Source organism: Agromyces sp. NPDC127015 (assembly GCF_042725165.1).
Taxonomy (GTDB): Bacteria; Actinomycetota; Actinomycetes; order Actinomycetales; family Microbacteriaceae; genus Agromyces; species Agromyces chromiiresistens.
In genome coordinates this window covers 224,591-453,307 of record NZ_JBHXDI010000002.1, presented here as the reverse complement: position 1 = coordinate 453,307, position 228,717 = coordinate 224,591, and the positions used below count along the sequence as shown (strand labels likewise).

Here is a 228,717-nt window from a genome sequence, read left to right as displayed (position 1 = left end):
GCGCGAGATCATCTCGCCGTCGAGGGTGATGAAGATCGCCTCGCCGGGCTCGACGTCGCGCACGATCTCGTAGTCGCCGTTCTCGAGCACGAGCGACTCGCTCGCCACGATCCACTCGTCGCGGCCGGACTCGGTGACGCGCTTGCCGAGGATGAGCGGGCGGATGCCGAACGGGTCGCGGAAGGCGAGCAGGCCGTAACCGGCGATCATCGAGATCACCGCGTACGACCCCTCGACGCGCTCGTGCACCTGCGAGACCGCCTCGAACACCTGGTCGGGGTCGAGCTCGAGGCCCTTGATCTGGCCCTGCAGCTCGGTCGCGAGCACGTTGAGCAGCATCTCGGTGTCGCTCGTCGAGTTCACGTGGCGGCGGTCGATCGAGAACAGGTCGCTCGAGAGCTCGCGCGTGTTCGTGAGGTTGCCGTTGTGCACGAGGATGATGCCGTACGGCGCGTTCACGTAGAACGGCTGCGCCTCCTCTTCGCGCTCGGCGGCGCCCTTCGTCGTGTACCGCACGTGCCCGAGCCCCATGTTGCCGATGAGCGAGCGCATGTCGCGGGTGCGGAACGCCTCGCGCACCTGCCCGCGCGCCTTCGCCATGTGGAAGACGGGGCCGTCGGCGGTCGCGATGCCCGTCGAATCCTGGCCGCGGTGCTGCAGGAGCAGCAGGCTGTCGTAGATCTGCTGGTTGACGGGCTCGGTGGAGACGATGCCGACGATGCCGCACATGCGAGCGATGGCTCCTCGTGGGGGTGTGGTGAACGACCGGAACCGGCCTCGTCGATTCTCCCACACCGCGCGGGTGAGCCCGCCGAGTGCGGGGGGTTGCTCAGATGCGCAGCTTGGGGCGCCATCCGCGCGTCGAGACGGCGAGTTCGTTCCACGCGTTCACCGAGACGATGAGGGCGAGCAGCGCCGCGAGCTCGTCGTCGGTGAACGCGGTGGATGCCTCGTGCCAGACGTCGTCGGGCACGTGGGTCTCCGAGAGCCGGGTGACGGCGTCGACGAGGTCGAACGCCGCGCGCTCGCGCGCCGTGAAGAAGTTCGACTCGCGCCAGACGGCGACCGCGTAGAGGCGCTGCACGTGCTCGCCGGCCGTGGCCGCGTCGCGCGAGTGCAGGTCGACGCAGTACGAGCAGCCGTTGAGCTGCGAGGCGCGGAGGCGCACGAGTTCGCGCAGCCCCTTCTCGATGCCGGCGCGGTCGGCCTCGGCCTCGGCGGCGTCGTCGAGCGCGCTCACCGCCCGGACGAACGCGGGCGCGACCCCGTCGAGGTCGAGTCGCCGGGTCGGGGCGACGGGAGCGGTGGGCGGGGCGGTGTCGATGGTCGTCGTGGTCATGGGAGTCACGCTACGGATCGACCGCCGCGCTGGTAACGTCCAATGCCATGGCACAGGATTGGGCCAATTCCGGATTGGATCTGCATCTCGAGGTCGACCCGCGGCGCAAGGCCGCGTCGCTCGAGGAGGCGTTGCGCGCTGCCATGGTCGACGGCCGGCTCGCGCCGGGCATCCGGCTGCCGCCCAGCCGTGCCCTCGCGGCCGACCTCGGCCTCGCGCGCAACAGCGTGGCCGAGGTCTACGCCCGGCTCGTCGGCGAGGGGCGGCTCGAGGCGCGGGTCGGCTCGGGCACCTGGGTGCGCGGGGTGCCCGAGCCCGCACCGGGAGCGCGCGTCGACCGATCCACCCGGTTCGACCTCGACCTTCGCGGCGGGCTGCCGGACGCCTCGGGCTTCGGCCGGTCGGCGTGGGGTCGCGCCGTCGCGCGGGCGCTGGCCGACGCGCCCGCAGCCGCCTTCGCCTACGGCGCGCCAGAAGGCGCGGCCGGGCTGCGCACGGCGCTCGCCGGGTACCTGGCGCGCACCCGCGGCGTCGTCGCCGGCGCCGACGGCCTCGTCGTCACCCACGGCTTCGGCGAACTGCTCTCGCTCGTGGCCCGGGCGATCGCCGCCCGCGGCGGACGGCGCATCGCGGTCGAGGCGTACGGGCACTCCTCGCACCGGGACGTGCTCGCCGCGGCGGGCCTCGAGCCCGTGCCGGTCCCGCTCGACGCCGACGGCATGGTCGTCGACCGGCTGGCCGCCACGGGCGTCGACGCCGTGCTCGTCACGCCCGCGCACCAGTTCCCCACCGGGGTTCCGCTCTCCGCGTCACGACGCACGACGCTCGCCGACTGGGCGCGCGACGCCGGCGCGATCGTGATCGAGGACGACTACGACGGCGAGTTCCGCTTCGACGGGCGGGCGATCGGCGCGTTCCAGGCGCTCGCCCCCGCGCAGACCGTCTACGGCGGAACCGCGAGCAAGGCGCTCGCGCCCGCGCTCGGCATCGGCTGGGGCGTCGTGCCGCCGACGCTGCGCGACGCGGTGCTCGAGCAACGACGGCTGAGCGGGGCTGCGACCGATGCGCTGTCGCAGCTCGCGCTCGCCGCGCTCATCTCGGCGGGCGACTACGACCGGGCCGTGCGCGGTGCGCGCCTGCGCTACCGGGCCCGCCGCGAGCGGCTCGAGCGGCTCATCGCCGACGGACTGCCCGGTGCCCGGGTGGCCGGGCTCGAGGCCGGCCTGCACTGCCTGCTCGAACTGCCGGGCGGTACCGCCGAGGCGGAGGTGGAGCGCGCGGTCTCGGCGATCGGCCTGCGCTACGGCGGGCTCGCCTCGTACGCCGCGGATGCCGCGACCGTCGCGTCGCGTCCGCCGACGATGGTGGTCGGGTACGGCGCCCCGCCCGAGCACCGGTTCGAGCGGGCGATCGCCGCGGTCATCGCGTCGGTCGAGCGGGCGCGACCGATGGCACCGACCGGCTGATCCGGGCGGTGCGCCGGCGCCGAGGCATCCGCGCGTGCTCGACCGATGACCGGGCTCAGTACTCCGAGGGCTTCGGAAGCACCGCCATCGTGCACCGCGAGATGCACACGAGCTTGCCGTCCTCCTGCGTGATGCGGATGTCCCACACCTGCGTCGTGCGGCCGCGGGTGATCGGGCGCGCCTCGCCGTAGACCCATCCCTCGGCGATCGGGCGCAGGTGGTTCGCGTTGATCTCCATGCCGACGCAGTAGAACTGCGCCGGGTCGACCGTGAAGGTCGCGCCCCAGCTCGCGAGGGTCTCGGCGAGGGCGACGGAGGCGCCGCCGTGCAGCACGCCCCCGGGCTGGCGCGTGCGGCCGTCGACGGGCATGCGGCCCTTCAAGGACTCGTCGGTGACCTCGGTCATCTCGATGCCGAGTGCGTGGATCGCGGTGCCGTCGCGGCGGGAGTTCGCCCACTCGAGGGAGGGCTCGCCGAACCAGATGCTCATGCGAGAGAGTCTGTCACGCCCGCCTACGCGAGTTCGGCGATGATCGGGTGGATCGCGTCGTCGAAGGCCGAGGCGTCCGACCGCAGCGAATCGGTGACGCCGACGGTCATCGCGCCGATCCACCAGACGCCGGTGCCCGACAGCGGCAGCACCTCGACGTTGAGCTCGAACGAGTGGGCGCGGCGCCCGACCTCGCGCTCGTGCTCGGCGATGGTGCCGGCATACGCGCGGTACGAGTCGCCGCGGCGGGCCGCGGAGGCGTTGCGATACGCGTCGTGCGCCCACTCCGTCCATGCGCGGGCGGCCTCGGCGTGCGGGACGATCTCTCGCGCGAGGATCTCGGCGCCCTTCACCGGCAGGGCGACGTCGGTGTCGAACGCCTCGACGAGTTCGAGCGGCACGGGCGACGGATGCGCCTCGGGCTCGACGGTCATCGCCCACCACGCGCGCCACTGGCGCTCGAGCAGGTCGTGCTCGTCGATCTCGAGCCGTTCGCCGACGGGGCCGACGTCGCGCAGTCGCGGCAGTTCGACGGGGGAGGAGATCGCGAGCACCTCGCGCAGATAGAGCGCGAGCAGAACCGGGCGACTCGCATTCTCACGGATCACCCACGACGGTGCCGCCCCTGGCTGCATACCCCGAATTCTACGCTCGCCCACCCCAGTCGGCGGCAGCGACGCGGCCCGGTACCCTTGACGGGTGAGCGCGAACTCGTCCTACGCCGCTGCCGGAGTCGACACCGCAGCCGGCGACCTCGCCGTCGAACTCATGAAGGAGGCGGTCGCCAAGACCCACGGGCCCAACGTGCTCGGCGGGGTGGGCGGCTTCGCCGGCCTCTACGACCTCTCCTTCGCGAAGGACTTCGAGCGGCCGCTCCTCGCGACCTCGACCGACGGCGTCGGCACGAAGATCGCGATCGCGCAGGCGCTCGACAAGCACGACACGATCGGCCAGGACCTCGTGGGCATGGTCGTCGACGACATCGTCGTGGTCGGTGCGAAGCCGCTCTTCATGACCGACTACATCGCGTGCGGCAAGGTCGTGCCCGAGCGCATCGCCTCGATCGTGACGGGCATCGCCCGTGCCTGCGCCGAGACCGGCACCGCCCTCGTCGGCGGCGAGACCGCCGAGCACCCGGGCCTCATGGGCGCCGACGACTACGACGTCGCGGGCGCGGCGGTCGGCGTCGTCGAGGCCGACAAGGCGCTCGGCGCCGAGAAGGTGCAGTCGGGCGACGCGGTCATCGCGATCGCGTCGAGCGGCCTGCACTCCAACGGCTTCTCGCTCGTGCGCCACATCCTCGCCGGCCAGGGCATCGCCTACGGGCACGCCTCGGCCGAGCTCGGCATGACGTGGGGCGAGGCGCTCCTCGAGCCGACCCGCCTCTACTCGGGCCAGCTCGTCGAGCTGCTCGCAGGCCCGCACGGCGACGCCGTGCACTCGCTCTCGCACGTCACGGGCGGCGGCATCGCCGCGAACCTCGCGCGCGTGCTGCCCCGCGGCTCGTTCGCCGAGGTCGACCGCTCGACCTGGTCGCCGGCGCCCGTGTTCCGCGTGCTCAACGAGCTCGCCGGCACGAGCCTCGAATCGACCGAGGGCACCTGGAACCTCGGCATCGGCTTCTTCGCCGTCGTCGAGCCCGGCGCCGCGGCATCCGTGATCGCCGAACTCGACCGCCTCGGCCTGCCGGCCTGGCAGGTCGGCACCGTGGGCCTCGGCGAGCCGCCGCAGGTCGCGGGCGCCGACCGCTGGGAGCAGGGCGCGAAGGGCGTCGACGGCGGCGCGGTGCGCCTCGTCGGCAGCTACGCGAGCTGAGCGACGGCGACCGCGGCGACATGCGCACGCCCGTCTCGATCGGCATCACGAGCCTCACCCCGCTCGAGACGGTGCGCGCGCTCGCGCCGCGCGTCGAGCGGCTCGGCTTCCACGCGCTGTGGATCAACGACCTGCCGGGCGGCGACTCGCTCGACGGTCTCCGGGCGGCGGCGTCGGTCACCGAGCGCATCGGCCTCGCGACCGGCGTGATCCCGCTCGACCGCCGGCCGGCCGGCACGCTCGTGCTCGGCGGCATCCCCGCAGACCGGCTCGTGCTCGGCGTCGGGTCCGGGCGCGCCGAGCGACCCCTCGCGCTCGTCGAGCAGGGGATCGCGGCGCTGCGCGACGCGACCGAGGCGGCGATCGTCGTCGGGGCGCTCGGCCCGCGCATGCGGTGGCTGGCCGCCGAGCGCGGAGACGGGGCGCTCTTCAACTGGCTCACCCCCGACGCCGCGGCCACGACGACCGCCGAGCTGCACGACGCCGGCGGAGCCCGCTCGGTGCGCGGCATCCTCTACACGCGCACGACGGTCGACGATGCCGCACGCCCCGCGCTCGAGCGCGAGGCCGCCGCGTACGAGGGCTTCCCGGCCTATGCGGCGAACTTCGCCCGGCTCGGCTTCCGCGCGATCGACGCGACGATCGGCGACCCCGACGCGCTCGCCGCGTACGAGGGCGCGCCCGACGAGCTCGTGCTGCGCGCGATCACGCCGTCGAACGCGCTCGACGAGCTCGAGCGCTTCGTCGAGACGACCGCCGCGTGGGTGCGCTCGGCGTGAGTCGCGCCGAGCGATCGCCCGTGCGGGCGGCTCAGTCGGCGAGGCCGTGCTCGAGCAGCCGCTCGAGCACGGAGCCGGGCGGCACCGCGTCGTACTTGTAGCTCAGTTTCTGCAGCGGAGACACGTCGAGGATCTGGCGCACGACTCCGGGTCGCCAGGGCTGCATCATCTCGAGCTGCAGCAGGTGCGCCGCCGTCGACGAGAGCGTGGGCACGGCGTCCCACTGCCCACGAGCCTCGGGCACGAGTACCTGCAGCACCTCGAAGACGCGGTGGTAGAGGAAGTAGTCGGGCAGGTCGTCGTTCGCCGCCCACCACGCGTCGAGGGCGAGGCGCTGCAGTGCGATGATCGGGGTCGCCGGATGCGAGGCGATGAACCAGTTGCCGATCTGCCGCCGCGTCCACCGCGGGAACACCGTGCCGGCGCGCAGGCACCGCCGCAGCTCGTCGTCGAGCGGACGATCGACCCAGGCCGTCGCGTCGACCCAGACCCCGCCGTGCTCGGCGAGCACGGCGGTGCGCACGTAGTCCGAGAAATGGGCGGGCCGGTCGTGCTCGAGGAGTGCGGCGACGCGGTCGGGAATCTCGACGAGGTCACGAGCGGAGTCGCCGTCGAGCACGCGCAGTGAGGGATGCACCCGCCGCAGCTGGGCGATGCACGCCCGCACGAGCGGCGGGGCGGTCTCGACCGGTGCGTTCCAGTAGGTGTACACCCGGTCGGTCGGCACGGCGATCCCCCCGTACGCGCGGGCGGAGCGACGCGCACGCCAACGCGCCCACCTCGGCGGCGTCGCCGGCAGGCCGGCGGCACGGCGGAGGTCGGCGAGCTGCGGCGCGAGCAGGCGCACGACCCGTGCGTACGCCGCGTAGGCGGCGGCGAGGTCGAGTGTGTCCTCGAACCGCTTCGAACGCTCGAGCTGCGCGCGCAGGCCCGCGACCACGCGATCGGTGCTGCGGTGGGCGGCGGCCATGCGTCGAGGGTATCGGTGCACAAGCGCCGTCGTCGGTTCCTGCTGCAGGCGCACCGACGAACGGGAGCGCGCGCTCAGCAGGAGCGGCGGAGGTTCGCGGGGAGCGTGTCTTCGACGGAGCGACGATCAGGCGCGCTGTTCGCGCTGCTCGTCGTCGGCGTAGGTGTCGTCGTCAGCGTACGTGTCGTCGTCATCGTCGGCATACTCTGCCCACTTCGACGCCTCATCGCTGTACTCGTCATGCTGCGAGCCGGTGAGCTCGCGCTCAAGCGCGTTGTAGTCGGTGTTGGGGCTGAAGTACTTCAGCTCCCGAGCGACCTTGGTGTGCTTGGCTTTCTGACGGCCGCGCCCCATGCGTGACCCCCTTACGACATCTGGCCGGGTGGGATGGTCTTCACCCGGCGCTCCCTTGAGAAATTCGTCCAGCCGCCAGTTTAGCACCGCCGAAGACGCCGATCGCCGGTCTCCACAGCCTGCGGATCGCGCTCGGGCGACGTGCTGCGAGCACACAGCAAGACATGCTGAGATTGTCAGGTGACGACGAGCCCCGAACGCGTGAAGGTGGTCGTGATCGGTGCCGGCCAGGCCGGGCTCTCGGTCGCGTACTACCTGCGTCGATTCGAGCTCGTCGCCGGGCAGGACTTCGTGATGCTCGACCGCGCGCCCGGCCCCGGCGGCGCATGGCAGCACCGCTGGTCGTCGCTCAGGCTCGGCACCGCGCATCGCGTGAACGACCTGCCGGGCATGGCCGAACTCGGCCTCAGCTTCGACACGGCCGACCGGGCACTGCCCGCGAAGGACGTGGTCGCCGACTACTACGGCCGGTTCGAGCAGCACTTCGACCTGCAGGTGCGACGCCCGATGAACGTGCGCTCGGTGTCGAACGAGGGCGCCGACCTGCTCGTGCGCTACGAGGACCTCAGCCCCCAGCCCGTCGAGGAGCTCACGACGCGCGGCCTCTTCGGCCGACGCCGCAAGACGTTCTCGGCGCCCGCCACGCCCACCATGCCGCAGCACGCGCTCGCGACGCAGTTCCTCGTGAACGCGACCGGCACGTGGGGCTCGCCGTTCGTGCCGTTCTACCCGGGCATGGGCGAGTTCGAGGGACGCCACGTGCACACCTCCGACTTCACCGACGCCGAGGACTTCCGCGACCAGCACGTCGTCGTCGTCGGCGGCGGCACGAGCGCGATCGGCTTCATGCTCGAGCTCGAGGATGTCGCGGCCGGGCTCACCTGGGTCTCCCGGCGCCCGATCGACTGGATCGACCGGCAGGAGCTCGACCTCGAGGGTGCATCGGCCGCCGTCGCCATGCAGGACGAGGCTGCCCGCTCCGGGCGGGCGCTGCCCTCGATCGTGAGCGGAACGGGCGTGCCGAAGAGCCGCCGCATCGCCGCGGGGATCGAGCGCGGACTCCTCGTCGCGCGCCCGATGTTCGACCGCATCGAGGGCGACCGCGTCGTCTGGGACGGCGAGCAGCAGGGGTCGGCGCGCGCCGACGCGATCATCTGGGCCACGGGGTTCCGACCCGAGCTGCGGCACCTCGCGCCGCTCAAGCTGCGCGAGAAGGCCGGCGGAGTGACGGTGGGGCAGGGTGCGGCGTGGAGCGACCCGCGCGTGTTCCTCGCCGGCTACGGACCGCAGGCCTCGACGATCGGTGCCAGCCGGGCCGGGCGCATGATCGCCCGCCAGATCATGGCGATGCTGTAGCGAGGAGCGAGCCCTCGCTGCTCAACCGGCGGAGCGGACGGCGAAGTCGTACGATTCGCGCACCAGGTCGGTCAGCACGTCGAGATCGACGACCGCGAGATCCTTGAGGTAGAGGCATCCCACCCCGGTGGTGTGCGGCCCGAGGCGCTCGAGCAGTTCGGAGTCCTCCGCGAACCCCGGCAGCAGGTACACCGTCGACGCAGCCTTGCGCGGTGAGAAGGCGGCCGCGGGCGTGACGCCCTCGCGACCGCTGTCGTACCGGTAGCGGTACTCGCCGAAGCCCACGATCGACGGGCCCCACATGTACGCCTCTTCGCCGGTCACGCGCTGCATGAGGGCGAGCAGGGTGTCGGCGTCGCGCCGGCGCACGCGATGCGTCACCGAGTCGAGGAACACCTCCACCGGGACATCCGTGCGACCGGTCGCCATGCCGTGAGCCTACCGCCCGCGCTTGCCCGTCGTCTCGGCGATCGGCCGGCGCGGCACCGCCCGCACCGGCTCGCCGCGGCGGTCCTGGCCGGGCAGGGGGCGCGAACGGCGGCCGTAGATGAGGTCGGACGAGTCCAGCAGCCACGGCACGAGGGCGATCGTGACGCCGTGCACGAGCATGAGCTTCTGCCGGATGCGCCGAGCCTTGTGGTTGTGGAGGATGTTCTCCCACCAGTGGCCGACGATGTACTGCGGCATGTACACGGTCACGACCTCGGAGCCGTGCTCCTCGCGATGCTGCTTGATGTGCTGGATCAGCGGGTGGCTGAGATCGCGATAGGGCGACGACAGGATGCGCAGCTTGACGTGGATGTTCATCTTCACCCAGTCCTTCTTCAGCTGCTTCGTCTGCGCGTCGTCGAGCGAGACGTGCACCGCCTCGATCGAGTCGTGCCGGGCGGCGATGGCGTAGTCGAGCGCCTTGAGGGTCGGCTTCTGCATGCGGCCGACGAGCACGATCGCGTGGTCGCCCGAGGCGCCGAACGTCGTGGTCGGGTCGACCTCGACCTCCTTCTCGACGTCGCGGTAGTACCGGTGCACGCCCATCATGAGGATGAACAGGATCGGCATCATGAGGAACACCATCCACGCGCCGTGCGTGAACTTCGTGATCGTGACGACGACGAGGACGACCGCGGTGAGCGTGGCGCCGAACGTGTTGATGCACAGCGAGCGGATGATCGCGCCGCGGGTCATCGGGCGGTGGTCGTCGTCGGCGGGGCCGGGGCGACCCGGCTTGGCCGCCTTCTGCTTCGCGGCGCCGGCCGCGCTCGCGCCGGTCCGTGCGCGGCCCGCGCGCAGGAGGCCGATCCAGTGCCGCACCATGCCGCTCTGGCCGAGCGTGAACGACACGAACACGCCGATGATGTAGAGCTGGATGAGCAGTGTCAGGTTGGCCTGGAACGCGACGAGGATGACCATCGCGGCGAGGCCGAGGATGATGACGCCGTTCGAGTAGATGAGGCGGTCGCCGCGCGTCGAGAGCGACTTCGGCGCGTAGCCGTCGCGGGCGAGCACGGAGCCGAGCAGCGGGAATCCGTTGAACGCGGTGTTCGCCGCGAGCAGCAGCACGAGGGCGGCGGCGGCCTGCACGACGAAGAAGAGGATCGAGTCGTTGCCGAACACCGCGGCGGCGATCTGCGCGACGAGGCTCGGCTGCGGCGCGGTCAGGCAGTCGTTCCAGCCGATGAGGTCGCACGGGTCCTCGGCGTAGTGCACGCCGGAGACGAGCGCGAGGGCCGTGAGGCCGACGAACATCACGATCGCGAGCCCGACCATGAGCGAGAGCGTCTTCTGCGCGTTGCGCACCTTGGGTGCGCGGAACGCGGGCACGCCGTTGGCGACGGCCTCGACGCCGGTCAGCGCGGAACAGCCGCTCGCGAACGAGCGGAGCAGCAGCAGGATGATCGCGGCCTGCGTGAGGTCCTCGCCCTCGACCGAGTACTGCGACGACTCGGCCACGGGCGGGTTGCCCATCGCGATCTGCACGAGCCCGGTGCCGACGAGCAGCAGCACGCTCGCCGCGAAGAAGTAGGTGGGCACCGCGAAGGCCTTGCCCGACTCGCTCACGCCGCGGAGGTTCATCGCGGCGAGGATGATGACGAACACGACCGCGAGCTCGACCCGCCACGGGTTGAGCGCCGGGAAGGCGGAGATGATGTTGTCGACGCCAGATGCGACCGACACGACGACGGTCATGACGTAGTCGACGAGCAGGGCCGAGGCGACCACGAGCCCGGCCTTCTCGCCGAGGTTCTTGTGCGCGACCTCGTAGTCGCCGCCGCCCGAGGGGTACGCGCGGATCAGCTGGCGGTAGCTCAGTGCGACCGTGGCCATGAGCAGCACGACCACCGCGGCGACCCACGGCGCGAAGGCCAGGAACGCGAGGCCGCCGACCGTGAGCACCATGAGGAGCTCCTGCGGCGCGTACGCGACCGACGACAGGGCGTCGCTCGCGAACACCGGCAGGGCGATGCGCTTGGGGAGGAGCTGCCCCTCGAGCTTCTCGGTGGGCAGGGGGTCGCCGATGATCCAGTGCTTCGGCGACTTCAGTTCGGCAGGCGGCTCGCCCGCGTCGTTCGTCACGGCGGATGACACTACACCTGCGCGCGTGCATGTCAAGTCGGCTTGCTAGACTCGAGGCGCATTTCTTCCATCGAGCCCGGGGAGCCCCGACGTGAATCGTGCGACGCAGCTCGCGCGCGGTGCTGCGACCGCCTCGGTGGCCCTCTTCCTCGCGGCCTTCTCGCACGGGGTCGCCGGCGGTGAGGCGCCCGGCTCGGTCGGGCTCGCGCTCGCGGCGATCGTCGCGCTCGGCGCCTCGGTCGCCTTCGTCGGCCGGCGAACGACGCCCGTGCGCACGGCGCTCGCCGTGATCGCGAGCCAGGCGGCCTTCCACCTCCTCTTCGGCGTCGGCTCGGGCCCCGCATCGGGCGAATTCGTCACCACGGGCGGCGGCCACCACGCCACGATGGCCTTCGTCGAGTCGGCCGGCGCCGCCTCGACCGCGGCGCACGACGGGCACGGCGCCGCCATGCTCATCGGGCACGCGCTCGCCGCGGTCGCCACGATCGTCTACCTGCTCGTGCTCGAGCGCACGGCCTGGTCGGCGCTCGCGACGGCGACCCGCCGCTTCGCGCTCGTGTTCGCCGGTCGTGCCGGCGAGCCGGTCGCGATCATCGCCCCGCCGACGCCGCGCCTCGCGACCCTCGTTCCGCCCGCACTGCGCTCGCGCCTGCGCTTCGCGGCACTCCGCTATCGCGGCCCGCCGCTCCTCCCCGCCTTCGCGTGAACCCTCCGCCCTCGGGGCGGAACCATCGAAGACTCCGGATGCCTCGCGCCGACGATCGGCGCACGCATCGATGCATGCCGTCCGGAGCATGAGGAGAAGGACTCCCGAATGCACACCACTTCCATCGCGCTCCGTCGCACCACGAACCCCCTGCGCACCGTCGTCGTCGCGGCGACCGCGCTCACCTTCGCGGGCGCGCTCGCGCTCTCGGGCGGCACCGCCGCCCTCGCCCACGACGAGCTCGTCGGCTCGACCCCCGAGAACGGACAGGTGCTCGAGACGCCGCCCGCCGAGGTCTCGCTGCAGTTCTCGGACGACATCATCGAGGTCGGCACCGCCGTCGAGGTCGTCGACCACCACGGCGAGGAGGTCGAGGTCGGCGAGCCCGTGATCGACGGGCCGAACGTCACCGCGACGCTGCCGGCCGACCTCGAGGGCGAGTACCAGGTGCGCTGGCGCGCAGTGTCGAGCGACGGCCACCCGATCGAGGGCACGATCGACTTCGGCGTGGGCGCCGACGCGACGGGCACCTGGACCGAGGAGGCGCCGCACGACGCTCCCGCGGCCGACGAGGACGACCACGGCGACCACGGCGACGAGGGCGACCACGCCGACGACGCCGACGACGCCGCGGCGAACGGTCCCGACGGATGGGCCGTCGCGGGCTTCATCGTCGGCGGGCTCGGCATCATCGCGCTCATCGTCGCGATCATCGTGAGCGCGCGCCGCAAGAGCGCAGGCCCGGGTGCCGGCGACGGCCCGGCCTCCGGCACCGGCACCGACGCCTGACCGGGCGGGAGCGATCGAGATGCGTTCCACCGCGATCACCCCTGCCCTCGGAGCGGCGTCGGCCGCGCTGCTCCTCCTGTCCGGCTGCAGCACGGTCACCGGCGGCTCCGCCGATCCCGACGCCCGGGTCGCGGCGGCCGCTCCCGGCGCGTCGTCGGTGGTCGTCGAGGAGGCCTGGATCAAGGCCGCCGACGACGGCATGACCGCACTCTTCGGCGACGTCGTCAACGGCGGCGACGGCGACCTGGTGCTCGTCGGCGCCGTGACCGACGCCGCCGAGTCGGCCGAACTGCACGAGACGGTCGGATCCGACGGCGCCATGCTGATGCGCGAGAAGGACGGCGGCTTCCCGATCCCCGCCGGCGAGACCCTGACGCTCGAGCCGGGCGCCGACCACGTGATGCTCATGGGCCTCGGCGGACCGCTGCTCGCGGGCGACGAGGTCACGGTGACCCTCGAGTTCGATGACGGTTCGACGCTCGAGGTCACGGCGCCCGTCAAGGACTACGCGGGCGCGAACGAGCAGTACGACGACGGACACGGGTCGGACTGATGGCCGGCGAACCCGGCGGTTCCGGGTTCTCGCGGCGGCACCTCCTCTTCGGGGGCGCCGCCGCGGCCGGAGCCGGCGCCGCTGCGGTGCTCGGCGCCCAGGCGTTGGCCGGCGCGCTCGCCCCCACGGAGGACGGCACGGCGGCGTCGGCGCGAGGGGTGGGTGCGACGGCGGTCGGCGACGCCCTCGTCCCCTTCCACGGTGCGCACCAGGCCGGCGTCGAGACCCCGCCGCAAACGCATGCCCGCTTCATCGCGCTCGATCTCCGCTCCGACGTCGACGCTGCGGCCCTGCGGCGGATGCTGCGCGTGCTCAGCGACGACGCAGCACGGGTCACGCAGGGCCGAGCGCCGCTGGCCGACTCCGAACCGGAACTCGCGCTCGCACCGGCGCGGCTGACGGTGACGTTCGGGTTCGGCCCAGGGCTCGTGGCCCGCGCCGGCGGCATCGCACCCGACTGGCTCCGCCCCCTGCCGCCCTTCGGCGTCGACCGTCTGCGCCCGGAGTGGAGCGACGGCGACCTGCTGATCCACCTCGGTGCCGACGATCCGGTCACCGTGGCCCACGCCGCCCGGATGCTGCTGAAGGATGCGCGCTCGTTCGCGAACGTGCGCTGGTCGCAGCAGGGCTTCCGCAGGGCGGCCGGGGCCGAGGCCTCCGGATCGACGATGCGCAACCTGTTCGGACAGCTCGACGGCACCGTCAACCCGGTGCCCGGGAGCGCCGACTTCGACGAGCTCGTCTGGTCGAATGGCGGTCCCGGCTGGATGGCGGGCGGCACGTCCCTCGTGCTGCGGCGCATCGCGATGGACCTGGACGGCTGGGATCGGGTCGACCGCCCGGGCCGGGAGGCCGCGGTCGGTCGACGCCTCCGCGACGGGGCGCCGCTCACCGGTGCCCGCGAGCACGACGAGCCCGATTTCGCAGCGTTGACCCCGGTCGGCTTCCCCGTCATCGCGGACTACTCGCACCTGCGGCGCTCGCGCAGCGACGTCCCGGGGGAGCGGATCTTCCGTCGTGGGTACAACTACGACGAGGCACCCGCCGGCGGCGCCGTCTCGGACGCGGGGCTGCTGTTCGCCTCGTACCAGGCCGACGTCGATCGCCAGTTCGTGCCGATCCAGCGCCGCCTCGACGAGCTCGACCTGCTCAACGAGTGGACGACGCCCGTGGGCTCGGCGGTGTTCGCGATCCCGCCGGGCTGCGGCCCCGACGGGTACGTGGGGGACTCGCTCGTCTGACGACGAGCACGGTGGATGTCGCGGCCCGGGTCGCGGCATCCGCCGCCCGTCACCGGAACGCGAGGTACATGCCGGCCGCGGCCGCGAGGCCGACGGCGAGGGTGACGACGACATTGAGCACGGCCGCCCGCCACCGGCCGCCCGAGACCAGTTCGATCGTCTCGACGCTCCAGGTGCTGAACGTCGTGAGGCCGCCGCAGAATCCCGTCACGAGGATGAGCCGCAGGTCGCCGTCGAGCGCGGCGCGCTCCGCGAGGCCGATGAGCGCGCCGGCGACGCCCGAGCCGACGACGTTGACGATCAGGATGCCGCCGGGGAGGTGCCCGGGCCGCACCGGCAGCGCGCGCGAGAGCGCGTAGCGCGCGACGGCCCCGACCGCGCCCGCCACGAGCACGGCCGTGACGACGATCGGGCTGAGCGAGCCGGTCACAGCGTCGCCCCGTCGTCGCTGACCTCGTGCGGCATCGGACGGTGCGCGAGGTGCGAGCCCAGCTCGAGCCCGAGTGCGGCGAGGCCGAGCCCGCCGACGACCGAGGCCAGGAGGTAGCCCGCGCCGACCCAGAACGCGCCGCCGCTCGTCAGCACGACGACGGCCGCCATCACGGCCGACAGCGTGGTGAACGAGCCGAGCACCCCCGATCCGAGGCCCGCCTTGAGCCACATGGGCGTCGCCGGCCTCGTCCAGAGGCCCCCGACGAGCCAGCCGAGCGCGAACGTGCCGGCGAGGTTGATGACGAGCGTCTCGAGGGGGAAGGCACCCGCGGGCGGTGCGAACGCGAGGTCGAAGGCGAGGCGGAGGCCGGTTCCGATGAGGCCGCCGACGGCGACCGCGAGATACGCGCGCACCCCTGAAGGCTACGCCGCGCCGGGCGGGACGAGCGTCGCGACCCAGTCGTTGGTGCGGAGCACGCCGCCGCCCGTCTCGAAGTCCGCTTCACCGAGCAGGGTGAACCCCGCCTTGCGGCACACGGCGTTCGACGCGGGGTTGTCGACGCTCGGGTAGGCGTGCACGGGCAGCGTCTCGCCGGCGGCGCGGGCGAACTCGAGCATGGCGATGACGGCGGCCGGGGCGATGCCGCGCCCGCGGTACCGGGCCTCGACCGACCAGCCGCTCTCGAGCGCCGGCTCGCCGTGCCACTCGTGCTGCCAGTAGCCGACCATGCCGACGCCCTCGGGGTGCCCGGGGATCGTGATGCGGAACTGCTGCCCCGTGCCGTCGCGCGCGAGCGCGAGGTAGCGGGCGTGCCGCGAGACGACCTGCTCGTCGGTCTCGACGCCGCCGACCCAGTCCATCAGCTCGGGGGTGTTCGCCCGACGGAGCAGCCCGAGGTCGCCCTCGGACCACGGATGCACCTCGACGTCGTCCATGCGACCATCGAACCACCGGCCGCCGACAGCGACGACGGCCGGCACCGGGCTCAGCGGTCGAGTGCCGCGAGCACGTCGGCGCGCACCTGCGCGAGCCGCGCCTTCAGCAGGGTGACCGCCTCATGGGGCACGTGGTCGGCCTGCGTGCGGGTGCGAAGGTCGGTGCGCACCTGACGACGGAACTCGTTGAGCACGAGCTCGGCCTCCTGCAGCGCGCGCCGCGACTCCACCTGGGCGTCGACCGTCGCCGACCGGGCGCTCTCGGCGGTCGCCTTCGCCGCGTCCTTCGCCGAGCGCTTCGCGTCGCGGGCGGCGCTCGCGAGCTCGGCGCGCAGCGAGCGCATCGCGTCGTTGACCTCGGCGCGCACGCCGTCGGCGAGGCGACGGATCGAGTCGGTCACCTCGTCCTCGATCGCGTCGAGTTCGGGGCGGCGGGCCTCGAGCTCGGTGCGCCCGGCGTCGGTGATCTCGTAGACCGACTTGCGGCCGTCGCTCGTCTTCGTGACGAGCCCCTCCTCCTCGAGCTTCGACAGGCGCGGGTAGATCGTGCCGGCGCTCGGCGAGTAGGTGCCGCCGAATCGGTCGGAGAGGGCCTGGATCAGCTCGTAGCCGTGCCGCGGCCGCTCGTCGAGGAGCGCCAGCAGGTAGAGCCGCAGGCTGCCATGGGCGAACACGGGCGGGGTCACGCGGCGCCCCCGACCTCGGTGCGGGATGACTCGTCGTCGGCGCCCGCACCGGAACCGGAGCCGGAGCCGGTCGCGGCGTCGCCGGCTGCGCCGGAGGCATCCCCGGGGACGGGCTCGCGTCGCATGACCGAGATCGACCCCGAGACGCTGTTCGCGCCGAAGTCGAGCCAGCGCCCGGCGAGCTCGCCGGTCACCCGCTCGAAGCCCTTGCCGAGCACGCCCTTCATCGTCACGTCGTCGATGAGCACGGTGCCGCCGACGGTGTTGACGCGATACCGGGCCCCGGCCCCGGCGTCGAAGCGCACGGTGAGGTCGCCCGAGACGGTGTTCGTGTCGATGCGGCTCGGGGTGCCGTGAGCGTCGACGATCATGTTGCCCGCGACGGTGTCGGCATTGAAGACCGTGATCGCGCCGGTGGCGATGATGTCGCCCGACACGGAGTGCGCCGTGACCCGGCCGGTGTGGTTGCCGACCGAGAGCTCGCCCGACACGGTCGAGAGCTCGAGGTCGCCGTCGTGGTCGTCGACCACGAGCTCGCCCGAGACGGTGCTGAGCTTGGCGTCGCCGTCGAAGCCGGAGACGAGCGCGTCGCCCGACACGACGCCGAGCTTCACCAGCGCCGTGCGCGGCGCGAGGATCGACACGTCGGCCTTGGCGTTGTTCGCCCAGCCCTTGAAGGCATCGATGAAGTTGTCCCAGCGCAGCTGCGGGTGGTCGATCTCGAGGGCGTCGCCGTCGATCGTCACGAGCAGGTCCTTGCCGGTCACGCTCGAGACCTCGATGCGGGCGCCTGGCTCGTCGTGGGCGATGAGGTCGACCTTGCCGCCGATGAGGCTGACCTTGAGCTTGCGGACGAGTTCGAGGTCGATGACCCGCGATTCGCCCGGGGTGATGACCCACTTCTCGATCGTCATGTCGTGCTCCTTCTGTGCGGGCGGAGTGCCGCGAGGCATCCGGCCCTGAAATCCGGGGTTTCGCGATATATCGCGTCTTGATGTGCAACACGATATATCGCGTTCCTGAGAATCTCAACCTGTTTCGTTTGACCTTGACGCTACGTCAAGTTCTACGGTGGAACCCGTACCGGCAACGGTGCAGCACGACACGAACCGAACGCGAGAGGAGGCGGCGCCGTGGACTGGTCGATCCAGGAGATCGCGAAGCTCGCCGGCACGACGAGCCGCACCCTGCGGCACTACGACGACATCGGCCTGCTCGAACCGAGCCGCGTGGCCGGCAACGGCTACCGCCATTACGACGAGCGCGCACTCGTGCGCCTGCAGCGCATCCTGCTGCTGCGCGAGCTCGGGCTCGGACTGCCGGCCATCGGCGAGGTGCTCGAGGGCGACGCCGACGAGGCGCATGCGCTCGGCGCGCACCTCGACTGGCTCCGGCAGGAGCAGGGCCGGCTGGCGCGTCAGATCGCGTCGGTCGAGAAGACCATCGAGGCATTGGAAGGAGGTGAACGACTCATGGCAGACGAGATGTTCGACGGCTTCGACCACACCCGGTACAAGGAGGAGGTCGAAGAGCGCTGGGGCAAGGAGGCGTACGCGAGCGGTGACCGCTGGTGGCGCGGCCTCGGCGAGGCCGGCCGGCGCGAGTGGAAGGCTCGCGCCGAGGCGCTCGGTCGCGACTGGATCGCGGCGGCGGAGTCGGGCGTGCAGCCCGGCGGCCCCGAGGGGCAGGCGCTCGCGAAGCGCCACGTCGAGTGGCTGACCGGCATTCCCGGCACGCCCGCGGCGGCGCCCGGCGGCGACGTCAAGGCGTACGTGATCGGCCTCGGCGAGATGTACGTGGCCGACCCGCGCTTCGGCGTGAACTACGGCGGTCCGCACGGCGCCGAGTTCGTGCGCGACGCGCTGCGGGCGTACGCCGAGCGCGAGCTCTAGAGGCTGGGCGGTCGAGGAGGCGCGCGGCGCCGCATCGACACCACCCGCGTGGTCTCGATGCGCTTCGCCCCTCGACCGACGATGGTCGCTGCGGCCTCCGAGGTGTCCCGGCCTCGGAGGCCGCAGCCGTCTAGTCCGCCGCGGCGGCCACGGGGGTCGCGGCGGTCCCGGTGCCGACGGCATCGGTTCGGGGCGTCCGCGCCTTCTCGGGCACCCGGAAGAGCGGCAGCGTGACGCCGCAGAGCGGCCCGATGAGCAGCGCGAACGCCACGGTTCCGAAGCCGACGTCGCCGCCGAGCAGCCAGCCGACGAGCAGCACGGTCACCTCGACGAGGGTGCGGCCGACCCAGATCGGCCAGCCCGTGCGGGCGTGGATGCCGGTCATGAGGCCGTCGCGCGGTCCCGGGCCGAAGCGGCTGCCGATGTAGAGGCCGCTCGCGACGGCGAGCAGCAGCAGGCCGCCCGCGAAGAGCAGGATGCGCTGCCACAGCTCGGGCGGCGTCTGGATGAACCACAGGCCGAGCTCGATGCTCGGGCCGATGAGCAGGATGTTGAGCACGGTCCCGGCGCCGGGGCGCTGGCGCAGCGGGATCCAGAGCAGCAGCACGAGCGCGCCGATGATGTTCGTGAGCCAGCCGATGCCGATGCCCGTGAGGTGCGAGAGCCCTTGGGCGAACACCGTCCACGGGTCGACCCCGAGCGCCGCGCGGATCATCATCGCGTCGGCGATGCCGTAGAGCACGAGTCCGATGAGCAGTTGGGGAATCCGGCGGGCCATAACATCCATCCAATTCGATGATTGGCCTTGACATCTATAGCCAATTCGTCTGAAGTGGCATTATGTCGGATGCCTCGCTGAGTGCCCGTGCCCTGCAGAACCTCCTCGGAGACTGGCGGGGCGGCCTTCCCGGCGCCGCGTACCTCGCGCTCGCCGACCGGGTTCGGCTGCTCGTGCTCGACGGGAGGGTGAGCGTCGACACCCGGCTGCCGGCCGAGCGAGAGCTCGCCGAACGGCTCGGCGTCAGCCGCACGACCGTCACCGCCGCGTACCGGCACCTGCGCGAGCAGGGCTACCTGCGGAGCCTGCGCGGGTCGGGGAGCGTCGCCCGCATCCCTGGAGCGCCCGCGGTGCTGCCGGTCCCACCTGCCGCCACGCACCTCGACCTGTCGAAGGCGGCGCCGCCCGCGCTGCCGTGGCTCGCCGAGGTGGCCCGCGACGCGGCCGACGAACTGCCTGCGCATCTCGGCGACTCGGGGTTCGACCCGATCGGCATGCCCGCCCTCCGCCAGGCGATCGCCGACCGCTACGGCGTGCGCGGACTGCCGACCCGGTCGGAGCAGATCATGGTGACGATCGGGGCGCAGCACGCCATCGGGCTGCTCGCGCGGGTGCTCGTCGGCCGGGGCGATCGCGCCGTGATCGAGGCGCCGACCTACCCGCACGCGTACGAGGCGCTGCAGCTCGCGGGCGCACGGCTCGTGCCCGTACCGGTCGCGCCCCACGACCCGCGGTTCGACGGCGGCGTCCCGCCGCACGGCGACGAGGTCGAGGCGCTCGAGCGCGCGCTCGCCCGTACCAACCCGTCGACGGCGTACCTCATGCCCGACTTCCAGAACCCCACCGGCCGCAGCCTCGACGCCGATGCGCGACGCCGGCTGCTCGACGTCGCCGCACGCCAGGGCACGGTCGTCATCGCCGACGAGACCACCGCCGAGCTCGACATCGACCGCGACCGCGCGCCGCTGCCGCTCGCGGCCTACGGGCCGCCCGGCACCGCGGTGCTCATCGGCTCCCTCGGCAAGACGGTGTGGGGCGGGGTGCGCATCGGCTGGATCCGTGCGGAGCCGCCGCTCATCCGCCGACTGCTCGCGGCCCGACTGCCGGGCGACCTCGGCACGCCGATCCTCGAGCAGCTCATCGCGACCCGGCTCATCGGGCGGATGGACGAGATCCTCGAGCTGCGCCGGTCCGAGCTCCGTGCGGGTCGCGATCGGGTCGAGACGCTCATCGCCGAGCTGTTCCCCGACTGGCGCGTGCCGCACGTCGACGGGGGCATCGCCGTCTGGATCGGCCTCGGTGCACCGATCAGCTCGCAGCTCGCGCTCGCGGCCCGGGCGCAGGGGCTGCTCATCGCCGCGGGTCCGCGATTCGGCATCGACGGGGCGTTCGAACGGTTCCTGCGTCTGCCGATCTGCCAGCCGGTGGCCGAGACCGAGGCCGCCGTGCACGCACTGCGCCGTGCCTGGGAGTCGATGCCCGGAGTCGCCGCGGCCGACGCCGGGCTGCTGCCCGCCGTCGTCTAGCTCGGGGCGCGCACCGGCCGTTCACGTACCGGTCACGATCGCGTCACCGGCGCGGAACCCCGGCGACAGCCGTCGGCGGGACTCTGGGCCCGACTCGCCCGTCGACCCCAGGAGCCCCCTCATGCCCGCACGCCCGCTGTCCCTCGCCGCATTCGCGGTGGCATCCGTCGTCGCCGGGTGCGCGCTCGCCGCCCCAGCCGTCGCCGCGCCCCGCTCGAACGACACCGCGACCGCCGCGACCGCCGCCGACCGCGAGGAGACCGCGGGCCCCGGCTTCTCGCGGACCGCGACCTACCCCGTCTTCCAGAACGCGCCCGCGGGCGTCGATCCGGCCGAGGCCGCCGTCGCCGAGATCTCGGCCGTCTCGGACGACGGCCGCACGGTCGTCTACACCGACGCCCTCGGCAAGCGCATCGGCTTCGTCGACCTCGGCGACCCCGAGCACCCGGTCGGCACCGGCACCGTCGAGCTCGCCGAGCTCGGCCACGCCGACGACCAGCCCACCTCGGTCGCGATCGTCGGCGACCGCGTGCTCGTGGTGATCGACGAGACGGGCGGCGACTTCCCGAACCCGCGCGGCCGTCTCGACGTGCTCGACCTCACGACCCGCGAGCGGCTCGCCTCGATCGACCTCGGCGGCCAGCCCGACTCCATCGCCGTCTCTCCCGACCGCAGGACCGCCGCGATCGCGATCGAGAACCAGCGCGACGAGGAGCTCGAGGTCGACGGCGTCGAGGGCGGCCTGCCGCAGGCGCCCGGCGGCTTCGTGCAGACCGTGAAGCTCACCCCGGCGAAGCCGTCGAGCTGGAAGGCCCGGCCGGTCGCGTTCGACGACCGCTGGGCGAAGGCGGCCTTCGCCGCGGCCGGCGTGTACGCCCCGGGCGACCCCGAGCCCGAGTACGTCGCGTTCTCGCCGTCGGGACAGCTCGCCGTCACCCTCCAGGAGAACAACGCCGTCGCGATCGTCGACGTGCAGAGCCGCCGGGTCACGGGCGCCTTCTCGGCCGGCACCGTGACCGGATCGGGCTTCGACGTCAAGAAGGACAAGAAGGTCGACGCGACCGGGTCGATCACCGACGTGCCGCGCGAGCCCGATGCGATCGCCTGGGTCGACGACCGGCACGTCGCGACCGCCAACGAGGGCGACCTGCGCGGCGGCACCCGCGGCTGGTCGGTGTTCGACGTGCGCACGGGCGACGTGGTCTGGGACGCGGGCGACTCGTTCGAGCAGCTCGCGATCTCGCGCGGGCTCTACAACGACGACCGGGCCGGCAAGAAGGGCCCGGAGCCCGAGGGCCTCGCGGTCGCGACGATCCGAGGCATCCGCTACGGGTTCGTCGCGAGCGAGCGCTCGAACTTCGTCGCCGTCTACGACCTCACCGAGCCCGCATCGCCGCGCTTCGTGCAGACGCTCTTCTCGACGAACGGCCCAGAGGGCATCCTTCCGGTGCCCTCGCGCGACCTCCTCGTCGTCTCGAGCGAGACCGACGCCGCCTCGGTCTCGGTGCGTGCGAGCGTCAACGTGTACCGGTTCGGCGACGAGGCGGCGCGGCCGTCCGTCGTGAGCGGCGACGACGCGAACGGCCGGGCGATCGGCTGGCTCGCGCTGGGCGCGCTGTCGGCCAAGCCCGGTGACGCGTCGGCGATCTACGCCGCGAGCGACAACGCGCTCAGCCCGTCGACGATCTTCACGGTGGATGTCGCGGCCGAGCCCGCACGCGTCACCGACCGGCTCGTCGTCACGAAGGGCGGCGCCCCGCAGGCGCTCGACGTCGAGGGCGTGTACGCCCGCCCCCAGGGCGGGTTCTGGCTCGCGAACGAGGGCGCGACGGGAGCCGCGAACTCGCTCGTGCGCACCGACGGCGCAGGCGCCGTCGTCGAGACCGTCGCGCTGCCCGCCGATATCGCGGCGCACGTCGGCAAGTGGGGCTTCGAGGGCGTCACCGCCACGACCGATGCCGCGGGCGCCGAGGTCGTCTTCGTCGCCCTGCAACGTCCGTTGTGGGCCGACCCGGCGGCGGCGGCGGGCCCGATCGACGGCGAGGGCGTGACCCGCATCGGGCGCTACGACACCGCATCGAAGACGTGGACCTGGTTCGGCTACCGGCTCGAGCAGACCTCGGTCGCCGGGGACTGGCTCGGCCTCTCGGAGATCGTGGCGGTCGACGCCGACACGCTCGCCGTCATCGAGCGCGACAAGCTCAACGGTCCGGCGGCGGCGGTCAAGCGCGTCTCCACCGTCGAGGTCGGCGGCGTCGCCGGGGTGGCCGGCGTCGGAGCGCCCGGCGAACTGCCGGTGCTCGAGAAGTCGCCCGCGGTCGACGTGCTGCCGGCGCTCCGGGCCGGCAACGGCTGGACGCAGGAGAAGCTCGAGGGGCTCACGATCGGGGCCGACGGCGACGTCTACGCCGTGACCGACAACGACGGGCTCAAGGATGCCACGGGCGAGACGGTCTTCCTCCGCCTCGGCGCAGCCGGCGACCTGTTCTGAGCCCGTCTTCGGGCAGGTGACGGCGGCCCGGGCCTCGCGGCTCGGGCCGCCGTCGTTCGTGTTGCTTCCCCCTGATTTCCCCTTCGCATCCATGAGGGCGCGGGGCGACGTGCGACTGCGAAGCGCACGCCGCCCCGACCCGGCCACGCCATGGACGAGCGCGGCCGGCCGTGCCGCACGGGTCTGAGGCACGGAGTCGTTCGACCGGCACGACCCGCTGAGCCGGTCGGGGCCCGGCGCCGGCAGGGCGGCGCCGGGATGACCCGCTATCGGCGCAGCGTGGACCGCCGCACCGTGAACCGACGCAGTCCGACGAGCACGAGGCCGGCCGTCAGCGCGAGCGCTGCGAGGCCGAGCGCCGAGACGTCGGCGCCCGTCGAGGCGAGCGCGCCGTCGCCGGCCGCGATCACCATGTCACCGTCGGAGGCGACCGAAGAGCCGTCAGAACCGTCGTCGGAGCCGCCGTTCGAACCGTCACCGGGGTCGGTGGGGTTCGTCGGGTCCGTGGGGTCCGTGGGGTCCGTGGGGTCCGTGGGGTCCGTGGGGTCCGTGGGGTCGGTCGGGTCGGTCGGGTCGGTCGGGTCGGTCGGGTCGGTCGGGTCGGTCGGGTCGACGATGGTCGTCGAGCCGTCCGTCTCGCTGTCGCCGATCACCGAGATCGCGTTGCCGCCGATCGTGATGGGCAGGGACAGGTCAGGCAGCAGCTGTGTTCCCCCGAGCAGCCCGCCGTCACCGTCCGTCGTCGCCGAACCGCCCCCGGTTCCCGGCAGAACGACCGTCTCTGCATTCGTCGACGTGGAGTCGCCGATGCCCGAGATCGCATTGCCGCCGATCGTGATCGGCAGATCGAGCGCCGGCAGCACCTGCGTGCCGCCGAGGATCGAGTCCTCGCCGGACGTCGTCGCCTCGCCCGAGCCGCCCCCGGTGAGCACCGCGGTGGTCGCATCCGACGAGGTCGAGTCGCCGATCACCGAGATCGCGTTGCCGCCGACGGTGATCGGTGCATCGAGCGAGGGCAGCAGCTGCGTGCCGCCGAGCAGGCTGTCCTCACCCGACGTCACCGCCTCGCCCGTGCCGGAGCCCGACCCGCCCGTGCCCACTTCGGTCACGGCGTCGCTCGACGACGAGTCGCCGATGCCCGAGATCGCGTTGCCGCCGACCGTGATCGGCAGATCCAGGTCGCCGAGGATCTGGGTGCCGCCGAGCAGGCTGTCCTCGCCCGACGTCACCGCCTCGCCGGCGCCCTCGTCCGAGCCGCCGGCCTCGGTCGCCACCGCGGTCGTCGCGTCGCTCGACGACGAGTCGCCGACGACCGAGATCGCGTTGCCGCTCACGGTGACCGGCACGTCGACGTCGACGAGCCCCTGGGTGCCGCCCAGCAGCGAGTCGTCGCCACTGGTCTCGGCGCTGCCCGCTTCGCTCGCACCGTCGTCGGTCGCGACCTCGGTGGTCGCATCCGACGACGACGAGTCGCCGATCACCGAGATCGCGTTGCCGCCCACGGTCACCGGGATGTCCACGTCGATGAGCGCCTGGCTGCCCGACCCGATGCCGTCGTCGCCGGAGGTGACGGCGACCGGTTCGGCGTCAGCGGTCGAGACCTCCGTCGCGGCATCCGACGACGACGAGTCGCCGATGAGCGAGATCGCGTTGCCGCCGATCGTCACGGGAAGGTCGATCGAGATCCCCGCCTGGGTTCCCGATGCGATGCCGTCGTCGCCACCCGTGTCCGCGTGGGCGACGCCGGCCCCGAGGAGCGTGAGCCCCCCGGCGAAGAGGGTCGCGTACAGCGCCCTCAATGCCATTCTCTTCATGATCCAGTCCTCCTGACTGATGGGTGATTTCGCTCCCGGGCAGGGAGCGATGACCGTGTCCGCGGGGGCACGCAGGCGCGTGCGAGCGGACCGGTCCCCGGTCAGTCAGGGGTGGAATCGGTGTCGTACACCGGCGACGACGGCAGCTCGTCGTCGACGGAGTGGAGCACGAGCGACGCGAGTGCGTCGAGTTCGAGAGCGGCGTAGGCCGTGTCGGCGGCGCTCGACGCGCCGCCCGAGCCCGCGCCGGAAGCGCCCGAGCCGGAACCGGCTCCGCCAGAGCCGCCGGCAGGCGGTGTCGCCACGGGTGAATGGTCGCCGGGCGGGGCTCCGCCGCCACCCGGCAGTGCGGCGCCGGAACCGAGGCCGCCCACCGTCTCGGCGACCCGTCCGGACCCCTCGGGTCCGAGTGCGATGCCCGACGAGGGCACCGCAGCCGATGCGCCGGGAAGCACGGGCGCCAGCGGCGCGTTCGGCGCCTGAACGCCCGGTGTGCCGGGCTGCTCGCCGGGAACACCCGGGTCGACCCCCGGGATGCCCGGGCCAGCCGAACCGCCGTCGCCCGGAAGCACGGGGATCGAGGGGATCTCGGGGATGACGCCGGTGCCGTCGGTCGGCAGCTCGCCGGGCGTGCCGACGACCGTGCCGAGGGTGTCGTCGACCGCGCCGACGACGGGGTCGAGGACGCCTCCGACGGTGTCGTCGCCGAGCAGGCCGCCGACGATCGGGAGCGATCCGACGAGTCCGTCGACAGCACCGGTGACAGGGGTCGTGATCGAGCCGACGGTGTCGCCGCCGGCGATGTCGGAGACCGTGCCCGTGACCTCGTTGACGACCGTTCCGACGGTGCCGTTTCCGGTGCTGACCACGTCATTCGTGGTGTCGGTGACGGTGTCGACGACGTTCGGAACGACCGCTTCGACGACGTCGCCGACAGGTGCCGGGGCGACGTCGACGACGGGCTCGACGAGCTGGTTCACCGGCTCGGTGACCGCGTCGACGACCCCGCCGAGCGTGTCGCCGACCGCACCGGTCGCATCGGTCACGCCGCCCACGAGCGAGGTCACGCCGCCGAGCAGTCCGCCCGGCTTCGACTCCTCGGCCGATGCGCTCGATGCGCTCGAGAAGAGCGAGAACGCGAGCCAGATCGCCGAGCACACGAGGGCCAGGAGGCCATATCGAAAAAGCGCAGCGCGGAGCCACGGCACCTGCCGCTCGGCAACCGCTGTGGCCATGGCCCACCACCTCACGTCGAGCGCCACCTTACCGAGGGTGCTCGCCGCGCGACGACCCCCGTTCGGGGGTCAATCGGATCTTCTTCACCTCGAATTCGACACTCGGTGACATCCGTCGTCGACCCTGCTGCGAGAATCGAGCAATGCACCTGCTCGCTGCGCTCAGCATGAAGAACCGCGCCCTCATCGCGCTCGTCACGATCGTGGTCGCGATCTTCGGCGGCATCTCGCTCACGAGCCTCAAGCAGGAGCTCGCGCCCTCGATCGAGTTCCCGCAGTTGTCGATCGTCTCCAGCTATCCGGGCGCTTCACCCGATGTCGTCAACAACGACGTGTCGACGCCCATCGAGACCGCGATCCAGGGCATCACGGGCCTCGAGTCGACCTCGACGACGAGCTCGACCGGACTCAGCCGGGTCACGGCGAGCTTCACGTACGGCACCGACCTCGCGTTCGCCGAGCAGAAGCTGCTGTCGGCGGTCAACCGCATCCAGAACCAGTTGCCCGACGACGTCGACCCGCAGGTCATCGCGCTCTCGCTCGACGACTTCCCCGTGCTGCAGATCGCGGTCACCGGCGCCGACGACGTCAGCGCCCTCTCCGACGAGATCGAGCGCACGACGCTCGGCGAGATCACCGACGTCGACGGCGTCCGCGACGCGACCCTCGTGGGCGAGATCGGCCAGCGCGTGACGATCACGCCCGACCCCGAGAAGCTCGCCGCCCACGGCCTGACGCAGCAGGCGATCCGCGACGCGCTCGCCCAGAACGGCCTGCTCGTGCCGGCCGGCACGATCACCGAGGGCGACTCGACCTTCGCGGTGCAGACGGGCACCCGCATCGGCAGCGTCGACGAGATCGCGGCGCTGCCGGTGCTCGGCGCGACCGAGGTGCAGGTGCCGGACGACTCGGAGTTCGGGCCCGACGATGTCACGACGCCGCCGACCGACGGTGGAGACGGTCTCGCCGACGGCACCGACGTCGTGCGCGTGCCCGTCGCGGCGACCATCGCGGATGTCTCGACCGTCGCCCTGACCGACAACCCCGTGACGAGCATCTCGCGCGTGAACGGCGAGCCGGCCCTCACCATCTCGGTCACGAAGCTCCCGGCCGCGAACACGGTCGAGGTGTCGAACGCGGTGACGGCGCTGCTGCCCGACCTCGAGGCGTCGCTCGACACGACCAACCCGGGGGCGACGTTCACCGTCGTCTTCGACCAGGCGCCCTACATCGAGCAGTCGATCGAGTCGCTCGCGACCGAGGGACTGCTCGGCCTCGCCTTCGCGGTCCTCGTCATCCTGATCTTCCTGATGTCGGTGCGGGCGACTCTCGTCACCGCGATCTCGATCCCCACGTCGGTGCTCATCACCTTCATCGGCCTGCAGGTCGCCGACTACACGCTCAACATCCTCACGCTCGGCGCGCTCACGATCGCGATCGGGCGCGTGGTCGACGACTCGATCGTCGTCATCGAGAACATCAAGCGGCACCTCGTCGAGGGCGTCGACAAGGCGTCGACCATCGTGCGCGCCGTGCGCGAGGTCGCCGGCGCGATCACCGCGTCGACGATCACGACCGTCGCCGTCTTCCTGCCGATCGCGCTCGTCGAGGGCGTGACGGGCGAGCTGTTCCGGCCGTTCTCGCTCACGGTCACGATCGCCCTGCTCGCGTCGCTGCTCGTCTCGCTCACGATCGTGCCCGTGCTCGCGTACTGGTTCCTGAAGCCCGCGAAGCTGCGCAAGGTCGAGGGCCCCGAAGACACCGCCGACGAGGCGGAGCTCGAGGCCGAGGAGGCCGCCGCCGCATTCGTCGACGACGTGTGGCTCGCACCCGAGCTGCGAGACGAGAGCGGCGCGACCGGGCTGCCCGTCTCGCGCCCGTCGGGCGTCGCGACGGCCGAGCGGGCCGCCGCCGAGGCATCCCCCTCGGTCGCCCACCCGGTGGTCGACGAGCTCGAGCACCCGTCGCGGCTGCAGCGCGGTTACCTGCCGATCATCGCCTGGACGCTCAAGCACGGCGTCGTCACGATCATCATCGCGGTGCTCGTGCTCGCGGGCACGGTCGCGATGACGCCGCTCATGAAGACCAACTTCCTCGGGTCGAGCGGGCAGAACACGTTCCGCGTGTCGCAGGAGCTGCCCGTCGGCACGAGCCTCGATGCGCTCGACGCGGCGTCGAAGCCGGTCGAGCAGGTGCTGCGCGACACCGATGGCGTCGAGACCGTGCAGACCTCGATCGGCACCGGTTCCAACCCGCTCGCCGCGGCGTTCGGCGGCGGCGGCGCGAACGTGACCTACTCCGTCACGACCGACGACGACGCCGACCAGGACGCCCTGCAGGCCGAGGTGCGCGACGAGCTCGACGGGCTCGACGCCGACGAGGTGGGCGAGGTCTCGCTCGCCGCATCGAGCGGCTTCGGCGCCTCGAACGACATCGAGGTCGACATCACCGCCTCGAACGCGGAGGACCTGCAAGACGCGACCGACGCGGTCGTCGGCGAGCTCGACGGCGTCGACTCGGTGTCGCAGGTCACGTCGAACCTCTCCGAGTCGCGCCCGTACGTGGCGGTCGAGGTGAACCGGGCGGATGCCGCGGCGGCCGGCTACTCCGAGGTCGCGCTCGGCGGGCTCGTGTCGGCGGCGATGCAGCCGCAGAGCGCCGGATCGGTCGTGATCGACGAGAAGACGCTGACGATCTACCTCGCGAGCGAGAACCCGCCGGTCACCGTCGAGGAGCTCTCGGCGCTCGAGGTGCCGACCCCGGCCGGCGTCGTGCGCCTCGACACCCTCGCGACGGTCGAGCAGGTCGAGGGCCCCGCCTCGGTCACGACCGTGCAGGGGCTGCGCAGCTCGACCGTGTCGGCCACTCCCGCCGGCGACGACCTCGGCACGGCGTCGGGTCAGGTGCAGGCGGCCGTGAACACGGTCGACCTGCCCGAGGGAACGACGGCGTCGATCGGCGGCGTCACCGCCGACCAGCAGGAGTCGTTCTCGCAGCTCGGCCTCGCGCTGCTCGCGGCGATCCTCATCGTCTACATCGTCATGGTCGCGACGTTCCGCTCGCTGCTGCAGCCGCTGCTGCTGCTCGTCTCGGTGCCGTTCGCGGCCACGGGCGCGATCGCACTGCAGGTCGTCACGGGCATCCCGCTCGGCGTCGCCTCGCTCGTCGGCGTGCTCATGCTCGTCGGCATCGTCGTCACGAACGCGATCGTGCTGGTCGACCTCGTGAACCAGTACCGCGACCGCGGCATGAACGTGCGCGACGCGCTCATGCACGGTGCGTCGCGTCGTCTGCGCCCGATCCTGATGACGGCGCTCGCGACGATCTTCGCGCTGCTGCCCATGGCGCTCGGCATCACCGGTCACGGCGGGTTCATCTCGCAGCCGCTCGCGATCGTCGTGATCGGCGGCCTCCTGTCGTCGACGCTGCTCACGCTCGTCGTGCTGCCCGTGCTCTACGACCTCGTCGAGGGCGGTCGCGAGCGCCGGCGGGCGAGGAAGGCGGCCAAGGCGGCGGGTGCGGGAGCGACGCCGGCGGCCCCCGAGGTCGCCGCGCCGGCCGAGTAGGCGCGGAGCCCCCGCTGCGGGGATCGATGCACGTCCTGCTCCGTCGGCGCTACTCGACCGCCGGGGGACCGCCGAGCTCTGCGATCCGCGCGAGCAGCGCCTCGCGCTCTCGTGCGTTGCCCGTGAGCCGGGCGGCCGTCTCGAGCTCGCCGCGCGCCTCGCCGGTGCGCCCGAGGCGAGCGAGCAGCTCGCCGCGCACGGCCGGCAGCGGGGGATACCCGGCGAGCCTCCCGCCGGCGACGAGCTCGTCGACGACCCGGAGCGCCGACGCCGGCCCCGTCGCCATCGCGATCGCCGCGGCGCGGTTGAGCTCCACGACGGGCGACGGGGCGATGCGACCGAGCGCCTCGTAGAGCACGACGATCTGGGCCCAGTCGGTCTCGTCGGCCGAGGGGGCGACCGCATGGCAGCCGGCGATCGCGGCCTGCAGGCCGTACGCGGCGCGCCCGCGCCCGATGCGGTCGGCCCGGTCGAGCGCCGCCCGCCCGCGGGCGATCTGCGCGCGGTCCCAGCGTGAGCGGTCCTGCTTGTCGAGGGGGATCGCACTGCCGTCGCGCGCCGTGCGCGCCGGGAAGCGGGCGGCGGTGAACTCCATGAGCGCGACGAGCGACTGCGCCTCGGGCTCGCGGGGCATGAGGCCCGCCACGATCCGGGCGAGCCGCAGGGCCTCGGCCGAGACGTCCGGCCGCAGCCATTCCTCGCCCGACGCGGGCAGGTAGCCCTCGTTGAAGATCAGGTAGAGCACGTGCAGCACCGAGGCGAGGCGCTCGGGGTACTCGTTCGGCTCGGGCACGGCGAAGGGCACGTTCGCGGCGGCGAGGGTCTTCTTCGCGCGCACGATCCGCTGCTGGATCGTCGCGGTCGGCACGAGGAACGCGCGGGCGATCTCCTCGCTCGAGAGGCCGCCGACGATGCGCAGCGTCAGCGCGATCTGGGCCTCGCGCGACAGCACGGGGTGGCATGAGACGAAGACGAGCCGCAGCACGTCGTCGTCGATCGTGTCGGGGTCCCAGAAGGTGTCGGATGCCTCGCCGCCCTGCTGCTCGAGATCGCGCGCCATCGCGGCGTACCGCTCGTCGAGCCGTTCGCGCCGGCGCCAGCCGTCGATGGCCCGGCGCTTCGCGACCGCCGTCAGCCAGGCGCCGGGGTTGCGCGGCACGCCCTCGTCGGGCCACTGCCCGAGGGCCTCGACGAGCGCCTCCTGCGCGAGGTCCTCGGCCTGGCCGACGTCGCCGGTGAAGCGGGCGAGCGTCGCGACGATGCGAGCCGACTCGATGCGCCAGACCGCGGCGATCTCGCGCCGGGCGCGGTCGGCGTCGGCCGGGCCGGAGGTGCCGCGGCCGGAGGTGCCGCCGCCGGAATGCCGGGCCCGGTCGGCGTCGGCGTGCGCCGAACCGGCCGAGCCCGAGGCATCCGTCTCGCTCATGGTGCGGTCACGCCCCCGCCGTGCCCAGGCGACCCTCGGCCTCCTCGCGCCAGCCGGCCTCCTTCTGGATCCACTCGTTGTCCTGCGGGAAGTCCTCGAGCTCGGTGACGCGACGCACCTCGAGCTTCGAGCCGGGGCCGAGCGGGCAGCGCTTGGCCCACTCCGCGGCCTCCTCGGGGCTCTGCGCCTGGATGATCCAGAAGCCGTTGAAGAGCTCCTTCGTCTCGCCGTAGGGGCCGTCGGTCACCACGGGCGGGGTCTGGTCGAAGTCGACGACGAAACCCTCCTTCGCGTCGGTCAGTCCCTCGCCCGCGAGCAGCACGCCGGCCTTGATGAGCGACTCGTTGTAGGCGCCCATCGCGGCGATGACCTCGTTGAAATCGAGCTGCTCGTAGGCCTCGACGGCGGCGTCGTTCGATCGCATGATCAGCATGTACTTCACGGTGTTCTCCTTGTTCGGATCGATGTCGATGCGGGGCCGAAGTGCCCGCCTCACTCATGCGTCGAACGGGGCGGGGGCCGGATCGACATCCGGGCGGAAAAAGCTCGGAACTGTTTCGGCCATGTTCTCAGACGCCGATCGGCTTGGTGATTGATACCCCACCGGGGTATAGTTCTGAATATCGAGGGAAGGATGACCGACATGACCCACAGCCACGCCGCCACCACCGTGCCCGAGGGCGCCACCGAACTCCAGCTGGTCGACCAGGCCGCCGCTGCGGATGCCTCGTGCGCGTGCTGCGCGATCCCCGACGCCGCGGCGACGTCGACCGCGCCCGCCGAACTCGACGGACTCGCGAGCGCCCACTACGCCGTCGCCGGCATGACCTGCGGCAACTGCGTGCGCCACGTCAGCGCCGAGCTCGCCGCCATCGAGGGCGTGGAGGCGGTCGAGGTCGAGCTCGTCGCCGGCGGCGTCTCGACCGTCACGGTGCGCAGCAGCTCGCCGCTCGCCGACGCCGCGGTCGCCGCCGCCGTCGAGGAGGCCGGCTACGAGGTCGTCCCGCGCTGAGCGCGGGAGGGCGTCAGCCTGCGACCGGCTCGAGGCGCACGATGACGGCCTTCGAGACGGGGGTGTTGCTGCCGTCGGCGGCGCTCTCGAGGGGCACGAGCACGTTCGCCTCGGGATAGTAGGCGGCGGCGCAGCCGCGCGCGGTCGGGTACGCGACGAGGCGCTGGGCGGGCAGCACCCGGTCGGCCTGGCCGGGCCACTCGCTCACGACGTCGACGCGCTGCCCGTCGGCGAGTCCGAGCTCGGCGAGATCGTCGGGGTGCACGAACACGACGTCGCGGCCCTTCTTGATGCCGCGGTAGCGGTCGTTCAGGCTGTAGATCGTCGTGTTGAACTGGTCGTGCGAGCGAAGCGTCTGCAGGATGAGCCGGCCGGCCGGCCGTTCGAGGTGCTCGAGCTCGTTGACCGTGATCTGCGCCCTGCCCGTCGGGGTGTCGAACCGGCGCACCCGCGGTGAGATGGGCAGTTCGAAGCCGTTCTTCCTGCGGACGTCGTCGTTGTAGCGCTCGAATCCCGGCACGACGCGCGAGATCCGGTCGCGGATGAGGTCGTAGTCGCGCTCGAACTCGGACCAGGGGATGTCGGGCGCCTCGAGACGCTCCGCTCCAGCGGAGGCACCGGTGCCGCCGAGCGTCGCCTGCGCCATGCGGCACACGACCGCGACCTCCGAGAGCAGGCCCGGCGCCACCGGCGGGATCGCGCCGTGGCTGCCGTGCACCGAGCACACCGTGTCCTCGACCGAGACGAACTGCGGAACGCCGCCCTGCAGGTCGACCTCGGTGCGGCCGAGCACGGGCAGGATGAGCGCCTCCTCGCCCGTGACGACGTGCGAGCGGTTGAGCTTGGTCGACACCTGCACGGTGAGCTTCGCCCGCCGCATGGCCTGCTCCGCGACCTCGGTGTCGGAGATGGCGGCGACGAAGTTGCCGGCCATCGCGACGAACACGTCGATCTCGCCGTCGCGCAGCCCCTGCACGGTCTTCACCGCGTCGCGGCCGTGGTCGCGCGGCACGGGGAATCCGAACTCGGCCTCGAGGGCGGCGAGGAAGCGCTCGGGCATCTGCTCCCAGATGCCCATCGTGCGGTCGCCCTGCACGTTGCTGTGCCCGCGGATCGGGGCCGCGCCGGCGCCCGGCTTGCCCATGTTGCCGCGCAGGAGCAGGAGGTTGACGATCTCCTTGATGGTGTCGACCGACTTCTTCTGCTGGGTGAGGCCCATCGCCCACGTGACGATCACCCGGTCGGCCGCGAGGTACGCGTCGGCGAGCTCGTCGATCTCGGCCGAGCTGATGCCGGTCGCCGCGAGCACCTCGGCCTCGTCGAGGCCGGCCAGGTGCGTGCGGAAGTCGGCGAGCCCATCGGTGCAGGCGGCGAGGAACTCGTGGTCGAGCACGGTGCCGGGCGAGGCGTCCTCGGCGTCGAGCACCCGCTTCGAGACCGCCTGCAGCAGCGCCATGTCGCCGCCGGAGCGGATCTGGATGAACTGGTCGGCGAGCTTCGTGCCGCGTCCGATGACGCCGCGCGGGCGCTGCGGGTTCTTGTAGCGCATGAGCCCGGCCTCGGGCAGCACGTTGACCGCGACGATGCGCCCGCCGCGCCGCTTCTGGTCCTCGAGCGCCGAGAGCATGCGCGGATGGTTCGTGCCCGGGTTCTGCCCCATCACGATGATGAGGTCGGCCTGCTCGAAGTCGTCGTAGACGACGGTCGCCTTGCCGACGCCGATCGACTCGGTGAGCGCGGTGCCGGATGACTCGTGGCACATGTTCGAGCAGTCGGGCAGGTTGTTCGTGCCGTAGGCGCGCACGAACAGCTGGTAGAGGAACGCGGCCTCGTTCGACACCCGGCCGCTCGTGTAGAACGCGGCCCGGTCTGGGCTCTCGAGTGCACCCAGGCGCTCGCCGATGAGCGCGAACGCGGCCTCCCACGAGATCGGCTCGTAGTGGTCGGAGCCGGCCGGCTTGTGGACGGGCTCGACGAGCCGGCCCTGCTGGCCGAGCCAGTACTCGCTCCTGTCGAGCAGCGAGGTCAACGAGTGCTCGGCCCAGAACGAGGTCGGCACGGTGACGGGCGTCGCCTCCCACGTGACGGCCTTCATGCCGTTCTCGCAGAACTCGAGCGTGTGCCGGTGCTCGGGCGGGTCGGCCCAGGCGCAGCTCATGCAGTCGAAGCCGCCGTCCTGGTTGATCGTGAGCGACAGCTTCGCCGTTCGGCCGAGGCCCATGTCGTCGAGCGCGGGAACCATCGCGTGCACGATGGCGGGCACGCCGACCGCGGCGTCCTCCAGGTGCCCGACGTGGAGGTCGGGGTAGGGGTCGGTCGCGCGCTGTTCGTTCACGGTCACCTCGGCTGTGTGGGTGCGGGCACGCGGGCGGGCTCGCCCGGGCGGTCGGGTGCGGTCGCGCGGCCGTGCCTGCCGCCGCGGTCGGGTCGGGCGCTGCGGGATGCCGCGACCGAGGCATCCGGGCGAGCCGTCGCGGCCGGCTCGACCAGCCGGTCGGGTCGCGAGTACGCCACCAGCGACGGGTCGCGCACGAAGCCGAGGAGGGTCAGGCCGACCTCGTTCGCGAAGTCGACGGCGAGCGACGACGGCGCCGACACGGCCGAGAGCACCGGGATGCCGGCCATGCCCGCCTTCTGCACGAGCTCGAAGCTCGCGCGCCCCGAGACCTGCAGCACCATGCCGCGCAGGGGCAGCAGGCCTTCGCGGGCGGCCCACCCGACGACCTTGTCGACGGCGTTGTGGCGGCCCACGTCTTCGCGCACCACGAGCAGCTCGCCCGTTCGGCCGTCGAAGAGGGCCGCGGCGTGCAGGCCGCCGGTCTGGTCGAACACGTCCTGGGCGGCGCGCAGCCGGCCGGGCAGCGCGATGACGAGCTCGGGGTCGATGCGCACGGGGTCGTCGTCGACGGCGAAGGCCGAGCGCGTGCGCACCGCGTCGATGCTGGCCTTGCCGCAGACACCGCAAGCGCTCGTCGTGAGCCGGTCGCGGTGCAGCGAGGCGTGCGGTGGGGCGACCCCGGGGGCGAGCGTCACGTCGAGCACGTTGTAGGTGTTGGCGCCGTCGGCGCCCGCGCAGTGGATCGCACCCGCGACGTCGGTGCCGCGCACCACGACGCCCTCGGAGACGAGATAGCCGATCGCCAGGTCGACGTCGTGGCCAGGCGTGCGCATCGTGACCGCGAGCTGCGACCCGCCGACCCGCATCTCGAGGGGCTCCTCGACGGCGAGCAGGTCGTCGCGCCGACTCACCGACCCGCCGACCGTGACGCGTGTGATCCGCTTCCTCGCGGTGATCCTGCCCATCCCTCCTTGGTATCAGCATCGGTGGCCCGCGCAAAGCGCCGGACGTCCACCGATTCAGATGCCCGGCATCACCGATCGAGATGCCCGCTTCGCCGGGATGCCGCAGCGCGCCCCCGCCCGACTGCCTAGCATGAACGCATGATCGAGCTCGGTGCCGTGGTGCTCATGGGCGGCCGTGCCTCACGGCTCGGCGGCATCGTCAAGGGCGACCTCGGCATCGACGGACGGACCCTGCTCGAACGCGCCGTCGACGCGGCGGCGCCCGCGGGGGAGATCGTCGTGGTCGGCGAGGCCGGACGATCGCGGTTGCCCGCCGCGGTCCTGGTCGTGCGCGAGGACCCGCCGTTCGGCGGCCCTGCCGCGGCCGTCGCCGCGGGGGTGCGCGCGCTGGGATCGGATGCCTCGGCCGTGCTGCTGCTCGCCGGCGACCTGCCGTTCGCGGCCGACGCGGTGCCGGGGCTGCTCGCGCAGTTCGGCGTGGTCGCGGGCCGCATGCGCGGGGCGGGCGACGCACGTGGCGAGGGCCCCGGAATCGAGGGGGCCGAGCGCGGAGCGCGCGACGCGGCCGACGGGGTGCGGGCAGTCGATGCCGAGGGCCGGGCGCAGCACCTGCTGTGCGTCGTGCGGCGGCACCCGCTCGAACGGGCGATCGCCGAGCTCGAGGCGCGCGGGCCGCTCGAGGGCAGTTCGATGCGGTCCCTCCTCGCGCCGCTGCGATTCGTCGATCTCGGGGTGCCGGGGACTGCCACCATGGATGTGGACACCTGGGCCGACGCGGAATCCGTCGGCGCGACCGGTGCGACCCGAGGGGAGACCCCATGACCGCGAACGACGACGACCTCGACCGCACCCTGCAGGAGTGGGCCGACCGGGTGCGCGCCGAGCTCGACCTGCCCGACGTGCCGCTCGACGTGAACGCCGTGCTCGGCGTCGCCGGTGTCGCGGCGCACGCGGTCGTGCGGCCGGCCGCGCCGATCACCACGTACCTCGCCGGCTACGCCGCCGGCGTCGCCGCCGCGCGCGGCGCGGACCCCGAGGCGGCCGCTCGCGACGCGCTCGACCGGGTGCGACGGCTCGCGTCGTCGTGACGGTGCACCGGGCCGGGCTCGACCTCGTGACCGCGCGGGCGCGAGCCGCTGCCGCGGCGCCCGACCTCGTCGTCGAGGAGGTGCCGCTGGATGCCGCGATCGGCCGGGTGCTCGCGGGCGACCTCGTCACGCCGATCCCGCTGCCGCACTACACCTCGTCGGCGATGGACGGCTGGGCGGTGCGGGGTCCCGGCCCGTGGCGGGTCGTCGAGGCCGACACCGCGGCTGCCGCGCCGTCCTCCGAGACGGAGCTCGCTCCCGGCGGCGCCGTCGTCATCGTGACGGGTGGGCTCGTGCCCGCAGGCGCCGAGGCGGTCCTGCGGCGCGAGGCCGGTCGCGTCGTCGACGGGCGACTCGAAGCGGTCGGCGACCTCGGCCGGCGCGATGTCGCGGGCCGACGCCACCTCAGGGCGGCCGGCGCCGAGGCGAGGGCGGGGGAGGTCGTGCTGCCCGACGGAATGCCGCTGACCCCGCCGCGCATCGCACTCGCGGCCGCGACCGGTGTCGACCGCCTGGTCGTACGACGACGGCCGAGGGTCGCACTCGTGCTGACCGGGGACGAGGTCATCGAGTCGGGGGTGCCGGCGCCCGGGCGCGTACGAGACAGCTTCCGAACGATGCTGCCCGCGATGCTCGACGCCCTCGGCGCCGAGGTCGTGGCGGTGCACCGCGCGGGCGACGACCTCGCCGCGACCGAGACCGCCGTCACCGCCGACGCCGCCGACCTCGTCATGACGACGGGCGGCACCGGCGGGTCGGGCGTCGATGTCGTGCGCGCCGCCGTCGACGGGCTCGGCGCCGAGTGGCTCGTGCCGTCCGTCGCGATCCGCCCCGGCGGGCCGACCTTCCTCGCACGAGCCGGGGGCCGGCTCGTGCTCGGGCTCCCGGGCAACCCCCTCGCGGCCGTGCTCGGACTCGTCGCGGTCGGCGGCCCATTGCTCGAGCGCTGGACCGGAGTGGGGGAGGCGCTCACCGAGGTCGTCGTCTCGGAGGCCCTCGACGGCGCCCCCGGCGCGACGCGTCTCGTCCCGGTCATCGTCCGCGACGGCCGGGCAGCGCCCGCCGCGCACCTCGGCACGGGAATGCTGCGCGGCCTCGCCGACGCCGACGCGATCGCCGTCGTGCCGGCCGAGGGGGTCGCCGCCGAGGCATCCGCCCTCGCCCTTCGCCTGCCGTGGTGACGGCGCGCCCCGTCGGCGGGGCGACCGCCCGGGTGCACGCGGTTCGGGAGGAAGAACCGCCCGGCACGCCGCGGCGAGCGGGCGACACGCGGGGCCAGGCGCGGAAGTTCCGACCGAGCCGTTCTCCCGGAGGGACGCCCGGCGCCTGCGAGGGCCGGCCGAACGCGACCGTCCAGCCCGTCGACCGCTGATGCGGACGGCGGGCCGGACGGGCGACGGGAGGGTCAGCGCGTGCGCTCGAGGACCGCTCGCGTCGAGGCCTCGGGGCGCAGGTCGAGGCGGCGCAGCAGCTGCGCGTTCGCCGCGACGATGACGGTCGAGAGGCTCATCAGGATCGCGCCGACCGACATCGGCATCACGAACCCGATCGGGGCGAGCACGCCCGCAGCGAGCGGCACCGACACGAGGTTGTAGCCGGCGGCCCACCAGAGGTTCTGGCTCATCTTGCGGTAGCTCGCCCGCGACAGCTCGATCACCGAGAGCACCGAGCGCGGGTCGCTCGACGCGAGGATGACCCCGGCGGAGGCGATCGCGACGTCGGTGCCGGCGCCGATCGCGATGCCGACGTCGGCCTGGGCGAGCGCGGGCGCGTCGTTCACGCCGTCGCCGACCATCGCGACCGAGAGGCCCTCGCGCTGCAGCTCCTGCACCTTGGCGGACTTGTCTTCGGGACGGACCCCCGCGTAGACCCGGTCGATGCCGAGCTCGGCGGCGACCGTGCGGGCCACCGGCTCGGCGTCGCCCGTGATCATGACGACCTGCACACCGAGCGCGTGCAGCGCGTCGACCGCCTCGCGCGACTCGGGACGGATCTCGTCGGCGAGGGCGATCGCACCCGCGACGACGCCGTCGATCACGACGTGCAGCACGGTCGCGCCGGCCTCGGCCCAGGGCACGGATGCCTCGAGCACGTCGAGGCCCTCGCGCCGGAGCAGCCCGGGGCCGCCCACCTGCACGACGCGGTCGCCGACCTTCGCGCGCACTCCGATGGCGGCCGATGCCTCGAACTCGGTCGCGCCGTACACGGCCAGGCCGCGGTGGAACGCGTCGGCGACGATCGCCTTCGCGAGCGGGTGCTCGGAGTCCATCTCGGCGGAGGCGGCATCGGCGAGCACGGCGTCGAGGTCGAAGCCGGGGGCCGCCGCGGCATCCGTGACGGCCGGCTCGCCCTTCGTGAGGGTGCCCGTCTTGTCGAAGAGCACCGCGCCGACCGTGCGCATCGTCTCGAGGGCGAGGCGGTCGGTCACGAGCACGCCGCCGCGGGCCGCGCGCTCGGTCGCGATCTGCACGACGAGCGGGATGGCGAGGCCGAGGGCGTGGGGGCACGCGATCACGAGCACCGTGATGGTGCGGACGACGGCGTCGTCGGGGTCGCCGAGCAGCGTCCAGGCGATCGCCGTGATGACGGCGGCGCCCAGCGCGAACCAGAACAGCCAGCCCGCGGCGCGGTCGGCGAGGCGCTGCGCGTGCGAGCTCGAGGCCTGCGCCTGCGCGACGAGGCGCTGGATCCCAGCGAGCGCGGTGTCGTCGCCGACCGCGCCGACCCGCACGCGGATCGCGGTGTCGGTCGCGACGGTGCCTGCGACGACGTGGTCGCCGGGGCCGCGGCTGACCGTGGCCGACTCGCCCGTGATCATCGACTCGTCGATCGCCGCGGTGCCGTCGACCACCTCGCCGTCGGCCGGCACGCGCCCGCCGGGGCGCACGATCACGAGGTCGCCGACGCCCAGCTCGCTCGGGGCGACCGTCTCGGTCTCCGTGCCCGCCGAGCCCGTCGAAGGCTCGACCACCCGCTCGGCCTCATCGGGCAGGAGTGCGGCGAGGGCGTCGAGTGCGCTCGAGGCCTGCATGATCGAGCGCATCTCGATCCAGTGGCCGAGCAGCATGATCACGATGAGGAGCGCGAGCTCCCACCAGAAGTCGAGGTGATGGCTGACGAGCATGAGGCTCGCCGCGAGGCTCGCGAAGTAGGCGACCGTGATCGCGAGGCCGATGAGCAGCATCATGCCGGGCTTGCGGGCCTTGAGCTCCGACCAGGCGCCGGTGAGGAACGGCTTGCCGCCCCAGAAGTACATGACGGTGCCGAGCACCGGGGAGATCCACGGGACGATCGCGTTGTCGGGCAGCGAGTAGCCGAGGATCGAGGCGAACATCGGGCTGAACGCGATCGTGGGGATCGCGATGACGAGCATGATCCAGAACAGGCGGCGGAACTGGCCGACGTGATCGCCGTGGCCGCCGTGGCCGGACATGTCGTGCCCGGCGTGGCCGGCGTGCATGTCGTGGCCCGCGTGGGCGTCGCCGTGACCGGCGTGCGCGGCGTGGGGGGCCTCGGTCGCGGTGCTCGTGCCGTGGCCGGCGTGCATGTCGTGGCCGGCGTGCGGGTCGTGCCCTGCGCGGCCCTCGTGCCCGGCGTGGCCTGAGTGGCCTGAGTGCGGGTCGTGCCCGGCGTGGCCCTCGTGCCCGGCGTGCGGGTCGTGGGTCACGGCCGCGGCGCCCTCGGCGTGGCCCGCGTGCTGCGCGTGGTGATGGCCGGCGTGGCCCTCGTGCGCGTCGTGCTCGGTGTGCGTCTCGTTCTGGCCGGCGCCCATCGCGTCCTCCTGTGGTCGTTCCCTCAGATTAATACCCCTAGGGGGTATCTGCAAGAGGGAACCGCAACCCGATTCCCACTATTCCGCATCGGAGTGCATCAGCGCTCGGCGAACACGATGGCGCCGTTCCGGGAAGGTCTGCTGTGATGGCGAGATGCAGATCCTGATCCTCGGTGGAACCCAATGGCTCGGTCGTGAGCTCGCCCGCGATGCGCTCCGGCGCGGACACGAGGTGACCTGCCTCGCGCGCGGCGAGGCGGGCGAGGTCGCACCCGGAGCACGGCTCGTCGTCGGCGACCGGTCGCGGGCCGACGCCTACGACGCGCTCGGCGACGCCGAGTGGGACGCCGTGATCGACGTCACGCGACAGCCGGGATTCGCGCGTCGCGCCGCCGCGGCGCTCGCCCAGCGGGCACGGCACTGGACGTTCATCTCATCGGGCAACGTGTACGCGCACCACGACGAACCGGGTGCCGACGAGACGGCTGAGCTCATGCCGCCCCTCGAACCCGACGAGTCGACGCCCGAGACCTACGGCGAGGCGAAGTCGGCGATCGAATCGGCCTACCGTGAGGCGCTCGGCGACCGGCTGCTCGTCATCCGGCCCGGCCTCATCGGCGGCCCGGGCGACGCCTCGGGCCGCACCGGTTACTGGGTCGCGCGCTCGGCGCGCGACGACGAGCCGATGCTCGTGCCCGACATCATGGATGCCTCGGCGCAGTTCATCGACGTGCGCGACCTCGTCGGCTGGACGATCGACTCCGTCGAGCGCGGGCTGACCGGTGCGTTCAACGCGGTCGGCGATCGCTCGACGTTCGGTGCGTTCCTCGACGCGTCGCGGTCGGTCGGCGGTCACCGCGGCGAGGTGCTGTCCGCACCCAGCGCGTGGCTCGAGCGGCAGGGCGTCGCCGAGTGGTCGGGCGAGGAGTCGCTGCCGCTCTGGATCATCGCTCCGACGTGGGCGTCGTTCCAGGATCGTTCGAACGCCGCGGCCCGTGCCGAGGGCCTCGAGCTGCGCCCGGTCGAGGAGACGCTCGCCGACCTGCTCGCATGGGAGCGCGAACAGGGACTGGATCGGTCGCGCGGTGCCGGACTCAGCGCCGCACGCGAGCGCGAGCTCGTCGCGGTGCTGCGTGCCGAGCGAGCGGATCGGCTCGTCGAGGAGTGAACCGGCGGGGCGCACTCGAGTACGGGTGCGCCGCGCCGCTCGTCCCGTCTCGAGGCTGGGAGCGACGGGCGCTCGACGACGGGGCTCGAGGGGCGCATCGCCCCGCCGGCGTGCGCGTCTTCCCGACGGGTCGGGCCTCCCGCCCTGCGGCCGGGCCGTCTGGGATGACAGACGGCGTGACCGCGCGAGGGCTGGGCGCGGACGCGGCCGACTCGTAGCGTGGGGGCATGGCCGACGTCGCACTCTCGAACGATCCCCTCTGGCCCCGCGCGGGAGACTGGCCCGCGCCCGAGTCGCTCGCGCCCGAGGCATCCGCTCGCCTCGCCCTGCTCGGCGTGCCGGCGTGGCGCACCTCGCTCTCGCCGACCGACGCGCACACGACCCCCGCCGCCGTTCGCCAGGCGCTGCGCCGATACAGCCCGGCGCTCGTGCCGAGCCGGCAGGAGGGCCGCGACGCCGTCGACCTCGGTGAGCAGGCCGTCGTCGACGCCGGCGACATCGTCGAGCCCGACGGCCCCGAGGGGGAGACGCGCACGCGCGCCCGGGTCGCCGAACTGCTCGAGCGCGCCGAGACCGTCATGGCGCTCGGCGGCGACAACTCGGTGACGGTCGCGACCGCGCTCGGCGCCTACGGCGACCGGCTCGACACCGCCGGCCTCATCACGATCGATGCGCACTACGACCTGCGCGACGGCGTCTCGAACGGGTCGCCCGTGCGCCGCCTCGTCGAGGCGGGCCTCGATCCGCGACGCATCGTGCAGATCGGCATCGCCGACTTCGCGAACTCCGCCGTGTACGCACGCCGCGCCGCCGAGCTCGGCATCACCGTCGTCCACCGCGACGAACTGCACGGCCGCCGGCCCGCCGATGTCATGGCCGAGGCGCTCGAGATCGCCGGCGCCGCGGGCGGCCCGGTGCACCTCGACATCGACGTCGACGCCTGCGACCGCTCGGTCGTGCCCGGATGCCCCGCGTCGATGCCCGGCGGACTCGCCGCGTGGGAGCTGCGCGCCCTCGTGCGCGCCGCGGGCGGCGATGCCCGCGTCGTCAGCGCCGACCTCGCCGAGGTCGACGCGAGCGCCGACGCACCCGACGGCCGCACGGTGCGGCTCACGGCGCTCTGCGTGCTCGAGTTCCTCGCCGGCGTGGCCTCGCGCTGAGCGGGCAGGCGTCGCCCGACATCCGGCCGTAGCGCGTCGCGCCGAGGAGTGACAGGCTGAGCCTGTACTCGACCGCCGCGCGGGCGGCGGTTCCCCTCGAAGGGAGTCGCGATGTCGTTCATCACCCGGGGCTTCACCGGCCGCAGCCGAGAGCGCGACGATCGGCTGCCGCCGGGGCAGACGCTCGTGCACGACTTCCCGGTGCTGTCGGCCGGGCCGACACCCGAGGTCGACACCGCCGACTGGGAGTTCACGATCCGCACCGAACACGGCGGCCGGCGGTGGAGCTGGGACGAGTTCATGCAGCTCGAGATCGAGGATGTCACGACCGACATCCATTGCGTCACGCACTGGTCGAAGCTCGGCACGAGCTGGCGCGGTGTCTCGCTCGACACCCTGTTCGCCGAGGTCGAGACCGAGTACGACTACGTGATGGCGCACAGCTACGGCGGCTACACGACGAACGTGCCCCTCGAGGAGCTGCTCGGCGGCAGGGCCTGGGTGGCCTTCGAGTTCGACGGCGAGCCGTTGGACCCCGAGCACGGCGGCCCGGCCCGGCTGCTCGTGCCGCACCTGTACTTCTGGAAGAGCGCGAAATGGGTGCGCGGGCTCGAGCTCATGCCCACCGACGACCCCGGATTCTGGGAGCAGAACGGCTACCACCTCCACGGCGACCCGTGGAAGGAGGAGCGCTACTGGTGAGCGAGGTGCAGCAGCTCCAGGCGGCGCCCCGCACCGCGTGGCACGTCGCCGAGGTCGCCGAGACGCGGCGCGAGACGCCCACGGCCGCGCGCATCTCGCTCGACGTCGTGGGCTGGCCGGGCAACCTCGCCGGCCAGCACCTCGACGTGCGCCTCACCGCCCCCGACGGGTACACCGCGACCCGCTCGTACTCGATCGCCTCGTCGGGCGACGGCGAGCGGGTGGTGCTCGCGGTGGATCGGCTGCCCGACGGCGAGGTCTCTCCGTTCCTCGTCGACGAACTGCGCGCCGGCGACCGGCTCGAGGTGCACGGCCCGCTCGGTGCGTTCTTCGTCTGGCGGCCCCCGGCCTCCGGCGCGGTCGGGCGACCCGTGCAGCTCATCGCGGGCGGTTCGGGCGTCGTCCCGCTCGTCGCCATCGCCCGCGCGCATGCCGACGCGGGCGATGCCACGCCGTTCCGCCTGCTCTACTCGGTGCGCACGCCCGACGACGTCTTCTTCGCCGCCGAGCTCGAGGCGGCGCGGCGCGGGCCGGCGCCGCTCGAGGTCGAGTTCGTCTACACGCGGAGCGCCCCCGACGGCTCGGGCGGCCCCGTCGGCCGGATCACGCGCGAGCGCCTGGCGGCCGCGGTGATCGGGGCCGATGCCGCGCCGATCGTCTACGTGTGCGGGTCGACCGGGTTCGTCGAGCGCGTCGCCGCGTGGTTGATCGAGCTCGGCCACGACCAGGCGGCCATCCGCACCGAGCGTTACGGAGGAACCTGATGCAGCACTTCGACGGCAATCTGCTCGCGGGCCCGCTCGCCGAGGTGTTCGCGTTCGACCCGACGACGGCGCGGGCGCGCTGCAACGGCTGCGGGGCCGTCGCCGAGCTCGCGACCGCCCTCGTCTACCGCAGCGGCGCGGGCAGCGTCGCCCGCTGCCGAGGCTGCGGCGCCGTGCTGCTCAGCCTCGTCGAGGGCGACGGCCGCCGCTTCGTCAACTTCACCGGCACCGGCGCGATCGAGATCACCACGGCAGGAAGGGACGACGCATGAAGACGCTCTACCTCGTGCGACATGCCAAGTCGGACTGGGGAGACCCGTTGCTCGAGGACCACGACCGTCCGCTCAACGAACGCGGCCTGCGCGACGCCCCGGCGATGGGGCACCGCCTCGCCGAGCGGGGCGTGAACCCCGACCGCATCGTGACGAGCACCGCCGTGCGCGCTCGCAGCACCGCTCGGCTCCTCGCACGGACCCTCGGCATCGGCGACGACCACGTCGTCGAGGACGACCGGCTCTACGGGGCGACGGCGTCCCGCATTCTGAACATCGCCTCGGGGCTCGACGACGCCATCGGCACGGCGATGCTCGTCGGACACAATCCGGGCATGAGCGACGCCGTCGGCGAGCTCACCGGCGAGTGGGTCGAGCTGCCGACGTGCGCGGTCGTCGAGTGCCTGGTCGACGTCGACTCATGGGCCGAGCTCATCGAGGGCACGGGCGACCTGGCAGCGGTCGACACGCCCAAGGGCCAGCTCCGCTGACATCGGGGTGCCCGCGCGATCCGGCGAGCGGTCGACGGCCGGGATGACTCGCGCCGACGCGCCGGGCCCGCCGGCGCGGCTCAGGCCATCGGTGCGCCGGCGGCCCAGACACGGCGCACGATGGGCACGCCGGGGCGGTATGCGAGGTGCAGGTAGCTGGGGGCGTCGAGCTCGACGAGGTCGGCGCGCATGCCTGGGCGGAGCGCGCCGACGTCGGAACGGCGCAACGCCTTCGCACCGGCGGCCGTCGAGGCCCAGAGCGCCTCGGCAGGGGTCATGTTCATGTCACGCACTGCGACCGCGATGCAGAACGGCATCGAGCTCGTGAAGCACGACCCCGGGTTGCAGTCGCTCGCGAGCGCCACCGTCACCCCGGCCTCGATGAGCCTGCGCGCATCGGGGTACGGCTGCCGGGTCGAGAACTCGACGCCCGGCAGGAGCGTCGCGACGGTGTCGGACGAGGCAAGCGCCGCGACATCCTCGTCGCTCAGGAAGGTGCAGTGGTCGACCGAGGCGGCGCCGAGCTCGACCGCGAGGCGGACGCCGCCGCCCTCGCCGAGCTGGTTGCCGTGCACGCGGATGCCGAGCCCGGCGTCGCGTCCGGCCTCGAGCACCCGGCGCGACTGTTCGGGCGAGAACGCGCCCCGCTCGCAGAAGGCGTCGATCCAGCGCGAGTGCGGCGCGCACGCGTCGAGCATCTCGCCGATGACGACGTCGACGTAGGCATCGCCCGCCGCGACGGGGTCGCCGTCGAAGCGCGGGTCCTCGCGGAACTCGAACGGCACGACGTGCGCACCGAGGAAGGTGACTTCTGAGGTGACCTCGCGGGCGAGGCGTACGAGGCGCTCCTCGTCGGCGACGCTGAGCCCGTAGCCCGACTTCACCTCGAACGTCGTCGTGCCCTGCGCGTGCAGCTCGGCGACGAAGCCCGTGAGCCGGGCGCGCAGCTCGTCGTCGGTCGCGGCGCGGGTGGCGGCGACGGTCGACCTGATGCCGCCCGCCTCGTAACGGCGCCCGGCCATGCGGGCGGCGAACTCCTCGGCGCGGTCGCCGCCGAACACGAGGTGCGTGTGGCTGTCGACGAAGCCTGGGATGACGGCGCGCCCGCCCGCGTCGACGAGCTCGACGCCCGACTCGGGCGTGTGGGCGGATGCATCGGCGGCGGCGCCGACCCAGGTCACTTCGCCGTGCTCGACGAGCACTGCGGCGTCGCGCACGATGCCGAGGGGGCCGCCCTCGCGGCCGGGCTGCTCGTCATTGGTGACGAGCTCGCCGATGTTCGTGATGAGCGTGGCCCGAGGCATCCTGGTCGCCTTTCGATCGTCGTGCTGAGTTCGAGTCTCTCAATCGAGCGGGCGATCTCGGCGGCGCGATCGCGGTGCGATGCGCTGGGATCGCCCACTCGACGGAGGAGGGGAGCGGAGGAGGAGCCGCTCAGCCCTCGAGCATCGGCACGTCGACGCCGCGCTCGCGCGCGACCTCGATCGCCCGCTCGTAGCCGGCGTCGACGTGACGGATCACGCCCATGCCGGGGTCGTTCGTGAGCAGCGCCGTGAGCTTCGCCGCGGCGAGCTCGGTGCCGTCGGCGACGGAGACCTGGCCCGCGTGGATCGAGCGGCCGATGCCGACGCCGCCGCCGTGGTGGATCGACACCCAGGTCGCGCCCGACGACGCGGCGGTGAGGGCGTTGAGGAGGGGCCAGTCGGCGATCGCGTCGGAGCCGTCCTTCATGGCCTCGGTCTCGCGGTACGGCGAGGCGACCGAGCCCGAGTCGAGGTGGTCGCGGCCGATCACGATCGGCGCCTTCACCTTGCCTTCGGCGACGAGCCGGTTGAAGAGCAGGCCGGCCTTGTGGCGCTCGCCGTAGCCGAGCCAGCAGATGCGGGCGGGCAGGCCCTCGAACTCCACGCGCTCGGCGGCGGCGTCGAGCCACTTGTGCAGGTGCGCGTTCTCGGGGAACAGCTCCTTGATCGCCTCGTCGGTGACGCGGATGTCCTCGGGGTCGCCCGAGAGCGCGACCCAGCGGAACGGCCCGAGGCCCTCGCAGAACAGGGGACGGATGTACGCCGGCACGAAGCCCGGGAACTCGAACGCGCGGTCGTAGCCGCCCTTGCGCGCCTCGTCGCGGATCGAGTTGCCGTAGTCGAAGACCTCGGCGCCGGCGTCCTGGAACTCGACCATGGCCTGCACGTGGTGCGCCATCGACGTCTGCGCCTTGCGGGTGAAGCCCTCGGGGTCGTCCTGCGCGGCCTGCTTCCAGTCGGCGACCGAGATGCCCTCGGGCAGGTAGGCGAGCGGGTCGTGCGCGCTCGTCTGGTCGGTGACGACGTCGACGGTCAGCTCGCCCGCGCGGTGGCGGCGCAGGATCTCGGGGAAGACCTCGGCGGCGTTGCCGACGTAGCCGACCGACCAGCCGCGGCGCTCCTCCTTGGCCTTCAGCACCTTGGCGATCGCGGTGTCGAGGTCGGTCTCGACCTCGTCGAGGTAGCGCTTGCCGGCGCGGCGGCGCAGGCGCGTCTCGTCGACGTCGACGATGAGGCAGGCGCCGTCGTTGAGGGTGACGGCGAGGGGCTGGGCACCGCCCATGCCGCCGCAGCCGCCGGTGAGGGTCAGCGTGCCGGCGAGGGGACCCTCGCCGTCGCGAGCCGCCGCACCGCCGAGCGCGCTGCCGCGCCCCTCGCGCTTGAGCTTCTCGCCCACGGCCGCGAAGGTCTCGTAGGTGCCCTGCAGGATGCCCTGCGAGCCGATGTAGATCCACGAGCCTGCGGTCATCTGGCCGTACATCGTGAGGCCCTCGGCCTCGAGGCGGCGGAACTCGGGCCACGTCGCCCAGTCGCCGACGAGGTTCGAGTTCGCGATGAGCACGCGGGGGGCCCACACGTTGGTGCGGAAGACGCCGACGGGCTTGCCCGACTGCACGAGCAGGGTCTCGTCGGCCTCGAGGCGCTCGAGCGTCTTCGTGATGGCGTCGAACGCCTCCCAGTTGCGGGCGGCCTTGCCCGTGCCGCCGTAGACGACGAGGTCCTCGGGGTGTTCGGCGACCTCGGGGTCGAGGTTGTTCATGAGCATGCGCAGCGGCGCCTCGGTCTGCCAGCTCTTCGCGGAGAGCTCGGTGCCGCGAGGCGCGCGGACGGTGCGCGTGGTGGTCGTTGCGTCGGTCATGATTCGATGGTCGCGCACGTGCGGCACTGCGACAACGGATGCCGCGGGGCGGGCGTCTGGGATCCCAGAACTAGCCCGTGGTGGCGTACGACTCGCCGGGAAGGCGCACGGTCACGACGAGCCCGCCGCCCGGCCGGGTCACGAGGGCGAGTTCGCCGTCGTGGGCCTCGACGATCGCCCGCACGATCGAGAGGCCGAGCCCGGCGCCCGAGCCGTTGCCCGTGCGCTCGCCGTCGAGCCGGCGGAAGGGCTCGACCAGGCGGTCGAGCTCGTACGGGGCGATCGGCCGGCCGGTGTTCGTCACCTCGAGCAGGGCCCTGCCCGAGGCATCCGTGCGCGTCGTCACCCGCACCCACCCGTCGGCGGCGAGGTTGTGCCGCACCGCGTTGTCGACGAGGTTGCGCACGAGCTGCTCGAGCAGCACCGGGTCGCCCGCCGTCGGGGCCTCGTCGGCGATGAGCTCGACCGGCGGGGCGGCGGGGTCGCCCGTCGTGCGAGCCCGCGCCTCGTCGACCACGTGCTCGGCGACGTCGGCGAGATCGACGAACCGCCGTTCGCCGAGCTCGCGCTCGGAGCGGGCGAGCAGCAGCAGCCCGTCGATGAGCCGTTCGTGCCGCGCGTTCACCTCGAGCAGGGTCTCGCCGAGGAGCTTCAGGTCGGGCGAGGCGTCGGGCCGCTCGGCGGCGACCTCGATGAGGGCCCGATTGAGGGTCAGCGGCGTGCGCAGCTCGTGCGAGGCGTTCGCGATGAACCTCCGCTGCGCGTCGAACGCGGTGTCGAGGCGCGCGAGCATGCCGTCGAACGTCTCGGCGAGCTCGGTGACCTCGTCGCGCGGACCCGTGAGGTTGATGCGCTCGTGCATGCGGCGGTCGGCGTCGGGCGCGTCGGCGATGCGGCGCGCGGTCTCGGTGATCGTCGAGAGCGGGCGCAGCATGCGCCCGGCGACGAGCCAGCCCATCCATGCCGCGATCGCGCCGACCACGACGACCGCGATCGCGCCCTGGGTGATGAGGGCGCCGAGCGCCTCGTCGCGCGCCGCGCCCACGATCTTCACCGTGTACAGGTAGTTCTGCTCGGCGCCGCCGGGCGGCGTCGGCGCGGCCGGGTCGAACGAGGGCGCCTCCTCGCCCGGTGCGGTGCAGCAGTAGGAGCTGCTCACGATCGACGCGTCGCCGATGAGCCGTTGCTGCACGAGCGCCCAGGTGAGCACGAGCATCACGAGGCCCGCGACGAGGAACAGCAGGCCGTAGACGACCGTCAGCCGGGCGCGCAGGGTGAGCCGGAACCGTCTCATCGGATGCGATACCCCACGCCGGCCTCGGTCTCGATGATCGAGGCATCGCCGAGCTTGCGGCGCAGCTTCAGGATGGTGATGCGCACGACTCCCGTGAACGGGTCGATGTTCTCGTCCCACGCCTTCTCGAGCAGCTGCTCGGCGGACACGTATGCGCCGTCGGCGCGCAGCAGCTCGACGAGCACCGCGAACTCCTTCTTCGACAGCGGCACGTACCGGCCGTGGCACACGACCTCGCGGTGGTGGGTGTCGACCCGCACGCCGGCGCGCTCGAGCACGGGCGGCGCGGCGGGCCGAGAACGCCGGCCGAGCGCCTCGACGCGCGCGCCGAGCTCGGCGAACGCGAACGGCTTCGGCAGGTAGTCGTCGGCGCCCATCGCGAGGCCCGCCACCCGGTCGTCGACCGTGCCGGCCGCGGTGAGCATGAGCACGCGCGTCGGCATCTCGGCGGCGGCGATGTGGCGGCACACGTCGTCGCCGTGCACGACGGGCAGGTCGCGGTCGAGCACGACGAGGTCGTAGTCGTTGACGTCGACCCGTTCGAGCGCGCTGCCGCCGTCGCCGACCACGTCGACCGCGTGCGCCGCGTTCCGCAGCCACTCGGCGACGGCACCGGCGAGCAGCGGCTCGTCCTCCGCGACCAGGATGCGCATCTGCCCATTGTCGCCGGTCGGTGCGTTACCGGGGCGTTAGCGCGCACGGTCACGACCGGGAAACGGCGGCTGGGGTGTGCTGGGCAGACCCGGGGCCGCGGCGGCCCCGCTCGACGGAAGGACCTCGGATGCCTCGCCCCAGCCGGCTCGCGACCCCGATGCTCGGCGTGCTCGTCGTCACCGCGGCACTCCTGCTCGCCGGGTGCACGGCCGACGCGCCGCCGTCGGTCGCGTCGCTCGACGACCCGGATGCCCCGGGCATCGCCGGCCTCGCGTCGACGACCGAACCGGCGCTCGATCTCGACGGCGACCCCCGCGGCCTCAGCGAGTGCATGGCCGAGCAGGGGGTGCCGATCCCGATGCCGACGCAGGACGGACATTCGTTCACGTACCGGTACCCCGAGGGCGTGCCCATCGAGGAGGTCGACGAGGCGCTCGCCGCCTGCGCCCGCTTCATGCCGGGCGCCGGCGTCCCGCCCGAGCACGACCCCGAGCAGCTCGCACGGCTGCGGGAGCTCGCCGAGTGCATGCGCGAGCACGGGGTCGACGACTACCCAGATCCGCGTCCCGACGGCGTCATCGACATCCCGCCCGGGAGCCCGATCGATCCGACCGCCCCCGACTACCTCGCCGCCCAGGCGGCCTGCGTGCACAGCGACCGCTGACACGCCCACACGAAAGGACTCGACATGTTCCGCACACATCGGCGGGAGGCATCCCTCTCGGTCGTCATCGCCCTCGCGGCCGCGCTGGCACTGGCCGGCTGCACACCCGCGGCGTCGGGGGTCGCCTCGCTCGACGGCGACCCGCAGGCGCAGCAGTCGTCGCCACCGGGCGGCGACGATGGTGACGGCGGCGGCGGGGGCGACGGCGACCAGGTGGCGTTCGCCGAGTGCATGCGCGAGCACGGCATCGACATGCCCGACCCCGACACCGAGGACGGCGGGTTCGCGATCGCGATCCCCGAGGGATCCGATCCCGACGAGGTCGACGCGGCGATGGAGGCCTGCAAGGAGTTCATGCCGAACGGCGGCGAGATGCCGAAGCCGAACGCCGAGCAGCTCGCCCAGATGCGCGAGTTCTCCGAGTGCATGCGGGACGAGGGCATCGAGGGATTCCCCGACCCGAGCGCCGACGGCGGCCTCCGGATCGACTCGGACATGGGTTTCGACCCCGAGAGCGACGAGTTCCGCGAAGCCCAGGAGAAGTGCGGCGAGTCGATGCCGAAGCCCAAGGGCGAAGACGGCGGGCCGGCGACGAGCGAAGGCGGCGAGTCGTGAGCACGCGGGCACGACTCGGCTGGATCGGGCTCGGCCTGCTCGCCGTGGCGGGCGTGGGAGTGACCGCGGCGGCCGCGAGCGGGTTCGGGTTCGCCCCGGCCGCCGCGACGCCCGCGCCGGCCGCCCCCGAGACGGGCGAGGTCACGCGGGGCGACCTCATCGCGACGACGACGGAATCGGGCGAGCTCGCGAACGCGGGCGAGACCGTGCTGCGCGCCGACGGCGGCACCCTCACGTGGCTGCCCGCGGCCGGCGCCGTCGTCGAGCGCGGCGGTCAGCTCTACCGGGTCGACGACGCACCCGTCGTGCTGCTCGTCGGGGCGATGCCCGCCTACCGGGTGCTCGCGCCGGGAACCTCGGGCGCCGACGTGCGCCAGTTCGAGGAGAACCTCGCCGCGCTCGGCTACACGGGCTTCGACGTCGACGACGACTACACGTGGGCCACCGCCGACGCGGTCGAGGACTGGCAGGAGGCGCTCGGCGTCGACGAGACCGGCACGGTCGAGCCGTCGCGAATCCACTACGCGGGCGGATCGGTGCAGGTGACCTCGGTCGCGGCCGACGTCGGCGACGCGGCCGCAGGCGAGGTGCTCACGACCGCGAGCACCGACCGCGTCGTGCAGGTCGACCTCGACGAGACGGATGCCGCGTACGCAGTCGTCGGCGCGGTCGTCGAGGTCGCGCTGCCCGACGGAACGACGTTCCCCGCCACGGTCACCTCGGTCGAGACCGTCGTGATCCCCGGTGAGGACCCGCCCATGGGCAACGGCGACACGACCGTGCTCCGGGTCACCGCGACCCCCGACGACCCGGCCGCCGTCGGTGCGGCCGGCGGGTCTACCGCCGAGGTGGCCTTCACCGCCGAGACCCGCGAGGGCGTGCTCAGCGTGCCCGTGACGGCGCTGCTCGCGCTCGCCGAGGGCGGCTACGCCGTCGAGGTCGTGCGCGGCGACGGCACCGAGCTCGTCGGCGTCGAGACGGGGCTGTTCGCCGACGGGCGGGTCGAGGTCGCCGGCGCCGGCATCGCCGAGGGCGACACGGTGGTGGTCGCGTCGTGAGCGCGATCGTCGAGCTCGAGGCCGTCGGCAAGTCGTACGACGGCGTCACCGCGCTCCGTGGCGCGAGCCTCTCGATCGACGCGGGCGAGTTCACGGCGATCGTCGGGCCCTCGGGGTCGGGCAAGTCGACCCTGCTGCAACTCATCGGCACGCTCGACCGCCCGACCGAGGGCGTCGTGCGGGTCGACGGCCACGACACCGCGCAGCTCACCGACCGGCAGCTGTCGGGCCTGCGGGCGCACCGCATCGGGTTCGTCTTCCAGCAGTTCCACCTGGCGGCCGGCGTGCCCGCGATCGACAACGTCGCAGAGGGCCTGCTCTACCAGGGCGTCGGCACCGCGAAGCGGCGTGAGCTGGCTGGGGAGGCGCTCGAACGCGTCGGCCTCGGGCACCGGCTGCGCCATCGTCCGCACGAGCTGTCGGGCGGTGAGCGCCAGCGCGTGGCGGTGGCCCGTGCGATCGCGGGGCGCCCTGGCATCGTGCTCGCCGACGAGCCGACGGGCAATCTCGACTCGGCCTCCGGCGGCGAGGTGATGGGCCTGCTCGACGGACTCAACCGCGAGGGCACGACCGTCGTCGTGATCACGCACGACCACGACATCGCGGCCCGGGCGCGGCGACGCATCGCCCTGCGCGACGGGGAGGTGCAGCCGTGAGCCGGCGTGCGCCCGAGGCATCCGGCCGGAAGGTGCCGCCCGCACCCGCGGAACCGCGGTCACCCGCGGAGCTGCCCGCACCCGCGCGCCTGCGCGCGGGCGACGTGCTCCGCGTCGGCGGCGCGGGGCTGCGGGCACGGCCCCTGCGGGTCGTGCTGTCGGCCCTCGGCATCGCGATCGGCATCGCCGCGATGATCGCGGTCGTCGGCATCTCGAGCTCGAGCCGCGCCGAGCTCGAGCGGCAGCTCGACCGGCTCGGCACCAACCTCCTGGCCGTGGCGCCGGGCAACGACCTCTTCGGCGAGGCCGCCACGCTGCCCGACGAGGCGCCCGCGATGATCGAGCGCATCGGACCGGTGACCGACGTCTCGGCGCTCGGAACCGTCGAGGCGAAGGTGTACCGCAACGAGTTCATCGACCCGAACGAGTCGGGCGGCATCGCCACCTACGCCGTCGACCTCGACATGCCCGAGACCGTCGGCGCCGAACTGGCCGACGGCGACTGGCTCAACGCCGCGACCGAGCGCTATCCGGTCGTCGTGCTCGGGTCGGCCGCCGCCGAGTTGCTCGGCATCGACCGGGCCGGCGCCGACGTGCGGGTGCTCATCGGCGGCGAGTGGTTCACGGTCGCGGGAATCCTCGCGCCCGTGCCGCTCGCGACCAAGCTCGACACCGCGGCGCTCATCGGCTGGCCGGTCGCCGAGGCGCTGCTCGACTTCGACGGGCACCCGACGGCCGTCACGGTGCGCACCGACGAGGACGCCGTCGACGCCGTGCGCGACGTGCTCGCCGCGACCGCGAACCCGACGAGTCCCAACGAGGTGCAGGTCTCGCGCCCCTCCGATGCGCTCGTGGCGCGGGCGGCGGCCGACCAGGCGTTCACGGGGCTGCTCGTCGGGCTCGGGGCGGTGGCCCTGCTCGTCGGCGGCGTCGGCGTCGCGAACACGATGGTGATCTCGGTGCTCGAACGCCGCGGAGAGATCGGCCTGCGCCGATCGCTCGGTGCGACGCGCGGGCACATCCGCGCGCAGTTCCTCACCGAGTCGCTGCTGCTCGCGCTCGTCGGCGGGGCGGCCGGGGTGATCGTCGGCGTCGTCGCGACGACCGTGTACTCGCTGCTGCAGGGCTGGCCGACGCTCGTGCCGATCTGGGCCTCGGTCGGCGGGTTGCTCGCGACCGTCGTCGTCGGCGTGGTCGCGGGGCTCTACCCGGCCATCCGGGCGTCCCGGCTCTCGCCGACGGAGGCGCTCGCGACGGCGTGAAGGCCTCGCCGTCGGCGGGGGCCGGCGTGCGGGATGGGAACAGCCCCCGGGCCTGGTCGGCCCGGGGGCTGTTCGGTGGTGCGGGATGCCGCGGGCGGAGCGGTGCGGCTGCCCGATGCGGCTCAGCGGGGAACGGCGGCGCCCGGCTCGACGAGTCCCGGGCCGGCCGCGTTCTCGCCGACCCTGCCCCGGATGAAGATCAGCAGCACGAGGCCGGTGATGATCACGCCGACGTTGCCCAGGCCGGCGATGCCGGTCAGTGCGCCCTCGGCCGGGTAGGCGGTCTGCAGGAAGATCGACGGGTCGGTCGAGGCGTGCAGCAGGATCGGCCAGATCAGGTGGCCCGTCACGCGCAGGGCGAGGTACATGCACAGCCCGAACGCGAACGTGTAGACGAGCTGCAGCAGGGTCGCGAAGGGCGACTGGCCCGACAGCAGGTTGCCCGCGTGCAGCGCGGCGAAGAGCGCCGCCGAGACGACCGCGACCGAGATCTCGCGATAGCCGTGCCTGCGCATGAGGTTCACCACGAAGCCCCGCGTCAGCGTCTCCTCGGCGAAACCGATGAACAGGCCCGCGACCAGCCACGTAATCACCATGGCGGCGCCGGCCTCGGCGTAGTCGACGGTCGCGAACCGCAGCACGTTGAAGAGCAGCACGACCCCGACCGCGATCCACATCCAGCCTCGCCCGCGGATCGGCTGCGGACCGAACAGCTCGCGCAGCCACCCCAGCGAGACGGCGAACACGACGAGGATGACGCCGCCGAGCGCGATCGGCAGCGCGGTGCCGACGAAGACGGCCATCGCCGGGTCGTCGATGCCGGCCAGCAGCGGGCCGAAGAGGAACGAGCCGCCCTGGTAAAGCGTGTAGTACGCGACGACGGCGAGCAGCGACCGCCACCAGCCGCCGCGCTCCCAGAACCGCCTCCACGGGGTCCAGGTGGTCTCCGCGGCGGTCATGCGAGGCTCGCAGCCGCGCGCGGCGACTCGATGCGCTCGTCGGCGCCGCGGATCACGAAGGCGACGACGATGAGGCCGAGCACGCCGGCGACGAGGTCGACGGTGCCGCCGAGGGCGGCGAGCGGGCCAGCGGTGCCGTGACCGACCGCGAAGGTCGAGAAGTCCCACAGGCCGTGCAGCACCATCGCCCAGATGAGCGTGCCCGTCGTGCGGCGCAGGATGTAGAACACCGTGCCGCCGAGGAACGCCATGCCCACCTGCGTCGTCGTGAGCCCGAGATCTTGGCCCGAGAGCGCGTTCGTGAAGTGCATCAGCGCGAACGCGGCCGAGCTGATGAACCACACCCAACCCTCGGCGAGACGGCTCCGGAGGCCGACGAGCAGCAGGCCGCGGGTCGCCATCTCCTCGGTGAAGCCGACGAGCAGGAGCACGACGGACGCGGCGAAGAAGCCGAGGTCGTAAGAGCCCCAGTCGGTGCTCGCGAGGTTCATGACGAGGGCGACCGCCATGATCGCGGGCACGAAGATCGGCCAGCGCGCGCTGTGCTTGCGATCGAACAGGGCGGGATGCCACCATCCGAGCAGGCTCGTCGTGATCGCGAGCAGTACCGCACCGATGATGAGCGAGATTCCCGCGCCGAGGAAGAGCGTGCCGGCATCGCGGCCGAAGTCGGTGTACGGAATGCCGCTCAGCTGTTGCACGATGAAGACGAGCACGGCATATGCGGCCCAGATCACGAGGCCGATCCAGACGCGAGGTCGAACGCGGAGGACCGGTGCCGGCTGCAGGGATGTCATGGTTCGAAGGTATTGGATCGAGAGGTTCCTCGAGCAGCCGTCGCGGGGCGGTGTCGCGTAATTCACCTGGGTGATTCTCTGAGCGAGAATATGAGGCGATGTTCCCGGCCACGAAGTTCCGCCCGCCGACGCCAGGGCCCAACGTGATCGCGCGACCTGAGCTGTTCGATCAGCGGAGCGGAGCGCGCCCCGCGGTCGTCGTCGTGCGTGCGCCAGCCGGGTACGGCAAGACGACCGCGGCAGCCCTGTGGGCGGAAGGTGACTCACTGGCCGACGGTGACCCACGTGCGCACGGCTTCGGGGGCCACCGGCCCGCCCGGTGCATCTGGGTGAGTCTCGACGTCGACGATGACGACCCGGCCGGGCTCTGGGCGGCGATCACGGCTGCGGCCGCAGGCGCCGGCCTGTGGAGCGGGCGCGTACCGGAGGCATCCGGGGTCGGCGGAGCACGCGCGGGCGCGATCGTGCCGTTGATCGACGCGTTCGCGGCGACGGATGCCGACTGGGTGCTCGTGCTCGACGATGCTCACCGGCTCACGCACGAGGACACTGTCGCGAGCCTCGATTGGTTCGTCGGCCGTGCGCCCGAGAACCTCACCACGATCGTGGCGACGCGGACGCCGCTCGCGCTGCCCGCCGTCGACCGCTTTCTGGCGCGCGGCCGGGCGATCGAGGTCGGCGTGGAGGAACTGCGGCTCGACGACCGGCAGGCCGCCGTGCTGCTGCGCGACGCGCACGGGCTCGAGCTCACCGCCTCCGACGTCGCGCACGTCGTCGAGGTCACCGGCGGTTGGCCCGCCGCCGTATCGCTCGTGGGATCGGCCCTTGCGCGGGGCGTGCCGCTCGCGGGCATCGGTGCGCACCGCCCCGACGACGGGGGCCTCGACGCCCTCGTGCGCGAAGGGCTCGCCGGGAGCTCGCGACAGGATCATGCGCTGCTGCTCAGCCTCTCGGTGTTCGAACGGTTCGACGCCGTGACGGTGCAAGAGGTGGTGCAGGACGATCGCGCCTGGCCGCTCGCCATGGAGGTCGCCGCCCGCACGGGGCTCGTCGCGACGCTCGACGACGAGGGGCGGTGGTGGCGGCTGCACCATCTCGTGCGCGACCGTCTCGCCGCCGAGCTCCAGCGCGAGGATCCGCTCCTGCGCCGCGAGCTGCATCGCCGGGCCTTCGCGGTTTTCGAGCGTGAGCACGACCTCGTCGCCACCATCCACCATCTGCTCGGTGCCGATGACTACGACACCATCGCCGACATCCTCGCGAACGTGCGCAGCACGACGATCGTGCCGCGGCAGTCGCTCGGGCTCAGCTGGCTTGACCGTATCCCCGAGTCGGCGCTCGACCGCGACCCCCGGCTCGCCTTCTACGAAGCCTGGGCGACGTCGACCGCCGGCGATGCGACGCGGAGGGACCGCGCACTCGCGCGCGGTCGGCTCGCGGCCGTCGGCCGGGCGGTAGAGGGCTTTCGCAACTGGGACGACGTCGAGGACTTCGTGCACTCGATGGCGTGCTTCGGCGATGTCGGCACGGCCCACCGTGCTGGCCAGCGATTCCTCGCCTCGTACGACGCATCGAGCCCGCTCATGCCGCTCGTCGCGATGCGTACGGCCTCGATGCGGTATCTCGAAGGACGGTGCACCGAGGCCCTCGAACTGCTGGACGACGTCGAACGCGCGGGGCCCCTCGCGCGTCCCCTGCGGCTGTTCGTCCCGGCCTACCGCGCCCTCTGCCTGTTCGAGCTCGATGATCGTGTCGCGGCCGCCGAGCAGGTGGAGCGGAGCGTGCGGGCGCGCGCCGCGTACAAGATCGGTCCCGATCCTGTCTACCTGCCCGCCGAGCAGGCGCTGGCCAGGCATCGTACCGAGTCGGGCGACGCCGTCGCAGGGCGCGCGATCGCCGCCGGCGCGCTCGAGACCGCGCGCCAGCAGGGCGATTCGGTGCTCGTCGTGCCGCACCTGCTCATCGAGCTCGCGCGCGCGGAGCTCGCACTCGGCCGCGCCGCCGAGGCCGTCGTGTCGCTCAACCGTGCCGAGGAGCTGTGCGTCGGGTTCTCCGACCCCGGTGCCCTCCCGGCGCGCATCCGGCAGGTCCGCGAGCGTTCGAAGACCCGTCGTAGTGCCGCGGGGAACCGCGAGGCGTTGAGCCGTCGCGAGCTCGAGGTACTGACCCTGCTGCCAAGTGCGCTGAGTGCCGCGGAGATTGGGTCGGAGCTGTTCGTCTCGACCAACACCGTGCGGAGCCACGTGAAGTCGATCCACCGTAAGCTGGGCGTGACCACGCGCACCGAGGCGGTCGCCGCCGCACGTCGAGCCGGCCTCATCGCCTGAGGCAGCGCGCGGGTCGACCTCGCGTCAACCGGGCGACCGCGCCACGACCGAGGCGGCACGCGGGTGCCGCGGCCGCAGCGGCACACCGGTGCCGCCTCGCAGGCGGACGATCGTCGACGGGACCCGAGGATCAGCCGAGTTCGATGCCGCGTGCGGCCATGAACGGGATCGCGTCGACCGCGCTGCCGTCGATGCGCACCTCGAAGTGCAGGTGGCAACCGGTCGATGCGCCGGTCGAGCCGACGGCACCGATGAGCTCGCCTGCTTCGACCTTCTGGCCGGGGGTCACGAGGATGCCGCCGTCGATGAGGTGCGCGTACCCGGTCGAGATGCCCGACCCGTGGTCGATGAGCACCCAGTTGCCGTACGTGCCGTTCGCGCGGGCCTCGACGACCGTGCCGCTCGTCGCCGCGTAGACGGGGTTGCGGCAGCCCGTCGCGAGGTCGGTGCCGCGGTGGAAGTCGTTGACGCCCGCCAACGGCTTGTCGGGGCGGGGGCCGAACCCGTCGGTGAGGTTGCCCGTGACCGGCAGCGACCAGCCCTGGTCGCTCAGCTGGCCCGAGTCCGTCGGCAGCGTCTCGATGAACGCGACGCTCGATGACGCGACGCGCGTCTTCAGGCCGGAGAGCGCGGCTCGCGCAGCGGTGACGGCGTCTTGCGCCCGCTCGACCTTGCGCTCGGCCGCCTCGACGTCGATCGCCTCGACGTCGGCCCAGGCCTCGTCGGCGCGTTCCTGCGCGGCATCGGCTTCGGCGTCGCGCTTCGCGGTGATCTCGAGCAGCTGTTCGGTGTCGCCGGCGATCTCGCTGACGCGGGCGACGCCGCCGAGCCCGGCGAGCAGGTCGTGCCCCGAGCCGAATGCGGCCTCCATGGAGTTCAGCGAGGCGTTGCCGCCCTTCGACGCCGCGACGTATACGGCCGCCGCGGCGTCGGCCTTCTCGCGCGCCTGCTCGGCGAGCGACTGCATGTGCTCGGCGATGCCGCGCGCGACCTCGCGCGTGGAGCGGACCGCGGCGAGGTCGGCCTCTGCGTCGCGGAGCGCGGCGACCGCCCGGTCGAGCTTCGCCCGTGCCTGCAGCATCGGACCGACGCTCGAGTCGACCCCGCTCGAGATGCGGGCGAACGGTCCGTCGCCGATGAGCACGACGGGCGCGCGCGGCGACGTCGTCGGGGCGCCGGTCGTGGGAGTCGTCGGCGTCGGCGTCGGCGTGTCGGTCGGAGTGGGCGTCGGCGTCGGCGTCGGAGTGGGCGTGGGAGTCGGAGTCGGCGTCGGAGTGGGCGTGGGAGTCGGCGTCGGAGTGGGCGTCGGGGTGGGCGTGGGAGTCGGCGTCGGGGTGGGCGTCGGCTCGGGGGTCGGCGTCGGCGTGGGAGTGGGCGTGGTGGTCGGGTCGTCCGTCGGCGTTCCCTCGCCGTCGGTCGCCCCGGTGTCGCCCCCGCTCGTGCCGTCGCCGGTCTCGGTCGTGCCGCCATCGGCCGGCGCGGGATCGCTCGCCGGGTCGCCCTCCGCCGCGGTCGTGTCGGTCGTCGCCTCGACCGTGCTCGTCGCGTCGGCGGTACCGGTCGCGTCGGTGCCCGTGGCGTCGGTGCCCGTCGCGTCGGTGGTCGTGCTGGTCGCCTCGACCGGAGCCGCCTCTTCGGCGATCGCCGGGGTCATGCCCCCGACCCCGATCAGCACCGCCACCGCGGCGGCCGCGATCGCAGTACCGCTGGGGCGCGTACGTCGCGCGCGAAGCGGGTCGTGCTGGATCAAGGCGAAGCGGTGGGGCATCAGGGTTCCGTCCGGTCGTCGGTTTCGGGGCCGACGAACCCCAGTCTCGCATCCGTCCGGGTGGGGCACAACCGGTCAGTTCACAGGCTTCGTGCCCTCTTCGGGGGAGACTTCGCACCCTTCTCAGGGCGGAGCGCGGGCGCGGGCGACGTTTTCATCCCCTCCTTGCAGCGGTGACGGCGCGTCGCCGCACCGGTCCTGAACCGACGAGGGCCGCCTGAAGGGCCGGGCATGCGGGCGAACGCAGAACGGGCCGACGCGGCTGCATCCGGAACTGATGCGACCGCGCCGGCCCTCCGGCGTCGGCGGGGACTCCGGTCAGTCGAGGTGACCGGCGACCGACGCCGCCTCGGCCGCGACGCGGCCGCTCGCCACCGCGGCGGCGATGGCTTCGATCTCGGGCGAGAGGAAGCGGTCGGGGCCCGGGCCCGCACCGAGCGACTCGGTGAGCGCGATGACCGCGCCGGTCGGGGCGCCCGGCTCGAGCGGAGCGCGCAGGGCGAGGCCGCGGGCGGCCGTCATGACCTCGATCGCGAGCACGCGGGCGAGGCCGTCGACGGCGCGGCGCAGCTTGCGAGCCGCTGCCCAGCCCATCGACACATGGTCCTCCTGCATGGCCGACGAGGGGATCGAGTCGACCGAGCTCGGCACCGCGAGGCGCTTCATCTCCGAGACGATGCCCGCCGCGGTGTACTGCGCGATCATGAGGCCCGAGTCGACGCCGACCTCGTGCGCGAGGAAGGGCGGCAGCCCCTGGTTGCGCGCCCGGTCGAGGAAGCGGTCGGTGCGGCGCTCCGACATCGACGCGACATCCGCCGCGGCGATCGCGAGGAAGTCGAGCACGTAGGCGACGGGGGCGCCGTGGAAGTTGCCGTTCGACTCGACCCGGCCGTCCTTCGTGAGCACGGGGTTGTCGACGGCGCTCGCGAGCTCGGCCTCGGCGACGCCGACCGCGTGCGCGACGGTGTCGCGTGCGGCGCCGTGCACGATCGGGGCGCAGCGCAGCGAGTAGGCGTCCTGCACGCGGCCGTCTTCGGGACCCTTGTGCGAGTGCACGATCGGCGAGTCGGCGAGGAGCTTGCGGAAGTTCGACGCCGAGATCGCCTGGCCGCGCTGCGGGCGGAGGGCCTGCAGGTCGGCCGCGAACACGGCGTCGGTGCCCATGAGGCCCTCGACGCTCATCGAAGCTGAGATGTCGGCCGTGGTGAGGAGCATCTTGAGGTCGGTGATGGCGAGGGCGAGCATGCCGAGCATGCCGTCGGTGCCGTTGATGAGGGCGAGGCCCTCCTTCTCGCCGAGGTGGAGGGGGGCGATGCCCGCCGCCGAGAGCGCTGCCGAGGCATCCACGAGCTCGCCCGACGCGTCGCGCACGTCGCCCTCGCCCATCGCGACGAGCGCGCAGTGGGCGAGCGGGGCGAGGTCGCCCGAGCAGCCGAGCGAGCCGTACTCCCGCACGACCGGGGTGATGCCCGCGTTGAGGATCGCCGCGTACGTCTCCGCGGTCTCGCGGCGCACGCCCGTGCGGCCGGTCATGAGGGTCGAGAGGCGGAGCAGCATGAGGGCGCGCACGACCTCGCGCTCGACCTCGGCGCCCGAGCCCGCGGCGTGCGAGCGCACGAGGCTCGCCTGCAGCTGGGCGCGGCGGTCGGCGGCGATGAAGGTCGTGGCGAGCGCACCGAAGCCCGTCGAGATGCCGTAGTGCGGGTTCGGGTCGGCGGCGAGGCCGTCGATGATCTCGCGGCTCGCGGCCACCTCGGCGAGGGCGGCCGGGTCGAGCATGACGGGGGCACCGTGGCGGGCGACCGCGACGACGTCGTCGATGCTCAGGCCGGCGATGCCGACGGTGACGGCGGTGGGGGTCGAGGACGCGTTGCTGCTCATGCTCATATTCCACAACGGGGACGACGCGCGCGGGAGGCCCGATCGAGGGTGGCTGTCTGGCATCCCGGACGATACGCTGGGCGAATGGCGACTTCGAAGGTGCCGGCCGCCGACCAGACGCTCGCGATCCTCGCCCATCTGGCGTCGCAACGCGGCCCGGTGCCCGCCGCGACCATCGCCCAGGCGCTCGAACTGCCGCGCTCGACCGTCTACCACCTGCTCGCCGTCATGCAGGAGCGCGGCTTCGTCGTTCACCTGCCCGAGGAGCGGCGCTACGGCCTCGGCATCGCCGCGTTCGAGCTGTCGAGCGGCTTCAGCCGGCAGCAGCCGCTCGCCCGGCTCGGCGGCCCGCTCGTCGCGTCGCTCGTCGACCGCATCGGCGAGAGCGGGCACCTCGCCGTGCTGCACGGGCGCGACGTGCTCTACCTCGTCGAGGAGCGGGCGCCCCGTCGCCCCTCGCTCGTCACCGACGTGGGCGTGCGCCTCCCGGCGCACCTCACCGCGACCGGCCGCGCGATGCTCGCGGCGCTGCCGCCGGCGCAGTTGCGCGCGCTCTACCCCGACCGGGCGGCGTTCGCGTGGCGCGGCGACCCCGAGGCATCCGGCACGTGGCGGTACTCGCTGCTCAAGCAGGTGCTGCACGGCGTGCGCGAGGCGGGGTTCGCCGGCGAGGACGGCGAGGTGACCGAGGGCCTCGCCTCGGTCGGCGTGGCGGTGCTCGACCACGTCGGCTGGCCCGCGGCCGCGATCGCGGTCACCTACCGTGCCGAATCGGATGCCGCGGAGCGTGCCGACGAGATCACGGCCGCCGTCCGGGCCGCCGCGGGTGAGCTGTCGCGCCGTATCGGCGCCGTCCGCTGAGCGGTCCGCGATCACCTCGCGAGTCGCCGGAACATGTCGGGAATTCGACGAAGAGGGACGCTTCTCGGAGACTCGGCGGATGCGAACCGGCCGGTAGCGTGACGGGTATGACGGCATACGAGGTACTGGAGATCGGCGCGCTCGACGAATGGCGCTCGCATTACGGCGGATTCCGCCCCGACAGCTCGCGCGACGGGCGCCGGGTCGTCGACCACGACCTCGAGATGCAGTACATCGGGCTCACGGCGAACGCCCTCGAGCCCGGCGAGGAGGCCGGCTACTGGCACACGCACGCGCGCATCGAGGAGCTCTACGTCTTCCTCTCGGGTCGCGGGCAGATGGGCCTCGACGACGAGGTCGTCGAGGTCGGACCGGGCACGGTGGTGCGGGTCGGCCAAGGGGTCGCCCGCACCTGGCGCTGCGCGCCCGACGGCACCGAGCAGCTGCGCTGGCTGTGCATCCGCGCCGGCGGCTCCGAACTGCCGCACCTGCCCGACGACTCGGCGCGGCTGCCCGAGAAGCCGATGCCCTGGGGCGACTGACCCGGCCGTCGGTCGAGTGGCGGAGCGCATCGGGACCACGGACGTGCCGATGGTCTCGATGCGCGCTTCGGGCTACTCGGTCGACGGGCGCTGCCGGTGCAGCCAGCGGTGCAGCATGCGGGTGACCCACGGCAGCACCCAGTACGTCATGATCGGCGTCAGGATGAGCGTCGACACGAGCGATCGGAGCCAGATCGGCAACCCGTCGAAGCCCGGCAGGGGTGCGACGAGGTACGAGAAGACGAGGTTCACCGGGAAGAAGCCGACCCAGATGGCGACGGCCTGCTTCCAGCGCGGCGGTGCGAACGGCACGGCGGCCTCGAGGTCGATGCCGCCCGAGGCATCCGTCGCGGGAATCGAGCCGGTGGCCGGATCGTCGAACCAGCCCTCGATGCCCGTGCGGCGCTTCGACCGCTCGCTGCGCACGAAGCCCTCGCCCATCGAGAGCCACCACGCGCGTTCGTCCGAGCGCTCCCACGACTCGAGGGTCTCCTCGCTCGCGAAGCGGTAGAGCATGTGCCAGACCTGCGACGACTCGCCGGCGCGCACCCATCCGGAACCGAGGAAGCCCGGGTACTTGTTCGCGAGGTTCACGCCGGTCTGCACCCAGGCGGTCGCCTCCGAGATGCGCGACGGGTCGACCTCGCGCCGGATCGACACGGTGATGGGTTCGGACATGCTGCTGGTTCCTCGCGGGCTTCTGGCCGGGGTGGGACGGGTCGGTCGGCGACGACGGGGTGCGGTCGCGCCGGTAGTCGAGTGTAGTTCGAGGATGTTTCGAGATCGTGTCGTGCGCCGCGCGGGCGGTCCACCCGCCGATAGCGTGGTCGCGTGATCCGACTCCTCTGCTTCGCACTGCTCGGCGCCGTGATCGCCAGCGCCGCCGCATGGGCCCTCTCGGCCGACGAAGCATGGGTCGGCATGTTCGTGCCGTGCGTCGTCGCGCTCAGCGTCCTCGGCCCGATCGTGCTCGTCGTGCGCAGCCCCGCGGGCGCGGGACTCGGGGGCGCGCTCGCCGGCCCCCTGAGCGCCGAAGAGCTGCAGCGCGCCGACTCGGAGGGGCGGCTCGCCCTCGCGCGCGTCCGGTCGATCCGGCGCACGGGCACGATGATCAACGACCAGCCGATCTGCGACCTCGACCTCGTCGTCGTGCCGCGGTTCGGCGCTCCGTTCGAGGTGCGCACCCGCCGGCTGGTCGATCTCGTCGAGATCCCGCGCCTGCAGCCCGAGTGCGTCGTGGTCGTCGTGATGCAGGAGGCCGCGCCGTCGCCGGTCTCGATCGTCTTGGACCCGCCCGACGAGTGGGTGCAGCTCGCGCAACGCGACGAGCGGGTGCGCTCGACGCGGACCGCCGCGCCCTTCACGCCGGCGCCCGCTGCGGCGGGGAAGGCCGCGGGCGGGCTGCGTCGCATCCATCCGGCCTTCTACGTCGTCGCGGTGCTCGTCGGCGCGGCGCTCGCGCTCATCCCGGCGTATCCGACGATCGCTGCGATCGCGTCGGGCGAGACGACGCTCGGCGAGGTCCGCTACGCGAACTCGTGGGAGGGGCGGATGGCGGCCGACGAGCAGGCGCGGGCCGACGCCGAGGCCGCCGAAGCCGAGGCCGCGGCGGCGGCGAGCATGTTCGTCGGCGACAACGCGGCGAGAGCCGTCGACGCGCTCGTCGACGCGATCGGCGCCGGGCAGGTCGTGCAGCTCTCGTTCTGGGGCGAGCACCTTTCGGCGATCGCGCCGAGCGGCCCCGGTGCGGCGACGCTCGACAGCTGGGACGTCGTCGCCGGCGAGGTGACGAACAGCGGTCCGGCGGGCAGCCAGCCCGACCCTGCCGCGCTCGAGCTGCAGCTCTTCGACGCGAGGTCGGTCGACACCTCGCTGATGCCCGATCTCGTCGCGCAGGCGAAGGAGCTCAGCGGCCTGTCGGAGCCCGACCCGACGCGCACCGACCAGTGGGTGTACGTCTCGCGCTCGGGGTCATCGGACAGCGGGCCGCCGCCCGTCGTCCTCGACGTGCCGGTCTACGGCGAGTACTACGACGCCTGGATCACGTTCTCCCTCGAGGGCGAGGTCGTCTCGATGCGCGGCGGGGCGCCGGGGTCGGCGAGCTACGAGGCGGAGAACGGCGCGGGCTGATCGGCCGGATCGGGCATGAGCACCGTCGAGAGCATCACCGTGCGCCGGCCGCTCGCCCCGCCCTGCCCGTCATCGACCTGCGGAGCCAGGTAGGGGGCGAGCAGCTCGCCGAGGCCGGCCTGGATGCGCGACAGGTCGTCGGTTCCGACGTGCAGCCGAACCTGTCCGAATCCGAGGAACTCGCGGAAGTCGGCACCGGCTGACGCGCGGTCGAAGTCCTCGCCGAGGTGGGCGAGGAAGGTGAGGAACGACTGCTGCAGCTCGCGTTCGCCCATCTCGCGAAGCTCGTCGTGGTCGACGTGGGCCATGCGATCGCCGAGCGCGAAGGTGCGCTCGACGGCACCGCGGACCCGGCGTTCGTCGACGACGGCGACGATCCCGGCGTCGACGAGCGCGGCGATGTGGCGGTAGAGCGTCGCCTGCGCGACGTCGGGCAGTGCGCCCCGGAGGTCGGAGGTCGTGACCCGTCGGCCCTCGCCGAGCTGCTGGACGATCCGAAGCCGAACCGGGTGCATGACGACGTCGGCGATCGGCGAGGTCTTGCGCATCGCTGACTCCTTCCATTATTCTCAGTGTGAGAACATTCGCACTACTAGAACATTCTCAAACTCCCAACGAAGTATCCCACCGAAGGATGTCCACATGAACTCCCATGCGATCGAGGTCACGGGGCTGTCGAAGCGATTCGGCGAGGTCGAGGCGGTCCGAGCCGCGAGCTTCAGGGCCGAGCCGGGCCGGGTCACCGGCTTCCTCGGCCCGAACGGCGCCGGCAAGTCGACGACGCTCGCGATGGTGCTCGGTCTCAGCCGGCCCGACGCGGGAACGGCCCGCATCGGCGGAGCCGCCTATCGCGATCTCGACGACCCGACCGGGACGGTCGGCGCGGTCCTCGATTCGACCGGCGCGCACCCCTCGATGACTGGCCGCGGCCACCTGCGGGCCTACGCCGAGCTCGGCGGGCATGCGCGCCGTCGGGTCGACGACGTCGCCCTCACCACCGGCATCACCGAATACCTCGATCGACGCATCCGCGGCTACTCGACCGGCATGCGCCGACGGCTCGCGCTCGCGACGGCCCTGCTCGGCGAGCCCTCGGTGCTCGTGCTCGACGAACCGTCGAACGGCCTCGATCCGGCCGGCATCGTGTGGCTGCGCGAGTTCCTCCGCGCCTTCGCCGGCCGCGGCGGCACCGTGCTGCTCTCGAGCCACGTCCTCACCGAGCTGCAGCACAGCATCGACGACCTCGTCCTCATCGACCGGGGACGCGTCGCCTGGTCGGGTCCGCTCGACGAATTCACCGGTGCCGCCTCGAGCCTCGAGTCGGCCTTCCTCGCCCACACCATGGAGGTGCACCCGTGATCGCACTCGTTCGAGGCGAACTCGCCAAACTGCTCGCGACCCGCCTGCCGGTCGCGACCCTGCTCACGGCGCTCGGCTGCGGTCTCGGGTTCACCGCACTGCTCGCGCTCGCCGGGCCGGGCAACTCGACCCCGCCCCTGCCCGGAATCGAGACGCCGGAGGGCGTGAGCCTCGTCGTCGGCATGGGCGGCCTGCTGCTGTTCGTGCCCGCACTGATCGGCACCATCGCCGTCACGGGCGAGTACCGGCACCGTTCGATCGGCACGACGTTCCTGACCGTCCCGCGCCGAGGCCGCGCGCTCGTCGCCAAGCTCGTCGTGTTCGGCGGGCTGGGCTTCGCGTACGGCGCCGTCGCCGCCGTCGGAACCGCGGTCGCGCTCGTCGGGAGCGCCGCGCTCCGCGGCGTCGCGCTCGGCGTGCCCGCCGGTGCGCTCGTCGCGATGCTCGCCCAGCTCGCCCTCGCGGCCGCGGTCTACGCGGTGCTCGGTGTCGCGATCGGGGCGCTGGCGCGGCAGCAGCTCGTCGCCGTCGGCATCGTGCTCGGGTACTTCTACTTCCTCGAGCACGTGCTGCTCCTCATTCCCGGGGTGAACGTCATCCACCCCTTCCTCCCGGGCGGTGCGACGGCCGCGCTGACCGACTTCACCTTCCTGAGCGACGCGATCGGCGCGCAGCTCCCGATCTCGATGCCCGTCGCGATCTCGCCGATCGGCGGTGCGCTCGTGCTGCTCGGATACGCGGCGATCGCCGCGGTCGTCGCGGTGGCGGTGCCGCTCCGTCGCGATGTGAGGTGATCCCGGCACCGGGCCCGCGTCGTCGCGACGCGGGCCCTACCCCTGCAGTTCGCCGAGCAGCGCGGCCGCGGGGGCGGCGAGCGGCTCGCCGCCCCGCCACACGGCTCGCAGCCGCCGTCGGAGGTCGAGCCCCTCGACGGGGACTTCGACGAGTTCGCCTCGGGCGACCCACGGGCGCACCGCGAGCTCGCTCAGCACGGCTGGCCCGGCGCCCGAGGCCGCCGAGATGAGCACGGCGGCATTGCTCGAGACGACCATCGCGGGCCGCGAGAGCTCCGGGACGCCCGCGCCGTCGACGCCGCCCGCGCCGAGCGCCTCGGCGAGGGTCGAGCGTGTGCCCGAGCCCGGCTCGCGGCTGACGAGCGGGGTGGTCGCGAGCTCGTGCGCGGTGACGTGGGTGCGCCGCGTCCACGGATGCGACGGCGCCACGACGACGACGAGCCGGTCGCGCGCGACGGTGCGGCTGTGCAGGCCGCGCGGCACCGAGGGCGACTCGACGAAGCCGAGGTCGATCGCCCGGTCTGCGAGCAGGTCGAAGACCTGCGTCGAGTTCTCGACCCGCACCCGCACGTCGAGCTCGGGGTGCGCGTGCCGGAGGCCGGCGATCCAGGCGGGCAGCAGGTACTCGGCGACGGTGAGGCTCGCCGCCAGGTCGAGCCGGGCCTCGTGGCGCTCGCGAAGCGCGCGGCTCGTGGCGAGCAACTCGCCGGCCCCGTCGACGAGTCGGGCGGCCAGCTCGGCCACCACGACGCCGTCGGCGGTCAGTCGCGAGCCGCGCGGGTGGCGCTCGACGAGCGAGAGCCCGAGGTTTCGCTCGAGGGTCGCGATCGCGCGGCTCGCGTTGGGCTGCGCCATCCCGACCGCGCGTGCCGCCGCACCGAGACTGCCGTGCTCGCCGATCGCCGAGAGCAGTTCGAGCACCGCGAGTTCGGGCCAGCGAGTCGGCATATCGGAATGATATGCCTCGATGCCGGAATCACGGCTACCGCGCCGCCGGTCCGCCTGCGACCGTGGAGGAGATGTACCGCCCCACCCCCGCTCCCCGGTCAGTCCCCGTGCCCCGTCGCCGCCTCGCCGGCTGCTTCGGCGCCCGGGTCGCGACGCTCGCGCCCGGCCTCGCGCTCTGCGCCGTCGTCGCCGGCCTCGCGCTCGCCGTCACCCTCGTGGTGCCAACGATCAGCGCCCTGCTCGTCGCCATCGTCGTGGGCGTCGTCGTGCGGAACACGATGCGCCTGCCCAGGCGCCTCGAGCCCGGCATCGCGTTCGCGGCGAAGCCGCTGCTGCGCCTCGGGATCGTGCTGCTCGGCCTGCAGCTCGTCGTCGGAGACATCCTCGCCCTGGGCCCCGGCATGGTCGTCGTCGTCATCGCGATCGTCGTCGGCGGCATCGCCGCGACGCTCCTCATCGGCCGGTGGCTCGGCATCGGCTCGACGCAGCGACTGCTCGTCGCGTGCGGCTTCTCGATCTGCGGTGCGGCGGCGGTCGCCGCGGTCGACGGCGTCGTCGAGGCCGAGGAGGAGGAGGTCGTCACCGCCGTCGCGCTCGTCGTGATCTTCGGCACCCTCATGATCCCGATCGTGCCGTTCGTCGCGGGGCTCATCGGCCTCGACGCCGACGAGGCGGGGATGTGGGCCGGCGGGTCGGTGCACGAGGTCGCGCAGGTGGTCGCGATCGGCGGGGCCCTCGGCGGCACCGCGCTCGGCGTCGCGGTCGTCGTGAAGCTCGCACGCGTGCTCATGCTCGCCCCGGTCATGGCGGTCATCGGCCTGCAGCGCCGCCGTGCGCTCGCGAAGGCGGGCGAGGATGCCTCGGGCGCACGCGGCGGCAAGCTGCCGCCGCTCGTCCCCCTGTTCGTCGTCGGCTTCGTGGCCATGGTGGCGATCCGGTCCCTCGGCGTCGTGCCGCCCCAGGTGGTCGCGGGCGCCGGCGTCGCGCAGACCGTGCTGCTCGCCGCGGCCATGTTCGCGCTCGGCACGGGCGTGCGGTTCAGCATGTTCCGCCGGGTCGGCGTGAAGCCCTTCGTACTCGCCGGAGCGTCGACCCTCGTCGTCTCGGCCATCGCGCTCGGTGGCGTTCTGCTCGTCGGCTGAGTCTTCGGTCTTCGGTCTTCGGTCCTCGGTCGGCGGCCGCGACCACATGACCACTCGACCACATCGTCGGCAGCGGGACCGCCGCCCGCACGAGAGGCTCGGCGCCTACGGAATCGCCCGTGACACGCGGACCGCCGGGCGGCGCACGGGCCGCGACGGAGCCCGTCTCGCGAACCACAGCAGCACGAGTGAGAGGAACGCCGGCAGCGGGCCGAATCCGGCGACGAGCAGCACCGCGACCCCCGCGACGGCGCTGACCGCCGCGATCGCGGTCGCCCCGTTGCCGGGCGCAGCGCCACGAGTGCTCCGCCCGCCGGCCCGCGGCCGGCTCGTCCGCTCGAAGCGGGAGAACACGAGCACGACGATCGCGACGACCGCCGCGGCGACGACGAGCCAGAGGGGCCGGCTCGCCCACCAGCCGAAGCTCAGCGGCTCGGGCAGCGGCAGCCCGACCGCGGCGTTCGCGATGAGGGCGAGGCCCGCGAGCCCGACGAGCACCGGCATGTGCCAGAGGTACACGGTCATGGCCCGCTCCCCGACGAACGAGATCGGCCGCGCGGCATCCCGCCGTTCGACCCACGCGCGGATGCGCGGGCGTGCGAGCTGGAAGAGGGCGAGCTGCGCGACGCCGAGCACGACGAGGCAGACGGTCGGCGGGTTGAGGTTCACGAGCATGTCGACCGGGTAGGGGCCGGCCACGGTGAGCACCGCGAGCAGCGCGAGCGAGGCGCCCGCGATGCCCGCGAGCGTCGGCCGGGCCAGCCGGTCGAGGGCGCCGTCGGCGAGGTGGAATCCGAGCTGCTGCACGAGCAGCCACACGAGCAGCAGGTTGACGAAGCCGATCGCGTCGACACCGGTCGAGAGCCGCACGACGTCGACCGCGACGACGCCGGCGAGCAGGGCGAGGGGCACCAGCACGGAGGCGCGCTCATGCGCCCGCACCATGGCCGGCACGAGCGCCGACACCGCGAGGTACACGCCGAGGAACCACAGCGGCTGGCCGATGCGGAACCCCGCGATGCCGACGAGCTCGGCGGGCATGCCCGCGAGCGAGAGCGCGACGAGCGAGCCCGAGACGACCGCCACGAGCGCGACGGCCGGGCGCACCAGCCGTTCGATCCGGGCGACCACGTACTCGGCGGGCGTCGCGCCGCGGGCGCGCATCGACCGCCAATGGGTGAGGCTCGAGAATCCGCCGACGATGAAGAAGAGCGGCATGATCTGCACCACCCAGCTGACCGGGCCGAACCACGCCTGGTGCTCGAGGGCGTTCTCGAGCACCGGTCCGTCGGGGCCGACGCCGACGCCGACCATCATCGCGTGCAGCACGAACACCATGCCGAGCAGCACCACCCGGATCGCGTCGACGCTCGCATCGCGCCGCACCCCGGTGCGCGGCCTCGTGGATGCCTCGGGGCGGGTCGATCTCGCGTGCTGGCGTTCGAGCGTGTCGGTCATGTGCCGCAGGCTACGAACGCGGTCGGCGCCGGGGCATCACCCCGCGGAGCGGTTCGCGGGCCCTACCGGGGTACGGCGGGGCTCAGCCTGCCGAGGGGGTGACCAGGCCGGTGTCGTAGGCGAGCACGACGGCGTGCACGCGGTCGCGCAGGCCGAGCTTCTGCAGGATCTTCGAGACGTGCGTCTTCACGGTCTGCTCGGCGATGAAGAGCGCCGCCGCGATCTCGGTGTTCGACATGCCCCGCCCCACGAGCGTGAGCACCTCGAGCTCGCGCTCGGTCAGCGCGGCGAGCCGGTTGCCGGCGGGCTTCGGCGGCGGGCCCGAGCGGGCGAAGTCCTCGATCAGCCGACGGGTGACGCTCGGTGCGAGCAGTGCATCGCCGCCGGCGACGACGCGCACGGCGGCGACGAGCTCTTCGGGCGTCGCGTCCTTCAGCAGGAATCCGCTCGCGCCCGCCCGCAGCGCGTCGTAGACGTACTCGTCGATGTCGAACGTCGTGAGCATGAGCACCTTCGGAACGTAGTCGGAGCTCCGCGGCGGCGACTGCAGCGCGCGCGTGGCCTCGATGCCGTTCTGCTGCGGCATCCGCACGTCCATGACGACGACGTCGGGTCGCAGCTCGTGCGCGAGCGCCACCGCCTCACGGCCGTCGGCGGCCTGGCCGACGACCTCGATTCCGTGCTGGGCGCCGAGCACCGCGGCGAATCCGGCGCGCACCATCGCCTGGTCGTCGGCGATGAGCACCGAGATCGTCACCACGGGCCTCCGTCCGACCCGAGCGGAAGGGTCGCGAGTACACGGTAGCCGCCGCCCGGGCGCGGTCCGTGCTCGGCACGCCCGCCGAGCAGGGCGGCGCGCTCGTCGATGCCGACGAGGCCGTGCCCGCCGTGAGCGCCCGCGCCCGCGGAATCGGCTTCGGAGCCGGCGTCGGACCCGGGGCCCGCGGTCGGCGACGCGGCGGGCGGCGCCTCGTTCTCGACGCCGACGACGAGTTCGTCGGCGAGCACCTCGATGGAGACATGGGTCGACGCCCCCGGCGCGTGGCGGACGACGTTGCTCAGCGCCTCCTGCACGATGCGGAAGGCGGCCGTCGCGGCGAGCCCGCCTTCGGGCAGTCGGTCGCCGAGCTCGAGGGTCACCGGCACCCCGCCGCGTTCGACCGAGGCGACGAGGGCGGGCAGGTCGTCGAGACCCGGTTGCGGTGCCGTCTCGGCGGTCGAGTCCGAGCTGCGCAGCACGCCGAGCAGCTGCCGCATCTCGGTCATGGCGACGCGAGCCGACTCGGCGATCTCGGCGAACTCGGCGCGGGCCGCGTCGCTCAGCCCGTCGACGCGGTACGGCGCGCTCGTCGCCTGCACGTGGATGATCGAGAGCCCGTGCGCCACGACATCGTGGAGCTCCCGGGCGATGCGGTTGCGCTCCTCGACGAGCACCCGCCGCTCCTGCTCGGCGGCCGACACGGCACGCTCGCGGAACAGCTCGCCCGCGATCACCCGTCGCTGCGCGATGAGGAGCGCGATCGGCAGCGCGACCGCCGTGAGGCTCGCCGCGGCGATCTCGTTCGCGGTCGCGCCGGCGTCGACGAACGCGAACGGCACCGTCACGACCACGCCGGCGAGCCAGACCACGAACATGCCGAACCAGCTCATGCCGTTCATGCCGAGCACGAGCAGCAGGGCGGTCTGGCCGATGATCGTCGTCACCGGCCACGGCCATGGAGCACCCTCCGACCCGGCCGAGAGCAGGGCGAACATCAGGATGCCCCAGGTCGCGACGACCGCGGCGGTCCTCGGGAACCGCATCGCGAGGGGCAGCGCCCCCGCGAGCGCGAGGCAGGTCGCGAAGGCGCCGAGCAGGTGCACCCCGTAGATGGTCGCGGCGAGCGGCACCGCGACCGCGAACAGCACGAGGGCGAGCGCGGATGTCGCGAGCCACGCCCAAGCGCGGAGGCGCCGATCGGCGTCGGTCGGCGCGGGTGCGCCGCCGGACCGGGTGGTGGACAGCGAGAGGTTCATGGTGCCAGCCAGCCTGTCACGGCCGGTCGGGGTGCACATCCCTCGGCGGAGGGGTCTCAGGGCGATACTCCGGTAGGGGGCGGTGGCTTCCGCTGGGCATGGCCGCGCGTCGACGGGTGCCCGAGCACCGGCCTCGTCGGGCGCCCGCTCAATCGAGCCGCAGGTGCCGCGACGCCCGCATGTCGTTCAGCCGCTCCTCGCGGTTCTTCGCGATGAGGCGGTCGTCGCGCAGCGGCAGCTGCACCTGCTCCTCGGCGACGACGCCGGCTCGCAGCTGCCGGGCGCGCTCGACCTCGGTGTCGAGCACCCCGCCGAAGAGCAGGGCGAGATTCGACAGCCACACCCAGAGCAGGAAGGCGATCGCACCGCCCAGCGCACCGTAGGTGCGCGAGTACGAGCCGACGCCGAAGACGTACATGGCGAACAATGCGCTCACCGCGACCCAGACGAGGAGCGCCCCGACCGCGCCGACGCTGAACCAGCGCAGGTGGCGTCGTCGCACGTTCGGCGCCGCCCAGCAGAGCAGGGCGATCGCGACGATGCCGATCGCGGCGAGCAGCGGCAGCTTGCCGAGGTCCCACCAGAAGGCGACGCCCTCGTCGAACCCCAGCGCCCGTGCCGTCGCGGTCGCGATCGGGCCGGTGATGACGAGGCCGACCACGGCGAGGGCCGCGAGCAGCAGGAGGGCCGCCGAGACGGCGAGCATCGCCGGGCGCATCGCCCAGAACGGGCGGCCTTCTTCGACCCCGTAGATGCGGTTCAGTCCTCGCCCGAGCGAGCCGACGTAGCCCGACGTCGCCCACAGCGCACCGAGCAGGCCCGTCACGAGCGCGAGGCCCGCGTGCGAGGCATCCAGGAGCTGCTCGAGCGGGGTGCGCACGGCGTCGACCGTCTCGGCGCCCCCGAGCTCCTCGACGACGCGGAGTGCGAGCGCGACGACCGCCTCCGCACTGCCGAACACCCCGATCGCGGCGAGTGCGGCGAGCAGGGCCGGCAGCGCTGCGAGCACTGCGTAGAAGGTGAGCGCGGCGGCGATGTCCTGCACCTGGTTGATGCGGTACTCATGCGCGGTGCGCGTGAGGATGACGCGCCAGTCGTCGCGCGAGAGCTGCACGGGGGAGTCGGGCATGCGGCCTCCGATCGGATCCGAGCCTACGGCGCGGTCGGTCGCGGAGGGAGGGGGTTGCGCGCGGCGCTCGGCTCAGCCCAGGTGCGCGTGCAGGAACGCCGCGACCCGCACCCGCAGCGCCTCGTCGAGGATGCCGATCGAGTGCTCGCCGCCCGGCACGACCGCGAGCTCGACGGGCACGCCGGCGGCCTCGAGCACGGCGGCGAACCGCGTCGACTGCCCGAGCGGCACGATCTCGTGCTCGGAGTGCCCGATGAACACGGGCGGGTCGCTCGGGTCGACGTGCATCGCCGGCGAGGCATCCATCGCCTGCGGGCAGTGCGCGTCGGCGGCGCGAGGTTCGCACCCCAGGTAGTCGGCGACGATGCCCCGCAACCAGGCGGATGCCCCGTCGGCGTCGAGCGCGGCCGAGCCGAGTCCGACCGGGCCCGAGAGCTCGGCGACCGCGGCGACGCGGGACCCCGCGTCGAGCGCGCCGTCGCCGGTCGTGCCGAGGAGCGCGGCGAGGTTGCCGCCCGCCGAACCGCCGAACGCGCCGATGCGAGCCGGGTCGATGCCGAACCGCTCGACCTGTTCGGGTGCGCGCAGCCACTCGACGGCGAGGGCGACATCGTCGATCGCCCCGGGGAAGACGGTGTCGGGCACCAGCCGGTAGTTCACCGAGACGGCGACGAAGCCCTCGCTGGCGAGCCACATGCAGACGTTGCGCCAGTCGGTGTTCGCCTTGTCGCCGCGGGTCCAGCTGCCGCCGTGGATCGAGACGACGGCCGGGAGCAGCGACGTCGCCGTCGTGGCGGCCGCCTGCTCGGGTCCTTCGACCGGGGCGGCCGGCCGGCACACGTCGAGCGTCAGCAGCGTGCCGTCCTCGCGGACGCCGTACTCGAGGTCGGCGTCGACCTGCAGCCCCTCGGGCGGCGTGAACGTGCGGATGCCGATGATCTCGTCACCGACGACCTCGCTCGCGGCATCGGGGCCGGGCGGGTCGATCTCGCGCAGCTGCTGGTGGAAGCCGGAGAGCGCGACGATGCCCACGATCGCGGCCGTCACGGCCGCTGCGGCCACCGCGACCCGCTTGCGGCGGACGCCGGAGCCGCCTGTGCGTCGGGTCGAGGTCACGCCGGGCTCCGGGATTCAGGGGTGGAGCGATGCTAACCCACGATCGGCCGATCTGGAAACGCTTGCTCAAGACCGTGAGACCACCGCTCCCGTCGTCGCGTCGAACGTCACGGACGCGTCCTCGTACGCGGAGTCGAGGAGGACCATCGCCTGCACCGGCCGGCTGCCCGACTCGTCGGCGACCCCGGCCCGCTGGAACCGCACGATCACCGACTCGGGGTCGGCGATGCCGCTCTCGTGCTGCGCCGCCGCGATGAGCTCCCGGACCTGCGTGAAGTCGACGGCGGTGACGTCGAACAGCTCGGCGGCCGGATCATCGGGCTGGATGAGCTCGGGCCCCTGGTGCTCGGTGCGGTCGTACCGGTACTGGTAGTCGTCGATCGTGAGCGCACCGGGTGTCGACGGCGCGGTCGCGAGGGCGTAGCCGTCGTAGAAGCCGACGCTCGTGAACTGCGGTCCGCCGACCTCGCGCACGAGCGCATCGACGATCTCGTCGTGCCGGTCGCCCTCGACGACTCCGGCGGCGGCCGGGTCGCCTGCCGCGATCGCCGTGATCGATCGGCCGATCGTGCCGTACGCGGGCACGAGCGTCGCCGCGGCGGCGATGACGAGCACGAGCGCGAACACGACGGCGTGCAACGGATTCGACGTCGCCTTCGGAACGCCGAGCAGGGTCTCGGGCTCGCTCGGCCAGGCCTGCGCGGTGGCGGCGAGCGGGATGGTGCGATCGGCGCCGGCGCGCAGCCGCTCGGCCTCCCGCAGCCGCTCCCAGTCGTCGGGCGGGTCCATCACTAGCACGACGTTCGCCTTCGACTCGACCGGCCGGCGCACCACGACCACGCAGCCCGGCTGCAGGCGCGGCAGCGCGACGAGGTCGACGATCTCGCGGTGCACGGTCGTATAGGCCGCGCGGTGACGAGGCGCCACGGTGAGCACGAGCTCGCACTGCGGCTGGTCGTTGATCGTCATGCCGGTCCGGCGGATGCGTTCGACCCGGGCGAGGGCGAGCTCGCCCGTCGGGTCGGTCGCGGCGGCGACCGCACGGCGGCTCGTCGTGAAGACCGACGCGGTGCCGGCGAGCAGCCCGATCGTGAGGGCGATGCCCCAGAACATCGAGTAGCGCGGGTCGCCGGTCGCGATCCAGCCGATCAGGCCGCCGGCGGCGGCGCCGAGTCCAATGGCGGAGAGGAGGCGGAGCATGGTGCGGGTCCTTTCGCGGGTTCGGCTCCCACGATGGCCCGGCGCGCCTCGAGCGCGGATGGGTAGCGATTGCTCATTCGCCCGCGGCGCGATGCTCAGGCCGGGGTGAGCTCCTTCGCCATGCACACGCTGAACTCCTCGCCGATGTACTGGCCGAACTGCTCGATCCGCCGGTACCCGTGCTTCTCGTAGAGGGCGAGCGCGGGCAGGTGCCGCGGCCCCGTCTCGAGCACGATCTCGCCGAGGCCGCGGGAGGCCGCGTCGGCCTCGATTCGCGTGAGCAGGGCGCCCGCGACGCCGAGTCCGCGTCCGGCCGGATCGACGAACATGCGCTTCAGCTCGCCGCGCCTTCCCGCGGCATCGCCCGGCGTCTCGTCGACGAGTGCCGCGATGCCGACTGCGGCGCCGAGCGCGTCGCGCGCGACGTACAGCCGCACCTCGGGTCGCTCGAGCTGGGCGACGTCGAGCAGGAAGCACGCTTCAGGCGGGTACAGGCTGCGCGAATACTTGGTGCTGCCCTCGAGCAGGCGCTCCACCTCGGGCTGTCGGGGCGGCTCGATCGAGATCGCGACGGATGCTTCGGTGCTGGGTCGTTCGGCCGGCATGCCACGAGCGTACGGACCGCGCGTTTCGCGCACGTTTCACGGCGGACGCCCGGCTGCACGGCGTCGGCCCCGCGATACCGGATCGCGGAGCCGACGCCGTCCGAACAGGCGGCTGCGGCCTCAGCCGACGATCGCCTGGGGGGTGACGCCCGCGTCGTGGATGCGCTGCACGAGCTCGCGCAGGAAGGGGTGCTCGTCGGCGCTCAGCCCGTCGGGGTTCGCGATCGTGAACACCGTGCTGCCCCCGGCGGTCGCCCTGGTCGCGTCGTCGGCGTACTCCGCGACGAGCGCGGCGACCTTCTTCGCGTCGTTCGGCGCCACCGTGATCGAGATCGGACGCCACTCGCCGCCGAGGTCGGCTGCGACCGGTGCCGCCTGCGCGGCCTCACGGGCGGCGGTCGCCCGGTTCGACGACGCCGCGGTCTCGCCCGCCGGCATGAGCAGCGCGTTCGCGACGAGCTGCATGCCCGAGTCGTTGTACGCGCGGAACAGCGGGTTGAAGGCGTAGAGCACCGCGTGCCCCGACCCGACCGGCTCGTCGACGACGGCGGCCGAACCGCGGAGCGCGTCGGCGCCGACCGAGTAGCCGTTCGTCCAGAACGTGTCGCCCGTCGGGTAGGTCACCACGTTCGTGCCCGTCGTCGACGGCTCGAGGATCGGGTCGCCGTTGTTGAACGCGAAGTCCTCGTCGGGGCGTCCGAGGCCGATCGCGCTCGAGGCATCCGTGTCGACCCGGAAGTGCGAGCCGACGACCTGGTAACCCGCCGGCTTCGCCCGCTCGGTCGTGCTCGTGAGCCCCGCCGAACGCGCCACGCGGGTGCCCTCGTTGCGGAAGCCCAGGTAGACGCCGCCGTCCTCGACCCAGGCCTTGAGGTTCGCCTGACCGGTCGCGGTGAGCCCGCCCGTCGCGTTCGAGCCGTCGGGCACGACGAGCACGTCGCGGTCGGTGAACGCCGCCGTGTTGTCGTTGATGTCGGCCGTCGTCACCGGCGCGAGGTCGAGCCCCCAGCGCTCGCCGAGCACGAACCGCGTCTCGCCGTGCGATCCCGCCGTGAGCGAGATGCCGGTGCCGCCGAACAGGCCGACGTCGGGCAGGCCGAGCGGCGAGGCATCCGTCGGCGCCGTCGTGTTCGTGAGGCTGATGCCGAACGATCGCGCCAGACGGTCGAGGTCGACCGAGCGCATCGCCGACGGCGGCACGACGACGAGCCCGTCGGCCGTGCGCTGCAGCTCGGCGCCCTCGCCCAGCAGGGCGAACGTCAGGTCGGCCGCCTTCGAGGAGTCGAGCGGGTAGGCGTACGCCTCGCCCTTCTTCGCCGTGTTCGCGATGCCGCCCGAGGTGTCGGTCACGCGCTTCGCCTTGGGCGTGACCTCGTCGCCCGTCGAGAGGGCGTTCATGCCCGCCAGCAGCGGGTTGCTCCACGACGAGACGTCGTAGAAGTACGGGAACGGCACGTACGGGTCCTCACCCAGCGTCGCCTGGATCCAGTGCTTCTGCGGCTGGGCCATGGGGATCCAGTAGGAGCCGGCCGGCACCGTCACCTCGGAGGCGTCGCGGCCGCCGAACAGGCGCGCGGAGTCGAGGGTCAGGGGCTTCTGGACCTCGTAGACCTCGACGTCCATGCGGCGCAGCCGGTCGACGAGCTCGCGCACGTCGCCGAGCTGCCGGTCGGGCAGCAGGAAATAGCTGCGCACCGTCAGGTCGGGCACCGGGAACTGCACGGTGTTCGTCGGCTGCACGACCTCGTTGGGCTCGAGCGTGCCGGCCTCGCCCTCGGCGAGCGCGGTCTTCCAGATCTGGTACCAGCTCGACAGGATCTCGTGCCGGTTGTCGGCAGCCCAACCGGTCGTCGCCCACTGCGTGAGGAACTGCTGCTGCACCCGGTCCTCGGTGGCCGACGCCGACCCCTTCTCATAGGTCATGCCGGCCGCACCGAACCCGGTCGCGGGCACCGTGTCGCCGTACCCCATGTAGAACATGTCGTACGAGCGGTAGTTGAAGTAGCACTCGGTCGTGACCGTGTCGGTGCAGATGCCGTTGTAGTTCTCCGTGAACGTCTCGGCGTTCTCGGCGCCGATGCGGTTGATCCAGTCGACCGGCTGGTCGGCGATCTCGTGGTGGATCGGGTCGGCGTTCGGCGGGAAGAAGTACTGGCGGCCGCCCATCTCGTGGGCGTCGATGAAGACCTGCGGCGGGAAGGCCCGCAGCAGCTCGAGCTTGGCGTCGGTCTCGACCTGGGTGCGCGCGAACCAGTCGCGGTTGAGGTCGAAGCCGAAGTCGTTCTGGCGGCGGTTCGCGTTGCGACCGTCGGGGTTCTGCGTCGGCATGATGACCGTGATCAGGTTGTCGAGCCGGTTCTCGACGTCGCACGACAGGCCCGACGACAGCTCGTAGAGCGTCTTGAGCGCAGCATCGGCGCCCGACTTCTCGCCGCCGTGCACGTTGCCGGCGATCCACGCGATCGCGGGCAGCTCGTCGGCGTACTCGGCCGCCTTCGCGTCGTTCAGCGCACGCGGATCGCGCAGTTCGCGGATCTGCCTGGCGATCTTGTCGAGCGCCGGCTTCGTGACGTTCGCCGACGTCGACACGATCGCGTAGGGCATCTCCTCGCCCCCGTTGCTCGTCGCGACGGTGCCCGAGACGACCCGGTCGCTGGCGGCGTCGATCGCGGCGACGTACGCCTGGATCTGGTCGACCGTGACGGGCTCGGCCTGGCCGAGGCCGAGCGGCGTGCCGAGCGCGTCCTCCGGCGACGGGACGGAATCGAGCCGGGCGTTCGGGTCGGCCGAGCAGTCGGCCGTCGCGGATGCCGCGGCGAAGGCGGAGGTCTGCGGCGAGGCCGCTGCGGCCGCCGCTGGGACCACCGCGACGGCGGGGATCAGCAGGGCGCTCGCGAACAGCGCGGTCGCGCGTGTCAGACGGAGTTCGGTGTGCTTCATTGGACAGTTCCCTCCAGAACAGGCCACGGGGGGCGGCCCGTGGCCGAGTCTGCCAGCGCCCCCGTTCGGGGGATAGTCCTCCTTTCGGCCCACCGGCGAAGGCGGAACCGGTGGTCGATCCCGGTTTCGCGCGCTGCACGGAGGTTTCCCAGCCGGATTCCGGTATTCTCGACGGGTCGGTTCTTGACACCGCGTTCGCGCGGATGGGTTTGTGAGTCAAAAGGGCCGGTTCCGGGGCGACTGGTCTCGGATAGTCACCGTATGTGAACGGCCCCGGTCGACGATGTTCCGGGTTCTCGGCGTGCTGCGCTCGCAGCTGCGCCGCCATGTACCTCTCGTACAACCCAGGAAGTCATCACGATGCCCAAGAACAAGAAGCCCAAGGGCGGCCGTCCCGCCGCCAACTTCGACCCGTCGTACGCGAAGGGCGGCAAGGGTCGCGGAACGCAGAAGGCCGGATCGCGCAGCCCCGGCCACCGTGGCTACCGTCCCGAGGAGGAGGCGCCCCGCAAGGAGCGCTGGTCGCGCGACGAGCGCGTCGCCTCGGGCCGCTCGCCGCACCGTGCCGACCGCGAGGGCCGCGCCGATTCCTCGGCCGGTCGGGGAGCCGAGCGCAGCGGTGCGTCCCGGGACCCGCGCTCGCGCGACGACCGTCGATACGGCGACCGCCCCGCGCGCCCCCACTACCGCGAGGACCGTCCGGCCCGTTCGTACGATCGTGACGATCGCGCTCCGCGTTCGTTCGACCGGAACGACCGGAACGACCGTCCGGCTCGTTCATACGATCGTGACGATCGCGCTCCGCGTTCGTTCGACCGGAACGACCGCAACGACCGTCCGGCCCGTTCGTACGATCGTGACGACCGCGCCCCGCGTTCGTTCGACCGCAACGACCGCAACGACCGCAACGACCGTCCGGCCCGTTCGTACGATCGTGACGACCGCGCCCCGCGTTCGTTCGACCGCAACGACCGCAACGACCGTCCGGCCCGCTCGCACGATCGGGACGATCGGGCCCCGCGCCGCTTCGATCGCGACGACCGTGCGCCGCGCTCGCATGACCGCAACGACCGCGCCCCGCGTTCGTACGACCGCGACGACCGCCCGGCCCGCTCGCACGATCGCGACGATCGTGCACCGCGCCGCTTCGATCGCGACGACCGCCCCGCGCGCGCCCATGGCCGCGACGATCGCGGCCAGCGTCGCGAGTTCGACCGGCCCGGCTTCCGCGACTCCGGTCGCCGGCCCTCGAACTTCTTCCCCGCTCGCGACGCGGCGCCGCGCTTCTCGTCGAACGACGACGTCGTGCTCGAGCGCCTCGAGGCCGAGGCCATCCAGGCCGACGCCGTCGAGGGTGTGGACTTCGCCGATCTCGGCCTCGGCGGCAACGTCGTCCGCGCGCTCCGCGAGCTCGGGGCGGAGTCGCCCTTCCCGATCCAGGCCGCGACGATCCCCGTCGTGCTCGAGGGCCGCGACGTGCTCGGCCGGGGCAAGACCGGCTCGGGCAAGACGATCGCGTTCGGCGCCCCCGCGGTCGAGCGGCTCATGCAGCTCTGGACCGAGTCGGGCAAGGCCGGCGGACGCCGGCAGATGGGCCGCAAGCCCCGCGCCCTCATCCTCGCCCCGACCCGCGAGCTCGCGCTGCAGATCGACCGCACCGTGCAGCCGATCGCGCAGAGTGTCGGCCTCTTCACGACCCAGATCTACGGCGGCGTGCCGCAGGGGCGCCAGGTCGGTGCGCTGCAGCGCGGCGTCGACATCGTGATCGGCACCCCCGGTCGCATCGAGGACCTGATCGAGCAGGGCCGCCTCGACCTCTCGGAGGTCGTCATCACGGTGCTCGACGAGGCCGACCACATGTGCGACCTCGGGTTCCTCGAGCCGGTGCAGCGCATCATCCGTCGTACCGCCCCCGGCGGCCAGAAGCTGCTGTTCTCGGCGACCCTCGACAAGGGCGTCGCCGCCCTCGTCGACGAATTCCTCGTCGAGCCGGCCGTGCACGAGGTCGCCGGTGAAGACCAGGCCTCGTCGACGATCGATCACCGCGTGTTCGTCATCGACAACCGCGACAAGCGCGACATCGTCGCCCAGCTCGCGCAGCGCGAGGGCAAGACCCTCGTGTTCAGCCGCACCCGCGCCTTCGCGGAGGACCTGACCGACCACCTCGAGGACTACGGAATCCGCGCGGTCGCCCTCCACGGCGACCTCAACCAGGCCAAGCGCACGCGCAACCTGCACCAGCTCACGAGCGGTCGCGTCGACGTGCTCGTCGCGACGGATGTCGCGGCGCGAGGCATCCACGTCGACGACATCGACCTCGTGATCCAGGCCGACGCGCCCGACGAGTACAAGACCTACCTGCACCGTGCGGGCCGTACCGGCCGCGCCGGCAAGGAGGGTCGCGTCGTCACCCTCATCCCGCGCAACCGTCAGCGTCGCATGAGCGAGTTGCTCGGTCGCGCCGAGATCGACGTCGACTTCGTCGACGTGCGCCTCGGCGACGACCTGCACGGCGAGCTCGAGCGCGGTGCCGCCGCGGTCGAGGTCGAGACGGTCGAGGTCGAGACGGTCGAGGTCGAGACGGTCGAGGTCGTCGAGGTCGAGTCGTCCGACGTGACCGCGTCAGTGGCCGACACGACTGACGTCGAGCCCGCCTCCTGAGCCCGCGGGAGTCGCGGCGCTAGCATGAGCGCGACGCGACTCCCCGGCGCGGCCGCCCGGGCTCGGGCGGGAGCGCGCTGGGGAGGCGCAACCGCATGACCGACGAACCGACCTCGACCCCTGCTCCGTCCGAGGGTGGTGCGCCACCGGCCGGCGCGCCCGCCGGTGCCGCGACTGCGGCTCCACCCGCGGCCGCGACGCGTTCGATGCTCATCTGGTTCGGCGTCGTCATCGTCGTGCTGTCGTTCGTCGCGGCGTTCCTCGGCTCGTGGCTCGCTCGATCCGGCGACTCGACGGCCGCGGCGCCCAGCCCGACGCCGACGGCGACGGTCGACGAGGCCGCCTACGAAGAGGCGCTCGAGGAGATCCTGCCCGCGGGATCGGCCGTTCGCGCCGGCAGCGGCGTGCCCGAGGCCGGCAAGGGCTACGAGGGCGACGTCTACATCGACATCACCACCTCCGACGTGTACCTCTTCGAGGACGGCGAGTGGACGCTCGTCGGCAACATCCGCGAGTCGGCCGCCGAGAACCTGACGGGCGCCACCGGAAAGACGGGTGCGACCGGCGCGCAGGGCGAACAGGGCGAACAGGGCGAGCAGGGCGAGCAGGGCGAGCAGGGAGCGCAAGGCGAAGCCGGCACTCCGGGGACCCAGGTCCTGCTCGGCGTCGGCGCTCCGGCGGCCGACACGTGCACGACGAACGGCGACGTCTACATCGACACCTCGACCGTGCAGTTCTACGAATGCGCCGCCGGATCGTGGCGGCTCTTCGGGCCGCCGAGCACGCCGACTCCGACCGAGGCGCCCGTCCCGACCGAGGAGCCCGCTCCGACGGAGACGCCCGCCGCCCCTGAGGACTCCACCGGGGAGTGAGCCGTCGCGGGCGGCGGGAAGACGGGCGGTGAGGGCAGGATGCCGCGCCCGTCACCGTGCACACCCTGATCCGCCGACCCCGCCGGCGCGCTATGTTCGGACCCATGCGCTCATCGGGTCTCGAACTGTTCGCCGGAGTCGTCGCGACCGCCGTCCTCGTCGCCGGCCTCGCCGGATGCACCCCCGAGCCGGCACCCGCGGCTTCTCCCGACCCGACGGCCGCCGCGTCTCCCGAGCCCGTCGCGACGCCGCTCGAGTGCGACGACCTCGTCGCGCCCGAGCTCGTCGCGGCGACCCTCGAGGGCGGCGACGGCACCCCGGTCGAGCCCGTCGCCGCGGCGTACGAGCACGACGTCTTCACCGGCATCCTGCTCGAGGGCGTCGGCGGCCTGCCCTGTTCGTGGCGGGTCGGCAGCGGGATGCCGGAGTACGGCAACGGCTCCGACTGGGCGTACCTGCGCGTCGACGTGCTCCCCGGGGCGGCCGGCGAGTGGCAACCCGAGTGGGCCGGTGACGCCCCGTCGACCGATACCCGTGACGTGGCCGGGATCACCGCATCGATCGCCGCCGGTGACAGCGGGTGGCGGCTGTCGGCTCCGGTGGGCGACGCGTGGGTGCGGCTGAGCATCAGCGCCGCCGGACTGACCGGTGCGGGATCGCGCTTCCTCGGCGTGCCCGGTGGCGACATGCTCGACCGCCTCGCCGCCGCAGCAGAGCCGGTCTTCACGAGCATCGCGGGCGCGTCGCCCGAGCAGCTCGCCTGGCCGGCGATGCCGTCGCGCGAGGGCGAGGCCGCCTGCACCGGCGGGCTCGACGAGCAGGGCATCGTCGCGGCCGAGCAGCTTCCCGACGGCAGCGCCGTCGAATACACGACGGTCGACGCGACGACCGCGCCGGTCGAGGGCTTCACGGGCGCCGTCGAGGCGGCGGCCCGTGCCTTCGACTGCGACCTCGTCGTGGATGGCGGAGCCGTGCCGCTCGTCTCGATCACGACCGCCCGCGGATTCGGGCCGCTCTTCGAGCGCCTGCGCGAGCCCGACGGCGACGTGGCGTTCGAGCCGATCGAGCTCGCCGACGTACCCGCGGGGTCGACGGCGGAGGCGGTCGTCCGTGGATACGACGACGGACCGTCGTCGCCCGCCTACCTCGTCGTGGGTGACAGCCTCTACCGGATCCAGGGCGACGGCGCGTCCGCCGTCGCGCAGGCGATCGTGCACCAGACGTACTGACGCAGCGCGCCCGCTACCCTCGCACAGCCAGCGCGAAGGGCAGCACCTCGGTCGCCCCGGCTGCGCGGAGTTCGCGTGCGGCGACCGTCAGGGTCCATCGGCTGTCGACCTGGTCGTCGACGAGCAGCACCGGCCCAGCCGGCACACCGAGCCCGCCGGCGCTGAAGCGCTGCCACACGCCCGCGAGCCGGAACGCGCTGTTGCCGCCCGGCTGGCCGGTCGGACCGCCGTCGACGAGTTCGAGCGCACCGAGGTAGGGCAGCCGCCCCACCTCGGCGAGGCCGCGCGCGAGTGAATCGACCAGCTGCGGCTTCGAGCGCGACGGCATTGCGACCACGGCCACCGGGCGCTCGGCCCAACCCCACTCGGCGAGCACCCGCACGCAGCCGTCGAGCACGCGGGGCGGCACCGGTGCATCGGGGGCGCCGGCCGCGAACAGCTCGCGCAGCGTGCCGCCCCAGCCGAGGTCGGTGAGCCGGGCCAGCGCCCGCCCCTCGGCGGCTCGCGCCTCGGGCGCGATGCGGCCCTTCACCGGTACGCCCAGGCGGTCGGCGCCGGTGGGCCACTGCGCGCGCGGCTCGATCGGAACGCCCACCCGGTCGAGCGCTCCCCGGGCGGCGGCGGATGCCTCGCCGCCGACGCTCGTCGGGTACCAGGCGCCCGCGCAGTTGTCGCACCGGCCGCACGGGGTCGCCGTGTCGTCGTCGAGCGAGCGCTGCAGGAACTCCATGCGGCAGCCGTCGGTCGTCTCGTACTCGAGCATGTGCTGCTGCTCGGCGAGGCGCTCTGCGGCGATGCGGCGGTATCGGTCGGCGTCGTAGACCCATGGCGCACCGGTCGCGACCCAGCCGCCCTGCACCCGGCGCACCGCCCCGTCGACGTCGAGCACCTTGAGCAGGAGCTCGAGCGGGGTCCGCCGGATGTCGACCATGGCCTCGAGCGACGGCGTCGAGGTCGGGGCGTCGGAGGAGAGGGCCGAGATCACGCGGCTCGCGCGCTCTTCATCGGGCATCGACGCGGTGGCGAAGTAGTGCCAGATGTCGGGATCTTCGGTGCCGGGCATGAGCAGCACGTCGGCCGACTCGGTCGCCCGCCCCGCGCGGCCGACCTGCTGGTAGTAGGCGACGGGTGACGATGGAGCGCCGAGGTGCAGCACGAAACCGAGGTCGGGCTTGTCGAAGCCCATGCCGAGCGCGCTCGTCGCGATGAGCGCCTTGACCTCGTTGCGCTTCAGCATCGTCTCGGACTCGGCGCGTTCGTCGGGGTCGGTCTGGCCCGTGTAGGCGCGCACGGCGTGGCCGTGCTCGCGCAGCAGGCGCGCGGTGTCGTTCGCCGCGGCGACCGTGAGGGTGTAGATGATGCCGGAGCCCGGCAGGTCGTCGAGGTGGTTCAGCAGCCACGCCAGCCGGCTCGGCGAGTCGGGCAGCCGCAGCACGCCGAGCCTCAGCGAGGCGCGGGCGAGCGGACCGCGGATGGTGAGCACGCCGGCCGCGGCATCCGCATCAGGGCCGGAGGCGGGCGCCGGACCGCCCGTCGTCGCCCCCAGCTGCTCGGCCACGTCGGCGACGACGCGGCTGTTCGCGGTCGCCGTGGTCGCGAGCACGGGCACGTCGGCCGGCATCCGGGCGATGAGCTCGCGGAGCCGGCGGTAGTCGGGACGGAAGTCATGCCCCCAGTCGCTGATGCAGTGCGCCTCGTCGACGACGAGCAGGCCGATGCGCTCGACGAGCGCCGGCAGCTGCGTCTCGCGGAACGCCGGGTTGTTGAGGCGCTCGGGGGAGACGAGCAGCACGTCGACCTCGTCGGCCGCGAGCTGCTGCTCGACGTCGCGCCACTCGTGCGCGTTCGTCGAGTTGATGGCCACTGCGCGCACGCCTGCTCGCTCGGCGGCGGCGATCTGGTCGCGCATGAGCGCGATGAGCGGGGAGACGAGCAGGGTGGGGCCGGCGCCGGCGCGCCGCTGCAGGAGCGTCGCGACGAAGTAGACCGCCGACTTGCCCCAGCCGGTGCGCTGCACCACGAGGGCGCGACGCCGCCCCTCGACGAGCGCCTGGATCGCCTCGAACTGGCCGTCGTGGAAGACGGCGTCGTCGCGGCCGACGAGCTCGCGCAGGGCTTCGAGGGCGGACGGACGCAGGTCGCTCATGCCCTCAAGCCTGCCCGATGCCGCTGACAGCCTTCCGCACGGGCGGCCGGATGCGATACGCTCTGGATTCCCTACCGAACAATCGGTCAGGAAATAGGTCTCCGGCGCGACGCGTCCCGGTCGCGCCGGCCGGCCTGTCCCCGCCCGCCCCCTGAACAACGGAGTTCGCATGACCGCTGTCACCGACCGCCCCCGGGCCGGAAGCACCACGGCCGAAGAACGCAAGGTCCTCGCCGGCACCCTCGTCGGCACCTCGATCGAGTGGTACGACTTCTTCATCTACGCGCAGGCCGCCGGCCTCGTGCTCGCGCCGCTCTTCCTCGCCCCCGTCGCCGAGTCGAACCCGGGCCTCGCCCAGGTGCTCTCGTTCGCGACGATCGGCATCTCGTTCCTGTTCCGGCCGCTCGGCGCCGTCGTCGCCGGTCGCCTCGGCGACAAGCTCGGCCGCAAGAAGATGCTCGTCTTCACGCTCGTCATGATGGGCCTGTCGACCGCGCTCATCGGCGTGCTGCCGACCTACGCCGCGATCGGCATCGCGGCGCCCGTCCTGCTCATCCTGCTGCGCATCCTGCAGGGCTTCTCGGCGGGCGGCGAGTGGGGCGGCGCCGCACTCATGGCCGTCGAGCACGCGCCGAACGGCAAGCGAGGGTTCTTCGGCGCCTTCCCGCAGATCGGCGTGCCGATCGGCATGATCCTCGCGACCTTCACGCTGTGGGTGCTCACGAGCTCGATGTCGCCCGAGGCGTTCATGGCGTGGGGATGGCGCATCCCGTTCCTGCTCTCGATCGTGCTGATCATCGTCGGCTACGTCATCCGCAAGGCCGTCGAGGAGAGCCCGGTGTTCGAGGAGCTGCTGCGCCGCCGCAAGGAGGCCTCGGCCCCGCTCGGCCAGCTGTTCCGCAAGAACACGAAGCAGGTCGTGCTCACGGCGGTCATCTTCATCGCGAACAACGCGGCCGGCTACCTGCTGATCGCGTACTTCGCGACCTACGCGGTCACGGCGCTCGGCATGGACCGCCCGACGGTGCTGCTCGCGACGACCCTCGCCTCGTTCGGCTGGCTGATCTTCACCCTCTGGGGTGGCCGGGTCTCCGACCGGCTGGGTCGCGTGCGCACGTTCCAGATCGGCTACGTCTTCCTCGCGCTCTGGGCCGTGCCGATGTGGTTCCTCATCGACACGGGCGAGATCCTCTGGTACTTCGTCGCGCTGTTCGTGATGACGTTCGGGCTGGGCCTCTCGTACGGGCCGCAGGCGGCGCTCTACGCCGAGATGTTCCCGGCGAACGTGCGGTACTCGGGCGTCTCGATCGGGTACGCGCTCGGCGCGATCCTCGGCGGCGCGTTCGCCCCGATGATCGCCGAGGCGCTCATGAACCAGTTCCACGCCTCGTGGACGATCGGCGTCTACATCGCGATCGCCGCCGTCATCTCGCTCGTGGGCGTCTCGCTCGTGAAGGAGACGAAGGACGTCGACCTGCTCGACTGAACCGTCGATGAGCACGGATGCCTCGGGGCGCACGCCGCCCCGAGGCATCCGTCGTCTTCGAGGCTCGCCGGAGCGGTCGCGAGGTCGCGGCGGATGCCGCGACGTGACATAATTACTTCCCGAACGCTCGGTCAGGAATTCGACCGGGCGATACCGTGCTCACGGTGCCCCGTCGGACAACGCAGTCAGGAGAGCCGCATGGCCGAGGCCTATCTCGTCGGAGGGGCGCGCACGCCCGTCGGTCGCTACGGCGGCGCCCTCGCGACGGTACGTCCCGACGACCTCGCCGCACTCGTCGTCGGCGAGGCGGTGCGCCGTTCGGGCCTCGCACCCGGTGAGGCGGCCGAGATCGACGAGGTGATCCTCGGCGCCGCCAACCAGGCCGGCGAGGACAACCGCAACGTCGCCCGCATGGCCGTGCTCCTCGCCGGCCTGCCCGACGAGGTGCCGGGCGTCACCGTCAACCGGCTCTGCGCCTCGGGCATGTCGGCCATCACGATGGCCGCGCAGGCGATCCGTGCCGGCGACGCCGACCTCATCGTGGCCGGCGGCGTCGAGTCGATGACCCGCGCGCCCTGGGTGCAGCAGAAGCCGAGCTCGGCGTGGGCGAAGCCCGGCGCGGCGTACGACACGTCGATCGGCTGGCGGTTCCCGAACCCCGAACTCGTCGCCCGCGACAAGGCGACCTACTCGATGCCCGAGACGGCCGAAGAGGTCGCGCGCGTCGACGGCATCACCCGTGCAGAGGCCGACGCCTTCGCGCTGCGCTCGCAGCATCGGGCCGCCGCGGCGATCGCCGCCGGCCGGTTCGAGGCCGAGATCGTCGGCGTGCCCACGCATCGCGGCGACGTGCTCGTCGACGAGGGACCGCGGCCCGACTCCACGCTCGAGGCTCTGGCGCGGTTGCGCCCGGTCGTGCCGGGCGGCGAGGTCGTGACGGCCGGCAACTCGAGCTCGCTCAACGACGGCGCCTCGGCGATCGTCGTCGCGAGCGCCGCCGCGGTCGAGCGCTACGGGCTCACCCCGCGGGCCCGCATCGTGGTCGGCGCGAGCGCGGGCATCGCCCCCGAGATCATGGGGCTCGGACCGGTGCCGGCCACCGAGAAGGCGCTCGAGCGGGCCGGCATCGACCTCGACGAGATCGGCTCGATCGAGCTCAACGAGGCGTTCGCGACGCAGTCGATCGCCTGCATCCGCCGGCTCGGGCTCGATGACGAGCTCGTCAATGCCGACGGGGGCGCCATCGCGCTCGGGCACCCGCTCGGGTCGAGCGGGTCGCGTCTCGTGGTGACCCTGCTCGGCCGCATGGAACGCGAGGGCGCTCGCTACGGCCTCGCGACCATGTGCGTCGGCGTCGGCCAGGGCTCGGCCCTCATCGTGGAGCGCGTGTGATGGGCGACTCGACGAACGGCGTCGCCGAGGGGCCGCTCCGCGTCGAGCGGTCGGCCGATCGCGTCGTCGCCACGCTCGACCGGCCCGAGAAGCGCAACGCGATCGACCAGGCCACGATCGACGCCCTGCACGCGCTGTGCGCCGAGCTCGAGGCCGAGCCGCGCATCCTCGTCATCACCGGTGCCGGCGGCGTCTTCGCCTCGGGCGCCGACATCGCCCAGCTCCGCGATCGTCGCGCGCACGACGCCCGCCGCGGCATCAACGCGAACGCCTTCATCCGCATCGCCGACCTGCCGATGCCGGTCATCGCCGCCCTCGACGGGTACGCCCTCGGCGGCGGCGCCGAGCTCGCGTACGCCGCCGACATCCGCATCGCGACCCCGTCGCTCAAGATCGGCAATCCCGAGACCGGGCTCGGCATCATCGCCGCGGCCGGCGCCAGCTGGCGCCTCAAGGAGATCGTCGGCGACGCCCGCGCGGCCGAGCTGCTGCTGACGGGGCGCACGATCGACGCGGCCGAGGCGCTCTCGATCGGGCTCGTCTCGTCGGTGCACCCGGCCGGCGACCTGCTCGCGGCCGCGCACGAGGTCGCCGACCGCATCGCCCGCAACGACCGGGCCGCGACGATGGCGACGAAGCGCGTCTTCCGCGCTCCGCGCTCGGCGCACCCCGCGGTCGACCTCGACGAGCAGGCCGTGCTCTTCGAGAGCCCCGAGAAGATGCGGCGCATGACCGAGTTCCTGGAGAGGAAGCAGTGAACGACGAGTCCCGCGGTCCCGAGATGACTCCCTCGTCGAGCACCGCCTCTGGTGCCCCCGGCCGTGTCGGCGTGCTCGGCGGCGGTCGCATGGGCGCCGGCATCGCCCACGCCTTCCTGCTCGCGGGCTCGCGGGTCACCGTCGTCGAGCGCGACGCCGATGCCGCGGCGGCCGCCGCGACCCGTGTGCTCGAGTCGGTCGACGCCTCGATCGCGCGCGGCACCGCCGACGAGGATGTCGCAGCGTACGCCGCCCGTTTCGCGACGAGCACCGCCGTCGACGCCTTCGCCGGTTGCGATCTCGTCGTCGAGGCGGTGCCGGAGGACCTCGAGCTCAAGATCGACGCCCTCACCCGGGTCGAGGCGGTGCTCGCACCGGGCGCCGCCCTCGCGTCGAACACGTCGTCGATCTCGATCGACCAGCTCGCCGCCCTGCTCGAGCGCCCGCACCGGTTCGTCGGCCTGCACTTCTTCAACCCCGTGCCGGCCTCGACCCTCGTCGAGATCGTGCGCGGCGAGGCATCCGACCCCTCGCTCGTCGACGACGCGCGCGACTGGGTGCGTGCCATCGGAAAGACGCCGATCGTCGTCGCCGACGCCCCGGGGTTCGCCTCGTCGCGCCTGGGCGTCGCGCTCGGGCTCGAGGCGATCCGCATGCTCGAGGCGGGGGTTGCGAGCGCCGAGGACATCGACGCCGCGATGACGCTCGGCTACAAGCACCCGGTCGGGCCGTTGCGGCTCACCGACCTCGTCGGACTCGACGTGCGGCTCGGCATCGCCGAGTACCTCGCCGAGACGCTCGGCGACCGATTCGAACCGCCCGCCCTGCTGCGCCGCCTGGTCGCCGAGGGCAAGCTCGGCCGCAAGGCCGGCGAGGGCTTCTACCGATGGGATGCCTCGTGAGCGGTCTCGACACGCTCCATCGTCGCTCCCCGACCCCCGAGAGGATTCACTGATGACCGAGATCCTGCCGAGCTACGTCCGCGGCGAGTGGTGGACGCCCGACGCCGATGCCGCGGCCGGCGCGACCGAGGTGCGCGACGCCTCGACGGGCGAGGTCGTCGCCCGGGTCTCGACCGAGGGCCTCGACCTCGGCGCCGCGCTCGACTACGCGCGCACGGTGGGGCAGGCGAGCCTCGGCGAGCTGACCTTCCACCAACGGGCGGTGCTGCTCAAGCAGCTGGCGCTCGCGCTCACCGAGCGCAAGGCCGAGCTCTACGAGATCTCGAGCCGCACCGGCGCCACGAAGCAGGACTCGTGGGTCGACATCGACGGCGGCATCGGCGTGCTCTTCACCTACTCGGGCAAGGGCCGCCGCGAGATGCCGAACGCGAAGGTCTACGTCGACGGCGCGGTCGAGCCGCTCTCGAAGGACGGCTCATTCCTCGGCCGGCACATCTACACCCGCCTGCCGGGTGTCGCCGTGCAGATCAACGCCTTCAACTTCCCGGTCTGGGGGTCGCTCGAGAAGTTCGCCCCGGCGTTCCTCGCCGGCATGCCGACGGTCGTGAAGCCCGCGACGCCCACCGGCTACCTCGCCGAGCACATGGTGCGCATCCTCGTCGAGTCGGGCCTCCTGCCCGACGGCTCGCTGCAGCTGGTGTCGGGCAGCGTGCCCACCCTGTTCGACGAGCTGCGCCTCGGCGACCTCGTCGGCTTCACCGGTTCGGCGTCGACCGCCGAGCGGCTGAGGGCGCACGATTCCGTGCAGACCGGCGGGGTGCGCTTCACGAGCGAGACCGACTCGATCAACGCCTCGGTGCTCGGCACCGACGCCGTCGCCGGCACCCCCGAGTTCGACGCGTACGTCAAGCAGCTCGTCGTCGAGATGACGACGAAGGCCGGGCAGAAGTGCACGGCCATCCGCCGGGCGATCGTGCCCGAGGCATCCATCGACGCCGTCATCGACGCGGTGCGCGCGCGCATCGCGGAGCGCGTCGTCGTCGGCGACCCGCGCACCGAGGGCGTCACCATGGGCCCGCTCGCGTCGCTCGCCCAGCGCGACGAGGTGCTGCGCCAGGTGGGCCGCCTCGAGCAGGCCGGCGGCGAGGTCGTCGTCGGGTCGACGGGCACACCCACCGTCACCCTCGCCGACGGCACGCGCGGCGAGGCATCCGACGGCGCCTTCGTCTCGCCGGTGCTGCTGCGGTTCGCGGATGCCTCGAGCCCGGCGCTGCACGAGGTCGAGGCCTTCGGCCCGGTGTCGTCGATCGTCGGCTACGACTCGCTCGACGAGGCGGTCGCGCTCGTGGCGAGGGGCGGCGGATCCCTCGTGACGAGCGTCGCGACGCACGACCCCGACGTCGCTGTCGCGCTCGCGTCTGGCATCGCCGCCTACAACGGGCGCGTGCTCTTCCTCGACCGCGACGACGCGCGCAGCTCGACCGGTCACGGGTCGCCGCTGCCGAACCTCGTGCACGGCGGGCCCGGGCGGGCCGGCGGCGGCGAGGAGCTCGGCGGCATCCGCGCCGTGCTGCACCACATGCAGCGCACCGCGGTGCAGGGTTCGCCCGAGATGCTGACCGCGCTCACCGGCGTGTGGCACGCGGGCGCCGCGGCCCGGCCGTACGAGGCGAGCGGTGAGCCGCACCCGTTCCGCAAGTCGCTCGCCGAGCTGCGCATCGGCGACCAGGTCGCGTCGGCGCCGCGCGTCGTGACCCTCGACGACATCGAGACGTTCGCGAACTTCACGGGCGACACGTTCTACGCCCACATGAACGAGGAGGCGGCGGCCGCGAACCCGTTCTTCCCCGGCCGGGTCGCCCACGGGTACCTGCTCGTGTCGTGGGCCGCCGGCCTCTTCGTCGACCCCGAGCCGGGCCCGGTGCTCGCGAACTACGGCCTCGAGAACCTGCGCTTCATCACGCCCGTGTCGCCAGGCGACGAGATCCGTGTCGAACTCACGGCCAAGCAGATCTCGCCGCGCGAGACCGACGAGTACGGCGAGGTGCGCTGGGACGCGGTGCTGAAGAACCAGAACGACGAGCTCGTCGCGACCTACGACGTGCTGACGCTCGTCGCGAAGGAGCGGACGGAGCCGCAGCCCGCGTAGGTCGCGCGACCGGTTCGAACCTTCGGACGATGCGGCGGACGGCGCGCCTGCGCCAGACTGGGCGCGAACGCGCCGACCGGGCGCGACCGAAGGAGCGACATCCATGAACCGTCTCTTCACCGCCGCCGTCGTCTACGTCGTGCTCGGGCTCGGATCGGGCCTGTACTACCGCGAGTTCACGAAGGCGAACGACTTCCTCGAGGGCGCCCCGACGCAGCTCTCCGTCGTGCACACGCACCTGCTCGCCCTCGGGCTGCTCGTGATGCTCATCGTGCTCGCGCTCGAGAAGTCGTTCACCCTCAGCGCGAGCCCGCTGTTCGGTTGGTTCTTCTGGGTCTACAACGCGGGCGTGCTGCTGACGAGCGCGATGATGGTCTGGCACGGTTCGCTCACCGTGCTCGGCGAGGAGTCGAACGCCGCGATCGCCGGCGTCGCGGGCCTCGGGCACATCATCGTCACCGCGGGACTCATCCTGCTGATGATGGCGCTGCGCAAGGGCATCACGGCCGCGAAGAAGGCCGAGACCGAGGCATCCGCCCCCGTCGCGGGCTGACGGCGGGCGAGGGCGAGTACCTCAGTGCCCGCCCTCGCCGAAGTTAGGGCGATGTCCTGATGTCGCGCCCCCACCTCAGGGCGGAGGCTGGGTGTCGATCGAAGGAGTCGACACCATGTACATCTCGGAGACCGCATTCCCGCACCTCGCCGCCGAAGCCGACGCGCGCCTCGCTCGCGAACTCGAGCGGCGTCGCGTGATCGCCGAGCGCCTCGCCGAAACGGGCGAGCACTCCCGCCGCCTCGGGCGGGGCACCCGGCGGGCGTGGTTCCAGCGTTCGGCCGTGCCCGCGCACTCGCCGCTCGCCGCGACGGCGTGAGCCGGTCGGCGGCGATCACCGCCGATGGATGCCTCGGGGTCAGCCCAGCAGCTCTTCGACCCGGTTCTCGGTCGGCATGCGCAGGCCGTCGAGCGCGATCGCGATGACGTCGTCGGCCAGGCGGTCGGCGTTCTCGCGGCCGCCCGGGCGGTACCACTCGACGATCGAGTTGATCATGCCGAACGCGAGGCGAGAGACGACGCTCGCGTCGATGTCGCTGCGCAGGGTGCCCTCGGCCTGGGCCTCGGCGACGATCGCGGTCACGCGCTTGTCGAAGTCGCGCCGTCGGGCGAGGGCTCGGCGCTCGACGTCGGTGTTGCCGCGCACGCGCAGGAGCAGCGTGACCGACGGCAATTCGTCGACGAGCACGTGCACGGCACCGCGCAGCACCCGGTCGAGCCGGTCGGCCGCGCGGCCGCCCGCCGCGTCGTTCTCGTCGACGACACCCTCGAGCCCGCCGAGCGCGGCCTCGAGCGCCTGGTCGAGGATCTCGTCCTTCGAGGCGAAGTGGTGGTAGATCGCCGACTTCGACAGTCCGAGCCGTTCGGCGAGCACGCCCATCGAGGTCGCGTCGTACCCGAACTCGTTGAACGCCGCCACGGCGACGTCGAGGATGCCCTGCCGGTCGTAGCCGGGGCGGCCCCGTCGCAGGCTTCCGTTCTCGCTCATCGCCCCCATCCTCGCACCTCGGGTTCCGAGACGCGTGCTCCTTCGCCGCGCGCTCCCCGACCCGCCGACGTCACCCGTTGCGCAGGTCGTAGACCCGCTTGTACTTGCCCTCGCTGCGCGGCAGTGCCCCCGGCTCTTCGAGCTGCACGACCACCGTCGAGCCGACGTGCACCTTGATGCGCTGGGCGAGCACGACCGCTGCGGCCTCGCACGTCTCGACCGAGAGGTCGGGATGGCGCTCGATGCGCACCGTGAGCGCGTCCATGCGCCCCTCCTTCGTCAGCTCGAGGACGAAGTGCGGCGTGAGCTGCTCGATGCCGAGCACGAGCTCCTCGATCTGCGTCGGGAAGAGGTTGACCCCGCGCAGGATGATCATGTCGTCGTTGCGCCCGGTGATCTTCTCCATGCGGCGCATGCCGGGGCGCGCGGTGCCGGGCAGCAGGCGCGTGAGATCGCGGGTGCGGTACCGGATGACCGGGAACGCCTCCTTGGTGAGCGAGGTGAACACGAGCTCGCCCATCTCGCCGTCGGCGAGCACCGCGCCCGTGTCGCCGTCGATGATCTCGGGCAGGAAGTGGTCCTCCCAGAGGTGCGGGCCGTCCTTCGTCTCGAGGCACTCGTTGCCGACGCCCGGGCCCATGACCTCGCTGAGCCCGTAGATGTCGAGCGCGTCGAGCCCGAGGCGCTGCTCGAGCTCGTGGCGCATCTCGTTCGTCCACGGCTCGGCGCCGAGCACGGCGACCTTGAGCGACGTCGAGCGCGGGTCGATGCCCTGCTCGGCCATCGCGTCGGCGATCGTCAGCAGGTAGCTCGGCGTGCAGAGGATCGCGTCGGGCTCGAAGTCCATGATCAGCTGCACCTGCCGAGCGGTCTGCCCGCCCGACATCGGGATGACGGTCGCGCCGAGGGCCTCGATGCCGGCGTGGGCGCCGAGCCCGCCGGTGAACAGGCCGTAGCCGTAGGCGTTGTGCACCTTCATGCCGGCGCGGATGCCGCTCGCCCGGAGCGACCGGGCGACGAGCGACGCCCAGCGCTCCAGGTCGCCCTTCGTGTAGCCGACCACCGTCGGCCGGCCGGTCGTGCCGCTCGAGGCGTGGATGCGCGCCACCTCGGACATCGGCACGGCGAACATGCCGAACGGGTAGGTCTCGCGCAGGTCGGCCTTGGTCGTGAACGGCAGCCTCGCGACGTCGGCGAGCGACCGGATGTCTCGCGGGTGCACTCCCGCCTCGTCGAACTTGCGGGTGTAGAGGGGCACGTGCTCGTACGCGTGCGCCACGGTCTGCTGCAGCCGTTCGAGCTGCAGCGTCTCGATCTCGGCGCGGCTCAGCCGCTCCTCGGGGTCGAGCTCGTCGAGCGCCGGCGGCTGCAGGCCCGAGACGGAGACGCTGGTGGTGGGGGCGTTGGTCGTCGTCGACACGGTGGCTCCTGTGCGGGGGATCAGAAGGTGCGGTTGGTGGAGATCGAGCGGCCGCGGAACTCGGCGACCGCGTCGCCGTCTTCGTCGACGACCGACACGTCGTAGAGGCCGGTGCGGCCCGAACGGGTTCGTCGCACGGCGGTGGCGGTGAGGGTCTGGCCGGCATGCGTCGACTTGAGGAACGTGATGTCGGCGCCGGCGGCGACGGTGACCCGGTCGTCCTCGTTGCACGAGATCGCGAAGGCGGTGTCGGCGAGGGCGAACACCAGGCCGCCGTGGGTGATGCCGAAGCCGTTCGTCATCTCCTCGCGCACGACCATGCTCACGACGGCGTGGCCGGGGTCGTCGCGCTCGACGACGAGGCCGAGCCAGGCCGAGGCGCGGTCGCGCTGCATCATCGCGCGGTTGAGGGTGTCGGCGTCGGCATCGGTCATCTCGCACTCCTCATCGAGTCGGCGGCGCCGTTGCTGCGACGCCGAGATCGAATATATACTAACTGAACGATCGGTTGGTAATATCAGGATGCCCCGGCACGCGCCGCGGCCCGATCGCCGCCGACCGCCGCAGAACCCAGGAGTCGATGATGACCGCACCAGCAGACCTCCGCCCGGTGACCGGGGAGGCATCCGATGCCGACGGCCAGGCCGCGTTCGACGCGATCATCGCCGCCGACTCGCGCATCGAACCCCGCGACTGGATGCCGGAGGCCTACCGCAAGACGCTCATCCGCCAGATCTCGCAGCATGCGCACTCCGAGATCATCGGCATGCAGCCCGAGTCGAACTGGATCACGCGGGCGCCGAGCCTCAAGCGCAAGGCGATCCTCATGGCGAAGGTGCAGGACGAGGCGGGCCACGGCCTGTACCTCTACTCGGCGGCGCAGACGCTCGGCATCTCGCGTGAGGAGATGATGCAGCAGCTCATCGAGGGGCGCGCTCGCTACTCGTCGATCTTCAACTACACGACGCCGACGTGGGCCGACATGGGGGCCATCGGCTGGCTCGTCGACGGTGCCGCGATCTGCAACCAGGTGCCGCTGTGCCGCGCTTCGTACGGGCCGTACGGGCGGGCGATGGTGCGCATCTGCAAAGAGGAGTCGTTCCACCAGCGGCAGGGGTTCGAGATCCTGCTCGAGCTCATGCAGGGCACCGAGGCGCAGCGCGAGATGGCGCAGGAGTCCGTGAACCGCTGGTACTGGCCGAGCCTGCAGATGTTCGGCCCGCCCGACGACCAGTCGCCGAACTCGGCGCAGTCGATGGCGTGGAACATCAAGCGGTTCTCGAACGACGAGCTGCGCCAGCGCTTCGTCGGCATGCTCGTTCCGCAGGCCGAGGTGCTCGGGGTCACCCTCCCCGACCCGAACCTCGCCTGGAACGAGGAGAAGCAGGCCTACGACATGAGCGAGATCGACTGGACCGAGTTCAACGAGGTGCTCGGCGGTCGCGGTCCCGCGAACGCCGAGCGGCTGCGCCGGCGCCGCGAGGCCCACGAGGAGGGCGCCTGGGTGCGCGAGGCCGCCGCCGAGTACGCACGCAAGCAGGCGCTGAAGCAGAAGGCGGTGGCGTGATGTCGACTCCCGGTGAGACCGCAACCGAGGCCTGGCCCCTGTGGGAGGTCTTCGTGCGCGCCAACCGCGGCCTGAGCCACGTGCACGTCGGCTCGCTGCACGCGCCCGACGCCGACATGGCCGTGCGCAACGCGCGCGACCTCTACACGCGCCGCAACGAGGGCGTGTCGATCTGGGTGGTTCCGGCCGTGGCGATCACGACGAGCGACCCCGATGCGAAGGGCGCCTTCTTCGAGAGCCCCGCTGGCAAGAACTACCGCCATGCGGTCTACTACACGAAGAGCGAGGGGGTGAAGCACCTGTGAGCGACACCGCCCATGGCGACGTCACCGTCGATCGGCTCGCGCTCGCCGACGAGCTCGCCGGATCGGCGGCCGACGGCATCGCCCGCGTCGCCTCGCCCGAGGTCGCCGAGTACGCCCTGCGCCTCGGCGACGACGCACTCGTCAACGCCCAGCAGCTCGGCATGTGGATCACCCGTGCGCCCGAGCTCGAAGAAGATGTCGCGCTCGGGAACATCGGGCTCGACCTGCTCGGGCACGCCCGCTCGCTGCTGCACTACGCGGGCACCGCGTCGGGCCGCAGCGAGGACGATCTCGCCTACTGGCGCGACGAGCCCGAGTGGCGCAACGCCTGGCTCTTCGAACAGCCGAACGGCGACTTCGCCTGCACGATCGCGCGGCAGCTCGTGGCATCCCTGTACTGGTTCGAACTGTACGGCGCGCTCACCGAGTCGACCGACCCGACCCTCGCCGCGATCGCCGCGAAGGCCGTGAAGGAGGTCGACTACCACCGCGACCACGCCGTGCAGTGGACCCTGCGCCTCGCGGGCGGCACCGACGAGTCGCGCCGCCGCATGATCGAGGGCGTCACCGTCACGTGGCCGTACGTCGACGAGCTCTTCGCCGACGACGACCTCGTCGAGCGCCTCGCCGCCGACGGCGTCGCCGTGCTGCCCTCGTCGCTGCGACCCGCGTTCGAGGCGGCGATCGACGCCGTGTTCGCCGAGGCAGAGCTCGAACGGCCGAGCGGGCGCACGGCGTACACCGCGTCGGGCGGCGGGCGCGGCGGATCGCACACCGAACGACTCGGGCCGCTGCTCGCCGAGATGCAGGTGCTCGCCCGGCAGCATCGGGGTGCGTCGTGGTGACTGCGGCTGTCACCGATGGTCTCGATACGCGTCCTCCTACGTCGGGCGCCACTCGACCGACCGAGAACCACGCCTGGTCGGTCGCCGCGACGGTGACCGACCCCGAGATCCCCGTGCTCACGATCGAGGACCTCGGCGTGCTGCGCTCGGTCGAGGTGGGCGACGACGGTGCGGTGCGCGTGCAGATCACCCCCACCTACAGCGGATGCCCCGCGATGGACGCCATCCGCGACGACGTGCTGCTCGCGCTCACGCACGCCGGCTACGACGACGTGCGCGTCGAGCTCGTGCTCGCCCCCGCTTGGACCACCGACTGGATGAGCGAAGCCGGCAAGCAGAAGCTCCGCCGATACGGCATCCAGGCGCCGACCGGCCGCGCAGCGGCCCGCGATGCGGGGCCCGTGCGCGTGCAGCTCGGCGTGAAGTGCCCCCGCTGCGACTCGCTCAACACCCGCGAGCTCGCCCGCTTCGGCTCGACATCGTGCAAGGCGCTCTACGAGTGCCGCGACTGCCTCGAGCCCTTCGACTACTTCAAGGTGCTCTGATGGCGGCGAAGAACCTCGGCTCCACCCGCCCCGAGCAGGTCGCCGAGGCGTTCCTCGCGTCGACGGTGGGCGGCGAGCACGTGCCCAAGCGGCGCCGCGCTCGCTTCCACTCGCTCGAGGTGGCCGAGGTGCGTCCGCTCACGAGCGACTCGGTCGAGGTCACCTTCGCCGTGCCCGACGAGCTCGCCGACGAGTACTCGTACCTGCCGGGCCAGTACGTCGCGCTGCGCAAGGAGCTCGACGGCTACGAGCGCCGCCGCAGCTATTCGATCTGCCGTCCCCCCGAGCGGGGCAGCCTGTCGGTCGCGATCAAGCGCGACCTCGGCGGGGTCTTCTCGACGTGGGCGAACTCCGAGCTCCGGGCCGGCGACACGCTCGACGTGATGAGCCCGCAGGGCACCTTCACCTCGACCCTCGACGCGCTCGACGGCAAGCACGTCGTCGGCATCGCGGCCGGCTCCGGCATCACCCCGCTGATGGCACTCGCGCAGGCCGTGCTCGCCCGCTCCGAGACATCCGAGTTCGAGCTCGTCTACACGAACCGGTCGACGCTCGACGTGATGTTCCTCGAAGAGCTGGCCGAACTCAAGGACCGCTACCCGTCGAGGCTCGCCCTGCACCACGTGCTCTCGCGAGAGCAGCGCACCGCGCCGCTGCTCTCGGGCCGCATCGACGCCGAGAAGCTCGGCACGATGCTCGACGTGCTGATCCGCCCCGAGACCGTCGACGAGTGGTTCCTGTGCGGGCCGTTCGAGCTCGTGCAGCTCGCTCGCGACACCCTCGCCGAGCGCGGGGTGCCGGTCGGCCACGTCCGCTACGAGCTCTTCACGACCGACGCCGACCAGGTCGAGCCGCGGCACGGTCGCCCCGTCGTCGTGCAGCAGGGCGAGCAGACGGTGTCGATCGAGTTCACCCTCGACGGGCAGTCGTCGACGGTCGAGAGCCCCGTGTCGGCGAACGAGTCGATCCTCAACGCGGCGCTGCGCGTGCGCCCCGACGTGCCGTTCGCGTGCGCGGGCGGCGTCTGCGGCACGTGCCGCGCACGGGTCGTCGAGGGCAGCGTGAACATGACTGAGAACTACGCGCTCGAGCCCGACGAGCTCGAGCGCGGATACGTGCTCACCTGCCAGTCGCACCCGAAGTCCGAGCGCGTCGTGGTCGACTATGACGTGTAGCGGTGCGGTCGAGCTCGCCCGCACCGACGTCGACGCCCGCCGAGTGTTGCCGTTCGCGCCGAATGTGGCCGAGCGAACAGCCCGGTTCGGCGCAAACGGCAACGCTCGGCGATAGCAGCACGAAGGAGTGGAGCAGCGATGATCGAGTTCACGGTCGACGGGACGACCCGGGTCGGCGAGGTCGTGCTGAACGCGCCCGACAAGCTCAACGCGCTCGACGAGCACGCGCTCGGCGAGCTCGCGGCGGCGTACGCCGAGGCGGGCCGGCTCGCGCAGTCCGGCGACCTGCGCGCCCTCGTGCTGCGCGGCGAGGGGCGTGCGTTCTGCGCCGGCCGCGACATCTCGGGCGTCGACCCGCGTGAGGACGACGTGCTCGGCTACCTCGGCGGCCGGGTCGAGCCGCTGCTGCACACGATGGCCGGCCTGCCGGTGCCGACCTTCGCCGTCGCTCACGGTGCGTGCCTCGGCGTCGGGCTGGGCCTGCTCATCGCGAGCGACATCGTGTACGTCGCCGACACCGCGAAGATCGGCTCGCCGTTCGCGAACCTCGGCGCCACGCTCGACTCGGGCGGTCACGCGCTCTTCGTCGAGCGGCTCGGAGCCCACAAGACGATGGACCTCATCGTCACGGGCCGGCTCATGACGGGCGACGAGGCGGTCGCCTCGGGCCTGTTCAGCCGCGTCTTCGAAGCCACCGAGGTGCTGGATGCCACCCGCGCGGCGGCCCGGGCGGCCGCGACGGGAGCGACCCAGGCGTTCGTCGCCTCGAAGATGCTCGTGGCGTCGCTGCGCGACGACCGGCTGGGGCTCTGGGCCTCGATGTCCGAGGAGAACCGCGCGCAGGCCGCCCTCTGCGACACGGCCGACTACCGCGAGGGCTTCGCCGCCTTCCAGGAGAAGCGCAAGCCGCAGTTCACCGGTCGCGGCTGAGTCGCTCGTCGACGGTTTCCGTTTGCACCGAACGTTGCCCGGAGAACCGACACGCTCAGTGCGAACGGCAACACTCGGCGGAGGTCGGGCGCGCCGCGGCGCGGCTCGTCAGCTCAGTCGCCGCCCGTGAGCGATTCGAGCAGCGGGATGACGAACCAGATGCCGACCATGACGACGAGCGGCAGCACGGCGAGCACGGGGATGCGGTGCTTCAGCCGTCGACCCTGCGGCGCCACGCCCCTGGGGATGCCGGGCGTCGGGTTCGCCGTCGAGGCAGACACGCCGTCGTCCGGCTCGGCGAGCCGGTCGTCGCGCCAGCGCTCCCAGCGCTCGAGCTTCGCGTCGAGCACGTCGATCGTCGCGAAGACCCACTCCCACGTCGCGGGGTCGGTGCCGGAGAGCGGGCGCGAGCCGTGCGAGTAGAGGTAGAGCCGGTCGTCGACGATCTCGATGTCGAACTCCGCGACGGTGTCGACGAACCGCGCCATGACGTCGGGAGTGAACAGGTACAGGGCGTCGGCCTCGTAGCCCTCGGGACAGTACAGGTCGAAGTACCGATCGAAGTCGCCCTCGAGCGACAGCCGCTGAGCGGTCGCGAGCGGTACCGGCAGGTTCGAGCCGAGTGCCGGCGAGTTGTTGCGCCTCGAGTCGAGCACGATGTGCGGCAGCCGGCGTTCGAGCGTGATCTCGACGTACGACCACGAGAACGTCTCGTGCGTCTTCGCGGTCTTCTGCACATAGCGATAGTTCGCGATCTCGACGGGGCGGGGGCGAGCGAGGCGAACGACCTCGCTCGCGACGCGGTCGCCGCCGATGCCGAAGATCATGCCGGGGGACTCGGGGTCGGCGATCCGCGGCACGAACTCGAGCCCGTTGGCGGCGGCGAATCGGCTCACCCGGTAGCGTTCCTCGCCGGCGCGGCGGCGGTCCTTCACGATGAACCAGGCGAGGCACGCGATGAGGGTCGCGGCCCCGAGGAACGCGATCTGGAACACGCGGTCGGACGACATGTTGACGCCGAGCTGCTCGAGCACGGGGGAGGCGAGCATCACCACGAGCGCGAGCGGCAGGGCGATGACGAAGGCCGCGACCCCGCCGAGCACGACGCCGACGACGACGCCGAAGCCCCCCGAGCGGCCGTCGGTCGGCGCGAAGCCGTTGTCGGACTCGTATGCGCGCACCGCCCCGCGGTCGACCGGGCCCGACAGCGGGGCGAAGTCTGACGGGGCGCGGTCGGCGGCCTTCTCGCTCATCCGCCGATCGTATCGGCGGATCTCGAGACGGGTGCTCGACCGCTCATCGACCTGCGCCCGAGCTCAGCGACCCGCCGGGTGCTCGTCGTGCTCGGCGATGTCGCGGCCGAGGTCGTCCTCGATGAGCAGGTCGCGGCGCACGTGGTCGGTGCGGTAGGCCGAGCGACCGAGCATGTGCGCGGTCATCGGCTGGGTCAGCAGCTGGAACGTCATGATCACGATGACCGTCGAGATCACGCCCCACGTCGGCGCGCGCAGCGCGATCGCGAGCAGCACGGCGGCGAGCCCGAGCACCTGCGGCTTCGTCGCGGCGTGCAGCCGGGTGAGCACGTCGGGGAACCGCAGGATGCCGAGCCCGGCCGCCATCGAGAGGAAGGCGCTCACCAGGATGAGCAGCCCGACCGCGACGTCCGCGCCGGTCATCGCCCACCTCCCGGCTCAGCGCGCAGCGCGTCTCGCGCGATGTCGACGCCGCTCACGAGGCATCCTGCTTCGCCATGAACCGGGCGATCGAGATCGACCCGACGACCGCGAACATCGCGAGGATGAGCAGCACCACGAGCGTGTCGGTGTGCCGGTTGATCGCCATCTCGGCGCCGAGCGCGCACATCGCGATCGCGAGCAGCACGTCGGTCGCGAGCGCCCGGTCGAGGATCGACGGGCCCTTGATGATGCGCACGACCGCGGCGATCGCGCCGATGCCGAACATCACGCCGGCGGCGATCGAGACGAGGGTGAGGAAGGTCATGCAGTGCCTCCGTTCGATCCACGCGTGCCGGATGCCTCGTGGCCGGCGCCCGCCCGGCGGGCCCGCCGCTCGGCGCGCACGACCTCGGCCTGCTCCCGGGTGCCGATCGCGAGCACGATGCGCTCCTCGGTGCCGAGCACCTGTCGCCGGGTGCGGTCGATGTCGGCCTGCGTGCGGGTGCCGAGCGCGTGCAGGTAGAGCAGCCCGCGCTCGCGGTCGATGTCGACGACGACCGTGCCGGGAACGACCGAGATCGCTTCGGCGGTGAGGGTCGTCACGAGGTCGGAGCGGGTGTGCAGCTGCACGACGATGATCGAGTTCATCGGCTTCCACCACGGCCAGATCGCGAGCACGGCGACCTGCAGCGACGCGTGCACGACGTCGAACATCATGCGGAGGCCGAGCAGCAGCCCCCGCCACGGGTTGAACCGGCCGCTCAGCAGCACGGGGGGCAGGTAGAGCAGGCGGGTCACGGCGATCGCGAGCACCACGCCCGTGACGATGCTCAGCACGTCGATGTGGTCCCACAGCAGCAGCCACAGCACGAGCAGCCCGACGAGCAGCGGCAGCTGCCGCCACACCGACCGCCAGCGCGACACGGGTTCGTTCGTGTGCGTCATCGGGTGCCTCCGGGGAACACGATCGAGACGTACACCGACGGGTCGCTGAGCCCTTCGGCCGCGCGCCCCGCGAACTCGAACAGCGGGCCCGCGAACACCGTGAGGCAGACGGTGACCGCGACGAGCGCCGCCGTCGCGACGACCATGAGCACCGGCGTCGTCCGGGTGGCGGTGACCGTCGCGCCCTCGGGGGCCTCGAGCACCGAGCCGAGCAGCACCGACTCGTACCCCTCGAGCTCGTCGCGCCGGCGCCAGAACGCCATGTTCCAGAACCGGGTCAGCGCGTAGAGCGTGATGAGCGAGGTCGCCGCGCCGGCTGCGATCACGACCCAGATGAGCCAGTCGGGCGCGGTCGAGGCGTCGGGTGCTGCGCCCTGCGCGCCCGCGACGAACAGGCCGACCTTGCCGAGGAACCCCGAGAACGGCGGGATGCCGCCGAGGTTCAGCGCCGGGATGAAGAACAGGATCGCGAGCAGCGGCGAGGCCTTGAGCAGGCCCGCGAGCCGGTTGATGGAGGTCGCACCGCCGAATCGCTCGATGAGCCCCGTCGTGAGGAACAGCGCCGTCTGCACCGTGATGTGGTGCACGACGTAGTAGATCGTCGCGGTCAGGCCGAGCACGCTCGACAGCCCGATGCCGAAGATCATGTAGCCGATGTGGCTCACGAGGGTGAACGAGAGCAGTCGCTTGATGTCGGCCTGCGTGAGCGCGCCGAGGATGCCGATGAGCATGGTCAGCCCGCCGATCACGATGAGCAGCGTCGACAGGTCGTTCTCGGTGAACAGCACGGTCTCGGTGCGGATGATCGCGTACACGCCGACCTTGGTCAGCAAGCCGGCGAAGACCGCCGTCACGGGTGCGGGCGCCGTCGGGTACGAGTCGGGCAGCCAGAACGACAGCGGGAACACGGCCGCCTTGATGCCGAACGCGACGAGCAGCAGCAGGTGCAGGATGAGCTGCACGTCCTGCGGCAGCTCGGCGATGCGCACCGAGAGCTGGGCGATGTTCGCCGTGCCCGTCGCCCCGTAGATGAGCGCGATCGCGCTGAGGAAGAAGAGCGAGGACACGAGGCTCGTGATGATGTACGTGACGCCCGAGCGGATGCGCTCGCCCGTGCCGCCGAGGGTCAGCAGCACGTAGCTCGCGGCGAGCAGGATCTCGAACCCGACGTAGAGGTTGAACAGGTCGCCCGCGATGAACGCGTTGAACACGCCCGCCGCGAGGATCAGGTACGTCGGGTGGAAGATCGACACCGGCGTCTCCCGGTGCTGGTCGGCGATGCCCTGCCCGACCGAGTAGACGAGCACGACGAGCAGCATGATCGCCGAGATCACGAGCATGATGGCCGACAGCCGGTCGACGACGAGGGTGATGCCCCATGGGGCGTCCCACGCGCCGATGTAGACGACGGCCGGGCCGGTCGTGTCGACCGCGACGAGCAGCACCGCGGCGATCACCGTGACCGCGGCGAGCACGGCGACGCCGACGGCCATCTGCGCGCGGCGCCGACGGCCGAGCATGAGCGTGACCGCAGCGCCGAGCATCGGCAGCAGGACGACGAGGGGAACGAGGGTCGCGGTCACGGGCGGCCCCGTTCGTCGTCTCGGTCGCGGGCGGATGCCTCGCGCTCGAGCTCTTCGTCGTCGATGGCGGCGACGAGCTCGTCGAACTCCTCGTCGCTCGCGTCGATGAGCGACTGGATCGCCTCGTCGTCGGCCGCGGAGGAGCGGATGAGGTCGGCCGCCTCCTCGGCGTCTTCGGCCAGCTCGGCCTCGTCGTCGACGAGGTCGCCCTTCGCGCCGAGCTGCGCCAGCCACCACGAGCGGTAGATGAGGGCGAGCATGAAGGCGGTGATGCCGAGGTTGATCACGATCGCGGTGAGCACGAACGCCTGCGGCAGCGGGTCGGAGATCTCGCCCTCGTCGACGCCCTCGCCGAGGATCGGCGCGAGGCCGGGGGCGCCGCTCATGAGGTACATGAGGATGTTCACGGCGTTGCCGACGAGCAGGAACCCGATGAGCACGCGCGTCAGGCTGCGCTCGAGCATGACGGCGATGCCGGCGCCGAAGAGCACCGCCATGAGGAGGACGAGGGTCAGGGAGGCGGTCACGCGGGGGCCCCCTCGCGGTCGGCGGCGGTCGGGTCGGATGCCTCGGGGTCGGCCTCCGACTCCTCCTGGTGCCGGTCGACCTCGGCCCCGAGCGAACGCAGGATGTCGAGCACGAGCCCGACCACCACGAGGTACACGCCGATGTCGAAGAGCGTCGACGTGCCGATCGAGAGGTGGCCGAGCAGGGGCACGTCGGCCTCGAACCACGTCGACTCGAACACGGTGAGCCCGAACAGCAACGAGGACGTCGCGGTGCCGGCCGCGAGCAGCAGGCCGGTGCCGAGCAGCCGCCCGGCGTCGACGGGCGCCGCCTCGCCGAGTTCGTAGCGGCCGCCCGCGAGGTAGCGGGCGACGAGCGCGAGCCCCGCGAGCAGGCCGCCGGCGAAGCCGCCGCCGGGCGCGTTGTGCCCGACGAAGAGCAGGTACACCGACACGATGATCGCGGGGTGGAACAGCAGCCGCACGAGCACCTCGATGAGGATCGACCGGTTGCGCGGCGACAGCGTGCGGCCGGCGAGCAGCCACGTCTGCCGGTTCTCGTGGGCCTCGGCTCGCGCGTCGGTCTCGTCGTCGACGTCGGCGAGCCGCGGCTTCGCCGCGCGGATGCTCGACGCCGGCTCGAGCACCGGCTGCAGGCGGTTGCGGCGATCGGGCTCGTCGAGCCGGGGTGCGCCGCCCGTGCGGCCCGAGACGAAGATGAGGCTCGCGACGCCCGTCGCGACGGCGACGAGCACGGAGATCTCGCCGAGGGTGTCCCACGCGCGGATGTCGACGAGCATGACGTTGACGATGTTCTTGCCGTGCGCCTCGAGGCTGAGCGCGGGCAGCCCGCCGGCGATCGTCGGCTCGATGCGGGCGCCGAGGGCGACGAGGCCGATCACGGCCATGACGAGACCGGCGAGCACCCCGATGACGGTGCGCGTGACGCGACCGAGCGCCGTCGGGTGCACGGCGCTCTGCTTCGGCAGGCGACGCAGCACGAGCACGAACACGACGATCGTGATGGTCTCGACGAGCGCCTGCGTGAGCGCGAGGTCGGGCGCGCCCGACATGCCGAACAGCAGCACGAGTCCGTACCCGGTCACGCTCACGAGCAGTACCGACGTCACGCGCTGGCGGATGATCGCGGCGGCGATCGCGGCGAAGGCCATGATGAGCGCGATGAACGGTTGCGCCGGGTAGTCCCAGAGCCGAACGCCGTCGGGCCAGGTGCTGTTGAGCATGGCGGCGGTGCCGAGGCCCGCGATGAACACGACCATGATGATCGCGAGGTACCCCGCGAGGCCGCGCACCTGGAACGCGGTCGTCACCCACGCGGCCGTGCGATCGACGGCCGAGACGATGCGGAGGTAGCCGCGGGCCGAGTCGATCGCCGGCGGCAGCGACGCCTGCATGCGCGCGACCCGTCGGCGGCCCCACACGAGCAGCGCGGCGATCGCGAAGACGGCCGCCGACAGCCAGAGGGCCGGCTCGAACCCGTGCCACAGTGCGAGGTGGTAGTCGTGGGCGCCCGGCAGGGTGTCGGCGTAGGTCGCGAACAGCGGCTCGATGGCCGCCACCGTGAACGCCGAGACGAACGATGCCGCGGCGAGCAGCGCCGGGGCGATGCCGATGGCCGGGCTCTCATGGTGCAGGGGTGTGGGCGCGACATCCGCCTTCGTGAAGAACGCGCCCCAGACGAACCGCACGGTGTAGGCGACGGTGAGCACCGAGCCGGCGAAGGCGGCGGTGAGTGCGATCCAGCCCCACGTGTCGCCCGCGAGCGCCGAGTCGAGCTCGGCGGTGAAGACCGCCTCCTTCGCGACGAAGCCGAGCAGCGGCGGCAGGCCCGCCATCGAGCCCGCGGCGACGAACGCGATCGTCGCGATCACGGGCATGCGCCGGCCGAGGCCCGAGAGCTTCCGCCAGTCGCGGGTGCCGGCGGCGTGGTCGACGATGCCGACCACGAGGAAGAGCGTCGCCTTGAACAGGGCGTGCGCGAGCAGCAGGGCCATGCCGGCCAGCGCCGCGTCGCGGGTGCCGAACCCCGTGACCATCACGAGGAATCCGAGCTGGCTGACCGTGCCGTACGCGAGCAGCAGCTTGAGGTCGTACTGCCGCAGGGCGCGCCAGCCGCCCACGAGCATGGTGAGCGCGCCGAGCCCGATGACGATGGGATGCCACACCTCGAGGTCCGCGTAGCCGGGGGCGAGCCGGGCGACGAGGTAGACGCCGGCCTTCACCATGGCGGCGGCGTGCAGGTAGGCGCTCACCGGGGTGGGTGCGGCCATCGCGGCGGGCAGCCAGAAGTGGAACGGCACGAGCGCGCTCTTCGAGATCGCGCCCACGAGCACGAGTGCGACGGCCCACTCGCCGGCCGCGCCGGTGACGGGGTGCGCGACGAGCTCGGCGAGGCTCGTCGTGCCGCCCGCGACCGAGAGGATCACGAGGCCGACGAGCATCGCGAGGCCGCCGAACGTCGTCACGGTGAGGGCCTGCAGCGCGGCACCGCGGCTCTCCTTCCGCCCCGTGTAGTGGCCGATGAGGAGGTACGAGAGCACGCTCGTCGCCTCCCAGAACGTGAACAGGATGAACACGTCGTCGGCGGTGACGAGCCCGAACATCACCCCGGCGAAGGCGAGCAGCAGTGCGGCGAAGCGGCCGAGGGCGGGTTCGTCGTCGCTGAAGTACCAGGTGCAGTAGACGAGCACGAGGGCGCCGATGCCCGTCACGATGAGCGCGAGCAGCAGTGCGAGGGCGTCGAGCCGGAAGCTCAGTGCGATGTCGAGCGTCGGGATCCACTCGACCGACTCGACGAGGACGTCGCCGGCGACCACCGCGGGGACGAGGGTGAGCAGCCAGCCGAAGACGGCGGCGGGCAGCACGGCCAGCAGGAGGAAGACCCGGCGCCCGAGCAGCCTCGTCAGGGTCGGGGCGAGCAGCGAGAGCACGCCGAAGGCGACGAGGCTGAAGATCATCCACCCTCCTCACGCCGCGCAATCGTCCGGCCACCAGCCTACCGGGGCTCGACGCGGGTGCCCCGGCGCTGCGCATTCGACGGCGCAGACCCGCGGATCGTCAGCCCGCAGGAGTGCCGTTCTCCGACGGCAGGCTGTGCCAGATCTCGAAGGTGAGCTCCGCTGCCCCCTCGGCGTCGCCGTCGGTCAGGAGCTGGATGAGTCGTTCATGCCGTTCGATCGACGCCGGCCCGTCCGCTGCGAAGCGGTCGCGTTCCGATCGCCGCACCACGGGGCCGAACTGGTCGAGTACCGACTCGATGGCGTGGTTCCCGAGGCTGGACACCGGTACCGAGTGCAGCTCATCATCGGCGTCGAGCGCCGCGGCGGTGTCGCCGGCGCCCACGGCCCGGGCGAACCGGCCGTTCGCTTCGCGCATCCGCGCCACCTCGGCATCGGACAGGTTGCCCGCCGTCTCCCGTGCGACGAGGACATGCATCGCGGCGACCACGTCGCGTGCGTCCCTCACGGCCTTCGGGTCGATGGCGCTCACCGTCGTCGATCGTCCGGGCACCGCGACCACGAGTCCGCTCGCACCGAGACGGAGGAGCGCTTCGCGAACCGGGGTCCGGCTGACGCCGAGCCACTCCGCGAGGTCCACGTCTTTCAGCTGCTCCCCGGGCAGGAACGTGCCGTCGACGATCGCGTCCCGGAGCCGGCGGAATACGTCGTCGCGCAACAATGACCGGTCGACACCGGGGGCGCTGCGGGGAATCGGCATGCAATATATTGCCCATACTCCAGCCCTGGGAGGCAAGTCGATGCTCGGCCCGGGTGCGGATCTTGCAACATGCAATATATTGCGTATCGCCGTTGTTGCATCACATGACCGCAACCCACCGGCCGAACGGCCACTCCGGAAGGAAGATACATGAACATCGAAAACGGCATCACCAACGTCGTCCTCGTGCACGGGGCGTTCGCCGACGGATCAGGATGGCGCCGCGTGTACGACCTGCTGACCGCACGCGGCTACCGGGTCTCGATCGTGCAGAACCCGCTCACGTCGCTCGAGGCCGACGTGGCGGCCACGAAGCGGGTGCTCGACCTCCAGGACGGGCCGACGATCCTCGTCGGCCACTCGTGGGGCGGCACCGTCATCACCGAGGCGGGTGCCCACCCCAAGGTCGCCGGACTCGTGTACGTGTCGGCGCTGGCGCCCGACGCGGGGGAGAGCACCGCTCAGCAGTACGAGGGGTTCGCGCCGACGCCCGAGTTCGTCATCGACGTCGGCGACGACGGTTACGGATACCTCAACCGCGACGCCTTCCACGCCGGATTCGCCGCCGACGTCAGCGACGCCGACGCCGCCTTCCTCGCCGACAGCCAGGTGCCCATCGACATGGCCGTGTTCGCAACCCCGGTGACTGCGGCCGCCTGGCGTGACAAGCCGAGCTGGGCCGTCATCGCGACCGAGGACAAGGCGTTCGACCAGGCCATGCTGCAGCACATGGCCACGCGCATCGGCGCGGACATCACCAACGTGCCGGGCAGCCACGCGCTGTTCATCACCCAGGCCGAGACGGTCGCCGACATCATCGTCACCGCAGCCGAGCGCAGCGCGACGCGCTGACGTCGTCGCCGAGCTCCGGGGTCGGTTCGCTCACCTGCAGCGAGCCGACCCCGAGCGCCTGCGGCCACCGCGGTTCGCGGGAGCGGATCCGAAGAATTCCACGTGGTCCGAGGTCGAGCGGCGATGATCCGATGATCGTTGACGGCGGGAGCCCTACCGGCGGATGATGCGGCGCTCGATCGCCGCCGCGACCGCCCCTGCCCGCGTGTCGACGCCGAGCTTCGCGTAGATGTGGGAGAGGTGCGACTTCACGGTCGCCTCGGAGATCAGCAGCTCGCGGGCGAGCTCCTTGTTGCCGAGACCGTCGGCGAGGAGTTCGAGCACCTCGACCTCGCGCTCGGTGACCACCGGGCCCGGCGCGGCGGCGCGGCGCACGAGGGTCGCGGCCACCGACGGCGCGAGCACGGTCTCGCCGCGGGCGACCGCGCGGATGCCGGCGAACAGCTCGTCGGGCGGGGCGTCCTTCAACAGGTAGCCGCCTGCACCGGCCTCGAGCGCGCGGATGATGTCGGCCTCGGTGTCGTACGTCGTCAGCACGAGCACGGCGGGCGGTTCGTCGAGCGCGCGCAGCCGGGCGGTCGTCGCGACTCCTCCGGGGCCCTCGCCGAGGTTGAGGTCCATGAGCACGACGTCGGGGCGGTAGGCGCGCGTCTTCGCGACGGCCTCGTCGGCATCGCCGGCCTCCGCGACGACCTCGAGCCCGTCCTTTCCGCCGAGGAGGGCGGCGAGCCCCGCGCGCACCACCGGGTGGTCGTCGACGAGGATGACGCGCACCGGTGCGGCGCCGGCCTGCGACACGCGGGATGCCTCGCTCACGACGTCACCTGCTCTTCCGTGCTGCTCGACAGGGGGAACGATACCGACACCGTGGTGCCCTCGCCCGGCGCGCTCTCGATCTCGGCGCGTCCGCCGAGCTCCTCGGCCCGCTCGCGGAGCCCGCGCAGGCCGTGCCCCCGGTCGGCGGCCCCGCGACGGTTCGAGGCGACGTCGAACCCGACGCCGTCGTCGCGCACGTCGAGGCGGATCTCGTCGGGCTGGTAGGTGAGGCTCACGACGACGCGTCTCGCGTGCGCGTGCTCGACGGCGTTCGCGACGGCGCCCCTGGCACTGCGCAGGAGTGCGCCGGCGGTCGGGGCGGGCACGGCGCGGGCGGCGCCGTGGCGGTGGAACGCGAGCACGGGCCCGGCGCCCATGGCGGAGGCATCCGTCACCAGGCGATCGATGGCGTCGGGCAGCGCGTCGGCGCTTCCGTCCTCGAGCGCGGCCGGTGCGAGGTCGCGCACGACCCGGCGCACCTCGTCGAGACCCTCGCGCGCGGTCGCGGCCGCGGTGCGCACGTGCTCGCGAGCCGAGTCGGGGCGGGCCCGCCAGTCCTGCTCGGCCGCCTGCAGCAGCAGGTTGATGCTCGAGAGCTGCTGGCCGACCGAGTCGTGGATCTCGCGCGAGAGCCGGGTGCGTTCGGCGAGCGCGCCCGCGCGGTGCTGCGCCTCGGCCAGCTCGTCCTGCGCGTCGGTCAGCTCGTCGAGCAGGCGCTGGCGTTCGGCCGACTCCCGTTCGAGGGCGCGGTAGGCGATGACCGTCGCGATCGCGATGCCCGCGGGGCCGACGATGACGGTCGGGTCGATGCCGTCGTCGATGCGCGACCACGCGACGCTCACGACGACCGTCATGACGACGACGACCGCGACCGCGGGCCCGAACGGGATCACTCGCAGCACCGCGAACGCGAGCGGCACCGCGCACCACGCGAACGACGGGGCGGCGAGGGTCAGCGCCATCCACAGCACGACCACGCCGACCACCCAGATCGTCGGCCAGGCGCCGCGCCGGGGGAGCACGGGGCGCAGCGAGGCGACCACGGCGAGCGCCGCCGCACCCGCGAGCACCGCCGCCGTCTCGGGTGCGAGACCGTGCCGCTCGACATAGCGGGCCGCGCACACGACGAGGAGCACGAGGAGCACCGCGTGCAGCCAGCGGTCGAAGCGGGCGACGGGCGCGAGGATGCCGCGCATGCCGTTGATCACCTGCTCCATGACCGCACAGCCTACGGACCGTCGGTCCATGCGGGCGTCATCCGATCGGCTATTCGATTCGAGCCGGATGCCCGACGCCTCGCGGCGGAACGTGCGGTGGAGTGGAATCACCCGGTTCGCACCGGACCAGGACCGGACCGGACGTCCCCAGGAGGAGATTCCATGAAGCACCAGACCACCATCGCCGGCCTGCTCGCCGCGGCGACCCTGACCACGATCGTCACGACCGGGGCCGCGCCGGCCCTCGCCCAGGAGGCCGACCACGGCCGCCCGGGCACGTACACCCTGAACGGCGACGCCGAGGGCAGCCGCTTCGAGGGCATCGGGGCCGACCGGCGCAGCGGCGCCTTCTACGTGAGCGAGGTCACCGGCGGCGAGATCCACCGCGGCGACGTGCGCTCGTCGACCACCGAGCAGTGGATCGCGGGCGACGGCACCGACGGCCGCTACACGGCCCGCGGCATCACGGTCGACGGCGCCGGCAACGTCTTCGTCGCCGGCGGCCCCAACGGCATCGGCACCGGCCGCCCCGACCTGTGGGTGTACTCGCCCGAGGGCGACCTGCTCGCCTCGCTGCGTGTGCCGGGCACTGCCGACGCGTTCCTCAACGACGTCGCGATCGGCGCCGACGGTGCCGCGTACTTCACGAACTCGAACGACCCGCAGGTCTTCCGGGTGGCGCAGGACGCCGACGGCGAGTGGGCCGCCGAACTGTGGGCCGACGCGACCGGCACGGTCTCGCGGTCGGCCGGCTTCAACCTCGGCGGCATCGTGCTGACCGCTGACGAGAGCGCGTTCGTCGTCGCCCAGGGCAATGTCGGCAAGCTGTTCCGCTTCGGCTTCGACGGCACCGTCACCGAGATCGCGACCCCCGGTGCCGACCTCGTGAACGCCGACGGCCTGGTGCGCGAGGGCAACCGGCTCACCGTCGTCCGCAACTTCTCGAAGGCGATCACGACCCTGCGCATCTCGGCCGACGGCTCGGTCGCGGGCTTCGTGAGCGACGTGGCGACCGACCCGAGCCGCGTCCTCACGACCGCCGAGTCACTGCACGGCCGCACCCTCTACGTCGACAGCGAGTTCGGCGACGGCCAGGTCGAGGCCCCCTACGAGGTCGTCACGAACCCGTTCGCGGGCTGACCCGACTCACGATCGGCATGACGGATGCCTCGGGCGCGAGCCCGAGGCATCCGTCGTCGTCGTTCGCCGAGTCTTGGGAGGATGGACGCATGCCGATCCTCATCACCGCCGACGAGCTCGCCGCCCGCCTCGACGCCGAACGCACGGGCCGCGCCGACACCCGCACGGTCGTGCTCGACGTGCGCTGGTCGCTCGCCCAGCCCGACGGCACCGACGCGTACCGCGCCGGGCACATCCCCGGCGCCGTCTACGTCGACCTCGACGGCGAGCTCGCCGACCACGACGCGGTCGGCGAGGGGCGGCATCCGCTGCCGACCGAGGCGGCGTTCACCCGGGCGATGCGGCGCTGGGGCGTACGCGACGGCGACACCGTCGTGGTGACCGACGACCTCGGCAACCAGTCGGCCGCCCGGGCGTGGTGGCTGCTGCGGCACGCCGGCGTCGCCGACGTGCGCATGCTCGACGGCGCGCTCGCCGCCTGGCGGGCGGCCGGCCTGCCGCTCGAGACGGGGGATGCCTCGCCCGAGCCCGGCGACGCGACCGCGCACTTCGGCGGCATGCCCGTGATCGGCATCGACGAGGCCGCCGCCCTGCCGGGGCGGGGCGTGCTGCTCGACGCGCGCGCCGTCGAGCGGTATCGCGGCGAGGTCGAGCCGATCGACCCGCGGGCCGGTCACATCCCGGGTGCGAGGTCGGCGCCGAGCGGCGGCAGCCTCGACGCGTCGGGCCGGTTCCTCGCGGCCGAGGCACTGCGCGAGCGGTTCGCCGCCGTCGGCGTCGTGCCGGAGTCCGGCGCGCCCGTCGCGGCCTACTGCGGTTCGGGCGTCACGGCCGCCCACGCCGTCGCCGCGCTCGCGATCGCCGGTGTCGACGCGGCGCTCTACCCGGGCTCGTGGAGCCAGTGGTCGAACGACGAGACGCGCCCCGCGGCGACGGGCGACGAGCCTTCCGCTGATTGAGGTGCGGCGGGGCCGGTGAACCGCACCCGTCCCCTCAACCGGCGTCGGGACGGTACCCGACCGCGATGAGGGTCGTGAGGTCGAGCGTGCGCGCCTCGGGCGACTCCTCGAGCCGGGCGGTGAAGCGTTCGCGTACCCCGGCGACCTCCTCGTCGTCGAGTCCCGCGATCGCGTTGCGGATCGCCGTGCCCTCCACGAGCGACCAGGCGAGGTCGGGGGAGACCTCGACGTGCCTGCGAGCCTCGTCGGCGCGCACGCGCTGGAGCCCGAGCCCCGTGAGCCATCGCGCGAGGCCGCCGGGAGTGTCGATGCCCTCGAATGCGGGCGTGTGGTGTTCGTCGTCGTGCTCGCCCGGCAGTGCCGACGTGAGCGCCTCGAGGAACGATCCGAGTGCGCCGCGCGCCCACACCGTCACGCCGACGCGGCCACCCGGCTTCGCGCGCTCGATGAGGTGCCGGGTGCCGGCGTCCATGTCGGCGAAGAAGAACACGCCGAGTACGCACTGCACGAGGTCGTAGCCGGTCGGCTCCCACGAGGTGACGTCGGCGACATGCAGGCGCAGCTGCGGCAGGCGATCGCCCGCGCGGGCGCGCGCGAGCCCGATGAGCTCCTCCGCGAGGTCGACGGCGTCGACGAGCCCGCCAGGGCCGACGAGCTCGGCCGCGGGCAGCGCCGACGCACCGTCGCCCGAGCACGCGTCGAGCACGAGCTCGTCGAACTTCGGCCGGGTGCGCGCCAGTGTCGCGGTCGAGATCGGGTCCCACACCGCCTCGTCCAGTTCGGCGAACTTCGCGGCCCCCGCCGCGAACGCACCGACATGGTCAGGCTCGTCCGTCAACTCCCCCATGCGCCCATTCTGGCCTTGATCGGGCAGATCTCCGGGAATTCAGGAAAGAGAAAGCCGAACAGGGCAGACTGGGATGCCACAGCACCACGTTCTCCGACCGAAACGAGTCCTCTCCCATGAATCGTGCCCTGCGCCGCGGCGCGCCCATCGCGCTCGCCACCTCGGCCGCCCTGCTGCTCGCCGGTTGCGCGGGCAGCGCCGGCCCCGAGGCATCCGAAACTCCCACCGCCGACGCCGCCGCCTGCATGGACGTGCCCTCGGGCGACCTCAGCGACGGCGTGAAGGTCGATGGCGAGTTCTCCGAGAAGCCCACCGCCACCTTCACGACGCCGCTCGAGGCCGACGAGCTGCAGCGCACCGTCGCCATCGAGGGCGACGGCGACGTCACCGAGTCGGGCCAGAAGATCAACGCGGTGGTCACGACCTTCTCGGGCACGTCGGGCGACGAGCTCTTCTCGCAGCCCGCGACCATCGTCGCCGGTGACGACACGCTCTACGAGGCGTTCCTCGCCGGCATCGACTGCGTGCCGATCGGCTCGCGCACCGTGACCGTCGCGCCCGCATCGTCGCTGTACGGCGACACCGGAAACGAGTCGATCGGCATCGTGCCGGGCGAGACCATCGTGATCGTCGTCGACGTCGTCGAGGTGCAGCAGCCGCTCAAGCCCGCCGAGTGGACCGAGAACGTGCCCGAGGTGAAGTGGGGCGCTGAGGGCGAGGCGCCCACGGTGACCCTGCCGAAGACCGACCCGCCGGCCGACCTCCAGCTCAAGGTGCTCGAGGAGGGCGACGGCGCCACCGTGGGCGACGGCGACAGCGTCACCGTTCACTACCAGGGCATCAGCTGGGACACCGGCGAGATCTTCGACCAGAGCTACACCCGCGGCGAGCCGGCGACGTTCACGACCGACGGCGTGATCCAGGGCTTCAGCGCGGCGCTCGTCGGCCAGAAGGTCGGCACGAAGCTCATCGTCACGATCCCGCCGGAGTACGCCTACGGTGCCGAGGAGAGCGACCAGAACCCGCTCGGCGGGCAGACGCTCGTGTTCCTCATCGAGATCCAGGACACCGCGCCCGCCGGCCAGTAGCCGGTCGACGCGAGCGGAGGGGTCGGGCGGCATCGCCCGGCCCCTCCGTCGTCCCGGCGCCGACGGCGCGCTGGAACGACGTTCGGGCGCTGGAACCATGTTCGCCCGCTGGAACCGCGTTCGAACCTGCTTCCAGCGGGCGAACCTGCTTCGAGCCGCGCGGGGAGCAGCGGGATCGACGCTAGAACGCCCTCGTCGCCCAGACGATGAGCGCGCTCGCCGCGACGAACGCCGCCACGAAGACCGTGTCGTGCGCCCGCCACGGCATCAGGTGCCGTTCGGTGCGGGTGCGATGGGCGCCGAACGCGCGGGCATCCATCGCGAGCGCGACCCGCTCGGCGTGCCGGATCGCCGACGCCAGCAGCGGCACCGCCGTGCCGAACGCCCGGCGCACCGCCGCGATCGGCCCGCGACCGGCGACGGTGCCGCGCACCCGATGCGCCGCCCGGATGATCTCGAGCTCGTGCCCGAACCGCGGCACGAACCGCAGTGCGGCGAGCGCCGTGTAGCCGACGCGGTACGGCACCCGCAGGTTCTGCACCGCCGCCCGCACGAACTCGGTGCCGGTCGACGTGAGCCCCGCGATGAGCGAGAGCATCAGCACCGCGAGCACGCGCAGCGCGGTCGCGAGGCCGACGAGGTAGGCGGCGAGCGTGAAGCTCCAGTCGCCGACCCCGAAGAGCACGACGGATGCCTCGGGGCCGGCCACGCTCGACGGGTCGACCCAGATGCCGAAGCTCACGCCGAGCACGAGCGCGGCGACCGGCGTGCCGACGACGAGCGCGGTGACGAGGCCGGCCGAGAGACGTGCGCCGGCCAGCAGCACGACGAGCGCGAACGCGATGAACGCGAGCGGCAGCACGAGGTCGCGGCTGAACACGACGACGATCATCGCGGGCAGCGGCGCCGCGAGCTTGGCGAGCGGGTTGAGGGCGGCGAGCGGGCCCGGGCGGGTGGGCCTGCTCGCCGCGGGGCCGGTGGTGGCGGGGTCGGTCGCGGACTCGTCGTCGACGGACGCCCGCGCGGGCCGACTCACGAGGCGCCCGCCGCGATCGGCAGCTGCGACATTCGGGTCACGCCGTGCCACCCGGGGTGCCGCTCGAGGCCGCGGGTCGCGCGGGCGAGCGGCGGGTGCCGGAGCCCCGACTGCTCGATGAGCGGCCCCGCGAGCACCTCGGCGGTGGGGCCGACGCCGATGAGGCGCCCGTCGGCCATCACGGCGAGTCGGCCCGCGTAGTCCGCGACGAGCTGCAGGTCGTGGGTGACGACGAGCACGGTCGTGCCCTCGTCGTTGAGGGTGCGCAGCATGTCGAGGAGTTCGGCGGCGCGGGCGCGGTCCTGTCCGAAGGTGGGCTCGTCGAGGGCGAGCACCGGGGCGCCGGCCACGAGCGCCGTGCCGACCGACAGCCGGCGCTTCTGCCCGCCGGACAGCAGGAACGGATGCTGCTCCGCGTGTGCTTCGAGGCCGAATCGGCGAAGCATCCGGTCGCGCGCCTCGGTGACCGCCTCGTCGGCGAGACCCTGCAGCCGCAGGCCCTGCTCGAGCTCCTCGCGCACCGTCGGGGCGACGAACTGGTGCTCGGGGTTCTGGAAGACGAAGCCGACGCGGCGCACCCGCTCGCGCGCATCGGCGCGCGCCGGGTCGATGCCGAGCACCTCGACCGTGCCGCGCGGAGCGGGGATCACGCCCGCGAGCGCCTGCAGCAACGAGGTCTTGCCGGCGCCGTTGGTGCCGACGATCGCGAGGAAGTCGCCCGGCGCGACCTCGAGGTCGACGTCGTCGACGACGACCGGCCCCCGCCGGCCTCCTCGCCGCACCGACAGGCCGCGCGCACGGATCGCCGGCGCAGCCTGCGCGGGTGCGCTGCCGGACGGCGCGAGCGACAGCGCCGGTGCGAGCGCCGTCGAGCGCACCGGAGACGAGTCGCCGAGGGGCGGCGGCAGAGTCGGCATCGCATCGAGTGCGGCGCCGAGTTCGGCGGGGGTGAGGGGCAGCGGGCCGATCGGCAGCCCGGCGTCGCGCAGTCGCATCGCGGCGAGCGTCGAGACCGGCAGCCACACGCCGAGCTCGGCCAGCTCATCGGCCCGTTCGCGCAGCGTCTCGCGGGCGGGTCCGTCGACGACGAGGCGCCCGTCGGCATCGAGCACGAGCACCCGGTCGACGAGGTCGACGGCCGCGTCGAGGTTGTGCTCGACGAGCACGATCGCGTGCTCGTCGTCGTCGGCGAGTTCGCGCAGCACGGCGTAGACCTCGTCGATGCCGGCGGGGTCGAGGTTCGCCGTCGGCTCGTCGAGCACGAGCACGGGCGCCGCCATCGCGAGCGCGCAGGCGATCGCGAGCCGCTGCCGCCCGCCGCCGGAGAGCGCGTCGGGGTTCTCGGTGCGACGGTCCCAGAGGCCGACGAGCTTGAGCGCGCGTTCGGCCCGGGCGAGCACGTCGGATGCCTCGACGAGCTGGTTCTCGGGCGCGAAGCAGACCTCGTCGAGCACGGTGCCGGTGACGACCTGCGCGTCGGGGTCCTGGAAGACCATCGCGACGTGCTCGCTCAGCACGCCGACGGGGTGGTCGCGGCTGTCGAGGCCGGCGATGCGCACGGTGCCTGCGAGCTCGGCGGGCACGGCGTGCGGCACGAGCCCGTCGAGCGCGAGCGCGAGGGTCGACTTGCCGCAGCCGCTCGGCCCGAGCACGAGCACGACCTCGCCCGGGGCGACGTCGAACGAGACCTCGGCGGGGGTCGGCCGCTCGGCGCCCTCGTGGCGGATGCTCACGCGGTCGAGCTCGAGAACAGGGGATCCGGGCATGCTTAGGACAGCCTAACTTGCGGCGCTGCCGGGCAGCGGCTCGCCCGGGTTCGACCGCGGGAATACCCCGGTCAGACCCGATGTTGTACTGATGTCCGGCATGTGGAGCCTCCACGCCGGGAGGAGGAGAACGTGGGCATCAGCTATGTCGAGTTCGAGGACGAAGCCGGGATCCTGCGTCGCTATCGCAAGCACGTGAACGGCCGGGGCCTCGTCGCCACGACCGCCAAGGTCGACCCGACCGCGTTCGTCGACCCGACGGCCTACGTCGACCCCGGAGCCGAGGTGCAGCGGGGCGCCCAGATCGGCCCCCGGGCCTGGATCGAGAGCGAGGCGATCGTCGCCGAGCGCGCCGTCGTCGGCGTGAACGCCCGGGTGGGCCGTCACGCGGTCGTCGGCCGCAGCGCCGTGCTCGGGCCGTACGTCACCCTCGGCGCCGGCGCGAAGGTGCACAACGCCGCCCGGGTGCCGCGCGAGACCGTCGTCGCCGACGGCGACGAGTACCGCGCCACGACCAAGGACCTGCGCCGGCTCGGCCTCGCAGCCTGAGCGACCCGCACGCGCCGGTCGAGTCAGGCGGCTGAGAGCGCCCCCGCGAGCAGCTCGAGCGTCTGCTCGCGCCCCGGCGTCGCGTCGGCCGGCTCGGCCGCGTACGAGCCGGAGATCGGCGCGACCATGACCTCGTCGATGCCGTGGCGATCGGCGAGGGCCCTGAGCTCGGACGCCGCGCCCGAGGCATCCGCGATCACCCAGCGTCGTTCCATCGCCGCGATGAGGCCCTCGGCGTCGGAGTCGGCGGGCGCCGCGAGCGCCTCGTCGACCGTCTCGAGCGGTCGCATCGGGCGGTTGAGCCGCAACCGCGCCATCGAGCGCAGCTGCGGCAGCGCGCGCTCGCGGGCCTCTTCGACCGTTGGCGCGACCGAGGCGTTGACCGTGAGGAACGTCTCGGGCTCGCGGTGCGACTCGCTCGGCCGGTACTCCGTGCGGTAGAGCTCGAGCGCGCGCTCGAGCCCGTCGCCCGAGAAGTGGTTGGCGAACACGTACGGCAGGCCCAGCTCGGCGGCGAGCTTCGCCGAGTAGTCGCTCGAGCCCAGCAGCCACAACGTCGGCACGGCGCTCGCCGCGGGGGTCGCCTGGATCGGGTACTCGCGCCCGCTCGTGAGGCGCAGGGTCGCACCGTCGGGGGAGAGCAGCGAGAGGATGTCGGCGACGTGGTCGGGGAACCGGTCGACGTCGGCGGTCGGGCCCGAGACCCGCAGCAGCTGCGTGATCACCGGGTCGCTGCCGGGCGCCCGGCCGATGCCGAGGTCGATCCGCCCCGGCGCGAGGGCCTCGAGCGCGGCGAACTGCTCGGCCACGACGAGCGGCGCGTGGTTCGGCAGCATGACGCCGCCCGAGCCCACCCTGATGCGCTCGGTGCGCGCCGCGATCGACGCGATCAGCACGGGCGGCGTCGTCGAGGCGACGGCCGGCATGTTGTGGTGCTCGGCGAACCAGTAGCGGGTGAAGCCGAGCCGGTCGGCCAGTTGCGCCAGGCGTACGGATGCCGCGACGGCGCCTCCGCTCGTCTGGTCGGTGCGTACGGGAACGAGGTCGAGAACCGAGAGGCGCGGCGAGATGTCCATCCCCAGCGGCAACCGCCGCGAGGCATCCCGTATTCCGGCCCGCGTCCGTGAGTGGAGGCGAAGCGCCGTCTCGAGGCTGCCGCGGGGGACAGGGAAACCCCTGACCCGATCGGAGGGACACCCCGGGTGACCCGGACGTCCGCGACGAATTGGATGGGATCTCGTCGCGAGTGCTGCATCCGTCGATGCGGCCGCCGGGCCGGTTCGAGAACCGAGGCAACCGGCCCGCGAACGCACACCGAAAGGAACCATCCGTGAACACCCCTGTGCCCCCGACCGGCGAGCTCCTCATCGAGGACGCCGTCGACGACCTCGCCCTTCCGCTGCGCGAGGCCTTCGCCCGTCTCGACTCCAGCCTCGGCGGCCGTCTCGTGCTGTCGGGCGATCCCTACTGGGACGCCGCCCGCGCCGCGTGGAACCTCGACGTCGACCAGCGCCCCGCCGCGGTCGTGATCGCCCGCTCGGCCGCCGACATCGTGCGCACCGTCGAGCTCGCGGGCCGCTACGGCCTCGCCGTCGCCCCGCAGGGCACCGGCCACAACGCCGGCCCGCTCGCCGCCGACCACGGCCTCGCCGACGCGATCCTGCTGCGCACCCACGAGCTCCGCGACGTGCACGTCGACGCCCGGCGCCGCGTCGCCCGTGTCGAGGCCGGCGCCCTCTGGGGCGACGTCGTCGCGGCCGCCGCGCCGCACGGCCTCGCCGCGCTCGCCGGGTCGTCGCACGACGTCGGCGTGGTCGGCTACACGCTCGGCGGCGGCGTGAGCTGGCTCGCCCGCTCGCACGGCCTCGCCGCGAACCAGGTGCTCGCGGTCGAGCTCGTCACCGCCGACGGCCGGCACCGCCGGGTCGACGAGGAGCACGACGCCGACCTGTTCTGGGCCGTGCGCGGCGGCGGCGGCGACTTCGGCGTCGTGACGGCGATGGAGTTCCGCCTCTTCCCGATCGCCGAGGTCATGGCGGGCATGCTGCTGTGGCCCGTCGAGCGGGCCGACGAGGTCGCGGCCGTGTGGGCCGAATGGACGAGGCGGGTGCCCGACTCGGTGCAGAGCGTCGTGCGCATCCTGCACCTGCCGCCGCTGCCCGAGCTGCCGCCGTTCCTCGCCGGCCGATCGATCGTCGTGGTCGAGGCGGTGGTGCTCGAGGACCGGGCACGCACGGACGCCCTGCTCGAACCGCTGCGCGCGCTCGCACCCGAGATCGACACCGTGCACGCGCAGCCGCCCGCCGAGCTGCTCGCCCTGCACATGGACCCGCCCGGCCCCGTGCCCGGCCGCGGCGACGGCATGACGCTGCGCGAGCTGACGCCCGCCGCGGTGCGCGCGTTCGTCGGCGCCGTCGGCGCCGGCTCGGGCACGGCCCTCATGACGACCGAGATCCGCCACCTCGGGGGAATGGTCGAACCCGACGCCGCCGTGCTGCGGGCCACCGACCTGGGGCTGCCGACGCCGGGTGCGACCGCGGGTTTCGACGCCGGCTACCTGCTCTACAGCGCCGCGATCGCGGTGCCCGGCGCCGACGAGGCGATCGCCCGATCGCTCGGCCGGCTGCTCTCGTCGATGGAGCCGTGGCGGGCGCCGCAGGAGTACCTCAACTTCGCCGAGCACCGCCGCGACGCCGAGCGCCTCTTCGGCGGTCGCGACGGCCGGCTCGCCCGCCTGCGCGCGATCAAGCGGGCCGTCGACCCGACGCGCCTGATCCGCTCGAACCACCCGGTGGGGTGAATGTTCGCGGCGCGCTGAACGTCGGCTCCGACCCGCAGATGGGGGTGTCGCTCGCGCGCCGGCCTTCATAGGCTGGGGGCGAGCGACATCGTCGTCGCGCGAACTCGGGGGAGGAACGAATGACCGTCCACTACGAACTACCCACCACTGCCGATTTCGCAGCCCTTGCGGGGGCGCATCATCCCGCCGTCACCATCTACGCGGCGACCTCGCCCGTCGTGAGCGAGCGGGAGCGCGCCGAGGTCGCCGTGAAGAGCGCCTTCGACGAGGCGATCGACCGGATCAAGCAGGGTGGGGCATCGGCCGCCGAACTCACGGCGCTGCGCGAGGAGCGCGACGCGATCCTGCGCGACCAGCGCCTCTGGGGCGGCCTCGCCCGCTCGATGGCCATCTTCGTCGCCCCGGGTTTCAGCGAGGTCTTCGTGCTGCCGAACCGTCTCGACGACGCCTGGCACGTCGGCTCGCACTTCACGCTGGGGCAGCTGCTGCGCGCCCCCAGCCAAGACCAGGAGGCGTTCGCCCTCACCCTGTCGGCGCACGAATGGGCCGTCTGGCACGCCACGCCGACCGACCGCGCGTCGAAGCTCGACGTCGACCAGACGGGCGCCGCGAACCTCGACGAGGCCACGAACCGCGAGCCCGACGAAGACCGGCCGCGCGGCTCGAGCCACGGCACCGCCAGCCAGTTCGGCGGCGCGAGCCGGCTGCTCGGCGACGAGGGCCGCAAGAAGCTGCTCGACCAGTACTCGAAGCGCGTCATCGAGATCGCCCGCCGCGAGCTGCTCGCGCTCGATCCCGAAGAGCGGGTGCCCGTGTTCGTGTTCGCCGCCGAACCGCTCCTCAGCCTGTTCCTCGCGAACACCCGCAACTCGCGGCGTGTCATAGCCGTGCCCGGATCGCCCGACCGCCTCGGCGCCGCCGAGGTCGACGAGGCGGTTCGACAGCAGCTCGGTGCGCTCAACGTGCGCGAGGCCGAGCAGTCGCTGCGCCAGCTCTCCGAGGGCACGGCGGGCCGCATCGAGCGCGACCTCGCCGCGATCGGACGGGAGGCGGCCGACGGCGCCGTCGAGACGCTCTGGTTCGACTTCACGACCTCCGTCAACGGCACGCTCGACCGCGACTCGGGTGCGATCGAGTTCGCGAGCGGCAACGGGGCGGGGGAGGCCCTCGCCGACGGCACGCACGCGGGCGACCTGCTGCCGCAGCTCGCCCTCCTCGTCATCGCCAAGGGCGGCAAGGTCGTCACGGTCCGCAGCGACGACCTCGACGGCACCGTGTGGTCGGGCCCCGCGGTCGCCGAGTTGCGGTACGCGCTCGCCTGACGCACGACACGACGGATGCCTCGGGGCCGGCCCCGAGGCATCCGTCGTGTCGTGGTCGCGCGCCGCCGGGGCGCCGGCTCAGCGGAACGCGGGAACGCGTTCGCGCAGCGCGAGCCGGAAGCCCTCGCGCCAGCGGAACCGGATGATGATCTCCTGGGCGTGGAGGTCCTCGATGATGGCCTCGACGGGCACCTCGGTGAGCACTCGCGGGCGCGGTTCGCCCGGTGCGGTCTCGCGGAGTTCGAGCCACAGGCTCTCGGGGTGGGCGACGACGCCCGGGTTGGCGGCGACGAGTTCGAGGTGCCAGCCGTGGCTCGGGGCGAGCCCGTGGCCGGTCACGCGGATGAGGCGCGCGTCGCAGGTCTCGACGACCGTGGCATCGAAGTCGGAGGCGGAGTAATCGCAGTGGAGCTGACCGTTCATTGGGCCGACGGTACGCCTCGACCCGGACCGCGGCCTCAGTGCTGACGCTGAATCCCGGAACGGGCTCGCCCCCGGATGCTCATAGGCTGACGGAATGCGATTCGGAATGTTCGTACCTCAGGGATGGCGCTTCGACCTCGTGGGCATCGACCCCGCCGAGCACTGGGCGGTGATGAGCGACGTGGCGTCCTTCGCCGACGGCGCCGACTCGCCGTTCGAGTCGATCTGGGTCTACGACCACTTCCACACGACGCCCGAGCCGTCGCCGACCGAGGCCACGCACGAGGCGTGGAGCCTCATGGCCGCGTTCGCCGCGTCGACCTCCCGCGTGCGCCTGGGCCAGATGTGCACGTGCATGAGCTACCGCAACCCCGCCTACCTCGCGAAGGTCGCGGCGACGACCGACCTGATCTCGGGTGGCCGCGTCGAGATGGGCATCGGCGGCGGCTGGTACGAGCACGAGTGGCGCGCATACGGTTACGGCTTCCCACCCGTGCCCGAGCGGCTCGGGCGCCTGCGCGAGGGCGTCGAGATCATGCGCCAGGCGTGGACGACCGGGCAGGCGACCCTCGACGGCCGGTACTACCAGGTCGACGGAGCGATCGTGCAGCCGAGGCCGCTGCAGGCCGGCGGCATCCCGATCTGGGTGGCCGGCGGCGGCGAGCAGGTGACGCTCAAGATCGCGGCGACGTACGCCGACTACACGAACTTCACGGGTTCGCTCGAGGAGTTCGCGCACAAGGACGACGTGCTGCGCGGCCATTGCGAGGCGATCGGGCGGGATGCCTCGGCGATCACCCGCTCGATGAACTTCAACACCGTGGTCGGCTCGTCGACGGCGGATGTCGCGGCCCGCCTCGCCCGCATCGAGGAGCGGCTCGTTCCGCACCTGGGCGCCGACGGTGCCGCGAAGGCCGTCGAGAGCTACTACGTCACCGCGCCCGGCGCGCTCGTCGGCACGCCCGACGAGATCATCGCGAAGCTCGAGCAGCGCCGTGCGGTGGGGCTCGACTACGCGATCCTCTACGCGCCCGAGGCGGCGTACGACCGCTCGGGGCTCGAGCTGTTCGCAGCTGAGGTCGTGCCGGCGCTGCGCTGAGCGGGCCCCGCGTAGTTCAGGACGAGTCGGGCTGGTGCGTACGCGAGCGTGCGATCGCGCTCGTCCTGAATACTGCGGGCGGCGCCGCGGTCAGGCGTTGAGTGCGGGCTTCAGCGGTCGTGTCCGGACGTCGGCGCCTGCGACGCTGATCGTGATGCCGTGCGCCTCGATCGGCACGGCGATGAGGTCGCCGACCGCGAGGTCGCCGGGCAGTTCGAGCGGCGCGAGCGCGAGGCGTCCACCCGCCGCGAAGCGGACCGAGACGGGCGCCACGCGCGCGGTCGACGCGCGACCGAGGAGGCGGGCCTCCGCCCAGTCGGGGCGATGGGGTCCGAATCCTGCGTCGAGCTCGGCCTCACGGCGGCCGCCGACGGTCGAGATCGCGCGCACGGCGGCGAGCACGACGCCGAGGTGCCGCGTGCGGCCGACCCCTCCGGTGCGCGCCGGGGCGGGATCCAGGTGCGCGAACGGGGTGCCGTCGCGTTCGGCGAGGCGGAGCATCGAGAACCCGCCGACGATGACATCGGTCGTCGTGACGCGGGTGCCCGCGGGCCAGTGCTCGGGCGCGATCGGATCGGGGATCGAGCGCCGCAACGTCGGCAGCAGGCGCGTGAGCGTCATGCGTGGCACCGCGAGGTCGAAGGCATGTCTCCGTTGTACGCCGGGTCGGCTGGACGTGCGCGATTGTTACGCGACCCGAACGGCGTGCACGCGGGAACTCACGCGTTGCTCACGGCGATCCCGGCTCGGGTGTCGCCCCGCAGCGAGTTACGCGGCGAGTTCCTCGTCGAGCTTCGCGCCGAGCTCGGCGTCGGTGGGCTCGGTGAAGTGCGTGCCGTCGGGGAAGACGACCACGGGGATGTTCGTGCGGCCCGAGATCGACTTCGCGATGTCGGCGGCCTCGACGTTCACCTCGAGGTCGACGTACTCGTAGTCGACGCCGCGGGCGTCGAGCAGTCGCTTCGAACGGCGGCAGTCGCCGCACCAGGCGGCGCCGTACATGGTGATGCGGTCGGGGTGCGTTGCAGAGGAAGTCACGTGCATACCCTACGCAGGAACCCTCTGCGATATTCCCGAGCGCGGCGTGCGGCCCGCTCGACGGATGTTCCGCGTCTTCGACCGTCATCGACGGAATGCCGCGACGTCGAACCGGGTTCGCCCTGACATGACGAAGAACGCCGGACCCGTGCCGCTCACCGAGGCCGAAGCCTCCGACCTGCTCGCCGCCCAGAACTTCGGCGTGCTCGCCACGCTGAAGCGCGACGGGCAGCCGCACCTGACGACGATGCTCTACGGCTGGGATGCCTCGGCCGGCGTCGCGCGCTTCTCGACGACGAGCACCCGGCTCAAGGCGACGCATCTCAGGCGCAACCCGAGGGCGACGCTGCACGTCTCGGCCGACGACCATTGGTCGTACGCCGCGGTCGAGGGACTCGCCGAAGTGTCGGCGCCGACCGTCGAGCCCGGTGACGCGGTCGGGCGGGAGCTGCTCGCGCTCGTGCCGGAGGCCGCTCGCCCCGCGGACCCCAGCGACTTCTTCGACGAGGCGGTCGCGGAGGGCCGGGTCGTCATCCGGCTGCGAGCCGAGCGCCTGGGCGGCACCCGCCTCGACTTCGGGAACTGAGCGGCGCAGAGACCGTTCCGCGCGGAGCGCTGCTCAGCTCACGACGCTCGGCTCGGCCACCCGCGGCTCGAGGGGCGCCGCGCGGGAACCGCGTGCGTCGACGAGCCGCATGAAGGCGCTGAGCTGCGCGACGCCCTCGGCCCGGTGGGGCAGCCCGTCGAGCAGCCCGGGGGAGTACACGAGATACGCCGCCCACTTGGCTCGCGAGATCGCGACGTTCAGCCGGTTCTTCAGCAGCAGGAACTCGAGTCCGCGGGGCGCGCTCGCCGCCGAGGATGCCGCGAGCGAGACGATCGCGACCACCGCCTCCTGGCCTTGGAACTTGTCGACCGTGCCGACGGGGACGTCGGCGAACCCGGCCGCGTCGAGCGCCTCGCGCACCGTGCCGAGCTGGGCGTTGTAGGGCGTCACGACGATGAGGTCGCGCTGGTCGAGCGGTCTCGGCGGCGACATCGCGGGCCCGGTCGGCGAGTCGGTCGCGTCGGTCCAGTCGCGGCCGATGAGCGAGCGCACGAGGTGCACGACCGCGTCGGCCTCTTCGGGTGAGAAGGTCGAGTTGCCCTCGTGCTCGACGGGGATCGGCGTGACCCCGGGCGCGACGCCTTCGAGCGCACGACCGGCCGCCACCGGGTGGGAGCGCAGTTCGCCCTCGTACGACAGCCGCGACACCGGTGCCGCGACGGCGGGGTGCATGCGCCGGCTCTCGGCGAGGAAGTAGCCGTACTCGGGCGGCAGCACGTCGTGGCCGTCGGCGACCCAGCCGAGCGCCGAGGCGTTGACCGGCTCGGGATGCAGCGCCTGGCTCACCTGCGGCAGCTGCTGCGGATCGCCGAGCAGCAGCAGCCGCTTCGCCGACACCGAGACGGCGATCGTCGAGGCGAGTGAGAACTGCCCCGCCTCGTCGATGACGAGGAGGTCGAGCGAGGCTCGCGGAATGCGTCGGACGTTGCAGAAGTCCCATGCCGTGCCGCCGATGACGTACCCGCCGGGGCGCTCGGCGGCGAAGGCCGCCACGTCGTCTTTGCGGGCGAGTGCCGTGAACCCGTGCCGGTCGGCCTCGCCGGCGTCTTTCAGGTGCTTCGCGACGAGGTCGCCGTCGAGCCCCGCGGTGTTCACGACCGAGTCGAGCACGTTCTCGACGACCGAGTGGGACTGCGCGACGACGCCGATTCGCCAACCGTGGTCGCGCACGAGCGCGGCGATCACATGGGCGGCGAGGTAGGTCTTGCCGGTGCCGGGCGGGCCCTGCACGGCGAGGTACGAGCGTTCGAGGCGCCGCACCGACTCGACGACGGCGGACTGGTAGTCGTGCGCGGCGTCGAGCGGCGCGAGGCCGCCGATCGCGCGCGGCGGACGCCGCCGCAGGATGTCCATCGCGGGGTCGAGCGGCAGCTCGGGCGCGCGCCCGGGAATCGGGGCGGCCCACTCGGCGATCGCGTCGCGCAGCGCGTCGGCGCGGGGCGGGGCCCCGGGGGCGATCGCGAGGGGCAGGTCGCGCCATGTGATGCCGGGATGGCCGCGCTCCTCGACGCGCACGCCCGCATCGGTCACCTCGACCACGGTCGCGTTGGACCACGCGCGCTGGCCCGGCCGGGTCGACTGCGACGGGAACGGTGCCGGCCAGTCGTAGAGCAGGAAGACGTCGCCGCCCACGCTGAACCGCGAACCCGGTGCGATCCGCCCGTCGAGCAGCAGCTCGCGACGCGCGCTGTTCCACCGGGGCTCCTCGTACCAGTTGCCGATCGCGCGCGAGCGCGCCGGGTCGACGACGAGCACGTCGCGGTGCTCCTCCCAGCTCTCGATGGGCTGGTCGCAGCGCAGGTAGTGCGACCACCAGAAGCTCTTCGCCTCGCGGGCGTGGTAGTCGATCGCCGCCGAGGCGAGCGCGAGGGCCTCGGTGTCGGCGTCGCGACGCGCGGTGCCGATCGCGGTCGCGACACCGCCGGCCCTCGCCGCGGACCGCTCGGCCCGCTCTTCGCGATCGCGTACGAGCGACTTGAGCTGCAGCGCCAGCGGCGAGGCCTCGTAGATCTTGCCCTCGGCGCGGTCGGCCAGGAGCGACGCCGCGACCGGCCGGACGCCCTCGCGCGCACCGACCGCGAGCAGCCAGTCGCGCAGGCGCAGCGTCGACACGCAGTCGTACCGGTTGTAGTCGGCGAGGTCGTCGAGGATGCGCGCTGCCTCGGCCGCGGCATCCGCAGCCTCGACGGGTGACGCCGGGCCGATCGCCAGTGCGAGCGCCTGCAGCTCGCCCGCGCGCACGTACTCGGTGATCGAGTCGGCGCCGGACTTCACGTCGGCCTCGCGGAGCTCGGAGCCCATGTACAACGGCTCGAGCTTCTTGATCGAGTACGAGCGGCTGCCCACGCGCACCGCGCGCTTCACGATCGGGTAGAGGTCGACGAGCACGCCGTCGGCCAGCAGCTGGTCGACCTCGGCCTCGCCGACGCCGTGCCGGGCGGCGATCGACGTCAGGTGGGTGCGCTCGTAGCTCGCGTAGTGGAAGATGTGCAGGTCGGGATGCACCTGCCGACGCAGCGTCACGAACTCGAGGAAGCGCTCGAGCGCGACGCGCTCTTCGGCGAACGAGTGCGCCCAGAACGCCGTATAGGTCTCGGAGTTGTCGACCATGCCCCAGAGGTAGTCGAGGTTCCACTTCGTGCCGTCGCCCTCGGTGTAGAGCGGGTCGCCCTCGAAGTCGAAGAAGAGGTCGCCCGGGCTCGGCTCGGGGATCGCCGCGATCGCGCGGGCATCGCGCACGCCGACGGGCGGCGGCAGCGGCGGGTCGCCCTCGCGCCACGCGCCCGACGCGACGGCCTCGGTCGCCTCGACCTCGGCCCGCAGTTGCAGGCGGGCCTGGGCGCGGAGGTTGTCGAGCGTCGCCTCCATCACGTGCGGCACGGGATCGTGGGAGGCCGCGAGGGCGTCGATCGTCGTGATGCCGGCCGCGGCGAGGGGCTCGCGCTGGGTGACGCGCAGCCCGCCGACCATGAGCACGTCGCGGTTCGCCTGCACCTCGAGCTCGCAGGTGGGGCACCGGCCGTCTTGCGTGTAGAGCGGGTCGCCCCAGGCGACCGGGCCGGCGTCGGCCACGCGGTCGGCGACGATGCGCTGCAGGCGCCCGATGCGTTCGCGGTAGACGGGCAGGATGTCGTCGAGCCGGTGCGCGCTCACCGAACCGTCGCCGAGCAGCAGCTCGACCGTGTCGTCGAGCTGCACGCCGAGCCGCGTGAGCTGCTCGGCGTAGGCGGCGAGCTGCAGCAGGGCGGTGACGCGCGCGTGCCGGGCGAGCTTCGAGTCCTGCACCCGGTACCGGCCGTCGGGCTGGCGCACGATGAAGTCGGCGAAGCCGATGAACCCCTGCCCCGGCACGGGCTCGTCGGAGAAGGTCGCCTGGAACACGACCGGCGCACCCGCCTCGAACGCCGCGATCGTGGCGTTCGTCGCCGCGGCCACCGCCTCGGCGTCGCGCACGTCGGGTCGATCGATCTCGACGACGCCCGGCCCGAACTCGGCGCGGTACCGCTCGAGCACCCGCAGTTCGTGCGCGTCGCCGAGCTCGCCGGCACGGCGCAGCATCGGGTCGTCGAGCGGGGCGAACAGCGTGTCGCGACCGAGCTTCACGTCGAGCTCGCGCAGGAAGGCGAACTCGCAGTCGCTCGCCTTCTTGAGGTCGCTCGCACTCGTCACGACGATGCCGTTCAGCAGGTACATCGTGCTCCTCTCGCCGGGCGTGCTCCCAAGGTAGCGTCAGCGTGCGACATCGGTCGGGCGAGCGAGGCGGCTCGAGTGGGCCCGGGGGATGCCGCGGCCGACCCCGCGGCGTAGGGTGACGCCCATGGCCGACTGGGAGCTGCTGCGGCGCCTCGCGCTCGCGCTGCCCGACACGAGCGAGGCGGTGAGCTGGGGCTCGGCGCACTGGCGCGTGCGCGGCAAGGGGTTCGTGTGGGAGCGGCCGCTGCGCAAGACCGACCTCGCGCACCTCGGCCTCGACGAGCAGCCCGGCCCGATCATGGGGGCCCGCGTCGAGGATGAACACGAGAAGCTCGGGCTCATCGACGAGGATCCCGATGTGTTCTTCACCATTCCCCACTTCGACGGGTGGCCCGCGATCCTCGCGCGGCTCGACCGCATCGGCGACGAGCGGCTCGCCGAACTCGTCGAGGAGGCGTGGCTCGTGATGGCACCGCCGAAGCTCGCGCGGGCACGGCTCGACGGGCGGTCGGTCGAGTAGCGAAGCGGACCGGCACAGGCGGGGCCGTGGTCCCGACACGGCGCTGCGCGCCTGCTCGACCGGCGAGTCGCGCCTACTCGACGACCGGAACGTGGGACCCGAGCGCACCGCGCGCGAGCCCGAGCATGCCCTCGACCGCGTGCGCGGTCAGCTCGCCGCGGTGCGCCGAGTCGCCCCAGCGCACGAGCGCCTGGGCGTTGAGCCCGTCGACCATGCCGAGGAGCTGCCATGCGACGCCCGAGGCATCCGTCGTCTCGAAGTCGCCCGAGCGCACGCCCGCCTCGATGACGCCCTGCAGCACCGACTGCCAGGCGTCCATCTGCTCGCGCACCGCCCGGGCCAGGCTCTCGTTGCGCCGGCCGAGGGCCCAGGCCTCGACCCAGACCACCGTGACGTCGTCGCGGGTGCCGTCGAGCACGGTGCGGATGATGCCGCTGAGCTGCGCGCGCGGCCCGTCGAGCGTTGCGACGAGACCCTCGACCTCGGCGATCTCGGCGCCGACGACGGTCGAGAAGGTGCTCGCGATGAGCGACTCCATGCTCGGCACGTAGTGGGCGACGAGGGCGGGGGCGACGCCGGCCCGCGCGGCGACGGCGCGCAGGGTGACGGCCGCGAGTCCCTCTTCGAGCGCCAGTCGGTGCGCGGCCCGGGCGATGTCGCGGGTGCGCTCGTCGGGCGACTTGCGGGCGGCGCGGGGTCGGGTCGGCGTTGACATGATCACCCATTGTAGGTAATCTCGCAGCAATATTGATCATTTGGTCAATAAAGGCGGCATCCGCATCGAACGCGAAGACCGCACCACGAACGAACCGCACCATCTCGAAGGGGAGACCACGCATGGCCTGGCGCATGCCGAGTGAGACCGCACTGCACGAGCGCACCTGGATGGCGTTCCCCCGTGAGGGGTTCACCCTCGGCGAGGAACTCGCCGAGCGCGAGCAGGGCTACGCGGCGTGGACGGCCGTCGCCCACGCCGTCGCCGAGTTCGAGCCCGTCACGATGGTCGTCGACCCGACCGAGCTCGACCGCGCCCGCCGCATGCTGAGTTCGGAGATCGAGATCGTCGAGGCCCCGCTCGACGAGTTCTGGATGCGCGACTTCGGCCCCACGTTCGTCGTCGACGACGAGCGCCCGGGCGTGCTCGGCGCCGTCGACTGGACGTTCAACGGCTGGGGCGCCCCCGAGTGGGCCGAGTGGCGCAAGTCGGCCGAGATCGCCCGCTTCGTCGCCCCGCTCGTCGGCGCCGAACTGGTGTCGAGCGTGCTCGTCAACGAGGGCGGGGGCATCCACGTCGACGGCGAGGGCACCGTGCTCGTCACCGAGACCGTGCAGCTCGACCCGCGCCGCAACCCCTACGCCGACAAGGCCCGCGTCGAGGCCGAGCTCGCCCGCACGATCGGCGCGACCAAGGTCGTGTGGCTTCCGCGCGGCCTGACCCGCGACTACGACGAGTTCGGCACCAACGGCCACGTCGACATCGTGGCGACCATCACCTCGCCCGGCAAGCTGCTGCTGCACGCGCAGCAGAACCCCGACCACCCCGACTACGAGGTCACGCGCGAGCTGCGCGCGGTGCTCGAGCAGGCGACGGATGCCGCGGGGCGGCGCTTCGAGATCGTCGACATCCCCGCGCCCGAGACGCTGCGCGACGACGAGGGCTTCGTCGACTACAGCTACGTCAACCACCTGGTCGTGAACGACGGCATCATCGCGTGCGGCTTCGGTGAGGAGCGGGCGGATGCCGCGGCTCGCGAGATCCTCGAGGCCGCCTATCCCGGTCGGCGCGCCGTGACGGTCGACTCGCGCGACATCTTCGCCCGTGGCGGCGGCATCCACTGCATCACCCAGCAGCAGCCGGCTGTGGCCCGATGAGCGGGTTCGACGTCGTCGAGGCGCCGATCGAGCGCCTGCGCGCCGCGCTCGAGGCGGGCGAGACCACCGCTGTCGAGCTGCTCGACGCGTATCTCGCGCGCATCGCCGCCTACGATGCGTCGGGCACAGAGACCGCGCTCAACGCGCTGGTCGTCATGAATCCGGATGCCGCGGCCGAGGCCCGTGCTTCCGACGAGCGTCGCTCGCGCGGCGAGGTGCTCGGGCCGCTCGACGGCATCCCGTACACCGCGAAGGACAGCTACCTCGCGAAGGGGCTCACCGCGGCCGCCGGATCGCCCGCGTTCGAGCACCTCGTCGCGCAGCGCGACGCGTTCACGATCGAGCGGCTGCGCGCCGGCGGCGCCGTGCTCATCGGGCTCACGAACATGCCGCCGATGGCGAACGGCGGCATGCAGCGCGGCGTCTACGGCCGGGCCGAGAGCCCGTACAACGCCGAGTGGCTGACGAGCGCGTTCGGCTCGGGCTCGTCGAACGGGTCGGGCACCGCGACGGCGGCGTCGTTCGGCGCATTCGGCCTGGGCGAGGAGACCTGGTCGAGCGGGCGCGCGCCGGCGTCGAACAATGCGCTGTGCGCGTACACGCCGTCGCGCGGCGTGATCTCGGTGCGCGGCAACTGGCCGCTCGTGCCGACGATGGACGTCGTGGTGCCGCACACCCGCACGATGGCCGACCTGTTCGAGCTGCTCGACGTCATCGTCGCCGACGACCCCGAGACGCGCGGCGACTTCTGGCGCGCACAGCCGTGGGTGCGGATCCCCGCGTCGTCCGCGGTGCGACCGGCGTCGTATCCCGCGCTCGCCCCGGTCGACGCGTCGGCGGCTCGTGCCGCGCTCGCCGGCAAGCGCATCGGCGTGCCGAAGATGTACATCAACGCCGACCCCGAGGCCGGCACGAACCCCGACGGCGGCATCGGCGGTCCGACCGGCGAGCGGGTCGAGACGCGCGAGTCGGTCATCGAGCTGTGGGAGGCCGCGCGCCGCGACCTCGAGGCGGCCGGCGCCGAGGTCGTCGACGTCGACTTCCCGGTCGTGACGAACTACGAGGGCGACCGCCCCGGAGCGCCGACGGTCAAGACCCGCGGGCTCGTCAGCGAGGAGTTCCTGAAGTACGAGATCGTCGACCTGTCGGCGTGGGCGTGGGAGGACTTCCTGCAGGCCAACGGCGACCCGGCCCTCTCGACGCTCACGGGCGTCGAGGGCGCGACGATCTTCCCGCAGCCGCCGGGCGCGCTGCTCGACCGCTACACGGGCTTCGACGACGACATCGCCGAGTATCCGGCGCAGGTGCGCGAGCACCCGTATGCGTCGTTCACCGAGATCCCCGAGCTCGAGGCGGGCGTGCGCGGCCTCGAGGAGACCCGCCGCATCGACCTCGAGCAGTGGATGGACGGGCTCGGCCTCGATGCCGTCGCGTTCCCCGCGGTCGCCGATGTCGGCCCCGCCGACATGGACGTGAACGAGGCCTCGGCCGACCTCGGCTGGCGCAATGGCGTCTGGGTCGCGAACGGCAACCTCGTGCCGCGCCACCTCGGCATCCCGACCGTGACGGTGCCGATGGGCACGATGGCCGACATCCGCATGCCGGTGGGCCTCACCTTCGCGGGACGTGCCTACGACGACACGGAGCTGCTCACGCTCGCCGCCGCCTTCGAGGCGACCGGATCGCGCCGCACCGCGCCGCCGCGCACGCCCCGCCTGGGCTAGGTCGAGGATGCCTCGGGCTCGACGCCCCTCGCCCACTCGGTGAGGGGCGTCGATGCTGCTCGGGCGCGCTCGAGCGCCGGCTTGTCGAAGAGTTCGAGTCGCGTCGCCGACTCGACGTGCACGCGCGTGCGGAGCAGCTTCGACGCGATGCGCTCGAGCGCGTACGCCTCGCCGCTGCCTCGATGCAGCGCGGTCGTGACGAGCAGCTCGAGCGGACGTGGCGGCACCCACGGAGCGTCGTCGTCCTCGTCCTCGGCGCCCTCGGCTTCGGCCGGCCCGTGCTCGGCGGTGTCGCCCAAGTGGATCAACCGGATGTCGGTCGCCTCGCGCTTCGCGAACACGCGGATCAGCTCATCGCGCCGGAGCGCGAGCCGATCGGCGACCGGCAGTTCGTCGAACGTGACCCGCCCGTCGATCCTGACGATCGATCCCCGACGCGCCGCGTACTCGGTGATCGCATCCGCGACGACGTAGGTTCGCGTGCTGTCGAGCAGGTAGGCGAGATCGCCGATCGCTCGGTGGGTCCCGTCGTCGACCCGGATCGTTCGCGTCGCCATCTGAAGCTCCTCGGTGGTGGTGGTGGCGGTCGTCGCGTCGACTGGCGACCAACGCTTCGCCGACCGTGTGGATTTGTGGACTTGTGGACGACCTGCGTGTGGATTCGTGGACTTGTGGACGACCTGCGTGTGGATTTGTGGACTTGTGAACAGGCTCTCGGGAAGGATGCTCCCACCGCGCGGGGTGCCGCGTCGCACGCGACGGCTCATCGTCGACCGGACGCTCCGGTCCGGGGCTGGGGAGGACGAGTGCGGGCGGGGAGGAATGGCGATGGGTGCGACGGAGGGCCGGCGCGAGTGGCGCCGGAGCGCAGCGACGTCTCGAACCCCGCGCGTCAGCGCACGTCGACGGTGATCTCGTGCAGGCCGGTGGCGCCGTCGGGCACGACCGGGCGTTCTTCCGCGGTCTGCAGCTCGCCGTCGGCGCCGGTCGCGCGTACCCGCAGCGTGTGGCTTCCGGACGAGGCATCCGGCCATGCGAAGCGCCACTGCACCCAGGTGTCGTCCGAGATCGCGGTGGCGAGTTCGGCCGGGCGCCACGCGCCCTCGTCGACCTGCACCTCGACGCCTTCGATGCCCGTGTGCTGGTGCCAGGCGACGCCGGCGACGACCACGTCGCCCGCCTCGACCGACTGTCCGCGCCGCGGCACGTCGATGCGCGACGAGAGCTTGATGGGGCCGTGGTCGCTCCAGCCGCGGTCGGTCCAGTACGCGCGCGCCCGGTCGAATCGCGTGACCTCGAGGTCGACGACCCACTTCGTGGCCGAGACGTAGCCGTAGAGGCCCGGCACGACCATGCGCACCGGGAAGCCATGCTCGATCGGCAGCGGCTCGCCGTTCATGCCGACGGCCAGGATCGCGTCGCGGTCGTCCTGCAGCACCTCGATCGGCGTCGAGGCCGTGAAGCCGTCTGAGCTGCGCGAGAGCACCATGTCGGCGTCCGGGAGCGGGCGCGCACGGGCGAGCAACTCGCGGATCGGGTAGCCGAGCCAAACCGCGTTGCCGATGAGATCGCCGCCGACCTCGTTCGAGACGCACGCGAGCGTCGTGACGCTCTCGGCGAGGGGAAGGGCGAGCAGCTCGTCCCAGGTGAGTTCGAACTCCTGCTCGACCATGCCGTGCACGCGCAGCTTCCACTCGGCCGGGTCGAGCACGGGCACCGCGAGGGCCGTGTCGATGCGGTAGAAGTCGGCGTTCAGGGTGATGACCGGGGCGAGCCCGTCGATGCCGAGGTCGGCGCCCGACGGCACGGACGCCCTCGAGGTCGGCGTCGGCAGCCTGATCGCCTCGCGCACCGCCGTCACCGCCCGCCCGCCGGCCTGGATCGCAGCACCGCCGATGGCGGCGAGCGCGCCGATCACCGCGGCGCCACCCGCCCAGCCGAGGAACGCCCGTCGCGTCGTGCGGGTCCCCGAGGCGGGGACGGATGTCTCGCGAGTGGTGGCTGGGGTGGCGGGGGCGAGTGCCTCGTGCGCGGTGGTTGGGGCCGTGGGGGCGGGCGTCTCGCGTGCGGCTGCTGGAGTGGCGGAAGCGGGCGTCTCGCCTGTGGCTGCTGGAGTGGCGGAAGCGGGCGTCTCCCCTGGGGCGGTCGAGGCGGGGCGCCGCGACGTCTCGACGCCGGCGACCGCGGCGAGCCGTCGCACGAGCACCCGCAGCGCCACCACGGCGGCCGCGCCCGCGACGAGCGACGGCACGACCGCGAGCATCGGCGCGTTCGCACGCGTCGCGGCGGCGACCGCCCCGGAGACGCCGAACACCGCGAAGACCGCGCTTCCCCACGGCGGCCGGCGTGACTCGAGGACGCCCGCACCGCACGCCGCGACGAGCAGCACGAGCACGATGCCGGTGACGAGGGCGAGCTTGTCGGCGGTGCCGAACAGGGCGATCGCGGCGTCCTTCGCCCACGGTGGCGCGAGATCGATCAGCGCGGACCCGATGACGACCACCGGCCCCGACTCGGGTGCGATCACCGCGGCGACGAGTTCGCCGAGGCCCGCGCCGAAGACCGCCGCCGCGGCACCCGCGGCCGCGGGGAGGAGCCATCCGGTCGACCGTGCGTCGCCCATGAGGCCAGCGTACGCGGCGGGGCAGTGTGCGCGCCGAGTCTTCGCCGTGGTCGCGAAACGGTGCTGCGCGCCGAGTCGACGGACGGAGCTGCGGTCTCGATACCGCGCTGCGCGCCTACTCGGCCGACGGGGCGTGCGCGCGCACGAACGAGGCCGCGCGCTCCGCGAGCGACGCACCGATCTCGGCCGCGGGGCGCTTCGCGCCCTTCACCTCGAACGAGTGGTTGGCCCCGTCGATCCACTCGACGACGGCGTTCGGCCCCACCCGCTCCGCGACCGCGTCGAGCTGCTCGTTCGGAATCGCGAACGGGTCGTTGCGCCCCTGCAGGAACAGCATCGGCATCGTGATGCCCGGCAGGTGCTCGTCGCGCGGCTTGTCGGCCTTGCCCGGTGCGTGCAGCGGGTACCCGAGGAACACGAGCCCCGAGGCATCCATGCCCGAGGCGACGGCCATCGAGGCCATGCGCCCGCCGAACGACTTGCCCGCTGCCCAGACCGGCTCGCCAGCACGCCCGGCCTGCACGGCCAGCTCGCCGGCGACCCCCATGACCGTTCGCCACGCCGCGATCGCGGCGGGCGGCCGGTCGGGGAAGCGGCGTCCGGCCTCGCGATACGCGAAGTTGAAGCGCAGGGTCGAGAATCCGTCGGCGTTCAGCGCCCGCGTGAAGCCCGACATGAACGGATGATCCATGCCCGCGCCCGCGCCGTGCGCGACGACGATCGTGGCCGAGGCATCGCCGCCGGCCGGGCGGGCGTAGACGCCCGAGACCGCGGTGCCGTCGAGGTCGATCGAGATCGCCTGCTCGAGGTCGGTGAGGCTCATGAGCCCAGCCCTTCGAAGATGCCGCCGATGCCCTCGATCACCGAACCGGTGCCGTCGACGAGGTCGCCGACCACGGCGGTCAGCTCGAGCACGCCGCCCGCGGCGTCGATCGCGGCGGCCACCTCCGCGGTGACGTCGACGAGGTCTCCGAGCGTGTCGACGTTCGTGTGCGCGAGCGTGTCGGCCTCGAGGCGGAGCTTCGCGAGCCACTCCCGTTCGAGGCCGAACAGCACGGCGTACGGCAGCAGGCGCTCATGCAGGTGGAAGCGCTCGAGCTGCGCGGATGCCTCGGGGTCGGCGCCGATCGACGGCCCGCCGCCGATCGACCCGGCCGGGGCGTCGGCGCGGAGCTCCGCTCCGCTCGGCGACTGCAGCACGCGGAGCCGGTCGGCCTCGGCGACCTCGAGGTAGCGGCGAAGTCCGGCGAGGTGCTCGCGATGCGGGAGCGACGGCGGCAGGTACCGTCGCCACGAGGCCGGGGTGACGAAGATCGTCGCGATCGTCACGGCCACGGCCGCGAGCGTGGCGAAGAACGCGGTCCAGTCGCCCGCGATGAGCGTGAACACGAGCAGCAGCGCTTCGACGAGCATGCCGAGGTAGGCGAGCACGGTCAGGGTCGTGCCGGGCCAGGTGACGCGCCGGTCGCCGACGAGTCCCTCGCGCGCGAGCGCGAGCTCGGTGAACGTCATGAGCGTCTTCAGCCGCCCGGCCAGCGCCCGGCGGTCGGCCGAGAAGCGGCGCAGGCGTGCGCCCGTGTGCTCGGGGCCGAACAGCACCTCGAGCAAGGCGGTGTCGGCGGTGGTGAGCCGTGCGCCGTCGGTGAGCTCCACGCCGATCGGCTCCCGGGAGCGGGAACCGGACGCGCCGCCCGCCGTGCCCGCAGCCGACGCGCCCGCCGTGCCGGCGATGAGCCGCACCTTGCGCTTGACCGCGAGGTCGATGAGCGCCGCCGCGGCGGCCCGCTTGTCGGCGTCGGCGAGCACCGCATCGCGGAGCAGCGTCGTGCCGCGCTCGGGCGCGTACTGCACGACGCGGGCCGTCACGGGCTGCGCGGCGAACGCGCGTGCGACGAGCCCGAGCACCAGGATGAGGCACGCGGGCACGATCGCGAGCAGGATGACGGCGGTGAGCACGCGCCCAGTCTAGGGATCATCGAGTTCCCGGCCGAGCGGTCGGAAGGCGACGCGCGGGCCGGCTGCCGGGGATGTCGGCGGGGCGGCGTAGCTTGACTGCCATGACGAACCAGCTGCAGACCGAAGCCCCGCGCGAGGCGCTCGACGAGCCGTGCCCCCGGTGCGGTTCGGCCGCCGTGCGTGCGATCGTCTACGGCCCGCTCGACCTCGCGGTCGAGGCCGAGACCGTCGACCCGTTCCTCACCGACGACGCTCCGATCTTCGACTGCCGCGACTGCGGGTTCGAGTGGGGCCTCGCCGTGCGCGACCTGCTCGCCTGAGCCGCAACCGTCGGTCGAGTAGCGCGCGACGGAGGAGCACGCGTATCGAGACCACTCGATCGACCGGCGACCCCTACCAGCCTTCGCCGAGCACCCGGTCGAGCATCTCGACGAAGAACTCGGCCGACTCGGGTTCGACGCACAGCGGCGGCTTCGTCTTCAGCACGTTCTGGTGGTCGCCCGTGGGCTGCATGACGACCCCGAGCTCGAGCAGCCGATCGCAGATCGCGCGCGTCTCGTCGGTCGCCGGTTCGAGCGTCTCGCGGTCGCGCACGAACTCGACGCCGAGGTACAGGCCGAGCCCGTGCACGGCGCCGATGAGCGGGTGCCGTTCGGCGAGCTCCTCGAGCATCCGCTTGAGGTAGGCGCCGGTCGACGCCGCGTTCTGCTGCAGCCCCATCTGCTCGTACGCGTCGAGCACCGTGAGCCCGGCGATCGACGAGGCCGGGCTGCCGCCAGTCGACGAGAAGAAGTACCCCTGCGTGCGGAACCGCGCCGCGATCTCGCGCGTCGTGATCACCGCGCCGAGCGGATACCCGTTGCCCATCGCCTTCGCGACGGCGACGACGTCGGGCACCACGCCCTGCTGCTCGAAGCCCCAGAACCACTCGCCGAGGCGCCCGTAGCCGGCCTGCACCTCGTCGGCGATCGCGAGCCCGCCCGCCTCCCGCACGGCGGCGTACACCTCGGCGAGATAGCCGTCGGGCAGGGGGATGCCTCCGGCGTTGCCGTAGAACGTCTCCGCGATGAACGCGGCCGGGGGCCGGCCCGAGTCCGCGAGCTCGCGGATCCGCGCCGCGGCCTCGGGCGCGTAGCGCGCGGCATCCGCCCCTCGGTACCGGCCGCGGAACGAGTTCGGCGCCTCGACGGCGTGCACCCAGTCGGGGCGCGTCTCGAGCGCGTTCGGGTTGTCGGCCGTCGAGGTCGAGACGGCGTCGGAGCCGTAGGTCCAGCCGTGGTAGGCCTCGAGCACGCTCACGACGTCGCGCCGGCCGGTCGCGGCGAGCGCGACGCGGATCGCGAGGTCGGCGGCCTCCGACCCCGAGTTCACGAGGAACACGGTGTCGAGCGGATCGGGCAGGAGTCCGGCGAGCCGCTCGGAGAACTCGACGACCGCCTCGTAGTTGAACCGCGAGTTCGTGTTGAGCCGGCGCAGCTGCCGGTGCACCGCGTCGGCGAGGCCGACGTGGCCGTGACCGAGCGGCGTCACGTTGTTGACCATGTCGAGGTAGACGCGCGCGTCGGTGTCGGCGAGGTGCTCGCGCCAACCGCGCTCGATCTGCGGCGGGGCCTCGTAGTAGTGCTCCTGCACCTCGGCGAAGGCCGCGTTGCGCCGCCCGATGAGCGACTCGCGGTCGGTCGAGTCGGCGCGCGGCGCGCTATCGAGACCCAGCATCGGCGCCGGATCGAGCGTCACCGCGAGCCATCCCGCGGCGTACTCGGGCCGCACGAGGTGCGGCGTGCCGGCGCGGCCGAGCCGCACCCGGACGCGCGTGCGCGCGGGCACGATCCAGTCGCCGTCGGCGTCCTGCGTCGCACCCTCGACGACGAGGTGCTCGGATGCCTCGAGCCGTTGCGGTTCGGCGTACCAGACGTCGATGCCGACCGGCACCGTCGCGGGCGAGGTCTGCGAGAGGGTGCGGCTCGCGGTCAGCCGGGGCGTGCCGCGGTCGAGCCAGGCCGCCGACGCACCGGCGTCGAGGGCCTCGAGCGCGAGTCGCGCCTCGAGCGCCTCGCCGTCGAGCCACGCACCGCCGTCGGCGGCCTCGGCGAACACCGACACGTCGAGCCGCGCCGGCGAGGCGGTCGCAGTCCCCTTCGAAGATCTCGGCGGGAGCCGGTGCTCGCGTGCGGGCCCGTCGTGCGTTCGTGCGCCGAGATCGACCTGCGGCGAATCGTGAACCCCGAGCGCATCGGCGATGACCGCCGTCATCACGTCGGCCGGCACCGAGGTCGCCTGCTCGAAGATGCGCCATTCGCGGTCGAGCGCCGACCGCGCGTAGTCGTTCGACTCGCCGTCGAGCTGCACCTGGTGCTCGCCGCTCACGACGAGCACGGCGCCACGCAGCACGACGAGCGGCCAGAGCGCGGCGACCTCGGCGGGTGCGAGCGGGCGCAGCGCGTGGAACGCGCGCACCGCGGGCAGTACCGAGACGGGTTCGGCGCCGGCATGGTGCAGCACCGACGAGATCGTGATCGCGAGCTCGCCGACGGCCCAGCTGCGGGTGACGTCGCCGAAGTCGATCATGCCGTCGGGCATCCGCCGGCCGCCCTCGACGCGGCAGACCACGTTGTCGTCGGTGAGGTCGAGGTGCACCGCCTGCTGCGGCAGTTCGTCGGCGAGGGCGGCGACGGTGCGCCAGGCCTCGCGGGCGGCGCCCTGCACGAGCTCGCGCCGGTAGTGGTCGGGGTGATGCGGCGCGAGCAGTTCGACGACGCGGTCGGCGAAGCGCGGATCCCACTGCAGCGCCCGGTCGAGCCCGGCGTGGTCGAGGTCGGCGAGCGCGAGGCTCGCCGTCGCGGCGAGTTCGCCCATGCGGGCGACGACTGCGGGGGCGAGATAGGCGTCGCCCGTGAGCGTGCCGCCGCCCAGGAACTCGAGCAGTCGCACCGCGAGTGGTCCCGCGCTCGTGTCGGCGACGACGGAGCGCGGCCGCCCGTCGGCGTCCTTCGTGGTCGTCGCGACGCGGACGCCCGCCATTCGACCGCCCGACCCGTCGGCGATGCGCTCGGCCGCGGCATCCTGCGCGGCGAGCTCGGCCGCCGTGAAGGCGGGGTTCGTGATCTTCACGACGCCGAGGGGGGCGCCGCCGTCGGCGGCGTCGTCGGCCGCGGCATCCCGAGCCAGGAAGTTCTGGTCCTGCTGGCTGCCGAGGGATTCGAGTTCGACGTCGAGCCCCCACTCGGCGGCGACGATGCCGCGCACCTCGTCGACCGGCAGCGCCGGCGCAGGCAGCTCGCCGACCGAGAAGAAGTCGAATCCGGTCGGTTCAGCGGTCATCGTCGGCCCTCTCCTGCGCGGCGCTCGCGGCGTGCTCGTCGTGCGGCGGATGCGGGGCGCACGAACCGGCCCCGTGGCATCCGCTTACGACCCTAGACGCCCGCCGCGGTTGACGCGCAGACCTCGTTCACACCGCCGCCCGCGCCCACACGACGGCGGCGATGACGCGCCGATTCTCGTCGGGGCAGCGCAGCAGTCCGAGCTTCGAGAAGATCGAGCGCACGTGCGACTCGACCGTGCGCTCCGAGAGGAAGAGGCCGGCCGCGATCGCGGCGTTCGAGGCACCGCACGCGAGCGCGCGCAGCACGGTCAGCTCGCCGGCGGTGAGCGAGGCGAGGTCGGGTACGCGGGCGTCGATCCAGTCGAACTCCGCATTGGTGGTGTCGGGGGCGAGTAGCTGCCGCATTGGGGCACTCCTTCGGGGTGCGGCAACCCTCGGCGAGGCGCGACCGTCGGGCAACGGTCGTACGGGGAGCCGGCTCGTCGAGGTGCTCGCCGACAAGATTACGGATGCCTCGTGCCGGCGCCCTACGTAGTCGGGTACGTAAATCGGGGCGATGCGCTCGCGGCGTCGTCAGCCGCCGTCGGCGAGGTCGCGCAGTTGGGCGCGCCCCTCGACGCCGAGCTTCGCGTAGATGCGATGCGCGTGCGCCTCGACCGTGCGCGTCGAGAGCCCGAGGCGCACGGCGATCTCGCGGTCCGAATGCCCGCCGGCGATCAGGGCCGCGATCTCGCCCTCGCGTTCGCTGAGATCGGGTCCGAGGCTCGCCCGGGCGACGGCGATCGTGTGCAGCCGGCCCGTCGTCGACTCGATGCCCCGCACCCGGAGCCGCGAGGCGGCGGCCCGCCCGCCGCGACCGGCCGCGGCCCAGTGCACGGCGGCCTGGGCGGCCGCGTCGGTCGCGGTGATGAGGTCGCCGTCGGCCTCGAACGCCCGCGAGAGCTCGTCGAGCTCGGCCGCGTCGCCGCGATCCCACGCGTCGGCGTGCCGGGGCGCGAGCCGCGCGCGGGGTCCGTCGAGCCCGTCGGCGAGGTCGCTGACCCGATCGCGGAGCCCGCGCGCTCCGTGCCGCACCGCGTCGTGCAGGGCGCGGAGGGCCAGCGCCGGGGCATCCTGCTCGATCGCGAGGTCGGCCGCCGCCACCGCGCCGGCCGCGGCCTCGGCGGCCCTGCCGGCGGCGGCGTCGATCAGCGCCGCGACGCGCTCGAGCTGCGGCAGCCGGTAGCGGAACGCGGGCGACCACTCGGCCCGCGCCCGCTCGAGCGCGCGTCGCGCCCGGCGGAGGTCGCCGCCGAGGGCCTCGCCCTCGGCGAGGTCGACGAGGTTGAGCGGCGACCAGCCGGTGTGGTCGTGGCCGCCGATCGCAGCCTGCGCCGACGTGAGGGCGACGAGCCCCTCGGCGATGCGGCCGCTGCGCACGAGGGCGCGTCCGGTGAGGTTGAGCAGCCGGCTGTCGAAGGGCGGGGGTGCCTCGCGATCGTCGGCGAGCACCCGCTCGGAGAGGTCGGCGGCCTCGCCCATGCGCCCGGCGAGGTGCAGGGCGAGCAGGTGCGCGTCGAGCAGCACGGTGCGCAGCACGGCGGCGTCGTAGCCGCCGCGGGCCGCCGCATATCCCGGCTCGGCGACCGCCGCGACCTCGTCGCTGCGGCCCGCGCAGGCGAGCGCCGTGACCCGGGCGATCGTCGCGAACGCGATGGCCCGGCCGCTGTGCCCGGGATGCGCGAGCGCCGCGTCGGCGAGGTCGAGCGCGTGCGCCGGATGGGCCTGGAAGGCGTGCTCCCATGCGAGCATCGCCGCGAGCTCGGCGCGGTCCCCGTCGTCGGTCGCCGCCGCTCGGGCCGCCTCCGTGCGCGCGATCGCGCCCTCGGGGTCGCCGAGGACGAAGAACCGGTTGCCGGAATCGACGATGAGCGCGTCGACGGGCGGCCGCTCGGCATCGAGGAGCGGCGCGAGCATCGCGGCGGCCGCCTCGCCGTGGCTGCGCAGCGACAGGGCGTAGGCGGCGAGCGTCGTCGCCGCGGGTGGTCCGCCGTGCTCGGCCGACGCCGTGGCGAGCCGCGCGGTGAGGTCGAGGTCGAGGCGCGCGAACGCGGTCGCCGCCGCTTCGAGGTGGAGCGCGGCGTCGCCGCCGCCGTTCGAACCGTCGGCCTGGAGACTCAGCAGCGAGCGGGAGACGATGTCGAGGTCGACGCCCGTGTGCTCGACGGCGTCGAGGATGCGGCCGCGGAGCCGGCGCGCCCGGAGGGGGCCCATCGCGGCTCGGCGGGCCTCGGCGAAGAGCGGGTGCGCGGCCCGCAGCGTGATGAGGTGCCCCGGGTCGTCGATCGCCGCGACGATCACGCCGCGCGCCTCGAGCTCGTCGAGCAGGCGCACGTCGGCGCTCGGCACGGCCTCGATGATCGCCGCGAGGGGGAACGGCTCGAGCAGCGAGACGGCGTCGAGCACCTCGAGCCGGGTGTCGTCGAGCCCGATGAGCGTCTGCTCGATGAGCGCGCCGAGTTCCGCGGGCAGCGGGCTCGCGGGGTCGGGCACGAAGGGGAGTGATGTCGCCGGTTCGTCGGCGTCGTCGGCGAGCCCGCCGGCAGCCTCGTCGTCGCCGCCGGCGGCGAGGGCGTCGCGCCAGTCCTGCGCGATGTGGGTGATGTACAACGGGTTGCCCTGGCTGCGCTCCCACAGCCGGTGCGCGGCGACGGCCTCGAGCGGCCGTTCGAGGATGGCCGACGCGAGCCGGCCCGTCGCGGCCTCGTCGAGCGGGTGCACCTCGATCCGTTCGACGAGGTCGTCCTTCCAGAGGTCGACGATCACGTCGGGCAGCGGCGCGGGCGTGCGGGCGGTGAGCACGAGACTCGTCTGCGGGCGACGGGCGAGGGTCTGCACGAGCAGCGCCGACATCGGATCGAGCGCGTGCACGTCGTCGACGAAGACGGCGGTCGGCCGGTCGCCGGGGCTGATCTCGGCGGCGAGCTGGGCGAGCAGTGCGAGGGTGTCGTCGCCTTCGCGCGTGTACGCGGCGAACGCTCCGAGCGGCTGGTGCTGCGCCGTGCGGCTCGCGGTCGCCCAGACCGCCCCGAGCCGGTGCCGGCGCACGAGCCGGTACAGCTCGCGCGCGATCCGGGTCTTGCCGATGCCGGGCGCACCCACGAGCAGCGCCCCGCGACGCCGCTCCGACGCGGGCGATTCGACGAGCCGGCGCGCCACCCGCGAGAGCTCGTGATCCCGACCGACGATCGGCCATCCGTCCACGGGTTCATCATGCTCCTCGGCCGGGGCGGGCGATAGGGGCGCGCCCCCGGCCGCATGCGAGCATGGCTGCATGGCATGGGTCTACCTGGCGCTCGCGATCGGCTTCGAGGTCGCGGCGACGAGCTTCATCGGCAAGACCGAGGGGTTCACGAAGCTCTGGTGGACGGTCGCCGTGCTCGCCGGCTACGGCGTCTCGTTCGCCATGCTCGCGCAGGCGGTGCGCGAGCTCGAGATCGGCGTCGTCTACGCGATCTGGTCGGGCGTCGGCACGGCCGCGATCGTGGCGATCGGCGTGCTCTTCCTCGGCGAGAGCCTCACCGTGCCGAAGCTCCTCGGCATCGGGCTCATCATCGCGGGCGTCATCGTGCTCAACGTCTTCGCCGGGCAGTCGGCCGCGCACGGCTGAGCTACTCCTCGAGCAGCTCGCCGCGGATGCGCCGCAGGTCCTCCATGAGCGACCCGATCAGGATCCAGTGGCCCGAGCGCGGCGGCGAGACCACGAGCGGCGCCGTGAGCGCGGGGATCGCCGACGTCATCGGCTCGGGGTCGACGTCGGCGAGATGCACGGCGAGCCGTACGTCGTGCGCGGCGCGGCGCAGCTGCTCGGCGATCGCCTGCACCGTCGGCTCATCGGCGAGCGACGGGTCGTAGTGGTCGAACGTCGCCCGTGTCATGCCGATGACCTGCGTGACGATCGGACTCAACCGCTCGATGAGCGCCCGCATCTCGGCGAGGTCGGTGCGGTGCGCCGAGCGCCGCGGGTTGAAGGTCAGCGATTCCTCGCCCGCCGAGATCGATGCGTCCGCGGCATCCCGCATCGGTCGCATGAGACGGGCCTCGAGCATCAGCTGCTGCAGCTGGGGTGCGGACTGCGGCGCCTCGAGGGCGTGCGCGAGGCGGTCGAGGGATGCCGCGAGCTCGCCCCCGAGCAGTGCGAGGTCGCGGCGGGCGGGGGCGACCGCGACCGGCGGCACGACGGCCGCGTTCACGACGATGCCGATCGCCGCGCCGATGAGCGTCTCGATCACCCGGTCGAGCGCGTACTCGGGCGACGACGAGCCGAGCGCGAGCACGAGCATCGCGCTGATCGCGACCTGGTTGGAGGTGCCCGGCGTCATCTTGAGCGCCCACGCGACGAGCATCGCGACGACGATCGCGACGAGGATGATCCAGCTGTTCTGCCCGACCGTCAACGAGATCGCCGTCGCGATGAGCACGCCGAGGATGACGCCGACCGAACGCTCGACGGCCTTGCCGAACGACTGGTTCACGCTCGGCTGCACGACGAGCAGCGCCGCGATCGCGGCGAACACGGGGAGCTGCCCGGGGATGAGCCAGCCGGCGACGAGCCACGCCGCGATCGTCGCGACCGACGCCTTCGCGACCTGCAGCAGGGGCGGGCGCTTCGAGGCGCGCAGCGTGGCGGTGATGCCCATGCGCTCCATTCTCCCCATTGAGCGCCTCCTCGACCCGCATGGTCGCCCGCGGGGGAGGTCCGTGCCATGATCGGCGGTGTGGCCGACCGACTGATGCTCCTCGACACCGCCTCCCTCTACTTCCGCGCCTTCTACGGCGTGCCCGACTCGATCAAGCGCGCCGACGGCACCCCGGTGAACGCGGTGCGGGGGCTCCTCGACATGATCGCCCGGCTCACCGTCGACTTCGAGGCGACCGAGCTCATCGCCTGCTGGGACGACGACTGGCGGCCGGGCTGGCGCGTCGCGCTCATCCCGACCTACAAGGCGCACCGGGTCGAGCGCGCGGTGCCGGGCGGCGTCGACGTGGAGGAGACCCCGCCCGGGCTCGTCAAGCAGATCCCGCTCATCCGCGAGGTGCTCGGGCTCATCGGCGTGCCGATCGTCGGCGCAGCCGAGCACGAGGCCGACGACGTGATCGGCACGCTCGCCACCGGCGCCGGGCGGCCCGTCGACATCGTGACGGGCGACCGCGACCTGTTCCAGCTCGTCGACGACGAGGCATCCGTTCGCGTGATCAACACGGCGCGCGGCATGTCGAAGCTCGAAATCGTCACCGACGCGGTCGTCGTCGGCAAGTACGGCGTGCTGCCCGAGCAGTATGCCGACTTCGCGACGCTGCGGGGCGACAACTCCGACGGCCTGCCGGGCGTCGCCGGCGTGGGCGAGAAGACCGCGGCGGGGCTCATCCAGCAGTTCGTCGACCTCGACGGCATCATCGAGGCCGCGGGGGACGCCTCGGCGAAGATGTCGGCCGGCGTGCGCACGAAGCTCGTCGCGGCCGCCGACTACCTCGCCGTCGCGCCGAAGGTCGTCGAGGTCGTGCGCGACCTCGACCTGCCCGAGGTCGACGCGCACCTGCGGCCGGTCGCGGGCGACCGTCGTGCAGCGCTCGAGCGCCTCACCGACGAGTGGAACCTCGGCGGCTCGGTGCCGCGCGTGCTCGCGGCGCTCGACTCCGTCGGGTCGGTCGAGTAGCGCCAAGCGCGCATCGAGAACGCGGCCGCGGCCCTGGCCGACGGCGCGGCCTCGAAACCGGTCGCTCCGCTCCCTACGCGACCGACGAGGCCTCGATCACCCCGACCGGCGCCCGCTCGGGCGCGAACCAGTACGGCGGAGCGGGCAGCTCGATGCCCGTCGAGGCGAGCCAGATCACGACGAACGCGTAGCAGGCGACGACGACGGCGAGTGCGCCGAGCGCGAAGGCCGCGCGCACCGTCCAGGAGGTGCGCACCCCTGCGCGCCGGTAGCGCGGCATCGCCATCGCGGCGACCCAGATCGCGGCGCACCCGAACCCCACGATCCACACCGTGCGCAGCGCATCGCCCTCGAGCGGGGCGAACAGCGCGATGACGAGCGCACCGGCGCCGAGGAGGAGGCCGGTCCAAGCGAAGAAGCGGGCGAAGCCGATGCCGCCGAGATCGTCGTCGCCGGTCCACCAGGGGCCGTTCGGGTCGGTCATGCTCCGATCGTAGGGGCGCGCCGCCGCCGGTGTTGATGCGCGCGGCCGCCGATCCTGCGATGCTCGAGTCCGTGAGCCAGGAGCCGAACCCCACCGCCGACGCCGCCGCGATGCTGCCGGTCGACGGCACGGCCGGCACGCTCGCCGGCCGCGTCTTCCATCCCGCCGTCGGCGGGCCGAGCGTCGTGGCGATCCGCGAGGCGGGCGTCGTCGACGTCAGCATGCACTTCGCGACCATGCGCGCGCTCACCGAGCTGCCCGACCCGGCCGCCGCACTCGCCGCTGCCGACGGACCCGTGCTCGGCACGCTCGCCGAGATCGTGGCGAACACGCCCGACGACGTGCGCGCCCCCGGCCGGCCGTGGCTGCTCTCGCCGATCGACCTGCACGTCGTGAAGGCGGCCGGCGTCACCTTCCCGGTGTCGATGATCGAGCGCATCATCGAGGAGCGCGCCCTGGGCGCAGCCGAGTCGGCGGCCGACGTGCGCGACGAGGTGCTCGCCGTCATCGGCGGCACGCTCGACGACCTCGTGCCCGGTTCGCCCGAGGCGGCCGCCCTCAAGGAGCTGCTCATCGAGCAGGGCCTCTGGAGCCAGTACCTGGAGGTCGGCATCGGCCCCGACGCCGAGGTCTTCACGAAGGCACCGGTGCTCTCGACCGTCGGGTCGGGTGCCGACGTGGGCGTGCTGTCGACGTCGGCGTGGAGCAACCCCGAGCCCGAGCTCGTGCTCGTCGTCGCCTCCGATGGGCGCATCGTCGGGGCGACGCTCGGCAACGATGTGAACCTGCGCGACGTCGAGGGCCGCTCGGCGCTGCTCCTCGGCAAGGCGAAGGACAACAACGCCTCGGCCGCGGTCGGCCCGTTCATCCGGCTCTTCGACGACGGCTACGGCCTCGACGACGTGCGGCGCGCGGTCGTGACCCTCGAGGTCGACGGTGCCGACGGGTTCCGGCTCGAGGCGACGAGCCCGCTCGAGCGCATCAGTCGCGATCCCGCCGATCTCGTCGCACAGACGGTCGGCGCCCATCATCGGTACCCCGACGGGTTCGTGCTCTACCTCGGCACCCTGTTCGCGCCGATCCAGGATCGCGACGAGGCCGGGCACGGGTTCACGCACCGGCTCGATGACGTCGTGACGATCCGCGAGCCCAGGCTCGGCGCCCTCATCAACAGGGTGCGCCACAGCGAGACGGTCGCGCCGTGGACCTTCGGCATCGACGAGCTCTATCGCGGCCTCGCGCGGCGCGGACTGCTCTGACCGTCGCGCGGGTCGGGATGCGGCATCAGGCCCCGGACGCCTCGCCGCCGGTGCCCGCGCGGGCGGCGGTGCGGCGGGCGAGCAGTGCGCGGACGACGAGTCCGACCGCGGCGACCACGACGGCCACGACGATCGGCTTCACGACGAGGTCCGGGTCGGTCGCGGCCAGGCGGAACACACCCGCACCGTAGTCGAGCATCTCGCCGGGTACGCGCGCGAGCACCCGGCTGCCGAGTGCCGCCGACGCCGCGGTGATCAGGGCCGGCGCGAGCCACAGCAGGGCGAGGGCGGCGATCGCCGCGATGATCCGCCCGGCGGTGCGGACGCCCGCCCACGCGATCGCGAGGCCGATGAGCACGGACGGCACCCACCGCACCGCCGTCCAGAGCCACTCGGGTTCGCCGGCGAAGGCCGGGCCGCGCGGCGCCATGAGCAGGTGCAGCCATCCCGGCAGCAGGACCGCGGCGATCGCGATGCCGACCACCGCGCCGGCCTGCGGAGCCCGGCCGATGAGCCAGAGCACCGATGCGCCGATGCCGACGGCGAGCACCGCGACCGTCAGCACGCCGGCGAGGAAGACGGCCGACCAGGTGTCCTCGCGAAGGCCAGGGCCGACCGTCGCGGCGCTCTGCGCGACCGCGACGACGTCGACCAGCAGCACGCCGAAGAACAGCAGTGCGAACCCGCGTGCGGGTGTGCGAGCGCGGAGGATGCGCCCGGCGAGTCCGCCGGCCGCCGCCCCGACGACGAGGAGCGAGGCGATCGTCGACAGGGAGTACTGGCTGAAGGGCAGCAGCACGAGCGGCATGTCATCCGGCAGGGTGTCGGTCGCCCAGAGATTCTGCAGCGGCAGTCGCATGCCGGTGAGCAGCCACGGCAGCAGTCCGAGCAGGGCCGCTCCCATGCCGACGAGGAGCAGTTGCCAGGGCCGCATCCGCCGGGCACCCGTCTCGAGGTCGTCGGACTCGGGCTGGATCGTTCGTGACTCGCTCATCGGCACCTCGGTGATCGTTCGGATCGGCTGGAGCAGTGCAGGGTCCGTTCACCCTATGGCCCGATCGTCGCGGCGCGGACGACCGGGCGCAGCCCGTCGCGGGTTGGCATGAGGCTTGCGCTGCATGGCATTCTTGCCGCATGACCCGTCGTCCTCACCGCGTCGCCGTGCTCGTGCTCGAGGGTGCGAAGCCGCTCGACGTCGGCATCCCCGCCCAGGTGTTCTCGACCCGCGCGAGCATGCCGTACGAGGTGCGGGTGTGCGGAGCCGCGCCGGGGCTCGTGACCGGCGGCGACGGACTCTCGTACCATGTGGCCGACGGCCTCGAGGCCCTCGAGTGGGCCGAGACCGTCTTCATCCCCGGCTACCGGCACCCCGATCGCGACGACCCGCCGGCCGCGGTCGTCGATGCGCTGCGCGCCGCCCATGGGCGCGGCGCCCGGCTCGCCGCGATCTCGACGGGCGCGTTCGCGCTCGCCGCGACCGGGCTGCTCGACGGCCGCCGCGCGACGACGCACTGGCACTACACGCGGGCGCTCGCCACGAGGCATCCGCTCGTGAACGTCGATGCGAACGTGCTGTTCGTCGACGAGGGACAGGTGCTCACCTCGGCCGGTGCCGCGAGCGGACTCGACCTGTGCCTGCACCTCGTGCGGCGAGACCACGGCGTCGGCGTCGCGAACCACGCCGCCCGGCGGCTCGTCGCCGCCCCCTACCGGTCGGGCGGCCAGGCGCAGTACGTGCCGCGCAGCCTGCCGCCCGAGCTCGGCCCGGTGTTCGCGGCAACGCGCGAGTGGGCGCTGCGCCGGCTCGACGAACCGCTCGCGCTCGGCGACCTCGCCCGGCATGCGAACGTGTCGCCGCGCACCTTCTCGCGCCGATTCGTCGAGGACACCGGCTACACGCCCATGCAGTGGGTGCTGCGCGCCCGGGTCGACATGGCGCGCGAACTGCTCGAGCGCAGCGACCTCGGCGTCGAGCAGATCGCGGCGCGTGCCGGTCTCGGCACCGGGGCGAACCTGCGCCTGCACTTCAAGCGCATCCTCGGTACCTCGCCGAGCGACTACCGGCAGACCTTCGCACGCGGCGAGTAGCCGGGGCGGCTAGAGGTCGAGCATGCTCCACACGATCTCGCCGAGCTCGTCGGCCGTCGAGTGGTCGCGCCGGAACCCGAGCTTGTCGAGCACCCGGAACGACGGCGTGTTCCACGTGCGCACCGTCGACCAGAGCCGGTCGCGGCCGGTCTCGCGGGCCGCGTCGACGACGGCGGCCGCCGCTTCGGTCGCGTAGCCGTGCCCGTGCGCACTGCGGAGCAGCTCGTAGGCGAGCTCGGGCTCGTCGATCGTCGAGCGGCCGACGACGAGTCCGCAGTAGCCGAGGAACTCGTCGCTGCCGCGCAACCGCAGTGTCAGGCAATGGATGCCGCGACGGGGCGCGTTCTCGCGGGCGCCGGTGACCTCGGCGCGTGCCGCGTCGAGGCTCAGCAGACGACCCTCGTCGACCCGGTCGCCCTCTCGCTCGGCGCGCGCCTCCTCGCGCTCGCGCACGAGCAGGCGGTAGCCGTCGGCGTCCCACTCGTCCCACAGGCGCAGGCTGAGACGGTCGGTGTCGCGGGCATCGGCGAGCGGGGCGTAGGGCATGGGGTTCAGGCTATCGGGGAGAGCACGGCCGGGTTGGCGAGATCCTTACGAGCACTGTCTTGCGTGCCACTCCCGCCCGAGGCATCCGCACCGCAGAGTGGAGGTATCGCGGACTGAAAGGACCCATCCCCGCATGACCACCCGCATCGCCATCAACGGTTTCGGACGCATCGGCCGCAACGTCGTGCGCGCCCTCGTCGAGCGCGGCGCCGACCTCGAGCTCGTCGCCGTCAACGACCTCACCGACCCCGCGGCCCTCGCGCGCCTGCTGAAGTACGACAGCACGGCGGGCCGCTTCGGCTACCCCGTCGAGGTCGACGGCGATGTGCTCGTGATCGACGGCCGTCGCGTCAAGGTGCTCGCAGAGCGCGACCCCGCGAAGCTGCCGTGGGGCGAGCTCGGCGTCGACGTCGTGCTCGAGTCGACCGGGCGCTTCACCGACGCGACCGCCGCCCGCGCCCACCTCGACGCCGGCGCGAAGAAGGTGCTCGTGTCGGCCCCGTCGAAGGGCGCCGACGTCACCCTCGCCTACGGCGTGAACACCGAGGCGTACGACGCCGAACTGCACACCATCGTCTCGAACGCGTCGTGCACCACCAACGCGCTCGCCCCGCTCGCGAAGGTGCTCGACGACCTCGCCGGCATCGAGCACGGCTTCATGACGACGATCCACGCGTACACGCAGGACCAGAACCTGCAGGACGCCCCGCACTCCGACCCCCGCCGCGCTCGCGCCGCCGCCGTCAACATCGTGCCGAGCTCGACCGGTGCCGCGAAGGCGATCGGCCTCGTGCTGCCGAAGCTCGACGGCAAGCTCAACGGCGACTCGATGCGCGTGCCCGTGCCGGTCGGATCGATCGTCGAGCTCAACACGACCGTCTCGAAGGACGTCACCCTCGACGAGGTGCTCGCCGCCTACAAGGCCGCCGCCTCGGAGGGCCCGCTCAAGGGCGTGCTCGAGTACTCCGACGAGGCGCTCGTGTCGAGCGACATCGTCGGCAACCCGCACTCGTCGATCTTCGACGCCGAGCTCACCCGCGTCGACGGCCGCCACATCAAGGTCGTCGCCTGGTACGACAACGAGTGGGGCTTCTCGAACCGCGTGATCGACTCGCTCACGCTGCTCGCCGGCTAGATCACCGCAGACCCCGCCGCCGCACGGTGCGCGGAACTGCGGCGCACCCCTGCCCCGCGCCGCAGAAACGGGCCCGCCTCTCCGGAGGCGGGCCCGTTCGCGTTCCGGTCGTCCTGCCGCGCTTGCGGCGGGGACGCGCCGCGGCGTACGTTCGGCTCGACCCGACCGCTCGAGCGGAGGTTCGTCGTGGACGCGTTGATCTGGGCGGCCGTCGGGGTCTCCGTGCTCCTGATGATCGTCATGGTGGTGCGTGCGGCTCGCGTACGGCGTGCCCCGCCCGCTGACGCCGGGTCCGTCGAGCGGTCCGAGCTCGATCGACTGAACCGCGAGCGCAGGCTCGAGCGCGAGGCCGAGGACCCGGGGCCCCCGATCGGCGGTGCCGGCATGTGATGCCCCGAGCCCGCACCTCGTGCGGGACCGGTATCGTCGGGCGGGTGCAGACCTTCACCGCGCGCGACGGCACCGGCATCGCCTTTCACGTCATCGGTCAGACGAACGGGGATGCCGCGGCCATCGTCGTTCCCGGCGGACCGTGCCGCGGGGTCGACTACCTCGAGGACCTGGCCGGCGCCGCCGATCTCGCGGGGCGACCGCTCGCCGTGCTGCACCCGCGCGGAACCCCGACGACCGGCGGGCTGTCGCGCGGCTGGTGGACCGACGCCGACGATCTCGTCGACCTCGCCGACCATCTCGGCCTCGAGGCCGTCGACGTCGTGGCCCACTCGGCGGGCACCCGACTGGCGCTCGCCGCCTGGGCGCGAACGCCGGAGCGGGTGCGGAGCCTCGCCCTCGTCACCCCGGCCGCGGCGTGGTTCACCGATGCGCCGCGCGACAGCGTCGAGCTCGCACGCCGGCGGCACGATCCGCTCGTCGATCGGGCGCTCGACTCGCTGACCGGGCCCGAGCCGCGCGACCAGGCCGAGTTCGAGCGGGCTCGCGAACTCGAGGGGCCCGCCGGCTACGCCCGCTGGACCGAGCGCGAGCAGCGGCATGCCGCCGTCGGCGAATGGTCGCTCGCCTCGCTCGACGCGTACTTCGCCGATATCCCCGCCGACGCCGCCGAGCTCGTTCGCGCCGCACCGGCCCGCCCCGCGCTCGTGATCGCGGGCGACGAGGACATCCTCGTCGGCGTGCGCACCGTCGAGGCCTACGCCGACGCGATCGGCGCCGACCTGCGATTCCTCGATGCGTGCGGCCACTACCCGTGGGTCGAGCAGCCCGAGGCGTTCCGCGCTCTCCTCGGCGACTGGCTGCGGCAACGCTGAACGGTCCCGACCGCACTCGGGCGCGCGCTCGCCGGCCCGCCCCGGTCATCTGCGGTCGTCCGAGGCCATCAACCGCCGAGGTCGACCCGCGTGGTCGGCACCCATTCGACCGCGACGGTCGAGGGGTCGACGCCGGCAGCATCGAGCGACTTCTGCAGCGGTGCGACATCGGGCATCGCGTCGCCACCGGTCACGCGTACCACGTAGCCGGGCGACTCGGTCGCGATCTCGATGACCTCGAGGTCCTCGTCATCGGCCCATGAGTTCGCCGCCGCGTCGACGTTCGACGCCTGCGTGGTCGTCGTCACGGTGCGATAGGTCGAGAGCGTGAGCGGAATCGCGACGAGCACGAGCATGACCGCGATCGCGATGTGCGAGCGCCGGCGACTCAGGGGCGTGAGCGCCATCGACCCGGTCGCGATGCGCGGGGCCCCGGCGGCGACCGCCATCGCGCCCCAGCGCTGCACGTGGTAGAGCGCCATCACCACGACGCCGGTGCCGAGGATGGCCGCGACGTTCGCGACGAACAGCAGCAGCGACCCGATCGACGCGGCGTAGTCGCCCGACTCGGCGGCGACGCCGACCACGACGAGCGGCGGCACGAGCGAGATCGCGATGGCCACGCCGGGCAGCGTGTCGGAGATGTCCTTGCGCACGAGGGCGATCGAGGCGACCGCGCCCGTCGCGAGCGCGCCGAACAGGCTCATGAGGTCGGGCGTCGCCCGCTCGGCGATCTGCGCGTTCGTCGCCGCGGTCTGGGGCACGACGACGAGCAGGCCGCACAGGTAGCCGATCGCGATCGCCGCGAGGGCGCCCGCTATCATCGTGACGAGCGATCGCACGAAGTTCGCCCGCTCGCCGAGCACGGTCGCGAGCATCGTGCCCTGGATGGGCAGCATCATCGGCGCGACGATCATGGCGCCGATGACGGTCGCGGTCGAGTCGCCGATCACCCCGCTCGCGGCGATCGCCGACGACAGCACGAGCAGGATCCAGAAGCGCTGGATGCGGCGCACCCGACCCGGCTCGTCGAAGAACACCGCATCGCGCATCTGCTCGATCGTGTTGATCGACTCCGACGGCGGCGGCGGGTACACGGGCTCGGCCATCGGCGGCTCCCTTCGCGTCGGCTCAGGGAGAGCGTAGATCCGCGACGCGGCGATCCGCGGGACCGACGCGATCGGCGTGGGCGGCGACATCCGCGTCGCAACGTGCGCGAACGGGAACGGGCCCGCCTCCTCGCGGAGACGGGCCCGTTCGTGCGAGCAGCCGAGGCTAGTTCGCGGGGTAGTTCACGGTGACCCCCATGGTGCCGCCCGTGACCTGCGAGGTGACGGTGACCGTGACGCCCTCGCCGGCGACCTTGACGCCGCCGAGCGGGTTCGACGGGTCGTTGAACGCGTTCACGTCCGAGTCGTCGAACGTCGCGTCCTGGGCCTCGCCCGGGGCCGCGGCCCCGACGGACTCGACCGTCTGGTTCTTGCCCTTGCCGACCACGACCTGCTTGTGGAGCACCACGTCGGTGAAGTCCTTCAGGCCGAAGGTCGCGTCGAACGGCTGGCGCCGGTTGCTCGGCGCGGTGCCGTCGGGGTAGGTGAACTTCGCCGAACGCGCGTCGACGGGCAGCGCGAGGCCGTCGCCCGGGTGGTCGATCGTGTTGTTGTCGGTGTAGGCCTCGTTGACCGCCCAGATCAGCAGCCCCTCCTGGAAGGCGAAGTGCTCGACCCAGTCGGGCCGCGTGATGCCCTCCGAGAACTGGTACGGACCGTTCTGGAGCGTCGCGTCGTAGCCGACGTAGGTGCGGTTCTCGGCCAGGTAGTACCGGTCGCCCGTCGAGGTCGCGGTGCCGTCGCTGATCGTGAAGCCGCCCGCGGCCGTCCAGCCGTTCGCGCCGCCCTCGACGTCGTCGGTCAGCAGCGTCGTGCCGCCCGACTTCACGACGATGTCGTCGAGGAACGCGCCGGCGAGGTGCACGCCGCCGTCCGACTGGTAGCGGAACCGGAACTGCGTGTCGGCCGAGCCGCCGGGCACCGAGTACCGCAGCGTCGTCCACTTGCCGTTCGAGGTGTCGCTGAGCGACTTGCCGGCCGGCAGCCAGCTCGCGCCGCCGTCGGTCGAGTACTCGGCGTAGAAGTAGTCGTAGCCGGCCTCGATGTCGTACCAGGCCTTCGCCGTGACCGTCGCCGACTTCACCTTGCTCAGGTCGAGCGTGCGGGTGAGGGTCGTGTTGAGGTCGTCGGCACTCGAGGTCCACCAGGCGTTCGCGCCGGAGTACGGCGTCGTGTACGTCTGCTCGATCTCCTCGTCGGGCAGGTCGATGACGAGCGCCTGCTCCTGGCCGTCGGTCTGGAGCGCGGCGGGGCTCAGCGTGTACGAGCCCGACTCGCCCTTGTTCACGACCGCGTAGTCGAGCCAGCCGAGCTGCATCTTCTCCCACGGGCCCATGTAGTTCGGCGTGGTGCCGATGTCCTCGCCGCCGTGGTTGAGCCACGAGCCGCTCGACATGAGGGTCCAGAAGGCGGTCGAGTTCTCGCCGCCGTTCGTGTCGTAGAAGTCGGGAAGGCCGAGGTCGTGCGCGTATTCGTGCGCGAACACGCCCAGGCCGCCGTTCTCGGCCTCGACGGTGTAGTCGCCGATCCAGAAGCCGGTGTCGCCGATCTGCGAGCCGCCGAACTTGGCGCCCTCGGGGCCGGTCGTGCCGTAGTCGGTCGAGTTCACGTACCAGCGGTGCGACCAGATGGCGTCTTCGCCCTGCGCGCCGCCGCCGGCGTCTTCGCCCTCGCCGGCGTGCACGGCCTGGAAGTGGTCGAGGTAGCCGTCGGGCTCGTCGAAGTTGCCGTCGCCGTCGGCGTCGTAGCGGTCCCACACGTCGAACGAGGCGAGCTCGGCCTTGATCTCGGCCTCGGTCTTGCCCGCGGCGACCTGCTCGTCGTACCAGGCGTTGCCCGTGTCCTCGATGAACTGCCAGGCGCCGCCGTAGTCCTCGACCGAGTTGTCGCCGTAGGTCGAGGCGTTGCCGGGCACCTGCACCCAGTCGCTCACCTCGCCGTCGACGGTGTAGTTGCCGTTCGACTGCTTCGAGTAGAAGTCGGCGAACGACTCGCCCTCGCCGAAGAACAGGTCTTCGTAGCTGGCCTTGTTGAAGTCCGCCATCCAGTGCGTGCTGTTGTTCACGCTGCGGTCGGGCTGGGGGATCTCGTTGTGCAGCGGGCCCGGCACCGTGCCGAGCTTGCCACTGCCCTGGTCGCCGAACTCGGACAGGATCGTGAAGACCCGGCCGGTGCCGGTCACGGCGGTCTCGGCGAACTTGTCGGCGCCGAGCGCGACGACGCCGTCGTCGTTCGGCGTGGCCTTGCCCTGGCGCACGAGCTGCTGCGCGAGCTTGCGCTGCTCGCTCTGGGACTTCGTGAGGGGGCCCGGGCGGTTGTCGAGTCGCTGGGCGGCCGACGGCGACGTGCCCGGGTCGGCGGCCGGTGGGGCGGCCATTGCGGCGGGGCCGAACGCGAGCCCCGTCATCATCGTCGCGCTCGCCGCGGTGACGGCGAGCATGGTGCGTCGTTTCACTTGCACTCCTTCGTGGGAATGCCCGGGATCGCCGGGCACGGTGCGAGCACGCTAACACGCACTCCGGACGGGTGGAACGGTCGTTTCGATGTTGTTACCGCCCGGTGCCGACGGTGTCCCCCGATGACGCCGAACGTCCTGCTCGACGTACCCCGCGATCCGGTTCGCAGGGCCCGTCCGGCACGCTCGGGACCGCAGTACTTGGACAATTGACCCACTTCGCCGTAGGCTCCTCGCATCCCGACCCGCAACGACGCGCAAGGAGTACCCCCGAAGTGTCTTCGACCCTGCATCGAGCCGGCGCCGCACTCGCGCTGGCGCTCACCGCGAGCCTCGCCGTTCCGACGGCCGCCTCGGCCGCGACATCCGAATCGGCGAACGCCCAGCCGATGACCGCGACCTCGCGATCCGCCCTCGCGGTCGCCGCGACCGCCGACCGTGATCGCGGCACGATCACGACCCCCGACGGCCGTACGTTCATCGCCGACGAGCAGGGCCGAGCCCTGCAGCTGCGCGGCTTCAACGCCGGAAAGTACCCGAGCGACCGCGTGACTGCCGAGGATGTCGCCGCGATGGCCGACCAGGGCTTCGACTTCCTGCGGCTCGTCGTGCAGTGGCAGTACTTCGAACCCGAACAGGGCCAGTACGACGACTCCTACTTCGACTACGTCGACGCGGTGCTCGACGCGGCCGACCGCGAGGGCGTGCACGTCATGATCGACATGCACCAGGACGTCTACGGGCCCACGTTCGGGGCCTCGGGTGCTCCCGAGTGGACGACCCGCACCGACGGGCTGCCGTTCGTGGACGACCCCGACAACTGGTTCAACAACTACTTCCAGCCCGCGGTCATGCGCGCCTTCACGCATCTCTACGACGACGCCGATCTGCGAGCGGCTCAGCAGCAGTTGTGGGTCGAGGTGGCCGGCCGTTTCGGCGACCACGAGAGCCTGCTCGGATACGACCTCTTCAACGAGCCGTTCGGCGAGTTCTACGAAGACGAAGACTGGGTCACCGCATCGGCCCGCATCGAGTCGACGAAGATCAGCGACATGTACGACCGGCTGATCCCCGCGATCCGCAGTGTCGACGACGACTCGTGGATCTTCGTCGAGCCGACCGTGCTGGTCGGTTACGGCGTGCCCACCCAGCTGCGCTCGTTCGACGACCCGCGCGACGGTGCCCCGCGCATCGGCTACGCCCCGCACTTCTACAACACCGGGGTCGAAGAGGGCGGCGACTGGGTCGGCGACGACTTCGTGGTGAACTACGAGGCGGCGATCTCGGCCTACCCGGCCGCCAACGGCATGCCGCTGATCGTGGGCGAGTGGGGCGTGCCGAACTCGCGCACGCCCGGCAACGCCGCCCTCGTGGCCGCGCAGGTGGCGTCGATGGAACGGTTCGCGACCGGATGGTCGATGTGGTACTTCTGCCGGAGCGACCACGGCGGGTACTGCGCGATGGATGCCGCGGGCGGGGCCGCGCCCGGCAACGAGCCCGCGTTCGGACCGTACGCCCGGGCGATCGCCGGCGTTCCCGGCGCCGAGCACTTCGACGCCGCGACCGGCGACTACTCGCTGAGCTACATGGCGGGCGCCGGTCCGAGCGAGGTGTGGGTGCCGAGCGCCGCATACGCGCAGCGTCCCGACGTCGAGATCAGCGGCGGCACGGCGCACTACGACCGCAAGAAGCAGACCCTGCGCATCACGGCGAAGCCGGGCGCGACGGTCGAGCTGACGCTCTCGCGCTGACGCGGTCGCCCACGCACGGCGGGTGCGAGTCATTCGGGACCCGCACCCGCTGTCGTCGGTGCGACGAGCGTTGCCGTTTCCGGCGATCGTTGCCGTTCGGACGGGAACGCCCGGCGCGAACGGAAACGCTCGGCGGCTCCAGCCGAGCCGCGCGCCACCGCGCCCCGCCGCGCCACCCCGCCCCGCCGCGCCACCCCGCCCCGCCGCGCCGCGCCACCCGGCGCCGACGGGCGCGGGCAGCTCCGCGCGTCCTCCCGCGTAACGGGCCGGGCGGCGCGGGACCCGCGTGACTACACTCGCGATGTGACCCCCAGCACCTCCGGCGCGCCCAGATTCGACCTCGACATCGACCCGGTGCCGAGGACCGCCCGCGCCGAGGCCCTGCTCGAGGCGCTCGCGACCCGCGTCGTCATCGCCGACGGCGCGATGGGCACGATGCTGCAGCAGCACGACCTGTCGATCGAGGTCGACTTCGAGGGACACGAGGGCTGCAACGAGGTGCTCAACGTCACCCGCCCCGACGTGATCGGCGGCATCCACGACGCGTACCTCGCGGTCGGCATCGACGCGGTCGAGACGAACACCTTCGGGGCGAACTGGTCGAACCTCTCGGACTACGGCATCGACGAGCGCATCTTCGAGCTCGCCGCGGCCGGTGCCCGCATCGCGCGGGCGCGGGTCGAGGCGTCCGAGGCAGACGACGGCCGCATGCGCTGGGTGCTGGGCTCAATGGGGCCCGGCACGAAGCTGCCGAGCCTCGGCCACACGACCTACGACCACCTCAAGCAGACGTTCGCGCTGCAGGCCGAGGGGCTCATCGCGGGCGGGGCCGACGCGTTCCTCATCGAGACGAGCCAGGACCTGCTGCAGACGAAGGCCGCGGTCAACGCCTGCAAGCTGGCGATCGTCCGCCGCGGCATCCGGTTGCCGATCTTCGTCGAGGTGACCGTCGAGACCACGGGGACCATGCTCATGGGCTCCGAGATCGGCGCCGCCCTCACGGCGCTCGAGCCGCTCGGCGTCGACGCGATCGGCCTCAACTGCGCCACCGGACCAGACGAGATGAGCGAGCACCTGCGGCACCTGTCGAAGCACTCGCGGGTGCCGGTCGCGTGCATGCCGAACGCGGGCCTGCCCGTGCTCGGCGCGAACGGCGCGCACTATCCGCTCACGCCCGCCGAGCTCGCGACCGCGCACGCGCAGTTCGTCGAGGAGTTCGGGCTCGCCCTCGTCGGCGGCTGCTGCGGCACGACGCCCGACCACCTCGCGGCGGTCGTCGAGCGGCTGCGGCCCGTCGGGGCGGCGTCGGGTCTCGATACGCGTGCTCCAGCATCGGGCGCCACTCGACCGGCCGTCCAGACGGAGCCCGGCGTGGCCTCCCTCTACCAGCACGTGCCGTTCCAGCAGGACGCGTCGTACCTCGCGATCGGCGAGCGCACGAACGCGAACGGGTCGAAGGCGTTCCGCGAGGCGATGCTCGAGGGTCGCTGGGACGACTGCGTCGAGATCGCCAAGTCGCAGACCCGCGTCGGCGCCCACCTGCTCGACGTGTGCGTCGACTACGTGGGGCGCGACGGCGTCGCCGACATCCGCGAGGTGGTCTCGCGCTTCGCGAGCGCGTCGACGCTGCCGCTCGTCGTCGACTCGACCGAGCCCGAGGTGATCCGCGCCGGTCTCGAGCTCATCGGCGGGCGCCCCGTCGTCAACTCGGTCAACTACGAAGACGGGGATGCCGCGACGAGTCGCTTCGGCCGCATCATGCCGCTCGTGAAGGAGCACGGCACGGCGGTCGTCGCGCTCACGATCGACGAGGAGGGCCAGGCCCGCACCGCCGACGGCAAGGTCGCGATCGCCTCGCGGCTCGTCGACGAGCTCACCGGCACGTGGGGCATGCGCGTCGAGGACATCATCGTCGACGCGCTCACGTTCCCGATCGCGACCGGCCAGGAGGAGACCCGGCGCGACGCGATCGAGACGATCGAGGCGATCCGTCGCATCAACGCGAAGTACCCCGGCATCAACACGACGCTCGGCGTCTCGAACGTGTCGTTCGGGCTCAACCCGGCGGCACGCAGCGTGCTCAACTCGGTGTTCCTGCACGAGGCCGTCGAGGCGGGGCTCAGCTCGGGCATCATCGACGCGGCCAAGATCGTGCCGCTCGCATCGCTCTCCGACGAGCAGCGCGAGGTCGCCCTCGACCTCGTCTGGGACCGCCGGGAGTTCGACGCCGACGGCAACGCCACCTACGACCCGCTCGCCCGTATGCTCGACCTGTTCGCCGGGGTCGACACCGCGGCGCTGCGCGACCAGCGCGCCGCCGAGCTCGCGGCGCTGCCCGTCGGCGAGCGCCTCGAGCGGCGCATCATCGACGGCGAGGGCAAGGGACTCGACGCCGACCTGTCGCTCGCGCTCGACTCGGGCATGACCGCGCTCGGCATCATCAACGACCACCTGCTCGAGGGCATGAAGATCGTCGGCGAGCGGTTCGGTGCGGGCGAGATGCAGCTGCCGTTCGTGCTGCAGTCGGCCGAGGTCATGAAGAACGCGGTCGCCCTGCTCGAACCGCACATGGAGAAGTCGGATGCCTCCGGCAAGGGCCGCATCGTGCTCGCGACGGTGCGCGGCGACGTGCACGACATCGGCAAGAACCTCGTCGACATCATCCTGACGAACAACGGCTACGACGTGATCAACCTCGGCATCAAGCAGCCGATCGCCGACATCATCAGGGCCGCAGAAGAGCACGGCGCCGACGTCATCGGCATGTCGGGCCTGCTCGTGAAGTCGACGGTCGTCATGAAGGAGAACCTCGAGGAGCTGAACCACCGCGGCCTCGCGAAGCGCTGGCCCGTCATCCTCGGCGGCGCCGCGCTCACGCGCACCTACGTCGAGGACGACCTCGCCGGGATCTTCGACGGGCAGGTGCGCTACGCGCGCGACGCGTTCGAGGGGCTCGCGCTCATGGAGCCGCTCGTGAGGATCGCCCGCGGGGCCTCGCCCGACGAAGTGGGCCTGCCGCCCCTCAAGAAGCGCATCCACGCGTCGGGGTCTCGCCTGACGCTCACCGAACCCGACGAGATGCCGGCGCGGTCGGATGTCGCGACCGACAACCCCGTTCCGGCCCCGCCGTTCTGGGGAACCCGCATCGTGCGCGGCATCGCGCTCGCCGACTACGCGGCGTTCCTCGACGAGCGGGCGACGTTCATGGGCCAGTGGGGGCTGAAGCCGGGTCGGGGTGCCGACGGCGCGTCCTACGAGGAGCTCGTCGAGCGCGAGGGCCGGCCGCGCCTGCGGTACTGGCTCGACCGCATCCTCTCCGAGGGGCTCCTGGATGCCTCGGTGGCGTACGGCTTCTTCCCGGTGGTGTCGGAGGGCGACGACGTCGTCGTGCTGCACCACGCCGACGACCCCACGGGCGTGCTCGGAGTGCCCGGGCTGCTCGCCCCCGACGGCGGTTCAGATGAGGCGCTCGGCACCGACCGCCTCCGTTTCCACTTCCCGCGGCAGCGTCGCGACCGGCACCTGTGCCTCGCCGACTTCGTGCGCTCGCGCGAGTCGGGGCAGGTCGACGTGCTGCCCGTGCAGCTCGTGACCGCGGGCGCGAAGATCGACGAGTTCACCGCGAAGCTGTTCGCCGAGAACAAGTACCGCGACTACTACGAGGTGAACGGCCTCGTCATGCAGCTCACCGAGGCGCTCGCCGAGTTCTGGCACGCGCGAATCAGGTCGGAGCTCGGCTTCGCGGGTGAAGACCCGACCGACACGGCCGGGCTCTTCAAGCTCGAGTACCGCGGCGCGCGGTTCTCACTCGGCTACCCCGCCTGCCCCGACATGGAGGACCGCCGCAAGCTCGTCGAGCTGCTGCGCCCCGAGCGGATGGGCGTGGAGCTCAGCGAGGAGCTGCAGCTGCACCCCGAGCAGTCGACCGACGCCTTCGTGTTCCACCACCCCGAGGCGAAGTACTTCTCCGTCTGACGCGTCGAGCGGGTCGAGGATGAGGCGCAGCGACCGTCTCGAATTCCGGCCACCCGTCGGGGTGTGGTGCGCCGGCTCGGGGTGGCGGATACCTCGGGGAGTGGGTCCTTCCGGCGGGGTTGTCGACAAGTCCACAAATCCACACGTGGGTTGTCGACAAGTCCACACGTGCGTTGTCGACAAGTCCACAAATCCACACCATCACCTCCGGTGATGCTCGCTCCCTGCGCTGCAGGCCGGGCGCCCCGGAGGCGACCGATCACTCCGCTCAGCGCGACAGCCGCACCCGACGCAGCGCCGCGAGCGCGGCCGGGCCGAACACGGCGAGCCCGACGACGGTCGTGACGGCGCGCAGCGTGTCCCACGTGAGCGTCGAGGTCGTCAGCGAGTACAGCCAGAACGACGCGAGGTTCTGTGCGAGCGGGGCGCCCGATTCGTACGAGATGCCGGTGCCGCCGCCGATCGCGAACGGCCAGAACCACAGGTTCATGACGAGCCCGAACGCGTACGAGGCGAGCACCCCGTACACCGACAGCAGCACGATCTCGCCGAGCCGCCCGCGCGCCCGCGGCAGCAGCCCTGCTCCCGCCCCGACCCACGCGCACGCGAACATCTGGAAGGGGGTCCACGGCCCGAATCCGCCCGTCATCGTCGACGACAGGGCGATCGCGAGCACCCCGAGGAGGAACCCGAACCGCGCCCCGAACGCCCGCCCGGCGAGGATCAGCAGCACGAACACCGCCTCGACTCCGCCGACCCCCGTGCCGGCGACGCGCACGGCGGCGGCGACCGCGGTGAGCGTGCCGAGCAGCGCGAGCGTCTTCGCCGAGCGGAATCCGCCGTCGACCGCGAGCACCGCGACGATCGCGACGAGTGGCGCGAGTGCGAGCGCCGCCCAGGGCGCCGCCGCCTGGGCGTCGGTCGGCAGTGCGGGGGCGATGAGGGGCCAGGCGAATGCGGCCGCCGCGACGACGCTGCCGCCGACGAGGAGCATCGACGACCACGACGGAAGCCGTCGCCGCCGTGCGACGACCGGCGCCGGGGGAGCGGCGAGCGTGCTCATGCCGCACCTCCCGCGGGTGCGGGCGCGGCAGGCGTTCGCCGCTCCTCGAGGCGCCCCTCGCGCATCGAGAGCGCGCGGTCGGCGACGCACGCGGCGAAGCCGCGGTCATGGGTCGCGATGACGACGGTTCGCCCCCGATCGGCGACGAGCCGAAGGGCCCGCGCGAGCGCGGTCTGCGCCGACGGGTCGAGTCCGCGGGTCGGCTCGTCGACGAGCAGCGCGGATGCCTCGCCCGCCGCCTGCACGGCGATCACGAGCAGCCGCCGTTGGCCGGCCGAGAGGTCGCGCGGATGCCGCGCCGCGAGCTCATCCCGATCGGTCGGGTGCCCGAGCAGCTCGGTGAACAGTGCCCACGTCGTGCCGCGCGGTCGGCGTCCGGTGCGGTCGGCGCGCCGGCACTCGGCCTCGACGGTGTCGGTGAAGAGCAGGTCGTCGGAGCGGTCGGGCACGAGGGCGATGCGACGCCGTGACGACCGGGAGGGGCGGTGGCCCGAGGCATCCTGGCCCGAGTCATCCTCGTCGCCCGTGCGCACCGTGCCCGGTTCGGTGCCGAGCGCGATCGCGGTGAAGAGGCTCGACTTGCCGGCCCCGTTCGGTCCGCCGAGCGCCACGATCTCGCCGGGCGCCGCGTCGAATGAGACGTCGTCGACCGCGACCTGATCGCCGTGTCGCACGGTGATGCCGGCGACGCGCAGTCCAACGCCGGCCCGTCGGCCGGGAAGCGACGCACGAGCGTCTCCAGACGAGGCGGCCCGCTGGCCCTCGGTCGAGTCGGGAGCGCTCGATGCCTCGACGACCGCGCCCTCCGAGATCTCGAACCACCGATCGGCGACCGCCGCGAACTCGGCCGCCCGATGCTCGGCGACGAGCACGCAGACGCCCGCCTCGTGCGCGATGCGTCCGAGCAGTCCGGTGATGCGGGCGCGGGCCTCGGGGTCGAGGTCGGCGAGCGGTTCGTCGACGAGCAGCAGCAGGGGTTGCTCGACGATCGCGGCGCCGATCGCGACGAGCGTCGCCTCGCCCGCCGAGAGGCTGCGCAGCTCGCGTCCCGCGAGATGCTCGGCGCCGATGCGCGTCAGCACCTCGGCGACGCGGGCCGCGACGATGACGGGTGCGACGCCGCGCACGGTCAGCGCGAAGCCGACCTCGTCGTCGACGGTCTCGCTCGTGAATCCGAGCCGCGGGTCCTGTGCGACCACCCCGACGAACCCGGCCGTGTCGCGGGCCGGCACGGCGAGGCGGTCGACGCCGCCGACGCGGAGCACGCCCGACGCCCGACCGCCGTCGACGTGCGTGTGCACGCCGCCCAGGGTGTCGAGCAGGGTCGACTTGCCCGAACCGGTCGGGCCGGCGAGCACGGCGAGGGTGCCGGGCTCGAGCCGCAGTTCGGGCACGGCGATCGACCAGCGGTCCGCACGCTCGCGGTCGTCGCCCTCGCCGTGGCCGAGCACGGCGCCGGTCACCTCGACGGGGCGGGCGCAGTCGCCCTCGACGCGATGGGTCGCGGCGAAGCCGCGCACCTCCATCGCGGCGGCGATCGCGATCGAGCGTTCGATCGTGTGCTCGAGAACGGGCACGATGAGCGCGCCGGCGCCGCGTTCGCCGCGGAGCCGCCGGGCGAGCCGAACCCGGCGCACGGCGTCGGCGAGCGCGGGGAACGTCGACCACGCGATGACGAGCGCGCGAGCCGATCCGGCGAGGGGACCTCCGCGAGCGGCCCGCGCGAACACCCGCGAGACGTCGACGCACGCGTTGACGACGCCGAAAGCGAGAATCACGAGCGCGATCGGCAGGGCGCTCACGAACGCGGCCCACAGCCCGCCCGTCGTGATCGGTCCGAACATCGCGACATGCTCGAACGGGGGAGCGAGCCGCACGACCGGCAGGTCGACCAGCACGACGCCGGGCCCGCCGGCGCCCGCGAACAGCACGCGGTACACGACCCGGGTCGCGACGAACACCGCCGCGAGCACGAGCGCAAGGCGGAGCGGAGCTGGTCGGAACCGGAACATCGGGGTCAGTGCATCAGGTCGCTGGTGCGCGGTCAAGGGCTGGCTGGCATCGTGGTCTCGATACGCGTCGGCGCCGCCCGGCCGGCGGAGGCACGGGCCGCCTACTCGGCGGGCGAGGCCGGCTGGTCGTTGAGCGTGAAGAGCAGCTCGACCGCGTCGCCCGGCGCCAGCTCGAGCGTCGGCAGGCCCTCCTGCGCGTAACCCCATTCGCCGCCGCCGCTGCGCTGCCAGAGCGACCAGTACGCGAACGCCGCGGGCATCGAGGCGCAGGTCTCGTGATACTCGGTGCCGTCGGCGGCCGTGATGAGCGTGTCCTCCGCGGGCTCGCCGTTCACGCGGCAGACGACCTGGTCGCCCCATTCGACGGTGCCCTCGGTCGCGACGCCGGCCTCGTCGAGCGCGTCGGCGGCGAGAATCGGCTCGTCGGTGTCGACGCACGCGGCGACGTCGATCGGTTCGCTCAGCTCGAGGTCGGCCGAGTCGACGATGACGGCGACGCCCGTGCACTCCTCGAGCACGGTCGCGGCGTCGGCGGTGGCTTCCGCCGTGGCGGCAGCGGTGGGCTCGGCGCCCTCGCCGGTCGAGCCGGACGGCGAGGAACAGGCGGCCAGGGCGAGCACGAGCAGGGGCAGGGCCGCGAGCACGGGCCGAAGTCGAGTCATCCTTCGAGCGTATTCGGCGCAGTCGTGCTGTGACGCCGCGTGACCTGCGGTGGGCTTCTTCCGTGATCTGTCGATATCGGCGCGGCCCGTTCGACGTCCAGAATGAAGGCGGATGCTTCGCCGCCACCTGAATCGGAAGGACAGGCCAATGCGCCCCATCATCGTGACCGAGTTCATCAGCCTCGACGGCGTCGTCGACTCGCCCGGCGGCGGCGACCACCCTCGCGCCGGCTGGACCTTCAAGGAGGTGCCGTTCGTCGAGGAGGCGTACGAGCTCAAGGGCACCGAGCAACTCGAAGCCGGAGCCCTGCTGCTCGGCCGGGTGAGCTACCAGGAGTTCGCGCCCGTGTGGCCCTCGATGGAGGACGACTTCGCCGAGTACAACGCGATGCCGAAGTACGTCGTGTCGACGACGCTCGACGAGGCCGACCTCGTACCCGAGTGGCACGAGACGAACCTGCTGCGCTCGCTCGACGACGTCGCCCGCCTGAAGGAGGGCGAGGGCGCGCCGATCATCGTGCACGGCTCGGCGACCCTCGCGCAGGGGCTCGCCGCCGCCGGGCTGGTCGACCGGTACCACCTGCTGGTGTTCCCGGTGCTGCTCGGCAGCGGCAAGCGCCTGTTCGGCGACGATCCGGGCCTCACGACGAAGCTCGAGCTCACCGAGCACGCGGCCTACTCGAACGGCATCGTCAAGGCCGTCTACGACGTCGTGCGCTGATCGCTACGCGGCAAGCGCCGCGCGCAGCCCGTCGACGAGCGAGGTCGTCGGCCGGCCGATGAGGCGGGCGAGCGCGTCGTTCGGCACGTCGAGCACGCCGCGGCGGATTCCGTCGTCGATGCCCGCGACGAACCCCGCGGTGCCCGCGTCGAGTCCGGCCGACTCGAGCGCGGCCACGTGCTCCTCGGTCGTGAGCTGCTGGTACCGCACCTCGCGACCGAGCACCTCGGACGCCGCGGCGGCGAGCTCGTCGTAGCTCCACGCCGTCTCGCCGGCGAGCTCGAGCACCTGGCCGACGTGGTCGTCGCTCGTCAGCAGCACGGCGAGGCCCTCGGCGAGGTCGGCGCGGGTCGCGCTCGCGACCTTCCCGTCGGCCACGGAAGCGGCGATGACGCCCGTGTCGGCCGCGCGCGAGACATCCGCCGCGTAGTTCTCGGTGTACCAGTTGTCACGGGCGATGACCGCGGGGATGCCCGAGGCGCCGATCGCCTCCTCGGTGGCGCGGTGCTCGGGCGCGAGCACGAAGTCGGCGGTCGCGGCCTGCGGTGCGCTCGTGTAGACGAGCTTCGCGACGCCCGCGGCCTTCGCCGCGTCGATCACGTTCTGGTGCTGGGCGGCGCGCTCGCCGAACTCCGAACCGGAGACGAGCAGCACCCGGTCGACGCCGTCGAGCGCCGCCGTGATCGAGGCGGGCTCCGAGTAGTCGAGGCGAGCGGTGTGCACGCCGCGCTCGGCGAGGTCGGCGAGCTTCGCCGTGTCGCGGGCGGTCGCGACGATGTCGGCGGGGGCGACGCCGCGGTCGAGCAGCGCGTCGACGACGAGGCGGCCGAGCTGGCCCGAGGCGGCGGTGACGAGGATGGTCATGAGGGTCGGTTCCTTTCGAGAAGCGTCACCGGCTCCAACCGGATGCCTCGGCTGAACCTTCCCTCGAATCTGTACCCACTTTGAAGTAAGGTACCCACATGACGGTAAGTCTTGCGGAGATCCGGGAGCAGTCCGGCGAAGTCTTCACCGACGGCTGCCCGACACGGGTCGTGCTCGACCACATCATGAGCAAGTGGGGTGTGCTCGTGCTGCTCGCGCTGACCGACGGCACGCATCGCTGGGGCGAGCTGCGTCGCGAGGTCGAAGGCATCAGCGAGAAGATGCTCGCCTCGACGCTGCGCACCCTCGAGGCCGACGGGCTCGTCGCCCGCACCTCGTATCCCGAGGTGCCGCCTCGCGTCGAGTACTCGCTGACGCCGCTCGGCGACGACCTCATGGAGCACATGCTGCCCCTCGTCGGGTGGGTCGCTCGCGAGGCCGACGGCATCGTGGGTCGAACGGCCTGAGTCGGTCGAGGAGCGCCGACGAAGAGGACCCGCCTCGAACCCCGGACGGCCGAGGACCCGAGCTGCGCCCGCGGCGCCTCAGCCCAGCGACCCCACGAACTCCCGCACCCGCGCCGCCATCGCCTCGGGCACCTCGGCGACGGTGAAGTGCCCGCCCTCTGGCAGCCGGTCGAAGACGCGCAGGTCGAGGTAGTGCCGTCGCGCGAGCGTCTCGGGGTAGTCGGCCTCGTGCCGCTGGATGAAGACGGCCGCCGGAACCCCGGTCGGCGGAATCGGGTCGGGTTGATCAGCGCCCTCGTAGTACGGACGGAACGACGACGCGATCGAGCGGGTGACCCAGTAGATCATCGCCTCGGTGAGGATGCGGTCGCGCGAGATGCGGCGCTCGACGGCGCTGGGGTCGCCGGGCGGGGTGTCGCTCCACTCGACGAGCTTCTCGGCGATCCAGGCGAGCAGGCCGGCGGGGGAGTCGTCGAGGGCGACCGCGAGGGTGTCGGGACGCGTCGCCTGCACGTGCCCGTAGGCGCCGTCGGTGCCGTGGCGCTCGGCGAGCGCCGCGAAGAACGCGCGCTCGGCCGGGTCGGTGAGCGCCTCCCGTTCGTCACCGGTCGGGAAGTGCGCGTGCGTCGCGACGATCGCGGCGACGTGCTCGGGATGGCTCGCGGCGATGAGGTCGCTCACGTTGGCCGTGACGTCCTCGCCGTAGGTGACGTAGCGCTCGTAGCCGAGCACGTCGGTCATGAGCGAGTGCATCGTCTCGGCGAGGCGCCGCTCGGTCATCGGGCCGTCGGCGTACGGCGATGAGAAGGCGAACCCCGGCAGGCTCGGCACGACGACGTGGAAGTCGGGCAGCAGGTCGGCGAAGTCGAGCTGCAGCGCGAAGGTGTGCGGCCAGCCGTGCATCACGAGCAGCACGGGTGCGTCGGTGCGCTCGGATCGCCGGTGCACGAAGTGCACGTCGGCGTCGCCGACCCGGGCGACGAACTGCGGATGCCGGTTGAGCCACGCCTCGCGCGCTCGCCAGTCCCATGCCGCCCAGGTGTCGATGAGCTGCCGCAGGTAGTCGTGGTTCATGCCCGCCGGCGGCCGTCGCGGCGAGTCGCCCCGGAGCCGGGTGCGGGCGAGGCGTGCCCGCAGGTCGCCGAGCACTTCATCGTCGACGTGGATCTCGAACGGTTGCACCCGGCCCATGGGCCGACGGTACGGCGACCCACCGACGGAGTCGCCCGTGTCCCCCGAAATACCGGCTGCGCCGACCCTGCGCTTGTCGCTAGTTTGGGGGGCATGGTCGGCCTTCCGGGGCTGCGGGCGCCCACGGGGTTGTGGGCGACCGCCCATCGGAGGGCTCGATCGCTGTGTCGAAACGCAGGTTCTGTCGTAACGAGAGAAGAGGGCACGACGATGAGATCCGAACAACGACCCCCGAATGCGCGGCGCCGCGCACTCGCCGCCGCCGGCGCCCTGCTGCTCGGCGCCTCACTGATGACCGCCACCGCGGCGGTCGCCGAAGACGACCCCAGGGTCGACCTGCCCGCCGGCTACCTCGACGCCGAGGTCGCGACGAGCAACATCGACCTCTTGTCGAGCACGCCACGGGTCGACCCGTTCAACGCCCCGCCCGGCGACTTCGGGTTCGTCAACTCCGACCTCGCCTTCTCGGGCGACAACGCCATCGTGGGCAACTTCAACGGCTTCCAGGTCTACGACGTGTCCGACCCGGCCGAGCCGACGCTGCGCTCGTCGTTCGTCTGCCCGGGCGGCCAGGGCGACGTCTCGGTGTACGGCGACCTGCTGTTCATGTCGGTCGAGGAGACGCGCGGCCGCATCGACTGCGGCACCCAGGGGGCGCCGGGCTCGGTGAACCCCGAGCGGTTCCGCGGCGTGCGCATCTTCGACATCAGCGACATCGACAACCCGGTGCAGCTGCCCGGCGTGCAGACCTGCCGCGGTTCGCACACGCACACGCTCGTCAGCGACCCGAACGACGCCGAGAACGTCTACATCTACAACTCGGGCACCTCGGGCGTGCGTTCGCCGCTCGAGCTCGCGGGCTGCGAGAACGCGCCGGCTTCGACCGAGCCGGTCACGACGGGCAACCCGACGCAGTGGCGCATCGACGTCATCAAGGTGCCGCTCGCCGCGCCTGAGACGGCGGCGATCGTGAACCAGCCGCGCATCTTCGCCGACCCCGAGACGGGCGCGTTCAACGGACTGCAGAACGGACCGACGCAGCCGCTGCACCCGTCGGGCACCCGGTACTCGCCGAACCCCAACACGAACACGTGCCACGACATCACCGCCTACCCCGAGATCGGGCTCGCGGCCGGCGCGTGCCAGGGCAACGGCATCCTGCTCGACATCTCCGACCCGGCCGACCCGGTGCGGATCGATGCGGTCGCCGACCCGAACTTCTCGTACTGGCACTCGGCGACGTTCAACAACGACGGCACGAAGGTCATCTTCACCGATGAGTGGGGCGGCGGCACGGCGGCACGGTGCCGGTCGACCGACCAGCCCGAGTGGGGCGCCGACGCGCTCTTCGACATCGTCGACGGCAAGCTGCAGTTCGCGAGCTACTACAAGCTGCCGGTGCCGCAGACCACGCAGGAGAACTGCGTCGCGCACAACGGTTCGCTCATCCCGGTGCCGGGGCGCGACATCATGGTGCAGGCGTGGTACCAGGGCGGCCTGTCGGTGATCGACTTCACCGACACCGCGAACCCGAAGGAGATCGCCTTCCTCGACCGCGGTCCGATCAACACGCCGAGCACGACCGGCCTGAACCTCGGCGGCTACTGGTCGACGTACTGGTACAACGGCAACGTGCTCGGCAGCGAGATCGCGCGCGGGTTCGACACGATGGCGCTCACCGCGAGCGACGACCTGTCGGCGAACGAGATCGAGGCCGCCGGCGAGGTGCGCTTCGACGAGTTCAACGCGCAGCTGCAGACCGGCGCCGTGCACGCGCCGAGCTTCGCCGTCGCCGGCGCGTACGTCGATCAGGCCGAGCGCGACGGCAGCCTGAGCGGCGAGGCGCTCGCCGAGGTGCGTGAGCACCTCGCCGAGGCGGAGCAGCTCGCCGACGGCTCGGCGGCCGACCGCGCGGTCGTCGCGCAGCTCGTCAATGCCGCCCGCAAGTCCGGCCTCCCGGCCGACTCCGACGTGGTGCAGGCGCTCACGGCACTGACGGCGACATTCCGATGAGTCGGTGTGGGGAGGCCGCGCCTCCCCACCCACGACGGGGCCCGGCGGTCGACGACCGCCGGGCCCCGTCTCGTCGGTGCCGCCCGTGCCTCAGCCGGTGCGCTCGGCGAGCATCTGCTGCATGCGGGCGATCTCGATGCCCTGGTCCGATTCGACGTGACGGGCGAACTGGTCGGTCGCCGACTCCTGGCCGCCGCCGTCGGCGTAGAGGTCGTCGACCATCTGCACTGCGCCCTCGTGGTGCTGGATCATGTACTCGAGGAACAGCAGGTCGAACTCCTCGCCCGTCGCCGCCTCGAGCTCGGCGAACTGGTCGTCGCTCAGCATGCCGGGCATCGACTCGGCGTCGTGCGCCTCGTGGCCGCTGCCGTCGCCGTTGACGGGCACCGATCGCTCCTGCAGCCACGTCGTGATCTGGGTCTTCTCGTCCTGCTGACTCACCGACATGCGTTCGGCGAGCAGGCGGATGTCGCGGTCGTCGGTGCGATCGTCGACGAGATCGGTCATCTCGATCGCCTGCTGGTGGTGGCGGATCATCGCGAGCATGAACGCCGAGTCGACCTCGGAGAACTCGGGCGAGCCGAGGTTCGCCGCCTCGTCGGGGGAGAGCGTGCGGTTCGATTCGCCGGGCGCACCGAGCTGCACGACCGGGCTCGTCGGCTCGGGGGAGTCGGACCCGGTCGGCGTGCAGGCGGTGAGCGCGACCGCGAGCAGGAGCGGCGAGGCCGCCAGGAGGGCCGTGCGTGCGCTGTAGGGGCTCCGTGTCGTCATCCGCATACCTCGTCTTCGTCGATGGGCAGTGCGTCGCGGCTTCGCCTCGCGGCGAATCGCACGACGGTTCCATCTAACCCGAGTCCCGCGCGCGTGTGAATCGGAGTGCACGGCAGGTCACGGGCGTCGGTCGCGCCGCCGGCTCAGTCGGCTTGGCCCTCCGTCACCCGTCGCTTCTCGCGTACGTACACCTCGCGCCGCACTCGCGCGACGACCTCGCCGGCCCGGTCGGTGATGTCGGTCTCGAACCACTCGAGCACCTTCGCGCCGCCGCGGGCGCGTTCGCGCAGCTCGGCGGCCTTGTCGCGCGACACCTCGAAATGCGCGGTGAGGGTGCCGCGGCCCGGCTTCACGAACTCGATCTCGCCGCGCGTGTCCCACACGACGTACTCGCGACCGAGCTGGTGCATGACGAGCATGAAGTAGTAGGGGTCGGTCATCGCCGACATCGACCCGCCGAACGCGGTCTTCACGTAGTTGCGGGTGAAGAGGTTGACGTGCAGCTCCACGGTCGCGCTCGTCCAGTCGTCGGAGATGCGCTTCACGCGGATGCCGCTGAACAGGTTCGGGGCCCACAGGCTCATGCCGATGGCGAGGCGTCGGGGAGTCATGCGCATGCCTCCGATTGTGCGATGAACGGATGCCTCCTGCGAATCCCTTGTCGGAACCCTCAACTCGCTCGCCCCGCCGTAGGCTGCCCGCATGACCGATGCCGAAGAGACCCCGCGCCGTGTGCGCCAGTTGCGCCTCGTGGTCGAGGCCGACGACTGGGAGGCCGCCGTCGCGTTCTACCGCGACGTGCTCGGACTGCCCGAGGAGGAGGCGTACGAGGCCGAGGGCGGGGCCCGCGTGATGATCCTCGACGCCGGCCGCGCGACGCTCGAGCTCTCGAATCCCGCGCAGGTCGAGTACATCGACAGGGTCGAGACCGACGGGGTGCGCAGTCCGCACCTGCGGGTCGCATTCGAGGTCGCCGACACGGCCGCCGTGACCGACGAGCTCGTCGACGCTGGCGCCGGCCTGCTCGCGACCCCGCGCGAGACTCCCTGGCGCTCGATCAACTCGAGGCTCGACGCGCCCGCGGGCCTGCAGGTGACGATCTTCCAGGAGCCGGAGGACTGACGCGTAACCGGCATATCCCGAACTCGTGGCGATCGAGCGCGACGAAGAACCGACCCGCTCGCGAAGTTTCTCGAATCCGGGGCGGGAAGCGCCTACCATCGGAGAGGCGTGCCGCTCCCCACGGCCGCAGCCCCACCGCCCCGGCGCCCACCCCCAGGAGCCACGATGACGATCCACGCCGACGAGCCGTCTGCACCGGGCGACGGTGCGTCGGCGAACGATCTCACCTCGCGCGCGGCACGACGCAGTGCCGAGCTCGGTGGAACGCTGCGCCCCCGTCGCCTGCCGACGCCCGCGGCGAGCGGATGGGCTCCGCCCGCGCCGGCGCAACCCCGCCAGACGCCGCCGACGCCGCAGCCTGTCGAGTCGACCCCGACGGCGCCGACCTCGCCCGCGGCTGCTCCGGCGCCGGCCTCCCCCTCCTCGGCGCGCGCCGTGCCGATCGTCACGACGGGTGCGGCCACCGCCGCCTCACCCGAGCAGCAGCGCTACTACCTCTGCTGCGAGGTGCCGAGCGGCGATTTCGTCGAGGTGATCGTCGCGGTGACCGACGGCGCCCGGCGGCGCTACTTCACGACGAGCGACGGCGCCCGGCTCGTGGAGGTCGACGAGGACTACTTCGTGCATCGCAGCCTCGGTGACGCTCGTTCGCTGCTCGAGCTCGACGCCCGCGAGATGGCCGAGCTCGAGGCCGAACTCGGCTTCGTGCGCACCGTGCGCGGCCGCGACCCGCTCGCCGAGGTCGAGCTCGAGGCGCCCGCCGTCGAGAACGCAGAGCCGGATGCCTCGGGCGCGGCGCCGATCGCCGGCCCCGAGCCGGTCGCCGTGATCGAGGAGATCCAGCCCGCGGCCTCCGAGTCGCAGGTGGAGCTCGCGCCGCAACCGGAGCCCGCTGCGCCGGCGCCCGCTGCACCGGCATCCGCTGCACCGGCGCCCGCGGTGTCCGAGCCCGAGCTCGAGCTCGAGCCCGAGTTCGAGTTCGGCTTCGACTCCCTGTTCGATCCCGCGCCGGCGGTCGAGGCCCGACCGGCTCCGACGATCGAGGAACCGGTCGCCGAACCTGCCCCTGAACCGCTCCTCGAACCCGAGCCGCTGCTCGCGAGCCTCCTGCCCGTCGCTCCGGTCGACGCGGAGCTCGACGACCATGAGATGCGCGAGGGATCCGCCGCGGCAGAGCCCGAACCGCTGCGCGTCGCGCCCGAGGTCGAGTGGCCGTTCGACGCCGAACCCGACCCGGAGCCCGCCGCGGCTCCGGTCGCCGGCACGCCCTGGTGGCTCGCACCGGCGCCCGCGGCGGCCGCGCCCATCGAGCGACCTGCCGACGTCGCGCCGCCGATCGCCGACCCGATGCCGCAGCCCGCCGACGTCGCGCCGCCGATCGCCGACCCGATGCCGCAGCCTGCCGAGGTCGCGCCGCAGGCCGCCGACCCGATGCCGCAGCCTGCCGGCGCGTGGCCCGCTCAGACCGACCAGACCGAACGAACCGATGTGAACGAGGAGACCGACCGAATGGTGACGGGAACGACGAACGCTTTCGAGCCGGCCGGCGCCGGAGCACCCGTGACGCCCATCTGGGCCGTGGAGCCGCTGCCCGACGCCGACGCGGTCGTCGCCGCGGCTGCGCAGGTGGCGCTGGCGAAGGGCATCGCGTTCGTGGCGCACCGAGGTCAGACCGACAAGGTCGGGGCGGCGTACATCGACCACCCCGGTCGGGTCGCCGAGCGTTTCGATCCGATCGCCGAGCCCGTCGCGACCTCGGCCGCCTGGCTGCACGACGTGCTCGAAGACACCGGCCTGACGGCGCGTGAGCTGCTCGAGGCGGGCGTGCTGCCCGAGGTCGTCGAGGTCGTCGTGCTGCTGACCCGCACCCCCGAGGTGCCCGAGGCCGAGTACTACGGGCGCATCCGCCGTCACGCGATCGCACGCAGCGTGAAGATCGCCGACGTCGACGACAACTCGGCCGCCTGGCGAGTGCGCAAGCTCGACTTCGAGACGCAGCAGCGCCTCGCCGAGAAGTACCGCCACGCGCGGGAGATGCTCGGGGCGTAGAACCCTTCGGCAGCGGATGTCGCTGACGAATGCGGACGGTGGCCACAGGCGTCAGCTCGACGGAGTCATCGCGCGACCCGGAGGTCCTTCGCGAACCAGTGGTCGGCGTACGGGCTGTCGTTGAAGGGCTCGACCTCGGCGTAGCCGAGCTTCGCGTAGAGGGCACGGGCTTCGACGAGGTCGGAACGCGTGTCGAGCCGCACGGTGCGCCGCCCGGTGCGACGGGCCTCGGTCTCGACAGCGCCGACGAGCGTCGCGGCCAGCCCCAGGCCGCGCGCCGCGGGGGCGACGAACACCCGGGTCAGTTCGGCCGTGTCGGCGTCGACCCAGCGCACACCGGCGCAGCCGAGGCATCCCTCGTCGCCCGTTGCGATGAAGAACGCACCGAGGTCGCCGCGCAGGTCGTCGTCGGGATCGCCGGCGAGCTGCTCGTCGATCTCGGCGGCGGTCGCGGCCCGGCCGTAATAGCGCGTGATGATGTCGTCGTAGTAGCGGCGCAGGATCGCGACGGCCGCGGGGCTCAGCGGGTCGACGTGGGCGATCTCGGGCACCGCACCACCCTACGTCGCTACTCGGCCGGCTTCACGTCGAGCGCGTACGCGCCCTCGGCGCAACCGGTGAGCAGCCAGCCGCCGGGCACCTCGTCGACGGCGACGTCGCCGAGGCCGCTCGACTCGACGGCCGGCTCAGCCGACCCGGGGATCCAGACCTGCAGCCCGCACGTCGCCGAGGGGGCCTCGCCGGTGAGCGACATCGTCGCCGCGGCATCCGGCGTGCCCGTGACCCCGGCGCGAAGGCTCGTGAGCACGCCAGGCGCCTGCTGCGGGTAGGCGCGCGACAGGATGCCCAGCAGGTGCTCCTTGCGCGGCGCCTCCTCGCCCGTCGCGCAGACCTCGGAGAGCAGCCCGTTGCCGAGCTCCTGGATGCCGTTCTGGGGGTCGCCGCACGCCTGCTTCCACACCCAGTAGGCGCTGCCGAGCATGCGCGCGTCCTCTTCGGCGGCGTATCGCGAGAGGTGCGCCGCGGTCGACTCATCGTCGCCCCAGTACCCGTACTCGCCCGACCACATCGGCATGCCGAGCTCGTCGGCCACGCGCTGGCCGAGCTCGAACTGGCGCTCGGTGCTGACGATCGTGGGGAGTCCGAGCGAGGCATCCATGGTGATCGACTCGGCGTAGAGGTGCGGCGAGAACGCGACGTTGAGGTCGTCGGTGAAGCCGCGCGCGGGACCCGAGTCGAAGCCGAGCCCCGACCACAGGATGCTGGGCTCGACGAAGACGATCTGCGGCGCGCCCGCCTCCCGGATCGCCGCGATCGCCTTCGCCGAGTATTCGCCGTTCTTCTTCGAGGTCGTGACGGGCGCGGTCTCGCCGAAGCCGGGCTCGTTGAGCAGGTCGAAGCCCGCGACGGCCTTCTCGTCGGCGAACTCGCCGGCGAGCTCGCCCCACGTGCGGGCGAGCGCCGTCTGGATGCCGTCGGTGTCGAACCAGAAGTGCTCGAACGCCCGGTCGCCCGCGGGCGAGATGTCGCGGCCCGTGAACGAGCAGCGCGGGGCGCCGTCCCAGTGGGTCGCCCACTCGGGTGCGCCGTCGTAGCCCCACATCGGGTCGGTGCCGGGCCGGCACACGGTGCCCTCGGCGGTCGGCAGGTTCGACCAGCCGTCCTGGTGCATGTCGAGCACGGTGCGGATGCCGTGCTTCTCGCCCCACGCGACCGCCTGCTTCACGGTCGCGAGGTAGTCGGGGTCGAGCTCGCCGCGCGTCGGCTCGAGTGCCGACCACGAGAGGCCGAGCCGCACGACGTTGAACCCGTACGTCGCCATGTCGGCGAAGTCCTGCTCGGTGAGCTCGCGGGTCGCAGGCACCTCGGGGCGCGCCTGGTAGAAGTCGACGAGCTGGTTGACGTTGACGCCGCGCAGCAGCACCTGGTGGCCTTCGCCGTCGGTGAAGCGCCCGTCTTCGACGCGCAGGAACCCGGCGGGCACGGATGCCTCGTTCGCGACGGTCGCGACCGCGGGCGCCGCCGGGGCGAGCAGCGAGGCGGTGACCGCGGTCACGGCGACGACGGCCACGCCGATGCCGACGCCCGCGGCGATGCGTGCCGGCGAGGCATCTCGTCGCTCGTTCAGTTCGCCCGCCGTCGGGTCTGCCGCGCTGCGTGCCGCTCGCCGCGCCATGACGCGGTCGGCGACGAGTGCGACGACGGCCGCGATCCAGCCGGTGCAGGCGGCGAAGGCGAGCCCGTCGGCGACGTGGATGTAGGCCGCCATGAGCGGCCAGAGGTCGCCGCGGAACCCGTCGTCGACGACGAGGCCGACGATCGACTGCGCGAGGCCGAAGACGCCGCCCGCGACGAGCACGCCGAGCCAGGTGCCGAGGAACCCGGGCACGCGTCGGCGCATCCACCGGATGCCGAGCCACGCCGCACCGATGAGCAGCAGCACGGCGACGACCATCGCGATCGGGCCGTCGTCGGGCCTCGGCGTCGGGATGCCGGGCGCGTACGTCGCTCCCGTCCACCAGGAGCCCGCGAGCAGCGGCGCCACGGCGCCGGCCGCGATCGCCGCCGGCCAGACCGTCAACGCGTCGGCCGATGGGGCGCGAAGCGCCGTATCGAGGCCACGGCGCCGCGCCACCACCCGCTCGACGACGCGCACGACCCCCGCCACGATCAGCGCCGTGGGCACCGCCTTCGCGGTCACGAAGCCGCCGGCCCACGCCGACAGCGCGACATCCCCGGTCATCGCCAGGCACGCCGCGAACTGCGCGAGCAGTGCGGCGAGCACGACGCCCGCGGTCAGCGTCCAGAAGCGGTCGCCCGCGCGCACCGCCGCCCACCAGACGACGGCGAGCATGACCGGCACGAACACGACGTAGCGGGCGACGGGCCACCACAGGTCGAACCGCGGCGTGCCGCCGGGCCAGCCGACGAGGGCGAGCAGGCCGGTGGGGTCGATCACGGCCTGAACGACCAGCAGCAGGGATGTCGCGGCGACGGTGACGATCGGACGGCGCAACGCGCGCATGGCACTCCATCGTGTCGTGGGTTCGGGTGCAGCCATCCTCCGTGCTCGACACGAGCGGGTCAATAGCCGAGTGGGACAAGTGACCCAGTTGTGATCTTCCGGTGGAGGCCGTGACCGGTCGAATGCCTCGACGATGGGCGGCAGCGAGGCGCCTCGTTCGGCCTCAGAACGAGAGTTTAGGTGAGTTTAGCTGGAGTGGTAGCGCCCAAAGTCACCGTTATCCGCCATGAATTCGCACGACTTGGCGGCGAGATGATCCAGGAAATGAGACCGGTTGACTTTGCCGACCAAAACCGGTTTACTATCCGTGTTCAATCCCTTACCCGGAGGATGCGAGCACCTCGCGCACGTGTGGGCGAGTGGCAGGGGAAGGGCCCCAGCACAGCAGGAAGAGCGCGCGAGCGCCTTCCAGACGAAGGAGTTCCTCGCAATGAAGCGTTTAGCAGCCACCGTTGCCCTGGCGGCCCTCGCCGTGCCGCTCGCGGCATGCGCGTCGTCGGGCGCGCCCGACAGCACCGAACTGACATCCGGCCCGATCAGCATCTGGTACTCGACGAACGAACAGGAGATCGCGTGGGCGGAGGCGGTGGTCGACGCATGGAACGCCGATCACCCCGACGAGCAGGTGACGGCCGAGGCCATTCCCTCCGGCAAGTCCTCGGAGGACGCCATCGGAGCCGCGATCACCGCCGGCAACACGCCCTGCCTGGTCTACAACACGGCGCCCGCCGCCGTGCCCGCCTTCCAGAAGCAGGGCGGCCTGGTGAACATCTCTCAGACCTTCGAGGACGGCGAGTCCTTCATCACCGAGCGGTCGGGCGAGGCTGCCGACGGATTCCGCTCTCCCGACGGCGACCTCTACCAGGTGCCGTGGAAGGCGAACCCGTTCATGCTCTACTACAACAAGGACGTCTTCGAGGCGGCCGGACTCGACCCCGAGAACCCCGATCTCGCGACCTACGACGACGTCCTGGCCGCCGCGGAGGCGATCAAGAAGAGCGGCGCGGCCGACTTCGTCCTGTATCCGCCGGCCTCCAGCGACTACACGAACGCGCTGTTCGACTTCTACCCGTTCTTCCTCGCCAACTCGGGCGGCACCCAGCTGGTCACCGATGGCAAGGCATCCTTCGCGAGCGAGGAGGGGCTCGAGACGCTCGAGTTCTGGAAGGCCCTCTACGCCGAGGGCTACTCCTCGGCGGAGCCGTACAGCGGGGACGCGTGGGCCGGTCCGTTCGCGGACGGCGTCGCAGCTCTCGGCATCGCCGGCCCGTGGGGTGCCGGAGCGTTCGACGGCAAGGTGGACTACGGCATCGTGCCGCTGCCGACCGCCGACGGCACGCCGGCGGCCGACACCTACACCTTCGGCGACTCGAAGAACGTCGGCCTGTACACCTCCTGCGAGAACAAGCAGACCGCGTGGGACTTCGCGAAGTTCTCGATGGATGCCGACAACGACCTGGCACTGCTCGAGACCACCGGGCAGTTCCCGATCCGCGGCGACGTCGATGAGATCGCCGGCGAGTTCCTCGCGACGAGCCCGGTGCTCTCGACGTTCGCAGAGTCCGTGCCGCTCACGGTCGACGTGCCGAACATCGCGAACGCCACGGAGATCTGGCAGACCTTCCGCGACGCCTGGGGGCAGGCGGTGCAGGCGGGCGACGGCGACCTCGAGGAGACCTTCAAGACCGCGGCCGACGAAGTCGACACCTTGATCTCGCAGGGCTGACGCCCTCCCCGGGGTGCGTGGCTGCGCTCCGCACCCCGGGACCCGTACCACCCCACGATCGAGCGCCGGCCGGCTGCGTCCGCGCGCTCATCAGCATCCGGCAGAACGGCAAAGGAGCCCCGCCATGCGACGCTTCACCACATCGATCGCCATCACGGTCGCCGCCGTGATCGGCGCCACCGGACTCGTCGCGGCGCCGGCCGCCGCGGCCGACGACGACGTCGCGACGGTCGTGTCGCGCCTCGAGGAGTACTACCTCGAACAGGGCGACGAGATCATCATCGCCAACGGCATCTACCTGGCGCGCACCTCCGAGGCGATGGACTACGTCGCGTCCCAGAACGAGGACGGTTCGTGGTCGGATGTCGACTACGCCGACCGGACGAGCTCGGCCAACGGTTCGGTCTGGTCCCCGTACATCGCGCTCTACCGCATGCTCGCGATGACGCAGGCGTACCGCGATCCGCAGGCCGAGGGCCATGGAGACCGGCGGCTCGTCGACGCCGTCGGGCGCGCGCTGCTGCAGTGGGATCGCGTCGACCCCGGCAACCAGAACTGGTGGGAGACCGAGATCGGCGAGTCGATCGCGATGGGCCGGATCTCGATGTTCCTCGGCGACGAGCTCGACGACGCGGCCTTCGACGTGAGCCTCGAGCACAACACGGGCAAGCTCGATCCCGTCGGGGCAAACGGCGCCTGGCGCACCTCGAACTACCTCTTCGAGGCGCTCGCCACCCATGACCTCGAGAAGGTCGCAGAAGGTTTCTCGACCATCGTGGCGACGATCGCCGTCGACCACTCGGGCACGGTGAAGGAGGCGGTCCAGCCCGACGGGAGCTTCTGGGCGCACGGCGCGCAGCTGTACAGCGAGGGCTACGGCATGGTGCTCTTCACCTACGCGGCGCTCTGGGCCGACGTGGCGCGCGGGACCTCGCTCGCCTTCTCCCGTGACCAGCTGGACTCGATCGCGTTCTACATCATCAACGGCACCCGCTGGCTCATCCGCGGCGAGATCGGGATGCTGTACCTCAACTACCGGCCGCCGAAGACGATCCAAGGCGTCACCAGCCATGCGTCCGAGTTCATCGAGCCGCTGCAGCGGATGGCGCGCACCGATGCCCTCTACTCGACCGAGTACGCGGCCCTGCTCGACGGCATCACCGGCGAGACCCGCACCAACGGCGTCACCGGCGACAAGTACTTCTGGCGTTCGGAGTTCAGCTCGCACCTCAGGGCGGACTACGGCATCTTCACCCGCCTGAACTCGTCGCGCACCTTCGGTGCCGAGTTGCGGACCGGCTATCGCGATGAACTCGGGAACCCCGTGTACTGGAACGCCATGGGCTCGACCGCGATCCAGGTGAACAACCGGGAGTACCTCGACCTCGGTCCGACGTTCGACTGGTGGCACTACCCGGGAGTGACCGCACCCGACGAGAAGCGCACCGAGCGCGGCTTCGAGAACCGTGGACGCAACGGCGACGGGGCGAGCTTCACGGGCGGCGTCTCGAACGGTGAGTTCGGCGCGAGCGTGCTCACGCTCGACACCGCCGGAACGAACGCGCAGAAGAGCTACTTCACCTTCGACGACGAGCTGGTCGCCCTGGGCGCCGGCATCCGTTCGACGAGTGCCGCGCCGGTGCACACGACCCTGAACCAGGCGGTCGCCAAGGCGAACGCCACGGTCGGCGGGAAGGCGGTCGACCCGGGCACCGAGGCCGTGAGCGTCTCGGGTGCGAAGTGGGCGTACAACGACGAGGTCGGGTACGTCTTCGCCGCCGACCAGGACGTGAAGGTGTCGAACACGACGCAGAGCGGGAGCTGGGAGGGCGAGGACCCGGTCAGTCGCGACGCGTTCACGCTGTTCGTCGACCACGGCACCAAGCCGACCGCCGCGACCTACGACTACACGGTGCTGCCCGCCGCCGAGCCGGGCGAGGTCGAGGCGTACGCCGAGCGGCCCGCCGTGCGGACGCTGCGCAACGACACCGAGGTGCAGGCGGTGCGGCACGACGAGCTGCGCCTGACGATGGCCGCCTTCTACCGCGCCGGCTCCGTCGAGCTCGGAGACGGCCGCACCCTGACCGTCGACCAGCCGAGCGTCGTCATGCTCGACGAACGCGGCAAGACGCCCGTGGTGAGCATCGCCAACCCCGACCGCCCCGGACTCACGGTCGCACTCACCATCACCGGGAAGGGCAAGGACTGGAGCGGTGTCTTCGGCCTCGGCTCCGGCGAGAACACGGGCAAGACGGTGACCGCGGCACTCGACAAGGGCCGGCTGAGCCCCACCTCCGATTTCACGGCCAGCAGCACCGCACCCGGCCGTCGCGTCGCCTCACTCGGCGACGACGACCCGAGCACGGTCTGGGCCTCGCGCAGGGAGGACCTGACCTGGGTCGACAGCCGGCTCGAGCGCGGCTCCTGGGTCACCGGGGTCACGATCGACTGGGCCGACGCGTTCGCGAGCGACTTCCTGATCCAGACGTCGCAGGACGGCGTCTCGTGGACGGATCGCACGCATGTCACCGACGGCACGGGCGGCGTCACCGACGTGGCCGTCGAACCGACGCCGGCGACGCACGTTCGCGTGCTGATGCTCGACGGCGAGGGCGGAACGTTCGCGATCCGTGACCTGCAGGTCGACCGCGGCGTCAACCTCGCCATCGACCGTGCGACGCGGGCATCGGGCTACTCGGGCTACAACCTCGTGTACACGCTGGCCGACGGCGATCCGACCACGCGCTGGCGGGGCAACAACTCCGACACCGCATGGGCGCAGGTCGACCTCGGCAGTTCTCAGGCCGTCGGCGCGGTCCGGCTCAGGTGGGAGGCCGCCTACGCGAAGTCGTACAGGATCCAGCTGTCCGACGACGGCGCCACGTGGCGCGACGCGTACACGACGCCCGGCGCGGGCAGTGACGGCGGCGTCGACGTGATCGCGCTCGACGGCGAGACCGCGCGCTACGTCCGGATGCAGACCGTGAAGCGGGCCCTCAACTACGGGCCGTCGCTCTGGGAGTTCGAGATCTTCGCCGATCGAGCCGTCGTCGACGCCCCGAGCGTGCCGGGCGGCCCTGAGAACCTCGCCCTGAACCGACCCGCCACCGCCGACAGCGTCTACAACGACAACCCGACGATCGTCGCCTCCAAGGCGACCGACGGATCGCTCGGGACGAAGTGGTCGTCGGCTCGGCAGCGCGCCGAGCACTGGCTGCAGGTCGATCTCGGCAGCTCCCGGTCCGTGACCCGGGCGGTCGTCAACTGGGAGGCGGGCACCTCGAACGACTACCGCGTCGAGGGTTCGGCCGATGGCGTCGAGTGGGCCGAGCTCGCGCGGGTGACGTCGGTGCAGCCCTCGCTGAAGCACGTCCACGACTTCGGTCCCGCCGATGTCCGCTACGTCCGCGTGGCCGGGCTGCCGGCCACGCAGTACGGGCTCAACATCTGGGAGCTCGAACTCTACGGCGGCTACACGTTCGACTGCGCAGAGGCGCTCGTCGCCGAACGCGACGGCACGGCCGTGCTCGCCGGTGTGGTGTCGCCGGTCGATCAGCAGGACGCCTTCACCGCCGAACCGATGGATGCCTCGGTCGTGACGATCTCCGAGACGCCGCGCCTCGGCGATGACGGCCGGGTCGAGGTCGGCATCGAGACGCACGAGCCGGGCGCCACCCGGGTACTGCTTCGTCACTCGGGTGGCGACGAGCTGGCGTGGTGCGACGTGACCGTCACGGCCGACCGGGCGGCCCTCGTCGAGCAGGTCGACGCCGCCGACGCGCTCGACAGCCGCGAGTACACCGCGCCGACCTGGGCGACGATGGTGCGCGCACTCGAAGCGGCGAAGGCGATCCTCGCCGCGACCTCCTCGACGCAGGCGCAGGTCGACCGCGCCACGGCCGATCTCGAAGCCGCAGTCGGCGGCCTCGACGGGCGATGAGGCGGTGACGCGGCCCCCGACCGCCCCGTGAACGACGGACCCCGATCCAGGTGCTGGATCGGGGTCTCGTCGTGCCGGATCCCGTATGACCGCGGACGAGGGCTCGGGAGCGACGGGCCCGCCGAACGACGCAGCGCCCGGGACTCGAGTCCCGGGCGCTGCATCCTGCGGGTTTCGCCGCTCACTCCAGGCGGGTCAGCTCCGCGACGCCGATCGACGAGTCCGCCATTCCGTAGAAGACGAAGCGGCGGTCGCCGATCTGCTCGATCGCGGTGGGGAAGACGACGTTGCCGAGCGTGCCGTGCAGCTCCTCAGAGGTCTCCGGTTCGAGCAGCGGTTCGGCGGAACGGGCGATGACGCACCGTGGGTCCGCAGCGTCGAGCAGCATGGCGCCGGCCGAGTACCGCGATCCATGGGCGAGCTCGAAGCCCTTGGGCGTCGCCCCCGACACCCCGTGGTGCAGCAGCAGCCAGCCCTCGGGTACGCGCAGCGGAGAAGGGCCGGCACCGATCTTCGCGGTCTCGTACGCCATCTCGGGAGCGGCGATCATCGACGAGCCGAGCACCCGGGTGAGCGCCGCGGGGTCGCGCTGCACGGCTTCGAGGTCGACGTAGCCGATCCAGATCGAGGGGCGGTCGTCGTCGATGCCCGCGGGCGTGCGTGCACCCTCACCCGGACGAAGCCAGTCGAGGTCCCACATCGGTCGGTGCAGCAGTGCGAGGCTCTGACGTCCGTCGGGCGCCGTGACGAGCTCGGGGAAGAACACGATGTCCTTGTTCGGGAAGAGATTGAGATCCGTCTCGAGCTCGGGCTGGTACTCGAAGTGGATCGGCCCGAGCCGTCGCCACTCGATCGTGTCGCTGGAGACCGCCAGCGCGGGCTTCGGCCCGAGCGGACCATAGGCGATGTACGTCATCACGTGCAGGCCGATGGGCTCCAGGAACGTGATCCTCGGGTCCTCGACCCCGGCGTTCCGCCGGCCGTGCTCCCACCGCTCATCCGGTGAGAGCACGATGCCGAGCCGCTCGACGCCGACGGGGACCCCGTCGACGATCGTGACCCGGGCTCGGGCGATGCGTGAGACGTTGCCGGCGGCGACGACGCGCGGGTAGAGGTAGAGCTCGCCGTCGGCGCCCCAGGCCGTGCCCGGGTTGAGTACGCCCTCTGCCTCGAGCGGGTCGCCCGGGTCCGCGGACATGATCGTTCCGAGGCGACGGAGTGCGTAGGGGACTGCGGTCGTTCGTGTCTGGTCGTGGAGTCGGGTCATTACCTTGCCTTGGAGGGTGTCGGAGTCGTCGGCTCAGCCCTTGATGGCGGAGCCGAGGTTCGCAGAGGTGAAGTTCCGCTGGAACAGGAGGAAGAGCACGACGACCGGCACCGCGAGCACGCAGGCACCGGCGAGCACGGCGCCCATGGGGTTGTCGAGGAACGCTCCGTTGGTCTGTGAGAAGTTCGCCAGGCTGACGGCGAGGGTCTGCTTCGAGGCATCCTTGGTCACCAGGAACGGCCAGAGGAACTCGTTCCAGGGGCCGATGAAGGTCACGAGCATCGCCGTGAGCACGGCCGGACGCACGAGCGGCACCGCGATGGAGACCAGGATGCGCAGCTCGCTCGCGCCGTCGATCCGCGCCGCGTCGAAGACGTCGCGGGGGATCTGCAGGAAGTACTGCCGGAAGATCAGCACCGCGACGGAGTTGATCGCGAACGGCAGGATCATGCCGATGAAGCTGTCGGCGAGGCCGAAGTACCGCACGACCATGACATACAGCGGGATCATGAGGAGCTGGAACGGGATCGTCTGCACGAGGAGCACGAGCGCGAACACGACCCCTCGACCGCGGAACGAGAGCACCGCGAGGGCGTATCCGACGAGCAGCCCGAACACGAGGGTGCAGCCGACGACCCCGATCGTGAAGATGAGCGAGTTCATGAGCGACCCGACGAGATCGACCGACTCGTTGATCTCGATGAAGTTGTTCAGCGTGAGGTTGCCGGGCAGGGGCAGCAGCCCCAGCGGGCTCGTGTCGCGCTCGCGCTGCAGCGCGCCGATCACCATGTAGTAGAACGGCACGAGGGCGAGGAGCGCGCCGACGAGCAGCAGCGCGAAGCGGAGCACTCCGACCACGCGGCCTCGGTGGGCGGGGCGCTCGGCTCTCGGGGTCGATGCGGTCATCGGTCCTTGCCCTCCGTGATGCGTCGTGAGATGAGCGAGACGATCAGCACGGCGATGACGAGGATCATCCCGATCGCGGCGGCGATGTCGGGCTTCCCCTGCTGGATGCCCAGCTGGTACATGAGCAGCGCGGGCGTCATGGATGCGCCGTTGGGACCGCCGCCCGTGAGGAGGTAGGGCTCGGTGAAGATCTGCGCGGTGGTGATGATCGACAGCAGTACGACGAGCGAGGTCACGGGGCGAACCGCAGGCAGCGTCACCGAGCGGAAGCGCTGCCATCGTCCGGCGCCGTCGAGCTGCGCCGCCTCGTGCAGCTCGCTCGGCACGTTCTGGAGCGCGGCGAGGTAGAGGAGGATGTAGAAGCCGAGGTTCTTCCAGGTGACGTACAGCGCGATGAGCGGCATGATCAGCGTCGGATTCGCGAGCCACGAGGGTTCGGGAGCGAGCGGGCCGAGCAGCGAGTTCACGACGCCGTTGCTGTTGAACAGGAAGATCCAGACGGCGAGCGTCGCGACCGATGCCGTGATGTACGGGACGTAGTACGAGATGCGGAAGAACCCGCGCCACTGCACCGCGGCATCCAGCCCTGAGGCGAGCAGCAGGCCGAGGACCACGGTGAGCGGCACGTTGATGACGAGGAAGATCAGCAGGTTGCCGAACGCCTGCTGCACCGCGGGATCGTTGATGACCGTCGCGAAGTTGTCGAACCCGACGAACGGATGCGGGACTTCGACGCCGGGAGCCGTGAAGTAGAAGTCGTGGAACGACATCCAGACCCCGAACCCGAACGGGATCAGGAAGACCACGATCACGAAGATCGCGTACGGCGCGCTCAGCAGGATGCCGAGGGGATTCTCGCCGAGCCAGCGGCGGAGGGCACCGCCGCTGCGGCGAGGGTGGGCGCTGCCCGGATGATGCGCTGGCGCGGCACTGCCCATCGCGATGCTCCTCACTTCGGTACGACCGATGGTCGGCGACCTCTGCGAGGAGTCCGGCCATCGGTGACGAGTCCCTAGTAAACCGGTTTTGGTGACATCGGTCAACTCTCCCGGGCAGCGCGGTTCGGATCTCTGCGTTTCGCCGGTATATCTGGGCGATTCCGTGATCCAGGGTGAGCTAAAACTCGCTAAACACCCGCTATGCTTCGGAGCATGGACGTCACACCCACCGACGAGGGGAGCCCGAGCGGCTCGGCCGCTTCCGGCATCAGGAACGGGCAGCGGGATCGCAAGGTCACGATCGGCGACGTGGCCGCGCGGGCGGGCGTGTCGAAGAGTGCGGTCTCCTTCGTGTTCAACGGGCGCCCGGGGGTGGGAGACACCGCGAGGGAGCGGATCCTGGAGGCGGCCAGGGAGCTGGACTGGCGGCCGGACGCCAGGGCGCGTGCGCTCTCCAGGAGCCGCGCTCAGGCGCTCGGCCTCGTCATCCGGCGCGAACCCGAGCTGCTGAGCACCGACCCGTTCTTCCCGCAGTTCGTCGCCGGCGTCGAGAGCACGCTCTCGACCGTGGGCTACGCCCTCGTGCTGCAAGTGGTGGAGAGCGAGCAGGCGGAGCGCGACGCCTACTCGAGGTTCGCCCACGAGGCGCGCGTCGACGGCGTGTTCCTCACCGATCTCCGCATCGAGGACGGGCGCCCCGCCGCGCTCGAGGCGCTGGGCATGCCGTGCGTGCAGCTCGGCTCGGCCGAGGACGACCCCTCGCTGATCGGACTCGACGACGCCGCCGGGGTCCGACGCGCAGTGCGTCACCTCCACGCCCTGGGTCACCAGCGGATCGCGCACGTCGCGGGGTCCGACCGCTACGTGCATTCGCGCGTGCGCCGTCAGGCGTGGGCCGACGAGATGACGCTCCTGGGGCTCGAGCCCGGACCGGTCGTCGTCGGCGACTTCACCGGAGCGTCGGGCGCGCGCGCGACCCACGAGCTCCTCGACCATCCGCAGTCGCCGACGGCGATCATCTACGCCAACGACATCATGGCGATCGCCGGCGTCTCCGCCGCGATCGATCGCGGTGTGCGGGTGCCCCGTGACCTGTCCATCGTCGGGTTCGACGACATCCCGCTCGCGCCGTACGTCATCCCACCGCTGACGACGGTGCGTCAGGACGTGTTCCAATGGGGCAGTGCCTGCGCTCGGACGCTGGTCGCGATCGTCGAGGGTGAGGCGCCGGCGCCGGTCGAACTGCCGCCCGTGGAGTTCGTGGTCCGCGGGAGCACGGCTCCGCCGCGGAACCGCGCCGACCAGACGCCCGGCGTCGACGATTGAGGAGACGCCCGATGCCGACCCCGCGCCTCGTCGCCTTCGACCTGGACGACACGCTCGCGCCCTCGAAGACGGCGATCGAGCCCTCGATCGGCGAGCTCCTGCTCGAGCTCGCCGACCGCGTCGAGGTCGCGATCATCTCCGGCGGGCAACTCGGCCAGTTCAGGTCGCAGGTGATCGACCGGCTCCCCGACGCCGGGGCTGAGCGGCTCTCGCACTTCCACCTCCTGCCCGCCTGCGGCACCCAGTACTACCGCGTCGGCATCGAGGGGGTCGCCGAGGTCTACCTGCATCCCCTCACCGACGACCAGAAGTCGCGTGCGCTCGCCGTCGTCGAGGCCGAAGCGCGCCGGCTCGGGTTGTGGGAGACACGCACCTGGGGCGACATCCTGGAGGACCGGGGTTCGCAGATCACGTTCTCCGCGCTCGGGCAGCGGGCCCCCGTCGCTGCGAAGTCGGCGTGGGACCCGACCGGTGAGAAGAAGGACGCCCTGCGCAGCGCCGCCGCAGCCCTGCTGCCCGACCTCGAGGTGCGTTCGGGAGGTTCGACCTCCGTCGACATCACCGACCGCGGCATCGACAAGGCCTACGGCATGACCCGGCTCGCCGAGCAGACCGGAATCCCGCTCGGCGACATGCTCTTCGTCGGCGACCGGCTCGACGAGCAGGGCAATGACTACCCGGTGCTCGCCATGGGCGTCGAATGTCATGCGGTGAACGGCTGGGAGGACACGGTCGCCTACCTCGAGGTGCTCGTTCCGACGCTGCCGATGCGCACCGTCGCCGTCGCGCGGTGATGCCATGGCGTCGACCCGGTGTTGACCCCTGCCCCGAAACCCCGCTAGTGTGCCAAGGCCGCGCCGACCGCGCGGCATCCCCGGAATCTGGAATGGAGGCGGCCATGAGCGTGCATCTGCAGCGCACGAACAAGCCGGCCTTCGTCGAGCCCGCGAACCAGCCCGCCCAGCGCGGGTTCACCCGTGTACTCGACCAGCTTCTCGACCAGGCACCCTGACGCCCGCGACCACTCGCGAATCCGTCACCCCGTGCCGCTCGAGGCCCGGGGTGTTTCTCTGTCTGCGCGCGACGAGACCCTCGGGCCCGAGGAACTCGAAGTCGGCCCCGCAACGCGGAGCCGACGCAATTCAACCAGACAGGAAAGGACCATGGAGAAGATCTCCGATCGGCTCGTCTCGTGGGCGAGCCTGCTCGACGAGCTGACCGTCGAGCAGGCCCGCGTCTCATCGACGATGCCGTTCATCTACCCGCACCTCGCGCTCATGCCCGACGCGCACCTCGGCCTCGGGGCCACGGTGGGCTCGGTCATCCCGACGCTCGGTGCGATCATCCCCGCGGCCGTCGGCGTCGACATCGGCTGCGGCATGATCGCGGTGCAGACGCAGTTCGAGGCATCCGACCTGCCCGAGGGCCGCAGGGAAGTGCGGGAGCAGATCGAGCGCGCGATCCCGCTCTCGGCCGGCAAGTACAACCGCAAGATCGTCGCGACCGCCGAGCCGCGCGTCGCCGAGCTCGAGGCCCTCGCCGAGGCGAAGGGCTTCGACCCGGCCCGGTACGCGGGCAACTGGCGCGAGCAGCTCGGCACGCTCGGCAGCGGCAACCACTTCATCGAGGTGTCGCTCGACGAGGCCGACCGGGTGTGGCTGTTCCTGCACTCGGGCAGCCGGGGCGTGGGCAACAAGATCGCGCAGCACCACATCAAGATCGCGCAGCGGCTCGCGAAGCAGTGGTGGATCGAGCTGCCGAACCCCGACCTGGCCTACCTCGTCGAGGGCTCGCCCGAGTTCACGCGGTACATCGCCGAGCTCAGGTGGGCGCAGCACTTCGCGCTGCTCAACCGTGAGGAGATGATGGACCGGGTCATCCGGCAGGTCTCCGAGTGGGTGGGCACCCCGGTGGAGGAGCGGCAGCGCATCAACTGCCACCACAACTTCACCGAGAGCGAGGAGCACTTCGGCAAGCGGGTGTGGGTGTCGCGGAAGGGCGCCATCCAAGCCGACGTCGGTCGGCCGGGGCTCATCCCGGGCTCGATGGGCACCGCCTCGTACGTCGTCGAGGGGCTCGGCGACACGATGTCGCTGAACTCGTCGCCGCACGGCGCCGGCCGGGAGTACTCGCGGTCGAAGGCCCGCAAGACGTTCACGCACGAGCAGCTGCGTGAGGCGATGGTGGGCATCGAGTTCCGCGACACCGACGCGTTCATCGACGAGATTCCGCAGGCGTACAAGCCGATCGACCGGGTGATGGCCGACGCGGCCCCGCTCGTGAAGGTGCGGCACACGCTGCGGCAGATCGTGAACGTCAAGGGCGACTGAGGGTTCAGCGGGTTGAGGGGGCGCGACGCGCCGCCTCGATACCCGCGACGGATGCCTCGGCCGCGGCCCGCGCACAGGGGGAACGTGCGCGGGCCGCGGTGGGGCTCGCCCACGGCGGGGAGTGGCTCCCGTCCAGGGCCCCTCGCCGGGGGTCGTGCCGGTCTTTCACCTAGACCGCGTGATGTCGCGAGCGGCGTCCACCGGCAGGATCGGCGAACGAGCGCCCGGTGCTTCCCGCGAAGCCCGTGCGAAGGTTCGGAGGGGGATCCGAACGTCATCTCGGAGGGGGTTCCGAATGTCATCGGTCGACACGCGGCGCACGAAGCGGTGGGTGGCTTCCTGGCCTCGCCCGGTCGTGGTGCTCATCACGTCCGTCAGCCTGCTGGCGATGGTGCTGGTCGCACCGCAGCCGGCGTTCGCGGGCCCGGGCAGCCTCGTGGGCGGGCTGGCGTGGGCGGACGTGAATCGCGACGGCGTGCGAACCCCCGACGAGGCCGTGAAACCGGGGGTCGCCGTCGAGCTGCTGTCGTCGCCGACCGGCCCCGTGGTCAGCACGACGACCACCGGCGCGAACGGCAGGTACAGTTTCGCGAACGTCGCCGACGGGAGCTACTACGTGCGGGCGACCGCGCCGGGGCCGTTCGTCTTTCCCGCCACCGCGCAGGGGCAGAACGTGTTCACCCGTGCGGGCGTGCCGGCGGTGGGCAGTCCCGAGCGCGGCATCACCGGTCCGATCACGATCGCGGGCGCGACGCAGGCGACCAATCTGGACGCGGGGCTGCAGCCGCTGGCGACCCTGCAGACCGAACGGCTGCAGATTCCGAACTCCTGCGAGACGTACGCGACGACCGGCACGCCCCCGTGGGACGCCACGGACGGCCCCGGACTGGACACGGGACCCGGCAACTGCATCGTGCGCGTCGGCGACACGGTGCTGCAGAACTACTCGGTGTCGCTGACGGGCCTCCCCACCGGGGTCAGCGTGCCGAACGTCGTCATCGAGATGACGATCGACCCGGTCTCGAACCCCGACGACCCGAGCGATGTCGCGGACTCCCGGCTCCAGCTGGCCGGCCCCGGCACCAACGGGCTGCCTGCGGGATGCCTCGCGGCGGTGAACGGGGCGAACCCGCCGTCGTCGGCGACGACGAACGCGAACGGCTCGATCACCGTGGTCTGCAACCTGGGGTCGATGTCGTCGAACGTCGGCACGGTGCAGCTCGCGTACCGGTTCGCCGACGACACGCCGATCCCGGGCTTCGCGTCGGTCACGGCGTCCGCCTATGCGGGGCAGGATGACGCGGCGCCGTCGAACACGGTCTCGGGCCCTGTCGTCCAGGTGACCGGCACGGCGCAGTGGGAGGCGAAGAAGTTCCTGCAGAACGGGCCGATCCGGGCCACGCGCACCGTCAACGGCGTCGCCACCCCCGGGTTCGACCACTACTACTGGATCGATCTCATCAACGTCATGGGTGCGATCGGTGGATCCGACCTGCAGTGGCCGATCTCGTTCACCGACCGGATGACGAAGTTCCCGAACGCCGTGCTCTTCAGCTGCTCGCCGAGGATTCCGGGCAACGACGTCGCGGTATCCGACTGGAGCGTCACCTGCCCGCTCAACCAGGCGGCCGGGACGACCGGATGGAACATGACGGCGTCGAAGCCGTCGACCTCGCGGCAGGAGAACACCCGCATCCTCGTCGGCGTGTTCGTACCCACCGCCGACGCATACCGGTCTGTCGACCCCGACTGGCAGCCGGGCGACACGCCGCCGGCGGGAACGGTCTCGTGGGAGAACCAGATCCGGGACACCAACGGCTGGCACATGATCGGCGGACAGCTCAACGATCCTCCGGGCAGTGTCGGGCCGGGGTACGAGCCCGGCTGGGACGGCACGACCGCGAGCGGCGACAACGTCGTGGCGCGCCAGTTCAACATCACCGAGCCCCGGTGGGACCTGTCGAAGACCAACACGGGGAATCCGTCGTTCCAGGAACGGGACCTCGACAACAACCCCGCCACCCCCGCGGTGCCCGGCTTCAACGTGGCGTACCAGTTCACGGTCAGCGAGTCCAACGGCAACATCCTCAGCAGCAACATCGACCGGATCGCGTTCAAGGACGTGATGCCGCAGTACCCGGGTGCCGTGCTCACGGGCTGCCTGGGCCACTCCGGAAACTTCAACACGGGCACGCCGACATGCGAGACCGGGGTGCAGCCCGCGGACGGCTGGGACATGAGTTTCACGCCGAACGCGAACGGCAACAACACCAAGACCAACACGTGGCAGGCGTTCTTCTTCGTCCCGACCCCGACCATCCCCGATCCGTGCCGTGCGAACGTGAACGACACCATCTCGGTGCGCAACGAGGCGACCGACACCGACGGCTGGACGGCCGGCGGCTGGCTCATCAACAACACCGGACTCGAGCCCGGGTGGGACGGCACGACCGCGACCGGCAACAACGTCGTCACCCGCACGTTCAACGTGCGCAGCACCGTCAGCGACTGCGGCACCCTGCGCGGCGACAAGCAGTACGAATCGCTCGCCGGCGGGTTGACCGCTTGGAACCAGTTCTCGCTCGGCGACGTCGTGAACTCGCACGTCTGGACGACGGCGAGCACCAACCGCATCTCGCTGACCGACCCGACGGTGTGCGACGTGTTCGACGTGTCGGTGTGGCGCGTGTCGGGCAACCCGCTCACCCCGGTCACCGGCGCCGACCCGAACCCGCACCTGCAGGCGAACCCGACCAACCCGAACTTCGATCGCAACGACTACGTCATCGAGTACGCGGTCGGCACCAATGACGTCGATACGCAGACCGGGGTCGGCAACGGGCTCGACAACACGGCGAACGTGACCGATGCCCGGGCCTGTCGTGACTACCCGGGCCCCTGGACCACCGACCCCGCCGCCACCTTCGGAGCCGACTGGCGCGACGAGGTCAACATGGTGCGGGCCAGGCCGGTGAACGCCGGCCATGTCGAGGTCGGCCCCTTCACCCTCGGGCTGTACCTGCCGCTGCAGTCGCGCTGGCAGTACAACGGCGGGCCCAACGCGGGAGAGGACATCCCGCAGGGGGTGCTGCTGAACAACACGGGTGCATGGCCGCAGATCGAGGCGAACGGGTCACTCGCGTGGCGTGACGTCTCGCGGCAGCTCACCGCGAACCTGCCGCTCAGCGGTCGCAAGTCGTACGCGACCGAGGCGGGCAACCAGTGGGCCGACAACGCGACGGTCGCCGCGGGAACGAAGGTGCAGTCGATCGTCGAACTCGGCGCCGACCGCGTCCTCCTCGGCGCCACGACCGGTCCGCCCAACGGCGTGCAGGCGCCGGGTGCGCCCGACACCCTCGGATTCCCGGTCGACAATCCCACGGTGTGCGACGCGTTCGACGTGTCGGTGTTCCAGCTCGATCGCCTCGGGTGGTCGACCTCGTCGGGCATCACCCAGAGCGACTACGTGATCGAGTACGCCGTCGGGTCGAACGCGGTCGACACGCAGGCCGGCCCCGCATCGGGCGGGCTGTACCCGGTCGACCGGACGTCGCTCGTGGCTGACGCGACGGACTGTCGCGAGTACGACGGCCCCTGGGTGACCGACCCGGCGCAGTTCGGGTCCGACTGGCGCAACAAGGTGAACATGGTGCGCATGCGCCCCATCGACACCGACTACGTCCAGCACGCCGCGTTCGCCCTCACGCTGCGCACCATGCTCAAGGCGCGCGGCGTGTACAACGGCGGGCCCGATGCCGGCAAGCCGCTGCTCACCGGCGTCCGGCTCTCGAACGTCGGCGGCTGGTCGGCGGGTCCCCGCGGTGACCAGTGGGCCACGATGCAGAAGGAGGTCCGCTACCAGGGCATGCAGCTCATCGTCGCGAAGTCGGTCGGCCAGGCGACCTACCTGCCCGGGCAGGACGCGATCTGGAACCTCAGCGTGGGTCTCAACAACGCCGAGGTCGGCGCGGTGATGGAGAACATCCGTCTCGTCGACACCGTTCCGCTGGGGCTCACGTACAACTCGACGTGCACCCGATCCCGGCTTCCGGCGGGCGTCACCGTGAGCTACAACGCGGCGACCCGCGAGGTCACGTTCATCCTCGGCGATGTCACGGCCACGGCCGCCAACTACTGGATCCGCACGGGGGCGACCGCGCTGCAGTTGTGCGCCACGCTCGAGACGGTGGCGCAGCCCGGCGACACATATGTGAACCAGGTGCGGGCGCTGGCGGACAACTCCGAGAACTCCCCGACGGCGACCGCGACCACCACGGCGACCGGGTCGGGCCAGCTGGGGCTCGTGAAGAACGTCGACAAGGCGCTCGTGGCGAACGGCGAGACCTACACCTGGTCGCTGGACTGGGCGAACACCTCGACGGTCATCTCCTTCCTGCCGACCGATCTCATCGACGTGCTGCCCTGGAACGGCGACGCCGATCCGGCCGCCGGCTCGGCGCGCGGCCAGTACGCGTCCGACTACCAGGGCCTCTCGCAGCTGACGGACCCGCTCGCCGCGCCGACCTATGTCCGCGGCGGCACGGGCAACGTGCCCGGCACCTGGTACTACTCGACCGCCAACCCGTCGACCATCAACCACGACCCGCGCAACCCCGCGAACGCCGACCCCGCGGCACCGGGCGGGCTGTGGCAGACCGCGGCCGAGATCGCCGACATCGGCGATGTGACCGCAGTGCGTTTCGTCTCGAGCACCGCACTCGGCACCGGCACGCGCGTACGCGCGCTGATTCCCATGGTGTCGACGAGCAACGAGCTCGACAACGTCTACGTGAACCGCGCCGAGATCTACTCGGGCACGTTCCCGAACCAGCCGCTGCTGTCGAACGAGCCGTACGTCGTCATGCCCGGATTCACGGTCGGCGACCTCGTGTGGCTCGACGAGAACGGCGACGGGCGCTTCGACGACGGCGAGCAGGGCATTCCCGGCGTGACGGTGCAGGTCCTCGACGCCGACGGCGAGATCGTCTCGACCGAGGTCACCGACGCGACGGGCCGCTGGGTCTCCGAGGCCGTCCCGGCCGGCACGTACACGGTGCACATCCCGGCTTCGATGTTCGCTCCGGGCGGCCCACTCGCCGGCACCGTCGTGCGCACGGCCGGGTCGAGCGCCGCCAACGCCGTGAACGAGCGCGGCGACAACAACAACACCGCCGCCGCCGATCCCGCAGCCACGGGCCTCAGCAGCTCGCCGGTCACGCTCTCGTACGTGCGTGACACCCGCGGGTTCCTGACCGGTGCGAACGGGGCGCTCGGCGACGACGTCGCGGGTCTCACCAACCCCCTCATCCCCGACGAGTTCAGCAACTTCACGATCGATCTGGCTGTGATGCCCGAGCCCGAGGTCGATATCGAGAAGTCGACGAACGGGCAGGATGCCGATCAGCCGACGGGGCCGAACGTGGCGGTGGGCGGTGTGGTGCGGTGGACCTATGTGGTGACGAACACGGGCGGGGTGGATCTTGCGGACGTGACCGTCACCGATGACCGGGTGGATGCCGCGGCGATCGACTGCGGCGGCACCGGCTCGAACATCGTCGTCGGGCCGCTTGCGCCCGGTGGGTCGTTCACGTGCGTCGCTGAGGGCACCGCGACCGAGGGGCAGTACGAGAACCTGGGTTCCGTCACCGCCTTGGACCCCACCAGTACCCCGGTCGCCGACGATGACCCGTCGCACTACTTCGGTGCGACGCCGGCGGTCGACATCGAGAAGTCGACCAATGGTGAGGACGCCGACGAGCCGACGGGGCCGCTCGTGACGGTCGGCGGCGAGGTGCGCTGGACGTACGTGGTCACGAACACGGGCAACGTGCCGTTGACGGACGTCACGGTCGTCGACGACCAGGTCGACGCGGCCGACATCGACTGCGACGGCACCGGTTCGAACGTCGTGCCCGGTCCGCTGGGCCCTGACGAGAGGTTCACCTGTGTCGCGTCGGGTGAGGCGAGCCCCGGGCAGTACGCGAACCTCGGCACGGTGACGGGCACCGGCCCGGAGACGACTGATGTCGACGGCAACGCGGTGGCCGGGCCGACCGTCACCGATGAGGACCCGTCGCACTACTTCGGCGTCGAGCCCGCGGTCGACATCGAGAAGGCGACCAACGGCCAGGACGCGGACGAGGTCACCGGCCCGGTCGTGGCCGCAGGCGGCGAGGTGCGCTGGACGTATGTGGTCACCAACACCGGCAACGTGCCGCTGACGGACGTCACGGTCGTCGATGACCAGGTGGACGCGGCCGACATCGACTGCGACGGCACGGGTGGCAACGTCGTTGCCGGGCCGCTCGCACCGGGCGCGTCGTTCACGTGCGTAGCGACGGGCGAGGCGACCCCGGGGCAGTACGAGAACCTCGGCACCGTGACCGGTATCGGCCCGGAGACGACCGATGTCGACGGTGAGACCGTCGCCGGCGAGGAGGTGACCGACGAGGACCCGTCGCACTACTTCGGCGTCGCCCCCGCGGTCGACATCGAGAAGGCCACCAACGGTCAGGACGCGGACGAGGCCACCGGCCCGAACGTGACCGTCGGGGGCGGGGTGCGGTGGACCTACGTCGTCACGAACACCGGCAACGTGCCGCTGACGGACGTGACGGTGACCGACGACCTGGTGGATGCCTCGGGCATCGATTGCGACGGCACCGGGAGCAACATCATCGCCGGTCCGGTGGCTCCCGGTGACACGTTCACGTGCGTCGCGAACGGCACGGCGACCGTGGGGCAGTACGAGAACCTCGGCACCGTGACCGGTATCGGCCCGGAGACGACCGACGTCGACGGCGAGCCCGTCGCGGGCGAGACCGTGACCGACGACGACCCGTCGCACTACTTCGGCGTCGAGCCCGCCATCGACATCGAGAAGGCGACGAACGGCCAGGACGCCGACGAGCCCACCGGTCCCATCGTGAACCGGTTCGGCGAGGTGCGCTGGACCTACGTCGTCACCAACACGGGCAACGTCGTGCTGACCGACGTGACGGTGACCGACGACCTGGTCGACGCCGACGACATCACCTGCGAGGGCGGCGACGGCAACGTCGTCGCCGAGCTCGAGCCGGGCGAGTCCGTCGAGTGCACGGCGACCGGCACGGCCGTCGTCGGGCAGTACGCGAACCTCGGCTCGGTGACAGGGATCGGTCCGGCGACCACGGATGTCGACGGCGAGACCGTCGCGGGGGAGACCGTCACCGACGACGACCCGTCGCACTACTTCGGCGTCGAGCCCGCGGTCGACATCGAGAAGGCGACGAACGGCCAGGATGCCGACGAGTCGCCCGGCCCGCTCGTCGCCGCGGGCGGCGACGTGCGCTGGACGTACGTGGTCACCAACACCGGCACGAGCGACCTCACCCAAGTCACCGTGACCGACGACCAGGTCGACGCCGCCGACATCGACTGCGACGGCACCGGTGGCAACGTCGTCGACGGGCCGCTCGCACCGGGCGCGTCGTTCACGTGCGTCGCGACGGGTGAGGCGACGCCGGGGCAGTACGAGAACCTCGGCACCGTGACGGGCATCGGCCCGGAGACGACCGATGTCGACGGTGAGACCGTCGCCGGTGAGGAGGTGACCGACGAGGACCCGTCGCACTACTTCGGCGTCGCCCCGGCCGTCGACATCGAGAAGGCCACCAACGGCGAGGACGCGGACGAGCCGACCGGCCCGAGCATCACCGTCGGCGGCGATGTGGAGTGGACGTACGTCGTCACCAATACCGGCAACGTGCCGCTCACCGACGTGGCGGTGACCGATGACCTGGTGGATGCCTCGGGCATCGACTGCGACGGCACCGGGAGCAACGTCGTCGCCGGGCCGCTCGAGCCGGGTGCGTCGTTCACGTGCGTCGCCACCGGCACCGCCGTCATCGGCCAGTACGCGAACCTCGGCACCGTGGTCGGCACCGGCCCGGAGACCACTGACGTCGACGGCGGCCCGGTGGCCGGTGCGGTCGTGACCGATGAGGACTGGTCGCACTACCTCGGCACGGTCACGTCGACTCCCCGGCCCGGCGACCCCCCGACTGGGAACCCGCCGTCGGGCGAGAACCCGCCGCCGGCCACGAGCGACGACGACCCGCTCGCCAGCACGGGCTTCGCGATCGGCGTGCCGATCGCCCTCGGAGCCGTGCTCCTCGGCGGTGGCCTCCTGTTCGTCCTGATCGCCCGGCGCCGCAGGTCGTCATCTCGATGAGTTGAGGACGCGCGGAGCGCCGTCCGGAAACGCGCGACCGCGCCGGTCGAGGAGCGACGAAGGAGCGTATCGAGGCCCGCCCTGAGCAGGTCGGCGTGGTCTCGATACGGCGCTGCGCGCCCCCTCGACCGACGGATGTCGATCTCGACCCTGCCCGTTCGACGCATGAGTAGAAGCGCCTGCTTCACGAAGCATCCGAACTCTCGGCAAGGAGCACGATCATGACTGCACCTCGGGCCCTCCGCCCCCTGCGGAACCCCGCCTACCGGTGGCTCGCCGCCGCGCTCGTCGCATCGATGATCGGCGCGGGCATCTGGATGGTCGCCCTCGTCTGGCAGATCGTCGCCATCGGCGGCGGGGCGGCCGAGCTGTCGTTCGTCGCCGGTGCGTCAGCGGTCGGGATGCTGCTGACCACGCTGCTCGGCGGCGCGCTCGCCGATCGCATTCCGCAGCGGCGCATCCTCATCACGGTCGAGGTCGTGCGCGCCGCGAGCGTCGGGGCGGTCGCCCTGCTCGCGCTCGCCGGAACCCTCGATGTCTGGCACCTCGTCGCCGTCGCCTTCGTCGGCGGTGTGATGGCGGGCCTCTACTACCCGGCGTACTCGGCGCTGCTGCCGAGCGTCGTGCCTGAAGACGAACTGCTCGCCGCCAACGGCTTCGAGGGCATGGCGCGCCCGGTGCTCATGCAGGCCGGCGGCCCGGCGCTCGCGAGCGCGCTCATCGCGGTCTCGTCGCCGGGTGCGGCGCTCGCGGTCGCAGCGCTCACGGGCGTGGTCGCAGCGGTGTGCCTCAAGCGGGTTCCCGACCAGCCGCTGCGTGGCGAGCGAGCGAGCGGAACGAGGCATCCGGCCGTCGCCCTGCTCGTCGACGTGCGCGACGGATTCGCCTACATGGTGCGCACGCCGTGGCTGCTCGGCACCCTGGCGTTCGCGTCGCTGCTCATCCTCATCATCATGGGGCCGTTCGAGGTGCTCGTGCCGTTCGTCATCAAGGATGTCGCGGGCGCCGGCCCCGAGGGCCACGCGCTCGTGCTGGCCGCGTTCGGCATCGGCGGCGCGGTCGGGTCGATGGTCGTGGCATCCCTGCGGCTGCCGCGCCGGTACCTGACCGTCATGAACCTCTTGTGGGGGCTCGGCTGCCTGCCGCTGCTCGTGTTCGGCCTGACCGACCAGCCGTGGGTGATGGCACTCGCCGCGTTCGCCGTCGGCGCCGCGTTCAACGGCGGCGTCGTCATCTGGGGCACGCTGCTGCAGCGCCGGGTCCCGCCCGAGATGCTCGGACGCGTCTCGAGCCTCGACTTCTTCGTCTCGCTCGCGTTCATGCCGGTGTCGATGGCGATCGCCGGGCCCGCGGGCGAGCTCGTCGGACTGCCCGTCGTGTTCCTCATCGCCGGCATCGCCCCGCTCGTGATCGGCGTCGTCGCGATCGTCGCGGCCCGCATGCGCCGCGACGAGCTCGCGAACCCCCTGGATGCCGCAGAGCCGGCCGACCTCGACACGGTGGATGCCTCGGCCGAGCCCGATCCGGCGTTCGCCTGACGCTCGTCGGTCGATTAGCCGCGCAGCGCCGTATCGAGACCTCCCCGTCGGCCTCTCGTCGGTCGAGCAGCGACGAAGGAGCGTATCGAGACCACGGACCCGCGCACACCCTCTTACGGCATCACCCAAGAGCTGATACCCATGAACATGCCCTCAGACGTGAACGCATCACCTGCTGAAGCCGCCCGCCGCGTCGTCGACGCCAACACGTACATGACCCTCGCGACCGCCGATGCTTCGGGCAACCCGTGGGCGACGCCCGTCTGGTTCGCCGAGCACGAGCTGCGCGAGTTCGTCTGGGTGTCCCGCTTCGCGACGCGACACTCCCAGAACATCGCCGCTCGTCCCGAGGTCGCGCTCGCGATCTTCGACTCGACGGTCGCCGTCGGCAGTGCGATCGCCGTCTACGCCGAGGGTGTCGCCGGCGAGCTGCCCGACGACGAGCTCGATGCCGCGCTCGCCGTGTTCGACACCCGGTCGGTGGCGCAGGGCCTCCGCAGCTGGACTCGTGACGACGTCACCGGCACGGCACCCTTCCGTCTCTACCGGGCGACGGCGACGCAGGTCTACGTGCTCGACGAGCTCGAGCGGCGGGTTCCTCTCCTGTAAGCGGCACCGACGCGGGCGGCGCCGCGCGCCTAGGGCACGCGCTTCGCCGCGTGCCGCGCCGCGCGCCGCCGTTCGAGCGCGGCATACCCCTTGAACATCATCGGCATGACCCAGTAGGCCGCGATCGGCACGACGATGAGCGTGAGTACGAAGGCCCGCAGCACGGGATGCCAGCCCCTCGTGAACGGTTCCGACAGCATGCCGACGATGGCGACGAGCGGAAATATCGTGAGCCACACGATGAGTGCCGAGACATGGATGTTCGGCCGCGCAGGAGGCGGGGCGGGCTGCGGCAGGGCGGCCCGCGGCGGGGCGGGCTGCTCGGTCTGTTCGAGGTCCGGCGCGGGTACTTCGTGCTCAGGCGGTGTGGTCGACATCACGGCCTCCGTGATCGGGGCATGGCCGCGGGCGGCGGCGAGACACGCGGGCGCGGCCGACTCGTTCCATTCTCCTCCCGAGCGGAGTGCACCGCTACGATCCTGCCGGGGTCGGCGCCGCCGCGCCGCCGCGCCGGCGGCTCGCGACGCACGATGGCGGGCCCTGAGTCGCGATCTTATGATGGAGCATGGCCTGGTTCGGGGTCAGGCGCAGACGCGATGCGCACGAACTCGAGGTCCACGACGCAGACTTGGCGAAGCGGGCTGGATCGGCCCTGTTCGCCTGTGATGAGCGCATCCGGGTCGCCATCGACGAACTCGCGTTCGCGGAGGCCGAACTGGGATCCGACTCGACCGATGGATTGAGCCAGGCGATCGCTTCGGGTCGAGGACTCCTGAGCGAGGCGTTCCGAGTGAACCGGGCCAATCGCGACGTGGTGCGCGGCACCCCCGACGAGGTGCGTGCCCGCGACGCTCGCATCATCGAACTGTGCACGTCAGCAGTGAGCGCGCTCGACGAGCAGTCCTCCACGCTCGCGCGTCGGCTCGCGCTGGCGCGGCGGGCACCCGAGGTCATCGCCGGCGTCCGAGCCGATGCTGCACGCATCCGCTCGCGGATCCCGCAGGCCCGCGACATCCTCGAGCAGTTGGCCGCCCGCTACTCGGGCGAGGCGCTCGCCGAAGTGGCGGCCAATCCCGCTGAGGCGGAACGGCTGCTCGACTTCGCCGAGCACACTGCGCGCGTGGCGGAGCGGCGGCGTGCGGCCGGGCAGCGGGAGCAGGCGAATCTCGCGCTCGAGGCATCCACCGAGGCGGTGCGCCGGGCCGCGGCCGCGCTCGATGCGGTCGAGACCTACGAGGTCGAGGCGTTGCACGCGGAGTCCAAGCTGGCAGCGCTCGTCGACGAGTCCCGCCGTGGCCTCGCCGCCGCGCTGAAGGAGCCGCAGTCGCGCGGCGTCGCCAACGCGATCGCCGAGCTCCGGGCCGCCCTCGCCGACCTTCCGGAGGTCGGCGTGAACACCGACCCGATCGCCCGCCTCGACCGGCTGCGCGCGGCGAACGAGGCATTGGATGCCGCGATTGCGGCCGTTCGCGAGCGTGCGACGCACCCGGTCCCCCCGCCCGAGCACGTACGCCACGTCATCTACGACGCCGACAAGCAGCTCGACCTGGTGCGTGACACCGTCGCCGGTCACCCGGGCTGGGTCGGCCCCGAGGCGTTGGCGCAGCTGGCCCAGTCCGAGCGCGTTCGGATCGATCTCGGCCACTACCTCGGCAGTTCGACTGCGCCGATCACCCTGACGGACGAAGACCACCGAGCGCACGTGATCGCGATGGCGCAGCATGTCGCCTACCTCGCGAGCGAAGCCCTGCACCTGGCGCGGCGCGACATCCGAGCGGGCCGATTGCAGGACGCCGGGCAGCGGCCTTCGTGACCCTCGGTTCGACGTCGAAGAGCGTCAGCGGCCGAAGAGACGGGCGAAGAAGCCCTGCGACGGCTCGTGCTCGTGCCCGGCGCAGCGCTGCGCGCGCGGGACGCCGCGCATGACTTGATCGACGTGCTGGCCGCAGCCGGCCCAGGTCGTCTTTCCGCACTTGCGGCAGGTGACGGTTCGGCACATGGTGAATTCCTCGGGGTTCTCGGGTCGTATGAACGGACGGGTTTCAGCGACGGTGGTCGCCGTCGCACCATTGCTCGACAGGCACGTGGGCCTTCACATCGGCGACGTGCTGGCCGCAGCCGGCCCAGGTCGTCTTGCCGCAGGTGTCGCAGGTCGCAGGGCTGCACATGGGTGGTCCTCCTCAGGGGTGGTTGTCGGTGATCGGTGGAATGACGGAGATCGGGTCCGCCGGTCAGGCGGCGGCCTCCAGTACGCGACCGGGCGCGTCATTGCCGGCCTTCCAGGTGAGGTAGCCGCCGTCGAGGTTGACGGCGTCGCGGCCGTGCTGGGCGAGCAGGCGCACGGCGGTGTGGCCGCGCTGGCCCACCTTGCAATGCACGATGAGCCGGCCGCCGGGAAGCTCGTCGAGGCGGTCGCGCAACTCGTCGAGCGGGATGCGCACCGAGCCGGGGATGGCGCCGTCGGCGACCTCGCCCGGGGTGCGGATGTCGAGCACGATCGCCCCGGCGGCCACGGCCGCATCGACCTCGTGCCACTGGATCGACGGAGTGAGCCCATCGGCCGCGTTCAGGGCGACGTAGCCGAGCATGTTCACCGGGTCCTTCGCCGACGAGTACTGGGGCGCGTAGGCGAGCTCGAGGTCGGCGAGGTCGGCGGCGGTCAGTCCGGCGGTCATGGCGGTCGCGATGACGTCGATGCGCTTGTCGACGCCATCGCCGCCGACGCCCTGGGCGCCGAGGATCGCGTCCGTCTCCGCGTCGACGATCAGCTTCAGCGACATCGGCTCGGCGCCGGGGTAGTAGCCGGTGTGCGACGCCGGGTGCGTGTGGATGACCCGGAGGTCCCGCCCGCGCGCCCGCAGGAGCTTCTCGTTCCACCCGGTCGTGGCCACGGTGAGGCCCATGACCCCGACCACGGCCGTGCCGAGCGCGTCGCGAACGCGGACCTCCCGGCCCGCGATGGCGTCGGCCGCGAGTCGCCCGTGGCGGTTCGCGAGGCCGGCGAGGGCGACGATCCGGGGCTCGCCGGTGATCGCGTCGGTCTTCTCGACGGCGTCGCCGATGGCCCAGATGTTCGGGTCGCTCGTCTGCAGGCGCTCGTCGACGCGGATGCCGCCTCGAGCGCCGAGCTCCAGTCCAGCCGCCACGGCGAGCGAGGTCTCCGGCCGCACCCCGACCGAGCCGAGCACGAACTCGGCCGGGATCACGGAACCGTCGTCGAGCACGGCGGTGTCGTCGCCGAGTTCGACGACCTTCGTGCCGAGGCGCACATCGACGCCCGCGTCGATGAGGTGCTGGGCGACGGGACCCGCCATCTCCGGGTCGATCGTCGGCAGCACCTGGTCGGCGAGTTCGACGAGCGTGACGTCGAGTCCGCGGTGCATGAGGTTCTCGACCATCTCGAGGCCGATGAAACCGGCACCGATGACGAGCGCGGTGCGGGGCTTCACCTCGAGCGCGCTCATCGCGGCGTCGACGTCGTCGATGTTCCACAGGGTGAGCATGCGCTCTCCGCCCTCCATCGGCGGCCGAACCGGCGTCGATCCGGGCGAGAGCACGAGCGCGTCATAGCGCAGCACCTGCTCCTGCCCGCTCGTGAGGTCGCGTGCCGTCACGGTTCGCGCCGCGCGATCGATCGCGACCGCCTCGGTCCTGACGCGCACGTCGAGCCCGAACCGGTCGGCGAGCGAACGGGGCGTTTGGAGCAGGAGACTCGAGCGCTCCTCGATGACTCCGCCCAGGTAGTACGGAAGGCCGCAGTTGGCGAACGAGACGTGGCCGCCGCGCTCGAGGACGGTGATCTGCGCGTGCTCATCGAGCCTGCGCAGCCGGGTCGCGGCGGACATTCCGCCGGCGACGCCGCCGATGATGACGTACTGCTTGGAGATCATGCCGCCACTGTAACAATACCCCAGGGGTATTGTCAAAATACACCCGGGGTATTGAATCCGACCGATGGTGACGGGGCGCCGGGAGGCGTCAGGCGAGGGAGAGGAACAGCTTCTCCAGCTCGTCGAGCGTGAGCGGCTGATCGGGCGCGTCGCCGGAGGGCTCGGTCGATTCCTGCTCGGCGACGCAGTCCTTCATCGCGCTGGAGATGATGGCGAAGCCTGCGCGATCGAGCGCGGACGAGACGGCCGAGAGCTGAGTCACGACCGTTCGGCAGTCCGCGCCCGATTCCACGGCTTCGATCACGGCATTCAGCTGGCCGCGAGCGCGCTTCAGGCGGTTCGCGATACGGCGCTGGGGGTCGAGCGACGCGTTGGTCATGGTGTGCCTCCGGTGTCTCGGTCCGACGTGTGATCCCGCGGGGTCGGACCCAGCCCTGCGGGGGCGGTGGATGGCCTCGTCGCCGAGGGGGTCGGTCGCCCGGTGCTCATGGGACGACCGGGAGACCGGTGGCGGAGGCGGCCTGCTGCATCGATCCGGCGTCGGTGACGACGAGGCCCGTGTCTTCGAGGAGTTGTGCCGCCTGGCTCGAGCGATTGCCCGACTGGCAGTAGACGACGTAGTCGGAGTCGTCGTCGAGCTGGGGGAGCTGATCGGCGAGCTCGCCGGACGTCAGGTCGAGATTGACGGCACCTTTCAGGTGTCCGGCGGCGTACTCGTCGGCGGTGCGTACGTCGATGACGACCGTATCGGCCGTCAGCTCGACGGGGTCGGCCGTGGCGCATCCCGTGAGGGCGAGGGCTGCCGCACCGGTGGCGGCGAGAAGGGCGGTTCGCAGTCCGTGCATGGCCTCAACAATACCCCATGGGTATTTTCTGGTATCCTCGAGTCATGGCTTCCGTGACCATCACCCACGACACCATCGAGTCCACCGTGCGCGACAACGATCTCGTGCTGCTCGACTTCTGGGCCGAGTGGTGCGGCCCCTGCCGCGTGTTCGGCCCCATCTTCGAGCGCGCCTCCGAGCAGCATCCCGACGTCGTCTTCGGCAAGGTCGACACCGAGGCCGAGCAGGCGCTGGCAGCCGGGTTCCGCATCACCTCGATCCCCACGCTCATGGTGTTCCGGCAGGGCATCATCGTCTTCGCCCAGCCTGGCGCGCTGAACGCGGCGCAACTCGAGCAGGTCGTCGAGGGGGCGAAGGCGCTCGACATGGATGACGTGCGCCGTCAGCTCGCGCAGCAGTCCGACGTGGCATGACCCTCCCGTCTCGACGGGTCGGGTCGCGGGCCTGCACGGTCAACCGCGGTGAGCGTGTCGTGCGGGGCGTCATCGCCCTCGTGCTCGCGGCGTTCGCGGTGAGCAGTCTCGACACCCTGTGGTGCGCGATCCCAGCTGCCGCGTGCGCGGGATTCCTCATGGTCGGAGCGATCACCGGCTGGTGCCCCACCGATCTGCTCGCGCGCACCTCCGGCGGAGTCGAACCCAACGACCTCGGCTACCCCGAAGCCCCTCAGCAGCTCATGCCGTGATGGTTCGGGCGCTGGCAGTGCTGCAGGTCGCGAACCCCGCCATCCGACCGACTCGAGCCTCGAGGCATCCGTCTGCGAAGCCCACAGTCGCCTTCAAGCACCGCCCGTAGGATCGAGGGCATGGCCGGATTCTGGGGCAAGCGAAAGCGCGACGAGCAGGAGCTCCAAGCTCAAGACGCCGACTTGGCGAAGCGCGCCGGCAGCGCCCTCGTCGAAGCCGACGAGCGCGTGCGCGTCACCGCCGACGAGCTCGCGTTCGCCGAGGCCGAGCTCGGGCACGAGGCGACCGCCGAGCTGAGCCAGGCGCTCGCCGCGGTGCGCGAGCACCTGGGCGAGGCGTTCCGGCTGAATCAGCTGAACTACGACGAGATCCCCGACACCGTCGAAGAGCTGCGCATGCGCAATGCCCGCATCGTGCAGCTGTGCGACTGGGCCGAAGACGTGCTCGACGAGCGCACCGCCGCCCTCGCCGACAAGATCGCACGGGCGCGCCGGGCTCCCGAGATCATCGCCGGGGTGCGAGCGGATGCCGCGCGGCTGCGCTCGCGCATTCCGCACACCCGCGACACCATCGAGCGGCTCGCCGCGCGCTACTCGCACGAGGCACTCGCCCAGGTCGAGGTCAATCCGGCTGAGGCCGAACAGCTGCTCGGATTCGCCGAGCACAGCGCCGGCGTCGCCGAGCGCCGGCGCGAGGCCGGGCAGCGCGAACAGGCGAACCTCGCGCTCGAGGCGTCGACCGAGTCGGTGCGCCGCGCGGCGGCGCTGCTCGACGCGGTCGAGACGTTCGAGGTCGAGGCGCTGCGCGCCGAGGCCACGCTCGCGGCTATCGTCGAAGACTCGCGCGCCGACCTCGTCGTCGCCCTGAAAGAGCCGGCGACGCCCGGCGTCACGTCGGCGATCGCGACACTGCAGGCGGCACTCGCCGCGATGCCCGCGGCCGGCGTCAACACCGACCCGTTCACCCAGCTGAGTCGCCTGCGCGAGGCCAACGCCGGCTTGGACGCCGCGATCGCCGCCGCCCGCGAGCGTGCGTCACGCCCGATTCCGCCGCTCGAGCACGTGCACCACGCCATCGACGACGCCGACCGGCAGCTCGCGATCGCGCGCGACGTCATCGCCGGCCACCGCGGCTGGATCGGCGCCGACGCCCGCACCCGACTGGCCGAGTCCGAGCGCATCCGCCTCGACCTCGATCACTTCCTCGGCGCGCCCGCCGCGGCCGTCACCGTCATCGACGAGGATCACCGCGAGCAGGCGATGCTCATGGCCCGCCGCGTCGCCCAACTCGCCGCCGCCGCACTGCAGCTCGCCCAGCGCGACATCGACGCCTCGCGCCCGCAGGGCGGCCCCGGCCAGTGGGGCGACCCGGGCTGGGGCGGCGGACGCCGCGGCGGAGGCTCCGACCTCATGGGCGGCATCCTCGGCGGCCTCGTCATCGGCAGCGTGCTCGATGGGATCTTCGACTGACCCGATCGTCGGTCGAGTAGCGACGAAGGAGCGTATCGAGACCACACCGTTGGTGCCCCGTCGGATCGACAGCCTGCTGGCGTGGGCCGTGCTGCAGCACTGAGGATCGCGCCGTGACCGAGACCTACGCCGATCGGGCCGATTCTGGTTCACGCCGAGACATCCGCTTGGTTCGCCGCTGCCGCAACATCGTCGAGCGCAACTCAACCGCGAACTCGAGCGTGAGGCGGGTCCATTCGTCGGCATCAGCTCGCTCGTAGGGGCGAAGCAAGGCGCGGAACGAATCGAACGCCGGTGGATCTTCGCGCCCTGAGAGGCGGGCCGCTGCCAGCGCGACGACCGATTGGATGACGGGATCACTCGGACGCGGCTCGCCCATCGGCGTGAGTGGCGGCAGCGCGTCGGGGGCGAGTGCGTTCTCGAGACGGAGAAGTGCACACCAGAGTTCGTCTCGCGTTCGCTTTCGGCGAGGTGACCGAAGTACCAATTCTGCTTCCCTCACGACTTCGGTCGTCGCAGAGAGGACGTTCTTCAGGATTCGATTCGTGTGTCTGACACGCGCAACGTGCGCGGCAGTTGCGGCGATCGCGACGGTCAGGAGGGTCGCGATCGGAAGGATCTCGCTTCGGGGGGTGCCAACTATGAGGTAGCCGAGTGCGACGAGCGCGGTAACGATGGCGGCGACAAACGCGACATCGGCCGCGCGTCCATACCGTGCCGGGTTGAGACCGTGAGTCGTGCTGACGGGGGGCTCGCGCTGTGAGAGGGGGAGCAGGCCCATGGCGAACGCAAGAATCGCCCATTCGAGCCCGATCGCCGCGAGCGGTCGCGCTGACTGTGCGGCTCCGGAGGTCGCTGCGACGAACACCGCGATGAGCCCCATGCCCACGCAGAACCAGGTCAGCACGATGGTGACGACTACGATCCATGGGCCGATGGCGCGGGCGATGCGGGCGATCCGGACAACGTGACGATGCCGGAGCGATCCCAACGTCATGCCGATCCCGAGCGCGCTGACAATCACGCCCGGTATGAAGAGCAGATGGTCGACGAGGGGAATGTTGGCATTGCTTGCCTCGCCAGCCGCGATCGCGATGATCCCGGCACCGAGAAGTGCCACCATCCATGCGACCACTCGCAGCCGGCGAGCCCGTCGGTGATCCGACGGAGCGTCAGGGATGGTAATGCTGGCGTCGTCGGCAAGTTGCCAGAGCGGCGGAGAGGCGTGAGCAGGCGGTGTCGATCGTGCGGCTCTCACTTGAGTCAGCAGTATCACTTCGGCCCCCCTCGCATTTGCGCAAGAGAATGACATGCGCCTCTGACATGCCTGCAGATCATGCCGACCTCCCCCTGTGAGATCGGCCGAGGAGCGACGTAGTCGAGGTCAGGGCATCAGCGCCGACATCACCGACGTCCACGCCGAGACCGCCGCGAGCGGCAGCGCAGCGAGGATCGCAAGCAGACCGGCGATCGCCCACCCGCGACGACGGGTTCGCGCACCGTCGACGTTGCGGCGCAGCTGATCGAACGCCGCGACATCGGCAGGTTCGAGCGAGGGCGCTTCGTGCCAGGTCGAAGGCTGCGCCGCGGCATCCGCAACTCGATCGACGGCGTCGGGCGGCACGGCCGCCGGCCGCGAACCCAGCCACTTGATCAGGCTGCGTTCGCGCAGCACGATCACGGTCGCCGGCCGTTCGCGCACGGTGATGCGCCGGGCTCCCACGATCACGATCACCGGCGTGACCTCGATGAGGGCGTGCGCCGCCGCCGAGAGCAGCTGCGATGCGCGCTTCGCCTCGAAGCTCGCGTTGCGCAGGTGGTCCGTGGGCTGCCCACTGACGAGCAGGCGCTTCGAGCCGAGCCAGATGTCGTGGCCCTCGTGGTGCTTCGTGTTGATGGTGAAGACGCCGGGCGGGCCGACGACGACGTGGTCGATGTCGCTCGATCCACGGCCGACGGGCACCGAGTGGAACACCCGCCAGTCGGGCCCGAGCGAGTCGAGCCGGCGCGCGACCTCGAGTTCGCCGAGCGCACCGAGGTACCAGGGCTCCGACTCGGCGCTCAGCGGTGTGCGCCCGAACAGCCGTGCGACTGGCGAGCGCGGCGGTGCGGTCGCCTGCGTGCGCAGGCATTCGGCGATCACGGATGCCGCGGGCTGACGCGCGGCGAGCGTGAATGTGTCGGGCTGGGTCGTGGTCACGGTGCGTCCGCCTCCTTGCCGTCGTCGTCGCCCCGATGCGGCCGACCGGTCTGACGGCCGCTTGGACTCCGACGCTATTGGTCGGCGGCTTCGTGGCGTGACCCCCGTTCACGTGTGAATTCGATCGGGCAGGTTGGCGCGATCTCGCGCCACTTCGGCCGTCGAGCACAGCCCCGATGTCGGACGTCACGGGCAGAATGTTCAAGTGACTCGCCGCGGACTGCTCCTCTTCATCGCGCTCGGAATCGCGTGGGGCATCCCATATCTGTTCATCAAGGTCGCCGTGTCAGAACTCGACCCTGGCATGGTGGTGCTCGCCCGCTCGGGGCTCGCGGCGATCCTGCTGCTGCCGCTCGCGCTGTTCCGCCACGAGGTCGGGCCGGTGCTGCGCCGGTGGAAGCCGATGCTCGCGTACACCCTCGTCGAGATCGTGCTGCCGTGGTACTTCCTGAGCTCGGCCGAGCAGACGCTGCCGAGCTCGACCGCCGGGCTGCTGCTCGCAGCGGTGCCGCTCGCGGGCGTCGCCATCGCCTTCCTCATGGGGCGGCCGGCGCGCCTCTCGGGCACGAACTGGATCGGCATCGCGCTCGGCATGCTCGGCGTCGCCGCGCTGGTCGGCTTGGATGTCGCGGGGTCCGACCTCTTCGCCGTCGCCCAGATGGCCGTGGTCGTCGTCGGTTATGCGCTCGGCCCGGCGATCCTCGCCCGCTGGATGCCCGACCTGCCCGGCATCGGCATCGTGGCCGTCTCGCTCGCGGGCGCCGCCATCGCATACGTGCCGTTCGTGCTGCTCACGGGCGGCGTGCCGACGGCCTGGCCGTCGCCGCCCGTCATCGTCTCGGTGATCGTGCTCGCCGTGGTCTGCAGCGCGCTCGCCTTCCTGCTCATGGTCGGCCTCATCGCCGAGATCGGCCCGGTCAAGGCGACGACCATCACGTACGTGAACCCGGCCGTCGCGATCATCGCCGGCGTCGTCGTGCTGGGGGAGCGGGTGACGGTGTGGACGATCGTGGGGTTCGTGCTCGTGCTGCTCGGGTCGTACTTGGTGACGCGGCATCGAGCGGCCTCAGTCGAGCCGACAACTGACGCCGTAGGGGCAACCGCGGAGGAACCGGTATCCGGTCAGGGCGGCCAGTCCAGGTCCTGATCTCGGCTAGGGATCGCATGTGGATATCTCACCCTCTGCGACCTGGTCACCTAGGCTCGGACCGTGGCGCGAGGTGAGGAACAGTGGCTGGCACGTAGTGTCGCCGACCGCAAGGTCCTCCTCACCGCCATGGAGGAAGGCTTCGTCGCCGAGCTGCTGTACGAGTTCTTCGTGATCACCGAGGCTGGCCGCCAGCAGGCTTTTCCCGCCCTCGACCTACTGACGGCTCGCGCTGCTCTTCGGCGGATGATCGAACTCGGTCTTGTGGGTACCTACCTGCTCAATTCCGACAACGAGTACCTGGGAATTGCTGCGGTGGCGTCAGTTGAGCGGGATGCGGTCTGGACTACACCCGGAAGTGAAGGGCTCTGTCTCTACTTGACAGCGACGGGCGAGGACGCAGTCGGCATCCGTGAGGTACCAACGAACGCCGACTCATCGGATCAACCGTCCTAGTCGCCGGTCTCCCGCGTCACCCAGCATCGCCCACTTCAACCGCCGACGTCTCTTGATCGATTCGAGAGCGCTTCGGCCCTGATCGCACGTGGGCCGGCGTTCATACTCGTGTTCAGTGGGTTCGCCTTCATGGGGCAGATTGAGCGGGTTGAGGAGCGACGAAGGAGCGTCTCGAAACCCACCGTCCGAGCGGGGACACGAGAGAGAGTAGGACGGATTTCCCGCCCTACCCTCATGTCGGTGAAATGGATCATCCTCGGGTCAGTTGCTCGAGGAGTACCAATTCCTGATCATCAACGCCACCACCAGTGCCCCATCGACGCCACCTCCTCGTGCTGTCAATCTTCACGATCACTGGGCGAAAGTCGCCCGCTGTCCGCTATCCAACCGATGCCGCAAACCGAGCGCTAGCCCCAGATCGGCCCCTCCGTCGAAGATGATTCGGCTCCCGTGACGTGGAGCCGCGCCATGGTGGCGATGCTTCAACGGAGGGCGCCTCTTGACGCCGGCGCCCGTCCGCGGCATCCTCGGGCGCGGAGCGAACGGGGGAGATCGCATGAAGACGCTCGAACCAGGTGACGACGGCTACGACGACGCGCGGCGCGTATGGAACGCGATGGTCGACCGCAGACCCCGGTACATCGTCGCCTGCTCGAGCGCCGAGGACGTCGCCGAGGCGATCCGCTTCGCGCGCGCGAACGACCTCGAGATCGGCGTGCGCTGCGGCGGGCACAGCATCGTCGGGCACGCCGTGCCCGACGGCGGGCTGATGATCGACCTGCGGCCGATGGGGTCGGTCGAGGTGGATGCCGCGGCGCGACGAGCCCGCGTACAAGGTGGTGCGCTGCTCGGCGCGCTCGATCGAGCTGCCCAGGCGCACGGCCTCGCAACGACCGCGGGCAACGTGTCGCACACCGGCATCGGCGGACTCGCGCTCGGCGGCGGCATGGGCTGGCTCGCCCGCCAGCACGGACTCACGTGCGACAACGTCGTCTCGTTCGAGATCGTGACCGCCGACGGCGAGATTCTGCGAGTCGATCGCGACCATCACCCCGAGCTGTTCTGGGCGCTCAGGGGCGGCGGCGGCAACTTCGGGGTCGTGACAGAGTTCGACCTGGTGCTGCATCCCGAGCCCGGAGGCGTGCTCTCGGTCGAGTACCTCTACCCCGTGGCATCCGGCGCAGTGGCGATGCGTCGCTGGCGCGACGAGAGCACCCGAGCCGACCGGCGAGCGACCTACAACGCGACGATCTCCGACGGAACGTTGTCGCTCGGCTTCGTCTGGGTCGGCGACCCGATCGACGGCGAGGCCGCGGCCGCCGCCCTCGCGACGAGTCTCGCCGAGGTCGATGCCGGCTTCGAACGGGTGATCGTGCCGATGACGTACCTCGAGCTGCAGACCCGCGAAGACGACGTCGAGGCGCACGAATGGCGCCGGTACTGGAAGGGGCACTACTTCAGCGAGCTGAGCGACGAGGTCATCGACGCGGTGCTTGCGCGTGATGGCGACGATCTGCCGAATGTGAGTCTGCAGGCGTATGGAGGAGCGATCGCCGATGTTGCGCCGGGTGAGACGGCGTTCTCGCGCCGGGACACGGCGTTCGAGTTCGTGTGTGCGTCGAAGTGGGTCGACCCGACCGATGATGAGGCGCGGGTCGCGGGCGCGCGTCGGTACGCCGCGGCGATGGAGCCGTTCGCGAGCGGTGCGTATGTGAATGCGCTCAGTGACGAGGGCTCGGCGGGTGTGCGCCGAGCGTATGCGCCCGAGCATCTCGCGCGCTTAACGGCGGTGAAGGATCGCTACGACCCGGCGAACGTGTTCCACCTGAATCAGAACATCGCGCCGTCGAAGTGGTAGCGCTGGTCGTCGCCCGGCCTCGAAGTAGTACGGGACTCGGGGCCTCTGCGTCTCTCCCGTCGGTGGCAACTGTACGACGGCGGCAACACTTCTTGGGACTGGGCGCGATAAGATCCATGTCGGCTCGAACGTCTGAGCCGAACGGCAAGCCACCACCCCACTGACATCGACTCGTACACGGCGCGCCTCGGATTCCCTATGAAGCTCCTCGCTGCGACCTCTGCAGAGTGGCACCAAGGCGGTTCAAGACACTCCCCGGGATTCGAAGGCCTCTGAACGGAGCCCAGATATCGTGGGGACAGGCAGAGCTTGTGTCTATGTCCGAGGCTCCTCGTATCGTGGCCTGGCACCCTGCCATCGAAAGGAACCTCAGTGACGGACGCGACACCAGTTATCGATCTTTTCGCAGGTGCAGGCGGTCTTGGCTTCGGCGCTATGGCTGCTGGAGGTGATCTGCGGCTCTCTGTCGACAGCGACTATTACTCGTGCGAGACGCTTCGCACGAATCCGAAGCTGCACGCCGGCGGGGTCCTCGAGAGCGACGTGACGACGCTCACCGGCGATGATCTCCGAAAAGCGGCCGGGCTAGGTCGCAGCGAGGATCTGGTGGTCGTCGGTGGCGCACCGTGCCAGCCGTTCAGCAAAGCGGCGTACTGGATCGATAAGGGCGATGAAGCCGCCTATCGACGCGCCCGGGCCCGTGGCGAGGATGCTGTAAAACCGCTGGAGACGCCATCCGCGCGCCCAGATAGCCGTCGCACGCTGGTTCACGAGTTCCTCCGCCTGGTCCAAGAATCAGATGCGAATGCGTTTGTGTTCGAGAATGTGCCAAGTATTTTGCACCCGCGTAACAAGGCCATTTTTGAGGCTCTCCGCGACGACGCAGAGGCTGCTGGCTACGCCACTCGTACCGTTGTCGGCGTTGCCACGAACTTTGGCGCTGCTCAGACGCGACAGAGGGTATTCCTGATCGGATCCCAGAATGGCGAGCCTCCCGCGCCCGTGCAAACCCATGCAGAGGACGGGAACGGTGGGCTGCCGGGCTGGGTCACCTCGGGCGAAGCTCTTCGTCCGTACTCAGGTGATGAGTACGCAGAGGAAAGTGAAATCGTCGCGGGCCGGTGGGCCGAACACTTGCGTGACATTCCGCCCGGGATGAACTACAAGTTCCATACTGCTTGGGCTGGGCACCCCGAACCAACGTTCGAGACCGAGACGCGCTATTGGAACTTCCTGCTGAAACTTGACCCCGACCGGCCATCTTGGACCATCCCCGCCAGCCCTGGTCCGTGGACTGGCCCGTTCCATTGGTCCGGACGCAGACTACGGACTGCGGAAATTGCTGCTCTGCAGGCCTTTCCCGCTGGTTATCGATTCGCCGGACCGCGACGTGAGCAGGTGCGGCAGATCGGGAACGCTGTTCCCTCCGTCATGGGGCGCGCGATGGTCGCGGCAGCACTTGAGTCACTTGGAGCAACCGAGAAGAAGGTAGCTGCTTAGTGGCCGAGCAGCTGAAGGCCGTGAGCCTCTTCTCAGGGTGTGGCGGTCTCGACCTAGGGCTACAGAACGCCGGGTTCCGAATCCTTGCCGGGGTCGACACCGACCCCTTCTCTGCCGAAAGCCACGCGATCAATTTCCCCACCGCGAAGTTCTTCAATGGCAGCATCGCCGACTTCTCCCAAGACCTCGTGAACGAATTGGTAGGGGCACCCGAGCTCGCCGATACAGACCTCTTGATCGGTGGACCACCGTGTCCCCCGTTCTCGAAGAGCCGTTTCTACCGAACCGACAAGCCACGAGCGATGAACGATCCTGTTGGCGAAGTCACAATTTCGGGTTACCTTGAGACGCTCAGGTGGCTGCGTCCGAAGATGTTCCTACTCGAGAACGTGGCGGGCATGGCCTTCAAGCCCCACGCCAAAACACTCAACCACATCCTCGAGACAGCCAAGGGGTACGGCTACACCTGCAAGACCGCGGTTCTAAATGCCGCGGACTTCGGGGTTCCGCAGATTCGTCAGCGGTTCTTCATCGTGGGCACGCTGGACGGCTATTCGTTCGAGTTCCCCGAGCCAACGCACCGCTCGCCCGAGTCGGTCGAGCACCCTGAGCTTCCGGTGTGGCGAACTGCTGGCGAGGCGATCAGCGATCTCGACACCGAAGAGCGTGCCGATGACGAGGGACACTACGCGGGTGGGAAGCATCACGACTTGCTGGTCCAGATCCCGCCAGGGGACAACTACCTCTTTTTCACTGCGAAACGCGGTCACCCTAACCCGCAGTTCGAGTGGCGCAAGCGGTACTGGTCGTTTCTACTCAAGCTCAGCCCCGACATGCCGTCGTGGACGATCCAGGCGCGGCGTTCGAACAACATGGGGCCATTCCACTGGCGGAGCCGCATCTTGCGGATCGAAGAGGTGAAGCGCATCCAGACATTCCCAGACACATGGTTCCTTGGCGGGAACGTCGAGCAACAGTGGCGTCAGGTTGGAAACGCAGTACCGCCACTTCTAGCCGAGTCACTTGGAAAGCGCATCGCTGAATCCCTGCGCTCGGCGCAGACGGGAGCGATCGCGGCATGATTTCTGAGTCGCCGAAACTGCCAGCCGGGCAGGAGTTCACGCCAGGGCAACTCGGTGGCGACGCGGCTTCGCTAAAGGTGATCCTGGACAAGATCACCGAGGTCGGTGGCGAGAAGACTGTGGTGGTTGATTGGATTCGGGAGGAGTGGATTCCACCCACCGCCTCGGGACAGGAAGACAACAGGGCAAATAATGTCCTGCGCGGTATGGCCAACTATGGCCTGCTCGAGTCACTAGAGAGTCCGCTGACGCTCTCTGCCGCGGCCCTGGAAATCCGGGATTCGTCCAGCCCGGTTGAGGCATTCGCTAGGCACCTCCTGACGAACTGCCACGGCCTGGAACTGCTGCAGTTCGCTGGTGATGTTCGTGGTCGCGACGGCATAGCCACGAACGCCTCGGTCCTCGAAGAACTGAGGTCGAGGCAGTACAGAACCTCTAACGGCACAACCGATCACACGAAGATGCGTCAGTGGTTGGAGGCGGCTGGAGTGATCTCATTCAGCCGCAAGGACGGTTGGGTCGTTGAGACGACCCAACTCGATGCCCTCGTCGGTGTCCAGTCCGGAGACGTTGCATTGTGGCAATCGCTTTCGGAAGCGCAGCGCGCTGCCGTCACCATCATGCGCAAACGTGAGCTCGGCAGCCCCGGGGCGATGCCAGTGAAGGCACTCCTCGAGCTCCTCCGCCAGTACGGCGTCGAGTTCAATGAGAAGCAGGTGGCGGCTCAGATCACGCGGCCCCTGGAACAAGCTGGACTCCTGACTCACGCTGTAACCAAAGCCGGCGGGCAGGGAAGCAAGAGCGGGGCGATCGAACTCACTGATAAGGCGAAGGGGCTTCAAATCGGCCTCATCGCCGGGCTCGATCTGGGCGTTGTCCCGTATGAGCTTCAGGCCAGCCTTCACAAGGCGACTCAGGAGATCCTTGACGATCTGCACTCACCCGACACCGGTGTGAAAGGAATCGCGCTCGAGCTCTTGGCTCTGCGCATGGCGGCAGACCTAGGGCTGATCCCGGCAGATATGCGGCTGCGGAGTGCCCAGACAGGCGGCGCCGAAGTCGATCTTGTTGCAGAGGGTGCGCACCTGCACTTCTCTCGCTGGCTCGTTCAGTGCAAGAACCAGGCCCCACCCGTCGACCTCGGAGTGCTGGCGAAAGAGCTTGGAATGGCGACATTGCTGCGGGCGCAGGTCGTTGTCATCGTCACCACAGGCACGTTCGCTGCGACTGTTTCCAAGTTCGCACGACGGGCCGCGGAGACGACCGCCATCCAGGTCGTTCTCCTCGACGGCGATTCGCTCGCGAATTACCGAGCGAAAGGCGCCAGTGGACTCAGAGCCGAGTTGCATCAGCTAGCCGAGCAGGCATTGACGAGGAAGCGCCACCAACTCGAGGAAGTACCGCCCGAAGCGACGACGTCGTAGCTCCGCATGCCCACGATGACTGATCTCGACCAGCATGAAGCGCGCCCTGCGATTTTGGCGAGGGATCGAGAGAGGACCGCGATGGCTTTCGACGCTCGGCCCGATTCTGCTCGATGCGGGCATCGAACCATCGGAGACACGGGTAGTCCGGCACGCCTGTGTTCGCGAGCAAGGATTCTACCGATGCGGAGGTTCTCGAGTACACGCGCGATGAATCCGCGAACACGCGATGGCTCCGTGCAGTCCCGCCTCGCTTCCGTGTGGTGCTCATTCGTGAGTGCGGTGACCAGGCCCGGAACTGGTGAGTCGTAGAGAATCGAGGCGAGACCTCCAGCAAAGGTGTTCCGCGCCTTTCGATGCTGCGGGATCGGAGCGGGCATGTGGCTGATCTGAGGGGCCGAGGCCAGTATGCCGGCAGGCAGACGGCGAGGAGACCGTGCGTCAGCGATGGGCTACGTACGCGACGAATGGTCACGGCGACAGCGCTGAATTGAGGGGCCTCGAGCCCGCAAGCGTCCGCCCTTGGCCCATTCGTCTGTTCGATCCTGCGACGCCGAACTCAGTAGTGGACGCGTCCGTGAGTCAACTCAAAGTTGCGCTCGACACCCACCGTCAAGGGCTCAATCGGAACGAGAGACCGTTGGCGACGGAGAGGCTCCGCCCTAACTAGACGTGGGGACAAATGGTCGCTTCAGTGCCGTCGGTGTCCCCTTGTACCGTTAACGCCGCAGCCTCGTTGGCTGATCAAGAAGACGTGGGGGCGCAATTGCGAAGCTTTGAGCAGGCAGTCACAGAGTCCGATGTTGTGTTCATCGTAGGTTCGGGCGTGTCTGCCGCCACGTCAGGTGGAGCACCCACGTCTACGTGGGCGGGGCTCATTCGAAGCGGCGCCGATCGCGCACAGGCTCTGAATCCCTCGCTTGGGACACAGTGGCGAGCCCTCGTCGACGGCTCGCTGGATTACGGTGCAACGAACACGGTGATTCAAGCGGCTGGGATGGTTGCAACGGAGATTCGTGCCAGAGGTGATCACGCGTTCAACGGGTGGCTGGCAGAGGACATCGGCGAACTACAGATCAAGAACGACGGGGTTGCGACCGCTTTGGCCGCGTACCCCTTCCCGATACTCACCACAAACTACGACACTCTCCTGGAGTCCGCCACGGGCCGCAAGTCCGCAGACTGGACTGACCTCCGTGCGTTCCAGGATGTCGTAACTCGCGGTAGCGACGCGATCGGTCACCTCCACGGTATCTGGAGCACACCGACGTCGGTAGTGCTCACGGAGTCGGACTACGCACAGTTCGGAAGCCACGAGTCAATTCAGGCGCTCGAACGAGCGGTGTCCACGCTCAAGTCGATCGTGTACGTGGGATTTGGGGCCGGGCTCAGCGACCCCAATTTCGCTTCGCTCCTTGACTGGCATCGTTCTAAGTTTCCCGACTCGACGGTGATCCACTACCGGCTTTGCCTTCTCAGCGAGCATGCGGAACTGACTCGGATTCACGCGAACGATCACGTAGCGCCGGTGGTGTACGGCGAGAAGTACGAAGATCTTGCGGCGTTCCTCAGGCTCCACGTACCGAGCCGATCGGACCTCGTCATAAATGGGGCCGGACTTGCTCGAGATGTTGTCCAGGAGGCTCGCGATCGCCTCTGGGAATCCATGACGGCCGAGTCGGTGCTCGTGGAGGCGAGCGGGGGCGATCTAGTACAGGCCGAGCTCGTGGTTCCGCCCGTATTGCTCCCAGTCCCTCACGCAAGTTTCGTGCGAGACCGGATGCAGAACGGGCCCCGGAGCGAGGTTGCGCATCTAGACGGATATGCCGAGGTGCAATCCCATGACTTCTTCGTGGTTGTCGGCGATGAAGGCTCGGGACTCTCGACTGCGGTCAAGTGGCTGGCGACTCAGTCATCGGAACTGTTGGGGTCGGCGGCGCCCATCTTTGTGCGATTTGTCGATTGCCGGAGCCGCCGCGAGCCTCTTCTTAGCGCCGTCACCACCGCCGCGATGAGCGCTGGGGTTCTTTTCGACCGGAAGGACGTCCTACCTCCTCACGTTCTAGCGATCGATGATTTCGATCCAACGAAACGACGAGCCGCTGACGCCGTACTGGCACAGATCGCTCACTCACCCGCGATCGTGAAGATCGTCGGCTGCGGGCAGGGGAACGAAGACGAAATCGTTGGGGGACTTCGCAGCCTCGGTGTTGAGCCGCGGATCCTGTACGTCGGACGGATGCGCAGATCCGACATCGCAGCGCTGGCAGACAAGCTCGCGCCCGGGCGAGGAAGCCAGTTAGCCGCCGAGGCGCTGAGAATCCTTGACGGCGAGGGTTTGAAGCGTACTCCGATGACGGTGTCACTACTCCTCTTCTTGTTGCTCCGCGGCGGAGCTCGCGAAGCAACCGATCAGACCGAGATGCTTGATGCGTATCTCTCCATTCTTCTCGGCGTTGGTGATCCGCACCACGACGGCACCGGGCTGACCGACTCGGACCTTCAGGCGATTCTGTCGAACATGGCCGAATCAATGATCCGGGATGAGAAGCCCAGCCTTCCCGAGCACGACGCAGTGCGGGCGATTGCAGAGGTGATGGACAAGTACGGGTGGAGCGCTGTCCCATCAGACGTTCTCAACCTGCTAGTTCAGCGTCGAATTCTCCGCAGACATCGCAGCGCGGTGGAGTTTGGCCGATACGCCTACTTCACACTTTTCGCGGCGAAACGGGCGGTTGTGGACCCCAACTTCCGTGCACTCATCGTGAAGGACATCTTCTACTACGCGCCCCTCGCCACACGGATCGCGTCGCTTACTCCTACCGATGAAGACCTTCTGAAACGGCTCGTGCCTCTGCTCGACGAGGAGTTGAAAGACGAAACGTCGCCGGGTTCTCCGTACGAACGAGTCCCGCTCCTTGCTGTCAACACTGCGCCTGAGAATAAGACTTCACATTCGGCCACGGCTGTCGCGGAATCGACATTGGATGATCTCGAGTTTCCAGAGAGTGACTCGCCGGGATCGTTTGGGCTCGTCAAAGCGGATATGTCGGCGACGGCGCGGATGAACCGCACGCTCCGGCTCGTGTCGAGCGTCTTGCGTGATCTCGACCAAGTCGAGCGCCTAGATATCAAGCGGGATCTCCTCACCAAGACACTCGAAGTCTGGGGTCGCCTTATCACCGCACTCAGCACCGACTCGTCGCTCGCGGATGTCAAAGAGGCGCTCACACGCGGTCTGATTTCGGGTGGCGCCGACACCGACGACGAGACGAGGCGAGAGTGGATCGAGTTCCTGGCACGGTCGGTTCCTGCTGGCACGGTCTTGAGCGGCATCGAGTCGACCCTCATTTCGCCGAAACTGCAGGCGACTCTAAGGGAGGCGCTGCGCCGAAATGAGTTGAGCGCCACCCCCGAGTGCACCACGGCTACCCTCTTTTTCCTCTTTCTAATGCGATCAGACGGCTGGGCGGTATCGGCGACAGCTCTTGTGGAGCGGGCAACACCGACCTGGGTCCTCACGCACTTCTTCCGCGCGTTGTGTGAGGACGCATACCGTCGAGGGGCTTCGCCCGAGAGCGAACTGATGGAATTGTGTAGGGCTCTGTTCGTAATGGACCAGGCGTTCGCATCCCCAGACCTTCGTGCCGCCCACCTCGACGTCTATTCGCGGCAACTCAGGAATCTGCGAGCGAAAGAGCGGCACTCAACAACGCACGAGGAAGGGGTTGCGTAGGAGGCAACGTGTTGCAGACTGTTCGTGTCATGGGCGATGCGATGCCTGCACCGTGAGTAGTCGAGGAAGGATCGCACGTGCGGACCCACGGCTGTGATTCGAAGTATGCGGGACGAACCAAGTCATGAGCACTGGTGACGACCTCGGTGTTCCAAACCTCGGTCCCGCTCCGAAACGTCTCGATATCGCTTCACCCCGAATTCTTCCTGTTGGTCGGGCATAGACTCCGAACTCGCTTGCCACTCTTACAACCGTCTGGGAGGTAAGGCACGCGCCGCCCCATCAGCGTCCTTTGGCTTCGGGAAAGTACTTCAGCAGAACGGGCACAAGCTCAGTTGCGATGGTTGAGTCGATTGTGATGACCTGACTCGGCTTTGGGCCGCTCTCCCGATCGTCGGAGCCGAAGGTAGTTAGCTTCAGCATGACGCCAGTAGATGAAGGGACAAGTGCCCATTCAGCGTCCACGTGAGTACGGTCCGGTCGAGCATCGTGTGAAGCGCGCTTCAACGATCGGATGATAGCCACTTGTAGCTCCCTTCAGATGGCAGTAAGGGGGCCCAGAATGCGCGCACGCGAACCCATGCGTGCGCCACTCACTGCCATCGAGCGGCCCATCAATGTTGACCTGCGTTACCGTGCCAGCGCTACCCCCAACGACACTCCCACGCCCGCCAAGACGCCCCAGATCACGATCGACACAATCTGCCACGCGATCACGGCGTTGCGGCTCGCGCCGAACGAGACCATCGCTGCCGAGGTGAACTGGCTCGGCAGCACGAACGGGCCGAGCAGACTCACGCCGGCGACGCCGTACCTGTCGAACGCGCGGCGCACCTTCTCGCGGCGAGTCGACGAGACGCCGTCAGACCCTGGCACGTCAGCCGACGAGGCCGAGCCGGCACCAGCTGCCTCAGCCTTCCCCGCCGCCACCTTCGACCGCACCCCGCTCGCGGCGAATACGAACCCGAGCATCGACAGCACGTTGCCGATCACGGCGACGCCGATCGCGACCGCGGACGGCAGCCCGATGAGTACGCCGACGACCGAGCCGAAATACGAGTCGATGAATGGAACGGCCGAGATGAGCATCACCCCGAACCACTGGAGGAAGTCGGGAAGCGAGGAGGCGAAGTCCTGGAGGGCGTCGAGCATGATGAGTCCTTTCGGCGGTGAAGCCCGCGGCGAGCGAGCGTCGCCGGAGCGGGCCAGCACGCGGAAGCGAGCTGATGCATCAAGCCTCCGAATTCCGCCGAAAACGCGGCAGTGCCACCGCGTCACCCATTCCCGTGCGAAAGCGCACGCGCCCCGCGTGACAAATGTCACTGGCATAGGCTCGGCCCCATGCCTGCCGAACCAGCCGCCCGCAGCGTGCACACCACGTGGCTGTACACGCTCGCGTCGATCGTGTTCTTCTTCGGATTCTTCGATTTGATCGTGGTGCTCGCGATGGGGGATACGGTGATGAGCGCGGGTGGGGGTGGTCTCGATATGGTCGCTGGCGCTCCCTACTCGACCGGCGAGACGGGGCGAGCTCTCGCCATCGTGGTGCTCGTGCTCACCCTCGTCGCCACGGCCACTCAGCTCCGCTATTGCTGGTTCCTCCGCGTCGGACGCGGCGGCGGACTGCCCCACCCCGGCTGGACGGCAGCCCTCATCGCCCCCGCCGCACTCGTCTGGCTCATCGGCCTGGCAGCCCCCGGCGAGGCGCTCACCGCGGCCGTGCCGCTGTGGGCCGCGGCATCCCTCGTCGCCGCCCTGCTGCCGAAGACCCCGCGGCGACTCGTACTGCTCGCAGCCCTCATCCTGACGGTGGCGCACGTCGCGATCCTCACCTCTCTGAACGGCGCACCCGACGGCCCGCAGAGCTCGAACACCTTCATGATCGGCCTCTTCGCCGTGATGCTGCCGATCATGCTGCTCACGAGCCTCTGGTGGTGGGAGGTCGTCGTGCAGCTCGACCGCAACCGGCGCACGGCCGCCGAGCTCGCCGTCACGCAGGAGCGGCTGCGCTTCGCCAGCGACCTGCACGACATCCAGGGGCACCACCTGCAGGTCATCTCGCTGAAGTCCGAGCTCGCCGAGCGCCTGCTCGAGCGCGACCCGGCCGCCGCGCGCGAGCTCGTGCACGAGACCCGCATGATCGCGAAGGAGGCCCTCGAAGAGACCCGCTCGCTCGTCGCCGGCTACCGCCAGGTCGCCTTCGACGACGAGCTCGAGAACGCCCGCGAGGTGCTCACGGCCTCGGGCGCCGCGTGCGAGCTGCGGCTCGGCCCGCTTCCGTCGGATGCCGCCGCGCAGAGCGCGCTCGCCTCGGTCGTGCGCGAGGCGACGACGAACATCCTGCGCCACAGCGAGGCGACGAGCGTCACCATCGCGCTCGCCACGACGGGCGAGCGCTGCGAGCTGCGCATCGCGAACGACGGCATCACGACCACGGATGTCTCGGCGCCGTCCACCGCTCGCACCACCGGGTCGCGAGCGCCCGGGTCGGGACTCGCGGGCCTGCGCGAGCGGCTCGCCACCGTCGGCGGCAGCCTCGAGCACCACGAGGATACCTCGGCCGGCACCTTCGAGCTCACCGCCGCGGTTCCGGTGCGAGCGGGGGTCGCGGCGTGAGCGGCATGAGTGGCACCAGCGCTGCGGCGGACGAGGCCGGCGTGGCCGAGCACGACGCGGCCCGAGGCATCCGCCTCATGATCGCCGACGACGAGCACCTCATTCGCGGCGCGCTCGTCGCCCTGCTGAACCTCGAGCCCGACATCGAGGTCGTCGCGAGTGCCGACAACGGTGTCGCCGCCGTCGAGCAGGCGATCGCGGAGCGTCCCGACGTGTGCCTGCTCGACCTCGAGATGCCCGAGGCCGACGGCATCGAGGCGGCCGCACGCATCCTCGCGCAGGTCTCGACGCGGGTCGTCATCGTCACCCGGCACGCCCGCCCGGGCGTGCTGCGGCGGGCGCTCGCGACGAAGGTGTCGGGCTTCGTGCCGAAATCGACCCCGGCCGAGGAGCTCGCGCACGTCATCCGCGACGTCGCCGCCGGCCGCCGCTACATCGACCCCGAGATCGCCGCCGCCGCCCTCACCGCCGAACGCTGCCCGCTCACCGACCGCGAGCTCGACGCGCTGCGCTTCAGCCGGTCGACCATGAGCGTGCAGCAGATCGCCGAGCGCCTGCACCTCGCGCAGGGCACCGTGCGCAACTACCTCTCGTCGGCGATGACGAAGCTCGACGCGACCTCGCGCCACGAGGCCGCCGAGAAGGCGTGGCAGCAGGGGTGGATCTGAGGCTCGCGCCCAACGCACCGCACATGGGGGTTTCGGCGGGTCCGCGACATCCCTAATGTCTGAAGTCGACGGGGGAGTCGGCATGGCGGGCGAGCACAACAGCACCAGCGAGGGGGTCGCCGAACCCGCCGCGCGCCGTGACCGGTGGGCAGGGCTCGGCACGCAGACGCTCGTCGGCGTCGTCGCGGGTGTCGTCGCCGGGGTCGTCACGAGTCTGCTGCTGTGGCTGACCCCCGTGGTGCGCGAGACGTGGCTGTCAGAGCCGAGCTGCGACGATCCGGACGATCTGGTGATCGCGACGCCGATCGCCGTCGAGGCGTCGGGCCACATGCAGAGCGACCCGATGGCGGTCGACGCTGAGCACGGGCATCCGGCCGGAGACGCGATCGACGGCGATGCGGGCACCGCGTGGGCGGAGGGCGCCGACGGTACCGGTCGAGGGGAGTGGATCGAGGTCGCGCTCGAGCCGGGCACCGACTTGCGCATGATCTGCATCGTGAACGGGTATGCGAAGACCTACGCGCTGTACCGCGAGAACTCGCGGGCGCGGCAGCTCGAGGTCGCGACCGCGCAGGGCACGCGGGTGTCGGTGCTGGGCGATGCCGGTGCGGGGTCGTTCCAGCGGTTCCGCCGCTTGGGCGTCGTGCCGGGCTCGACCGATCACGTCACCCTCACCATCAGGACCACGTGGTCGGGTGCCGG

At 71.8% G+C, this 228,717-nt stretch carries 195 protein-coding genes (2 of these 195 only partly in view); 99 read left to right on the top strand and 96 right to left on the bottom strand.

Annotated features, from left to right (window positions below; all coding sequences use genetic code 11):
- Positions 1 to 729: the 5' end (the start) of an amidophosphoribosyltransferase gene (purF, locus tag ACFWGP_RS08365; RefSeq protein ID WP_231429708.1), read on the bottom strand. The gene continues 729 nt to the left of window position 1, outside the view; the window shows 729 of its 1,458 coding nt (coding positions 1-729); the start codon lies at positions 727 to 729; its stop codon lies off the left edge, out of view.
- 100 nt (positions 730 to 829) lie between these two features.
- Positions 830 to 1,339 (bottom strand): carboxymuconolactone decarboxylase family protein, encoded by a 510-nt coding sequence (locus ACFWGP_RS08360; protein ID WP_376930649.1) that lies wholly within the window; start codon positions 1,337 to 1,339, stop codon positions 830 to 832.
- A 47-nt stretch (positions 1,340 to 1,386) separates the two neighbouring features.
- On the opposite strand from ACFWGP_RS08360, the gene ACFWGP_RS08355 reads away from it, so the two are divergent.
- A complete protein-coding gene (locus tag ACFWGP_RS08355) occupies positions 1,387 to 2,805 on the top strand; it encodes a PLP-dependent aminotransferase family protein (protein WP_376930648.1) in 1,419 nt (472 codons plus the stop codon).
- 55 nt (positions 2,806 to 2,860) lie between these two features.
- Here ACFWGP_RS08355 and ACFWGP_RS08350 read toward each other — a convergent pair whose 3' ends face one another.
- Together ACFWGP_RS08350 and ACFWGP_RS08345 are read right to left on the bottom strand one after the other, a co-directional pair.
- A complete protein-coding gene (locus ACFWGP_RS08350; protein ID WP_231429711.1) occupies positions 2,861 to 3,295 on the bottom strand; it encodes a PaaI family thioesterase in 435 nt (144 codons plus the stop codon).
- Between the two features lie 23 nt (positions 3,296 to 3,318).
- Positions 3,319 to 3,930 (bottom strand): zinc-binding alcohol dehydrogenase, encoded by a 612-nt coding sequence (locus ACFWGP_RS08345; RefSeq protein WP_231429712.1) that lies wholly within the window; start codon positions 3,928 to 3,930, stop codon positions 3,319 to 3,321.
- 64 nt (positions 3,931 to 3,994) lie between these two features.
- On the opposite strand from ACFWGP_RS08345, the gene purM reads away from it, so the two are divergent.
- Positions 3,995 to 5,110: a phosphoribosylformylglycinamidine cyclo-ligase gene (gene purM, locus ACFWGP_RS08340; RefSeq protein ID WP_376930647.1), complete on the top strand. Its 1,116-nt coding sequence runs from the start codon at positions 3,995 to 3,997 to the stop codon at positions 5,108 to 5,110.
- Positions 5,111 to 5,130: 20 nt separating this feature from the next.
- Positions 5,131 to 5,889, top strand: a complete 759-nt coding sequence (locus tag ACFWGP_RS08335) for an LLM class flavin-dependent oxidoreductase (RefSeq protein WP_376930646.1) — start codon at positions 5,131 to 5,133, stop codon at positions 5,887 to 5,889.
- Between the two features lie 31 nt (positions 5,890 to 5,920).
- Here the strand turns inward: ACFWGP_RS08335 and ACFWGP_RS08330 are convergent, their stop codons facing one another.
- Both ACFWGP_RS08330 and ACFWGP_RS08325 read right to left on the bottom strand, forming a co-directional pair.
- Entirely contained in the window at positions 5,921 to 6,859 is a 939-nt protein-coding gene (locus tag ACFWGP_RS08330; RefSeq protein WP_376930645.1) for a capsular polysaccharide synthesis protein, read from the bottom strand.
- Between the two features lie 126 nt (positions 6,860 to 6,985).
- Positions 6,986 to 7,213 (bottom strand): DUF3073 domain-containing protein, encoded by a 228-nt coding sequence (locus tag ACFWGP_RS08325; RefSeq protein ID WP_231429716.1) that lies wholly within the window; start codon positions 7,211 to 7,213, stop codon positions 6,986 to 6,988.
- Positions 7,214 to 7,393: 180 nt separating this feature from the next.
- Between ACFWGP_RS08325 and ACFWGP_RS08320 the strand changes: the two genes are divergently transcribed.
- Complete coding sequence (locus tag ACFWGP_RS08320) at positions 7,394 to 8,569, top strand: FAD-dependent oxidoreductase (RefSeq protein WP_231429717.1); 1,176 nt, start codon at positions 7,394 to 7,396, stop codon at positions 8,567 to 8,569.
- A 21-nt stretch (positions 8,570 to 8,590) separates the two neighbouring features.
- Here ACFWGP_RS08320 and ACFWGP_RS08315 read toward each other — a convergent pair whose 3' ends face one another.
- Both ACFWGP_RS08315 and ACFWGP_RS08310 read right to left on the bottom strand, forming a co-directional pair.
- Positions 8,591 to 8,998, bottom strand: a complete 408-nt coding sequence (locus ACFWGP_RS08315; RefSeq protein ID WP_376930644.1) for a DUF1801 domain-containing protein — start codon at positions 8,996 to 8,998, stop codon at positions 8,591 to 8,593.
- A gap of 9 nt (positions 8,999 to 9,007) precedes the next feature.
- A complete protein-coding gene (locus tag ACFWGP_RS08310) occupies positions 9,008 to 11,143 on the bottom strand; it encodes an APC family permease (protein WP_376930643.1) in 2,136 nt (711 codons plus the stop codon).
- A 91-nt stretch (positions 11,144 to 11,234) separates the two neighbouring features.
- On the opposite strand from ACFWGP_RS08310, the gene ACFWGP_RS08305 reads away from it, so the two are divergent.
- From ACFWGP_RS08305 to ACFWGP_RS08290, 4 genes are all read left to right on the top strand, one after another.
- Positions 11,235 to 11,849 carry a hypothetical protein gene (locus tag ACFWGP_RS08305; RefSeq protein WP_231429720.1) on the top strand — a complete coding sequence of 205 codons (615 nt, stop codon included), beginning with the start codon at positions 11,235 to 11,237 and terminating at the stop codon, positions 11,847 to 11,849.
- Positions 11,850 to 11,957: 108 nt separating this feature from the next.
- Entirely contained in the window at positions 11,958 to 12,638 is a 681-nt protein-coding gene (locus ACFWGP_RS08300; RefSeq protein ID WP_275505226.1) for a copper resistance CopC family protein, read from the top strand.
- Positions 12,639 to 12,657: 19 nt separating this feature from the next.
- A complete protein-coding gene (locus ACFWGP_RS08295; protein ID WP_376930642.1) occupies positions 12,658 to 13,191 on the top strand; it encodes a copper chaperone PCu(A)C in 534 nt (177 codons plus the stop codon).
- The gene (locus ACFWGP_RS08290) at positions 13,191 to 14,432 is read left to right on the top strand and encodes a Dyp-type peroxidase (protein WP_231429723.1); all 1,242 of its coding nucleotides are present in this window, start codon (positions 13,191 to 13,193) and stop codon (positions 14,430 to 14,432) included. Before ACFWGP_RS08295 ends, ACFWGP_RS08290 begins: the two co-directional genes overlap by 1 nt.
- Before the next feature lie 49 nt (positions 14,433 to 14,481).
- On the opposite strand, the gene crcB is transcribed toward ACFWGP_RS08290, so the two are convergent.
- Genes crcB through ACFWGP_RS08265 form a run of 5 tightly spaced genes read right to left on the bottom strand, consistent with a single transcriptional unit; the run spans position 14,482 to position 17,400 of the window.
- The gene (gene crcB / locus ACFWGP_RS08285; protein WP_231429724.1) at positions 14,482 to 14,862 is read right to left on the bottom strand and encodes a fluoride efflux transporter CrcB; all 381 of its coding nucleotides are present in this window, start codon (positions 14,860 to 14,862) and stop codon (positions 14,482 to 14,484) included.
- Positions 14,859 to 15,278, bottom strand: a complete 420-nt coding sequence (locus tag ACFWGP_RS08280; RefSeq protein WP_376930641.1) for a CrcB family protein — start codon at positions 15,276 to 15,278, stop codon at positions 14,859 to 14,861. The genes crcB and ACFWGP_RS08280 overlap by 4 nt, the downstream gene beginning before the upstream one ends.
- A gap of 9 nt (positions 15,279 to 15,287) precedes the next feature.
- On the bottom strand, positions 15,288 to 15,800 hold the full coding sequence (locus ACFWGP_RS08275; RefSeq protein ID WP_231429726.1) for a GNAT family N-acetyltransferase: 513 nt from the start codon (positions 15,798 to 15,800) through the stop codon (positions 15,288 to 15,290).
- Positions 15,801 to 15,850: 50 nt separating this feature from the next.
- On the bottom strand, positions 15,851 to 16,486 hold the full coding sequence (locus ACFWGP_RS08270) for a helix-turn-helix transcriptional regulator (RefSeq protein ID WP_376930640.1): 636 nt from the start codon (positions 16,484 to 16,486) through the stop codon (positions 15,851 to 15,853).
- Entirely contained in the window at positions 16,483 to 17,400 is a 918-nt protein-coding gene (locus ACFWGP_RS08265; RefSeq protein WP_376930639.1) for a DUF4097 domain-containing protein, read from the bottom strand. The genes ACFWGP_RS08270 and ACFWGP_RS08265 overlap by 4 nt, the downstream gene beginning before the upstream one ends.
- A 219-nt stretch (positions 17,401 to 17,619) precedes the next feature.
- Here ACFWGP_RS08265 and ACFWGP_RS08260 point away from each other — a divergent pair, with 219 nt between their 5' ends.
- Entirely contained in the window at positions 17,620 to 18,378 is a 759-nt protein-coding gene (locus ACFWGP_RS08260) for a MerR family transcriptional regulator (protein ID WP_275505228.1), read from the top strand.
- Positions 18,379 to 18,508: 130 nt separating this feature from the next.
- Here the strand turns inward: ACFWGP_RS08260 and ACFWGP_RS08255 are convergent, their stop codons facing one another.
- Entirely contained in the window at positions 18,509 to 19,156 is a 648-nt protein-coding gene (locus ACFWGP_RS08255) for a YitT family protein (protein WP_231429730.1), read from the bottom strand.
- A 62-nt stretch (positions 19,157 to 19,218) separates the two neighbouring features.
- Here ACFWGP_RS08255 and ACFWGP_RS08250 point away from each other — a divergent pair, with 62 nt between their 5' ends.
- Positions 19,219 to 20,682 carry a PLP-dependent aminotransferase family protein gene (locus ACFWGP_RS08250; protein WP_376930638.1) on the top strand — a complete coding sequence of 488 codons (1,464 nt, stop codon included), beginning with the start codon at positions 19,219 to 19,221 and terminating at the stop codon, positions 20,680 to 20,682.
- Between the two features lie 121 nt (positions 20,683 to 20,803).
- Positions 20,804 to 23,173: an esterase-like activity of phytase family protein gene (locus ACFWGP_RS08245; RefSeq protein WP_376930637.1), complete on the top strand. Its 2,370-nt coding sequence runs from the start codon at positions 20,804 to 20,806 to the stop codon at positions 23,171 to 23,173.
- 266 nt (positions 23,174 to 23,439) lie between these two features.
- On the opposite strand, the gene ACFWGP_RS08240 is transcribed toward ACFWGP_RS08245, so the two are convergent.
- Both ACFWGP_RS08240 and ACFWGP_RS08235 read right to left on the bottom strand, forming a co-directional pair.
- Complete coding sequence (locus ACFWGP_RS08240) at positions 23,440 to 24,987, bottom strand: hypothetical protein (protein WP_376930636.1); 1,548 nt, start codon at positions 24,985 to 24,987, stop codon at positions 23,440 to 23,442.
- Positions 24,988 to 25,088: 101 nt separating this feature from the next.
- Positions 25,089 to 26,222, bottom strand: a complete 1,134-nt coding sequence (locus ACFWGP_RS08235; RefSeq protein ID WP_376930635.1) for a hypothetical protein — start codon at positions 26,220 to 26,222, stop codon at positions 25,089 to 25,091.
- A 143-nt stretch (positions 26,223 to 26,365) separates the two neighbouring features.
- Between ACFWGP_RS08235 and ACFWGP_RS08230 the strand changes: the two genes are divergently transcribed.
- A complete protein-coding gene (locus ACFWGP_RS08230; protein WP_376930634.1) occupies positions 26,366 to 29,788 on the top strand; it encodes an efflux RND transporter permease subunit in 3,423 nt (1,140 codons plus the stop codon).
- Between the two features lie 49 nt (positions 29,789 to 29,837).
- On the opposite strand, the gene ACFWGP_RS08225 is transcribed toward ACFWGP_RS08230, so the two are convergent.
- Both ACFWGP_RS08225 and ACFWGP_RS08220 read right to left on the bottom strand, forming a co-directional pair.
- The gene (locus ACFWGP_RS08225) at positions 29,838 to 31,214 is read right to left on the bottom strand and encodes an RNA polymerase sigma factor (protein WP_376930633.1); all 1,377 of its coding nucleotides are present in this window, start codon (positions 31,212 to 31,214) and stop codon (positions 29,838 to 29,840) included.
- 7 nt (positions 31,215 to 31,221) lie between these two features.
- A complete protein-coding gene (locus tag ACFWGP_RS08220) occupies positions 31,222 to 31,656 on the bottom strand; it encodes a YciI family protein (RefSeq protein ID WP_231429737.1) in 435 nt (144 codons plus the stop codon).
- Between the two features lie 201 nt (positions 31,657 to 31,857).
- Between ACFWGP_RS08220 and ACFWGP_RS08215 the strand changes: the two genes are divergently transcribed.
- Complete coding sequence (locus tag ACFWGP_RS08215) at positions 31,858 to 32,226, top strand: heavy-metal-associated domain-containing protein (RefSeq protein WP_376930632.1); 369 nt, start codon at positions 31,858 to 31,860, stop codon at positions 32,224 to 32,226.
- 13 nt (positions 32,227 to 32,239) lie between these two features.
- Here ACFWGP_RS08215 and ACFWGP_RS08210 read toward each other — a convergent pair whose 3' ends face one another.
- Entirely contained in the window at positions 32,240 to 34,567 is a 2,328-nt protein-coding gene (locus ACFWGP_RS08210; RefSeq protein ID WP_376930631.1) for an FdhF/YdeP family oxidoreductase, read from the bottom strand.
- Entirely contained in the window at positions 34,564 to 35,529 is a 966-nt protein-coding gene (gene fdhD / locus ACFWGP_RS08205; protein WP_376930630.1) for a formate dehydrogenase accessory sulfurtransferase FdhD, read from the bottom strand. Before fdhD ends, ACFWGP_RS08210 begins: the two co-directional genes overlap by 4 nt.
- Positions 35,530 to 35,667: 138 nt before the next feature.
- Between fdhD and ACFWGP_RS08200 the strand changes: the two genes are divergently transcribed.
- From ACFWGP_RS08200 to ACFWGP_RS08190, 3 genes are read left to right on the top strand one after another with little or no spacing between them, the layout of a single operon-like run.
- Positions 35,668 to 36,351 (top strand): molybdenum cofactor guanylyltransferase, encoded by a 684-nt coding sequence (locus ACFWGP_RS08200; protein ID WP_376930629.1) that lies wholly within the window; start codon positions 35,668 to 35,670, stop codon positions 36,349 to 36,351.
- Positions 36,348 to 36,617: a DUF6457 domain-containing protein gene (locus tag ACFWGP_RS08195; RefSeq protein ID WP_231429742.1), complete on the top strand. Its 270-nt coding sequence runs from the start codon at positions 36,348 to 36,350 to the stop codon at positions 36,615 to 36,617. The genes ACFWGP_RS08200 and ACFWGP_RS08195 overlap by 4 nt, the downstream gene beginning before the upstream one ends.
- Positions 36,614 to 37,798, top strand: coding sequence for a molybdopterin-binding protein (locus ACFWGP_RS08190; protein WP_231429743.1), 1,185 nt, complete (start codon positions 36,614 to 36,616; stop codon positions 37,796 to 37,798). The genes ACFWGP_RS08195 and ACFWGP_RS08190 overlap by 4 nt, the downstream gene beginning before the upstream one ends.
- A 224-nt stretch (positions 37,799 to 38,022) precedes the next feature.
- Here ACFWGP_RS08190 and ACFWGP_RS08185 read toward each other — a convergent pair whose 3' ends face one another.
- Positions 38,023 to 40,389, bottom strand: coding sequence for a copper-translocating P-type ATPase (locus ACFWGP_RS08185; protein WP_376930628.1), 2,367 nt, complete (start codon positions 40,387 to 40,389; stop codon positions 38,023 to 38,025).
- Between the two features lie 154 nt (positions 40,390 to 40,543).
- Between ACFWGP_RS08185 and ACFWGP_RS08180 the strand changes: the two genes are divergently transcribed.
- The 6 genes from ACFWGP_RS08180 (at position 40,544) to ACFWGP_RS08155 (ending at position 44,946) form a co-directional block, all read left to right on the top strand.
- Positions 40,544 to 41,557: an NAD-dependent epimerase/dehydratase family protein gene (locus ACFWGP_RS08180; protein WP_231429745.1), complete on the top strand. Its 1,014-nt coding sequence runs from the start codon at positions 40,544 to 40,546 to the stop codon at positions 41,555 to 41,557.
- Between the two features lie 227 nt (positions 41,558 to 41,784).
- Positions 41,785 to 42,717 carry an arginase family protein gene (locus tag ACFWGP_RS08175; protein WP_231429746.1) on the top strand — a complete coding sequence of 311 codons (933 nt, stop codon included), beginning with the start codon at positions 41,785 to 41,787 and terminating at the stop codon, positions 42,715 to 42,717.
- 111 nt (positions 42,718 to 42,828) lie between these two features.
- Positions 42,829 to 43,419 (top strand): sulfite oxidase-like oxidoreductase, encoded by a 591-nt coding sequence (locus ACFWGP_RS08170; protein ID WP_376930627.1) that lies wholly within the window; start codon positions 42,829 to 42,831, stop codon positions 43,417 to 43,419.
- Entirely contained in the window at positions 43,416 to 44,183 is a 768-nt protein-coding gene (locus ACFWGP_RS08165; protein WP_376930626.1) for a ferredoxin reductase, read from the top strand. Before ACFWGP_RS08170 ends, ACFWGP_RS08165 begins: the two co-directional genes overlap by 4 nt.
- A complete protein-coding gene (locus tag ACFWGP_RS08160; RefSeq protein WP_231429749.1) occupies positions 44,183 to 44,455 on the top strand; it encodes a DUF6510 family protein in 273 nt (90 codons plus the stop codon). The genes ACFWGP_RS08165 and ACFWGP_RS08160 overlap by 1 nt, the downstream gene beginning before the upstream one ends.
- Positions 44,452 to 44,946 (top strand): histidine phosphatase family protein, encoded by a 495-nt coding sequence (locus ACFWGP_RS08155; protein ID WP_231429750.1) that lies wholly within the window; start codon positions 44,452 to 44,454, stop codon positions 44,944 to 44,946. The genes ACFWGP_RS08160 and ACFWGP_RS08155 overlap by 4 nt, the downstream gene beginning before the upstream one ends.
- A gap of 80 nt (positions 44,947 to 45,026) precedes the next feature.
- Here ACFWGP_RS08155 and hutI read toward each other — a convergent pair whose 3' ends face one another.
- From hutI to ACFWGP_RS08135, 4 genes are all read right to left on the bottom strand, one after another.
- A complete protein-coding gene (gene hutI, locus ACFWGP_RS08150) occupies positions 45,027 to 46,250 on the bottom strand; it encodes an imidazolonepropionase (protein WP_376930625.1) in 1,224 nt (407 codons plus the stop codon).
- A gap of 130 nt (positions 46,251 to 46,380) precedes the next feature.
- Positions 46,381 to 48,108, bottom strand: a complete 1,728-nt coding sequence (locus ACFWGP_RS08145; protein WP_231429752.1) for a urocanate hydratase — start codon at positions 48,106 to 48,108, stop codon at positions 46,381 to 46,383.
- A 70-nt stretch (positions 48,109 to 48,178) separates the two neighbouring features.
- Positions 48,179 to 49,402 carry a sensor histidine kinase gene (locus ACFWGP_RS08140; RefSeq protein WP_376930624.1) on the bottom strand — a complete coding sequence of 408 codons (1,224 nt, stop codon included), beginning with the start codon at positions 49,400 to 49,402 and terminating at the stop codon, positions 48,179 to 48,181.
- Positions 49,399 to 50,055 carry a response regulator transcription factor gene (locus ACFWGP_RS08135; protein WP_231429754.1) on the bottom strand — a complete coding sequence of 219 codons (657 nt, stop codon included), beginning with the start codon at positions 50,053 to 50,055 and terminating at the stop codon, positions 49,399 to 49,401. Before ACFWGP_RS08135 ends, ACFWGP_RS08140 begins: the two co-directional genes overlap by 4 nt.
- A gap of 128 nt (positions 50,056 to 50,183) precedes the next feature.
- Here ACFWGP_RS08135 and ACFWGP_RS08130 point away from each other — a divergent pair, with 128 nt between their 5' ends.
- The 5 genes from ACFWGP_RS08130 to ACFWGP_RS08110 are packed head-to-tail and all read left to right on the top strand — an operon-like array spanning position 50,184 to position 54,311.
- A complete protein-coding gene (locus ACFWGP_RS08130; RefSeq protein ID WP_376930623.1) occupies positions 50,184 to 50,720 on the top strand; it encodes a hypothetical protein in 537 nt (178 codons plus the stop codon).
- Between the two features lie 24 nt (positions 50,721 to 50,744).
- Positions 50,745 to 51,335 carry a hypothetical protein gene (locus tag ACFWGP_RS08125; protein ID WP_231429756.1) on the top strand — a complete coding sequence of 197 codons (591 nt, stop codon included), beginning with the start codon at positions 50,745 to 50,747 and terminating at the stop codon, positions 51,333 to 51,335.
- The gene (locus tag ACFWGP_RS08120) at positions 51,332 to 52,393 is read left to right on the top strand and encodes a peptidoglycan-binding protein (RefSeq protein WP_376930622.1); all 1,062 of its coding nucleotides are present in this window, start codon (positions 51,332 to 51,334) and stop codon (positions 52,391 to 52,393) included. Before ACFWGP_RS08125 ends, ACFWGP_RS08120 begins: the two co-directional genes overlap by 4 nt.
- On the top strand, positions 52,390 to 53,049 hold the full coding sequence (locus ACFWGP_RS08115; protein ID WP_376930621.1) for an ABC transporter ATP-binding protein: 660 nt from the start codon (positions 52,390 to 52,392) through the stop codon (positions 53,047 to 53,049). The genes ACFWGP_RS08120 and ACFWGP_RS08115 overlap by 4 nt, the downstream gene beginning before the upstream one ends.
- Positions 53,046 to 54,311 carry an ABC transporter permease gene (locus tag ACFWGP_RS08110; protein WP_376930620.1) on the top strand — a complete coding sequence of 422 codons (1,266 nt, stop codon included), beginning with the start codon at positions 53,046 to 53,048 and terminating at the stop codon, positions 54,309 to 54,311. Before ACFWGP_RS08115 ends, ACFWGP_RS08110 begins: the two co-directional genes overlap by 4 nt.
- A 122-nt stretch (positions 54,312 to 54,433) precedes the next feature.
- Here the strand turns inward: ACFWGP_RS08110 and ACFWGP_RS08105 are convergent, their stop codons facing one another.
- Positions 54,434 to 55,270, bottom strand: coding sequence for a CPBP family intramembrane glutamic endopeptidase (locus ACFWGP_RS08105; protein ID WP_275505246.1), 837 nt, complete (start codon positions 55,268 to 55,270; stop codon positions 54,434 to 54,436).
- Positions 55,267 to 56,067 (bottom strand): CPBP family intramembrane glutamic endopeptidase, encoded by an 801-nt coding sequence (locus ACFWGP_RS08100; RefSeq protein ID WP_275505247.1) that lies wholly within the window; start codon positions 56,065 to 56,067, stop codon positions 55,267 to 55,269. The genes ACFWGP_RS08105 and ACFWGP_RS08100 overlap by 4 nt, the downstream gene beginning before the upstream one ends.
- Positions 56,068 to 56,165: 98 nt before the next feature.
- Here ACFWGP_RS08100 and ACFWGP_RS08095 point away from each other — a divergent pair, with 98 nt between their 5' ends.
- Positions 56,166 to 58,394, top strand: a complete 2,229-nt coding sequence (locus ACFWGP_RS08095; RefSeq protein ID WP_376930619.1) for a LuxR C-terminal-related transcriptional regulator — start codon at positions 56,166 to 56,168, stop codon at positions 58,392 to 58,394.
- A 130-nt stretch (positions 58,395 to 58,524) separates the two neighbouring features.
- Here ACFWGP_RS08095 and ACFWGP_RS08090 read toward each other — a convergent pair whose 3' ends face one another.
- Positions 58,525 to 60,048 carry a M23 family metallopeptidase gene (locus tag ACFWGP_RS08090; protein ID WP_376930618.1) on the bottom strand — a complete coding sequence of 508 codons (1,524 nt, stop codon included), beginning with the start codon at positions 60,046 to 60,048 and terminating at the stop codon, positions 58,525 to 58,527.
- Between the two features lie 432 nt (positions 60,049 to 60,480).
- Positions 60,481 to 62,043, bottom strand: a complete 1,563-nt coding sequence (hutH, locus tag ACFWGP_RS08085; RefSeq protein ID WP_376930617.1) for a histidine ammonia-lyase — start codon at positions 62,041 to 62,043, stop codon at positions 60,481 to 60,483.
- An 84-nt stretch (positions 62,044 to 62,127) separates the two neighbouring features.
- Here hutH and ACFWGP_RS08080 point away from each other — a divergent pair, with 84 nt between their 5' ends.
- Together ACFWGP_RS08080 and ACFWGP_RS08075 are read left to right on the top strand one after the other, a co-directional pair.
- Positions 62,128 to 62,904 carry an IclR family transcriptional regulator gene (locus tag ACFWGP_RS08080; protein WP_376930616.1) on the top strand — a complete coding sequence of 259 codons (777 nt, stop codon included), beginning with the start codon at positions 62,128 to 62,130 and terminating at the stop codon, positions 62,902 to 62,904.
- Between the two features lie 107 nt (positions 62,905 to 63,011).
- Positions 63,012 to 63,446, top strand: coding sequence for a cupin domain-containing protein (locus ACFWGP_RS08075; RefSeq protein ID WP_376930615.1), 435 nt, complete (start codon positions 63,012 to 63,014; stop codon positions 63,444 to 63,446).
- A 72-nt stretch (positions 63,447 to 63,518) separates the two neighbouring features.
- On the opposite strand, the gene ACFWGP_RS08070 is transcribed toward ACFWGP_RS08075, so the two are convergent.
- Entirely contained in the window at positions 63,519 to 64,124 is a 606-nt protein-coding gene (locus tag ACFWGP_RS08070) for an antibiotic biosynthesis monooxygenase (protein WP_231429766.1), read from the bottom strand.
- Positions 64,125 to 64,277: 153 nt separating this feature from the next.
- On the opposite strand from ACFWGP_RS08070, the gene ACFWGP_RS08065 reads away from it, so the two are divergent.
- Complete coding sequence (locus ACFWGP_RS08065; protein ID WP_376930614.1) at positions 64,278 to 65,576, top strand: hypothetical protein; 1,299 nt, start codon at positions 64,278 to 64,280, stop codon at positions 65,574 to 65,576.
- On the opposite strand, the gene ACFWGP_RS08060 is transcribed toward ACFWGP_RS08065, so the two are convergent.
- Positions 65,549 to 66,124, bottom strand: a complete 576-nt coding sequence (locus ACFWGP_RS08060) for a helix-turn-helix domain-containing protein (RefSeq protein WP_376930613.1) — start codon at positions 66,122 to 66,124, stop codon at positions 65,549 to 65,551. The genes ACFWGP_RS08065 and ACFWGP_RS08060 overlap by 28 nt on opposite strands.
- Before the next feature lie 94 nt (positions 66,125 to 66,218).
- Between ACFWGP_RS08060 and ACFWGP_RS08055 the strand changes: the two genes are divergently transcribed.
- Together ACFWGP_RS08055 and ACFWGP_RS08050 are read left to right on the top strand one after the other, a co-directional pair.
- Positions 66,219 to 66,935 (top strand): ABC transporter ATP-binding protein, encoded by a 717-nt coding sequence (locus ACFWGP_RS08055; RefSeq protein WP_231429769.1) that lies wholly within the window; start codon positions 66,219 to 66,221, stop codon positions 66,933 to 66,935.
- Positions 66,932 to 67,729, top strand: a complete 798-nt coding sequence (locus ACFWGP_RS08050) for an ABC transporter permease (RefSeq protein WP_231429770.1) — start codon at positions 66,932 to 66,934, stop codon at positions 67,727 to 67,729. Before ACFWGP_RS08055 ends, ACFWGP_RS08050 begins: the two co-directional genes overlap by 4 nt.
- 36 nt (positions 67,730 to 67,765) lie before the next feature.
- Here the strand turns inward: ACFWGP_RS08050 and ACFWGP_RS08045 are convergent, their stop codons facing one another.
- Entirely contained in the window at positions 67,766 to 68,677 is a 912-nt protein-coding gene (locus ACFWGP_RS08045; protein ID WP_376930612.1) for a LysR family transcriptional regulator, read from the bottom strand.
- Positions 68,678 to 68,748: 71 nt separating this feature from the next.
- Between ACFWGP_RS08045 and ACFWGP_RS08040 the strand changes: the two genes are divergently transcribed.
- Positions 68,749 to 69,819 carry a YeiH family protein gene (locus ACFWGP_RS08040; protein WP_376930611.1) on the top strand — a complete coding sequence of 357 codons (1,071 nt, stop codon included), beginning with the start codon at positions 68,749 to 68,751 and terminating at the stop codon, positions 69,817 to 69,819.
- Between the two features lie 105 nt (positions 69,820 to 69,924).
- Here the strand turns inward: ACFWGP_RS08040 and ACFWGP_RS08035 are convergent, their stop codons facing one another.
- The 8 genes from ACFWGP_RS08035 to ACFWGP_RS08000 form a co-directional block, all read right to left on the bottom strand.
- Positions 69,925 to 71,277, bottom strand: a complete 1,353-nt coding sequence (locus ACFWGP_RS08035; protein ID WP_376930610.1) for an acyltransferase — start codon at positions 71,275 to 71,277, stop codon at positions 69,925 to 69,927.
- 82 nt (positions 71,278 to 71,359) lie between these two features.
- Positions 71,360 to 72,034, bottom strand: coding sequence for a response regulator transcription factor (locus ACFWGP_RS08030; RefSeq protein WP_231429774.1), 675 nt, complete (start codon positions 72,032 to 72,034; stop codon positions 71,360 to 71,362).
- Entirely contained in the window at positions 72,031 to 73,293 is a 1,263-nt protein-coding gene (locus tag ACFWGP_RS08025; protein WP_376930609.1) for a sensor histidine kinase, read from the bottom strand. The genes ACFWGP_RS08030 and ACFWGP_RS08025 overlap by 4 nt, the downstream gene beginning before the upstream one ends.
- Before the next feature lie 148 nt (positions 73,294 to 73,441).
- Positions 73,442 to 74,422: a YihY/virulence factor BrkB family protein gene (locus tag ACFWGP_RS08020; protein WP_231429776.1), complete on the bottom strand. Its 981-nt coding sequence runs from the start codon at positions 74,420 to 74,422 to the stop codon at positions 73,442 to 73,444.
- Positions 74,423 to 74,494: 72 nt separating this feature from the next.
- Positions 74,495 to 75,538, bottom strand: a complete 1,044-nt coding sequence (locus ACFWGP_RS08015) for an alpha/beta hydrolase (protein WP_231429777.1) — start codon at positions 75,536 to 75,538, stop codon at positions 74,495 to 74,497.
- 66 nt (positions 75,539 to 75,604) lie between these two features.
- A complete protein-coding gene (locus tag ACFWGP_RS08010; RefSeq protein ID WP_275505258.1) occupies positions 75,605 to 76,738 on the bottom strand; it encodes a hypothetical protein in 1,134 nt (377 codons plus the stop codon).
- 95 nt (positions 76,739 to 76,833) lie between these two features.
- A complete protein-coding gene (locus tag ACFWGP_RS08005; protein ID WP_376930608.1) occupies positions 76,834 to 77,343 on the bottom strand; it encodes a GNAT family N-acetyltransferase in 510 nt (169 codons plus the stop codon).
- 120 nt (positions 77,344 to 77,463) lie between these two features.
- Entirely contained in the window at positions 77,464 to 80,283 is a 2,820-nt protein-coding gene (locus ACFWGP_RS08000; RefSeq protein ID WP_376930607.1) for a M14 family zinc carboxypeptidase, read from the bottom strand.
- 360 nt (positions 80,284 to 80,643) lie between these two features.
- On the opposite strand from ACFWGP_RS08000, the gene ACFWGP_RS07995 reads away from it, so the two are divergent.
- From ACFWGP_RS07995 to ACFWGP_RS07985, 3 genes are all read left to right on the top strand, one after another.
- Entirely contained in the window at positions 80,644 to 82,944 is a 2,301-nt protein-coding gene (locus ACFWGP_RS07995; RefSeq protein WP_376930606.1) for a DEAD/DEAH box helicase, read from the top strand.
- A 95-nt stretch (positions 82,945 to 83,039) separates the two neighbouring features.
- Positions 83,040 to 83,816, top strand: a complete 777-nt coding sequence (locus tag ACFWGP_RS07990; protein WP_376930605.1) for a hypothetical protein — start codon at positions 83,040 to 83,042, stop codon at positions 83,814 to 83,816.
- A gap of 104 nt (positions 83,817 to 83,920) precedes the next feature.
- The gene (locus ACFWGP_RS07985; RefSeq protein ID WP_376930604.1) at positions 83,921 to 85,045 is read left to right on the top strand and encodes a hypothetical protein; all 1,125 of its coding nucleotides are present in this window, start codon (positions 83,921 to 83,923) and stop codon (positions 85,043 to 85,045) included.
- Between the two features lie 13 nt (positions 85,046 to 85,058).
- On the opposite strand, the gene ACFWGP_RS07980 is transcribed toward ACFWGP_RS07985, so the two are convergent.
- Positions 85,059 to 87,191 carry a RecQ family ATP-dependent DNA helicase gene (locus ACFWGP_RS07980; RefSeq protein ID WP_231429784.1) on the bottom strand — a complete coding sequence of 711 codons (2,133 nt, stop codon included), beginning with the start codon at positions 87,189 to 87,191 and terminating at the stop codon, positions 85,059 to 85,061.
- A gap of 169 nt (positions 87,192 to 87,360) precedes the next feature.
- Between ACFWGP_RS07980 and ACFWGP_RS07975 the strand changes: the two genes are divergently transcribed.
- The 7 genes from ACFWGP_RS07975 (at position 87,361) to ACFWGP_RS07945 (ending at position 94,750) form a co-directional block, all read left to right on the top strand.
- Positions 87,361 to 88,677, top strand: coding sequence for an MFS transporter (locus tag ACFWGP_RS07975; protein ID WP_231429785.1), 1,317 nt, complete (start codon positions 87,361 to 87,363; stop codon positions 88,675 to 88,677).
- A 198-nt stretch (positions 88,678 to 88,875) separates the two neighbouring features.
- Positions 88,876 to 90,069: an acetyl-CoA C-acyltransferase gene (locus ACFWGP_RS07970; protein WP_231429786.1), complete on the top strand. Its 1,194-nt coding sequence runs from the start codon at positions 88,876 to 88,878 to the stop codon at positions 90,067 to 90,069.
- Positions 90,069 to 90,827: an enoyl-CoA hydratase/isomerase family protein gene (locus tag ACFWGP_RS07965; RefSeq protein ID WP_231429787.1), complete on the top strand. Its 759-nt coding sequence runs from the start codon at positions 90,069 to 90,071 to the stop codon at positions 90,825 to 90,827. The genes ACFWGP_RS07970 and ACFWGP_RS07965 overlap by 1 nt, the downstream gene beginning before the upstream one ends.
- 23 nt (positions 90,828 to 90,850) lie before the next feature.
- Positions 90,851 to 91,729 carry a 3-hydroxyacyl-CoA dehydrogenase family protein gene (locus ACFWGP_RS07960; RefSeq protein ID WP_376930754.1) on the top strand — a complete coding sequence of 293 codons (879 nt, stop codon included), beginning with the start codon at positions 90,851 to 90,853 and terminating at the stop codon, positions 91,727 to 91,729.
- Between the two features lie 52 nt (positions 91,730 to 91,781).
- The gene (paaZ, locus tag ACFWGP_RS07955; RefSeq protein ID WP_376930603.1) at positions 91,782 to 93,878 is read left to right on the top strand and encodes a phenylacetic acid degradation bifunctional protein PaaZ; all 2,097 of its coding nucleotides are present in this window, start codon (positions 91,782 to 91,784) and stop codon (positions 93,876 to 93,878) included.
- A 103-nt stretch (positions 93,879 to 93,981) separates the two neighbouring features.
- Entirely contained in the window at positions 93,982 to 94,431 is a 450-nt protein-coding gene (locus ACFWGP_RS07950; RefSeq protein ID WP_275505266.1) for a DUF2871 domain-containing protein, read from the top strand.
- A 91-nt stretch (positions 94,432 to 94,522) separates the two neighbouring features.
- Positions 94,523 to 94,750, top strand: a complete 228-nt coding sequence (locus ACFWGP_RS07945; RefSeq protein WP_231429790.1) for a hypothetical protein — start codon at positions 94,523 to 94,525, stop codon at positions 94,748 to 94,750.
- A 39-nt stretch (positions 94,751 to 94,789) separates the two neighbouring features.
- Here ACFWGP_RS07945 and ACFWGP_RS07940 read toward each other — a convergent pair whose 3' ends face one another.
- The 3 genes from ACFWGP_RS07940 to paaI all read right to left on the bottom strand — a co-directional run bounded on the left by ACFWGP_RS07940 (position 94,790) and on the right by paaI (position 97,273).
- A complete protein-coding gene (locus ACFWGP_RS07940) occupies positions 94,790 to 95,419 on the bottom strand; it encodes a TetR/AcrR family transcriptional regulator (protein ID WP_231429791.1) in 630 nt (209 codons plus the stop codon).
- 70 nt (positions 95,420 to 95,489) lie between these two features.
- Positions 95,490 to 96,839 (bottom strand): phenylacetate--CoA ligase PaaK, encoded by a 1,350-nt coding sequence (paaK, locus tag ACFWGP_RS07935; protein ID WP_374201087.1) that lies wholly within the window; start codon positions 96,837 to 96,839, stop codon positions 95,490 to 95,492.
- A gap of 20 nt (positions 96,840 to 96,859) precedes the next feature.
- Positions 96,860 to 97,273 carry a hydroxyphenylacetyl-CoA thioesterase PaaI gene (gene paaI / locus ACFWGP_RS07930; protein ID WP_231429792.1) on the bottom strand — a complete coding sequence of 138 codons (414 nt, stop codon included), beginning with the start codon at positions 97,271 to 97,273 and terminating at the stop codon, positions 96,860 to 96,862.
- A 149-nt stretch (positions 97,274 to 97,422) separates the two neighbouring features.
- Between paaI and paaA the strand changes: the two genes are divergently transcribed.
- From paaA to ACFWGP_RS07900, 6 genes are all read left to right on the top strand, one after another.
- Positions 97,423 to 98,406 carry a 1,2-phenylacetyl-CoA epoxidase subunit PaaA gene (gene paaA / locus ACFWGP_RS07925; protein ID WP_231429793.1) on the top strand — a complete coding sequence of 328 codons (984 nt, stop codon included), beginning with the start codon at positions 97,423 to 97,425 and terminating at the stop codon, positions 98,404 to 98,406.
- Entirely contained in the window at positions 98,406 to 98,711 is a 306-nt protein-coding gene (gene paaB / locus ACFWGP_RS07920; protein WP_275505267.1) for a 1,2-phenylacetyl-CoA epoxidase subunit PaaB, read from the top strand. Before paaA ends, paaB begins: the two co-directional genes overlap by 1 nt.
- Complete coding sequence (gene paaC / locus ACFWGP_RS07915) at positions 98,708 to 99,556, top strand: 1,2-phenylacetyl-CoA epoxidase subunit PaaC (protein ID WP_275505268.1); 849 nt, start codon at positions 98,708 to 98,710, stop codon at positions 99,554 to 99,556. Before paaB ends, paaC begins: the two co-directional genes overlap by 4 nt.
- A complete protein-coding gene (gene paaD / locus ACFWGP_RS07910; protein ID WP_376930753.1) occupies positions 99,553 to 100,101 on the top strand; it encodes a 1,2-phenylacetyl-CoA epoxidase subunit PaaD in 549 nt (182 codons plus the stop codon). Before paaC ends, paaD begins: the two co-directional genes overlap by 4 nt.
- Positions 100,101 to 101,276, top strand: a complete 1,176-nt coding sequence (gene paaE, locus ACFWGP_RS07905) for a 1,2-phenylacetyl-CoA epoxidase subunit PaaE (protein ID WP_231429796.1) — start codon at positions 100,101 to 100,103, stop codon at positions 101,274 to 101,276. Before paaD ends, paaE begins: the two co-directional genes overlap by 1 nt.
- Positions 101,277 to 101,414: 138 nt before the next feature.
- Positions 101,415 to 102,206 (top strand): enoyl-CoA hydratase/isomerase family protein, encoded by a 792-nt coding sequence (locus tag ACFWGP_RS07900; protein ID WP_231429797.1) that lies wholly within the window; start codon positions 101,415 to 101,417, stop codon positions 102,204 to 102,206.
- A gap of 113 nt (positions 102,207 to 102,319) precedes the next feature.
- On the opposite strand, the gene ACFWGP_RS07895 is transcribed toward ACFWGP_RS07900, so the two are convergent.
- The 8 genes from ACFWGP_RS07895 to ACFWGP_RS07860 all read right to left on the bottom strand — a co-directional run bounded on the left by ACFWGP_RS07895 (position 102,320) and on the right by ACFWGP_RS07860 (position 110,846).
- Positions 102,320 to 103,459 carry a hypothetical protein gene (locus ACFWGP_RS07895; protein ID WP_376930602.1) on the bottom strand — a complete coding sequence of 380 codons (1,140 nt, stop codon included), beginning with the start codon at positions 103,457 to 103,459 and terminating at the stop codon, positions 102,320 to 102,322.
- 63 nt (positions 103,460 to 103,522) lie between these two features.
- On the bottom strand, positions 103,523 to 103,882 hold the full coding sequence (gene mnhG / locus ACFWGP_RS07890; protein ID WP_231429799.1) for a monovalent cation/H(+) antiporter subunit G: 360 nt from the start codon (positions 103,880 to 103,882) through the stop codon (positions 103,523 to 103,525).
- Between the two features lie 52 nt (positions 103,883 to 103,934).
- Positions 103,935 to 104,207 carry a monovalent cation/H+ antiporter complex subunit F gene (locus tag ACFWGP_RS07885; RefSeq protein WP_244852297.1) on the bottom strand — a complete coding sequence of 91 codons (273 nt, stop codon included), beginning with the start codon at positions 104,205 to 104,207 and terminating at the stop codon, positions 103,935 to 103,937.
- Positions 104,204 to 104,827 carry a Na+/H+ antiporter subunit E gene (locus ACFWGP_RS07880; protein WP_231429801.1) on the bottom strand — a complete coding sequence of 208 codons (624 nt, stop codon included), beginning with the start codon at positions 104,825 to 104,827 and terminating at the stop codon, positions 104,204 to 104,206. The genes ACFWGP_RS07885 and ACFWGP_RS07880 overlap by 4 nt, the downstream gene beginning before the upstream one ends.
- Positions 104,824 to 106,410 (bottom strand): Na+/H+ antiporter subunit D, encoded by a 1,587-nt coding sequence (locus tag ACFWGP_RS07875; protein ID WP_275505272.1) that lies wholly within the window; start codon positions 106,408 to 106,410, stop codon positions 104,824 to 104,826. The genes ACFWGP_RS07880 and ACFWGP_RS07875 overlap by 4 nt, the downstream gene beginning before the upstream one ends.
- Positions 106,407 to 106,937 (bottom strand): sodium:proton antiporter, encoded by a 531-nt coding sequence (locus ACFWGP_RS07870; RefSeq protein WP_231429802.1) that lies wholly within the window; start codon positions 106,935 to 106,937, stop codon positions 106,407 to 106,409. Before ACFWGP_RS07870 ends, ACFWGP_RS07875 begins: the two co-directional genes overlap by 4 nt.
- The gene (locus ACFWGP_RS07865) at positions 106,934 to 109,894 is read right to left on the bottom strand and encodes a Na+/H+ antiporter subunit A (RefSeq protein ID WP_376930601.1); all 2,961 of its coding nucleotides are present in this window, start codon (positions 109,892 to 109,894) and stop codon (positions 106,934 to 106,936) included. The genes ACFWGP_RS07870 and ACFWGP_RS07865 overlap by 4 nt, the downstream gene beginning before the upstream one ends.
- A 100-nt stretch (positions 109,895 to 109,994) precedes the next feature.
- A complete protein-coding gene (locus tag ACFWGP_RS07860; protein WP_376930600.1) occupies positions 109,995 to 110,846 on the bottom strand; it encodes a GntR family transcriptional regulator in 852 nt (283 codons plus the stop codon).
- On the opposite strand from ACFWGP_RS07860, the gene ACFWGP_RS07855 reads away from it, so the two are divergent.
- On the top strand, positions 110,805 to 111,506 hold the full coding sequence (locus tag ACFWGP_RS07855; protein WP_376930599.1) for an alpha/beta fold hydrolase: 702 nt from the start codon (positions 110,805 to 110,807) through the stop codon (positions 111,504 to 111,506). The two genes, ACFWGP_RS07860 and ACFWGP_RS07855, sit on opposite strands and share 42 nt — an antisense overlap.
- 153 nt (positions 111,507 to 111,659) lie before the next feature.
- Here the strand turns inward: ACFWGP_RS07855 and ACFWGP_RS07850 are convergent, their stop codons facing one another.
- The gene (locus tag ACFWGP_RS07850) at positions 111,660 to 112,322 is read right to left on the bottom strand and encodes a response regulator (RefSeq protein ID WP_376930598.1); all 663 of its coding nucleotides are present in this window, start codon (positions 112,320 to 112,322) and stop codon (positions 111,660 to 111,662) included.
- A complete protein-coding gene (locus tag ACFWGP_RS07845) occupies positions 112,319 to 113,539 on the bottom strand; it encodes a sensor histidine kinase (protein ID WP_376930597.1) in 1,221 nt (406 codons plus the stop codon). The genes ACFWGP_RS07850 and ACFWGP_RS07845 overlap by 4 nt, the downstream gene beginning before the upstream one ends.
- A gap of 162 nt (positions 113,540 to 113,701) precedes the next feature.
- Here ACFWGP_RS07845 and ACFWGP_RS07840 point away from each other — a divergent pair, with 162 nt between their 5' ends.
- Complete coding sequence (locus ACFWGP_RS07840) at positions 113,702 to 114,679, top strand: SMP-30/gluconolactonase/LRE family protein (protein WP_376930596.1); 978 nt, start codon at positions 113,702 to 113,704, stop codon at positions 114,677 to 114,679.
- 89 nt (positions 114,680 to 114,768) lie between these two features.
- Entirely contained in the window at positions 114,769 to 115,638 is an 870-nt protein-coding gene (locus ACFWGP_RS07835; RefSeq protein WP_376930595.1) for a sulfurtransferase, read from the top strand.
- Between the two features lie 34 nt (positions 115,639 to 115,672).
- Here the strand turns inward: ACFWGP_RS07835 and ACFWGP_RS07830 are convergent, their stop codons facing one another.
- Positions 115,673 to 116,485 carry a class I SAM-dependent methyltransferase gene (locus ACFWGP_RS07830; protein WP_376930594.1) on the bottom strand — a complete coding sequence of 271 codons (813 nt, stop codon included), beginning with the start codon at positions 116,483 to 116,485 and terminating at the stop codon, positions 115,673 to 115,675.
- A 116-nt stretch (positions 116,486 to 116,601) separates the two neighbouring features.
- Here ACFWGP_RS07830 and ACFWGP_RS07825 point away from each other — a divergent pair, with 116 nt between their 5' ends.
- A complete protein-coding gene (locus ACFWGP_RS07825) occupies positions 116,602 to 117,573 on the top strand; it encodes an FKBP-type peptidyl-prolyl cis-trans isomerase (protein ID WP_376930593.1) in 972 nt (323 codons plus the stop codon).
- Between the two features lie 181 nt (positions 117,574 to 117,754).
- Here ACFWGP_RS07825 and ACFWGP_RS07820 read toward each other — a convergent pair whose 3' ends face one another.
- Positions 117,755 to 118,609: an energy-coupling factor transporter transmembrane component T gene (locus ACFWGP_RS07820; RefSeq protein ID WP_376930592.1), complete on the bottom strand. Its 855-nt coding sequence runs from the start codon at positions 118,607 to 118,609 to the stop codon at positions 117,755 to 117,757.
- Entirely contained in the window at positions 118,606 to 120,375 is a 1,770-nt protein-coding gene (locus tag ACFWGP_RS07815) for an ABC transporter ATP-binding protein (RefSeq protein WP_376930591.1), read from the bottom strand. The genes ACFWGP_RS07820 and ACFWGP_RS07815 overlap by 4 nt, the downstream gene beginning before the upstream one ends.
- Before the next feature lie 132 nt (positions 120,376 to 120,507).
- Here ACFWGP_RS07815 and ACFWGP_RS07810 point away from each other — a divergent pair, with 132 nt between their 5' ends.
- Positions 120,508 to 120,924, top strand: coding sequence for a transferase (locus ACFWGP_RS07810; RefSeq protein ID WP_275505283.1), 417 nt, complete (start codon positions 120,508 to 120,510; stop codon positions 120,922 to 120,924).
- Positions 120,925 to 120,947: 23 nt separating this feature from the next.
- Here the strand turns inward: ACFWGP_RS07810 and ACFWGP_RS07805 are convergent, their stop codons facing one another.
- Positions 120,948 to 122,000: an LLM class flavin-dependent oxidoreductase gene (locus ACFWGP_RS07805; RefSeq protein ID WP_376930590.1), complete on the bottom strand. Its 1,053-nt coding sequence runs from the start codon at positions 121,998 to 122,000 to the stop codon at positions 120,948 to 120,950.
- A gap of 254 nt (positions 122,001 to 122,254) precedes the next feature.
- On the opposite strand from ACFWGP_RS07805, the gene ACFWGP_RS07800 reads away from it, so the two are divergent.
- The gene (locus ACFWGP_RS07800; protein WP_376930589.1) at positions 122,255 to 123,724 is read left to right on the top strand and encodes an FAD-binding oxidoreductase; all 1,470 of its coding nucleotides are present in this window, start codon (positions 122,255 to 122,257) and stop codon (positions 123,722 to 123,724) included.
- Between the two features lie 119 nt (positions 123,725 to 123,843).
- Positions 123,844 to 125,046: a hypothetical protein gene (locus ACFWGP_RS07795; RefSeq protein WP_231429816.1), complete on the top strand. Its 1,203-nt coding sequence runs from the start codon at positions 123,844 to 123,846 to the stop codon at positions 125,044 to 125,046.
- Positions 125,047 to 125,124: 78 nt separating this feature from the next.
- Here the strand turns inward: ACFWGP_RS07795 and ACFWGP_RS07790 are convergent, their stop codons facing one another.
- Positions 125,125 to 125,469: a hypothetical protein gene (locus ACFWGP_RS07790; RefSeq protein WP_231429817.1), complete on the bottom strand. Its 345-nt coding sequence runs from the start codon at positions 125,467 to 125,469 to the stop codon at positions 125,125 to 125,127.
- A gap of 94 nt (positions 125,470 to 125,563) precedes the next feature.
- Here ACFWGP_RS07790 and ACFWGP_RS07785 point away from each other — a divergent pair, with 94 nt between their 5' ends.
- Positions 125,564 to 126,568: an LLM class F420-dependent oxidoreductase gene (locus tag ACFWGP_RS07785; RefSeq protein ID WP_231429818.1), complete on the top strand. Its 1,005-nt coding sequence runs from the start codon at positions 125,564 to 125,566 to the stop codon at positions 126,566 to 126,568.
- Between the two features lie 90 nt (positions 126,569 to 126,658).
- Here the strand turns inward: ACFWGP_RS07785 and ACFWGP_RS07780 are convergent, their stop codons facing one another.
- Positions 126,659 to 127,189, bottom strand: a complete 531-nt coding sequence (locus tag ACFWGP_RS07780) for a hypothetical protein (RefSeq protein ID WP_376930588.1) — start codon at positions 127,187 to 127,189, stop codon at positions 126,659 to 126,661.
- A 147-nt stretch (positions 127,190 to 127,336) separates the two neighbouring features.
- Positions 127,337 to 127,570, bottom strand: a complete 234-nt coding sequence (locus tag ACFWGP_RS07775) for a glutaredoxin domain-containing protein (protein WP_255680185.1) — start codon at positions 127,568 to 127,570, stop codon at positions 127,337 to 127,339.
- A 163-nt stretch (positions 127,571 to 127,733) separates the two neighbouring features.
- On the opposite strand from ACFWGP_RS07775, the gene ACFWGP_RS07770 reads away from it, so the two are divergent.
- Complete coding sequence (locus ACFWGP_RS07770; protein ID WP_231429821.1) at positions 127,734 to 128,192, top strand: PPOX class F420-dependent oxidoreductase; 459 nt, start codon at positions 127,734 to 127,736, stop codon at positions 128,190 to 128,192.
- 33 nt (positions 128,193 to 128,225) lie between these two features.
- Here ACFWGP_RS07770 and ACFWGP_RS07765 read toward each other — a convergent pair whose 3' ends face one another.
- On the bottom strand, positions 128,226 to 131,906 hold the full coding sequence (locus ACFWGP_RS07765) for a TM0106 family RecB-like putative nuclease (protein WP_376930587.1): 3,681 nt from the start codon (positions 131,904 to 131,906) through the stop codon (positions 128,226 to 128,228).
- A 124-nt stretch (positions 131,907 to 132,030) separates the two neighbouring features.
- Between ACFWGP_RS07765 and ACFWGP_RS07760 the strand changes: the two genes are divergently transcribed.
- Positions 132,031 to 132,426, top strand: coding sequence for an MmcQ/YjbR family DNA-binding protein (locus ACFWGP_RS07760; RefSeq protein WP_376930586.1), 396 nt, complete (start codon positions 132,031 to 132,033; stop codon positions 132,424 to 132,426).
- A 73-nt stretch (positions 132,427 to 132,499) separates the two neighbouring features.
- Here ACFWGP_RS07760 and ACFWGP_RS07755 read toward each other — a convergent pair whose 3' ends face one another.
- Entirely contained in the window at positions 132,500 to 133,141 is a 642-nt protein-coding gene (locus ACFWGP_RS07755) for a TetR/AcrR family transcriptional regulator (protein WP_275505289.1), read from the bottom strand.
- Positions 133,142 to 133,263: 122 nt separating this feature from the next.
- Here ACFWGP_RS07755 and ACFWGP_RS07750 point away from each other — a divergent pair, with 122 nt between their 5' ends.
- Together ACFWGP_RS07750 and ACFWGP_RS07745 are read left to right on the top strand one after the other, a co-directional pair.
- Complete coding sequence (locus ACFWGP_RS07750) at positions 133,264 to 134,298, top strand: agmatine/peptidylarginine deiminase (protein ID WP_376930585.1); 1,035 nt, start codon at positions 133,264 to 133,266, stop codon at positions 134,296 to 134,298.
- Positions 134,295 to 136,022 carry an amidase gene (locus tag ACFWGP_RS07745; protein ID WP_376930584.1) on the top strand — a complete coding sequence of 576 codons (1,728 nt, stop codon included), beginning with the start codon at positions 134,295 to 134,297 and terminating at the stop codon, positions 136,020 to 136,022. Before ACFWGP_RS07750 ends, ACFWGP_RS07745 begins: the two co-directional genes overlap by 4 nt.
- Here the strand turns inward: ACFWGP_RS07745 and ACFWGP_RS07740 are convergent.
- The 4 genes from ACFWGP_RS07740 to ACFWGP_RS07725 all read right to left on the bottom strand — a co-directional run bounded on the left by ACFWGP_RS07740 (position 136,019) and on the right by ACFWGP_RS07725 (position 140,601).
- Complete coding sequence (locus tag ACFWGP_RS07740; protein ID WP_376930583.1) at positions 136,019 to 136,579, bottom strand: hypothetical protein; 561 nt, start codon at positions 136,577 to 136,579, stop codon at positions 136,019 to 136,021. The two genes, ACFWGP_RS07745 and ACFWGP_RS07740, sit on opposite strands and share 4 nt — an antisense overlap.
- 335 nt (positions 136,580 to 136,914) lie before the next feature.
- Positions 136,915 to 138,645 carry a molybdopterin-dependent oxidoreductase gene (locus ACFWGP_RS07735; RefSeq protein WP_376930582.1) on the bottom strand — a complete coding sequence of 577 codons (1,731 nt, stop codon included), beginning with the start codon at positions 138,643 to 138,645 and terminating at the stop codon, positions 136,915 to 136,917.
- A gap of 115 nt (positions 138,646 to 138,760) precedes the next feature.
- Positions 138,761 to 139,468, bottom strand: a complete 708-nt coding sequence (locus tag ACFWGP_RS07730) for an alpha/beta family hydrolase (protein ID WP_376930581.1) — start codon at positions 139,466 to 139,468, stop codon at positions 138,761 to 138,763.
- On the bottom strand, positions 139,465 to 140,601 hold the full coding sequence (locus tag ACFWGP_RS07725) for a DUF2207 domain-containing protein (protein ID WP_231429830.1): 1,137 nt from the start codon (positions 140,599 to 140,601) through the stop codon (positions 139,465 to 139,467). Before ACFWGP_RS07725 ends, ACFWGP_RS07730 begins: the two co-directional genes overlap by 4 nt.
- Before the next feature lie 101 nt (positions 140,602 to 140,702).
- Here ACFWGP_RS07725 and ACFWGP_RS07720 point away from each other — a divergent pair, with 101 nt between their 5' ends.
- Positions 140,703 to 140,921 carry a hypothetical protein gene (locus tag ACFWGP_RS07720; RefSeq protein ID WP_231429831.1) on the top strand — a complete coding sequence of 73 codons (219 nt, stop codon included), beginning with the start codon at positions 140,703 to 140,705 and terminating at the stop codon, positions 140,919 to 140,921.
- Between the two features lie 73 nt (positions 140,922 to 140,994).
- Here ACFWGP_RS07720 and ACFWGP_RS07715 read toward each other — a convergent pair whose 3' ends face one another.
- From ACFWGP_RS07715 to ACFWGP_RS07705, 3 genes are all read right to left on the bottom strand, one after another.
- Positions 140,995 to 143,922 carry an aminotransferase class III-fold pyridoxal phosphate-dependent enzyme gene (locus tag ACFWGP_RS07715; RefSeq protein WP_376930580.1) on the bottom strand — a complete coding sequence of 976 codons (2,928 nt, stop codon included), beginning with the start codon at positions 143,920 to 143,922 and terminating at the stop codon, positions 140,995 to 140,997.
- Positions 143,923 to 144,049: 127 nt separating this feature from the next.
- Positions 144,050 to 144,328, bottom strand: a complete 279-nt coding sequence (locus ACFWGP_RS07710; protein WP_231429833.1) for a helix-turn-helix transcriptional regulator — start codon at positions 144,326 to 144,328, stop codon at positions 144,050 to 144,052.
- Between the two features lie 168 nt (positions 144,329 to 144,496).
- Positions 144,497 to 147,166, bottom strand: coding sequence for a LuxR C-terminal-related transcriptional regulator (locus tag ACFWGP_RS07705; RefSeq protein WP_376930579.1), 2,670 nt, complete (start codon positions 147,164 to 147,166; stop codon positions 144,497 to 144,499).
- Positions 147,167 to 147,236: 70 nt separating this feature from the next.
- Between ACFWGP_RS07705 and ACFWGP_RS07700 the strand changes: the two genes are divergently transcribed.
- A complete protein-coding gene (locus tag ACFWGP_RS07700; protein ID WP_275505293.1) occupies positions 147,237 to 147,572 on the top strand; it encodes a multidrug efflux SMR transporter in 336 nt (111 codons plus the stop codon).
- Position 147,573: 1 nt separating this feature from the next.
- On the opposite strand, the gene ACFWGP_RS07695 is transcribed toward ACFWGP_RS07700, so the two are convergent.
- The gene (locus ACFWGP_RS07695; protein ID WP_376930578.1) at positions 147,574 to 148,602 is read right to left on the bottom strand and encodes an aromatic acid exporter family protein; all 1,029 of its coding nucleotides are present in this window, start codon (positions 148,600 to 148,602) and stop codon (positions 147,574 to 147,576) included.
- Between the two features lie 78 nt (positions 148,603 to 148,680).
- Here ACFWGP_RS07695 and ACFWGP_RS07690 point away from each other — a divergent pair, with 78 nt between their 5' ends.
- Entirely contained in the window at positions 148,681 to 149,619 is a 939-nt protein-coding gene (locus ACFWGP_RS07690) for a 5'-3' exonuclease H3TH domain-containing protein (protein WP_376930577.1), read from the top strand.
- A gap of 73 nt (positions 149,620 to 149,692) precedes the next feature.
- Here the strand turns inward: ACFWGP_RS07690 and ACFWGP_RS07685 are convergent, their stop codons facing one another.
- Positions 149,693 to 150,103 (bottom strand): hypothetical protein, encoded by a 411-nt coding sequence (locus tag ACFWGP_RS07685; protein WP_376930576.1) that lies wholly within the window; start codon positions 150,101 to 150,103, stop codon positions 149,693 to 149,695.
- A 59-nt stretch (positions 150,104 to 150,162) separates the two neighbouring features.
- On the opposite strand from ACFWGP_RS07685, the gene ACFWGP_RS07680 reads away from it, so the two are divergent.
- Positions 150,163 to 151,362: a fumarylacetoacetate hydrolase family protein gene (locus tag ACFWGP_RS07680; protein WP_376930575.1), complete on the top strand. Its 1,200-nt coding sequence runs from the start codon at positions 150,163 to 150,165 to the stop codon at positions 151,360 to 151,362.
- Between the two features lie 25 nt (positions 151,363 to 151,387).
- On the opposite strand, the gene ACFWGP_RS07675 is transcribed toward ACFWGP_RS07680, so the two are convergent.
- Positions 151,388 to 152,356, bottom strand: a complete 969-nt coding sequence (locus tag ACFWGP_RS07675) for a hypothetical protein (RefSeq protein ID WP_376930574.1) — start codon at positions 152,354 to 152,356, stop codon at positions 151,388 to 151,390.
- A 140-nt stretch (positions 152,357 to 152,496) separates the two neighbouring features.
- On the opposite strand from ACFWGP_RS07675, the gene ACFWGP_RS07670 reads away from it, so the two are divergent.
- Positions 152,497 to 153,450, top strand: a complete 954-nt coding sequence (locus tag ACFWGP_RS07670; protein WP_231429841.1) for a GlxA family transcriptional regulator — start codon at positions 152,497 to 152,499, stop codon at positions 153,448 to 153,450.
- 9 nt (positions 153,451 to 153,459) lie between these two features.
- On the opposite strand, the gene ACFWGP_RS07665 is transcribed toward ACFWGP_RS07670, so the two are convergent.
- The gene (locus ACFWGP_RS07665) at positions 153,460 to 153,996 is read right to left on the bottom strand and encodes a GNAT family N-acetyltransferase (RefSeq protein WP_376930573.1); all 537 of its coding nucleotides are present in this window, start codon (positions 153,994 to 153,996) and stop codon (positions 153,460 to 153,462) included.
- Positions 153,997 to 154,129: 133 nt separating this feature from the next.
- On the opposite strand from ACFWGP_RS07665, the gene gap reads away from it, so the two are divergent.
- From gap to ACFWGP_RS07650, 3 genes are all read left to right on the top strand, one after another.
- Positions 154,130 to 155,131: a type I glyceraldehyde-3-phosphate dehydrogenase gene (gap, locus tag ACFWGP_RS07660; protein ID WP_231429843.1), complete on the top strand. Its 1,002-nt coding sequence runs from the start codon at positions 154,130 to 154,132 to the stop codon at positions 155,129 to 155,131.
- A gap of 186 nt (positions 155,132 to 155,317) precedes the next feature.
- Entirely contained in the window at positions 155,318 to 155,521 is a 204-nt protein-coding gene (locus ACFWGP_RS07655) for a hypothetical protein (RefSeq protein ID WP_231429844.1), read from the top strand.
- A gap of 44 nt (positions 155,522 to 155,565) precedes the next feature.
- Entirely contained in the window at positions 155,566 to 156,396 is an 831-nt protein-coding gene (locus ACFWGP_RS07650; protein WP_376930572.1) for an alpha/beta fold hydrolase, read from the top strand.
- Positions 156,397 to 156,464: 68 nt separating this feature from the next.
- On the opposite strand, the gene ACFWGP_RS07645 is transcribed toward ACFWGP_RS07650, so the two are convergent.
- Both ACFWGP_RS07645 and ACFWGP_RS07640 read right to left on the bottom strand, forming a co-directional pair.
- Positions 156,465 to 157,505, bottom strand: coding sequence for a DUF389 domain-containing protein (locus tag ACFWGP_RS07645; protein ID WP_376930571.1), 1,041 nt, complete (start codon positions 157,503 to 157,505; stop codon positions 156,465 to 156,467).
- A 166-nt stretch (positions 157,506 to 157,671) separates the two neighbouring features.
- Positions 157,672 to 159,960: an immune inhibitor A domain-containing protein gene (locus ACFWGP_RS07640; RefSeq protein WP_376930570.1), complete on the bottom strand. Its 2,289-nt coding sequence runs from the start codon at positions 159,958 to 159,960 to the stop codon at positions 157,672 to 157,674.
- Between the two features lie 275 nt (positions 159,961 to 160,235).
- On the opposite strand from ACFWGP_RS07640, the gene ACFWGP_RS07635 reads away from it, so the two are divergent.
- Positions 160,236 to 161,711, top strand: coding sequence for a cellulase family glycosylhydrolase (locus ACFWGP_RS07635; RefSeq protein ID WP_376930569.1), 1,476 nt, complete (start codon positions 160,236 to 160,238; stop codon positions 161,709 to 161,711).
- 303 nt (positions 161,712 to 162,014) lie between these two features.
- Complete coding sequence (gene metH / locus ACFWGP_RS07630) at positions 162,015 to 165,686, top strand: methionine synthase (protein WP_376930568.1); 3,672 nt, start codon at positions 162,015 to 162,017, stop codon at positions 165,684 to 165,686.
- Positions 165,687 to 165,954: 268 nt separating this feature from the next.
- Here metH and ACFWGP_RS07625 read toward each other — a convergent pair whose 3' ends face one another.
- The 3 genes from ACFWGP_RS07625 to ACFWGP_RS07615 form a co-directional block, all read right to left on the bottom strand.
- Positions 165,955 to 166,749: an ECF transporter S component gene (locus ACFWGP_RS07625; RefSeq protein ID WP_376930567.1), complete on the bottom strand. Its 795-nt coding sequence runs from the start codon at positions 166,747 to 166,749 to the stop codon at positions 165,955 to 165,957.
- A complete protein-coding gene (locus ACFWGP_RS07620) occupies positions 166,746 to 168,761 on the bottom strand; it encodes an ATP-binding cassette domain-containing protein (protein ID WP_376930566.1) in 2,016 nt (671 codons plus the stop codon). Before ACFWGP_RS07620 ends, ACFWGP_RS07625 begins: the two co-directional genes overlap by 4 nt.
- 101 nt (positions 168,762 to 168,862) lie before the next feature.
- Entirely contained in the window at positions 168,863 to 169,423 is a 561-nt protein-coding gene (locus ACFWGP_RS07615; RefSeq protein ID WP_231429852.1) for a hypothetical protein, read from the bottom strand.
- Positions 169,424 to 169,571: 148 nt separating this feature from the next.
- Here ACFWGP_RS07615 and ACFWGP_RS07610 point away from each other — a divergent pair, with 148 nt between their 5' ends.
- Positions 169,572 to 170,144, top strand: coding sequence for a dihydrofolate reductase family protein (locus tag ACFWGP_RS07610; RefSeq protein ID WP_275505302.1), 573 nt, complete (start codon positions 169,572 to 169,574; stop codon positions 170,142 to 170,144).
- Positions 170,145 to 170,147: 3 nt separating this feature from the next.
- Here ACFWGP_RS07610 and ACFWGP_RS07605 read toward each other — a convergent pair whose 3' ends face one another.
- Positions 170,148 to 171,008: an SDR family oxidoreductase gene (locus ACFWGP_RS07605; protein WP_376930565.1), complete on the bottom strand. Its 861-nt coding sequence runs from the start codon at positions 171,006 to 171,008 to the stop codon at positions 170,148 to 170,150.
- Positions 171,009 to 171,106: 98 nt separating this feature from the next.
- Here ACFWGP_RS07605 and ACFWGP_RS07600 point away from each other — a divergent pair, with 98 nt between their 5' ends.
- The gene (locus ACFWGP_RS07600; RefSeq protein WP_231429855.1) at positions 171,107 to 171,475 is read left to right on the top strand and encodes a helix-turn-helix domain-containing protein; all 369 of its coding nucleotides are present in this window, start codon (positions 171,107 to 171,109) and stop codon (positions 171,473 to 171,475) included.
- 78 nt (positions 171,476 to 171,553) lie between these two features.
- Here ACFWGP_RS07600 and ACFWGP_RS07595 read toward each other — a convergent pair whose 3' ends face one another.
- Positions 171,554 to 172,666, bottom strand: a complete 1,113-nt coding sequence (locus ACFWGP_RS07595) for an epoxide hydrolase family protein (RefSeq protein ID WP_376930564.1) — start codon at positions 172,664 to 172,666, stop codon at positions 171,554 to 171,556.
- A gap of 210 nt (positions 172,667 to 172,876) precedes the next feature.
- Here ACFWGP_RS07595 and ACFWGP_RS07590 point away from each other — a divergent pair, with 210 nt between their 5' ends.
- Entirely contained in the window at positions 172,877 to 174,679 is a 1,803-nt protein-coding gene (locus tag ACFWGP_RS07590; protein ID WP_376930563.1) for an LVIVD repeat-containing protein, read from the top strand.
- A gap of 90 nt (positions 174,680 to 174,769) precedes the next feature.
- Here ACFWGP_RS07590 and ACFWGP_RS07585 read toward each other — a convergent pair whose 3' ends face one another.
- Together ACFWGP_RS07585 and ACFWGP_RS07580 are read right to left on the bottom strand one after the other, a co-directional pair.
- Positions 174,770 to 175,450 carry a DUF305 domain-containing protein gene (locus tag ACFWGP_RS07585; RefSeq protein WP_376930562.1) on the bottom strand — a complete coding sequence of 227 codons (681 nt, stop codon included), beginning with the start codon at positions 175,448 to 175,450 and terminating at the stop codon, positions 174,770 to 174,772.
- A 143-nt stretch (positions 175,451 to 175,593) separates the two neighbouring features.
- Entirely contained in the window at positions 175,594 to 176,061 is a 468-nt protein-coding gene (locus ACFWGP_RS07580; protein ID WP_376930561.1) for a DUF4442 domain-containing protein, read from the bottom strand.
- 91 nt (positions 176,062 to 176,152) lie between these two features.
- On the opposite strand from ACFWGP_RS07580, the gene ACFWGP_RS07575 reads away from it, so the two are divergent.
- Together ACFWGP_RS07575 and ACFWGP_RS07570 are read left to right on the top strand one after the other, a co-directional pair.
- Positions 176,153 to 176,572, top strand: coding sequence for a VOC family protein (locus ACFWGP_RS07575; RefSeq protein ID WP_231429872.1), 420 nt, complete (start codon positions 176,153 to 176,155; stop codon positions 176,570 to 176,572).
- A gap of 165 nt (positions 176,573 to 176,737) precedes the next feature.
- Positions 176,738 to 178,621: a hypothetical protein gene (locus tag ACFWGP_RS07570; protein ID WP_376930560.1), complete on the top strand. Its 1,884-nt coding sequence runs from the start codon at positions 176,738 to 176,740 to the stop codon at positions 178,619 to 178,621.
- Positions 178,622 to 178,686: 65 nt separating this feature from the next.
- On the opposite strand, the gene ACFWGP_RS07565 is transcribed toward ACFWGP_RS07570, so the two are convergent.
- Positions 178,687 to 179,172, bottom strand: a complete 486-nt coding sequence (locus ACFWGP_RS07565) for a GNAT family N-acetyltransferase (RefSeq protein WP_231429874.1) — start codon at positions 179,170 to 179,172, stop codon at positions 178,687 to 178,689.
- A gap of 17 nt (positions 179,173 to 179,189) precedes the next feature.
- Positions 179,190 to 181,646, bottom strand: a complete 2,457-nt coding sequence (locus ACFWGP_RS07560; protein ID WP_376930559.1) for a glycoside hydrolase family 5 protein — start codon at positions 181,644 to 181,646, stop codon at positions 179,190 to 179,192.
- A 430-nt stretch (positions 181,647 to 182,076) separates the two neighbouring features.
- Here ACFWGP_RS07560 and ACFWGP_RS07555 point away from each other — a divergent pair, with 430 nt between their 5' ends.
- A complete protein-coding gene (locus tag ACFWGP_RS07555) occupies positions 182,077 to 183,372 on the top strand; it encodes an ABC transporter substrate-binding protein (protein WP_376930558.1) in 1,296 nt (431 codons plus the stop codon).
- A gap of 124 nt (positions 183,373 to 183,496) precedes the next feature.
- Entirely contained in the window at positions 183,497 to 187,312 is a 3,816-nt protein-coding gene (locus ACFWGP_RS07550) for a polysaccharide lyase family 8 super-sandwich domain-containing protein (RefSeq protein WP_376930557.1), read from the top strand.
- Between the two features lie 181 nt (positions 187,313 to 187,493).
- Here ACFWGP_RS07550 and ACFWGP_RS07545 read toward each other — a convergent pair whose 3' ends face one another.
- The 3 genes from ACFWGP_RS07545 to ACFWGP_RS07535 form a co-directional block, all read right to left on the bottom strand.
- Positions 187,494 to 188,510 carry a glycosidase gene (locus ACFWGP_RS07545; protein ID WP_376930556.1) on the bottom strand — a complete coding sequence of 339 codons (1,017 nt, stop codon included), beginning with the start codon at positions 188,508 to 188,510 and terminating at the stop codon, positions 187,494 to 187,496.
- 102 nt (positions 188,511 to 188,612) lie between these two features.
- Positions 188,613 to 189,485, bottom strand: a complete 873-nt coding sequence (locus tag ACFWGP_RS07540; protein ID WP_231429879.1) for a carbohydrate ABC transporter permease — start codon at positions 189,483 to 189,485, stop codon at positions 188,613 to 188,615.
- Entirely contained in the window at positions 189,482 to 190,423 is a 942-nt protein-coding gene (locus tag ACFWGP_RS07535; protein ID WP_376930555.1) for a carbohydrate ABC transporter permease, read from the bottom strand. Before ACFWGP_RS07535 ends, ACFWGP_RS07540 begins: the two co-directional genes overlap by 4 nt.
- 213 nt (positions 190,424 to 190,636) lie before the next feature.
- Here ACFWGP_RS07535 and ACFWGP_RS07530 point away from each other — a divergent pair, with 213 nt between their 5' ends.
- The 6 genes from ACFWGP_RS07530 to ACFWGP_RS07505 all read left to right on the top strand — a co-directional run bounded on the left by ACFWGP_RS07530 (position 190,637) and on the right by ACFWGP_RS07505 (position 204,438).
- Positions 190,637 to 191,749: a LacI family DNA-binding transcriptional regulator gene (locus tag ACFWGP_RS07530; RefSeq protein ID WP_231429881.1), complete on the top strand. Its 1,113-nt coding sequence runs from the start codon at positions 190,637 to 190,639 to the stop codon at positions 191,747 to 191,749.
- An 11-nt stretch (positions 191,750 to 191,760) separates the two neighbouring features.
- Positions 191,761 to 192,543 carry an HAD-IIB family hydrolase gene (locus tag ACFWGP_RS07525; RefSeq protein ID WP_376930554.1) on the top strand — a complete coding sequence of 261 codons (783 nt, stop codon included), beginning with the start codon at positions 191,761 to 191,763 and terminating at the stop codon, positions 192,541 to 192,543.
- Positions 192,544 to 192,912: 369 nt separating this feature from the next.
- A complete protein-coding gene (locus ACFWGP_RS07520; RefSeq protein WP_275505315.1) occupies positions 192,913 to 194,079 on the top strand; it encodes an RtcB family protein in 1,167 nt (388 codons plus the stop codon).
- Positions 194,080 to 194,410: 331 nt separating this feature from the next.
- A complete protein-coding gene (locus ACFWGP_RS07515) occupies positions 194,411 to 202,291 on the top strand; it encodes an SdrD B-like domain-containing protein (RefSeq protein ID WP_376930553.1) in 7,881 nt (2,626 codons plus the stop codon).
- Positions 202,292 to 202,512: 221 nt separating this feature from the next.
- Positions 202,513 to 203,829, top strand: coding sequence for an MFS transporter (locus tag ACFWGP_RS07510; protein ID WP_376930552.1), 1,317 nt, complete (start codon positions 202,513 to 202,515; stop codon positions 203,827 to 203,829).
- 141 nt (positions 203,830 to 203,970) lie between these two features.
- Complete coding sequence (locus ACFWGP_RS07505) at positions 203,971 to 204,438, top strand: pyridoxamine 5'-phosphate oxidase family protein (protein ID WP_376930551.1); 468 nt, start codon at positions 203,971 to 203,973, stop codon at positions 204,436 to 204,438.
- 29 nt (positions 204,439 to 204,467) lie between these two features.
- On the opposite strand, the gene ACFWGP_RS07500 is transcribed toward ACFWGP_RS07505, so the two are convergent.
- Entirely contained in the window at positions 204,468 to 204,815 is a 348-nt protein-coding gene (locus ACFWGP_RS07500; RefSeq protein ID WP_376930550.1) for a hypothetical protein, read from the bottom strand.
- A 251-nt stretch (positions 204,816 to 205,066) separates the two neighbouring features.
- Between ACFWGP_RS07500 and ACFWGP_RS07495 the strand changes: the two genes are divergently transcribed.
- Complete coding sequence (locus ACFWGP_RS07495) at positions 205,067 to 206,251, top strand: hypothetical protein (RefSeq protein WP_376930549.1); 1,185 nt, start codon at positions 205,067 to 205,069, stop codon at positions 206,249 to 206,251.
- Between the two features lie 24 nt (positions 206,252 to 206,275).
- On the opposite strand, the gene ACFWGP_RS07490 is transcribed toward ACFWGP_RS07495, so the two are convergent.
- The 4 genes from ACFWGP_RS07490 to ACFWGP_RS07475 form a co-directional block, all read right to left on the bottom strand.
- On the bottom strand, positions 206,276 to 206,437 hold the full coding sequence (locus ACFWGP_RS07490; protein ID WP_231429889.1) for a hypothetical protein: 162 nt from the start codon (positions 206,435 to 206,437) through the stop codon (positions 206,276 to 206,278).
- Positions 206,438 to 206,669: 232 nt separating this feature from the next.
- Entirely contained in the window at positions 206,670 to 208,328 is a 1,659-nt protein-coding gene (locus tag ACFWGP_RS07485) for an FAD-dependent oxidoreductase (RefSeq protein ID WP_376930548.1), read from the bottom strand.
- An 88-nt stretch (positions 208,329 to 208,416) separates the two neighbouring features.
- Positions 208,417 to 208,707, bottom strand: coding sequence for a metal-sensitive transcriptional regulator (locus ACFWGP_RS07480; RefSeq protein WP_231429891.1), 291 nt, complete (start codon positions 208,705 to 208,707; stop codon positions 208,417 to 208,419).
- A gap of 106 nt (positions 208,708 to 208,813) precedes the next feature.
- Positions 208,814 to 209,173 carry a rhodanese-like domain-containing protein gene (locus ACFWGP_RS07475; protein ID WP_231429892.1) on the bottom strand — a complete coding sequence of 120 codons (360 nt, stop codon included), beginning with the start codon at positions 209,171 to 209,173 and terminating at the stop codon, positions 208,814 to 208,816.
- 44 nt (positions 209,174 to 209,217) lie between these two features.
- On the opposite strand from ACFWGP_RS07475, the gene trxA reads away from it, so the two are divergent.
- From trxA to ACFWGP_RS07460, 3 genes are all read left to right on the top strand, one after another.
- Entirely contained in the window at positions 209,218 to 209,586 is a 369-nt protein-coding gene (gene trxA / locus ACFWGP_RS07470) for a thioredoxin (protein ID WP_376930547.1), read from the top strand.
- Positions 209,583 to 209,858 (top strand): DUF2892 domain-containing protein, encoded by a 276-nt coding sequence (locus tag ACFWGP_RS07465; protein WP_255679849.1) that lies wholly within the window; start codon positions 209,583 to 209,585, stop codon positions 209,856 to 209,858. Before trxA ends, ACFWGP_RS07465 begins: the two co-directional genes overlap by 4 nt.
- 120 nt (positions 209,859 to 209,978) lie before the next feature.
- Positions 209,979 to 211,328 (top strand): hypothetical protein, encoded by a 1,350-nt coding sequence (locus ACFWGP_RS07460; RefSeq protein WP_376930546.1) that lies wholly within the window; start codon positions 209,979 to 209,981, stop codon positions 211,326 to 211,328.
- Between the two features lie 124 nt (positions 211,329 to 211,452).
- Here the strand turns inward: ACFWGP_RS07460 and ACFWGP_RS07455 are convergent, their stop codons facing one another.
- Positions 211,453 to 212,451, bottom strand: coding sequence for a hypothetical protein (locus ACFWGP_RS07455; protein WP_376930545.1), 999 nt, complete (start codon positions 212,449 to 212,451; stop codon positions 211,453 to 211,455).
- A gap of 261 nt (positions 212,452 to 212,712) precedes the next feature.
- The gene (locus tag ACFWGP_RS07450; RefSeq protein WP_376930544.1) at positions 212,713 to 213,528 is read right to left on the bottom strand and encodes a nuclease-related domain-containing protein; all 816 of its coding nucleotides are present in this window, start codon (positions 213,526 to 213,528) and stop codon (positions 212,713 to 212,715) included.
- Between the two features lie 205 nt (positions 213,529 to 213,733).
- Between ACFWGP_RS07450 and ACFWGP_RS07445 the strand changes: the two genes are divergently transcribed.
- The 7 genes from ACFWGP_RS07445 (at position 213,734) to ACFWGP_RS07415 (ending at position 224,731) form a co-directional block, all read left to right on the top strand.
- Complete coding sequence (locus tag ACFWGP_RS07445) at positions 213,734 to 214,675, top strand: DMT family transporter (RefSeq protein ID WP_376930543.1); 942 nt, start codon at positions 213,734 to 213,736, stop codon at positions 214,673 to 214,675.
- Between the two features lie 63 nt (positions 214,676 to 214,738).
- Positions 214,739 to 215,131, top strand: coding sequence for a hypothetical protein (locus ACFWGP_RS07440; protein ID WP_376930542.1), 393 nt, complete (start codon positions 214,739 to 214,741; stop codon positions 215,129 to 215,131).
- Between the two features lie 556 nt (positions 215,132 to 215,687).
- The gene (locus ACFWGP_RS07435) at positions 215,688 to 216,989 is read left to right on the top strand and encodes an FAD-binding oxidoreductase (protein ID WP_376930541.1); all 1,302 of its coding nucleotides are present in this window, start codon (positions 215,688 to 215,690) and stop codon (positions 216,987 to 216,989) included.
- Between the two features lie 372 nt (positions 216,990 to 217,361).
- Entirely contained in the window at positions 217,362 to 218,489 is a 1,128-nt protein-coding gene (locus ACFWGP_RS07430) for a DNA cytosine methyltransferase (RefSeq protein WP_376930540.1), read from the top strand.
- Positions 218,489 to 219,571 (top strand): DNA cytosine methyltransferase, encoded by a 1,083-nt coding sequence (locus ACFWGP_RS07425; RefSeq protein ID WP_376930539.1) that lies wholly within the window; start codon positions 218,489 to 218,491, stop codon positions 219,569 to 219,571. The genes ACFWGP_RS07430 and ACFWGP_RS07425 overlap by 1 nt, the downstream gene beginning before the upstream one ends.
- Positions 219,568 to 220,995: a restriction endonuclease gene (locus tag ACFWGP_RS07420; protein WP_376930538.1), complete on the top strand. Its 1,428-nt coding sequence runs from the start codon at positions 219,568 to 219,570 to the stop codon at positions 220,993 to 220,995. Before ACFWGP_RS07425 ends, ACFWGP_RS07420 begins: the two co-directional genes overlap by 4 nt.
- 826 nt (positions 220,996 to 221,821) lie before the next feature.
- Positions 221,822 to 224,731: an SIR2 family protein gene (locus ACFWGP_RS07415; RefSeq protein WP_376930537.1), complete on the top strand. Its 2,910-nt coding sequence runs from the start codon at positions 221,822 to 221,824 to the stop codon at positions 224,729 to 224,731.
- 630 nt (positions 224,732 to 225,361) lie between these two features.
- Here the strand turns inward: ACFWGP_RS07415 and ACFWGP_RS07410 are convergent.
- The gene (locus ACFWGP_RS07410) at positions 225,362 to 226,009 is read right to left on the bottom strand and encodes a hypothetical protein (protein WP_376930536.1); all 648 of its coding nucleotides are present in this window, start codon (positions 226,007 to 226,009) and stop codon (positions 225,362 to 225,364) included.
- Between the two features lie 63 nt (positions 226,010 to 226,072).
- Here ACFWGP_RS07410 and ACFWGP_RS07405 point away from each other — a divergent pair, with 63 nt between their 5' ends.
- The 3 genes from ACFWGP_RS07405 to ACFWGP_RS07395 form a co-directional block, all read left to right on the top strand.
- Positions 226,073 to 227,347 (top strand): sensor histidine kinase, encoded by a 1,275-nt coding sequence (locus ACFWGP_RS07405; RefSeq protein WP_376930535.1) that lies wholly within the window; start codon positions 226,073 to 226,075, stop codon positions 227,345 to 227,347.
- A gap of 77 nt (positions 227,348 to 227,424) precedes the next feature.
- The gene (locus ACFWGP_RS07400; RefSeq protein WP_376930752.1) at positions 227,425 to 228,015 is read left to right on the top strand and encodes a DNA-binding response regulator; all 591 of its coding nucleotides are present in this window, start codon (positions 227,425 to 227,427) and stop codon (positions 228,013 to 228,015) included.
- Between the two features lie 55 nt (positions 228,016 to 228,070).
- Positions 228,071 to 228,717 carry the 5' portion of an NADase-type glycan-binding domain-containing protein gene (locus ACFWGP_RS07395; RefSeq protein WP_376930534.1) on the top strand. It continues 58 nt past the right edge of the window, so the window shows 647 of its 705 coding nt (coding positions 1-647); its start codon is at positions 228,071 to 228,073; its stop codon lies off the right edge, out of view.

Bases quoted from the DNA above. Each gene is read 5' to 3' on its own strand.
- ACFWGP_RS07865 (WP_376930601.1), bottom strand. From the start codon at position 109,894: ATGATCTTCAGCCTCGTCGCCTTCGGCGTGCTCTCGCTGCTCGCCCCG.
- ACFWGP_RS08075 (WP_376930615.1), top strand. From the start codon at position 63,012: ATGACGGCATACGAGGTACTGGAGATCGGCGCGCTCGACGAATGGCGC.
- ACFWGP_RS07605 (WP_376930565.1), bottom strand. From the start codon at position 171,008: ATGACCATCCTCGTCACCGCCGCCTCGGGCCAGCTCGGCCGCCTCGTC.
- ACFWGP_RS07645 (WP_376930571.1), bottom strand. From the start codon at position 157,505: ATGGCCGAGCCCGTGTACCCGCCGCCGCCGTCGGAGTCGATCAACACG.
- ACFWGP_RS07485 (WP_376930548.1), bottom strand. From the start codon at position 208,328: ATGATCTCCAAGCAGTACGTCATCATCGGCGGCGTCGCCGGCGGAATG.
- ACFWGP_RS07520 (WP_275505315.1), top strand. From the start codon at position 192,913: ATGGAGAAGATCTCCGATCGGCTCGTCTCGTGGGCGAGCCTGCTCGAC.
- ACFWGP_RS07695 (WP_376930578.1), bottom strand. From the start codon at position 148,602: ATGGGCATCACCGCCACGCTGCGCGCCTCGAAGCGCCCGCCCCTGCTG.
- hutH (WP_376930617.1), bottom strand. From the start codon at position 62,043: ATGAGCAGCAACGCGTCCTCGACCCCCACCGCCGTCACCGTCGGCATC.
- ACFWGP_RS08135 (WP_231429754.1), bottom strand. From the start codon at position 50,055: ATGCGCATCCTGGTCGCGGAGGACGAGCCGCTGCTCGCCGGTGCCGTC.
- ACFWGP_RS07460 (WP_376930546.1), top strand. From the start codon at position 209,979: ATGGCCGGATTCTGGGGCAAGCGAAAGCGCGACGAGCAGGAGCTCCAA.
- ACFWGP_RS08090 (WP_376930618.1), bottom strand. From the start codon at position 60,048: ATGACCCCGGCGATCGCCGAAGAGGCGGCTCCGGTCGAGGCGACCAGC.
- ACFWGP_RS07590 (WP_376930563.1), top strand. From the start codon at position 172,877: ATGAGATCCGAACAACGACCCCCGAATGCGCGGCGCCGCGCACTCGCC.
- ACFWGP_RS08070 (WP_231429766.1), bottom strand. From the start codon at position 64,124: ATGTCCGAACCCATCACCGTGTCGATCCGGCGCGAGGTCGACCCGTCG.
- ACFWGP_RS07670 (WP_231429841.1), top strand. From the start codon at position 152,497: ATGACCCGTCGTCCTCACCGCGTCGCCGTGCTCGTGCTCGAGGGTGCG.
- ACFWGP_RS07770 (WP_231429821.1), top strand. From the start codon at position 127,734: ATGACGAAGAACGCCGGACCCGTGCCGCTCACCGAGGCCGAAGCCTCC.
- paaZ (WP_376930603.1), top strand. From the start codon at position 91,782: ATGACCGAGATCCTGCCGAGCTACGTCCGCGGCGAGTGGTGGACGCCC.
- ACFWGP_RS08355 (WP_376930648.1), top strand. From the start codon at position 1,387: ATGGCACAGGATTGGGCCAATTCCGGATTGGATCTGCATCTCGAGGTC.
- ACFWGP_RS07975 (WP_231429785.1), top strand. From the start codon at position 87,361: ATGACCGCTGTCACCGACCGCCCCCGGGCCGGAAGCACCACGGCCGAA.
- ACFWGP_RS07950 (WP_275505266.1), top strand. From the start codon at position 93,982: ATGAACCGTCTCTTCACCGCCGCCGTCGTCTACGTCGTGCTCGGGCTC.
- ACFWGP_RS07675 (WP_376930574.1), bottom strand. From the start codon at position 152,356: ATGAGCGAGTCACGAACGATCCAGCCCGAGTCCGACGACCTCGAGACG.
- ACFWGP_RS07600 (WP_231429855.1), top strand. From the start codon at position 171,107: ATGACGGTAAGTCTTGCGGAGATCCGGGAGCAGTCCGGCGAAGTCTTC.
- ACFWGP_RS08350 (WP_231429711.1), bottom strand. From the start codon at position 3,295: ATGAGCATCTGGTTCGGCGAGCCCTCCCTCGAGTGGGCGAACTCCCGC.
- ACFWGP_RS08240 (WP_376930636.1), bottom strand. From the start codon at position 24,987: ATGAAGAGAATGGCATTGAGGGCGCTGTACGCGACCCTCTTCGCCGGG.
- ACFWGP_RS07880 (WP_231429801.1), bottom strand. From the start codon at position 104,827: ATGACGCACACGAACGAACCCGTGTCGCGCTGGCGGTCGGTGTGGCGG.
- ACFWGP_RS07855 (WP_376930599.1), top strand. From the start codon at position 110,805: ATGAACATCGAAAACGGCATCACCAACGTCGTCCTCGTGCACGGGGCG.
- ACFWGP_RS07815 (WP_376930591.1), bottom strand. From the start codon at position 120,375: ATGCCCGGATCCCCTGTTCTCGAGCTCGACCGCGTGAGCATCCGCCAC.
- ACFWGP_RS08235 (WP_376930635.1), bottom strand. From the start codon at position 26,222: ATGGCCACAGCGGTTGCCGAGCGGCAGGTGCCGTGGCTCCGCGCTGCG.
- ACFWGP_RS07755 (WP_275505289.1), bottom strand. From the start codon at position 133,141: ATGTCAACGCCGACCCGACCCCGCGCCGCCCGCAAGTCGCCCGACGAG.
- ACFWGP_RS08300 (WP_275505226.1), top strand. From the start codon at position 11,958: ATGCACACCACTTCCATCGCGCTCCGTCGCACCACGAACCCCCTGCGC.
- ACFWGP_RS07960 (WP_376930754.1), top strand. From the start codon at position 90,851: ATGACTCCCTCGTCGAGCACCGCCTCTGGTGCCCCCGGCCGTGTCGGC.
- ACFWGP_RS08100 (WP_275505247.1), bottom strand. From the start codon at position 56,067: ATGACATCCCTGCAGCCGGCACCGGTCCTCCGCGTTCGACCTCGCGTC.
- ACFWGP_RS08145 (WP_231429752.1), bottom strand. From the start codon at position 48,108: ATGACCGACGCAACGACCACCACGCGCACCGTCCGCGCGCCTCGCGGC.
- ACFWGP_RS07760 (WP_376930586.1), top strand. From the start codon at position 132,031: ATGGCCGACTGGGAGCTGCTGCGGCGCCTCGCGCTCGCGCTGCCCGAC.
- ACFWGP_RS07500 (WP_376930550.1), bottom strand. From the start codon at position 204,815: ATGTCGACCACACCGCCTGAGCACGAAGTACCCGCGCCGGACCTCGAA.
- ACFWGP_RS07775 (WP_255680185.1), bottom strand. From the start codon at position 127,570: ATGTACGGCGCCGCCTGGTGCGGCGACTGCCGCCGTTCGAAGCGACTG.
- ACFWGP_RS07940 (WP_231429791.1), bottom strand. From the start codon at position 95,419: ATGAGCGAGAACGGAAGCCTGCGACGGGGCCGCCCCGGCTACGACCGG.
- ACFWGP_RS07455 (WP_376930545.1), bottom strand. From the start codon at position 212,451: ATGGTGGCACTTCTCGGTGCCGGGATCATCGCGATCGCGGCTGGCGAG.
- ACFWGP_RS07535 (WP_376930555.1), bottom strand. From the start codon at position 190,423: ATGGGCAGTGCCGCGCCAGCGCATCATCCGGGCAGCGCCCACCCTCGC.
- fdhD (WP_376930630.1), bottom strand. From the start codon at position 35,529: ATGGGCAGGATCACCGCGAGGAAGCGGATCACACGCGTCACGGTCGGC.
- ACFWGP_RS07750 (WP_376930585.1), top strand. From the start codon at position 133,264: ATGGCCTGGCGCATGCCGAGTGAGACCGCACTGCACGAGCGCACCTGG.
- ACFWGP_RS07465 (WP_255679849.1), top strand. From the start codon at position 209,583: ATGACCCTCCCGTCTCGACGGGTCGGGTCGCGGGCCTGCACGGTCAAC.
- ACFWGP_RS07735 (WP_376930582.1), bottom strand. From the start codon at position 138,645: ATGGGCGACGCACGGTCGACCGGATGGCTCCTCCCCGCGGCCGCGGGT.
- ACFWGP_RS08185 (WP_376930628.1), bottom strand. From the start codon at position 40,389: ATGGGCGCCGGCCAGAACGAGACGCACACCGAGCACGACGCGCACGAG.
- ACFWGP_RS07625 (WP_376930567.1), bottom strand. From the start codon at position 166,749: ATGAGCACGCTCGCCGCTCCCCCGGCGCCGGTCGTCGCACGGCGGCGA.
- ACFWGP_RS07970 (WP_231429786.1), top strand. From the start codon at position 88,876: ATGGCCGAGGCCTATCTCGTCGGAGGGGCGCGCACGCCCGTCGGTCGC.
- ACFWGP_RS07710 (WP_231429833.1), bottom strand. From the start codon at position 144,328: ATGCGGCAGCTACTCGCCCCCGACACCACCAATGCGGAGTTCGACTGG.
- ACFWGP_RS07895 (WP_376930602.1), bottom strand. From the start codon at position 103,459: ATGAGCGAGAAGGCCGCCGACCGCGCCCCGTCAGACTTCGCCCCGCTG.
- ACFWGP_RS08345 (WP_231429712.1), bottom strand. From the start codon at position 3,930: ATGCAGCCAGGGGCGGCACCGTCGTGGGTGATCCGTGAGAATGCGAGT.
- ACFWGP_RS07995 (WP_376930606.1), top strand. From the start codon at position 80,644: ATGCCCAAGAACAAGAAGCCCAAGGGCGGCCGTCCCGCCGCCAACTTC.
- ACFWGP_RS07525 (WP_376930554.1), top strand. From the start codon at position 191,761: ATGCCGACCCCGCGCCTCGTCGCCTTCGACCTGGACGACACGCTCGCG.
- ACFWGP_RS08160 (WP_231429749.1), top strand. From the start codon at position 44,183: ATGCAGCACTTCGACGGCAATCTGCTCGCGGGCCCGCTCGCCGAGGTG.
- ACFWGP_RS08040 (WP_376930611.1), top strand. From the start codon at position 68,749: ATGTACCGCCCCACCCCCGCTCCCCGGTCAGTCCCCGTGCCCCGTCGC.
- ACFWGP_RS08360 (WP_376930649.1), bottom strand. From the start codon at position 1,339: ATGACCACGACGACCATCGACACCGCCCCGCCCACCGCTCCCGTCGCC.
- paaB (WP_275505267.1), top strand. From the start codon at position 98,406: ATGTCGACTCCCGGTGAGACCGCAACCGAGGCCTGGCCCCTGTGGGAG.
- ACFWGP_RS07505 (WP_376930551.1), top strand. From the start codon at position 203,971: ATGAACATGCCCTCAGACGTGAACGCATCACCTGCTGAAGCCGCCCGC.
- ACFWGP_RS07680 (WP_376930575.1), top strand. From the start codon at position 150,163: ATGCTCGAGTCCGTGAGCCAGGAGCCGAACCCCACCGCCGACGCCGCC.
- ACFWGP_RS08215 (WP_376930632.1), top strand. From the start codon at position 31,858: ATGACCCACAGCCACGCCGCCACCACCGTGCCCGAGGGCGCCACCGAA.
- ACFWGP_RS08330 (WP_376930645.1), bottom strand. From the start codon at position 6,859: ATGGCCGCCGCCCACCGCAGCACCGATCGCGTGGTCGCGGGCCTGCGC.
- ACFWGP_RS07830 (WP_376930594.1), bottom strand. From the start codon at position 116,485: ATGGGGGAGTTGACGGACGAGCCTGACCATGTCGGTGCGTTCGCGGCG.
- ACFWGP_RS08265 (WP_376930639.1), bottom strand. From the start codon at position 17,400: ATGACGATCGAGAAGTGGGTCATCACCCCGGGCGAATCGCGGGTCATC.
- ACFWGP_RS08195 (WP_231429742.1), top strand. From the start codon at position 36,348: ATGACCGCGAACGACGACGACCTCGACCGCACCCTGCAGGAGTGGGCC.
- ACFWGP_RS07840 (WP_376930596.1), top strand. From the start codon at position 113,702: ATGAAGCACCAGACCACCATCGCCGGCCTGCTCGCCGCGGCGACCCTG.
- ACFWGP_RS07510 (WP_376930552.1), top strand. From the start codon at position 202,513: ATGACTGCACCTCGGGCCCTCCGCCCCCTGCGGAACCCCGCCTACCGG.
- ACFWGP_RS07845 (WP_376930597.1), bottom strand. From the start codon at position 113,539: ATGGAGCAGGTGATCAACGGCATGCGCGGCATCCTCGCGCCCGTCGCC.
- ACFWGP_RS07765 (WP_376930587.1), bottom strand. From the start codon at position 131,906: ATGTACCTGCTGAACGGCATCGTCGTGACGAGTGCGAGCGACCTCAAG.
- ACFWGP_RS08025 (WP_376930609.1), bottom strand. From the start codon at position 73,293: ATGAACCTCTCGCTGTCCACCACCCGGTCCGGCGGCGCACCCGCGCCG.
- ACFWGP_RS07585 (WP_376930562.1), bottom strand. From the start codon at position 175,450: ATGACGACACGGAGCCCCTACAGCGCACGCACGGCCCTCCTGGCGGCC.
- ACFWGP_RS08140 (WP_376930624.1), bottom strand. From the start codon at position 49,402: ATGAGACGGTTCCGGCTCACCCTGCGCGCCCGGCTGACGGTCGTCTAC.
- ACFWGP_RS08315 (WP_376930644.1), bottom strand. From the start codon at position 8,998: ATGGCGACCGGTCGCACGGATGTCCCGGTGGAGGTGTTCCTCGACTCG.
- ACFWGP_RS08275 (WP_231429726.1), bottom strand. From the start codon at position 15,800: ATGGACGACGTCGAGGTGCATCCGTGGTCCGAGGGCGACCTCGGGCTG.
- ACFWGP_RS08045 (WP_376930612.1), bottom strand. From the start codon at position 68,677: ATGCCGACTCGCTGGCCCGAACTCGCGGTGCTCGAACTGCTCTCGGCG.
- ACFWGP_RS07560 (WP_376930559.1), bottom strand. From the start codon at position 181,646: ATGCGCGCGTTGCGCCGTCCGATCGTCACCGTCGCCGCGACATCCCTG.
- ACFWGP_RS07480 (WP_231429891.1), bottom strand. From the start codon at position 208,707: ATGACCAACGCGTCGCTCGACCCCCAGCGCCGTATCGCGAACCGCCTG.
- ACFWGP_RS08290 (WP_231429723.1), top strand. From the start codon at position 13,191: ATGGCCGGCGAACCCGGCGGTTCCGGGTTCTCGCGGCGGCACCTCCTC.
- ACFWGP_RS07715 (WP_376930580.1), bottom strand. From the start codon at position 143,922: ATGACCGCTGAACCGACCGGATTCGACTTCTTCTCGGTCGGCGAGCTG.
- ACFWGP_RS07900 (WP_231429797.1), top strand. From the start codon at position 101,415: ATGATCGAGTTCACGGTCGACGGGACGACCCGGGTCGGCGAGGTCGTG.
- gap (WP_231429843.1), top strand. From the start codon at position 154,130: ATGACCACCCGCATCGCCATCAACGGTTTCGGACGCATCGGCCGCAAC.
- ACFWGP_RS08170 (WP_376930627.1), top strand. From the start codon at position 42,829: ATGTCGTTCATCACCCGGGGCTTCACCGGCCGCAGCCGAGAGCGCGAC.
- hutI (WP_376930625.1), bottom strand. From the start codon at position 46,250: ATGCCTCGGGCCACGCTCATCACGAACATCGGCGAGCTCGTCACCAAT.
- mnhG (WP_231429799.1), bottom strand. From the start codon at position 103,882: ATGACCGGCGCGGACGTCGCGGTCGGGCTGCTCATCCTGGTGAGCGCC.
- paaI (WP_231429792.1), bottom strand. From the start codon at position 97,273: ATGACCGATGCCGACGCCGACACCCTCAACCGCGCGATGATGCAGCGC.
- ACFWGP_RS08230 (WP_376930634.1), top strand. From the start codon at position 26,366: ATGCACCTGCTCGCTGCGCTCAGCATGAAGAACCGCGCCCTCATCGCG.
- ACFWGP_RS07730 (WP_376930581.1), bottom strand. From the start codon at position 139,468: ATGAGCCTCACCGACCTCGAGCAGGCGATCTCGATCGACCTCGACGGC.
- ACFWGP_RS07745 (WP_376930584.1), top strand. From the start codon at position 134,295: ATGAGCGGGTTCGACGTCGTCGAGGCGCCGATCGAGCGCCTGCGCGCC.
- ACFWGP_RS08155 (WP_231429750.1), top strand. From the start codon at position 44,452: ATGAAGACGCTCTACCTCGTGCGACATGCCAAGTCGGACTGGGGAGAC.
- ACFWGP_RS07835 (WP_376930595.1), top strand. From the start codon at position 114,769: ATGCCGATCCTCATCACCGCCGACGAGCTCGCCGCCCGCCTCGACGCC.
- ACFWGP_RS07555 (WP_376930558.1), top strand. From the start codon at position 182,077: ATGAAGCGTTTAGCAGCCACCGTTGCCCTGGCGGCCCTCGCCGTGCCG.
- ACFWGP_RS07615 (WP_231429852.1), bottom strand. From the start codon at position 169,423: ATGACTCGACTTCGGCCCGTGCTCGCGGCCCTGCCCCTGCTCGTGCTC.
- ACFWGP_RS07740 (WP_376930583.1), bottom strand. From the start codon at position 136,579: ATGGCGACGCGAACGATCCGGGTCGACGACGGGACCCACCGAGCGATC.
- ACFWGP_RS07545 (WP_376930556.1), bottom strand. From the start codon at position 188,510: ATGTCCGCGGACCCGGGCGACCCGCTCGAGGCAGAGGGCGTACTCAAC.
- ACFWGP_RS07720 (WP_231429831.1), top strand. From the start codon at position 140,703: ATGACGAACCAGCTGCAGACCGAAGCCCCGCGCGAGGCGCTCGACGAG.
- ACFWGP_RS08245 (WP_376930637.1), top strand. From the start codon at position 20,804: ATGCCCGCACGCCCGCTGTCCCTCGCCGCATTCGCGGTGGCATCCGTC.
- ACFWGP_RS07965 (WP_231429787.1), top strand. From the start codon at position 90,069: ATGGGCGACTCGACGAACGGCGTCGCCGAGGGGCCGCTCCGCGTCGAG.
- trxA (WP_376930547.1), top strand. From the start codon at position 209,218: ATGGCTTCCGTGACCATCACCCACGACACCATCGAGTCCACCGTGCGC.
- ACFWGP_RS08095 (WP_376930619.1), top strand. From the start codon at position 56,166: ATGTTCCCGGCCACGAAGTTCCGCCCGCCGACGCCAGGGCCCAACGTG.
- ACFWGP_RS07805 (WP_376930590.1), bottom strand. From the start codon at position 122,000: ATGGACATCTCGCCGCGCCTCTCGGTTCTCGACCTCGTTCCCGTACGC.
- ACFWGP_RS08125 (WP_231429756.1), top strand. From the start codon at position 50,745: ATGTTCCGCACACATCGGCGGGAGGCATCCCTCTCGGTCGTCATCGCC.
- ACFWGP_RS07795 (WP_231429816.1), top strand. From the start codon at position 123,844: ATGACCGTCCACTACGAACTACCCACCACTGCCGATTTCGCAGCCCTT.
- ACFWGP_RS08255 (WP_231429730.1), bottom strand. From the start codon at position 19,156: ATGGCCCGCCGGATTCCCCAACTGCTCATCGGACTCGTGCTCTACGGC.
- ACFWGP_RS08180 (WP_231429745.1), top strand. From the start codon at position 40,544: ATGCAGATCCTGATCCTCGGTGGAACCCAATGGCTCGGTCGTGAGCTC.
- ACFWGP_RS07420 (WP_376930538.1), top strand. From the start codon at position 219,568: ATGATTTCTGAGTCGCCGAAACTGCCAGCCGGGCAGGAGTTCACGCCA.
- ACFWGP_RS07825 (WP_376930593.1), top strand. From the start codon at position 116,602: ATGAATCGTGCCCTGCGCCGCGGCGCGCCCATCGCGCTCGCCACCTCG.
- ACFWGP_RS08010 (WP_275505258.1), bottom strand. From the start codon at position 76,738: ATGCTCCGCCTCCTCTCCGCCATTGGACTCGGCGCCGCCGCCGGCGGC.
- ACFWGP_RS08005 (WP_376930608.1), bottom strand. From the start codon at position 77,343: ATGCCGGCCGAACGACCCAGCACCGAAGCATCCGTCGCGATCTCGATC.
- ACFWGP_RS07990 (WP_376930605.1), top strand. From the start codon at position 83,040: ATGACCGACGAACCGACCTCGACCCCTGCTCCGTCCGAGGGTGGTGCG.
- ACFWGP_RS07790 (WP_231429817.1), bottom strand. From the start codon at position 125,469: ATGAACGGTCAGCTCCACTGCGATTACTCCGCCTCCGACTTCGATGCC.
- ACFWGP_RS07685 (WP_376930576.1), bottom strand. From the start codon at position 150,103: ATGACCGACCCGAACGGCCCCTGGTGGACCGGCGACGACGATCTCGGC.
- ACFWGP_RS08035 (WP_376930610.1), bottom strand. From the start codon at position 71,277: ATGACCGACACGCTCGAACGCCAGCACGCGAGATCGACCCGCCCCGAG.
- ACFWGP_RS07540 (WP_231429879.1), bottom strand. From the start codon at position 189,485: ATGACCGCATCGACCCCGAGAGCCGAGCGCCCCGCCCACCGAGGCCGC.
- ACFWGP_RS08335 (WP_376930646.1), top strand. From the start codon at position 5,131: ATGCGCACGCCCGTCTCGATCGGCATCACGAGCCTCACCCCGCTCGAG.
- ACFWGP_RS08020 (WP_231429776.1), bottom strand. From the start codon at position 74,422: ATGCCCGACTCCCCCGTGCAGCTCTCGCGCGACGACTGGCGCGTCATC.
- ACFWGP_RS07575 (WP_231429872.1), top strand. From the start codon at position 176,153: ATGACCGATGCCGAAGAGACCCCGCGCCGTGTGCGCCAGTTGCGCCTC.
- ACFWGP_RS07700 (WP_275505293.1), top strand. From the start codon at position 147,237: ATGGCATGGGTCTACCTGGCGCTCGCGATCGGCTTCGAGGTCGCGGCG.
- ACFWGP_RS07435 (WP_376930541.1), top strand. From the start codon at position 215,688: ATGAAGACGCTCGAACCAGGTGACGACGGCTACGACGACGCGCGGCGC.
- ACFWGP_RS08295 (WP_376930642.1), top strand. From the start codon at position 12,658: ATGCGTTCCACCGCGATCACCCCTGCCCTCGGAGCGGCGTCGGCCGCG.
- ACFWGP_RS08175 (WP_231429746.1), top strand. From the start codon at position 41,785: ATGGCCGACGTCGCACTCTCGAACGATCCCCTCTGGCCCCGCGCGGGA.
- ACFWGP_RS08250 (WP_376930638.1), top strand. From the start codon at position 19,219: ATGTCGGATGCCTCGCTGAGTGCCCGTGCCCTGCAGAACCTCCTCGGA.
- ACFWGP_RS07610 (WP_275505302.1), top strand. From the start codon at position 169,572: ATGCGCCCCATCATCGTGACCGAGTTCATCAGCCTCGACGGCGTCGTC.
- ACFWGP_RS07885 (WP_244852297.1), bottom strand. From the start codon at position 104,207: ATGACCTTCCTCACCCTCGTCTCGATCGCCGCCGGCGTGATGTTCGGC.
- ACFWGP_RS07980 (WP_231429784.1), bottom strand. From the start codon at position 87,191: ATGAGCGACCTGCGTCCGTCCGCCCTCGAAGCCCTGCGCGAGCTCGTC.
- ACFWGP_RS08055 (WP_231429769.1), top strand. From the start codon at position 66,219: ATGAACTCCCATGCGATCGAGGTCACGGGGCTGTCGAAGCGATTCGGC.
- ACFWGP_RS07620 (WP_376930566.1), bottom strand. From the start codon at position 168,761: ATGTTCCGGTTCCGACCAGCTCCGCTCCGCCTTGCGCTCGTGCTCGCG.
- ACFWGP_RS07490 (WP_231429889.1), bottom strand. From the start codon at position 206,437: ATGTGCCGAACCGTCACCTGCCGCAAGTGCGGAAAGACGACCTGGGCC.
- paaA (WP_231429793.1), top strand. From the start codon at position 97,423: ATGACCGCACCAGCAGACCTCCGCCCGGTGACCGGGGAGGCATCCGAT.
- ACFWGP_RS08200 (WP_376930629.1), top strand. From the start codon at position 35,668: ATGATCGAGCTCGGTGCCGTGGTGCTCATGGGCGGCCGTGCCTCACGG.
- ACFWGP_RS07475 (WP_231429892.1), bottom strand. From the start codon at position 209,173: ATGCACGGACTGCGAACCGCCCTTCTCGCCGCCACCGGTGCGGCAGCC.
- ACFWGP_RS07785 (WP_231429818.1), top strand. From the start codon at position 125,564: ATGCGATTCGGAATGTTCGTACCTCAGGGATGGCGCTTCGACCTCGTG.
- ACFWGP_RS08000 (WP_376930607.1), bottom strand. From the start codon at position 80,283: ATGAAGCACACCGAACTCCGTCTGACACGCGCGACCGCGCTGTTCGCG.
- ACFWGP_RS07595 (WP_376930564.1), bottom strand. From the start codon at position 172,666: ATGGGCCGGGTGCAACCGTTCGAGATCCACGTCGACGATGAAGTGCTC.
- ACFWGP_RS07665 (WP_376930573.1), bottom strand. From the start codon at position 153,996: ATGCCCTACGCCCCGCTCGCCGATGCCCGCGACACCGACCGTCTCAGC.
- ACFWGP_RS08060 (WP_376930613.1), bottom strand. From the start codon at position 66,124: ATGCGCAAGACCTCGCCGATCGCCGACGTCGTCATGCACCCGGTTCGG.
- ACFWGP_RS07400 (WP_376930752.1), top strand. From the start codon at position 227,425: ATGATCGCCGACGACGAGCACCTCATTCGCGGCGCGCTCGTCGCCCTG.
- ACFWGP_RS07405 (WP_376930535.1), top strand. From the start codon at position 226,073: ATGCCTGCCGAACCAGCCGCCCGCAGCGTGCACACCACGTGGCTGTAC.
- ACFWGP_RS07530 (WP_231429881.1), top strand. From the start codon at position 190,637: ATGGACGTCACACCCACCGACGAGGGGAGCCCGAGCGGCTCGGCCGCT.
- paaE (WP_231429796.1), top strand. From the start codon at position 100,101: ATGGCGGCGAAGAACCTCGGCTCCACCCGCCCCGAGCAGGTCGCCGAG.
- ACFWGP_RS08225 (WP_376930633.1), bottom strand. From the start codon at position 31,214: ATGAGCGAGACGGATGCCTCGGGCTCGGCCGGTTCGGCGCACGCCGAC.
- ACFWGP_RS07780 (WP_376930588.1), bottom strand. From the start codon at position 127,189: ATGACGCTCACGCGCCTGCTGCCGACGTTGCGGCGCTCGATCCCCGAT.
- ACFWGP_RS08325 (WP_231429716.1), bottom strand. From the start codon at position 7,213: ATGGGGCGCGGCCGTCAGAAAGCCAAGCACACCAAGGTCGCTCGGGAG.
- ACFWGP_RS07985 (WP_376930604.1), top strand. From the start codon at position 83,921: ATGCGCTCATCGGGTCTCGAACTGTTCGCCGGAGTCGTCGCGACCGCC.
- ACFWGP_RS08105 (WP_275505246.1), bottom strand. From the start codon at position 55,270: ATGACCGCCGCGGAGACCACCTGGACCCCGTGGAGGCGGTTCTGGGAG.
- ACFWGP_RS08080 (WP_376930616.1), top strand. From the start codon at position 62,128: ATGGCGACTTCGAAGGTGCCGGCCGCCGACCAGACGCTCGCGATCCTC.
- ACFWGP_RS07550 (WP_376930557.1), top strand. From the start codon at position 183,497: ATGCGACGCTTCACCACATCGATCGCCATCACGGTCGCCGCCGTGATC.
- ACFWGP_RS07580 (WP_376930561.1), bottom strand. From the start codon at position 176,061: ATGACTCCCCGACGCCTCGCCATCGGCATGAGCCTGTGGGCCCCGAAC.
- ACFWGP_RS08130 (WP_376930623.1), top strand. From the start codon at position 50,184: ATGCCTCGCCCCAGCCGGCTCGCGACCCCGATGCTCGGCGTGCTCGTC.
- ACFWGP_RS07570 (WP_376930560.1), top strand. From the start codon at position 176,738: ATGACGATCCACGCCGACGAGCCGTCTGCACCGGGCGACGGTGCGTCG.